A 230,686-nucleotide genomic window follows, 5' to 3' on the forward strand; every position below is an offset into this window, starting at 1 on the left:
CAGTTGGATTATAATTTTCTTGTTTTATAATAATTAATCGTCAAATCGATGAACTTGCTATAGCTTTGCATTCCGTCTTTCTGGTTATTTGTTTTTAAAAAACTATCCCATAGAAAATGAAAGCCTTCGTCTATAAATGTGTCATATTTTTTCCAGAAATCTTGGTCTTCTTGATAGTTTTTTAAAATTCCAGGATTTACTCGTTTCTTTAATACTTCAAAAATTTTCTCATTTTTAAACTTCCAGATTCCGAGACAATAACGTAATGCAAAACTATATCCCGCATATTGATAATATAAATTGTCATTTTTTACAGAAGCCAAAAGACCAATAAAATTGCATTCACTTTCACTTGCAAAACCAATCTGATGTGCCATTTCATGGGCTGTGGTTAGCGGAAAAGTGTACATTGGCAGTAAGTCGTTAATTTGCGCTTCGTTTGTAAATGGATTTAAATAACCGCCAAATCCCATATAGGTTAAAGGAACGCTGAATAATGAGTTTTTTACGCTTAATGTTTCGTATTTGAAATAAGAATGCTCTTTTGCTAAATTATCGTAACCGTTTAAAATCATGTTAAATGATTCTTTCTGTGAATATGGAAAAACAACTTTAGCGCTATCATTTTTTGTGATTTGAAACTGAATTTCATTCGTCTTTGCAATTAATCTTTTAGTAAAAGCCAAAAGATCAGCATCGGTATATTCTCTTTTGATTTCCATTTTCTCAAAAAGAGGTTTTCTGTAATAATTGAAAGCCCAAAGAAGGTGAAAGAAAAAGTAAAAAACAGAAATCTTACCCAGCATTGTTAGAAGGTGATCTTTCCAATCTGTTCTCCATGTTTTTCTGATTTTCCAAAACCAGCTAATTATAGAAATCATCAAAATAGCATAAATTATGTCGCCGACAGAAAACGGAACTTTACCTAAAACCGTTCTAGAAAAATGTGAAATCCTAGCGAATAAATTTTTACTGTAAAAACCTTCAACAAAATCTGGGAAGTATGGAAGGATTTTATAAAAAATGATTTGAACTATTAAAAATAAAGGTAAAAAGTATTTTGATTTCACAAGTTAAATTTTAGATACGTAAATATAAATACAATATCGAATGATTGAAAAAAGTTCGTCATGAATTCTGCGAATTTTCGTTAATTATTGATTTATTCCATTTTAGATCCGTTTTAATTAGTGCTAATTAGTGCAATTCGTGGCAAAAAAAGCAATTAAACTTTGTAACTTTGAAGCTCTTAATTGTTAAACACCAAACAAAATATAATGAGTCAAGAAATAAGAAATCTGGAACCAAAAGCACTTTGGAACAAATTTGCAGATTTAAATGCTGTTCCTCGTCCATCGAAGAAAGAAGAGCGTGTAATTGAGTTTATGAAAAACTTTGGAAACAGCTTAGGTTTAGAAACTTTCGAAGATGAAATCAGAAACGTAATCATCAGAAAACCTGCAACTCCGGGAATGGAAAACCGTAAGGCAATCGTAATGCAAGGACATTTAGATATGGTGCATCAAAAAAATGCCGATACCGTTTTTGATTTTGATACACAAGGAATCGATATGTATGTGGATGGTGACTGGGTTCGCGCACGTGGCACAACGCTTGGAGCTGACAATGGGCTAGGAGTGGCGACTATTATGGCTATTCTTGAAAGCAAAGATATTCCGCATCCTGCAATTGAAGCTTTGTTTACAATTGATGAAGAAACTGGAATGACAGGAGCCTTAAACTTAAAAGGTGGAATTCTTCAAGGTCAAATTTTATTGAATTTAGATACAGAAGAAGATGATGAAATTGATATCGGATGTGCTGGTGGAATTGACGTAACAGCAACAAGAACCTATCACGAAGAAAAAGTTCCAGAAGGTTCTGTTGGGTATACGATTACAGTAAAAGGCCTAAATGGTGGACATTCAGGAATGGATATCAATAAAGGTTTAGGAAATGCAAATAAAATCATGAACCGTTTGTTATTTGATGCATTTGAAAACTTTGGTTTGCAGATTGTTGAAATTAATGGCGGAAGTCTTAGAAATGCAATTCCGAGAGAAAGTGTTGCGAAAGTAATTATTTCTCAAATGTTTGATGAGGCTTATGTTTATGATATGCAGGAAATCATTTCTGATATTAAAGCTGAATATAAAACAACCGAACCAAACTTATCTATTGAAATCGTAAAAGGTGATTTGCCTGAAAAAGTGATGGATTTAGGTGTTCAAGAAGGGATTGTTAGAGCGATTTATGCAGCTCAGAATGGAGTTTATAAAATGAGCGCTGATATGGCCGATTTGGTGGAAACTTCAAACAATATCGCTCGTGTTGTTATTAAAGATGGAGAGATTTTGGTTGGATGTTTAACACGTTCTTCTGTTGAATCTTCAAAATTTGATTTAGCTAATTCACTACGTTCTGCTTTTGAATTGGTTGGATGTGAAGTCGAACTTTCTGGTTCTTATCCAGGATGGACTCCAAATGTAAACTCTGAAATTTTAGAAGTTTTAAAAGAGATTTACGAAAAGCAAAATGGTGAGCAGCCAAAAGTTGTAGCTTGCCACGCAGGTTTAGAATGCGGAATTTTAGGAACAAATTACCCTGATATGGATATGATTTCTTTTGGACCAACAATTCACGGAGCGCACTCTCCAGACGAAAGAGCAAGTATTTCATCTGCACAGAAATATTGGAAATTTGTATTAGAAATTCTTTCTAATATTCCAGTGAAATAAAAAAGGTTTCAGTCGAAGTCTCGGTTTGCAGTTTTTATAAAGCTGCAAACCGAGACCAGGCTAAACTAAAAAGTCGCCATCTATTATAAGCAATTCTACTCCTTTTGTTGTAATAGAACGATGAGAACTCATGTCATCAGAAACGATATAAGTCATTCCTTTTGAAAATTTTATTTTTTCACCATTTCCTAATTCGCTTATAAAAGCTCCTTCCAAGCAATGTACAATGTGTCCTTTTTGACACCAGTGATCTGCATGGTAATTTTTACTGTAAACAACTTTTCGAACACGTAAACCTCCTAATTGTATGGTCTGCCAATAAGCAGTTCCGGTTTCTCCTGTGTGTTCTGTTTTTTCGATTTGACTCCAATCAATCGTCTGAAAGGGTATTGTTGACATTTTTTTTGTGGTTTATGTAGTTAGTAGTTATATTTAAAACAAAAAAAATCCTCAGTTTTAAAAATGAGGATTGATTTTTTATGTTGTGAGTTTAATTTCGTTTCAAAACTTTATATTGTTCATAACAAGCGCTGATTGCATCCATAATCTGAAGGTCATTTGCACTTTGAATGAAAGAATCAGAATAATTGCAACGATGCATAATTTCAGGAATTTCATCCTTGCTGATTCCTAATAACACCGCAACTGTTTCGCGATCGTATTTTGATTCTAAAAGTGTTCGTACAGTATCATCTTTTTTCATTTCCTTCAGCTTCTTGAGTTCTTTACCATTTTTTCCGAAGAAATTATAGAGCATATCGGCAGGGTTAAAAATCGAACCGAGAACTTTACCAAAAGCATTTGGGGCATATTCTCCAGCTTCATAACCTTGTGTAAGGCCTGAAATACTATAGCGATAGTTTTCTTTTGTTGGAATTAATTTAGAGTCAATTTCAAGATATCCTGTTAAAGAAAATGGAGCAATAACAACTTCTTCCAAAGCAATTGCTTTTTCGGTAAGCTGAATTCTAGTTACTTTGTTTTTTATCCAGTCATTTGTAACTCTGATTCTTAGTGATTGAAATCCTAGAATAGAAAAATGAAGTGTATCGTTTACTTGTACGTCAATTTCAAAATATCCTTTTTCGTCAGATTTTGCACCACGCACTTTGTTGGTGTTGATGATATTTACTCCAGCAAGTGGCTGTTTGCTGTCGTCGTTAATAACGTAACCTGAAACTCTTTGTGGAACTGTTGGCTGTGTATCTTGCGTATCTTGTGCAAAACCAATATTAGCGAGAAGTGTAAAAAAGAAAATTGCGAAATATTTCATATCCTGATTTAAAGCTCTAAAAGTAGTAAATAGGGATTAAATATCTCGCAGTCTTGGAATTTAATTATAAGAAAATTAACAAAGACATTGATGAGATTATTAGATATAAGAAAAAATCCCAAATTCCGTATAAAATTGGAATTTGGGATTTTGTATTTTAAGAAATTAGATTATTAATCTCTTCTTGATCTTCTTGGTCTTGAACTATCTCCGAAGTTTTCTGAACGTCTTGGAGCTCTATCTGAACCACCTTCGTTTCTTGGAGCAGAACTTCTAAAACCACCTTCTCTTCTTGAAGATGAGTTTCTGTCACCTCTAAAGCCTCCGTCACGAGATCCGCCTTCGCGTGAACCTCCGTCTCTTGAGCCTCTGTCACTTCTGAATCCGCCTTCACGTCTTGGAGCAAAGTTTCCGTCTCTTCTTCCAGAGTCTCTTCTTCCGCCACGGTTGTTGTGATCACGTCTTCCTCCACCATCATTTTTAGAAATCTCAACATTGATACGACGACCTTCTAATTGAACATTGTTTAAAACGTCCATTACTTTGTCTGTATGCTGAGGATCTGTGTTAAAGAAAGAAAATCCTTCTTTTACATCTACTTTAAAGATATCATCACGACCTAAGTCTAATGTTTCTTTCAAGTAATCTTTTAATGACATCCAGTCGAAGTTGTCTCTAGAACCAATGTTCACAAAATAACGAACTGCTCCATTATTGCTAAATTCTCTTGGTTCAGAATCGCCTCTTTCACGTCTTTCTCCGCCAGAAACAGAAATATCTCTGTTCTTTTTGTAGTATGCGATGAAACGGTTAAATTCTACTGATACCATTTTTTTGATCAATTCTTCTTTAGATAAATCTTCAAGAACATTGTTGATTGCTGGTAAATAGTTGTCAATTTCGTGATCAACCTCAGTATCTTTAATTTTATTAGCTAAGTGTAATAACTGAATTTCGCAGATTTCGATTCCAGATGGAATAGATTTTTCTTCGAATTTTTGTTTGATAATTCTTTCGATAGAAGAAATTTTACGTAACTCACTTTTTGTAACAATTACAATAGAAGTACCTAATTTTCCAGCTCTACCAGTACGACCAGAACGGTGGTTGTATGTTTCGATTTCGTCAGGTAATTGGTAGTTTACAACGTGAGTTACGTTATCAACGTCAATACCACGTGCAGCAACGTCAGTAGCAACAAGCATCTGAATTTGTCTTCCACGGAACGATTTCATTACACCATCACGTTGCGCTTGAGATAAATCTCCGTGTAACGCAGCGGCGCTATATCCATCTTCAATTAACTTCTCGGCAATAGCTTGCGTGTCTCTTTTTGTACGACAGAAAACTACTGAGAAAATGTCTGGATTAGCATCAGCTAAACGTTTTAATGCTTCGTAACGATCACGAGCATTAACTAAATAAAATTCGTGAGAAACTGTAGATGAACCTGAGTTTTTAGCACCAACAGTAATCTCAACTGGTTCGCTCATAAATTGTTTTGCAATTCTAGCAACCTCTTGTGGCATAGTTGCAGAGAACAACCATGTGCTTTTTTCATCTGGAGTATCTGATAAAATAGATACGATATCCTCATAGAATCCCATGTTTAACATTTCGTCAGCCTCATCAAGAACACAGTAATCTATGTTTTTAATGTTAACTAAACCTCTGTTAATCATGTCTTGCATTCTTCCTGGAGTTGCCACAATAATTTGCGCACCTCTCTTTATTTCTCTTGCTTGCTCTGTTATACTAGCTCCTCCGTAAACTGCTACCACATTAATACCTTTTTCGTATTTTGAGTAGTTTTTAAGTTCGTTAGTAATCTGTAAACATAACTCGCGTGTTGGCGATAAAACTAATGCTTGTGTATTTCTGTTGTCGGCATCAATTTTTTGAATTAGCGGAAAACCGAAAGCTGCCGTTTTCCCTGTCCCTGTTTGAGCCAACGCAACCATATCCGTGTCTTTTTCCAATAATAGGGGAATCGCCTTTTCCTGTACCTCTGACGGATTTTCAAATCCTAGATCTAAAATCGCCTTCAGTAACGATTCATTCAATCCTAATTGTTCAAATTTATTCATATGTGTTTTAAAATAGGGTGCAAAATTACTGCTAATTATTCAGATAAACTAATGCAATTTTAAGAATTATGTATTTGTTAAGAATTGATTATCAAAAAGTTACATTTTTGTTGAAATAAATTTTCGTGTTAAATGAAGAAATATGCTAAAAAACACGTCTCAAAATCTAAAATTTAGCTAATAAAATGTTGTATTTTAAACAATTATTTTGTGGTGCTCAGGAAATCAATGAGTTGCTTAACTGCTTTTCCGCGATGGCCTATAGTGTTTTTAGTTTCCAAAGGCAGTTCTGCAAAGGTCTCATTAAAATTTTCAGGTTTAAAAATAGGATCATAACCAAAACCGTTTGTTCCTGTTTTTGTTATTGTAATATCTCCTTTTGCAATTCCAGTAAACAAATATTGTTTTCCGTCAAGGTTTAAAGTGATAACGGTCTTGAACTGGGCGCTGCGGTTTTCTTCATTTTTCAAAGCTTCTAAAAGCTTGTTCATGTTGTCATCTGCATTTTTTTGCTCGCCGGCATATCTCGCAGAATAAACTCCAGGTTCTCCATTTAACGCATTTACTTCTAGGCCTGTATCATCTGCAAAGCAATCGTAACCATATTTCTGGGTTACATAATCTGCTTTTAAAATGGCATTTCCTTCTATGGTATCAGCTGTTTCTGGAATGTCTTCAAAACAATTAATATCTTCTAAACTTAATATTTTAATGCTTTCAGGAAGCATACTTTGAATTTCTGCGATTTTATTTTTGTTATTTGAAGCGAAAACGAGTTTCATAGAATTAAGTGTTTAAATGATTTTCAACACAAATTTAGAATTCTTATATTTGATATGTTAGCTAAAATTCAAATAAATGCAATTATCAGTACTTTATAAAAAAATCCTGCCTTTTGTAAAGCCGTACAGAAAAATGGTAATTGCAACTTTACTGCTCACATTTTTAGGATCATTTGCTGCACAGGTAAATGCTGTAATTTTAAAATATACTGTAGATACCATAAATAATTTAATGGTTGCTCACGAACCTTTATCCAAAGGATTTCATTTACTCGGAATTATTAGCGTCGTCTTGTTAACTAAAGAATTGGTTAATTCTGTGGTTCAATTTGGACAGAAATTCTATGGAGAAAAACTCCGAATTTTTATTACGCGGGATATCTCTCAAACCATTGTAGAAAAAATTCTAAGTTATAGAATGGAGTTTTATACTTCTGATGAAAATGAAAGCGGAAAACTTCAAACCAGAATCGATGCTGGAATTAGCAGTTTAACACGATTGGTTCAAAATTTCTTTATTGATATTTTGCCTTTGTTTGCAAACGCTTTTGTGGCTTTGGTAATTATGTTTTATGCCAATGTTTATGTCGGATTGGTGAGTTTATGTATCATTCCGATTTATTTTTACATCAGTCAATTGCAGGCAACGAGATTGAGCGGATTTAGACGAAGAATGCGTAATTACCGCGAAACTAAAAACAACGGAATTATCAGTTTAATTGAATCGATAACCGTAATAAAATCTTTTGTACGTGAATCAACCGAAGCCGATCGACACGAAAAGATTCAGTTTGAGATGACAGAAAATCAGCTGCAGACAAGAAAGACTAGCTTTATTTTTGAAAGCATTAAAAGTTTTGTAGAGCAGATAGGAGTGGTGATTATCATTATTCTGACAGCTTATTTTGTTTTGAATAATCAAATGACAATTGGTGCGATTATGTTTCATATTATGCTATTTAATAATGTTTCATCGCCAATTAGACAATTGCACCGTATTTATGATGAAGTAAATGACGCTTTGATTTATTCGGAAGGATTCTTTGATATTTTAGAAGCAGAGCATGAAACAGAAACTAGCGGTAATTATATCCCAGAAAAAATTGTTGGATTAATAGAAGTGAAAAATGTAGATTTTGTATATCCAAACGGAACTCAGGCGCTTTATGATATTAATTTCACTGTAAAACCAAATGAAACCACCGCTTTGGTAGGATTAAGCGGAGCTGGAAAAAGTACGATTATTAATTTATTGGATAAATTCTACTTGCCTTCGTCGGGCCAGATATTTTTGGATGGAGTTGATTTAGTGGAATACAATACAGATTTTCTGCGTAAAAATATTGGTTTGGTACTTCAAAAGAATCACATTTTTAAAGGTACAATTTTAGAGAATATTTTATACGGAAAACCTGAAGCTTCAAAAGAAGAAGTTATAGAAGCAGCAAAGCAAGCTTATATTCATGAACAGGTTATTCAATTGCCAAAAAGTTATGATTCTGATGCACATTTACTTTCAGGTGGACAGCAACAGCGTATTGCGATTGCTAGATTGTTTCTAAAAAATCCGCCAATCATTTTTCTTGATGAACCAACGGCAAGTTTGGATGCAATTGCAACAGAGCAGATTAAAAAGTCTTTAGATGCGATCAAAAAAGATCGAACTGTAATTATCATATCGCATAGTATTTCCCAAATTATTGACGCCTCGAATATTATTGTTTTAGAGAAAGGTAGATGTGTCGAAAAAGGAACTCATGATGAATTATATGATAATAAAGGAACATATCATCAAATATTCATGGCAATGGCCAACAGTTTAAATATCGAAAAAATCACGCAGACTTTTGATTGAAACAATTCAGTGTAATTTTCTCAGTCATAAAAACCACAATGATTCCGAAAGTATAAGCCAGAATATCTTCCCAAAGAAATCCCTGTCCTAAAACGTATCTTCCCAAAAGTGTTTTTCTAAGTTCTACAATCCAATCGGCTTGATATAATTGTAGAAATTCAATTCCATAACAAATCAATAGAGAAAGGAATGCAATTAAGAAAGCATTTTTAAATGGAAGAAATATTCGAACTAATATGTAAATCATTACGGCATAAAGAAAATCGCCAATCCATAAAGGAATAAAAGAGATTTTTCTTGAAAGTATTCCAAGGAGAATTATGGTTAGAAAAACTATGAAATAGTTAATTCTGGATTTGTTCAAAATAGAAATTACGGTATTAATTGTACATATTAGGTTGAACAAAAATACAAAACCCAATTCAATTTACTTTATTTCATACATTTATCAGTTAAAACAACTATTTATCAAAATAACCACATGAAGGCAAAATTTTTTACCCTGATTGCAGCTTTGTTTCTTGTAGGAAATCAAAGCTATTCTCAAAAAGACAATTCGTTTAATATTAAAAAGCAATTGGATTATTGTGCAGAGCAAGCTTCAAAAACTTTAAAAGTAATTCCAAACGATGGCACTTCTCCAAGAACAGTTCCGAACGGAAGCAATGAATGGAAATTTGTTGGCTATAAAGATTGGACTAGCGGATTCTGGCCTGGAGAATTGTGGTTTTTGTATGAAGCAACCAAAGATAAAAAATGGGAAAAAGAAGCCGATAAATTCAGTCGTTTTTTAACGCCATTATCTACCAGTAAAGCAGGTGATCACGATTTAGGCTTTCAGATTTTCAATAGTTTTGGAAACGGATATAGATTGACTAAAAATCTGGAATACAAGCAGATTATTTTAAGAACTGCGGATACATTGGCAACGCTATTTAATCCGAAAGTGGGAACAATTCAGTCTTGGCCTCATAATAAAATGGGCGGTCACAATACCATTATTGATAATATGATGAATTTGGAGCTTTTGTTTTGGGCTTCAAAAAATGGTGGAAATAAAAATTTATATGATATCGCTGTAAAACATGCCGAAACTACAATGGCAAATCATTTTAGACCAGATAATACTTCTTATCATGTTATAATTTATGATTACGAAACCGGAAAAAAGATAAAAGGAAGAACTGCTCAAGGATACAGTGACGATAGTATGTGGGCGCGTGGTCAGGCTTGGGCTATCTATGGTTTTACAATGACTTATAGAGAAACAAAAGATGTTAAGTTTTTAGATTTTGCTCATAAATTAGCGCGTGTTTATTTGGATAAATTAACCACAGAAGATTTAATCCCATATTGGGATTTTAATGCGCCAAATATTCCAAATGAACCGAGAGATGCTTCAGCGGCGGCAATCGTTTCTTCTGCATTATTAAAATTAAGTTCGTATACAAAAGACAAGAATTTAAAAGCGGAATATTTAACAAAAGCAAAGAAGATGATTGTTTCGCTTTCAGATAATTATCAAAGTCACGATGTAAATTCAGCATTTTTACTTCATTCAACAGGTCATAAACCTGCAAATAGTGAGATAGATTGTTCTATAAATTACGCAGATTATTACTATCTTGAGGCATTATTAAGACTTCAAAAACTAAAATAAAAGATTATGCTAAAGAAAATAAGCCAAATTGCCTTTGCAGTAATGATCGTATTAATGCTTGCGAGCTGTAAAAACACTAAACAGAAACTTCAAGAGTATGTTGTTACGTACAACAAAAACATTGCTCCAAGTTTTAGAGCCGATAATGTAACGCTTACAACAGCAAGAGGTTATATTAACGACGATAAAATTGAATTGCGATTTGAAACCGATTTAGAACAAAATGAGGCTAATAAATCGGCGTCTGTTATTTCTTTTCCAAAATTGATAAAACTGATGATCGATAAAGACGAGATTCCAAGACAATTAATTGAAGAAGGAGTTCAATTTGATGTTTATTTTCTAGCAGATGATAATACCGTTTTAGACAAAGAAACCTTAACGGGAGAATCGCTTAAAGATTTTTTGAAATAAAAGATTGAGTTTTTGCACAAAACAGAATCATTTTAATTCTTACATATTAAAAGTCTCTTTAAAGTTTATTTAAAGAGACTTTTTTGTATTTAAGGCTGAAATTTAATTATAGAAGAAATGTTTTTATTCTTACAAATGTTTTCTTTTTGCGGACACAACTGGTTTGGATTCAAAGAATTACAGATGTTTTTTTATATGTGCATATTGGTTTTATGTTATAAATTGGTTATGTTTGAGTTAAAAAATAACTATTAAACCAAAAATTTATGAAAAAAATTACCCAAATCGCATTTGTTCTAGCTTTTGCATTATTTTTAGTAAGCTGTAAAAACACCAAGCAGAAAATTCAGGAACATGTAAGTAACTATAACAATTCGTCTTCTATAAAAGGAAGCGGAATTACGAGCACAACGGCAAAAGCTTTTTTAAATGACAATAAAATCGAAATTAGGATCGAAACCAATTTAGAAGAAAATGATGCTAACAAATTAGCCTACAAAGAATCTTTTCCTAGTTTATTGAAAGAAATGATTAAGAGTGATCAAATTTCTCCATCGCTTATCGCTGAAGGAGTGAAGTTTGATGTTTATTTTTTAGCTTATAATAATGCTATTTTAGCTCAAGAATTAGTAGATCAGGAAGAATTAGCAGTTTTAGAAGGAGATGCAAAGGCAGGTAAAGAGACGGCAAAATTATAATCGAAAATAGAGAAAAAAAATCCTCTTCATTTGAAGAGGATTTTTTTATGAGAACTGAGTAACGTTTTTCAAATTATCTGGAAAATAAAGCTCCGATAAGTTAGTAAATTCATCTCCACGCATAAAGATATTGATGTCAACATCTGCAAATGATGTTTTTCCAGCCGCAGCCAAAAGTTCGTTCGCAGCATGAAGCGTATTTTTATGAAAATGGTAAACTCTTTCAGATTTATCGGTAACAACCAAACCTTTCATCAGCATTTTATTCTGAGTTGCAACTCCAGTTGGGCATTCGTTATTATGACAACGTAAAGCCTGAATGCAGCCTAAAGAAAACATAAATCCTCTTGCACTGTTACACATATCTGCGCCCAACGCAATTGCATGTAGAATAGAATAACCTGAAATAATTTTTCCGCTTCCAATAATACGCATTTTATCGCGAATCCCTAAACGCACCAAAGTTTTGTTTACGAAAATCAACGCTGGCTCAAAAGGCATTCCGACACCATCTGCAAATTCAAGTGGAGCAGCTCCAGTTCCTCCTTCGGCGCCGTCAACTGTAATGAAATCTGGGTAAGTATCTTCGTTAATCATTTCTTGGCAGATAGCTTCAAACTCAGCTGTATTTCCAATACATAATTTAAATCCGATTGGTTTTCCATTAGATAAATCACGCAATTGTTTAATAAACTGAATTAATCCGTTGGCATCAGAAAAAGCATGATGCCCAGGAGGAGAAAGAATCATAGTATGTGGTACGACACCTCTAATTTTAGCAATCTGCTCAGTGTTTTTTCTTGCAGGAAGAACTCCGCCATGTCCTGGTTTTGCACCTTGAGAGATTTTAATCTCGATCATCTTTACATTTGGTAGATTGGCTTTTTCTTTGAAGTTTTCAGGGCTGAAATTGCCTTCTGCATCACGACAACCAAAATATCCTGTACCAATCTGCCAAGTAATATCTCCGCCACCTGCAAGATGAAATTCAGTTAATCCACCTTCTCCAGTATTTTGATAGAAATTTCCTTTTTGCGCACCAATATTGATGGCACGAACTGCATGTTCGCTCAATGAACCAAAACTCATTGCCGAAACATTAAATAAAGAAGCAGAGTAAGGCTGTTTGCAATCTTTTCCGCCAACTAATACACGAGGTAATTCTTCGTTTACTTTTGCTGGAAAAATAGAATGTTTTATTCCTTCGTAATTTTCTGTATTTAAGTTTAATTGTGTTCCAAACGGAGTGCTCGAATCAATATTTTTTGCTCTTTGATAGACTAAAGACCGCTGGTTTCTAGAAAAAGGTTTTCCATCTGTAGATCTTTCGATAAAATACTGCTGAATCTCAGGTGCAATCATTTCGAAAAGATATCTAAAATATCCTAAAACGGGAAAGTTCCTTAAAATAGCATGTTTTTCTTGAGATGCGTTGTAAACTCCGACAATTAGCAAAAGCGGAATAATAAATACGAGTAAATAACCTCGTCCTGTGTAGTAATAAATTGCTGCAACAATTAGAAACAATAAGAATCCGTAAATAAAGAATTTTTTTCTCATGTTTTTAAAAAATTAGATAGGTAATAAAATGCGATAATTAGTTGAATCTTAAACGTACATAAACGTGTTTGATTCCTTTTTTGTCTGACTCTCTTTCATCAATTTCCAGAATATCAGTTAATGATTTAAGCATTGGAGTCAGTTTTGAATAACCATAATTTCGAGGGTCAAATTCAGGTTTTTTCTTCACGATCAAATTGCCGACATCTCCTAGAAATGCCCAGCCATCATCATCTTCAATATCTTCAATTGTAGATTCAATAAGTTCAATGGTTTGTTTGTCAATTTTATGAAGTGCTTTTTCAGCAGGTTTTTCAACTGGTTTTTTGGTATCTGCGGCTACAGCTTTTGGTTTTTTCTTTTGAGTTGCGCCATCCAAAACTTCAATATAAATAAATCGGTCGCAGGCAACAATAAAAGAGTTTGGCGTTTTCTTTTCTCCAATTCCAATTACTTTCATGCCCGATTCACGAAGTCTCACAGCAAGTCTTGTAAAATCGCTGTCGCTGGAAACAATGCAAAAGCCATCTAATTTTCCAGAATATAGTAAATCCATTGCATCAATAATTAGAGCAGAATCTGAGGAATTCTTTCCAACCGTGTAACTATATTGTTGAATAGGAGTAATAGCATGTTCCAATAAAACGCCTTTCCAGCCATTTGCATTCGGTTTTGTCCAATCGGCATAAATCCTTTTCGTAGTCGGAGTTCCTAATTTTGCAATTTCTTCCATCATGCCTTTTACATTACTATAAGGCACATTGTCTGCATCAATAAGAACTGCCAGTTTTAAATCTTTTGAATTGCTTAAAGGCATTTGTTAAATATTTAAAATTTAATACTCTCAAAGTTAAAATTAAAATTGGTTTTTATAAGAATTGAAAGATGAATATGTATAATTATTAGTACTAATTAGTTTCATTATAAATAATGTTTGTTCTTTTGAAAAATAATTAAAGATAAATTTGTCTTTTATTTAAAACCTCTCTATCTTTGTCTAGAATTAATTAAGGATGTATGTTTTCAAAAGCGTGTGAATACGGAATAAGAGCTTCAATATTTATTGCAACAAAATCTTCTAAAGGGATTAGGGTTGGGATAAAAGATGTGGCAAAAGAAATTGATTCACCGGAACCATTTACAGCCAAGATTATGCAGATTTTGACTAAAAGCGGTATAATTGATTCGACAAAAGGAGTAGGAGGCGGATTTGAAGTTTCGCCAGAAGCATCAAAGTCTATCAAATTAATTCAAATTGTAGATGCTATTGACGGAAATAAAATATACAGCGGCTGCGGAATCGGATTAAAAGAATGCTCGGAAGAGCACCCTTGCCCAGTTCATCACGAGTTCAAGAAAATAAGAGGACTGTTGCTGGAAATGCTTATCAATACAACTTTAGAACAGCTTGCTTCTGATGTTAAATCAGGAGATTTCTTTCTTAAAGCAACAAATCAGAACAATTAACATTATTAAATATCTTAAAAATGAATACAAAAACCAAAATTTCAGTATTAATCCTAATGGGATTTTTAGCAGTTACTTCTTGTGGTAAAAAAGAAACAGCTCCAGCTGAACCAACAGAAACGACTGAAGCATCAACTGAAGGCGAACAAGCTCCAGTAGCTGCAACGACAGAGGAAAATGTTTTAGTTATTGAAGGAAATGACCAAATGCAGTTTAATACAAATGAGTTGAAAGCCGTTGCAGGGAAACCAATCAAATTGACTTTGAAACATGTTGGTAAAATTCCGAAAGAAGCAATGGGACACAATTTAGTGATTTTACAAGAAGGAACAGACCAAGCTGCTTTTGCTTTAAAAGCGAATGATGCCAAAGCAACTGATTATATTCCAGAATCTGAAAAAGCTTCAATTATTGCACACACTAAATTAATTGGTGGTGGAGAAGAAGATACAATCGAGTTTACCATTGATAAAAAAGGATCATATCCATTTATTTGCTCTTTCCCCGGGCACGTAGCCATGATGAAAGGCGTTTTAATTGTTGAATAAATAATTAAAAGCTCCAAATGCTGTAATTGCTTTGGAGTTTTTTTAAAAACAAATAAAAGATAAAAATGTCTTTTATTTGAAATCCCCCCTCCCTACAAAATGAAAAAAGAAAAAAAATTATGGATAGTATTTGCATTGGTAATGAGTATATCATTTGCAGTACTGGGTTATTATGGTTACGAAATATATCAGGAGGCCCCACCAGTTCCGAAAGAAATTATAACCGATTCTGGAAAAGCTGTTTTTAGCGAAAGTGAAATTAAAGACGGACAAAATATCTGGCAAAGTATAGGTGGCCAGGAAGTGGGATCTATCTGGGGACACGGTGCCTATGTGGCCCCAGATTGGACCGCAGATTGGCTGCATAGAGAAGCTGTTTTTATCTTGGATCTTTATGCTAAGAAAGATTTTAATCAAAAATATGATGAATTGGATGCCGAAAAACAATCGGCTCTTAAGGTTCGTTTGCAAAAAGATTTAAGAACCAATCGATACGATGCTGAGACAGGAGTGCTTACCATTTCTGAAAACCGTTTGGCGGCGATTGAACACTTAAGTGAATATTATAAAGGTCTTTTTACAAATAATCCTCAATTTGATAAGTTGAGAGAAGAATATGCGATTCCGAAGAACTCGATTAAAGATGTGGAGAAAATGCATAAAATGAATGCCTTTTTCTTCTGGGCAACATGGGCAACAGTTACTAATCGTCCTGATGGAAATATTTCGTATACACATAACTGGCCGTCAGATGAATTGGTTGGAAATACTGCCACAACTGAACTTTTAGCTTGGTCTGGAGTAAGTATTATTTTATTGATTTTAAGTGTAGGAATCTTAGTTTTCTATCATGCAAGATCGGGTGAAGAAGAAGAATTTCCGCTTCCAAAAGAAGATCCGTTGATTAAGCAGGGCAAAACAAAATCGATGGGATTGGTAACCAAATATTTCTGGATTGTGAGTCTGTTGATGGTTTTGCAAATGGTTTTCGGAATTATTACAGCGCATTATGGAGTGGAAGGAAATGGTTTATATGGGATTCCGATTGATAAAATCCTCCCTTATGCTGTAACTCGTACATGGCACACTCAATTGGCTATTTTCTGGATTGCAACAGCTTGGCTGGCAACGGGATTATATATTGCTCCGGCTGTTTCTGGCAAAGATCCTAAATTTCAGTGTTTTGGTATTAATTTTCTATTCATCGCTTTATTGATTATTGTTTTAGGTTCAATGGCTGGGCAATGGTTTGGAGTAATGCAGAAATTAAATCTAGTTCAAAATTTCTGGTTTGGACATCAGGGATACGAATATGTTGATTTAGGCCGTTTCTGGCAGATTTTCCTTTTAGTAGGATTGTTTTTATGGTTGGCTTTAATGATTCGTCCGTTACTTCCAGTTTTAAAGAAAAAAACAGAAGAAAAAAATCTGATTATCTTGTTCTTGGTTTCTTGTAGCGCAATTGCAATGTTTTATGGAGCAGGATTAATGTGGGGAAGACAAACCAATCTAGCAATTGCAGAATATTGGAGATGGTGGGTAGTTCACCTTTGGGTTGAAGGATTCTTTGAAGTATTTGCTACAGTTGTAATTGCGTTCTTGTTTGTTCGTTTGGGATTATTAAAAACCAAAACAGCAACCCTAAATGTGCTTTTTGCAACCATTATTTTCATGTCTGGAGGGATTTTAGGAACATTCCACCACTTATATTTCTCAGGAACGCCAACGGCAATTATGGCTTTAGGAGCAACATTTAGCGCTTTAGAAGTGGTTCCGCTTACTTTAATAGGATTTGAAGCGTATCAAAACTATAAAATCTCGAAATCAACAAAATGGATTGCCGATTACAAATGGCCAATTTACTTTATGATTTCTGTAGCATTTTGGAATTTCCTTGGAGCCGGAATCTTCGGATTCATTATTAATCCGCCAATTGCCTTGTATTATGTTCAAGGATTAAATACAACACCTTTACATGGACATACGGCATTGTTCGGAGTGTACGGAATGCTAGGAATTGGTTTGGTATTATTTGTACTGAGAAGTTTATACCGAAATGTAAGCTGGAATACCAAATTGCTTAAAATTACTTTTTGGTCTTTAAATATTGGTTTATTTCTAATGGCAATCTTAAGTCTTCTTCCAATTGGAGTTTGGCAGGCAGTAGAAAGTATTAGTCACGGAATGTGGTATGCTCGTTCATCAGAATTAATGCAGCAGCCAGCAATGATTACTTTAAAATGGCTTCGTGCAATTGGAGATTCAATTTTCGGAATCGGGTTTATCACAATGGCTTGGTTTGTATTTGAATTGACATTAAAAAACAAAAAATAAACACAAAAAATATACACAAAAAATATAAATTGATTATCATGGAAAATTTAAAAAACAAAACAATAGGATCATTTGTAGCTGAAGATTTTAGAACAGCTGCAGTATTCTCTAAATATAGAATTGATTTTTGCTGCAAAGGAAACCGAACAGTTACCGAAGTATGCGAAAAACAAAATATTGATGCAGATGCTTTACTAGAAAATGTATTGCAAGTTGTACAATCAGAAAATAACGGAACGATCGATTTCAACTCATGGCCATTAGATTTATTGGCAGATTATATTGAGAAAACGCATCACCGTTATGTGGAAGAAAAAACGAATGTTTTGCTTCCGTTTTTAGATAAATTATGTAAAGTTCATGGAGCAAATCATCCTGAATTGTTTAAAATAAACGAATTGTTCATTGGCTGTGCAGGAGAATTATCTCAACACATGAAAAAAGAAGAGTTGGTTTTATTTCCATTTGTAAAAAGAATGGTGAAAACGAAAGATACAGATGGGGTTTTACATCAGCCATCTTTTGGAACCGTTGCAAATCCGATTGCGATGATGATGCACGAACATGACAATGAAGGCGAGCGTTTTAGAGAAATCGCTACGTTGACAGATAATTATACTCCGCCAGCAGATGCTTGTACGACTTACAGAGTAACTTTTGCTATGCTGAAAGAGTTTGAGGCAGATTTACACAAGCACATCCATTTGGAAAACAACATCTTATTTCCAAAAGCTGTTATTTTAGAAAAAGACTTTGTTGAAGTAGAATAAAGGTTAATTTTAATAGTGGAAAAGCACCGATAAAATATCTAACATGATAATTATCGGTGTTTTTTATATCAAGAAATGCTATTTTTAGCTGCTGAACTTTACGGTAACATTTGTCATTTCGAGGAACGAGAAATCACACTCGGAAATCGACAAAGATTGAAGAAATACTTTGCAGAATTACTAGTGTGATCCTTCCTTCGTCAGGATGACAAGATTGTGTTGAAAATAAAAAAATCTATGTTTCTATGTGTTTAAAAAATATTTCTAAAATGAATTCTCAAAAAACTTGGATACTGTGCTGTTTCTTTAATTTTCTGATTGCCTGTGTTTTCGGATTATTAATGCGTTTTATGTATCTCTTTCCGTTAGATTTTCTAAACTATAGCTTTCTGCTTCATGCCCATTCGCATGTTGCGATGTTGGGATGGGTTTATTTGATCGTTTATGTTTTGGTCGTTCATTTTTTTATTCCAAAAGAAAAAAGCCAGAAACCAATTTACAACCGTTTATTTTGGCTGACAGAATTTTCAGTAATCGGAATGATGATCGCCTTTCCGATTCAAGGATATGCTTTGTTTTCGATTATTTTCTCAACGATGCATATTTTGTTGAGTTATGTTTTTTGTCGTTTGATTTGGAAAGACTGTTTAAGAGATAAATCTCCTTCGCAAAGACTCTTATTGGCTTCGATTCTATTTATGATTTTATCAACTTTTGGTGTCTGGTGTCTTGGTCCAGCCGTGAGTACGTTAGGAAAACAAAGCGCTTTTTATCAGATTGCGATTCAGTTTTTTCTTCATTTTCAGTTTAATGGTTGGTTTATATTGGCAATTTTGGCTTTGTTTTTAAAACAATTTCAAGGTAAAATTGATGAGGTAAAGTTTAATAAATTTTACTTTTTAATGGTTATTGCTACGCTATTAACAGTTTGTTTTCCTGTGCGTTGGTTCATAGAAAATGATGTTTTGAGTTATATTAACGGTTTAGGAATTTTGCTTCAATTGGGAGCTTTTATTTGTTTCTATAAAATGCTGAAACCTCAAATTACTCATTTCAAAAAAACTTTAGATAAAACAACTAAAATAGTTTACGGTTTGGCTTTGTGTTCTTTATTTTTGAAAGTCGGAATTCAATTGCTTACTATTTTTCCAAACTTAGCTGAAGTTTCGCATCAAATTAGAAATTTTGTTATTGGATTTATTCACTTAACCACTTTGGGAATCATAACAGGATTTTTATTTGGAATTTTACTTCAGAATAAAATGCTTTCTGCCAATTCTTCAATATTGAAAATAGGAATGAAGTGTTTTATTTCAGGATATATTTTGACAGAAGTTTTGTTGTTTCTTCAAGGTTGGTTCTTCTTTTTTGGAAAAGGAAGTATTCCAGGATATTTTCAAAGTATTTTGATTTTTAGTATTCTTTTGGTTTTGGGACTAATTTTAATAATGACATCTCTAAGAAATAAAAAACAAGAGCCGATTTCGCGTTAAACCTGCTCTTGTTTCTTACTAATTAACCTATTTAAAATATTTATATTTTCCTTGCTTCCATATTTATTGCTTCAATTGTTTTATCATTATTTACGCCTAAACCTTCTTGTTGAAAAATCAATTCGCCTTCAGGATTGAAAACGCTAATAATGTTCGAATGTGAGAAATCTATCGGAGAGATTTTTTTATAATTTACCGCTAAAACTGCTGCAAATTCTCGAGTATTTTCTTCTGTTGAACGAAGAAAAATCCAAGGATCTTGATTCATTTTATTTTCAATCGCAAACGATTTTAATCTTTCTGGAGTATCTGTATTTGGATCTATGCTAACCAAAATCAATTTGACGTGTTGTTTTGTATTTTTCTCTAGTTTCGATTCAATATCACGCATATCGGCAACTAATCTAGGACATGCAGCTTTGCAACTTGTGTAAATCATTACCATTACGAGAACATTTCCTCGAAGCGATTTCAATTCAACATCTTTTCCATCTTGCGTTGTCCATTTTGATGGCAGATTATAAATTGATAAATCGCTGATTTCCTTTTTTGTTTCTGCTTTAACTTCTTTTTTATCAGATTCTTTACAGCTGTAGAAAGAGAATAAGAGAACAAAAGCAATTGCTATTTTTTTCATTGTAAAACTAATTTTAAATTAGATTTTTGGTTTTGTGGTGCTGGCACATCTAAAACCAAGATTTCGTGTTGAATATTGCGCTTTCAAGCTTCCTCTGAACGCATAGCGCATAAAAGCGGCATAATCCATTAAATCTGATGCATTTACTGATCCGCTTCCGCAGAAAAGGTTTTTGTCAGTGCTTTTGTCTTTTCTAGATTCTCCTGATAAAAAAATACTATTAAAGTCAGAAGTCCATTCCCAAACTAAACCATGCATGTCGTAAACTCCCCAATAATTTTTGAAAGTTTTTCCAATTTCATTTTCATACGTTCTCGATTTCTCATACCAAGACAAAATATATTCGTTGAATTCTTTTTTGGTTCTGGCATCAATCTTTTTAGTATCTGCCATCGCAACATATTCCCATTCATCCATGGTTGCTAAGCGTTTTCCTTGGCATTCGCAATATTTTTTTGCTGCAAACCAAGAAACACTCGTTACTGGCGATTTAGGTTTAGCATTTCCAAAATTAAAATCAGTTGGCCAATAAGACAAATAGCTTTTATCAGCAAAAATTCCTTTAATCTTTGATTTTTGATAAGAAGGATTTTTTTTGACAAACTCTAAAAACTCACTATTTGTTACGGGATAAATGTCTATATAAAAAGGTTTTACGATAACAGGTTTTTGAGAAGTAGCTCCATAAAGAGGGATATAAGATCCCTCTTTTATGAAAGCCATTCCTTTTTCCTGTGCTTTCATGACACTAAACACAGAGAAAAAGATAGTTAGTATGAAAATGTATTTTTTCATGCTGAGTGTTTGCTGTTTATCTTAACGCTTTTACCATTTCTGGTGTAATTTCGGTTTTGTTGTTACCCCAACTATTATAAATGTAGGTTAATACATTTGCGATTTCATCATCAGATAAATTCTGAGCAGGCATTACGTTGTTGTATTTTTTGCCATTAACAGTAACTTCTCCAGTTAAACCGTGTAGGATTGTTTTAATAGCACGCTTAGAATCGGCATTTAAATAGTCTGATTTTGCTAAAGGAGGGAAAGTACTTGGAATTCCTTGTCCTTCAGATTGATGGCAGGCAAAACAGGTTGTTCCGAAAATTTCTTTACCAATATTAATTTTCTCAGCAACTGTTCGTTTTGGAATTACAGTTTTTACAGCAGATCCGCCTGGCATTTTTTGTATAGTTCCACCTTCAGGCAGGTAAATACCTTCTTGGATTGTTCCAGAATAAATGTTTTTATTTTCTTTTCCTTCCACTTTTAGCATTCCTAGCGCCCCTTTATTAAATGCTCTAAAAATAGAGTGGTCAACCAGAATAAAAGTTCCCGGAGTTTCGACTTTAAAATCTACAATAGCAGCGCCACCAGCGGGAATCAAGGTTGTCTGCACATTTTTGTTAACCGCGCTTCCGCCTTCAACATGTACATTGTCAAATATTTCTCCAATAACATGGAAAGAAGAAACTAAATTTGGTCCACCGTTTCCAACAAACAAACGAACTGTTTCGCCAACTTTTGCTGTTAATTCTCCACCATTTGTCAATGCACCAACTTTTCCGTTAAATACAACATAATCAGGAGTTTCTTTAACCGCTTTATTCATGTCAAAAGGCTGAAGGCCTTTTGCACCATATTCACCTTGAGTGTAAAAATCTCCCTGCATTACGTAGTACTCTTTATCAACAGGAGGAAGTCCGCCTTCTGGTTCAACCAAAATCAATCCATACATACCATTTGCAATGTGCATTCCGACAGGAGCAGTAGCACAGTGATAAACATAAAGTCCAGGATTTATAACTTTAAAACTGAATACTTTTTCGTGTCCCGGAGCTACAAGAGATGAGGTTGCTCCGCCCCCTGGGCCAGTTACGGCATGTAAATCGATATTATGAGGTAATTTGTTATCAGGATGGTTTTTTAAGTGAAATTCTACTTCATCGCCAACACGAGTTCTAATAAAACTTCCAGGTACAGAACCTCCAAACGTCCAATAAGTATATTTTACACCATCAGTCATTGTTCCCTCTTGTTCTTTAATTTCCATGTTTAATTTCAATTTCATGGCCGTTCTGTTTCCAACTGGTTTAGGAACATGAGGAGGAGCTGTGAGTTCAGCTTCCATTTCGCCCTCAGTCATGATGTCTGCATAATCTTTAGCTTCTTTTTTGCAACTGCCTAAGAGCAGCAACATAAATAACGAGCAGATAAGAAAGCTCGTTTTAATCCAGGTTTTGTTAGTTCTTTTCATGATATATTTAGATTTTGTTTTGTGTTAAATTTCAAACAAAAATAAAAGACTTTTTTATCCTTTATTATGATATTAATCATGTTTTTACATAATTACAGAGCTAAGGGCTTTTTTGGGATCAAACAAATATACGTAAAACCTTATTATTTTATGTAAGCATAATATTTTTGAATAAAAATAATTGAGGCTCTTCATTTTAAATTAATAATGATTATTTTTGCTCGCTGATTAAGTAAAAAAAATTACTACATATATTATGGTAAAAGATTTATTCGAAAGAATTCAGGACAATAAAGGACCTTTAGGAAAATGGGCTTCTCAAGCAGAAGGTTATTATGTTTTCCCAAAGTTAGAAGGAGAGTTGGGTCCTAGAATGCAATTTCACGGAAAAAATATTTTAAACTGGAGTTTAAATGATTATTTAGGTTTAGCTAATCATCCAGAAGTTCGTCAAGCAGATACAGATGCGGCAATTCAATTTGGTGCAGCGTATCCTATGGGAGCTCGTATGATGTCTGGACACACGACGTACCATGAACAATTAGAAAATGAATTAGCAGAGTTCGTAATGAAAGAATCTGCTTATTTATTAAATTTTGGTTACCAAGGTATGGTGTCTATTATTGACGCTTTGGTTACTAAAAATGACATTATTGTTTATGATGTAGATTCACATGCTTGTATCATTGATGGTGTTCGTTTACACATGGGTAAACGTTTCACATACAAACACAATGATCTTGAAAGTATGGAAAAAAACCTGCAACGTGCTACTAAAATGGCTGAAGAAACAGGCGGAGGTATTTTATTTATTACTGAAGGTGTTTTCGGAATGCGTGGACAGCAAGGAAAATTAAAAGAAATTGCTGAATTAAAGAAAAAATACAATTTCAGATTATTGGTAGACGATGCTCACGGTTTTGGGACATTAGGTAAAACTGGTGCTGGAGCAGGTGAGGAGCAAGGAGTTCAAGATCAGATTGATGTTTACTTCTCTACTTTTGCAAAATCTATGGCTAATATCGGAGCTTTCGTAGCAGCTGATAAAACAGTTATCGATTATTTGAAATACAATTTACGTTCTCAAATGTTTGCTAAAGCATTGCCAATGATTCAGACAATTGGATCTTTGAAACGTTTAGAGTTATTACGTAAATCTTCTGCGATTAAAGATAAACTTTGGGAAAACGTAAATGCATTGCAAAACGGTCTTAAAGAAAAAGGATTTAATATTGGAGATACAAACACTTGTATTACACCAGTTTACTTAGAAGGAAGTATTCCTGAAGCAATGGTAATGGTAAACGATTTAAGAGAAAACTACGGTATTTTCCTTTCTATCGTTGTGTATCCTGTTATTCCTAAGGGAATTATCTTGTTGAGAATGATTCCTACGGCTTCTCATACAATTGAAGATATCAATGAAACGTTAACTGCTTTTGAAGCAATTCGTGAGAAATTGACTAACGGAACTTATAAGGAAATTGCAGAGCGTACAACTGTTGACGTTTCGTAATTGACTTTAAAATAAAATTCTCTAGTGGGAATTATGTAAAAAAATCCATTCGTTATGCGAATGGATTTTTTTTATTTAGGTTAATTTTATTATCATAATCACAAGATAAAAATATAGAATTATGAAAAAAGTACTTACAATAGCGGTAGTGGCGCTGTCTGTTTTTGTTTCTTGCAAAAAAGAAGCAACAACAACAGAACCAATACAAATTACACCAAGTCCGCCAAAAGAAGCTGAAATTGTAGAACCTGCTGGAGATCAATGCTATGCTTGGAAATTGAACGGAAGTGTTATTGAGATGAGTTTTAATGTTAATTCTCATCAAGAGGTAAACGGAAAACTAAGCTATAATTTGGTTGGAAAAGATAAAAACGAAGGAACCTTAATTGGCAATATGAAAGGGGATACTTTAATTGCTGATTATACTTTTAATTCGGAAGGAGTTTCGTCTGTAAGAGAAGTTGCTTTTCTACAGAAAGATGGAACTTTTATTGAAGGTTATGGGGATGTGGTAACTGCCAATGACAAGGTTTCTTTTAAAGATAAATCAAAACTAAAATTTGATCAAAAAAATACTTTGGTAAAAGTAGATTGCAAAGTAGAGTAATGATGTGTTTTATAAAGTGAAAAATCCATTCGTTTTGGGGACGAATGGATTTTTTTATTGTGATAACTGCACTGAAAATTAAAGATTCTTCAAATAAGTTTTTCTCTGACAGTGAATAATTGGGTCAAAATTTTTCCAAAGTAAATGGATGGCGTTGTTTTCTAATAACTCTGGAGTCCTAATACAAGTCTGAATTCCTTTAGCTGAAAAAGTCTTGTAATATTCATCAAAAATAATTGCTGTAACACCTTTGTTTTGATATTCTGGATGAACTCCGATAAGGTAAAAAACAACATCCTTACTGTGTTTTCTCGCTTTTAATAAATGAAGAAAACCAAAAGGAAATAATTTACCTTTCATTTTCTGCAAAGCTTCAACAAAACTTGGCATTACAATGCTAAAAGCGATTAGATTATCGTCTTTATCCAAAACAAATTTTATGTATTCGGGATTGATAAAACTAATATATTTCTTTTTAAAGTATTCTTTTTGAACATCTGAAATCGCTACAAATGAAGCTAGTTTTTCATACGATTCATTAAATAAGTCAAACATTTTGTCTACATAAGGCATAATGTCTTTTGTTTTGGTAAACGTAAGAGATTTTAGTCCGTAGCGTTTTTTAATTAATTCTTGTGCTTTCTGAAAGAATTCTGGTTTTACATTAGAAAACGGAAATATACTTTCGATATATTGTTTTTCGACTTGAAACCCTAATTGTTCCAAATGTGTCACGTAATACGGGTGATTGTACCATGTAATCATGGTTCCAACTTGATCGTATCCTTCAGTTAAAACTCCAACTTTATCTAAATTCGAAAATCCCATCGGACCTTCAGCATGCTCTAAATTGTGTTTTTTTCCTAATTCGAAAACTTTTTCAAGCAATGCTTTAGTAACTTCAATATCATCAATTACATCAAACCATCCAAAACGTACTTTTCTTTTGTGCTGATTGTTAACTTCAGCCCAATTAATAATAGCTGTGATTCGGCCAACAATTTTGTTGTCTTTATAAGCTAAATAAAAATAAGCTTCGGCATTGTCAAATGCAGGGTTTTTGGTTTTGTCAAAAGATTCCAATTCGTCTGAAATAATGGGTGGCACCCAATACGGATTGTCCTTATATAATGAAAAAGGAAATTTGATGTATTCGGTTAATTCTTTCTTGCTTTTGGCTTCTTTAATTGTAATCATTAGATGGTATTAAGAGTCCTTAAAAAGGATCTAGTTATTTATGTTTTATTCGTATTTTGCTTTACGTTTTCTTTCTTTTTCCTGATAATCTACTTTTTTCTCGTTGTCAGGATTCTTTTTTGCTCTGTCTGCTGCTTTATTTTCAATTTGTTTTTCCTTGTACCATCCGTCATAGCGCCATGATATTCCAACACCGCCATATAAAATAGATGGTGTGTTTTTAAAATTAGTACTTATCGATGCATCAACTTGCATGTTGGAAGAAAGAAGGAAAGCAGCTCCTCCGCGAAGAATTGAATCGCTGTAGAAATCGCTTTTGTATCCTTGATTTTCAACAAAACCAGACCATCTGTCGTTAAAACCGTGCGTCAAAGTTAATACATATCCGTAACTTGGATAGTCAGTTCCGATATAATCTGCAATAATATTAGTTACAAAAACCCAAGATCCTCCTCCTAGAAGGTTTTGTGTAATGATAGATACTTTAGGAGAAATGGCTCCATCTGGAGAAAAATAATACGGATTATCTGCTCCAACAAAATTAGCTCCTGCAAAAACAGAAACAGCTGGAATCAATTCGCGCCATTGAAAATTACGATTGGCTTTATAGCTATAGATGTTTACTTCTCTTTTATAGTTTTTGTATGGATCGTAGATAAGATATTTAGCTCCTAAAACGGTTTGTCTGAAATTATTCTTTTTATAGCTAGTGTAAGGAGTATCAAAGTTCTCTGCCTGATATTGCAAGTCAGCTATAAACTCTAATTGTTCTAGAAAAGCACCAAATCTAATGGTTAAATCTGTGCCAAATCCGCTGGCATCGTAATCTAATAAATCGTGTTTTTCTTTAATGCCATAAACACCAAGTTCGGCTTGAATTACAGATTTTCCGACAGCATAAGCTGACATAGTTTCTCCAGGGCGGTTGGAATTAATAACATCGGTATATTGCGCAAAAAACAGTTGTGGAATAAAAAAAAGTACCGGGGCAAGTAAGTTTTTAATTTGGAACATATAATTTTTTTTGGATTAAAAAATAATAACGCATTTCAAATGTACATATTTTATTATTTATTTAAGATTCATATTTTATTTTTAAGGATTGGATTTATTAATTTTGGAAAAAAATATATAGTTATGCAAGAAGCATCATTTTCAGGTTTGTTTAAAACCATCATGTGGGTTATAGCTTTTTATTACATTTTTAAATTTTTAGCTAGAATCTTTTTGCCAGTATTGGTTAAAAAGGCGGTAGAGAATGCTAGTGAAAATTTTCAAAGACAACAGCAGCAGTATAATCAAGGCAATACATATCAGAATAATCGCAATACAAGTAATAATGATGAAATAATCATCAATACTGCTAATGCTAAAAATCCGCGCGAAACCAAAAAAGTGGGAGAGTATGTCGATTACGAAGAAATAGATTAGATTTGTGTCCTGAAAATTTAGGATTCATTTTAACCCAAACTAGCCAAAATTGAAAATAGTAAATAAGTTCTATCCGCATGCCCTTGTTATCTTGGGCTTTATTTTTGTTTCGTTAATTTATTTTTATCCAGTTCTACAAGGAAAACAAATTTTCCAGTCTGATATTGCTCAATACACCGGAATGGCAAAAGAGCAAAATGACTTTAGAGCTATTGAAAATGCTGAACCTTATTGGACAAATTCTGCTTTTGGAGGAATGCCAACATATCAGCTTGGAGCAAATTATCCGAACGATTTTATTGGTAAAGTAGATGACGTTTTGCGTTTTCTTCCGCGTCCTGCTGATTACTTATTTTTATATTTCCTGGGTTTTTATGGCTTATTATTGGTTTTAAAAACAGATCCTTTGAAAGCCTTTATAGGTTCAATAGCATTTGGTTTTTCAACTTATATGATCATTATTTTAGGCGTTGGACATAATGCAAAAGCACATGCTATTGCTTATATGCCTTTGGTAATAGCCGGTTTTATACTCGTTTTTCAGAAAAAATACATTAAGGGAGGTCTACTCACCATGTTTGCGGTGGCACTAGAAATTAGTGCCAATCACTTCCAGATGACCTATTATTTATTGATTTTCTTATTGATACTTTCAGGTTATTATGCTTTTAATTATATCAAAGAAAAAGATTTTAAAGGACTTTTAATTTCTTGTGGAGTCTTATTAGTTGCGGGAATTTTTGCATTAGGTGCCAACGCTGGTAATTTAATGGCAACAAACGAATATGCTAAATATAGTATCAGAGATAAAAGTGAGCTGACTTTTAATCCGGATGGATCTAAAAATGAAACCACTGCTTCTATGACTACAGATTATATTACAGAATATAGTTATGGTATTGCAGAAAGCTTAAATTTAATTGCTCCTAGAATTTTTGGAGGTTCGAGTCATGAAAATGTAGGCACAGATAGCCGTATGTACGCATTTATGCTTGAGCAGGGGGTTCCTGCTTCTCAAGCTCAAGATTTTGTTTCAGGAATGCCTACTTATTGGGGAGATCAGCCAATTGTTTCGGCGCCAGCTTACATTGGGGCTGTAGTTTTCTTTTTGGCAGTTTTAGCTTTATTTATTGACGAAAGAAAAATTAAATATGTTTTCCTTACCGGAGCGCTTTTCACATTAGTACTTTCTTGGGGTAAAAACTTCTCATTGTTGACAGATTTTTTTATTGAATATGTTCCTCTTTACGATAAATTCAGAGCGGTATCTTCAATTCAGGTTATTTTAGAATTATGTTTCCCAGTTTTAGCTGTTATGGGATTACAATCATTCTTTAAAGCTAAAGGTAAGCCGAAATTACAGCAGAAAGCATTAGTGCAGACAGGAGTTTTTGGTTTGGGAGTTCTTGTTATTTTATTAGTTGCTAAAAGTTTCTTCCATTTTACAGGAATGAACGATAATGCTTATTTGGAGAGCTACGGACCAGGTTTTGTTGATGCTTTAAGAGAAGACAGAATGACTATGTATTATGCAGATTTATTGAGATCTGGGTTTTTAATCGTAATTACTTTTGTTGTATTGTGGATGTTTGTTAAAAACAGATTCTCTCAAACAACAACTTTAATCGTAGTTGGAATCGTAATGATTTTTGATTTGTTCTTTGTGGATAAAAAATATGTTTCTGCTAAAGATTTTGTGAGTCCAGTTCAAATTGCGGCACCTTTCCAAGAAACACAGGCAGATTCTCAGATATTAAAAGATACTTCAGTTTACCGCGTATTTGATCTTCAAGGACAATTACAAGGAAGATCTTCTTATTTCCATAAAACAATTGGAGGTTATAGTGCTGTAAGACCAAGAAGAATGCAACAATTGTATGATTATCAAATTGCTAAAAATAATTTAGAAGTGCTTAATATGCTGAATGTTAAGTATGTAATTCAAGTGGATAAAGACGGAAATCAAATTCCTGCTGTTAATCCAGATGCTAATGGAAATGCTTGGTTTGTGGGTGCAGTAAAACTGGTAAATAAACCAGATGACGTAATGAAAGCGTTGAATACTTTGGATACTAAAAAAGTAGCCGTTTTCAATGTTCACGAACATGAAAGTAAATTCCAAAATGCGAGATTAAAGAAAGCTTTTGATACAACAGGAACTATCAAAGTGGTTACTTACAAGCCAAATTATATTAAATACAAATCAGAAAATAAAGGAGATGGTTTAGCTGTTTTTTCTGAAATGTATTATAAAAATGGTTGGAACGCTTATATTGACGGAAAATTGACAGATCATTTCCCAGTTGATTATGTTTTAAGAGCAATGGAAATTCCTGCCGGAAAACATACTATTGAATTTAAATTTGAGCCTCAGATTATTAAAACAGGGGGTACAATTACTTTAATAAGTTCAATTGGAATGTTGTTGCTTCTAGGTGCAGGGATTTATTTTGAGAATCGAAAAGCTAAAAAGGAATAATTGCGATATAATTAGGCAATTATATATTCGTAATTCGTTTTGTATCTTTGTGTTAGTTAATTTTAAAAATTAAAGTGATGAAGAATGTTGTGTTGAATTTTGGTGATCCGAAAGAATTGGAAGCTAAGAGAATAGCAGAAATTAAGTCACTTTCTTATTTGGAAAGATTGGAGCGATTAATGGCTCTAATAGAAGTTTCTTATACATTAAAAACAGCTAAAATTATTAAAGCTAAAAAGCGATGAATGAGCAAATAGTTGCCATTTGGAATAGTTTTTTTGAAAACAAGGTTAAGTATATAACTATTGGTGGATTTGCTGTTAATATATATGGATACAATAGAAGTACCGGAGATATTGATATTTATTTAGAAGATACAATCGAGAATAGAATTAATTTAAGAAAAGCATTAAAGTCAATAAATTTAGGAGATTTCGAAACTATCGAAACAATGCAGTTTATACCAGGTTGGACTGATTTTACTCTAAGTTATGGTTTAAGACTGGATATAATGACTGCTGTAAAAGGGTTAGAAGATAAATCTTTTTCCTCTTTGTTGGAAGACGCAACAATTGTAATGATTGGTGAAACTCCAGTTTATTTTATCGATTATGAAAGTTTAATTATTGCTAAAAAAGCTTCTAATCGCGCTAAGGATATTCTAGATATTGAAGAATTAGGGAAACTGAATAATGAAAATGACGAAAACGCTTAATTCAATTTTAAGACTGTTTTTAAGAAATTAAATAAGAGCATTGGAACAAAAAAAACTTTTAATAATTACCTATTATTTTCCACCCGCAGGTGGGCCAGGTGTACAGCGCTGGCTAAAATTTGTAAAATACTTGCCAGAATTTGATGTTCAGCCAATAGTTTACGTTCCGGAAAACCCGACTTATCCAATTGTAGATGAAGGTTTGGTAAGCGAAATATCAGATAAAGTTATTGTTTTAAAAAATAAAATTTGGGAGCCTTATCAATTGGCTTCCATTTTTTCGAAGAATAAAACCAAGAAAATCAGTTCTGGAATTTTTCCGCAAAAGAAAAAACAGACTTTTTTAGATAAAATATTTCTTTGGGTTCGAGGAAATCTTTTTATTCCGGATGCCCGCGTATTTTGGGTAAAACCATCTGTTTCTTATTTAGAAAAATACATTCAAGAAAATAATATTGATACGATTGTAACTTCTGGACCGCCCCACAGTTTGCACTTAATTGGTTTAGAATTGCAGCAGAAATTAAAAGTAAAATGGTTTGCCGATTTTCGTGATCCTTGGACAACAATTGGATATCATAAAGCATTGCGTTTATCTTCTTATGCTGAAAAAAAACATAAAAATTTAGAGCATAAAGTGCTTAATTCTGCAGACGAAATTATTGTAACAAGTAAAACTACAAAAACTGAATTTGAGGCTATTACCAATAAGCCAATTACAGTAATTACAAATGGTTACGACGTTGAAACTGTCGAAAAACAGACTTTGGACACTAAATTTACTTTAGCTCATATCGGTTCTTTTTTGTCTGATAGAAACCCACCATTTTTATGGGAAGTTTTAGTAGAATTACTTAAAGAAGTTCCAGAATTTAAGACTCATTTAGAAATAAAACTAATTGGAGCAGTAAGTCAGGAAGTTTTAGATGCTATTCAAGAACATCAATTAAATGATTATTTGAATTTAGTCGGTTACGTTTCGCACAAAGAAGCGGTGGCACACCAAAGAAAATCTCAGGTTTTGCTTTTAATAGAAATTAATTCTGAAGATACTAAAAGCATTATTCCAGGAAAATTGTTCGAATATATGGTTTCAAACCGTCCGATAATTGCTATTGGGCCTCAAGGTTCTGACTTTGCCGATATCGTTACACAGACGAATACTGGAGTATTTTTTGATTATTCTGAAAAAGCGAAGTTAAAAAGTGTAATTTTGGACTTTTTTAATCAGTTTTTGGAAGGGAAATTGCAATCGCATGGGATTGGTTTACAGCAATATTCACGAAAAAATCTAACCAAGCAATTAGCACAGCTGATTAAAGGATAATCATTAAAATAAATACAATCTAAACTCAAGAAATGGGTATTGTCTTAAATCAGTCTTTTAAAAACACTATAATTACATACATTGGTTTTGGTATCGGAGCCATTAATACATTATATCTTTATCCCGTTTTTCTTGGGGCAACTTATTACGCATTAACGAATTACATTACTTCTGCAGCAAACGTAATTATGCCTTTGTTTGCTATCGGAATGCAAAATACGCTTGTAAAATTTTATTCTCAATATAAAACAGAAGAAGAAAGAGAGCAGTTTTTGTCTTTTACAGCACTGTTTCCGATTTTAATGTGTATTCCGTTAGGACTTATCGGAATCTTCTTTTACGACGATATAACCGATTTTGTTTCTAAAGAAAACCCAGTTGTTCGAGAGTTTATGCTTCTTATTCCGTTTATCGGAATCTGTATGGCTTATTTTGAGATTTTTTATGCTTGGGCGCGAGTGCATATGCATTCCGTTTTCGGGAACTTTATTAAAGAAGTTGGCTTAAGATTACTTTCAACTTTTGCTTTAATCGGATTGTATTTCAATTGGATCAGCTTAGTTCAGTTTGTTTATGTTACTGCTGGTATTTATTTCCTAGCTTTTATCATAACAATGTTTTACGCATTCTATATCAAAAAGCCGAATTTTCAGATTACAATACCAGAAAATGTAAAAAGTGTAATGGAGTATACTTTTTATATTATCTTATCAGGAAGCGTTGCCAATTTGCTTTTAGATGGAGATAAGCTGATTTTGAATCAGTACATGAAAATTGAAAATATTGCATATTATTCTGTTGCCACATATATTGCTTTAGTAATTTCTGTACCGAGTCGTGCCATGCATCAGATCGTGTACCCAATTACAGCTAAATTAATGCATGACAACAAGCATGATGAATTAAATCAGCTTTACAAAAAGACTTCGATCAATCTTCAAATTGTGGGAGGTTTCGTGATGCTATGCATTTTTGTAAATATTGATCAATTGTATGAATTGGTTCCTAAAGAATACAGTGGCGGGATACCAGTTGTTTTCATGATTGGACTTTCGAAGTACTTCGATTTGATTTTAGGAAACAACAACGCTATTATTTTCAACACAAAATACTACCGAATGGTATTGTATTTAGGGTTAATGCTGGTTGTTTTAACAGTAATTTTAAACATTATTTTTATTCCAATTTTAGGAATTTTTGGTTCTGCATTTGCAACTCTTCTTTCAATTACTTTATACAGTTTGGCAAAATTACTTTTTGTGGTTAAGAAGCTTGATTTGTATCCTTTTACCAAACAGACGATTCATTCAATGGTTCTAACATTTGCATTGTTTTTATTGTTTTATTTCTGGGAATTTCCATTTTTTCAATTAATCAGTATTGCTCTTAAATCAATATTAGTAACTATTTTATATCTGTATTTAAATTATAAATTCAAGATATCTCCAGATATTAATAATGTTATAGATTCTATTTTTAAGAAGATTGGAATCAAAATCTAATTGTGAGTTGTAGGAAAATTTTAAATAATTTAAAATTGTAACTTTTTTGTCTTTATATTTGTTAGGAAGGATAACTAATTTATTTCTAGTTAAATATGAAAATAAAAGTACTTAGGTTATTAGCTTTCTTTTTTGTCTTTTTGTCTTTTTCAGTAATAGCTCAGAAAAATAATCTGAAAGCCTCTGAAAAAGATTCTGTAATAGTAAAACTAAAAGGGTATCCTGTAACTCCTTTTAAAGACACGCTTTTTTTTGTTTACCATAATGTGGGTTCTTTTTCTGCAAAAGAAAGAGCAGAATACATTACCAATAAAATTAAGAGACTGTATAATGAATCTTTTTTTGAAAAAGATTCCATTAAAATTATTCCTTCAGATACTTCTATGGATATTGTTTACCAAAACGACTTGGTGGTAATGTCTGTTTTTGATTCCGATGCAAAAGCTGAAAATAGTACAGTCAGTGCTATTGCTAATCGTAATTTATCTAAAATTAAAAGCGCGATAGTTTATCAGAATGAAAATTATTCGCAATTGCCAAAACGAATAGGCTATACGGCGTTATTGGTTCTAATAATCGGTTTGGTTTTATTTTTGACGGCTAAAATTTTTAATTTCATAAAAAACTATGTTGTAAAAAACAGAGCAAAGTATTTTAAAGGAGTGCATTATAATTCCATCAAAATATTGTCTCCAGAGAAACAGCTGATTTTATTGCTTCGAGTTTTCGGCGTTATTAAAATAATCACGCTTATTTTAATCGTTTATCTTTCGCTTCCTGTTTTATTCAGTATTTTTCCAGCAACGAAAGACTACACTACAACATTGCTCAGATGGATTTTAACGCCTGCAAAATCTGCTTTTATGGGATTTGTTGATTTTCTTCCGAGCTTGTTTACTATAATAGTAATCATCATTATTTTTAAATATTCGCTCAAAATAATTAAGTTTTTCTTTTACGAAATAAAATCAGAAAATATTAAAATTAACGGTTTTTATAGCGATTGGGCATTGCCAACATTCAATGTAATTCGCCTTTTGATGTACGCCTTCATGCTAGTGATTATTTTTCCGTATTTGCCAGGTTCAGATTCTCCAATCTTCAAAGGAGTTTCGGTATTTGTTGGGGTTTTGTTTTCACTCGGTTCTTCTAATGCGATTGCTAATATGGTGGCAGGATTGGTTATTACATATATGCGTCCGTTTAAGATTGGTGATTATATAAAAATTGGAGACGTGAGTGGGGAAGTAATTGAAAAAACCGCTTTGGTAACCCGAATCAGGACACCGAAATTTGAAGATATTACAATTCCAAATGCAACCGTTTTGTCGAGTACTTCTACAAATTATTCGGCAAACACAAATCAGTCTACCAACGGATTACTAATTCATACCACAGTAACAATCGGATATGATGTGCCTTGGAAAGATATTTATGCCGCTCTGATTGATGCTGCTTTAAAGACAGAAATGACAGAAAAAGAGCCTAAACCGTTTGTGCTTCAAACCAGTTTGGACGATTTTTATGTTTCATATCAAATAAATGTTTATACAAAAGAACCGACTAAACAGCCTCGGATTTATTCTTCGCTTCATCAGAATATTCAGGACTCTTTTAATGCTGCTGGTATTGAGATCATGTCGCCACATTACGGCGCTTTGCGTGATGGAAACACCACAACGATTCCGCCTAATTATTTAAAAGAAGATTATGAATCTCCTGTTTTTAATATTAAAAACAAAGGTTAAATTATTGATAACGAGTGATTAAATTTAAAACTTTAACACTTGGATACTTTGTAATTAATTGAATAAAAATTAACTTTATCATGAATGTTTAGCAGTACTTTGCTCAAAACGTAGTTTTTTTCTAATAAAATGATTAAAGATAAAATGTTTTTTATTTTTTAGAATTAAATATTTTAGCAAGAGATTACGAATAAAAGTGTAACCAGAATTAATTGTAGATTAGTAATTATGAAGTACAATCATCTCAGCCATGAACAAAGCATGCAAGTATTTTCTAATATGATATCAAACAAAGTTCATAACGGATTTACTTTAGAAGAAAGGAATGATGAGCTTCTTTTTGCAGTCTTATCTAAAGGCGGAAAAGTGGTGAATCACAGTTTAAATTTTTTGATTTTTTGTTTAACTCTAGGTTTGTGGTCATTTGCATGGCTTTATCTTACTTTTGAGGCTTCAAAACAGAAAAAGATTTTAGTAGCTATTGACGAAGATGGTCTTCCCTTTGAGGAAAGATGTTTAGTAGCTTAAGAACGGTAAAAAAGAGAAATAAAATATAAAGCCATAAATACAAATTAATCAATTGTATTTATGGCTTTGTTATTTGAAAACGGATAAATGCTACAATTTATCTTTTAAGTAAACTCCCGTTACAGATTCTTTTACTTTAACAATATCTTCTGGAGTTCCAGATGCCAGTAAGTGACCTCCATTTTCTCCACCTTCAGGCCCTAAATCAAGAATCCAGTCAGCACATTTTATTAAATCCAGATTATGTTCGATTACAATTATCGAATGTCCTTTTTCTATTAAAGCATCAAACGAAGCCAAAAGCTTTTTAATATCATGAAAATGCAGACCCGTTGTAGGTTCGTCAAAAACAAATAAAGCTTTATCTTTTGTAGCACCTTTTACCAGAAAAGAAGCCAATTTAATACGTTGTGCTTCTCCACCAGAAAGAGTAGAAGAAGATTGTCCCAATTGAACATATCCTAAACCAACATCTTGCAAAGGCTGTAATTTTTGAGTGATTTTAGACTGCTTGTTTTTCTCAAAAAAAGCAATCGCATCATCAATTGTCATTGTAAGAATGTCGTTGATGTTTTGATTGTCAAAAGTAACTTCTAGAATTTCTTTTTTGAATCTTTTTCCTCCACAGGTTTCACAAGGAAGAGAAACATCTGCCATGAAAACCATTTCGACATTTATAGAGCCTTCTCCTTTACAAGTTTCACAACGTCCTCCATCGACATTAAAAGAGAAATGTTTGGCCTGATAACCTCTTATTTTTGATAATTTTTCTTTGGCGTATAAATCACGAATATCATCATATGCTTTAATATACGTTACCGGATTTGATCGAGAACTTCTTCCAATCGGATTCTGGTCCACGTATTCAATATGCTTAATCTGGGAAAATGATCCTGAAATCTCAGAAAATTGTCCTGCTTTTTCAGCAGCACTTTCTAGTTTTTTCTGAACGGCAGGAAACAAAATTTTCTTGATCAATGTACTTTTTCCACTTCCAGAAACGCCTGTAACAACAGTTAGAACATCTAAAGGAAAAGTAACATCAATATTTTTTAAGTTGTTTTCTCGTGCGCCGATGATATCAATATGATTTTTGTATTTTCTCCTTTTTTTCGGAACAGAAATTTCTAAATCACCATTTAAATATTTTGCAGTCAAAGAATCTGACTTTAAAATTTCATCATAAGTTCCCTGAGCAACTAGTTTTCCTCCAAAAGTACCAGCTTCTGGACCAATATCAATAATCATATCGGCAGCTTTCATGATATCTTCATCATGTTCAACCACAATTACAGTGTTGCCAAGATCACGAAGAGAAAGCAATACTTTGATCAATCTTTCAGAATCTTTAGGATGCAGACCAATACTTGGTTCATCAAGAATATACATCGATCCAACCAAGCTGCTTCCAAGAGAAGTCGCTAGATTAATTCGCTGAGATTCTCCTCCAGAAAGAGTAGCAGAATTTCTATTTAAAGTAAGATAGTCCAATCCAACTTCTGTTAGAAAAGATAAGCGATTATTGATTTCTACCATCAAACGTTTAGCAATTTGCTGCTCGTATTGATTTAATTCGATGTTTTTGAAGAATGTAACTAAATGTTTTATTGGTAAATCGACCAAGTCAGAAACTGTTTTTCCGTTGATTTTTACATAAGAGGCTTCTTCACGTAAACGTTTACCTTTACACGCATGACATTTCGTTTTACCACGGTAACGAGATAGCATTACACGGTTTTGAATCTTATAATTTTTTTCTTCTAGTTCTCTGAAAAAATCATTCAGCCCTTGGAAATACTGATTTCCTGTCCAAATTAAATCTTTTTGTTCTTCAGTTAGTTGAAAATAAGGTTTATGAATTGGGAAATCAAATTTATAAGCATGTTTTACCAATTCATCTTTATACCAACTCATGCTTTCGCCGCGCCACGGATAAATGGCACTTTCGTAAATTGATAATGAAGTGTTTGGCACAACCAGATCGGCATCAATTCCAATTATATTTCCGTAACCTTCACAAACAGGACAAGCTCCGTACGGATTGTTGAAACTGAATAAATGAACATTTGGCTCTAGAAAAGTCATTCCATCAAGCTCAAAATTATTTGAATAAGAAAATCTCTTTTCAGCGTTTAATTCTTGCAGATAACAAATTCCTTTTCCCTCAAAAAAAGCAGTTTGCACAGCATCGGCCAAACGATTGTAAAATTCTTCTTCCTCTTTTACAACAATACGATCAATAATCAAAAGAATATCTTTATTATCAAATTGGTGCAAATCTGAAGCTGAAAATTCATCTAAACGAACCATTTCATTGTCAACCAAAATACGAGCAAAACCTTGCTGTAAAAGTACTTTAAGTTTATCTTCAAGCTGTCTCCCTTCTTCTAGGTGAATAGGAGCAAGCAGAAGCCATCTGCTGTCTAGAGGAAGACTCTTAACATCAGAAATAACATCTGTTACGGTGTTTTTTTTAACTTCCTGTCCAGAAATAGGAGAGTAAGTGCGGCCAATTCTAGCAAACAAAAGTTTAATGTAATCGTATATTTCTGTAGAAGTTCCAACAGTCGAACGGGCATTAGTTGTATTTACTTTTTGTTCAATAGCAATTGCAGGAGCAATACCTTTAATGTATTCTACTTTAGGTTTATCTAAACGACCTAAAAACTGACGAGCATAAGAAGATAAACTTTCTACGTAACGTCTTTGTCCTTCGGCATATAAAGTATCAAAAGCTAAACTCGATTTTCCAGATCCTGAAAGACCTGTAATAACAACCAGTTTATTTCTCGGAATAACAACATCTACATTTTTTAAATTATGTACCTGCGCTCCTTTAATTATAATATTTGATTTTGGATCTATTTTAGAAAGGTCAATTTGCATAAAAAAGTCAATTTTTACAAAAGTAATCAATTTTGAATTGGATTTAGTTAAGGATTTAGTTCCAAATCTTAACTATTTTATCATAATTCGAATGACTTGTTTCGGCTAAAAAAAATCTATTTTTAGAATGTGAAAACATGCAGTTTGAAGTCTTTTTTAGAAAAATATCGATGAATTGTCGTTTTATTTCAAGAAAAATTGTAATTTAAATTTAGATTTCATGCAATAAATATATTTTATCTTGTTAATTGTAAGGTAATTACGTTTGTTTTTTAACACTTTTTGAGAGCTTTTGTTTTACGGATTTTTAGCTCTTTTTGCGTAAATTTTATGTTTATTGTACATTAATAAAAGTTTTACTAATAATAATTAATGATTTTATTTGCTTTTTAAAATTAAAATTTGTTAAATTTGGTCACAATATTAACATAACTTAAAAAAAGACACGCCTATATAAAAAAACTACTTTTTAGAAAATACTCCAAATTTTAAAATAAAACTAAAAAAAGTAGTTATTATGGCTGATCTGCATACTCCAGACGCTCTATTAGTAAAAAATTATGTTGACGGTAGCGAAGCTGCGCTGGCAACATTAATTAAAAGGCACGAGTCTAAGATATATGGATTTATATATTCTAAGATTGCTGATAGAGATATTTCAAATGATATTTTTCAAGACACATTTATTAAAGTAATTAAAACTTTAAAAAGCAATTCGTACAACGAAGAAGGTAAATTTCTGCCTTGGGTTATGCGTATTTCTCACAACTTAATTGTTGATCATTTTCGTAAAACCAAAAAAATGCCAATGTACAGAGAGACAGAAGAGTTTTCAATCTTCTCTATTATGTCTGACGATGCGTTGACAATTGAGGGCAAAATGATTGTGGATCAGGTCGAACTAGATTTAAAAAAGTTAATTGAAGAGCTACCTGATGATCAAAAAGAAGTATTGGTAATGCGTATGTATCAAGATATGAGTTTCAAAGAAATCTCTGAGGTTACGGGCGTTAGCATCAATACAGCGCTCGGAAGAATGCGTTATGCATTAATGAATTTGAGAAAAATTATAGATAAACATCAAATTATTTTAACTAACTAATACTATTTTGATAATAAACCCGTTATATTAGTATAAAACATTCTGATAGTATGGGGAAAATTTACTCAAAAAAAGCATTAGCTTCTAAAAATCTTAAACCTAAAAAAGAAGTCGTTTCTTTTTTATTGAATTATTCTAAAGCCTTGACAGTAGTGAAGGTTGACGATAAAAATTTTGAGATTATAGCTAACTAAACAGCCCACTGCTCCTGTCGGATGTTTAATAAAATAAACCAAATGGTCGTTTTGGTTTAAGAGTTCACTGTTTGTATATTTTATATGCAAGTAGTGAGCTTTTTTTTATTTATATTTTTTAATGAAAAAAATATAAGGTTTTTACATCATTTTTTTGTCTGTTTTGTTAAAATTTAATATTTTGATGAAAATTTATGTGTTTGTTTAGTTTTTAATTCTATTTTAGTTAAAAAACTAATTTTTTATTCGGTAAAAATGCTTTTATGGAGTGTTATTCGTATTGAAAAAATAGGTTCTTTTTTATGGATTGAAAAATAATCAACTAATAATTAAATAATTAACCCAAAAACAGATTGTTTATGAAGAAAAACTACCCTGCTTTATTTTGTTAAGTTTGATGCCCATTTGATTTTTGAGAGACTTTTGAACCAGCAAATGTTACTCATGAAATGGTAATAAAAGATATTTTTTTTGAACCAATTAATTATCTTTTTTACCATACCTCAAACAAACTAAGAAAATCATTTAATCACCAAAACTTAACCGTAAAATGAAAGATAATATTAAAGTGTTGTCATGCTTGCTATTGATGAGTATTGGCGCATTTGCTCAAAAAGACAAAATTAAAGAAGCGCAGTCTTTATTTGATAAAGGAAACAGTCAAGATGCTTTGGCAATTTTAACTAAAACAGAATATCTTATTCTTAATGCATCTGATGAAGACAAATCTGATTACTATTTCTTAAAAGGTAATGTCTTAAAAGATTTGGCTGTAAAAAACATAGATGCTGCCAATAATTTTACCTTGGCATCGCAATCGTATCAAGATGTGTTTTTATATGAGAACGAGTCAGGAAAATTTAAATGGACTGTTAAAGCAAATATGGCTTTAAAAGATATGAAAGCCAGTCTTGTAAATGGTGCAATGATAGATTTTAAAGCTGGAAATTATAAAGAAAGTGCCGAAAAAAGTTATAAGGTGTATTTGTTCGACAAGAAAGATACTCTAAACTTATTTAACGCGGCTTCTTCGTCTATAAATGCAAAAGATTACAATGCTGCCGTGACTTATTACGAACTCCTAAAAAAGATTAATTATTCTGGAAAAGGTGTTTTATACTACGCTACAAATAAGAAAACCAAAGAAGAAGATGTTTTTATTTCGCCAAAAGCTAGAGAATCTGCTATACAACAAGGTTTTTACGAAAAACCAAGAACAGAATCTTTGCCTTCTAAAAAAATAGAAGTAAACAATAACTTGGCTTATGCATATCTTGAAAAAAAGGATTATCCGAAAGCAGAATCTATATATAATTATGTTTTAGAATTGGATCCAAATTATATTGATGCTTATATTAATTTAGCTTACCTAAAATTGCAAATTAAAAAAGATTTAGCGGATGAAATATCTTCATTAGGAACAACTCCGGCAGAGATGCAAAAGTATGATAAGCTTAATGCTAGAAAAGATGATATTACAAGAAGCGCAATTCCGTACTTGAAGAAAGTGCTTGCTATTGAGCCAAAAAATCAAGATGCAACCAAAACATTATTAGGTGTTTATAGATCACTTGATATGAATGCAGAATATAATGCTTTAAAAGCTGGAATGTAGTTTCTGTTAAAAGGGACAAAGTTGCAAAGTAACAAAGGTGCAGAGATTTTTATCTTTGCACCTTATTTTTTTGATGCTGTTTTTTCCAATTCTTCAACTAGAGATTTCTTTCCAACAGTTTTTGTGATAATATCTTTTTCTAAATTCCATCCTCGTGCAGGAGAATATTCTCGGCCGTACCAAATAATCTGCAAATGCAAGTCATTCCATAATTCTCTTGGAAATAATCTTTTAGCATCTTTCTCAGTCTGTGCGACATTTTTTCCGTTAGATAAATTCCATCTGTACATTAATCGGTGAATGTGTGTGTCTACAGGAAAAGCTGGAACGCCAAAAGCTTGTGACATTACTACACTTGCTGTTTTATGTCCAACCGCTGGTAAAGCTTCAAGTGCTTCAAAACTTTGCGGAACCTCGCCATTATGCTTTTCAATCAAAATTTCAGACAAACCATGAATTCCTTTTGATTTCATCGGAGATAAACCACATGGACGAATAATTTCCTTAATTTCTTCGATTGACATTTTAACCATGTCGTACGGATTATCTGCCTTTGCGAACAAAAGAGGCGTAATCTGATTCACTCGAACATCAGTGCATTGAGCAGATAGCAAAACTGCAATCAAAAGCGTGTAAGGATCTTTATGGTCAAGCGGAACAGGTATAGTAGGGTAGAGTTCTTTTAAGGTGTCGATAACAAATTGTACGCGAGCTTCTTTATTCATTTCCGTGTTTTTAATACTGTAAAAATAGTATAATTTTAATGATGTGCCTAATCCAGATTTTCGTTTCAACTCCTCATTATGCTAGTAACATTTTTAAGTATTTAAAAGAGCTTCCGTTGGTCGCTTTTTAAATACAAAAAATGTAAACTATCATAATTCCGGGGTTTCCACTGCAATCTGGGGCATAAAAAAGTTGTGAATTATAAGTTATGAGTTAAGAGTTGTGAGTTAAAAGTTATCTTTGTGAATAATCTAAAATCAGCAATCCAGAATCTAAAATCTAAAATAAAAAGATATGACAACATTAAAAGCAGGAGATAAAGCGCCAAATTTTTCAGGAACAGATCAAGACGGAAAAACACATAAGCTAGCGGATTACGCAGGAAAGAAACTGGTTGTTTTCTTTTATCCAAAGGCAAGCACCCCAGGATGCACAGCCGAAGCTTGCGACTTAAGAGATAATTTTCACCGTTTTCAGGCTAATAATTACGAACTTCTTGGTGTAAGTGCTGACAGTGCTAAAGCGCAAGTGAAATTCAAAGAAAAATACGAATTGCCTTTCCCGTTAATTGCTGATGAAGACAAATCGGTTATTAATGCTTTTGGAGTTTGGGGACCAAAGAAATTTATGGGAAGAGAGTATGACGGAATTCACAGAACTACTTTTGTAATTAATGAAAAAGGAATTATCGAAGAAGTAATCGAAAAAGTAAAAACAAAAGAACATGCTTCTCAGATTTTGAAATAGAGATTTTTTGTTTCAAGTTTCAAGTTTCAAGTTGCCTGTTGGGACTTGTATTTTAACCGCAAAGCGCGCAAAGTTTTTTCGCAAAGTTCACAAAGGTTTACAGTTTGAATTAAAGTTTTTTTAAGTTCTCAAAGCTTAGAAGTATCGATTATACTACTTTGAGGACTTAAAAAACTTTTACAAAGCCTTATATAATTTCTTCGGGAGCTTTTCGAAAAAACTTTGCGAACTTTGCGTTAAAAAAAAATACCCGTTCCAATAGTAACTTGAAACTTGAAACCTGAAACAAAAAAAAGTCCCTTAATTGGGACTTTTTTATTACGTATTTTGTTCTAATTCTTTCTGCGGATGATATCCAAAAAGATGATGCTCTTTAATGATTTCTGGAATTCCAGGAGGAAGCATTGGTTCCCAACCTGTTTTGCCTTGATTGATCATTTTTAGAATTTCTCTAGAGAAAACATCTAGGATATTTGGATCATAATCTTCAATATCAACAACTTTTCCGTTAAATTTAAAGAATTTGTACAGTTCTTTCATTCGAGGGTGAACTTTCAAGTTGTTTGAATTCATTAATGAACCATCTTCATCTAACATCGGATACAAGAATACTTTCATATCACGATAGAATAGTTTTCCGAAAGCTTCTAGAATTCCACCACTTAAATGACGGTAGTATTTCTCATCAAAAATATCAACAAGGTTATTTACACCCATTGCCAATCCCATACGAGCTTTGGTGTAATTTGCAAAGTATTCTACAACTTTATAATATTCTTGGAAATTAGAAATCATAACTGTTTGGCCTAGAGAACAAAGTAATTCTGCTCTATCCATAAAGTCACGCTCGTCAATTTCTCCATCTGAACGTAAATTCGAAAGTGTAATTTCAAAAACTACAAGAGTATTGTTTTTTTCAACCTTATTTTCCTTAAGAAACATTTCTAATGATTTCTCATACATGTCCATATTTACCTTTGTAACGGGACGGAAACTTCCTCTTAAAGCTAAAAGGTTCTTTTTGTATAAAATAGCGGCTGGTAGAATGTTTTTTCCTTCAGGGTTAAACATTACGGCATCTGTCATTCCGTTTTTAACCAATTGCAAACTCATCAAACGATTGTCTACATCAGCAAAACGGGGTCCAGAAAAGTTAATAGTATCGATCTCTAGCTGATCTTTGTCTAAGTGATCGTATAAGTAACGAAGTAATCGTTTTGGATCGTTGTATTTGTAAAAAGCACCGTAAATTAAGTTAACTCCTAAAATTCCAAGTGTTTCTTGTTGTAATCTAGCGTCAGTTTCTTTAAAACGAATATGTAGGATAATTTCGTTATAAGCTTCGTCTGGTTCAATTTGATATCTAATTCCAACCCAGCCGTGACCTTTAAATTGTTTGGCAAAATCTATTGTGGCAACCGTGTTGGCGTAACTGAAGAAAAGTTTTGTAGGATGTTTTTCACGGCTTAATCGCTCTTCAATGATTTGCCCTTCGTGAGTAAGCATTTTTTTTAATCGCTCTTCAGTAACATATCTTCCGTCACTTTCCGTTCCATAAATGGCATCACTAAAATCTTTATCATAGGCAGACATCGCTTTTGCAATAGTTCCTGATGAACCTCCGGATCTGAAAAAATGTCTAACTGTCTCTTGTCCAGCGCCAATCTCAGCAAAAGTTCCGTAAATATTTTCGTTTAAATTAATGCGTAACGCTTTGTCTTTTATAGAAGGAATCTGTTCGATGACCTTGTCACCTTTGAGTTTTATTTCTGTACCCATTTTGTTTTAAATAGATTTGTTACAAAGTTAGTAAATTAGGAGTCTAATGAAAGAGAAATAATCCTATTTTTGTAAAAAAATTAAGTTCAATTGAAGGTTTATTTTTTAGGTACAGGCACTTCTCAAGGCATTCCAATTATCGGAATCGATCATCCAGTTTGTAAAAGCACTGATGCTAAGGATAAAAGGCTTCGTGTATCCATTTGGATAACATGGAACGAGCATTCTTATGTTATTGATTGTGGTCCCGATTTCAGGCAGCAAATGCTTTCATGCGGATGTCGAAAGCTCGATGCAATTCTCTTTACTCATGAACATGCAGATCATACTGCTGGATTAGATGATATTCGCCCTTTTAATTTTAGACAGGGAGAAATTCCAATTTATGGACATAAACGCGTTTTAGATAATCTGAGACGTCGTTTTGACTATGTTTTTGAAACAGTAAATAAATATCCTGGAGCTCCAAGCGTAAAAACAATCGAGGTGCATAATAATGCGCCTTTTGCTGTTGGAGATAAAATGGCAATTCCGATAAATGCTATGCATGGCGATTTACAAGTTTTTGGGTACAGAATAGAAGATTTTGCCTATTTGACAGACGTTAAAACTATTGAACAGGCAGAAGTTGAAAAACTGAAAGGAATAAAAGTTCTGGTTGTAAATGCTTTGCGAGTTGAACCTCACGATACTCATTTTAATCTTCAAGAGGCACTTGATTTTATTGATCTAGTTAAACCTGAAAGAGCTTATTTAACGCATATAAGTCATGTTTTAGGCTTTCATGAAGAAGTACAGAAACAACTACCTGAAAATGTTTTTCTGGCTTACGACAATTTAGAAATTACAATTTAATTATACCACACACAATGAAAAAATCCTTAATGCTTTATCTTTTTATTCTTGCCATTTTAATGAATGTGTTTACTTATGCATTTTACAGTGGAGAAGTAAAATTTGGACAAGAGCGATATGATAAAACAACTAAGAAACTAAGAGATAGCATTAGTCTTATGAAAAATAAACTGGCAGAAGCTGATTATTTTTCTTTAGAGCATAACGAAAATGCACAAAATTACTTTGATAACAGTGCTTCTGGCGGAAAAGTGATTCTATACGAAAAATTGATTCCAGTTGTGACTGAAAAGTTATTAGACTTCAATTCAAATCCAAAAGGGAACCCGTATACAGGGCAAGATCAAATTGGTCCAAACAAATTTATCATCAATAAAGTAAAAATTTTAAACCATCGTTGGATTATTGCAGATTACAGTAATGGTGAATTATGGGGAGAAGTCTTGTTAAAATACTTTGTTGATAACGATGATAATATTACCTTTGAAGTAAATCAAACTTGGTTATATCAAAAATAGGATTTTTTAATCCTATTTTTTTTGACCTTTAATAAACTAGGATTATGAAAAAGATGTTTTTGTTTTTGATTATTGCAAGTGCAATTTCTTGTGGTAAAAAAGTTTCTCAGGAAAATGTAAGTACAGCTCCAAAAGATCAGCCAAAAGAGGCTGTAGTTGGAGCAGATTCAGATTCTCATGGCTGTAAAGCTTCTGCAGGCTATACTTGGTCTGTACTTAAAAATGAGTGCATCAGAGTTTTTGAAAACAGCACAAGATTAAATCATGCTGAAGATGGAAAAACGTATTCGACAGTTTCCTACGTGATTTTTGACGGAAATAAAGCAGAGCTTTTTTTAGATACTCAAAAAGAATCCATTATTCTGGAAAGAAAATCTGAAGGTGATTCTTGGGTTAATGGCGATTGGCAGTTAATTCCTTGGAAAGGTTATGTTTTGAAAAAAGCAGGGAAGATTCTTTATACAGGAGAGTAAATTTAAATTCCAATTTTTTGAAATTCCAAATTTCAAAGCTGGAATATGAAAAATTTTGTCAAAGTTTCAAACTTTGACAAAGTTTTTTTTGCTATTCAAAACTGAAAACTGCGACTGAATACTAAATAATCTCTTTGATAAATTCAGAATTTATGACCTGAGCAAATTCTTCATTTAAACTTGCTAAAGCTGTCTGATGTATTAATTCGGCAGAGAATTCTTCTCCGTTTAAACCTTTTTTATTGAAAGTCGCTGTTGCGTCAGAAACCAGATAAACGTTGTAACCAAAATTTCCTGCCATTCTTGTTGTGGTAGAAACACAGTGGTCTGTAGTTAAACCAACAATTACCAGATTAGTGATTTTAGCATTATCAAGAAGCTCTTTTAAATTGGTTCCAATAAAAGCGCTATTGACATTCTTTTTAATGACGGTTTCACCTTCAAGAGGTTTTACCACATCTTGAAAATCATTTCCCGGATTTGTCTCATTTAAAATTGAATTTGGATTTGAAGAACAATGCTGTACATGAAAAATAGGCAATTTTTTGTTTCTCCAAATTTCCAGTAGTTCACCAGCCTTTTCTTCTGCCGTAACATTATTGCGGTCTCCGCCCCAATATATAACATTGTGAAAACCTTTCTGAATATCAATTAAAATTAATGCGGGATTGTTAAGTTTTGTATTCATTTTAATTAAGATTTTAAAAATGATTTAGTTATTTTGTCTAGTAAGCTATCTCTTTCTGAGACTATTCCTAAGTATTTATGATAACTCAAGCCAGAGGTTTCCGCATTTGCATTTTCATTTGCCATTTCAACATATTTTTTGGCAATCTCCACTTTAGAATTATAGAAGTTTATTATTGCAAGTAAAGAGAACGCAATATATTTTTCATTAGGAAATAACAATCCTGAAATTTTATTTTCCAGCATTTCTTCAGCTATTGGGTATAAATCTTTGAATTGATTTTTAACTACAATTTCAGCATAATCTAAATACGATTGAGTAATTACATTTGGATATGTTTTTTCAAAATCAACAGCGTTTTTAAAATTTTCAAGTGCTTTCTCGATATTGTTTTCAAGTCGAAAAATATTTCCAAAAGTATGGTAAACGGAACCTTTGTTGAAGTTGTCGTCTGGATATTCATTTAGAAGTTTGCTTAATAATTCTTTCGCAACTTGTAAAAGCTTGGACTTTTTAGTGTCAACTAATTCTATTGCTTGAATTTTAAGATATTGAGCTCTTCCATCTTTTCTGGCGCGATAAAGTTTCGCAAAGAATTCTTCTTCCTGTTTTCGACCAAGATTTTCTTCGATACCAATCTGTTGCCATAAAATAAATTATTTAGTAAAAAACGGTGACCTTAAACTACGACTCAATCCTAATTGATTAACCAATTCTTAAAATCAAAGAAATTCTGAGGAGCAACTCCATGCCCAACGGGATATTCTTTATAAGTAAGCGGAATATTTAGTTTTTCTAAAGCAGCAGGTGTTTTTCTTGCCCATTCAATTGGGATAACTTGATCAACAGTTCCGTGTGAAGCGAAAAATTTAAGGTTTTTGAAATCATTATTTTCAAAACCTTCTTTAATGATTTCCTCATTAAAGTAACCGCTCATAGCCACAACTCGCTGAATTTTTTCAGGATAAGAAAGTGCTGTCGCATAACTTAGAATTGAACCTTGGCTAAATCCGATTAGAGTAACATCATTAGAGTCAATTGGATAGTTTGCCACTAATTCATCTATAAATGTAGCAATTAAATCTCTTGAAGTTTTCGCTTGTTCATTATCTGAAAACTTATTTTGATCTGCATCAAAATTGATTGCGTACCACGCATAAGCACCATATTGTAAATCGTAAGGCGCTCTTGCAGAAATAATGTAATAATTATCTGGAAGTTCAGAAGCAAAAGAAAATAAATCGGCTTCGTTGCTGCCGTATCCGTGTAATAAAAGCAATAACGGATTTTTGTCTAATACTACTTTTGGTTCTCTTATTTTATATTCTAAAGATAGATTCATTTTTTTAGTGTTCAGGTTTTAGTGTTCAACTTGAGCTTTGTCAAAGTTTTGAGATTTCTCGTTTTGGAATTTGGATTTTAAAACTTGGAATTTTAAAAATTAGCCAATTTTTTTAAACCATTTTTGAAATAAATTTCCAACTAAAGGAATCGGTCTCATTTGCCCTTGAATAGCATTAAAAATACCAAAAGTCCATAGAATTGAAATACAGATCCACATTGGGAAAGTAATGAAGAAACTATCAAAATTACTGATGATTGCCCCTAAAGAAATAAAGGTTAAAGACAATCCTAAAGATTGACGGATATGAAAAGAAGCAAAACTGTTTTTATTTTCAGAATTCATGCTCATAGCAATCAAAACACCAATGATTAGAATGTAACTGGTAATGGCAATTGGCTTTCCTTCTTCGACTGAATTATTCATTTTATTATTTTGTAACTAATTGATTTTGATTTAAAATTCCGTAAACAGAACCCCTAAGTTCAGTTCCTAAAAAAGCAGAATTTTTAGATTTTGAAAGAATGTTTTCTTTTGTAAAAGTTGATTTTCCTTCTGTTGTAAACAAAGTTAGGTTTGCTTTTGCTCCTTCTTCAATAACATTGTTTTCTAAACCAAAAACATTTCTTGCAGCAGTTAATTTTGCAACAATTGTTTCTACTGGTAAAACTGTTAATAAAGCTCCAAAAGCACTTTCTAATCCGATAGTTCCGTTTTTAGCTGTATCAAATTCCATTTTTTTGAATTCAATATCAATTGGGTTGTGGTCTGAAGTAATCATATCGATTGTGCCGTCAGCAATTCCGTTTAGTAAAGCTTGTCTGTCTACTTCAGTTCTTAGTGGAGGCGTTACTTTAAAACGAGTATCAAATCCGTCCAGTTTTTCATCTGTTAAAACCAAATGATGAACCGAAGCACTTGCAGTAACATTTAAGCCTTTAGCTTTAGCTTCTCTAATCAATTCAACTGATTTTGCAGTAGAAATGGTTGGAATATGAAGTTTTCCGCCAGTATATTCCAATAAAAATAAGTTTCTCGAGATTTGAAGTTCTTCCGCCAAATTCGGAATTCCTTTTAGTCCTAATCTTGTAGAAACAATTCCTTCATTTGCAACACCATTTCCTTTAATGTTTGGATCTTGTGAGTATGCAATTACCAATCCGTCAAAATCCTGTACGTATTGTAAAGCGATTTTCAGAATATTAGCGTTGTCAATGCTTTTGTTATAATCTCCAAAAGCTATTGCTCCAGAATTTTTCATATCAAAAAGCTCCGCCATATCTTTTCCTTCGCTGGCTTTTGTTAAAGCGCCTATCGGGAAAATTTCTGTAGCAGAACCATTTGCTTTGCTTTTTACAAAATTTACCTGAGATTGATTATCAATAATTGGTAATGAATTTGGCTGTAATGCAATTGCTGTAAATCCGCTTTTTGCTGCTACATTCAATCCGTTTGCGATAGTTTCTCTGTCTTCGTAACCTGGCTCGCCTAGCGAGACACTACTGTCAAACCAGCCCTGAGAAACATGAAGATTATCAAATCGCACTACTTCTGCATTATCGTTTGGAAGAGAAACTCCTATTTTTTCTATTAAACCATCTGCAATTAAAAGATCAACGGTCTGATTGTGAAACGGACTTTTTGAGTCGATAATTTTGGCGCTTTTGATGATTAGTTTCATATGTAGATATTTTTTTGTCGTAAAATGATTTTTGTAAAAAGTAAGACGTTTTAGAAAACGAGAAACCTATTTTACAAATTTTATAATTGCCATTTCTAATGCTAAAAATAACAGTGCAAAGATAACAAACCATTTCCAAATTTGGCTGTCAGTTCGCTCAGTTTGTAGCGTATTAAAAATAGTCGAAATCGTATCGGCAGTTTTGAAATCAGAAACCACATTTGTGTTTACTTGACTTAAATCACTTTCGGTTCTTTTGTAATTAAAACTGATGTTTTCTACCCATTCCTTTTTGTCAAAAACGCTATAGTTTCCAGCAGTTTCTGGAAAATCATTAAAAGTTAACTTGACTTTATTATTCAAAATCTGCTGAACTGGTATAAACGAATCTTCTGTTCCTTTTACTTCTAAAATAGCATCTTTAGTTAAAAGAACATCAACAAAATAAGGCTGATTATTTCCTATTGTCAAAGCATTTACGCCAGTTTTCTGGTTGTTTTGAGCTATTTTATAAAACAGAGGAACAATTAAAGGGGACTGCTGAAAATTAGAATTTGTGCTATTAATAGGCGCTGTAAAAACCGTTATTCCAGAAACCTGATTTTGAACAGCAGTTACAAAAGCGGTTTGGTCCTCAAACGAAAGAACAGCTGGATACGAACTCGAAACGGTAAACGAACTGTTTACTTTCGGATATTGAAAATTGGTTATTTTGTTTTCGAAAACGCCCGAAAATAAAGGATGATCGAAATTAATTTTAGTGATTAATTTACTGTTGGTTTCTAAATTTCCGAACTGAATTTTTCCAAAATTACCCAATAAAGCATTTAAACTCGAAAGAGAAGTTTTTTCGGATGGAATTACAACCAAATTTCCTCCTTTAGAAACAAAAGCTTTCAAAGTCGTTTGCAGTGCCTGTGGAATGTCAATTAATTCGTTTAAAATAATAGTATTCTGTTTTTCTAAACTATTATAATCTAGAGAACTGATTGGATAATTGTTATAATTGAATTCTGCTGAAGTATAAATTCTCGATAAGAAATTGCTTTTTTCAGGTTCACCAATGCTGATAACGTTTGTTTTTTTGTTTTTAGAAATACTGAAAAACAATTTATTATCGTAAGTCAATCCATTGTCTTCAATTGTTACATATCCGTGAAAAGCTTCTTTGGGAATGGTAAAATTGATTTTCTTTTTCTTGGTGTCAAAATTGACAATAGTTTTGGCGATCAGTTTATTTTGATTGTAAAGCGCTGTTGAAACTGGTTTAAAATCTTCGCCATAGGCTGATAAATTTATGCCGATTTCGTAAAAGTTTTCTAAAGTCTGATTGATATAAACGCTATCAATAGAAACATTATTTTTTTGCTCCGCTTCTGGAACAATAAAGTATGGTTTTTCTTCAAAATCTAAACTTTTAATAGCTGCTTCTTTCAAGCCAACAGCATCAGTGATAATGACAATATCTTTTTTATGTGCTGATTTATGAGCTTTTATTTTAGCCGTAATTGCTGAAAGATCAAAAGGAGATGCGCTGTATTTTAAGTTTTGCAAAGAACTTCTAGAAGATTTTATATCAGTATTCCAGAAATTTTCGGTGTTGGTTAAAAGGGAAAATTGAGTGTTTTCGGGCGTGTTTTCAAGCAATTCTTGAACGGCTCTTTTTAACAATTCTCCTTTTTTACCTTTTGCCTGCATGCTAAAAGAATTGTCTAATACAATATACATCTCGTTTGAAGCGTTCTTGCTGTCGGCAGCTTCAAAAAAAGGCTGTGCAAAAGCAATAATGGCGCAGATAAGCAATAACAAACGGGTTGCTAACAAAAGACGTTTTTTGATTTTAGAACTCTTACGAGTCTGAATAGCAAGTTCTTTTAAGAATCGAACATTGGTGAAATAAGAAGTTTTAAATCGTCTTAATTGAAATAAATGAACCAAAATTGGAACGATCAATAAAAACAGAAAGTATAGAATTTCGGGATGTTTAAAGTGCATTCTGGCTTCGATTTACTTCACTACGTTTTGTTTTTCGCGAAGATGCTGGTCAAAAATACAAATTAAAATTATTAAACCATATAAGTAGGAGAATTATGAATTGTTAATTGTCAATTATAAATTGAAAATGTTTGGAGTGGCAAGAAAAATATCAAAAAATGTAACTTTTGTAATTTCTTTGTAACTTAGAAGCTCCTTCAAACAGATATTATTACTTATTTTAGCTAATTCTAAAAATAAAATAAACTATGAAAAAAATATATCTAGTATTATTTTCAGCTTTATCATTAACCACGATTAAAGCTCAAAATAAATTCAACTTACTAGTTGGAACTTACACCAATACTTGCCAAAGCAACGGAATCTACGTGTATGAATTTGATGCTTCGACAGGCGATTATAAATTGAAGAGTTCTTCAGAGAATGTTGTTAGTCCGAGTTATTTGTCGGTTTCTGCAGATAATAAATTTATTTATGCTGTAAACGAAAACGGGACACAAAGTACAGTAAGTTCTTTTTCATATGATTCGCAAACAGGCAAAATAAATCTTTTAAATAAAAATGATGCTTTAGGAGCAGATCCGTGCCATTTGATAAATGATGATAAACATGTAATTGCCGCTAATTATTCTGGAGGAAGCATTGCTGTTTTTAAGAAAAATCCAGACGGAAGCATTACAGAAGTGCAACAGTTAATTCAGCACGAAGGAAAAGGGTCAAATGCAGCGCGTCAGGAAAAAGCACATGTGCACATGGTTGTTTTTTCTCCAGATAAAAAGTTTGTACTTTCGAACGATTTAGGTTTAGATAAGGTGTTTATTTATAAATACAATCCAGCTGCTAAGAATGAAATTTTAACTCTAAAAGGAAGTGTTGATGTAAAACCAGGAAGTGGACCAAGACATTTAACTTTCAGTAAAGACGGGAAATTTGTGTATTTAGTTCAGGAATTGGATGGAACTTTAACAACATTAAGCTGGGATAAAACAGGAAATTTAAAAGTAGTTGCTGAGACAAGCATTCTTCCAAAAGATTTTAAAGGAGGAACAGGAGCGGCGGCAATTAAACTTTCGCCTGACGGAAACTTTTTATATGTTACTGATCGTGTAGATGCTAATGCAATTTCTGTATATAAAATCTCTAAAACAGGAAGTCTGGAATTGGTAGAACAGCAAAGTACTTTAGGGAAAGGTCCTCGCGATTTTGCAATTGATCCAACAGGAAATTACCTTTTAGTAGGTCATCAATATACTAATGATATAGTTATTTTTAAAAGAGATATCGCAACAGGAAAGATTGTAGATACTGGAAGAAGAATACAATTGTGTTCGCCAGTAGGACTGTTGTTTACGAAAATATAGAAAAGTTGCTAAGGTTCTGAGATGCTAAGCTTCTAAGATTAAAAAAGGGTAAAGATTTATTTAAATCTTTACCCTTTTATATTTTATAGAAAAAAACTCAGAACCTTAACAACTTAGTAGCTTAGCATCTAAAAAAACTTATTTTTTCTTCTTCTTCTCGTTTCTTGTCTTCAACATATTTCTGTTAACAGAACCATGTGTTTTCTTTTTGGTTTTTGAAGGCCCTCCAAGATTGACTTTTTGGTTCTTTTTAGATTTTTCGTGAAAAGCGCCATCACCTTCCAGTTTTGGTTTTTTCATTAAAAACTTCCTTGGCAATCTATCTTTTTCGGCTTCAATAAGTTTTTCTGAAACTTCAACTTCTTCAGGGAAGTCGGCTATATCAAGCTCTTGATCCATTAAAAGTTCAGTTGCAATTTTGAATTCTTCTTCTCTTGGAGTAACAAAACTGATTGCAGTTCCCGTTGCGTCTGCACGTCCTGTACGACCAATTCTGTGCATATACAATTCTGGCTCTTCTGGAAGTTCAAAGTTAATTACGTGTGTAATATTAGAAATATCCAAACCTCTTGCCATAACGTCGGTTGTAATTAAACCGCGAAGATTTCCTTCCTGAAATTCAGCCATTGTACTCAAACGGTAATTTTGAGATTTGTTGGAGTGAATAACGCCAAATTGTCCATCAAAAAGCTCATCGATACGATTGAAAAGCATATCTGAAATCTTTTTGTTGTTTACGAAAACTAGAATGCGACTCATGCTTTCGTCAGTTTCTAGTAAGTGTTTTAAAAGATTTACTTTTGTATTGAAATTCGGAACATTATAAGTAATCTGGGTAATTTTTTCAAGAGGAGTTCCTGATGGCGCTAATGTCACTTCTTCAGGAAAATCAAAATAATCATTTAAAAGATCATCAACTTCGTCTGTCATCGTTGCCGAGAACAAAATGTTCTGACGTTTGGTTTTCATCATTGCAAAAAGCGAAGTCAGCTGTGGTCTGAAACCTAAATTCAGCATTTCGTCAAACTCGTCAATAACCAGTTTTTGTGTTTCGTCAAAGCGAACTACGGCATCAAGAGCCAAATCCATTGTACGTCCAGGCGTTCCAACTAAAATGTCAACGCCTTCATAAACGGCTTTTTTCTGTGTATTGATGTTTACACCACCATAAATTCCTAAAGTTTTAACCGACATGTATGTAGTCAGTTTTTCTACTTCTTCAACCACCTGAACGACTAATTCGCGTGTTGGAACTAGAATTACGATTTTTGGCGTGTTAGTATGCGTAAATTTATAAAGCTTTAAAAGAGGCAGTAAATAAGCAAATGTTTTACCGGTTCCGGTTTGTGCAATTCCCATCATATCACGTCCAGACATGATTACAGAAAAAGATTTTTCTTGAATAGGAGTAGGCGTAACAAATCCTAATTCGTCAACAGCTTTTTGTAATGATTTTGGAAGATTAAATTTTTCGAAAGTGCTCATTTGCTTTAAATTTTGTGCAAATGTACGTTAAAATGATGGTTAGAGCACAAGATTTTTCGAATCTTCTAAGATTTTGGTTGGTTAATTGTTTGATTTCTAGTTTTTAAAATGTTTTTATTCTTGTTTAAAAGTATCTACTGTGTTAAAATGATCTGGAGATTTTTTTAATATTTTTGAAAAAATAAGAAAAAGAAAGATAATAGATTAAACAAGATGGCAACATATTCGCAAACCAATATTAAATGTAATGATGTTCAAACTGTAGCAAGAGAACTAAAGAAATATATGCGAATTGGCAGAGAAAAATGGTTTGATAATAGAAAACCATGGTTTTATGTGCCACACGATGAAAATTCTTTTGATGGTGATAATCTAACAATAGTAGTTTCAAAAATTGATAGTGAGGATTGGGTTGAAGTTGAGTTTGATTTTCAGGTTGGGGTGTACTTTTTTGATGAAATTTTGAAATTAATTTCAAAAAATCTGAATACTGAGATTTTGCTCGCCTACTATCAGACTACTAGCGGTCAAGGTCGGTTAGCAAAATTTAAAAATGGGAAATTGGAATTGTCTTATTATGAAAAGTATCGTTATGAAGTTATTATTGAAAACAATGTGAGAACAACAAAATCCAACTATGTGGCAGATAATTTTGGGGCTTCTGGTTCAGATATCGAATTGCTTAAAAACACAAAATTGGATGATGAATCTCTAATAATTGATTACGATTTAATAAATGAATTTTATAAAGCAGAGGGCTTGAAAGTAGATTCAGGGAAAAATATATTTTCTAATTGGGATTACTTGCATTTAGAGCAATTAAAAAAATAATTGCCAGTTTAACAATTTAGAAACCTTCAAAAACCCCTAATCCAAACAAAGCAAAATCATATTTTACAGGATCTTTTGCATCCATTTCTCTTAATTTGGTGTCTAATTCTAATAAAGCTTTTGCATCATTTTGCTTTCGCGAAAGAATGCCGAGTTTGCGGGCAACATTTCCAGAATGAACATCTAACGGACAAGATAAAACGGAAGGTGAAATGCTTTTCCAGATTCCTAAATCGACACCTTTTGCATCTTGGCGCACCATCCAACGAAGGTACATATTGATTCTCTTCGCTGCTGAATTGTTTAACGGATCTGAAATGTGTTTCTGAGTTCGAGCTAAATGATCTGTTTCGAAGAATATCTTTTTGAATTCGCTGATGCTTTTTTGCAAACTGTCTTTTTCTTGATTTTTAGCAAAAACAGATTCTAGTCCGTTGTAGTTTTGGTAGATATGTTTTAGACCCTTTATAAAACCTGCAAAATCATTTCCGTTGAAAGTTCTGTGAACAAAAGTTTCAAGTCTTGCCAAATCTTCATCAGAATGTGACATGATGAAATCGTAAGGTGTATTGCCCATTAATTCCATCATTTTATGAGAATTCTTAATGATCATTTTACGGTTTCCCCAAGCAATAGAAGCGCTCAGAAAACCTGCAATTTCGACATCTTCTTTTTGAGTAAAAAGATGCGGAATCTGTACAGGATCACTTTCTATGAAATCCTGATTGTTATATTGAATGACTTTTTCGTCTAGAAATTCTTTGAGTTCTTTTTGGTTCATGTTGAAATGAAATCTTCTAATGTATTCGAGTGCCCTAGCCCTGATGGGAGCGGCATCCTTTTTCTGGCTTCTTTAGCCAGGAAAAGATATAGCGGACAGCAGGAGTTAGCTCCTGATTATTTTAATTGCTAATCTGTCCATCAACCATAACTAATTTTCTGTCAGCCATGTTTGCCAATTCTTCGTTGTGAGTTACAATGACAAAAGTTTGCCCGAATTCGTCTCGAAGCTGAAAAAATAATTGATGCAGATTTTCGGCAGAATGTGTGTCTAGATTTCCTGAAGGCTCATCGGCAAAAATAACATCAGGTTTATTGATTAAAGCTCTTGCAACAGCCACACGCTGCTGTTCTCCACCCGAAAGTTCGCTCGGTTTATGATTAATTCTATGTGAAAGTCCAAGATAAGAAAGGAGTTTTTTTGCTTCTTCTTCGGTTTCGGCTGTTTTTTTGCCTGCAATGTGAGCCGGAATACAAACGTTTTCTAAAGCTGTAAACTCAGGCAAAAGCTGATGAAATTGAAAAATGAATCCGAGATTTAAGTTTCTAAAGTCGGATAAAACTTTGTCTTGTCTGCTTTTCTTTTTGAAGTAGCGATTATAATAAAACAATAATAGTAAAGTCGGTGCGAGGATTAATGCCCAAGTACCGTAGCCGAAAATATCATTTTCTATTTTACTTCTAAAAAACAATAAAAACACAGCCAATAAAACGAAATAAAGTGCTCCTAACCAAGTAATGATTTTAAACGCTTTTTCTTGATTAGAGCTTTCGTTTTTGATGTTTTGAAGCTCTAAAACGTTTTTGCCATTAATAGTCAGAGATGAATCTGGATTATGGTCTGGTTTGTCTAAAGTTCCTAAAATCTGCAATAATGTCGTTTTGCCAGCGCCCGAAGCACCAACAATAGAAACAATTTCACCTTTTTTAATATGTAGATCGACTCCTTTTAGAACTTCAAGTTTGTCGTAGAATTTATGTATGTTTTTTGCGTGTATCATGTACTGAAACTGTTTTTACAAAGAAACAAAGATTATCATTATAATCAAATTCCAATATTTTTAAATTCTAAATCCCAAATCCCAAATTCCAAAAAAAGTGAAGCGATTTTTGAAAATCTAAAATCGGTACGTAAATTGATATGGGAATGTTGGAAATTAAATTTAATAAATAAGTAAGACTACTTTAGGGAATTATTTTTAATTTCGATTAACTTAAAAGTGAATGTGTTATGCAAGATTTAGAAGTTGCAGAAGATAATAGAATGTCAAAATTAATCATCGGATTAGTTTTGGATGGAATTGGTATGATTTCTTTCTCGATTCCGTTTCTGGGTGAGTTCTCAGATGTGGTCTGGGCGCCTATTGCGGCAATAATTATGGCGAGAATGTATAAAGGAAGAGTAGGGAAGGTTGCTGGGGTTTTGACTTTTTTGGAAGAGATACTGCCTTTTACAGATGTGATTCCGTCTTTTACCCTGACTTGGATTTATACTTATTTTTTTGAAAAGAAATAGAAAAGACGGCTCAAAGCCGTCTTTTTTTATGTTGCTATTGCACAATTATTTTCTTCACATATTGTGTTTTCTTTGTCTGCGGATTTATAACTTTAATTAAGAAAACTCCTTTTGAGTGTAATTGAATATTTTCTTGTGTGTTTCCTCTAATTTTTTGCTTTAACAGTTCTTTTCCAAAAATATCATAGATTTTTAAATCTGAAACTTCTGTTTCTTCGCTTTCAATTAATACTGAGAAAGCTCCTTTGCTTGGAATTGGCCAAACGTTAAAAGCATTATTTTTATTTTCTTTATTAATATCATCTGTTCCTAAAGTCAAGCTTTGCCCACTTATAATGTTTACTTTTCTTTTCATAGTTCCTCCTTCAGAATCGGTTACAGTAAATTCAAAAGAGCATAATCCGTTAGAAGCAGGAGTAAAGGCAACAACATCAGTATTTAGAGTTGCGTTTCCGTTTATTACATTTGAAATTGAATAAGAGACTCCATTTGTAAAACCTCTAGATAATTTTTGAATATTGATGTCTATTTTGTTTCCGTTTGGAGATTCGTAATGAGGCAAAGACATCCATTGTAGATATTTATCTAAATTAGTGTAGCCATCTAAATCTGGATCGGCATTGGCATCTGAGAAATCTCCAATTGCAGAGTTTACATTTGTTCCAATGATGTTTTCCCACCAATTTGGCAGTCCGTCCTGATCTGTGTCCCAATTTGAATCTCTAACTTCTGTTGGATAACTTTCAAAACCTCCCACATCAGCTTCGTTGTCAGGGAATCCAGGTTTTCCTGTCACGCTTCCAACAGCAGAATATGTTCCGTTTAAAGTTTCTGAAATGATTCGCTGGTCATGATCGTCAAATTCAGGTTGCGTACATCCAACATCAGAAAGGACGATTTTATAAGCATTTTTTGCAGATTGGGTAGTTACATAAGAGGGAAAAAATGGTGTACTTACAAAGTTGTCATAAGGAACCGTGTTCCCAGAAGCTTTTCTGCCTACCGTCTGATTATTTTCATCGAAATAGCCGGGCATTACATTTCCGTTAAAATAGCATCGCTGCATTCCTGTTCCAACGCCTTCATTTTGCTGGTTAAAAGCAACAAATATTTTTGATCCTGCACCTGGCTTATAATAGTTATTGACGAAATTTACTTCTTTTGTTCCTCCGTCGGTTGTTCTTCCTCCCCAGTTATAAACAACGTTATTGGTAATGTCCATTCGGCCTGTATAAGCGCCACTTCCGTCCAATCCACCACCTAGACTCCAATTACGGCCATAACAGTGTGCTAATAAATTATGGTGAAAGCTTCCAATATCACCGCCAATTGTAGCAGCATAACCGTGTTCTGTTCCTACTGGATAATTTTGGTGGTTCGCGGCATTTAGAGCTTCAGAAATAAGTGTTCTCTGAAGGGTTATATTTTTTCCAGATCTCGAACTGAAAGATTCGTCAATCGTCCAGCTGATAGAACAATGGTCAATAATACTGTTGTCAGAGCCTGTTAATCCCATTCCGTCATAAGTAGGTCCTGCGCCAACTCTAACTCTTAGATTTTGTACAATTGCATCATTTCCAGTTACGCCAAAAGGAGCAGAACGAATACAAATTCCTTTTCCAGGCGCTGTTTGTCCAGCAACGGTTACATAAGGCTGGTTTAAAACGAGACGAGATTGTAATTGAATAACTCCTGAAGTATTAAAAACAATTGTTCTTGGACCAATATCGTTTGTAACGGCTTCGCGGAAACTTCCCGGACCACTGTCATTAAGATTAGTTACAGCGACTATTTTTCCTCCGCGTCCTCCACGCGCAAAGCGGCCATATCCTTCGGCATCAGGAAAAGCAAGCTGTGCGGGACGAAAACGCCAAACATTTCCTTTTTCAACTCCGTTTGCTAAAACTTCGTCAATACGCCAGTAATATGTTGCGCCTGAATATAATCCATTTACTTGATAAGAATTGCTGGCTAAAGCTTGGTTTCCTTTAAATTCTGGAGAAGATGTTGTGGCGTTGTCAACAGTTGTCTGGTCTGTTCCAAAATAAATATTATGAGAAACAGCATTTGCAGCAGCTGTCCATTGCAGTAATTTTCCGCTAGAGGTTAATTCGACATGTTCGTCATTTTGTTTTGGATTTGGATTTGTAGCTTGATAAAAAATATTAGGCGTATTTAATTCAAAACCATTAAAAATGAAGTTTTTGATATTTTCTGTTCCAGAAGTTTCTGCTGACATTAAAATCACAACATCAGTTCCTGCTGTAGCTTGAAATTTTAAATAAGCAGATTTTGCATCTGCAGTTTTGGTTGCTCGCACTGATGGAATCAAATTATCTACTACTAGATTTCCGTCAACAGAAATGTCAATTGGGCTAAAGGTATTGGTTGTTGGACTGTCTACATTATTAAAAAAGGCTAACACTGTATGTTCGCCTGTTGCTAAACCGCTTATTCTAAGTTCGATTTGTGCGCCAAGATTTGCAGTTGCGCCTTTTACAGTAAGTCCGTCAGATACCAATCGAGCATAATAAGGAGCCTGAATTCCTGCTTTGTACCAGTTGGTTCCTAAGTTGTCTCCATTGTTTCCAACGCGAGTAATAGTAAAGGTAACTCCATTTTCAGTATAAGTGCTGGTGTTGCCAGAAGCGATTACCCAAGTGGTATAATCGGGGTCGTTTACTTCGGCTTTAGGTCTTCCTGATTGATCAAAATCAATTTTTACAATCGGATTTTGGGCAAAAATCTTGTTTAACGGCGTAATGAGGCAGATTGCTGCCACTACTACGGAGAGTTTTAAGTAATTTTTCAGCATGTCAAATTGTGGTTTGGTTAGTAAGTAATAATTTTATCGAACAAATTAAACGACTGATTATCAGTTGTGAGTAATTAATTTCGACTATTGTAAAGTTTGTTATTACTTAAAATAAAACTATCCTGCACAATGCTGTTCTGCTTGGTGTATTATCTTTAAATGGAATTAAAGCAATAGTATTTTCTTTTTTATGCTAATTTTTTAAATACGTTATATCTGATAAATGCAGGGATTGATCAATATGAAGGTTATAAATGATAATTGATTGAATAAATCGAAAAGAAACTTAAAAATATGAATAAAGGATAATCTTGACCAGAACGGTTTTTGAAATTTAAAAGAAATGGAGAGGGAAGTTATTCTTTAAATAAAAAACCCAGTCCCATGTTTTTTAGCATTTTCTTTTCGAAGTTCCAAAAGAATTTAAATTGCCCAAAAATAGTTCCGATAGCTACTAATAAAACTTGATAAATTGGGAAGATAATGATAAGGCGAATAAGTGTAAACCAACCTCCGAAATCTTCTTTAGTGATGCCTAGCCAAACGCAGAAAGGTTTAGACAGCCACGCAGATGCCGATCCTGTGATGGCAAAAACGATAAATATAATTACGGCTTGTAAATTTGAGGTAATTCCCCAGCGTTTTTTTAATCTGTTCATTGCTATTTGTAATGATTACAAATATAGTATATTATCTTAAAGGAACGTTACCCCAAAGCTTTTGTTTGTAAGTATTTTGGAAATAAATCATGTAATTGTAAATTAGGTAATTTACTTCATAGCCGTAATGAATGTCAGGTCGGTAGTCAATAGACATTTCGTATAGATTTGGGTTGTAACGCTGTGGTTGTGAAAAACGATTATTCCATTCTGTTACATACAGGTAGTTTTTGTTTTCAAGATATTGCAATGAATAATAGTTTCTCGGATAAGCACGGGAAGCAAGCCAAGTCGAGAATCCATTGTCAATAATAATAACTTCATATTCTAATGAATCGTTTGCAATTCTAACAGTATCACTTATTTTTTTATTTGATGCAGATGCAGTATCAGTGCTCGCAATATTCTGGGAAGTTGTAGAACATGCAACAATTATAAGTAAAACAATTAATATGGAAATGCATTTTTTCATAGCATAAAATTACGATATTTTTTCTAGGTTCAGAGAAGTAAAGGTTCAAAGTAACAAAGGTTTAACTTCTTGCTAATAAAAATAAAAAAGGATTACAATTTTGTAATCCTTTTTTATTAAAAGTCTTTAATACTTTGAACTTATGTAGCTTTATACCTTAAGAGCTACTTGCTTCCAAACAGTTTTCCGATAAATCCAGCGATTCCTCCTTTGCTTTTTGTAACTACTAATACATCTGCAACGTCAACTTTTCCATCATTGTTTTGGTCAAGTCCGAATTGCATTCCGTATTTAGAAATCGTATCCATTATTCCAGAAGCTTGTCCACTGTTTCCTGAAATAGAATTGATGATATCTGAAATTTGAAAACTGCTATCGTTCGGATCTTTTGCTTTATTGACTAAAGAGCCTAAAATCTGCGGAATCAAGTTGGAAGCAACTCCATTTGAATCTGAACTGCTTAAACCAAATTTTTCTCCAAGACTTCCGCTTAATTGCTGTTGAATTTGTTGAACAACTGGATTTGAACTGTCTACTGGAGAATTTCCATTAAATAATCCGGCAATTTGATCTGTGTTTCCTTCAGAAACAATCTTTTTTAATCCTTCAAAAATAGAATTGCTCGTCTCGCTTATTACTGCTTCATTATGTTCATTTGGGACAGCGTTATTGTTTACAACAGCATCACCTCCGTATTGCTGTACTAATTGGGTTAATTGTTCAAACATGATATTTAAGGTTTAAAATTACACGCCAAAATTAATAAAAAAAGAAAGTTATTTACTACAAATTTACTGATAAATCCATTTAAAGGTACTTTATTTTTTAATTACTTGGTTGGGCAAATTCAAGAAATTCGCTAAAAGCTTATTTATATTGACTTAAATTAGAACCATTGTTAAAATTTAGTATTTTGTATCTTTTGCTTTGCACCAGGTTGTAACATCTTTAGGATTAAATCCAGGACAACTATTAATGTTCTTTTTAGAAAAAAATAGCACATCATTATCAAATGTACTCAGGTTGTAGTAATAGTTGCTGTAATCTTCTCCATATCTCCACACATCGCTTGAGCCTTCATTGCCAGTAGTTTCATTAAAAGTAAAAATGGAAGATTGCTTAGGTATAAAATATTCTTTTTCAATAATAAGTGAAAATATATTGCCAAAGATAGAAGTGCAGAACAAGGCAATTGCAATTACCATTAGAATCAGTCTGATGATCCACTTACGTTTAGAGCCTTTTTTATGTGTATTCATAGTTATACTTTAAATGTTCGCGAAAGTATAAAAAAGAAAGGGATTTACTACAGGTAAGTAGTAAATCCCTTTAGTCGAATTTAATCTATTTTACTAGCTCAACAAAGTAATAATTTGTGATGCTAATTCAGTACCAATTCTATCTTGTGCTTCTCCAGTAGCAGCTCCGATGTGAGGAGTCAAAGAGATTTTAGAGTGCATTAAGATTGCCATTTCTGGTTTTGGTTCGCTTTCAAAAACGTCTAAACCAGCAAAAGCAACTTTTCCTGAGTCTAAAGCTTTTACTAAAGCTACTTCATCAATTACACCGCCACGAGCACAGTTTACAATTCCAACACCGTCTTTCATAATTGCAAGTTCTTTCTCTCCAATGATGTAGCCATCTTGAGCAGGAACGTGTAACGTAATGAAATCTGCTTCTTTAAATAAAGATTCTAAAGATTGAGAAACAATTGTGGTTGTGATTGATTGTCCGTCAAAGAATTCAACTTTTACATCAACTTGAGGAATAAAACTATCAGCAGCGATAACTTTCATTCCAAGACCCAAAGCCATTTTTGCAGTAGCTTGTCCGATACGACCAATACCAACAATACCTAAAGTTTTTCCTCTTAATTCAGTTCCGTTAGCGTAAGCTTTTTTCAAACCATCAAAGTTTGAATCTCCTTCAAGAGGCATATTTCTGTTAGAATCATGTAAAAAACGTACTCCAGAGAATAAGTGTCCGAATACTAATTCTGCAACAGATTCTGAAGACGAAGCAGGAGTATTAATTACATGGATTCCTTTACTTTTTGCATAATCCACATCGATATTATCCATACCAACACCACCACGACCGATGATTTTGATACCAGGACAAGAATCGATAATATCTTTACGAACTTTAGTTGCACTACGAACCAAAATTACGTCAATGTTGTTATCATTTATATAGTTAGCCACTTGTTCTTGAGCTACTTTTGTAGTGATAACTTCAAAACCGCCTTTTTCTAAGGCTAGAATTCCGCTTTTAGAAATTCCATCATTTGCTAATACTTTCATTGCAGGGTTTATTTTTTTATTTGGATAATCGATTAACTGTTTAATCGATAGCCAATCTATTTGATTTTTCTTTTTTGATATTTTACAGCAGGTATTTTTTTGACGATTAAACAGTTAAACAAATTAACGATTAACCGAAAAAAAAGACTAAACTTTGCTTTCCAATGCTTTCATTACGTCAACCAAAACCTGAACGCTTTCAATTGGCATAGCGTTGTAGATAGAAGCTCTGTAACCACCAACAGAACGGTGTCCTGGCAATCCAGAAATGTTTGCAGCCTTCCATAAAGCGTCAAAAGTTTCTGTGTGATCAGGATTTGTTAGTAAGAAAGTTACGTTCATGTTTGAACGATCTTCTACTGCAGCCGCACCTTTAAACAATGGGTTTCTGTCGATTTCAGCGTAAAGTAATTCTGCTTTAGCATTGTTTAATTTTTCAACAGCAGCGATTCCGCCTTTTTCTTTAATCCATTGTAATGTTAAAAGAGAAACATAAACAGCAAATACAGGTGGAGTATTGTACATACTTTCTCCTTTGATGTGTTTAGCATAATCTAGCATACTTGGAATAGTTTTTCCATTTTTGCCTAAGATTTCTTCTTTAACCACTACTAGAGTAGTTCCTGCAGGCCCCATATTTTTTTGAGCTCCGGCATAGATTAAATCAAATTTAGAAAAATCTAATTCACGTGAAAAAATATCAGAACTCATATCGCAAACAACAGGTACGTTTGTTGCTGGGAATTCTTTCATTTGAGTTCCAAAGATGGTATTGTTACTTGTACAGTGGAAATAATCAGCATCAGCTGGAATTTCGTAACCTTTTGGAACATAAGTATAATTGTCTTCTTTTGAAGAAGCTACGACAACAGTCTCACCGAAAAGTTTTGCTTCTTTAATCGCCGCAGTTGCCCACGTCCCAGAATCTAGATAAGCAGCTTTTCCGTTCTCTTTCATTAAGTTATATGGAGCCATTAAGAATGCTGTGCTGGCACCACCTTGTAAAAATAAAGCCTGATAACCTTTTCCTTGAAGTCCTAATAATTCTAAAGCAAGGGAACGAGCTTCCTCCATAACTGCAACGAAATCTTTGCTTCTATGCGAGATTTCAAGGATAGATAACCCTGAATCATTAAAATTTAAAATTGCTTTTGATGCCTTCTCAAAAACTTCCTGAGGTAAAATACTTGGTCCTGCGCTGTAGTTGTGTTTTTTCATGGTTGTTGTTAATAGTCGAAAATTTTAAAGACGCAAATTTCGGCAATAAGAGCCGAAAAAGCGTTAAAATATTCGAAATAATTAAACAATTTATTACTTTGTTGTTAACAAAAACGTTATAGTATCGACATTATCTGCGTAATCCCACAATTGAGGTTTTTGGGTTTCTCCAAATGCAATACTATTTGCTGTTAAATTATCGCTAACGATGCACTGAATTTGATCTGTGTCTTCTAGAAGGCGTTTTTGGAGTTTTTCAATGCTTTCGTAATACTCATAAAAAACACTCGAAATAGGCGATGCGTAACTTGAATCTTCTTTTAAAGTTAAAAATCCGTTATCTAATAATTTGAAATTACTCATTAAAAATACCGCTTTATTATAGTCATAATTATTAGCGTATTTTTCATAATGAATGACATCTTGATATTTGAACATTGCCTGAAAAAAAGCTTCAAAAGAATAGTCTTTCGGAATAAAAAGTTTAGAAACATTTCGGCATCCTAAACCAAAATATCTAAAAATATCTTCCCCAAGAGCTTCTAAATCTTCATTGGTTTCTTTTCCAGTTAAAATCGCTGCCGAATTTCTGTTTTTACGAATAATTGAAGGTTTATCTTTAAAATAATATTCAAAATAACGAGCGGTATTATTGCTTCCGGTAGCAATTACGGCATCAAAGTTTTCAAGTTTTCCTTCTACAAAAGTGATTTTGTCTTTGAAATTTTCATCAACAGCAATTAAATATTTAGCTAAAAATGGCAATAAATGCTGATCGTTTGACGAAGTTTTGATTAAAGCTCTGTTTCCTGTAATTAAAACCGCTAAGAAATCATGAAAACCAACCAGTGGAATGTTTCCAGCTAAAATTAAAGCAACGGTTTTTGGATTTTCATTATTTTCATCAATTTTATAAGCCGAAAGCCATTTGTCAATGTTTTCTTTTGTCAAAGCTTCAGCCCAAGATTGTATAGAGAAATAAACTTGTTCAGGAGTATACCATCCATTATGAGATTGCGATAAATGAATCAGGTTGTTGAAATCATCAAAAAAGATATCATTATATAAAACGTCAGATTTTTGCACAGAAGCGTCTTCAGAAAACTGACTTAAAAATTTTCCTAATTCAACAAAAACACTTTTTTTTGTTTCTAATGTCATAATGTTTGTTTATGAATTGTTTTGATTGTAATTTTGCACAAAAATAAGCATAATTAAGTCGAAAGACAAAAGTCCAAAGTCCAAAGTCGAAAGTTGAAAAGGCTTTTATACTTTATAACTTTAATACTTTCAAACTTTATGACAGATTTTATGACTTTAGACTTTATGACTTTTAAACTTTAAGACTAAAAAGATGGCAATTATTATAACTGACGAATGCATCAATTGTGGGGCTTGCGAACCAGAGTGCCCAAATACAGCAATATATGAAGGAGCAGATGATTGGAGATATAAAGACGGGACAAGTCTTTCTGGAAAAATAGTTTTACCTGACGGAACTGAAGTTGACGCTGACGATGCGCAGACTCCAATTTCTGATGAAATTTATTATATCGTACCTGGAAAATGTACAGAATGTAAAGGTTTCCACGATGAGCCGCAGTGTGCTGCTGTTTGTCCTGTTGACTGTTGTGTACCTGATGACAATCACGTTGAAGACGAAGAAACTTTATTAGAAAGACAAGCTTTCTTACATAACGAGTAAGAATAACTGCTGAATAATATAGAATCCTGAGCTAAAAACTCAGGATTTTTTTTACCCTGATATCAGGTATTTGTAAAAGTTAGTACATTGATAGCGAATGTTTTATTTTTTATGCTGTTGCTTAATTGTTAAAAAAATAATACTTTAGTTGAAAATTTAACAATGCCTATGAAGAAATTGCTACTCTTATTTGTCGTTTTATTGAGCCATATAAGCATTTTTGCGCAAAAGGAGGAATATTCTATTATTGTAAAGGATATAGAGACCTTGGAGCCAATACAAAATGCTACGGTTAAAATAATGAAAACCCAACAGATTTTATTGAGCAATGAAGAAGGAAAAGTTACTTTTATGCTAACTGGGGGATCTAATGTTCAGGTTTCTGAAACTAATTACGAAGATTTGACTGTACGCTGGACTTCTTTAAATGGAGAGCAAAAATTTGTTATTTATTTAAAGAGTAAAAACAATAAATTGGATGAAGTGGTTTTGTCTAAGGAATCTCCAGAAAAAATACTGCAGAAATTGGTTAACAATTCTACAAAGAAAATTAGCATTTCTCATAGACAGAAAGTATATGTGAGAGAGTTTTTCATGCTCGACAATCAATATACGTATTATAATGATGGATTGGTAAATTTTCAATTTGATAAAAATAATAATGCAACCACTTTATTGGTTGAGCAAAATCGTTCCTACGGATTATTAGAAGCAGATGTAAGTGCTGATTTGAAAGGGTATAATTTGAATGATATAATGGAGAATTATTCGAATTTTAAATACTTAGAACCATTATTAGATTCAAAAGCAAAAAAGGAATATGATTTTACAACTAAAGGGCATTCAAAAAACAAAGATTATTATGTAATGTCGGTTGTTCCGCTGGATAAGGCCAAAGAAGCAATTGATAATTTTGAAATTATTTATGATCCTTTGAAGAAGATTATTGTAGAATATTCTATTTCGGTTACGCCTGCAACTCTTGATAAAGTAGAAGAGAAGACAAAAGAAGGTGAAAAAAACATGACAAAATCGTTTGTTAAAGTAAATTACAGATGGGATGGAATCGATTACTACTTATTGAGCTCCAATGAAGAAATAGGTTATAATGTTGTTTTAAAGGATAAAACTAAAAATGTGCAGGTAAGAAACAGTTTTGTCACAACGGGTTTCAATAAACAAAATTTCACTTATAGCGAAAGTGATGTTTTTAAAGAAAAATCACTTTTTAATAAGAAAAACAAAATCCTAACCAATTACTGGGACATTTCAGGATTTACAGCTACCGATGAAGAAAAAGCAATCATCGCCTCTTTAGAGTTTAAATTGTAATTATAAACAGAAATGAAAAATCCTGAACATAATGTTCAGGATTTTTTTGTTTTTATAAAGTTGTCAGGCAAAGACGAAGCCTTTTTTAAAATAATTAAAAATTAAATCCAAGTCTTGCATAATAATAAGCTCCGCTGAATCCCATTTGTACAGCATCCCAATAACCTCCAGCTTCTGTATTTCCTTGTTCGTCTTGTTTAGTTGGATATACATTAAATAAGTTATTGCTTCCTATGGTTAGTTTTAAGCTTTTTGTAAACTGATATCCGAGAGTTAAATCGGTAATCAATCTTGGATTATAAACGTCATCTTCGTCAGCATAATCAACCAAAATCACTTTGCTGAAACGAGTAAAAGCTAAACCAGCATCAAATTTGTTTTTTGCATAAGTCAGGTTTAAACCAAATTTATTATCTGGGGCAGAAGCCAATAGAAATGCTTTTTCTCGTTTTCCAAAGAAAATGGATTCGTCAAGAGTGCCATTTTTAACTTTGTCAATTTTCATATCGTTGATGTTTCCAACTAAAGTTGCACCAAACTGACCGAAATCAAATGTCTTTTTCCAAGAAAAAACCAAATCTAAACCATGTGTGCTTGTGTCAACTCCATTCACAAAAAACTGAGCTTCAGAAACTCCTAGATTTAAAGAACTGGCGTCAAAATATCCTGTCAAAACGATACGGTCTTTTACTTGAATATAATATCCGTCAACAGTAGCAGTAAAATCACCGAAAGATGCAGTAAAACCTAACGAAGCATTTACCGCTTTTTCTTCATTTAATTTCTCAATTCCAAAAGCTCTGGTTACTGGACTGTCATTTGGAGCTAATAATACTTCTGTTGCCCCGCTCGCGTTAAAGTTTGTAAAACGTAAATTATAATAAATTTGAGCTAGAGACGGCGCGCGGAAACCTGTACTTATAGATCCTCTAGCATTGATGTGATCTGTAATTTTAAGTCTTGAAGCTAATTTTCCGTTTAGTGTGCTTCCGAAATCACTATAATTTTCAAAACGTAAAGCTCCGCTTAACATCCAAGCTTCAGTAACGTCTAATTCGGCATCAGTATAAAGAGAGAAGTTGGTTCTGTCTTTATTCACTTCGTTTGCAGGGCTGTATCCTGGGAAACCTTGTGAACCTCCTGGTCTTGGTTCTCCAGTTACAGGATCAATTGGCGCGCTTTGAGTTGTTGGATCTGTAATAGGTTTTCCGTTTGTATCATAAGTTGCATATGAACCTTCTTCGCCAGCAAAGATTTCAAATTGTTCCACTCTAAATTCTGCTCCAAAAGCAATATTTAAACCTTTTAGAACATCTCCGTAGTTTTTAGAAATATCAAAATTTGTAGTGTTTTGAAGTAAACTATGGCCTCCAGCATCAAATTCATGAGGAGATTTTTCTTCTAGTGAAGCATTTATAGTTCCTTTAATATCGTATTGGAATTTGTTTTTACCAAAAGTATTGCTCAAATCAAATTTCCATCCGCCAGAAGATTCGGTTCTAATTCCTGCTGCGATAGAATTATCATTAATTTTAGAAGTAATTCTTGGGGTATATCCACCTGGATAAACAGATTCTACAACTCTTTCACCATCATTTCTGGTAAAAGCATAAGCATCGGTATCTCTGAAATTGCTTCCGCCAAAAGCATAGAATTCGGTTTTTTCTGAAATAGGAATTGCTAAATTGGCGAACAAGTTAACACCTGTCATTTCAGCATCTCCAAAACCTTTTCTAAAGTCGTAAGCAGGTCTTAAGGTTTTGTTTTTGTTTAAAAACTCACCAGTAACATTTACGTAACCACCTTTGCTTCCAATTTTAGTTCCATAGTTGGCAGCAACTCTTACAGAACCTCCGTCGAAATCTTGATCTTTTCCATAAGAGTTTCCGTTTCCATTTTGATCTAGTCTGAAGCCTTTTGTGTTTGGAGTTCCTGGCAAGAAATCGCCTTTTGCATTTGTATTAAAAACTCCATAGGTAACCGAACCTGTTAATTCATCAACGTTGTCATTTGTCACAATATTAATAACTCCGGCAATGGCGTCAGAACCATATTGTGCAGAAGCACCATCGCGTAGAATCTCAATTCTTTTAATAGATGCGGCTGGAATTGCATTTAAATCTGTTCCTGTGTTTCCGCGTCCGCGAGTTCCAAATAAATTGATTAGAGAAGATTGATGCCTTCTTTTTCCGTTAATCAAAACCAAAGTCTGATCTGGTCCCATACCTCTCAAAGAAGCAGGGTCAACGTGGTCGGCACCATCAGATCCCGATTGTTTATTTGCATTAAATGAAGGAGCTACATACTGCAATAACTGATTGATTTCAATTTTTCCACTTTGCGTCGTAACATCTTTTACATTGATTACATCAATAGGAACAGCTGAATTTACAACGGTTCTCTTAGCATTTCTGGAACCAACCACAACAACGTCATTTAAAACTTGGCCATCATTCTCACTTAAAGTAACATTTATTTTATCTCCAGAAGCTGTTTTTTCAACTGTTGTAAATCCTACATAACTGAAAACCAAAGTTGCGCCTTCTTTAACTTTTATTCTAAAGCTTCCCTCAAAATCAGTAGAAACGCCATTAGAGGTTCCTTTTTCGACAATATTAACGCCTGGAAGCGGATTTCCAGATTTGTCTTTTACAAGACCCGAGACTTCTTTTTGAGCAAAAAGAAATGCTGAATTCAGCAGAAATAGTAATAATGCAATCTTTTTCATGGTTTTTGGTTTATTGGTTTGTTTTTTGTTAATCAGTTTTATAAAGTAATGTTTTTTAACAAAAAATTAATAAAATGTTTAAAAATTTCATTGCGTATGTCTAAAATTATATTATTGAACATTTTTACTTCGCGCAAGAGCTATTAAATCTTATATTTGCAAAATTTTAAAGCCAAAAAATATCATTTTGGCAGAAATCAAAAAAACAGGTAAATCATAAGACACTAAAAAACAAAATGTTTAGTGTTTGAGGTCTGAAAGTAGTAGGGCCAAATAAAATAAATAGAAACAAACAGATGAAAGCAGGAATTGTAGGATTACCAAATGTTGGAAAATCAACATTATTTAATTGTTTATCTAATGCAAAAGCGCAGAGTGCCAACTTTCCGTTTTGTACAATCGAACCTAATATTGGTGTAGTAAACGTTCCAGATCCAAGAATCAATAAATTGGAAGAATTAGTTAAACCAGAGCGCGTTCAAATGGCAACTGTAGATATCGTAGATATTGCAGGTTTGGTAAAAGGAGCTAGTAAAGGTGAAGGTCTTGGAAACCAGTTTTTAGGAAACATTAGAGAGTGTAATGCTATCATCCACGTTTTACGTTGTTTTGACAATGATAATATTGTACACGTTGACGGAAACGTTAACCCAATTCGTGATAAAGAAACTATCGATATCGAGTTGCAGTTAAAAGATTTAGAAACAATCGAAAAACGTTTAGAGAAAGTAAAACGTGCTGCAAAAACAGGAAATAAAGAGGCTCAAACAGAAGAAGCTTTATTGAACAGAATTAGAGAAGCTCTTTTGCAGGCAAAATCTGCAAGAACAATCGTTCCTCAAAATAATGACGAAGAAGTTCTTATGGAAAGTTTCCAATTAATAACAGCAAAACCAGTTTTATACGTTTGTAACGTTGACGAAAGTTCTGCAGTAAACGGAAACAAATATGTAGATCAAGTTCGTGAATTAGTAAAAGATGAAGAAGCTGAAGTTATTGTGCTTTCAGTAGGAGCAGAGGCTGATATTACAGAATTAGAAAGCTACGAAGAGCGTCAGGTTTTCCTTGAAGATATGGGATTAGAAGAACCAGGAGCGTCAGTTTTGATTCGTGCAGCTTACAAATTATTAAAACAGCAAACTTATTTTACAGCTGGTGTAAAAGAAGTTCGTGCTTGGACAATCAATATCGGAGCTACAGCGCCACAAGCAGCTGGAGTTATCCACACTGATTTTGAAAAAGGATTTATCCGCGCTGAGGTGATTTCATATGATGATTACGTTCAATACGGTTCTGAAGCAAAAGCAAAAGAAGCTGGAAAATTCAGAGTTGAAGGAAAAGAATATATAGTGAAAGATGGTGATGTAATGCATTTCCGTTTTAACGTTTAGTTTTTTTTTAGAAGAAAGAGTACAGAAGAAAGAATAAAGACTAAAACTGCTGGAGAAATTCAGCAGTTTTTTTATGCTTATAACTTATGGTTTTGCTTGTCAGGCTGAGCGAAGTCGAAGCCCGCGTACAGATTGTCGATTCTCTTTATGGAGCTTCTTGCGTATCCTTCGACTTCGCTCAGGAAGACAAAAAATGAGAAAACAAAAATCCGTTTAAATCTGCGCTTTCGCGAAAGCGAATCTGTAAAATCCGTGTACCATTTTCGATAAGAAAAATTTTTGGCTTAAAAATTGGTTACACAAAAAATAACCAATTACTAATCTAAAATCAACCAATCAAAATGCTAAAAAAATCATTCAAAATTTTGGGCTGGACACTTTTCGGAATTTTTAGTTTTCTTGCTTTATATGTTACAGCTGTTTTAATAATTTCTAAAATTACGATAAATTCAGATGTCGCTCAGGTCGAAGAACAAAATGCAATTTCTATTTATATTCTATCAAATGGAGTTCATACTGATATAGTAGTTCCTGTAAAAAATGAAATTAAAGATTGGCGAAGCGAAATTCAATTTAGCCAGACACAATCAAAAGATTCCTTAATGAATTATATTGCTTTTGGCTGGGGAGATAAAGGCTTTTATTTGGAAACGCCAGAATGGTCAGATTTAAAAGCAAGCACGGCTTTTAAAGCTGCATTCGGAATCAGTTCGTCTGCAGTGCATGCAACATTTTTTAAGCAACTAAGAGAAGGTGATGATTGCAAACGTATTTTGGTGTCGAAAGAAAATTATCAAAATTTAGTCAATTATATTTCCAATAGTTTTAGCGATCCAATTCATCCACAATGGATTGAAGGTCATAGTTACGGAAGAAAAGATGCTTTCTATGAAGCAAAAGGAAGTTACAGTCTTTTTTATACTTGTAATACTTGGGCAAATAACGCTTTAAAAGCAGCCAATCAAAAAGCAAGTTTATGGACGGTTTATGATAAAGGGATTTTTTGCCATTATAAATGATTTTTTGATGTTAAGTCCCTACGGGACAGTTAAAGTGTCGTTTTTTTTTGAGTTACCAATATTAAATCTCTACGAGATTTTTTGTTAAGGATTTAATATTGTTCATTCAAATCATGGATCTTAAAAGTAGTATTCCGTTAGGAATTACAAATCGGTAAATCAAGAATTGAACTTTGAGAAAAATATTCCGTTAGGAATTAAATATTGGTAAAATTATAATGCGTTCCCAGTACAATTATTCCGTCAGGAATTAAAAATCATATATGGAAAAAATATAAAATTCTAACAAAATCCAAGAAGTGACGAATTTTCATTAATGCGTAAATTTGAGTGAATATCAAAAAATCAGCAAATGAAAAATCACAATATCTTTTCAAAAACCTGGTATTTATTAAAAACAACATTTTTAGAATTCAATGATGACAATGCGATAAAGTTAAGCGCAGCGTTATCTTATTATACCATTTTTGCTTTGCCTCCTTTATTGATTATTATAATTACGATTTGCGGCTTCTTTTTTGGGGAAGAGGCAGTCACAGGTCAGTTATATGGTCAGATAAATCGATTGGTTGGAAATAATGCTGCTGTACAGATTCAGGAGGCAATCAAAAATGTTCAATTATCAGACAGTAATGTATTTGTAACCGTATTTGGGGTCGTGATGCTACTGATTGGGGCATCAGGTGTTTTTGCAGAAATTCAGAGTTCGATAAATTATATTTGGGGACTTCGCGCAAAGCCCAATAAAGGTTTGAAAAAGTTTATTCAAAATAGGTTGATGTCTTTTTCTATGATCGTTTCAGTAGGATTTTTAATGCTAGTCAGTTTGATGGTCAATGCTACACTTGATCTTTTAAATGCACGTTTAAAACTTTATTTTCCAGACACAACTGTTTACTTTTTTTATGTGGTTAATTTGGTGATTGTTTTTGCCAGCATTACATTGCTTTTTGCTATTATATTCCGAACTTTACCAGACGGCATTATCAAATGGAAAGATGCTTTTATTGGAGCATCAAGCACTGCAATTTTGTTTATGATAGGTAAATTTGCAATTGGAGTGTACTTAGGAAATTCAACCGTTGCAAGCGTTTATGGTGCAGCTGGTTCTGTAATTATAATTTTGGTTTGGGTATATTATTCGGCTATTATTTTATATTTTGGAGCAGAATTTACTAAAGTTTATGCAAAAGCTTTTGGCGGAAGTATTTCACCAAATGATTATTCTGTAGAAATACAAAAAGAGATTTTTGAGATCGAAAATTAACTATAAACCATATAAGTAATATAAGTTCATTTAATTCACTTTGAGTAAAAAACTTAAATTCTCTTATATTACTTATATGGTTTAAAAAACAAATACCACATATGAAAATAGTAGCCTTTGGAGGAAGTAACAGTACGCAATCAATCAACAAACGTTTAGCGACTTATGCATCTAGTTTGTTTGAAAATGCAGAAGTTGAAGTTTTAGATCTTAATGATTTTGCAATGCCTGTATTTAGTGTTGATCTTGAAAAAGAAGTAGGTCAACATAAAGTAGCACAAGCATTTTTAAACAAACTTAAAGAAGCTGATATTGTAGTGGTTTCAATGGCAGAAAATAACGGAAATTATTCTGTTGCTTTCAAGAATGTTTTCGATTGGAGTTCTAGAATCGAAAAAGATGTTTTTCAGCACAAACCAATGTTATTATTGGCAACTTCTCCAGGTGGTAGAGGAGGCGCATCTGTTTTAGGAATTGCGCAGAATCTTTTCCCACGTTATGGTGCAGAAATTAAAGGAAGTTTTTCATTACCAGCATTTGGCTCGAATTTTGATTTACAAGAAAATAAAATCTCTAATCCTGAATTAGATCAAGAACTGAAAGATATTATTAAATCAAATTTTTAAATGCCACAAAAAAAGATTACCCTTATTTTCCTTTTATTAAATAGTATTTTCATCAATTTTACTTTTGCTCAAAAGATCAGTGAAGTCGATAAAATAGTTGCAAAATACCCAAAAAGCTTTGATAGCACAGAAAAATTAGCCGACAGAATCGAAAAAGACTTTGATTCGGATTATGATCGTGCGCGTGCTATTTATAGCTGGATTGCCTTCAATATAAAATATGATTATAATGCGTATTTGAATCCGCCAAGAGTTCAAGGTTTCAGTTATTCTTCGGAAGCTGAAAAACAACGAAAAATAAAACAACTGAATGATAATCTAATTCAGAAAGCTTTTAAATCTAAAAAAGCAGTTTGTGAAGGTTTTACGGCTCTGTATCAGAATCTGGCTTCGTTAATGGGAATTAAATGCGAAATAATTCGCGGCGATTCTAAAATTTCAGTGCGAGATATCGGTCGAAAAAACACTTCATCTAATCACGCTTGGAATATGGTTTTGATTGATAAAAAATGGCGTCTTTTGGATGTGACATGGGGACAAGGCTACTATGATAGCAGTAAAGGTAGAATGGTAAACGATTTTAATCCTGCTTATTTTGATACAGATCCAGATTATTTCTTTGCCAAGCATTTTCCGGATTCAGGTTCTTATTTAGGAAACAGATTGAGTAAAGAAGATTTCTTGAATGGACCTTTGATTTACAATACTACAATCGAAAAAGATTATAAAATCAAGTCACCAGACTCTGGAATAATTGAAGCGAGAAATGGGGATAAAATTACAGTTGAAATCAAAAACGTATCAAAATCCAATCAGGTTTTTTATTTGAATAAAAGAAATCAGCCTGTTAAAGTTCAAAATCCAAAAGAAAAGCGAGGAGGTTTAGAATTTCAGATTCTAATTGATAGCAACATAGGCGATTACATAACTGTTTTTGTAGATGGAAATAGTGTTGTTTCTTTTAAAATTGTTTGAAAATAATGAGCTAAGAATCCAGTAATTTTCATCTTTTCTGAAATTGCTGTATCTTAGCAATAATGATTCGAATTTGAACACTATGGAAGCCACTTTTCTGAAATCAATCTTAGACAATGATTTCTACAAATTTACAATGCAGCATGCTGTAATTAAACTTTTTCCAAAAGCAAAAGTTCGTTACGGATTTATAAACCGCGGGAAACATATTTTTCCTGAAGGTTTTGCAGATTTACTTCGAAATTCTGTCGATGCAATGGCAGATCTTCGATTGACAAAAGAAGAAAAAAGTTATCTGGCTCATTATTGTCCTTATCTCGATCCTACTTATTTAGATTTTTTGCAAGGATATAGCTTTGATCCGTCTGAAGTTCAGATTAGTCAGGAAGGCTCAGAAATAAAAGTTACTGTTGAAGGTTTTTGGTACAGAACCATTTTGTGGGAAGTGCCGTTAATGGCTTTGATTTCAGAACTTTTTTATAAATCCAATCATTTAATTCGTTTAAACGATGAGGCAGTAAAAAGTCTTACGAAAGAAAAAATAGAGAATTACAATAGACTTGGTGTTTCAATTTTAGAATTTGGAACAAGACGTCGTCACTCTTATGATGTGCAGAGTCTTGTGAATGAGACTTTGCAAACTTATGGAGGACAGAGCTTTATTGGTACAAGTAATGTGCATTTTGCAATGGTCAATAATCGAAGGCCTTTAGGCACACATGCTCACGAATGGTTTATGTTTCATGCGGCGCAATATGGTTTTCAGGTAGCGAATTTTATAAGTCTTGAAAACTGGACAAAAGTTTATGGAGGTGATTTGGGAATTGCTTTAACAGACACCTATACTACAGAAATATTTTTCAATCAGTTTGATAAAAAATATTCCAAACTTTTTGACGGTGTTCGACATGACAGTGGTGATCCTATTGAGTTTGCTCAAAAAGTAATTTCTCATTATAATAAAATGGGAATTGATCCAAAATCAAAAGTCATTGTTTTTTCAGATTCGCTCAATTATGAAAAAGTAAAAAAGATTGCCGATTTCTGTCAGGATAAAATAAAAATGTCGTTTGGGATTGGAACAAATTTTACCAACGACGTAGGACTTCCAGCCATGAATATGGTTATAAAATTAACGGATACAAAACCAGATAATGTACATTGGCAAGGAGTTGTAAAACTTTCTGACGAAAAAAACAAAAATACGGGAACGCCCGAAATGATTGCTTTGGCAAAAGAAGTACTCGGGATCAAATAGTGTTTATTTTGCTGAAAAAGCAGTTTTTTATAATTTTGACGCCCGTTTTATTTTAAAATCAACTTAAATAGATTTTAAACTGTTATTATTCATAACAAAAAAGAAATACGCTTTCATTTTTTGTTAAGAAATGGTACATTAGCAAAAAATCCTAAAATCATATATGCTAGAGCAAAATCAATATACCGAAGATAATATTCGTTCGCTTGATTGGAAAGAACATATCCGTATGCGTCCCGGGATGTATATCGGAAAACTTGGAGACGGATCTGCGCCGGATGATGGTATTTACATTCTTCTAAAAGAGGTTTTAGACAACTGTATCGATGAGTTCGTAATGGGCTCAGGAAAAACTATTGAGGTAAGTATCAAAGAAAAAACAGTTACCGTTCGTGATTACGGACGTGGTATTCCGTTGGGTAAAGTGGTCGATGTAGTTTCGAAGATGAACACGGGAGGAAAGTACGATTCTAAAGCTTTCCAGAAATCAGTTGGTTTAAATGGTGTCGGAACAAAAGCGGTTAATGCGCTTTCTACTTTTTTTCGTGTAGAATCGGTTCGAGATGATAAACAAAAAGGAGCAGAGTTTTCAGCTGGAAATTTAGTTTTAGAAGAAGAAATAATCGATACAACAAAACGTAAAGGGACAAAAGTAACTTTTACGCCAGACGAAACTATTTTCAAAAACTATAAATTCCGTTTAGAATATGTTGTCAAAATGGTTAAAAACTATTGTTACTTAAACAATGGTTTGACGATTATTTTCAATGGAGAAAAATATTATTCAGAAAATGGACTTCGTGATTTATTAGAAGAAACCATCAACGAAGAAGATTTAGAATATCCAATTATTCATTTGAAAGACCACGATATTGAGGTAGCGTTAACGCATAGTAAAACTCAATACAGTGAAGAATATCACTCTTTCGTAAACGGTCAGAATACAACACAAGGAGGAACGCACTTAGCGGCTTACCGTGAAGCAGTTGTAAAAACAATTCGAGAGTTTTACAATAAGAATTTTGAAGCATCAGATGTTCGAAAATCGATTGTAAGTGCAATTAGCATTAAAGTAATGGAACCGGTTTTTGAGTCTCAGACCAAAACCAAATTAGGTTCTACCGATATGGGTTCTGACGATGGAACGCCTGCAGTTTCTGTTCGTACTTTCGTTAATGATTTCATCAAAACGAAACTGGACAATTACCTGCATAAAAACCCGCCGACAGCTGAAGCTTTATTGCGTAAAATTCTTCAGGCAGAACGTGAAAGAAAAGAATTATCAGGAATTAGAAAATTGGCGACAGATCGTGCTAAAAAAGCCAATCTTCACAATAAAAAATTAAGAGATTGTAGAGCGCATCTTCCTGATACCAAAAACCCAAGAAACTTAGAAAGTACGCTTTTTATTACCGAGGGAGATTCGGCTTCAGGATCGATTACAAAGTCGCGTGACGTAAATACGCAAGCCGTTTTCAGTTTACGTGGTAAACCTTTGAATTCATACGGAATGTCTAAAAAGATTGTGTATGAAAACGAAGAATTTAACTTATTGCAGGCAGCATTGGATATTGAAGACGGGCTGGAAAAATTACGGTACAACAACATCGTAATCGCAACCGATGCCGATGTCGACGGAATGCACATTCGTTTGCTTTTAATTACTTTCTTTTTGCAGTTTTTTCCTGAATTAATTAAAGAAGGACATTTGTATATTTTACAAACACCGCTTTTCAGGGTTCGAAACAAAAAAGAGACGATTTATTGTTATTCAGAAGAAGAAAGAAAAGACGCGATTGAGAAACTAAAACCAAAACCAGAAATCACGCGATTCAAAGGTTTGGGAGAGATTTCGCCAGATGAGTTCAAGAACTTTATTGGAGACACGATTCGCCTTGATCCGGTTATGATGGATAAACATACTTCGATTGAGCAGTTGTTATCTTTCTATATGGGTAAAAACACTCCAGATAGACAGGAATTTATTATCAAGAATCTGAAGGTGGAGATTGATGAGCTTGAGGAGGCTTAATAGTTAAATAAAAGTTATAGTGCCAAACGGTCTTCAAAATAAAGTCATTTTTCAGCAAGTTGCCGAGTTATTGCAAAATGCAAGGCAACAGGTTTTGCGTACCGTAAATTCAACCATGACAATTACCTATTTTGAAATAGGGAGAATAATTGTTGAAGAAGAACAAAATGGAAAAGATAGGGCAGAATATGGAAAACAGCTTTTAAAAAGTCTTTCTCAACAGTTGACAAAGGAATTTGGAAAAGGTTTTTCAATTAGAAATTTAGAACAAATAAGGCAGTTTTATTTGATTTTTTCAAAATCCGAGTCACTGTCTCGGATTTTTGAAATTCAAAAAACGCAGTCAGTGACTGCGGAATTCAAATCTCTAAAAGCGCAGTCATTGACTGCGAAATTTGATAGTCAAACATTGGCTTCTTTTTTTAAGTTGACATTTACTCACTATGTTTTTTTAATGCGAATTGAAGATGAAAAAGAAAGGCGCTTTTATAAAATAGAATCTGAAAAGAACAATTGGAGTGTTAGAGAATTAAAACGCCAATATGATTCTGCACTTTATACTAGATTAGCTTTAAGCAGAGATAAAGAAGGAATATTAAAACTCTCAGAAAAAGGACAAATTATTGAAAAGCCAAAAGATATAATTAAAGATCCTTATATACTTGAATTTTTAGGATTACCCGAATTGAATCAATATTCGGAATCGCAATTAGAAGAAGAAATTATTAATAAGCTAGAGCATTTCTTACTAGAGTTAGGTCATGGTTTTACTTTTGTTGGCAGACAACAAAGAATCACTTTTGATGATAAACATTTTAGAATTGATTTAGTTTTTTACAACAGGATATTAAAATCTTTTGTTCTTATTGATTTAAAAATTGGAGAATTAAAGCATCAGGATTTAGGCCAGATGCAAATGTATGTCAACTTTTATGACAGAGAAATGCGCTTGGAAGATGAAAACAAAACGATCGGAATTGTGCTCTGTCAAAATAAAAGTGAAGCTGTAGTTAAATATACATTGCCAGAAAATAATGAACAGATTTTTGCCAGTAAATATAAGACCGTTTTACCAAGCGTTGAAGTTTTAAAACAACTGCTTGAAAATAAATAAAATTATAATTAGATATAATTAAATGAAAGACGAAGAAGACGATAACATAATTCCAAACGGCGACGAGAATAATCAAGATGAAAATCTGGATAACATTCAAGATGGCGATGATGATGTGGTTGATGGTGAAGGGAAACATTTTGAAGGAGCACATTTTTACGAAAATCAGGAAGAAGAAGGAGAAGATGTTATTACGAAGGTAACGGGAATGTATAAAGATTGGTTCTTGGATTACGCTTCGTATGTAATTCTAGAACGTGCAGTTCCTGCTATCGAGGACGGATTCAAACCTGTTCAGCGTCGTATTATGCACTCTTTAAAAGAGCTGGATGATGGTCGTTATAATAAAGTTGCCAATGTTGTTGGTCACACGATGCAGTATCATCCACACGGAGATGCGAGTATTGGTGATGCTATGGTGCAGATTGGTCAAAAAGATTTATTGATTGATTGCCAAGGAAACTGGGGAAATATACTAACTGGCGATGGTGCGGCAGCGCCCCGTTATATTGAGGCACGTTTATCTAAATTTGCTTTGGAGGTTTTGTATTCTCCAAAAATTACCGATTGGGGAGTTTCCTATGATGGTCGTCGTGCAGAACCAAACAATCTTCCAGTAAAATTTCCATTGCTTTTAGCGCAGGGAGCAGAAGGTATTGCAGTTGGACTTTCCACAAAAGTGCTTCCTCATAACTTTAATGAATTAATTGATGCTTCGATTAAAATCTTAAAAGGAAAGCCATTTACGCTTTATCCTGATTTTATGACGCAAGGTATTGCCGACGTTTCGAATTACAATGACGGAATGCGTGGCGGACGTGTACGTGTGCGTGCTAAAATTTCGCAGTTAGACAAAAATACATTGGTGATTACGCAGATTCCGTTTTCGACCAATACCTCGAGTTTAATTGACAGTATTTTGAAAGCCAATGAAAAAGGTAAAATCAAAATCAAGAAAATTGAAGACAATACTGCTGCCGACGTTGAAATTTTAATTCATCTTTTCCCTGGGGTTTCACCAGATAAAACTATCGATGCTTTGTTTGCTTTTACAGCCTGTGAAACATCTGTAGCGCCTTTAGGATGTGTTATTGAAGATAATAAGCCATTATTTATCGGTGTTTCTCAAATGTTGAAAATTTCAACTGAAAGAACGGTTGATTTACTTCGTCAGGAATTAGAAATTCAATTAGAAGAATTAAAAAATAAGTGGCATTTTTCTACTTTGGAAAAAATCTTCATTCGTGAAGAAATGTATATTGACTTCAAATTGTATGGTGATAGAGAATCCCTTTACAAATATTTATATGAACGTTTTGAGCCTTTCAAGAAATCATTCGTTAGAGAAATTAATGACGACGATTTACAAAGACTGACTCAAATCCCGATGATTCGTATCACACGTTTCGACTCTGATAAAGCCGATGATTTAATCGCGAAGTTAGAAGACGAGATGAAAGAGGTCGAATATAATTTAGAGCACCTTACGGATTTTGCCATTGCGTATTTTACCAAATTAAAAGAGAAATACGGAAAAGGACGCGAACGTCAGACAGAACTTCGTGTATTTGATAATGTTGAGGCTACAAAAGTAGTTTTACGTAACACAAAACTATATGTAAACCGCGAAGAAGGTTTCGTAGGAACGAGTTTAAAGAAAGATGAATACGTAGGTGATTGTTCTGATATTGATGATGTTATTGTGTTTTTAAGAGATGGAACATTAATGATTACAAAAGTAGATGCCAAGACTTTCATCGGAAAAGATATTATACACGCTGCCGTTTTTGATAAAAACGATAAACGTACTATTTATAACATGATGTACCGCGATGGTAAATCAGGTCCATCTTATATTAAACGTTTTAATGTTACTGGTGTAACGCGTGATAAAGCTTACGATCTAACGAATGGTACAAACGGTTCTCAGGTGGTTTATTTTTCACACAATCCAAATGGAGAAGCTGAGGTTGTGACTATTTTATTGCGTCAGGTTGGAACGATCAAGAAACTGAAATTTGATATTGACTTTGCTAATTTAGCGATTAAAGGACGTGGTTCTAAAGGAAACTTAGTAACCAAATATCCAATTAAGAAAATCGAATTGAAAGAAAAAGGAATTTCTACTTTACTGCCAAGAAAAGTATGGTTTGATGATACTGTAAAACGCTTAAATGTTGATGCAAGAGGAGAATTGCTAGGTGAATTTAAGCCAACAGACAAAATTTTGATAATTAACCAAACAGGAAAATTGAAAGTTATCATTCCAGAATTATCAACTCATTTTGATGAAGATATGATTGTTCTGGAAAAATGGAAACCTAAAAAACCAATTTCAGCGATTTATTATGATGGAGAAAAAGAGCGTTATTTCTTAAAGCGTTTCTTAGTTGAAAATGAAGGAAAAGAAGAAAGTTTCATTACAGACCATCCAAATTCGCAGTTAGAGATTGTATCTACCGATTATCGCCCTGTAGCACAATTGGTTTTTGCAAAAGTAAAAGGAGTTCAAAAAGATGATCTGCATATAGATGTAGAAGACTTTATAGCCGTAAAAGGTTTTAAAGCTTTAGGAAACCAATTAACTACAGATAAGTTAAGGCAAGTGAATTTATTAGACCCACTTCCTTATGAAGAACCAGTCGAAGAAGTTCCTGAAAAACCTGAAATTCCAGAAGACGATTCTGTAGAGACAGAATTAGACGACGATGGCCAGATTGGCCTAGTTTTAGAATAAAAATAAAAAACGCTAAGATTTATTTCTTAGCGTTTTTTTTATTTGATAGAGTTAAATTTAATTCTCAACTGAAATAGGTTCTGTTATAACCCATTTTACTTCGTTATTTTCAATAATTACCGAAATAGTATCGTTGTCTTTAACTTGTCCAGAAATTATTTTTTTCGCTAAAGGTCTTCTTAAATGCGTTCGAATAATGTTTTTGATAGGTCTTGCACCATATTTGGCATTATAGCCGTTTTCGGCTAGATATAGTTTAGTTTCTAAAGGAATTTCTACTGTGATTTTACTGTTCTTCAATAAATCAATGAATTCCTTTTTAAGGTGGATTTCAAATATTTTTAAGGCATTTTCTTTAGTGATTGGAGCAAAGGGTACAATTTCTGTTAATCGCCCTAAAAATTCAGGTCTGAAATAATTAGCCATGATTTCCATTAACGAACTCGATGCTGGAATTTCACCATTGTTAAATGTATTTACGATATGATCTGCACCAATATTCGAAGTAAAGAGAATTATTGCATTAGAAAAATCTCCTTCTTTCCCTAAACGATCATGCAGTTTTCCTTCGTCCATAATCTGTAGAAATACATCAAAGACTGAAGGATGTGCTTTTTCAATTTCATCAAACAAAACAATAGAATACGGTTTTTGTCTAATCTTGTTTACTAGTAATCCACCTTCTTCGTAACCAACATAGCCTGGAGGCGCACCGTATAACAATGCAGCTGAATGTTCTTCTTTAAATTCAGACATATCAAAACGGATAATTGCGTTTTCATCCTGAAAAAGAAATTCAGCTAATGATTTGGCTAATTCGGTTTTTCCAGTCCCTGTTGGTCCTAGAAAAAAGAATGATGCTATTGGTTGTCCTGCTTTGCTTAAACCCGATCGTGATTCTAAAATAGAGCCAGCAACAGTTTCAATACAATGATCTTGACCAATTACTCTTCGTCCTAAAACTTCCTCAATGCTATTAAGTTTCTGTTTCTCTTCTTCTTTAAGTTTTCCAGCAGGAATGCCTGTTTTTTTAGCAATTATCAAAGACAGATCAAAAGCTTCAATATGAGAGCGTTTGTCAAGCGCTTTTTCTTCAAGTGTATTAATGAGGTTTTCAATATAATTAAGGATCGATTCTGATGATTCAAAATTTCTTTTTTCATTTTGCTCATCAGGATCCATTAAAAATGCTGTTTTGTTCATTAAATCAATCAGGAACCAATTGTATTCTTTTATCAATTGATTTTCAGATAAATTGTCTTTGTTTTCTTTTAGAAGATTTAATCTATTGGCAATAGATTTTTTTTCGTTAAGAAAAGTTTCTCCTGAAGTTTTTAAAACCGACATTGTATGGTCAATCAAATTAATGGCTGACTCAGGAAGGCTTTTTTCCTTTAAATATCTTTTTGATAATCGAATAGATTCTGAAATAGTTTTATCATCTATTTGTATTTTATGATGTTCTTGATAAGTTTTGATAGACTCGCGAATCATTCGAAACAAGGTTTCGTCATCAGCTTCTTCCAGTTTAACGATGTCAAACATTCCCGAAAGGCCTTGCTCTTTTTCGATTCTTTTTGAAAATTCGTCTATTGTTGAGGTGGCAATAATATTCAACCCTTTTGCTAGCTCACCTTTAAGAACATTTGAAACGCCCGAATCTCCTCCGTTTTTATCGAGTAAAATATGAATTTCTTCAATAATTAAAATAGCTTTCGGATATTGTTTAAGCTCCTGAATACAGTTTTTTAAGCGATCTTCTATTTCTCCTTTGTATGAAGCTCCAGCAATAAGTGATGACAGATCAAGTTCAAAAAGTTGCACTTTGTTTAAAACATCTGGAACTTGATTGGCTATTACATCTTGAATAAGCGTATCAATTAAAATTGATTTTCCAATACCGCGATCGCCAATAAGTAGAACATTAGGTTTAGAAAATCGGCAAAGTATTTCTTTTATGGCATTCAATTCGGCTTCACGCCCAATTGCAGATACTCTTTTTTTATTTTTTTCAAGGTTTTTATGAACGCAATATTTACTTAAAAAACCTTTTTTTACTTCTTGTTTTATACCGTTTTCCGTTTGTGGAATAATAATCTGATCTTCTAGCAATTCATTTCTAGATATAGGGTAGGATTTCATTTGATCGAAGTTGAAACCTACGCCAGGAGAACTTAGAGCAATAATAATAGCATAGAGGCTAATTTCATCTTCATTCAAAGCAATTCGTACTGATTCTGCTTCTTTTATAATATCGTCGATCAAATCGCTTGGCTCAGCATCAAGAACATGAGTGGTTTTTGGTTCTTCTTCGATTCGAACTTCTGCCCATTCATCAAGATAGTAAACATCTTTACCCATAGTTTCAAGCCTTTTCAAAAGTGATAAATCTCTGTTTAAAATAGCTTTTAATAAATGGGATGCTGAATAGTATTTATTTGAATTGGTTTTAGCAATTTTTTTAGCAATTTCTAATGCACTTAATAATTCTGCACTGAAAACGTTTTTTTCTTCTTCCATATCAAAAATTAATCTTTAGACCATATCAGGTATTTTTTTACTTTATAGCTGATATTTAATCCTTTAATGCAGTTAGTTTGTTTGTCTTTATTTAAACGTATAGATTCAATCTTTATCTTTTTTCCTTTTACAGAAGCACATAATTGAGAAAAAGTCAATAGATCATTATCATTTTTTACAACAGGAACATCTAAGTCATCGCATAGAAATTCTGCAAAATCATCTTTTGTTTTGCTGCCTTCTGCTACTTTTTTGAATAAAATTTCAAACTGATCCTCAGACATTTTAGGCGCTTTTTTAATTACAGCAGTACTATCTTTTACCGTTTTGGTTTTCGGTGCAACTGGAACATATTGTAACATTTCTTCAAGTGGATCTTTTTTTACAGAACCTCGTGGCAGTGCGAAGGCTTCGGCTTTTTTCTCGAATTCATACGAGCTGACGTCCAGAGGATTAGTCTTTTTGATAACTCTCGGATGCACATAAATAATCTTCTTTGCCACACGACTGAAATCACCGTTTATAACTAAAGTGATTGTTTTTTCGCCTGGAGTAATAAAGCTGTAAACTGGAGCAGAAGAGGTTTCATCTATGCCTTTATTTTCACCAAAAGCCCATTCCCAAGTTCGGGCATCATCTGAGATTGATTTAAAATAAGCTGGCTGTCCAACTGTAATAGTTTTTGGTGCAATAATTTTTGGCGTGCCTATTTTATCGGCAGCAAATTTATCCTTTATAGTGATTTCTTTTGTATGGGTACAATTGCCATTTATTGTCAAAGTTACATAGTATTTTCCCGGATTTTTATAGATGTGAAAAGTATGTTTTCTGACATCTTTTTCTGACCCGTCTCCAAAGTCCCAAATCCATGATTTTGCATTACGAGTTTTGTCATAAAATTCTATCGATTCCTCTGATTGTGAATGATCTGCAAAAATGTAAAACTTGGCATCTTCACAATCGACATGGTTAAAAAATTGGATGATAAATGCAATGATTCCAGCTAATAAGAGAAGTGCAAAAAAAAATACAACTCTAACATCAATATTTTTTTGATTCATTTTGGTATTTTACTATGTAAGATAATTTTAACAAAAATTGGAAGCAAATGTAGTTTTATTTATTTTAAAAAACTTATATTTTATACTATAAATTTTACAAATTTTATTTGTATTCTTACAAAATATTTTGCTAGGTTTGTAACCACCACGTCCAAAAATGTAAATAAATTCATTATAAACGAGTTACGTTCAAAAAGAAGAATTTTCTCAGGTTTGAAAAATAAAAATAAGCTAAAAAGTTTATTTTTTATGTTGCTTAAAATTTATTAATAATCCATTTTGGTTGCGAAATAATGTTTAATTATCTAAAAAAAGAGTACTAAATAATATTTTTTATGAGGCAGTTTGTTATAATGATTCTGATGATGCATTTATTTACAGAATGCCATGCTCAAAAATATATTTCGCAGATTCCCTTCAAATATGATTATTCTTTGGAGCTGTTAAAAAAACAAGCTCAAATGAAAGAAACAGGTCTAAAAAATAAAACCGTCGTCAATGATAATTCAGAGAATTTAAGTGACGAAATGCTTGCTCTAAAAGAAAAATACTCCATTATTCTGGCTGTAATGCCAAATAAAATTACCAACTACAAATTATACTCTTACATAGATCCGTGGCTTAATACGCCATACAAAGAAAAAAGCTTTTCTAAAAAAGGAATTGACTGTTCTTATTTTCTGCAGTCTTTATACAGCGACGTTTACAAGGTTACGCTTCCAAAAGATCCTGCAGGAATGTGGAAGTCTAAATCTATACAAATTTTTACTGGCCGCAGTTTTCTTGCCGAAGGTGATCTGGTTTTCTTTCGATACGATAAAGACCATCCGATATCTGATGTTGGTTTGTACCTGCACAACGATCGAATTTTGGCTTGTACAGACAAAGGTCTTGCAATATATAATTTCAATGATGAATATTTTCAGTTACGATACATAGGTGCAGGACGAATTAATGAGGATGGAAAGAAGAAGTAAAAAAAGTCTTGAAGATCTTGCATTCGAAATTGAGAATATTTCGTATGACATTAGGGCTGAAGTTATTGCTAATGAACTTCTTGAGTCCAAGGCAATTGTGCAGGATGAAATTACGGTTTCTAATCAGGGACAATTTTCGCGTGCGTACAGAAGCGACATTTTGGAGGCAGTAATTCAGGATGATAATTATGACAAACAGGAATATTTAAATATACGATTATCACGTGATAGTATGTATGATGCGCTTCCAGAGGGTTTTGTACATAGTCTTACTGAGAATAATTCTGATAAGTCTGTAAAACAGATGATAAAGGAGCATAAACATCAGAAAAAGCAAGAAGCTGAAGCTCGTGTTTTTTTTACTCCTTTTGAAAATGAAATTTTTCATTATCGTACTAAAGTAGAAAGTGTTGAAAGGAATTTTTTATATAAACTGAACGGAAGTAAACCGTTGGATTTTTTCTATGATTTTTGGGGATTATCACACATTTACCCTGAAATTTTAGTTTCAAAATTTATACAGCTGCTGCCTTATGCGTACAAAATAGTGGGAGACATTGAGCTTGCCTGCCATTGTTTATCAAGCATTATTGAAGAAAAGGTAACCTATACAACAACAAGTTCTAAAGAATATAGCGAAGAAGGAGAGCAGGGGACGTTAGGAGAAAATAGATTAGGAGTCGATTTTATTACTGGAAAAGATTACATGGATTATTCTATGAATGTAAGGATAGAAATTGGCCCTATAACTCATAAACCTTACCAGCAATATCTTAAAAACGGCGATATAAAAATATTTATAGATTGTTTTTGCGAGCATTTTTTTCCAATGGAAGTTGACGTAAAAACAGTGTTATTGATTGATAAAGAAACAGAAGAGTTTAATTTTAGTAAAGAACCTGTGTTAGGGTATACAACACGAATTTAGGAATGGTAAAAAAACATTTATTAGCCCTTATTGATATTAGGCTTATTGTATTTTTAGTAGTAATCATAGCAGTAAGCGCTATACTTACTATGGTATTCAGCGATAAAATAAAAGAATTTGCAACACAATATAAAAGAAAATTTTACATCTATATTTTTTCATTTGTATTGATTTATGCTCTGGTTGGTTTTTTAGGTTACAATAAATTATTTACAGAGCTTTCAGACGAATTTCGATTTTATCAAATTGCGTCACTGCTATTTGGAATCCTTAATGTTTACTTGTATCGATGGTACTTTAACGAGTTTAACCTAAAAGGCGTTGTGGGAATCGAATTATTGTTTTCATTTTTAATAACACTTTATTCAAGCGTATTATTTGTGATTATTTATACCGCCTTAAACGGAATTGCGCTAACATTTTTAATGTGCTCCCATTTTTTGGTATTTATAGTGCCAACAGGCGTTTACGCAGTTTTTAACTATATGATGCAGATTCCTCCTAAAGAATATGTTACATGGAAAATTCCTGAAAGAAAAGATCCTTTTCCTGAGATAGAAAATGTTCAAATGAAAGATTTGTTGTTGATTACATTATTAATCCAGAAAAAAGAAAGTGATACAAAATATACTTCTATAAGATCTAAAGGTCCCGTGAGAATTGATTTTGGAGCGTTGTTCTATCATACCGTTTCAGGATATAATGATCATAATGCTGAAAGTAAAATTGATTTAAAGGAAAATGGAGAAAATTGCAGCTGGGTATTCTTTCTACAGCCAAAATGGTATCAAACAGCCAAATATGTAGATGCAAAATATACTTTGGGTATGAATGGTATTACTGAAAATTCAGTAATTATTTGTAAAAGACAGAAAAAAGAAGAAACCAAAGTAAATAAAAAAGGTAAGGAAAAAGAAGGGTTTATGTATGAGCCTAAGATGGAAAATAAAGAAAAAGAGGTTGAAGTTTAATGTTGATGAGATAATATGTATTACGAAGATAAACCTGAAGGATCCCCATACGACAAGTTTCGTACTTATAAAATTAAGAAAGGAGATACACTCGAGAGTGTGGCTCGTGATCTTGGCTTAGAGGCTGATGAGCTTAGATGGTATCATAATATGTATTGTGAAATTCCTGATTTAATAGAAGCAGATTTCAAAAGCTATTCTCAGTTTTTGATTCTGGCACCAGAAAAATATATTGAAGAAAGAAAAGAAAAAGAGGAGAAGAAAACTCAAAAAGTAAGTTTGGGAAGTAATTATACATTGCCATTTGTTGCAGACAAAATTCATAATGATTATCAGGTTAGTTATACCACTGTTTTTGGAGATGCTGTTGATACAATAGAAATGAAAGCAAGTGTAAAATGGCTTGCTACTGATAGAAATAATTATCATTTGTTTGAAATAAATAAAGGATCTATTTATGTCAATAATAGTATACCAGATACCATTATGGATGAACTGGCCGCTAAAACTGCCGCTGTTTTATATCCCTTAAAAATTGTGGTGAATGAATCTGGAAAGTGGGTTGACATTTACAATTATGACGAAATAGAAAACCGATGGAAGGATACAAAAGAAGAAGTTCTGGATTATTTTGAAGGTGAGGTTGCAGAAAATTATATTGAACATACAGAATATGCTTTAGAAAATTCTGAAGCATTACTTAATTCTCTGGCTTCAGATTATTTTTTAAGGGCTTTTTTTAGTGGTATTTACGTTGGTTATACCTCAAATTATTCTTTTCAAAACGAAGTCTTTTTTCCATTAGAGAAAGATGAAGAATCGAAGTTTGCAGTAGAGCAAAAGATAGATTCTATTTTGGATGAATCAAATTTGGTGAAAGTAGAACAAAAAGGAGATTATATAGATTCTGGAAGTGAAGCCAGTTTTGGATTTGACCCGTGGAAAGGAAAATTCAACGCTTCGTATTTTCTTGATGAACATAGTTATTGTATCGAAAAAATAGATTTAGAATGCAATATTGAGTATGATGAACCAATAAAAGTGATCGTACAGATTGAATCTTTAAAAAAAGAAGAAACTCAAAATTAAAGAGATAAAACAGAGTAGTTAAGCGAATGTAATATTTATAATGGTAAGGCAATGAGTGAGAAACATATAGTAGTTCAGGGAGCTTCACTAAAATGTAAATTTAGCGTAGAACCAAAAAAAGATATATTAAAAGTAAAATCGCAGGATAAGCATTATGCTAATGATAAAGATGCTGAGAAAAAACTCATTGCGACCGACAAAGAAATTGGGCAGACATTAGAGAAAAATACGTTTGGAAAATGCAAAATGCAGCCAAATGGAAGCGGAGATTATCTGCCGTGTCAGGCGACAATAACTAAGTGGAGTGCTTTTTATGAAAAAGTAACTTTAAGTAATCAGGGAAAAATTCTACTTGAAGACAGTAAAGGAACTTGCCCGATTGGAGGACCAGATTGCATAGAAGTAGACAAACACGGACAAAAAGCAGAAGCGAGCAAACAAAACGCTAAAAAAGCGAAGCCGCAGGTAAATAATCAAATAAATCCTTTGGTTAATACCTCAAAATTTCAGGAGAGTTTAGAAGAGAGTGATTCTATTTGTAAATAAAATAAAATAGTATGTCAGATTTTAAAATAATTGGAAATCCGGATCCTGTTGTAGGTAAGGAAGAATTCTACTCAGTAAATGCTTTTTTGCCGAGTATTCTGCCTTTTCAAAATGGAGCTTCTAATAATAGTTTTGAACAGCCTGTAAAATGGGAAATATACATTCTTGAAAACGGAAGATGGCGTAAGACTAAAGAAAATGATAAAACAGGAAAAAGAATCTCTTACACCTTTCTTCAAAAAAGTTTAGAAAGAAAAGGCATCCGTATTCTGGCAAGAAGAGGAGAAGATGTGGCACGCCTTAATATAACTTCACATCCTGCAGAAAAACCAAAAATTGAAAGCATAGAACTGCTTGATAAAAACGGACAAAAACCATCAAAACCGCTTTCTTATGGACAGACTCTAAAAGCAAGGGTTCATTGTCTCCATATGGAAAAACACAAAGTATATGTTACCCTTTGGGAAGATGATGCTGCTGGTGCAGGACACAATAAAGCAAATGAAAAAAATATAATACAAACACTTTCTGGAATTGTAAAGAACGGTAAAGCAGATGTTGACTTTTTACTGAGACCAAGTTTTGCGAAAATTGCAAAACAAAACGGTCCAGAAGAAGGAAAAATTCATGAATACTATGTTACAACAGATTTTAATAAAAATAAAATTGCAAGTAACAATGTGAATGTAAATGATGTTGAAGCTCCTGTAGCGCCTTATAAGGCAAAAGTACCGGTACAACAGCCAGAAACACCTAAACCTAAAGCCTCTGTGCCACAGCCGACACAGCCAAAAACTAAAGCCCCAGCTTCTGGTTCTACTACTGCTCCAAAAGTTAAGGCAACAATTACCAGAGTACATCTTACAGATACTTCAGGACGTGCGATAAGCGGAGTTTTTAAAGATAAAGAAATCAAAGTTTGGATCGATTCTCAAGGTTTGATAGATAAAGAAATACGTCTTAAATTATACGATGAAGACGGGATTTCGGATGATTTATTATTTGATGAAAAATTTACTATTAAATCAAATATATATGCTGTAGTTGTTCCTCTTAATAAAATTCCAAGAAGCAAAGGAGGAAGCTATTGGGGAGAAGGTGCAGAACAAGAAGTGTTTGCATATGTCGAAGTTGTACAAGATGCAAGTATGAATAAACAAAGTGCGGTTGTAGATGTAGATGCTAAAGTTTTTAAACCAGATCCTGTAGAGCATACTAATAAGGCTGCAAAAATTGGAGAAGGCGATAAACAGGAAGCAAAAAACTGTGGTGAAAAATATTGTATTAGCAAAAACTCTCCTGCTAGTGAACTTATAAGAGAAATTAACATTCGATTAGCTGGATTTGGAGGAAATGTTCCTACAGACAAATTTACAGATAGGACAGAAAAAATGATTAAGCAATTTCAGCGTGATTACATGAAAGTTCCTGAAACTGGTAAAGTATGTGGAAGTGTTTTGAAGGCTATTGATGAATTCTCTAATAAATGGGAGGAAAAAATATCTGATTACACTTGTTTATGTAAAAATGTTAGTTCAATTAGAAATAAATGCTCTGGCTTTGGAAAAGGTAGATATAAAGGAGAATATGTGTCCTCTTCTAAGATTGAACGTTATCATAAGTATGAAAGACCAGGGATGCATAGATCGTTATTATGGGGAACTAGTGCATTAAGATTTTATTTGAGCGAACAAAATGTATATAAGTATCTCTGGAAAACTGCTGGCTATAGATGTTGGGAACATAATAATTCTGTTCCAAGAAAAAGCACGAACCATATGGGAAAAGCTGTTGATATTCAATTTAGTAAAAATGGAGAAACGATTGGAGGGAAAGTCACAGCAAATTTGCCTAAACTGAATGAAATTTATAATAAATTTTATGCCAAATATCTAGATGCCAAATATCAATGGGTCAATGGAAAGAATAACTTTTCAATTGAACCAATTGGAATGGGTAAAGACCAAACATATAGTTGGATACATTTGGACGTTAGAGAGTTTGATAATGAATATTTGGATGATAAATATTTTGTTAAAAGTCAAGAAAAAATTTCTAATGGATCTGTTTTTCAATTAGGACTAAAATTAGGCCTTTTAAATACTTGCAATTGTAGCAGCGGGGGTAATAATTCTGATAAAAAATCGAAAGAGGATGGCAAAAAAGGGGAAAGAGTTGATCCTAAAAAGTTAAAAATAACAGCTAAAGGCAAACAATTTATTAAAGATTGGGAAGAATTTAAACCTAATCTGTACAATGATGATTCTAAAGATCATCATTGTACAATTGGTTATGGACATTTAGTCCATTTAGGACCATGTAACGGTTCAGAGCCTCAGGAGTTTAAAAATGGAATTACTGAAAAAAGAGCATTGGAGTTATTCGATCTTAGAATTGTTCAATTTGAAAAAGCTGTACAACGTGATGTAACTGTTCCTTTGTATCAACATGAGTTTGATGCATTAGTAAGTTTCTTATTTAATTGTGGAGAAAACTTTTTTGTAAAGAAGAAAGCACCGAAGCTTCACAAGCATTTATTAAATAAGGAATATGATGAAGCAGCTGAAGAATTTTTAGATGTAACCAGTGGAGGTTTAAAAGGATTGGTAAAAAGGAGAAAAGCTGAAAACAACATATTTTTAAATAATATATACGACTCAAAACACTAAAAAAAAGAATAATGAAAAAAATATTAAGTTTTGCAATTTTGACTTTATTGTTTGTAAACTGTAAAGAAGATTCAAAAATCAATGCCAGTCTAGAAAAAGACTTAAAAGAAGATTCAATACAAAGAGTATCTAAATTAGAACCAAGTTATGATAAAGAATTAAATGATAATAGTTTAGTAGGGAATTATTGGTCATTTTATAAACTTTCTGAAAATTCGATCTCAGGAACATCTAAAATGACGAAAGATGAAATTGTAAATCAATTTAAAAATGTTAAAATAGAAATTGATGAAAAGAAAGTAAAAATCGGAGAATCATGTATTTATGATTATTATAAAAGCAATAAAAGCCTAACAGAATATTATGAAAGCAGTAAAACGGCTAAAATGTATGAGAATATATTTGTAAAAAATAAAATAAAGCTTGGAAATGAAATTACGGTTTATCAATCATTATATCCTGAAAAGGCTTGTGAAATTCCTTGGGACGAATTAATTATTGCCGATAATACAATTATTATAACATTCGATGATTATCTGGTATTTTTTAAAAAGCAAAATGACAATCATCAAAGTGATTGTTATTCAAAGACTAAGATTACAAATTTACCTATAACAAATAAAATTATTAATGGTAATAATGTATGGAATCAATTAGATTGTAATATAGCCAATTTAGATACTAAAGATTATTTAAGATTACCAGACATAAAAGATGTTAAGGTTTTTATTATAGCAAATTTCAATTTTGATGATTTTACCTATACGTTAGTAACAATAAAAAATGATAAAGTTATTACAAAGCAAGATATTGGTTTTGCTAAAGATACGGATGAACCGAATACAATATCTGAACTAACAGAATTTGAAATAAATCGAGATTATGTTTTTGTGTTAAATACTAAATCAAAAAGCGGTGAAGATTTAAAAATTAAAAAGATAGAGCGATTTAAAATAGATGACAATGGCTTAATTGTTTCTGTTAAATAGTTACAATTTGTTTCACATAGCTCCTTGACATATTGAAAAGAAAAGCCCCAGCTAGCAAGAGTTTTGCGCTTTTGTTAGCTGAGGGAATTAAAAATTATAAAATATAATTATGAGAAGTTTAATGATTTCCATTTTAGTTGTTTCTATTGTAAGCTTTAGCTCTTGCAATTCTCAGACAAAAGAGAAAAGAATAGAATCAATGAAGAAAAATGAAGATAAGTTATATGCTGAATATATGCCATTAATGAGAGATTTGCTAAAAAATAATAATTACAAGTTCTTAGAGCATAGTGTATTTAAAAACAAAGTTATTGAATATTTTGGAGTTGATATTGATAATGCAAAATTTAATGATGTTTATTTAGAAAGTGGCCTTGGATACACAGCTTTAAGTAATGAAGGATTTATAGATACTTATCAAGTTGATAGAGGTGTAATTGATGGAGCTGGAGATGCTTTTGCAGATATTTTAAAAGATGGACTGAATAATGATTATAATATTGATTTTATAAACTACAATAAGGTTTTATTTAATGATGATTTATCTGCAATATCAAAAGTAAACGTAGATAAAGATAAAGTTGAAGATATTGTTGTGTATTTAAATTATGAAAAAAATAATCTTTTAAATAATTCATTTGTAAAGAATATAAAGAAGGTTGACAATTATAATGAAAGTTTTAAATGGCATCTTTTATGGTATAATAATAAAACAAAACCAGATGTAATTAGAAAAAAAATATTGCAAGATATAGCTAATAAAAAGCCTGATTTTATTTTTGATTTAGCTTATTTTCTGAATAACAATTCTAATAAAATTAAAGAGAAAACAGATGGTTCATTGATTGATGCTACACTAGCTTTTTTAATAGAAGTTGAATTACAGCATTATGAAGATAAGGATTTGAATGATAATAAAGGTTACAGTTTACTTAATAATTTTTATATTCAAAATCCTAAGATGTTAGACAGATTTAAATCTCAAAAATTTTATGGATATCCATTAATTGACAGTTATACTAAAAAGTACTTATTGATGTCAGAAGAAAATGAGGTTTCTTATGGTAAAGTTATCGATCCTGATGGCTACACTAACGTGAGAAAAGATAAAAATAGTACATCAGCTATAATTGAAAAAATTAAATCAGGGGAAAGAGTTGAAATATTAGATGATTCAGAAAATTGGTGGCTGATAAAAACAAATTCTGGAAGTAAGGGATATGTTTATAAAACCAAAATTAAATCTGAATAATATAAAAAAGCATATATGCTCCTTGACATATTGAAAAGAAAAGCCCCAGCTAGCAAAGGTGATTTACATTTGTTAGCTGAGGGAATTTAAATGTTAAAATAAATAATTTAAATGGAAAATTTAAAAAGAATGTTTTTGGCTTTATTATTAACAATGATATTGAGTTGTGAAAAGAAAAATGATAGAATCGAATTTAAAAAACAAAATATAGTTATTGAAAAAGATGGTTTAACTATAGAATCTATTAAATTTTCTGATTTATTCAATGAAGGCTCAATTATAAAATTTGCTCCTAAAGATCTTGTAGACACAAATGATGCTGAAATATTAGAGTTTAAAAGAAAATTGAGTTTATATGAAAAAGAAAATCCTTTATTAGAAGATTTTGATCCTGAGAATTTAAAAATTTTGATTAATCATGAAACTTTTTCTGAGAGTAATCAATTTATAAATAGTGAATGGCTTGATTATTACATTAAGAAATATCATTTAGAAAATTATCTAAAAGAGATAATGAAAAAAGCCATTGAACAAGAAGATTACCAGGCAGTTAAAGTGTTGTTAAAGAACGGGTATATTGTTTCTTTAAGAGATGTTAATATTGCTAAAGAAACTAAAAAAGAATCAGATGATCTGAAGAAAATTAATTTGAAAAATAATGGACTTTATGAAAATGGAGACCCGACTTTTTACGATAGTGAAGCATCAAAGATTGACGATATTTTGAAATTTCTTGATATAAGATATAATCAAAATAAAATTTATGATAAAGACGGATTTACAAATCTGCGAGAAAATGCAAGTACAAATTCTAAGGTTGTTATAAAAATAAATTCAGGAGAACATATAATTGTATTAGATAATATCGAAAAGGATGTCGAAGAATCTCAAAAAGGATGGTGTTTGGTTGAAAATAAAGACGGACAAAAAGGATATATTCATAAGAGTAGAATAGTATCTAATTAAGATAAGTTCGAAAGTTTGAAATAAAAAAATTAAATATTTTAAGCTCCTTGACATATTGAAAAGAAAAGCCCTAGCTAGCAAAAGTGTTATGCTTTTGTTAGCTGAGGGAATTATAATGTAAACGCCATGAAAAAAATATTAATAATAATATCACTTATTTTAATAAGCTGTAAAGATTCCAAATTAGAAAAGCCAAATGATTCATTAAAAGAGACTTCTACTAAAAATTTAGAAATAACCTGTGGAGACATTGTTTATCAAATTGTTAAATCAAGCAAATTAGATTTAAGAGGACAAAATGATTTTTTAACTAAAATAGATAGAATTGAAGGTGATAATGTAACTATTCAAGTTTACATTGAAAATAATGTATCTGAAGATCCAAAGGTTAAACAAATAGTTGAAAGCACAATCGCTTGGTTAGTATTAAATGTTAATGATCAAAAACTATACAATACAAGTGCAGACCCAGATAATCCAATTGAAGTAGAGTTCGATAAAAATATTTTATCAAAAAATGATATTTTCAGTTTATGTCAAATAGAAAAAAAAGAAGTTAAAAAAAGTCTTTCTAATGACAAGATTCGATATTCTATTTTGCCAATAGAATTTGATGAGTACTATAAAGCATGTGTAAACCCATACGATAGCATTAAATGTGATAATAATTATCCAAAATACTTTTTTAAAGAAGATGATGCAATCGCAAAGGTTTTTAGTAATAATTTTCACCCAAGTGATTATATGTATCTTCCCAAAATTAAAGATTATCAGCCTATGATTTTATGTAACACTGATTCAGATATTGAATCGTATGATTTAGTTATTCTTAGTGATAATAAAGTAATTTCTTCTTTAGAAATTGGATTGATGGATGGTGAATCTCTCACTCAGTTTAATATTTCGAAAGATTACGTAATCAGTCTATATAAAAGAAAAAATACGACTGAAAAGAAGGTTTTTTATAAGTCTTATATTATTGATAATAAAGGGGCTATAGTCGATAAGAAATAATTTGACAATAAAAGATTATTAGAATTTATTAAAAAAGTAATAAGCTCCTTGACATATTGAAAAGAAAAGCCCCAGCTAGCAAAAGTTGTAGACTTTTGTTAGCTGAGGGAATTTAAACTGAGATAAAATTGAAATGATATATGAATAAGAAAGAAAAATTGAAATTGAAAATGTTCGGTAATTTATTAATTGGTCTTTTACCACTTCTATTACTGTTTTCATTTAAGAATTTTTCACCTGAAGGTGAAGATCCTTTGAAATTAAAGAGTGCATATTTAAATAAGGACGAAAAAAAATTCATTCAAAACTTTCCAAAAACATTTACAGATTTTAAATCAGTTTTTGGATGGAATGACAAAACAGATAAACCAAATATTCTATATAGTGAAGCGTATGACTTTATAAATTATTTCTTTAAACTATCATCAACAAGTGAAGATTGTAAAGAGATAATATTAAAAATTGCGACACAAGCTAAATGGGAAGCAGATGGAGTCAATTATTTTCATATAAACTTAGTGACTTTAGTTGAGAATGATAAAGAATTTAATAAAAAGCTACAAAGATTAAACAATACAGATATAAATACTTTTTGGCATTTTTATTTTGACATTGAAAATTTAGTTTATTCATCAAAACTGTATAATATCCTTGATTATCAAATGAGAGAAAAAGCAATGTCTGTATATAATACATTAAAAAAAGAGAGAATAAATAAAAATTACAGAAATATAAAAACATACCAAATATTTGATAAAGATGGTTATTGTAATTTAAGAAAGTCTAAAAGTGTTAAATCTGATATAATAGAAAAATTAGAAAATAATGCCACTATAGATGTATTGGATAATAGAGATGACTGGTGGTTTGTTCAAACAAAAAATGGATTAGTAGGTTTTGTACATAAAAGCAGAATTAATATAAAATAATTGACATGAGAAGAATGACTTTTTTTAATTTGACAGTCATCCTTTTATTTATATCATCATGTAGTAAAAAGGAAAAAATAGATATTCAAGAATTAAAAACGAATGTAACCATAGCGAGAAAATCTGATAATCAAATAGAAAAGGAAAATGTTTTGAAGGATTATACAAAACTTTTTAAATTAAAAAACTGCAAAGTAAAGAATGAAAAAGATTGTGATCTAAATATGGACGGTAAAATGGATAAAATTATAATTTTTGAGCCTTCTGAAATAGCTAATAATAAACTAACAAAAGAATCGTCTGTTTGTGTGTTTATCAAAAAAGAAAAAGGTTATGATATTTATGAAAATAAAAATATTATTTACACTTCTTTTTTTAACTCAATGGCAGAAGGTCTTCAAAATTTAGTAGTTAAAGACAATTATTTCACATTTGAAGAAAATAATCAAGCAGGAGAAGTTAGAGGTAATGACTACATAACATTTAAGTATGACTTAAAATCCAATGAAATTGTATTGCACAAATACAGTGTTGAATTAATTAGTGTTGATGGTGAAAATGATAAAACTTTCACATATGGTAAAGAAGTATTTGGAAAGATATTTTTTAATGATTTTGATATTGATAAAATAAAAGAAAAAATCAACAATTAAAAGACTAAATATCTTGAGCTTGAATGTTGAATACTAAAAATAAAATAATTTAAAAGTAAGCTCCTTGACATATTGAAAAGAAAAGCCCCAGCTAGCAGGAGTTTTATGCTTTTGTTAGCTGAGAAATAATAAAATAGAATAATATGAGAAAAATAGTTTTTGGTCTGTTACTGTTAAGTGTATTGTTTTCTTGCAAATCTCAGGATAGTAAAGAAGATTTTAAAGGAAAATGGATTGAGGTACAAAAAAGAGATAATGAATTTTTGATTATTGATTGTGGATATAAAGGTGAAGATATAAAAATTATTAATGATTCAATTTTTGAAAATGGTATAATGGAAAGTACTAAAGCAAAGATTGATCATATAAAAGAAGATGAAACAGGAATATCATTGTTTATAGATAAAACGGAAAAATCATATTATAAATTTTTACTTGTAGATAAAGAAAAAGGTCTTGCCAAATTGGAAATTAAAAATAATGATTTACCAATTGTTGTTAAATATTTTGTGAATGAGGTTAGTACTGATAAAATAAAAAAAATAAAAGGTACAAAAGCAGATTGTGTCACTAATGACGATGTAGGTGATTCTGTTGATGATTCTTTTACTTTAAATGATGGGAATGTTCTTTTAGTTGAGGATGATAATTGTATATCATTATTAGACAAAAAAGAAAATTTAATCTTTGAAAGGTGTTTTGATAATTGTAATGTAAAAATTCTCCATATAAAAACCACAGGTTTGCCATTAACTATTATAAGTGGACATAATTCAATTGACATAGAGTTTCATAAAAAAGGAGAAGATTGGGTTTCTAACTCAGTTACATATTTTAAAAGTTTGCCAACTGGAGAAGAAAAAAGCACTAAACAAATTGAAGTATCTCTTAAAGAATTCAATTTTGATAGCGTTATTGAACAGTTTGGAGATAATGATATAAATAACTTTTAATTAAGATGTGTAACGGCTTTCTACTTTTTAGAACTAAAATATAAATCCAAGAGAAAAACTGAAAATCAGGCTCAGTGTGCATAATTGTGTCTATTTAACCCGTAAAATCTTGTTATAATAAGAATAACAACGCTAATAATCAAAATCTAACCCAACAAAAGAGAAACGAAACATTCTCTTTTCAAAATAAAAACTATAGAATTATGATAGAAAAATTAAGTCATTTTCCCGTAAACTGGATTGACGGGATGAAGATAAATAAGAGTCATTTTTTATCTATTCAGGACAATGTTTCTGAGTTGGTAAACGATGCAATAGGTATTCATACCACACCTATAAGTTATGGTCTGCTGGATTCTGGAAACCAAAACAAAGAGGCTACAAAAATTACTTTAGGAATCGATAATCACAAACTGCTTCGCGTTCGTGTAGAAGAATGCCACGCCATAACCCCAAACGGATCCAGAATTGAAATCAGTAAAAGCAATACAGATACATTAGACCTTCAGATTCCGTATCCAGAAGATACTTACGAAATAAAAGACGGCGAACAATTGGTTTTATTGGCTTGTATTTCGGTTAATTCTAAAAAGAGAATCCCTTTTGGCGAACCAGATCCAGATGAGGTACCGCCAAGATATCCGTACACGCAGCCAGAATACAAACTGCATTTAATTAAAGCCGAAGAATTCCGCTCAGGAATTGGATACGGTGGTTTCTATCTCGCAATTGGTAAAATCTTAATTGGAGATACTACAGTTTTAGACGAAGACTATATTCCGTCTTCTGTAACAGTATCCTGTCATCCAAAACTGGTTGATATGCAAGCGCAGATTGCCCGTTCGTTTGGTCAGATTGAGATTTACTCGGTTCAGATTTCTCAAAAAATTAATAGAGGACAACAAACAGGACTTTTGCCGCAAACGGTAATGCAATTGGCTGACAATACAGGATATTATTTAGGCAGCTGTTTAACGCAGTTTCGTTGGTTTTCATTGCACCAGCATCCAGCTTCAATGTTAAGTACAGTGGTAGCGTTTGCCAGAGTGATGAAGAATTTTATCGATTCAAAATCAGGAGCAGGAAAAGAAGAGCTGTTAAACTATTTTGCCGAATGGTGTGATATCTCGCAAGGAGATTTCGAAATATTGTTTACTACGCTTATAAATGCTGGTTACGATCATGTGCATATCGACAAAACAGCTTCACTGGCTATAAATGCTTTAAGCAGAATAGAGAAGTTATTCGAAACATTAAGCAAACTGGATTACATCGGTAAGAAGAAAGAAAACATCGAATTGTTTGTTGCCGAAACAGAGAAAAAAGATATTGTTCACAACCCAAAACGTCACGGTTTCTTTATAAAAGACTAAAAAATAAAATAGTAATATAATTATGGAAGTATTAAATAAACAAGAACGCCAAAAAGCATTTATTGCTTTTTTAATTGCCTTTGTCCTGACTTTTGCAGTTATGCTGATTGCAGTTTCGTTCAACTTTTACATGCCCGTAGCAGAAAACAAAATGCTGAAAGCAGAAAATGAAATGATGAAAAGAGAATATGATTATCAGACTAATTTTTCGGTTAAAATTGACAGTATCAGAATGACAATCGATTCAATCAATTCGCCAAAAGTAGATAACGATTTTCAGCAGCGTTTGGCAAATGTTATGATTGCTAATATTTATCAAAAAGTTCCCAAAGACACTACTGAAAACAAAAAATTATATAACAATGTTATTCTGGCCTATAAGAATATCATTGATTACAAAAAACAAATTAGAAGCCTTACGCACAATTCGCACCTAATAGACAGTTTGAATCAGTCGGCTAAAACGTACAAAGAAGAATTAGAAAAAGTAAGTAGAGACTTAGATGTATGCCGTCAAGTTTACCAAAATCAATAACTAGAAATTTAGAATAAAGAAATTAATAAACTAATCATTTAAAAATTTGAAATTATGTTGTCAAACTATGGAATTGGAGGTAATGAAGTAAAAATTGATGCAGATGAAGCGATCACTGCAATCCCTCAGAACAGAACACTTGTTGCTCAAAAATTAACAGTAGATGCTCCAGTGAAACCAGAATTGGTAGAAGGAATAACAAGCATCGAAAAAGCATTCGAACACTTTAAACCAGAAGTAAAAGTAAATTTTGAAACTGCTGATGGCGCTACTAAAGTTGAGCCTTTAAACTTTAAAAACTTAGGTGATTTTGGTATAAAAGGAATCACAACACAAAGTAGCTTTTTATCTGATCTTGAAACAGAAAAAGATCAATATCAAAAAATTATCCGCCAGTTAAAATCAAATAAGATTTTAAAAGCGGCTTTAGAAGACGGAGAAGCAAAACAAGCTTTGCTAGAAAGCCTTGGAGCATTGATCAATGAGTTAAAAGAGAACAAATAAGAAATTAAAAAGTATAGATATGTCAACTAAAGAAGCATATAAAGGAGATCTGGATACAGCGGTATTAGAACCTAAAGCAGTTAAAGGAATTTCAATTGAAAAAAATGTTGAAAAACTGGCTAAATATGGCGGTTTTGATTTGTTGGAAATGGCAATTGAAGGAGTTCAAAACCTTAATCCAGATAGAAAAGCAAGAAGAAAAATCTTTTTAGGAGAAGTAAACAAAGCAAAAGAAAGAGAAACGCTTTTAAAGACTTTAGAACTTTGGTCTTCAGTTTTAAGCAACAATGAAGCTTTGACTGATATGGTGGCGCAAAGTGAAGACAAATGCAAAGAATCTGAAGCTTTATTGCAAAAGAACCTTGCAAAAGCTGTTGAAGATACAAGAGAAATTGAAGCTGCTTACAGAACTTTAGCTTTATTCTTTAAAAACACAGAATCGGATAAAGTAAAAAATGTTACGATTGTAAACGCAGAATTAGATCAGTTAAAAGATCTTGACAATACTCGTTTTATTGATGCGATTCATGCAGAATTAGTTGATAATTACGATCGTTTAGACCTTAAAAACAACTACGGTATTTTGGTAATTCCAGGGTATTTAGGATCAAATAAAGTGATTGAAAAATGGGCAAAAATTGCACATGAAAACAAAGTAATGCTAGTTACAGATTTCGAACACCTTGATGAACCGGATGATGTAATGGAAATGTTCGACGCTGCTTCTTTAACAGGAGGAGATGTATATCGTTCTAACGTAATCATGACTTGCAACTGGCTTGTTGGACGTGGCAGATTTGATCAAATTGGAGAAAACGAAGATTTACACGTTGCACCTTCGGCTGCATTAGCAGGAAAAATATACAAAACATTAATGTCTCAGGTTACTGCTGGTAAGAAATTCGGAGGTATTAATGAAGTTGACGGAGTGAAATTTGATCTTAAGAAAAGCGAAATTGCTAATCTTGAAAACTTAGGATTGGTTCCGATGGTAAATGAATACGGAAAAGTAATGGCTTTCTCTGCTAAAACATTATTCAGCGGAGATAACTTAGGATTACAAACGTATTCTGTAGTTCGTGTTTTTGATTATGTGACAAAAGTGTTAATGGATTTCCTTAACCGTCGTGCTTTCGAAAACTTTACTGCTAAAACACGTAAAGAAATTATGAATCAGATCGTTGCTTTCCTTGACGGAATCACTGGTCCAGATAAATTAATAGAGAATTTTGAAATCCGCAGATTTGAACAAGATCCAATTCAAAAGGACAGAATCTATATGGATATCCATATGAAACCGTATTTCCCTGCTAAAAACTTCCTTATTAAAATGGATGGTCACAAAGGTGATGACGGAACAGAATGGGATACAGATTACGAACAAAAATAATTGTACAGTAAATAAAAAAAGGAAGCACATAAAATTGTGCTTCCTTTTTCAACAAAACATTGATCTTTTGAATGATCAAACCAAATAATTCAAATTCATGAACGTACTTAAAATTTTACTTTTAGTCGGTTTGTTTTCACTATCAAATTCGATTAAAGCACAAAAAGTAAATCAGATTGATACTTTAAGCTGTCCTATTACGCAAAATGATTTATTGCTTTCAGGAAAGTTATTTGCAAGTGCGACACCAATTTTACTTCGTGTATACAACGAAGATTACGAATATGCTGTTTTTCAGTTAGGTAAAAGAAAAAGGAGCATCTACTTATATTTTAAAATTTTTACAGATAATGTTTGTGTAAAAAAAGAACAGCCTCTTGAATTATATTTCAAAAACGGAGATCGCTATTTATTAAAAAATAGTTTTCAGGTTAATTGCGATGGTACTGCGGCTCTAGAGCTTAGAAGAAAAGATATTAAAAAGTTAATGTCTAACTCCATAAACACTATAAAGTTTTTTACGCTCAAAAAAGACTATGAATTTAGCCCTACAGAAGTTGACAATCAAAATATAAGGTTTTATCTGCACTGTCTAAAACTCTACAAAGTGAGAAAGAAAAAATAAAATTTAATCGAGTTAATTTTTGACAGTACTATAATCTATAAAAAATAAGATATGCCATTTCCAGAATTGAACCTTTCATTAGGACTTACAGATAACGACGGTTCTGTTTTTTATGCAGGAAGCGGAGAAGGGAAAGTAATTGTAAAAACAGACTCTGCTTTAAAAAAGCATAGCATCAATATAACAATTTCAGAACAGGAGGTTGGATCGGTTTATTTGAATACGCATTTAGAAGGTATCGAAATTCCAGCTGAAATTGAAGTTCCGGTTTATCAAATGATAGTTTCAGATGATAAAACAAACGAGAAAGAAGTATATAAAGTTACCCGTGATACTTTTTTCTACAAGCAACAGACAAAGAAAAAAGGATTGTGGAGTTTTCTGGGTTTAAAATTCTTAGCTCCAAATAACTTTCTTTTTGAAAATATTCCTTTCGAACCTTTAAAAGAAGAAATGGAAATGTATGATATTTCAAGATACAGACAGTTAAATGAAGATAAACTTACCTATACTTTTCAAAAAGGAGAACAAAATATTCAGCTTTTTGCAGGTGATATTAATACACTAAAAGTGGAGAAAGGAATAAGCTATTTTGTAATTGTTGATGAGAAAAAAGGGCAGAGGTTTATTGGAGATATACTGTACAGGGAAAAATTTCTAAAATTGACACCATCAGTTAAACTGCACATCATAAAGCGTAAACAGGTTTCTAAGAAGATGGAGACAGATAAAAAAGGTCGAGCTAATAAGTTGATTTATATTTAAAAAGTAAAATATGAAAGGAGCATTTTACAAACTTCCAATAGATTTTAATAGCGTAATGCAAAAAAAAGAGTTGGAAAAAACCTCTATTGAGCATTCTATTGCGCAACAGATCATTTTACTGGCCACTACGACATTTGGTGAGTGCAAGTTTGATGAAACGTTTGGGTCAAAAATCTGGGAAATCGATTTTGATTTACTGATGAATGAAAATACGCTAAAAGAAATTATTTCAAAGACAATGAAACAGTCTTTGGCTTTTCATGAAAAGAGAATAAAAGTAAAAGAGCTTATCGTTGAATTATCAGAGACAAGATATTTTGTTGATGATGTTAGCAGATCAAAAAAGAAAGTTGATATAATAATAGAAGCCACAATAAAAAGTACAAACCGTGATTTTGACTTTAGAGGATACTTTTTTGTCGGGCCGTTATCTTATAAATAGATTTTTTTAGTAATATTTTTATTTCAATAGCTTTTAAAAAAGAGTTTGTTGTTTTTAAAGGTTTGATTACTTGTCAATTATATATTGTAAATAAAGTTTTATTAAAAAATATATTAATATAAGATTTTATTTATATATTTACAGCATAAATAAATAAATAATTAAAAATTTTTCATTATGTCGTTTTTAACATCATTAACAGTAGCAGGAAAAGATTACAAAGTATTAAACGTTAGTTATGATTTAGCTCAAGAAACAGATGCTTCTGGGCGTCCATCTACAGTAACTCGTGGAGGAAGAATTATGATTGAAGTTGAATCAACTGGAAGTACTGAATTGTTTGAGTGGATGACTAACAATTTCGAAAGAAAAGATGGGTCAGTAAAATTCATCAAACGTGATTCAAACGCTACTTTAAAAGAGCTAAAGTTTACAGAAGCTTACATGGTTAAGTACAAAGAAAACTTTGATCATAACAGTGAAAATCCATTAACTGAAACTTTTATGATTTCTGCTCGCAAAATTTCGATGGGTGGAGGAGAATTTGATAATGCTTGGGTATAATCCTTTGGACTTTATCAATCTTTATTAAGTTATTAAAGGAAGTCTATTAACTTAGACTTCCTTTTTTGTTTTTTACTTCTAAAAAAAACATACAAACGTTGCCTAAATTTTAATCATCAAATAAATCTACAAAATGAGTTTTTTATCTAAATTACATATAGACGGAGAAGAATTTAATGTTCTTGAATTTAATATTGGTTTTAAACAAGAAATTGACACAACAAGTAAGCCTACAGGAAACGCTAAAGGCGGAGTTATAAAAATGATAATTGAAGCAAGTCAGAACAGTCATTTTTTGGCTTGGATGCTAAATGGAGATTTAACCAAAGATGGTAAAATTGTTTTCTATAGAAGAGATGCATTGAGTAAAATGAAAGAACTTAAGTTTACGAAAGCATTTTGTGTTGGTTATAACGAGCAATTTACAAGCACTACCGAAATCCCAATGAGAATTACCATGGAATTAGTGGCAAAAGAATTGACTTTTGGAGATGCTAAATTCTCAAATAATTGGATTGCTTTAGATTAATTGTTTAAAAGCTAATTAAAAACAGGACACATTATTATGGCACATTTTTCGGAACAAGTACATATAACCATAGGTGGTTTTACTCAAAACGTTGTTTATTATGATCTAAAGCTATCTCAAAAAATGGCCGACCATCATCATTTTTCTTTCATTTGGCAATATACAGGCAAAGCAGTAATTAATCCTGCAGACCAAGCTAAAGCACTGAGAACCTATCTAGGAGATGAGGTAATTTTTACTTTTAAAAGTCTTACAGGAATTAGACTAATGAGCAAAGGTATAATTACAGAACTTTCTTCTATTGATGTTGATGGAAGCCCAGCAGGATTGCATGTTTCAGGCGTAAGTCACAGTATTGTTATTGATGACATGAAAAAAGCAAGAACATTTAAAGACCGCAGTATGGATGATATCGTACTGAGTATTTTTGCTGAAGGACCAGGAGAATTTTATCAAAGAGAGTCTATTAAATCAACCTATCTTAAGGAATTCAATAATCTTTTGCAGTATAACGAAACAAGCTTTGAGTTCTTAAAAAGAATAGCGACACGTTATGGACAATGGTTTTATTTTGATGGAATGCGTATGCAGTTTGGGCAGACAAAAAATAGCCAGACCAAATTGATTAATGGTGCTTCATTGCATAGTTTTAAGATACAGGCCAATATGAGCTCGCATAAAATTTCGCTGAATGGTTACGATTATAAAAACGTATCGACTTTTCGTGAAGCTGCGACTAAAACTTCATCTGGCAGTAAAGACAGTTTTGCTGCTATTGTAGGGTATAATCAAGGAACTGTAGCAAATTCTGATTTGAACAATGGCTCTTATACTGCGAATGCAACAAATAAAGACGAACTTGATGAAATGGTAAAACTGCAAACTGCAGGCAGTGATGCCAATAGTGTATATTATAGCGGTATTTCTTATTTTCCAATTGGTTTAGGACAGGTTTTTACAATTCAAAATCAAACGGTACAGCACGAATTAATAGCTATTGAAGTGGTACATCATTCTCAAGTACATGGAAATTATTCTTGTGAATTTAAAGCAATTCCTGCAGATGTATCTGCACCGCATTACACCGATGTATTTGTTTACGGTAAAGCCGAAACGCAGCCAGCACACGTAAAAGAAAATAATGACCCAGAAGGGTTAGGACGTGTAAGAGTTGAATTTTACGGTGCAAGCGGTACGGCAGTGACAGATTGGATAAGAATGGTACAGCCTTATTCTGGTTCAGGAAAAGGATTTTATTTTGTGCCAGAAATTGGAGAAGAGGTTTTAATTGGTTTTGAAGGTAACAATGTGCAGAATCCATATGTGATTGGAGCCCAATATAACGGACAAGATTCAAGCGGTTATGCTGATGCACAGAATAACATAAAAGCGATTCATACTAGAAGCGGACATGTAATAAAATTTACAGAAGACGAAAGCATCATAATTGCTGATAAAAATGGTAACGAAATAGTAATTGATACTGTTGCAGGAGATATTAATATTACTGCCAACAACACGATTAATTTTAATGCGAAAGATATTAATCTAAATGCTTCTCAGAATATTACTGCCAATGCAGGAATGAATATTACAGAAAGTGCTGGAGTAGATATTTTTCAAAGTGCAGGTGCTTTGATTTCTCAAAATGCGGGTGCTGATTACACTCTATCTGCGGCAAATATTTTTGAAGAGGCTAAAGGTGAAAAAAAATCAAAAGCTAAAGATTTGATGGAAATTGGGAGTTCTAAAAGTTCTACTACCGAAAAAGAAACAAAATTCAATACCAAATCACAAATGAAAAGTAATTCAGGGGATAAATCTAACTTTTATTAAACTATGGCTGGAGGAACTATTACTCGTGTGGCGTCTGGAGGTTTTACTTCTCATAGTGAAACTTATTTAGAGAACTTTAATGAAATAACACATTCTGCGGGAACGAAAGTAGTTTACAATGCTGAGGAACAGCATTATGTAGGGAATTGGGAAGAAATACCAGCTGGGACGCATTTTATAAAAGGCTGGTGGACTGATGACAAAGATAAGCCGATAAAAAAAGCTTATATTGGTGATACAATAAGATTCCATTTAGAAACAAAAGATATAAAGGACGGTGAAGAAGTTAATTTTACTGTCTATGATTGGGATGGAATGTTAAATCTTGATGATAAACTTAATTTAATTATAAAAGGTACTTCAAATCCATATAATAAAATAACAATAAAAGGCAACAAAGGAATAATTGAATGGACAACAGGGAGTGGAACACAAAAATTAATTGATGAAGAGGGAGATGCAGAAGTAGAATTGTATGTAAGTTGTTCTTATAAAGGAGAAGTTATTGAGTTGCCATATAATATGGACGATTATTTAATTATTTTTGAGAAAGAAGTTTTAATAACCGTTATCATTGAATTACCACACTCGTATTATACAATTTTTAATGACCCGGTGAGTGCATTAGGTATGGCAGGACATTCTGCCATGGCTATTGGAGAGAGATACTTTGATTATGGACCAAATAATACCCCTGGAACATATTCAGAAAATGAATATGATGTTGATTTTAATAATGATGGAGATAAAAATGACAATGTATTTTTAGACCGCCCTAGTTATAAAAATTCTCCAGGACAACCTTGGTGGGGTACTCATATTGCAAATAGAAAAAAAATAAAACCGGAACAAGTCACTTTAGATATGGCTCTTAAGCATATTCAGTTATCGTGGAAAGATGTTCAAGATGTTAATGGAAATATAATACATTATGGTACTTATATTTATGGGGAAGTTCATAAAATAGAATTTTATGTAAAAGAACATGAAGCAAATAAAATGTTAAAATGGTGGGAGGAGAGATATAAACACCTTAAAATTTATAGTGCATATCCTTGGAGAGGTGAACAGTGTACAACGACGGTTAAAACAGCTATTCAGGAAGCCTTTCCGTTTAATATAATTAGAGGAAATAATATACCAGATACTACACAAAAACCCTCAGGATTGCTAGAAGATTTACGAGCTTTTACTAGTACTTCCAAAGAGCATTTAGGACAATTGGCGAAAGTTTCAGTAATAAAAAAAGAAGCGACAGATTTTAAAGGATAGATATGAAAAAAATAATAATTCTAATGGGAATATTTTCACTTTTTGGGTGTAATAATAAAAAGTATTATCCTAATGATTCAAATTTTAAAGATATTGAAACAAATTTTTCAATAAAAGTTGATATGGCCAATAAGCTTTATGACGAAAATTTTGAAAAATTAATGAAATTAAAAATTAATGAAGATTTTTTTAAGCATTATAATAAAGTAATCTATATTCAAGGAAAATCATATTATATTGGCTATGCCACTATTTTAGATAAAAGAGGGGTTGAAAATCCTCACTTAGCATATTTAGCAAAGATCGATTCTGAAACAGGAAGAATTGATGTTGTAAAAAACTAAGCATCGTCATAATATGAGCATCTCGCTCGTGATATTTGTTAAGAATAACTTAATTGAACTGACGAGCTAGACGCTCGCACCAGCGGGGGATAAATATGCTCATTTATTGGATACTAAATACAAGCTTACAGCAGAGGAAATAAAAAGATGGAATGATTGGAAACATATAGAATCGAATATGGAAAAGGTTGATGGAGCAATTTTTGATCCACATGGGGCAAGACATAATGTTAAAGCCGCACCATCACCAAAAGGTGTACCTCCTGAAATGCAAACTTTTAAGCCAATGTAAACATGAAAAAAGCAATTGTTTTAGTTATTATTATCATTTTGGGGTACTTTTTGCTAAACGAGTACTATCTTAAAAATATGCCATGCAGAACAGAGAGTGGCACCTATGAAATTTGGGGAAATACACCTGTTCAAATAAATGATAAAATTAATAATGCAGAATGTGAGTGTATCAGCGAAACATTGATAAAGGAAAAATCACCACATGTATTAAATGATAATCAAATAGAAATAATAAAAAAAGAACTTCCTAAATGGGCTGTTAAAAATGTAAAAGATTTTACTGAAAAAGAGAGAGTGAATCTATCAGATCAGTTTGAAAAGCTTACCAATAAAGAGTTTCTAGAAAAACTAGAGTATGAATATACCTTCGTAGATTCTAGTTATCTGACTTGTTTTGTGCCTGTCTATACCTTTACATTTGAATCAACTAAAGCTTATATACCAAACTATCAATGTGTGTATGAGAATTACAAAAAAGCTAAAAAGAATAACAATTCACTCAAAATAAAAATACCAGATTATCCAATTATAGAATCTAAATCTTGGGCAGCAAATCTTGGAGATAAGGCCATCTAATTATTGATCGAGAACATGAAGAAAATAATTATAATCTCCATTAGTGTATTAATTCTAATATATGCTGTTGTAGTAACTATAAAAAAAGTCAATTGGAATTTGAATCATTCTGTTGGTGAAAAAATCGATAGTCTAAATGGTGTAAATGTATATTATAATGGAGGTGTAGGTAATTCGACAGGTAGAAATCTGACTGATGATGGTTACAATTTGGGAATGAAATACCAATGCGTGGAGTTTATTAAAAGATATTATTATCAATATTTAAAACACAAAATGCCTGATTCTTATGGAAATGCTTTAGATTTTTATGATAAAACGGTTGGAGATGGAAAAATGAATGAAAAAAGAAACTTAATTCAGTTTTCAAATCCAAGTAAAGAAAAACCAAAAGAAAATGACATTATAATTTATAATAAATCACTGCTTAATCCTTATGGTCATGTTGCAATTATTTCTAAGGTTGAAGAAAATTTTATCGAAATAATTCAGCAAAATCCAGGGCCATTTTCGAGTTCAAGGGAGAATATAAAACTTCAGAAATTTAATGGACAATGGTTCTTAGAAAATGATCGGATTCTGGGGAGATTGGCAAAGAAAAATTTATAAAGAGAATTGTTTTTTAAAATAGATTAAGCTTTTTATTAATATATCATTTAGTTTAAAAAGGTTCTTAGCAATACTATAATAAATAATGAGACAAGACAGAATAAAAGACAGAGTGCTAAAAAGAGCAGCTAGGTCATGGGGCTTTTCAGATGTTGAGATGGAAACATCTTTTGATCCTGTAGTATCAATGATGCTTAATGCATTGTCTTACGAATTAGAAAAAGTAGCTCATGAGCTTGAAGACTCAAAAACTCGTGTAGTTGAAAGGGTTCTAGAAATTATGTTTCCAGAAGTTACTACAGGAGTAAAACCTGCAAGAGCAATTTTGCATGCTTTGCCAATAGAGAATAATATGAAAGTTTCATTGCAGAATCAGATGTCGGCAAATCGAAGAATTCATAATATTTACAATCCTTTAGCGCCAATTACTAAAGAGATTGCGCTATCGCCGACATTAGAAGTAAAGCTGTCGTCTGCAGAGGTAAAGTATGTGGCATATGAGCGTAATTTGTTCGAGATTTCGAATCTTTTTTACAAAGATGGCATACGAGATTATAAGAATTCACTACCTTCTGGTGTTGTGTTCTTAGGGATTGAATTGACAAATTCGAAAGTTGAAGAAATCGAAGATTTAATGTTATATATTGACATTAAAAATATACATCAGAAAGAAATGTTTCATTACTATTTAAAACAGATGAAATGCTTTCAGGATGATGTGCAAATTGCTGTAGAAGAAGGTTACAATGTTCCTGTAAACAATATTGATATAGAGAATATTATCAATCGTAATTACACGCATTTGAGTGAAATTATGCAGGAAGTAAATGAGTTTTATTTTGATAATTTTTATACCCTGAAAGGATCATTAAAGTATAAACCTCTTAATGAATACGGTTCAGAATATAAGTGCTTTGAAGCTATAACAGAAAGAAATGATAATCCGATTATTTGGGTAAAAATGATTTTTCCAGAATCGTTAATTCCACAAATAGTAGACAATGTTTCTTTTACGGCAAACTGCTTTCCTGTAATAAATAAAAAGAAGCATATTATCAATAAAACGCTAGGTAATTTCTTGTCTTATATTGCATTAGAAACAGACAATAATTTTTATCTAGATGTTGATACCGTTATTGATGGATTCAATAATCATTATGAAATAAAAGAATTTAAAGATGGCGTACTTGAAGAAGGAAATGCAGTATTAAGAACAGGCGGAGTTTCTAGATTCGATTCTAGAAGTGCATCAGAATTACTTCAAAATGTATTAGACTTGTTAAAGGATGAAAGTTCCTCTTTTGCAGGTTTAGGTAAAGACTTTATGAACAGTTCTTTGGTTGAAATAAATCAGCTTTTAGCTTCTGTAGAGCAACAGGCAAGAGAAAGCAGTTTTTCTAAAAATAATGACCCTTACTTAATGATTAAGCCAAAGATTGATGAATCTATAGGAAAGTCATTTGGAATACATTATTGGTCTACTTGTGCAGAAGAAGGGAATGACATCAAAGCAGGGACTGTTTTAGAATCGAAAGATGATTTGCTGTTTGTAAGTAAAGAAGCAGTTTTGGTTACCAATACTGTTGGCGGAATGAATAAGCAGAATAATAAAGATCGTATTTTGGCTTATAGAAATGCTTTACTTACTCGTGGAAGAATCGTAACATTTGCAGATATAAAAGCATTTGGGTTTAATCATTTTAAAAGCTGTTTAACAGATATTAGAATAGAAAAAGGAACGCGAAAAGAAATTTCTGTAAAAGCAGGTTTTAGTAGAACAGTAGATATTTATCTAAAAATAAATGCAACAGAGAGAAATTATCTATCGTCTACAGAATGGGATTATTTATGTGAAAGTTTTATAAAGAACTTAAAAAATAGGTCATCAAACGTATTTCCTTATCGACTTTTCATAGAAGAATAAAAAAATGAAAAAACGCCGAAAAAATTACTTTTCGGCGTTTTTGTTTAATAGAGATTTATTTTGGTTTTACTGGTATTTTTTATCTGTAAGCGTTTTCATAAAAGCAACAAGAGCCTTTTCTTCTTTTACAGTCAAATTCAGTTTGTCAAAAGGAAGCGTTTGGTTTTCTACTTCATAACCTAAACCAATTCCGCCTCCTTTATTGTAAAAAGAAACCACTTCTTCGAGCGTTTTAAAAACTCCGTTGTGCATGTATGGAGCGGTAACTGCTGCATTTCTTACTGAAGGCGTTTTAAAAGCACCGACTAACTGTGACATTTGATTGTATATATAACGGCCTTTATCTGGACTCAAAGATTTTCCTGAAGGCTCATTTGGAGTTCCAATAACTTCATGTTCCGTTTTGGAATAACTTGGCGGAACTGTTCCATTAAATAAAGGTGTAAAATGGCAAGTAGCACATTTTGCTTTTCCCATAAATAAGTTCATTCCTTCGATTTCCTCATTGTTTAGAGCATTTTTGTTTCCTCTCATGTATTCATCAAATCTGGAATCAAAAGAGTTTAAAGAACGTACATAACTCGCAATAGCATTTTGAATCTGCCAAACTTCAGGTTTTGAAGTTTTTGGATAAGCTTTTTTGAATAGCTTTACATATTCTTTATCCAGCTGAATTTTAGCATGAATATTTTCCATCGAGCCATGCATTTCGTCTTTATTCTGAATAACATCTACACTTTGTTTTTCCAAATCCAACTGACGCATATCCCAAAATTGAGCATTTTGCAATGATGCATAGGTTAGAGTGGGAGTATTTCTTGGTAAATTCATTCCCGTTAATGAAACATTAGTTTTTAATCCGTCTGTAAAAGCTTTTTCAGGATTATGGCAAGTTGCACAGCTTCTGTCATTATTTTTAGAAAGACTTGTGTCATAAAACAATTTTTCGCCTAAAACCGCTTTTTCTTTAGTAAAATTATATTCTTTAGAAAGCACGAAAGCATTTACATCAAAGGCGTCTTTATCAAATAAAGTTTCAATTGTTGGTTTTAGCGGACTGCTTTTCTTTACATTTTTAATGTTTTCTTCTTTCTGAAAAGTCTTCAGTTTTTTCGAAATCGGATTTAAATATTCAGATATAAAAGTAGCACGATTGAAATCATTGAAATTATTATTTTCAGAGCAGTATTTTTGTGCGTTTTTGGTTAATTCTCTTAATTCAGATACCGATTTATTATCAGCATTAATCTTTTCAAGCGTTTCTGGAATCGAAATTAAACTCTGGCCAGCTTCTGGAATTGAAGACTGCAAAATCGGACTGTCGAAACCTGTTATTCCCAAAGCAATAACTCTAAAAACATTCTGCTGTATAGCATCCAAAACGTAATCATCACTGATGGTAATAACTTCAAAAGTGCTTTTAAGCTGTTTAATATTCGATTGAAAAATATTCAATTCTCTCGTTAAATCTTCTTTGCTTTCAAGATTGTATTCAGGATAGATCATTTCTTCCATAACCTGAAAACCGTGAGGTTCAAAAGATCGGTTTTCTTCCAATTCCATTTCGTCAAGAGCAGGACCATTCATAAATCTGGCGGTTTCCGGAATAAAATATTCAACTGCCCATTCGACTTTTTTGTATGCTAGACGAGACTTTTTAAATTGTTCTACAATTTCTTTTGGTGAAGAATTGTTGGTTACAAGTTTTTGAAATTGTGTAATTTCATTACTAAGTTTATTTGAATCGACAAGTAATTCTTGTTTAACTGTTGGTTTTGATGCTTCGCTTTCTTTGCATGAAAAGAAAAAAGAAAACAGTAGGAATAGAAAAGTAAGATATTTTAATTTCATAGTGGAGTTGTAATAGAAACAACCCTTATCGAAAAATAAGGGTTGTCAATAGATTTTGGTAGAATTATTAGCGTTGTACGTTTCTAATAATTACAGTTTGTCCTCCCTCTTTGTTAGTTTGAGTTCCTGAACCATCAGCATTTTTGAATGCATCACTTTGCCAAGTATGTGGGTGAACATTTACTGTGAAAGTATCTGGAACACCAATGATATCTGAAATGTCTTGCATAGCACCAAATTCCCAGCTTCCAAATCTCATTTCGCCAGTTTGGTTATAAAGTGTGTTCCAAGCTGTATCTGTTCTTTTGTGGTTCATGTTTAACCACGGTTTATTTTGTTTTGTAGCAATATTGTATTGCCAGATGTATGAATCGTGTTTTGCATCTGCATAATAACTATCACCATCTTCTTGAATGTAAACGTAATTTTCTGTTACACATAAGTTATCAGGATTGATGATTCCGGTTCCAGGAGTACTGTCGCCTTCAACAGCCAATTCTAAAGTTCCTTTTAATGGATTTGTTGCATCTAATTTTACTTTGTAAACTCTTCCCCACATTGTATATCCGTCAACAGGAGCATTATTTGTTGCCTGACCAGTTGCAGTAAAATAGATTTCTCTATTGTTGCTTGCACTTCCTTTTCTGTAATCTACGTCTTCAACTCTTGAGAAACGAATTGCTTTTAAATCATTAACTGTTGTATTGATTACAGCACCAGTTAAGTTTTTTGCATTCGGAATTTCAACAAATTCAACTGGGTATGAATTGTTTAACTTGATAGTCGTTTCAACCTGATTTCCATCAGTTCTTTTTAAAGCGTATAATTTTCCGTTAGATAAATCACCAACTGTACTTACATACATAATCAGCTGACCAGCACTCACGTGAGAGGTTGCATACGATTGATCTTCACCAATTAAAATAACTGTTTTTCCAGGATAAGCCTCTTTTGGAAGCGGAACAGCATTTTCCATACTTGCTTTTCCTAAAGCAGGCAATACTCTGTCAGTTCTAGCTTTATCAGTAGATAATCCAAGCGGGTTAATTCCGTGAACCATACTTTCCTGACCGCTTTCACCAGCAGTTAAAAAGATTGGTCCGAACCCATGGATTTCTGGAGTTGCCAAAGTAGCAGAACATAAACGAGTAAGACCTCCAACGCCATCAACAATATAATCTCCTTTTACAGGTTTGAAAGTTTTATCTAAATATACTCTTGATACAGATTGAATAATTTCGTGGTTAGTAATCATAATGTATCCATCACCATTTGGATCTTTCATTAATCCAGCTCCGTCTGGCTGTGCTCCATAAACAAAAGAAGGTGAATTTGGAAGAACATCTGCACTAGTAATTAAAGTACTGATTTTTAAGTTTTCAAAACCTGTTTGTGCATAAACAAAAGGAGGTACTTTTGAATGTGAAGTAAAATCGATACTTGCGTTTACATCGTTTTTCGAATCTTTGTCATCATTTTGACAGCTTATTGCAGAAAGACCTGCAAGTCCAAGCAAGGTAATTGATTTTAAAAAGTTAGCTTTCATAAGTGTTTTTTATTTTTTTTGATTAAGGCAAAGCTATCTCTCTTAAACAAAGTACACGTTATGTTAATTTTTTCTTAATGCTAATAAATGTAAGTCTTGTATTATGAAAAGGTAAATTGAAAGTTTCGAATGTAAATTTAAGACTCCTAAAAAAAACTTAAAATTATTTGAATAGCTGATTTAAATTAGTTGCTTTCTTCTCTTTCAGTTTTTTAACAATCTTGAGAAAAGCAATCGCAGTTATGTATGCGTCTCCCAAAGCAGTGTGACGGTCTTTTTTTGAAATATCAAATTTATCAGCCAAATCATCTAAGGTGTAATGATCTTTCCTTTCAAATAAATGCGACTGAATTAAAGTCTTTTTATATAAATAAGCGGTATCTAAAGTTTTGTTACTTAAATGCGGAAGTCCGTTTCGCTCTAAAGCTCTATTAATCATCGTAACATCAAAAATCGTGTGATGCGCAATGATTATAGAATCTCCCAGAAAATCCAAAAACTGCTGTAAAGCCTCTAATTCTGTAGGACGTTTAACAAGCAGATCTTTTAAAATGCCATGAATCTGAGCTGTAGATTTATCATAATGATCTTGTTCCAGATAAACTTCAAAACTTTCCTGAACATTAATAATTCCGTTTTGAAGAACCAAGGCACCGATGCACAAAATGCGATCGTTATCATAATCAAATCCTGTCGTTTCCGTATCTAAAACTACAAAACGAGTTCCTTCAATGGTGATATTTTCATCGAATAGATTGTTTTCTTCTTTCTTCCAAAAATTGAATAAACTCATTATTACACCAGATTTGAGATATTAAAACGCACCGAAATAAGTTCCTGAAGTTCTTTTATGGTTTTAAAAGTACGTTTCAGCTTAATTTTTTCCATTTTTGTTAAAGATTCCAATTCGATAAACTGACCAGAATCATGATGCAGCAATCCTTGTTTGGTTCTAAATTTCAGTAAAGCCTTAAACGAATAAGAACACGATAAATACAATTCTCTGTTATTAGGTTCCAATTCCGCCAATTTCTCAAAACGTTCCGCCGTATTGCTGATTCCTTTTACCGAATGCGATAAAATTAAAACACGCGCGGCATCTGTCAATGGCATTAATGCTCTTCGTTTAATATCGAAATTGTCTTTGTTTGCGCCGTCTTGCTCAACCAGAAATTGTCTAAAGAAACCAGTAGGGGAAGGGCTTTGCAAAGCGCCGCTTACCAAATGCATATAAAAAATTGGATTAGCTTTTATGGTTTCAAAAATATAATCTGATAATTGATCTACAGTTTCGGCGTCTCCGTAAGTTTTGCTGTAATCGAAGAAAATAAACGAAAGTAAAACTTCATTTTTCCCAGGATTTGTAATCCAATGATGTACCTGAGTTTTCCATTCATCCAAACTCATGCACCATTTCGGACTTGAAGCCATCATGTCGGCAGGGCAATAATCGTAACCAATTTCAAAAAGGCCTTTATTTACAAGACTAGCAAATTTGTGAAAATACACTCTAGTTTCATCTCTAAAAACCTCATTTACGTTTTCATAAACAATCGCATTGTCCTGATCGGTATGTAGCATTTGTTCGCCACGTCCTTGACTTCCAAGCGCTAGCCAAGCAAATTTTACAGGTGGCGGACTACTCATTTTTTCCAAACAAATTTCGATAACACGAGTTGTGCAGGCTTCATTCAATTCAGTAATGATTTTGGTAATCAAAGTCATCGGAATATTTTGATCCAAATAACCTTGAAGCAATTGCATAATTCGGTTACGAATTGGTTTTATTTCCTTGATTTTTTTAGTACGTTTTAACGCTTTTATCAAAACCGCTGGATTATTACCAAGCGCCACCATTACGTCATGTTTCGATAAAATTCCAACCGCTTTTGTATTTACAGTCCCGTCTTTCGTTAAACATAAATGGCTGATATTACTTTTCATCATGGCCATTTGCGCCTCGGTAACCGTCATTTTTTTTGGATACGTAATAACAGGTTTTGTCATTATCGTTTCGGCAGTTGTGGTTATCGGAAAATCGCCTGTAACTATTTTGTTTCGAAGATCTTTATCGGTCAAAATTCCAATCGGAAGCATTTCATCAACAATCAATATCGCTCCAACTTTTTTCTTATTCATGATCTTTGCCACTTCCTTAACCGTTGTTGACGGGCTGCAGGTAACTATTTTTTTTGAGTATTTGATTGGCGCTAAATCAAATGAATGATTGCTGGAATGCAGATTTTCATTTAATTGATCATCACCATATAATTTGTCTTTATGAATATCTGAGTAAGGATTTCGAGTATTCGAAGCATAACTCTCAATCAGGAAATTACCAACATTTCTATTTTCTAGCGCATAAGGTTTAAAAACGGCAATCGGAATAGCGTAAAGAATACTTTCTTCGTGCGCTACAGCTTCCATAATGTAATTTTCCTGTGCCAAAAGAGGACGAAGTCCAAAAATATCGCCTTCATCACACATGTCTAAAACAGTATTTTTAGTGCTTTTTTTCAAGGCAACAGCACCTTTGTGAACCACATAAAAGGAATCATGTGTTTTATCGTTTTCAGCGAAAATTACCGAATCTTTTTCTTTATAAATAATAGAAATCTGTTCAGATAGTTTTTCTAAATCTCTCTGATGCAAAAAATTAAACGGCGGATATCCTTTTAGAAAGTCAGCTACTCTTTGCGAAATGGTATTTTTCATTTGGTTAGATTAAAGTCCTAATGTACTATTTAAAATAGAAATGTAAAAGAAACACGTTATAATAATTTGCCACAAAGGCACAAAGTCGCAAAGAGATAAGTTCTTGGCGTCTTTGTGCCTTTGTGGCAAAAAAAAGCTTGATTATTTAATCAACTTTGTAAACCGTTCCTCTTTGTTTCTCCTCAGAACCAACTAAACCAAATTCAAAAGTGTAAGAATCTTTAGAAGTCGTTAAAATCTTCATGCTGATTGCTTTTTCTTCAGCCATATTTTTTGGATGTTTTTTCTGCAGCACATATTCGCAATCACTTACCCAACGTATGGTTGCCGTATCTGTTTTGCCTTCAAAAGTTTCGATTTCAATATCGTCTTTGCGTTCAAAATAAGTTGTTTTTTTCTCACCGTTGACTTCTGTTTCAAATTTGAATTTCCCAGTTTTGAAATCTTTGCAATTGTGTTCAGTATTATAACAAGACACTAAAGCCAATATTGGAAATAAGAATACTATTTTTTTCATTTTAATTAAGTTGTTTTTTAGGAGCTGATTCCTGCTGTCCGCTATATCTTTTGTGGCGAACCCCGCCACAAAAGGATGCCGCTTCCATCAGGGCTAGGGCATTAGGATTACAATAAACAGTTGTATTATAATTAGATTTTTTGAATATAAAACTCTTTCAGTTTTTTAGATTCTTTGATTTCTTCTCTCATTTCCTCTTTAGACTCACTTTTAATTGCTTTAGGCCAGATATGAAAACCTCCTTTTGTCATCGCTTTGATTTGTTGAAGAACGTTTGGCGAAAATCAGCAAAAAAACTCAAGTCCTCCGGATTATCCCAAAGACCCCAAATGCCGTTTTCGTCTATATCTCCAGCATAATTAATGATATGTGTTGGATAAGTTTTGACCATTTTAAGTTTAAAATCTTCCAAATTATAAGAGCCGTTCCATCGAAATGAGTCTACATCATCAATTCCAGAGCCTGTAATAATTGAATTTGCAAAATTTAATTCAATAGACATTTTATGTTGTGAGGGCGAATTAGAATAGCAATAAAATCCTTCCCATTCTCCGCTTGGTAAAAAGTGATGCGTTTCGTTATCTTTTGATTTCATATTTAGAAAGATAAATTATTTCAATCTCTTTAATTCGTCGTCAGTAAAGTTCTTGATTTCTTTTTCTTTGGCAAACTTTTCGGCATTATAATTTCCCGATTTATTCTTGGGAATTGATAAGCTAGTCCATTCGCTGTTTTTCAACTGTTTAGCATAAAAAACAATTTGCCCAACATGATAAGGATAATGTGCCAATTGACGATTGATGGCCTCAATAACTGTATGCCCTTCATTTCTGATGTAAATGATATCTGAAAGGTGTTCGGGTTTTAAGCTTTCTAAAGCATTTTCTAGACAATCCCAACCTTTGTTCCAAATTTCCAGAACTTCTTCTTTAGATTGTAAATCATTTTCAAATTCGGCGTCACGGTTTCTCCATTCTTTTTCGCCATCAGAAGTTAGAAAATCAGTCCATCGCGAAAGCATATTGCCCGAAATATGTTTTATGATTGTTGCTATACTATTGGTGTCGTCATTAAAAGAAACGAAAAGCTGTGTTGGCTCAAGTTGGTCTATTGCCTTTTCGCCAAGCATTTTATAATATAAAAATTGCTTTTTGACACTTTCTAGATAAGATTCATCAGCTTTCATGATTTGCTATTTTAAGATTAAAGTTCGATTTTGTTTTCCTGAATCAATATTTTCCCCCAGTCATTTAGTTTCCAAAGAATCTCTACTAATTGTTTCCCAGTTTCGGTTAAAGTGTATTCAACTCGCGGAGGAAGTTCGTTAAACGAATGTTTTATCAATATACCATCTTCAACCATTTCATTTAACTGCTGATTTAAAACACGTCGGTCCACTTTTGCAATGCCACGTAAAAATTCGCTAGGTCTTTTTTTGCCATCATTTATCTGCCAGACAATCGGAATTTTCCATTTTCCGCTAATGGAATTTACAGCAATTTCTAGTGGACAAATTTTATTTTCGGCGTTTCGTTCCTTTGTTTGCATAAAATTGACTTTTATATCACTATGGGGTAAAAATGTGCGGTATTGCCAGTGTTATCAGGCTTTCCGATCTTTACAAAAATAATCAAAATTTTAAGCATAATAAAAGATCAATTGTATCAAAGTAAAAACTATGGAAGATATAAAACGTAAAGGAGCTAGATCGGCAAAAGATATTCCTGCATCTGTTTTAGAACAGCTCAATAAAGGAGAAATTGAAACTGCTAATCTGGTAGAATGGCTTGCTGTGAATCAAACGAAGCTTTTAGAGAATCTATTGAAAGAAAGTAACCGAATTCAATATTTGGAACCTATTTTGACAGATATCAGAAATTTGAAAAAACAAACAGTCAACACCATAAATGAAACAATTGGAACAGGAATATTGACAGAATCAATTTTTAATAATGATTCTGATATACTTTCAATAATGGCGAGACACAAATCGGATGTAGTGAGATGTTGGTTTGCTTATACAATTGGAAAAAATCAAGAGCTTAAAATTAAAGCAATTTTAAAGGAAATACAGTTTCTGTCAGCCGACAAGCATTTTGGTGTCAGAGAAATTTCATGGTTAGCAATTCGATCGAATATTATAAACAATTTAGAAGAAAGTCTTGAAATTTTATTGGAATGGACTTTTAGTGAAGATGAGAATATAAGACGTTTTGCGACCGAAGCGACCAGACCAAGAGGAGTTTGGTGCGAGCATATTCAAAAACTAAAACAAGAACCAGAATTGGCTTTAAAAATTCTAAATTCTTTAAAAAGTGATCCTTCAAAATATGTTCAGGACAGTGTTGGAAATTGGCTGAATGATGCCAGTAAAACAAGACCAGATTTTGTAAAAGATTTATGTGAAAAATGGGAGAAACAAAGTCCAACAAAAGAAACGCTTTATATTATTAAAAAAGCGCTCAGAACGATAAAAAAATAATTTATTTATATAATTTTAATATCATATTTATCTAATAATCCAACAATTCCCTCGGTAGAAAACTGCGCTTTTTTCATCGGATTAAATTCAGGATCAATTTTGTAATTGTAAGCCGTTTTAAAGTTAACTCCCGCCAATTGCGTTTCGTTAAAAATAGCGCCGTCAAGATTGCAATTGTCAAAAACAGAACTCGTTAAATTGGTTCCTATAAAAGTCACTTCGCGTACAGATGAATTGATAAATTTGGTTTTAGGCATCTTTTTATTTGAAAAAAGAGCATAATCCAGAACGCAATCTTCAAAATAAACCTGAAATAAAAAATCGTCACATTCATTAAAAGCAATTCCAAGAAGTTTACAGTTTTTGAAAGTGACGTTTTTTAAACTTGTTCCGGCCAAACTTGTCATAGATAAATTGCAGTCAACAAACTCGCAGTCAAGAAAAGTATTAGAATTGAAATTGCTGTTGGAAAAATCACAGTTTTTAAATACACAATCTTCAAACTCGCGATTGTTTATTTTCTTATCGATATAAACAACTTTCTCAAATGTTTTCTGAATGTGAATTAGACTTTCCATGAATATTTTTTTGGTTTTTGTGCATTGTGACGCACTCGAAGTATATAGATGTTCTCTTTTGTTATTTGATAAGAAATAGGATAATCGTAAACAGAATAAACTCTAAAACTACCATCATTGTTGGCTTTTTGTTTGTCAAGTTTATAAATTTCAGGTTGTGTTTTCAGTATTTCGGTACTTTCAAAAATAGTATTAACTACTTTATCAGCAATCGTAAGTGATTTACTTTCAAAGAAAATGTAAAAATGAATGTCTTCTAATTGGCTCAAAGCATTGTTTGTCCAAATTATTTTCTTCCCCATTTTTTTGCAATTTCTTTAGCTTCATCTTCAGTATAAAAATTACCTTTTTTAATATCATTTAAGGCATTTTCAATATCTAAATTATAAGCTGCATCCGAATCAATTGCGGTATTATTTATTGATTGTAAGAGGTGTTTTAATTTTTCTACAAAAGAGGGGTCTTTTACTTTATCAATTTCTTGATGAATCCAGTTTATTTCTGCTTGTATATCCATAACAAAGAATTTTAGTAAAGATACAAATTAGTCATTAAATATACCTTTCATAATGATTTTCAATCCTAAAAAAATCAAGAGCATAGAAGAGAGACAAGCCACAATACCAATTCCTAAAACTAGATAGTGCCAATTGTTGCCTTGATTTTGAAAAGCATTATAAATCAATGTTGGGCCAAGAAACATAAGAGGCAGAGCGCCCGATAAATATTTCACTCCTTTTTTTAGTAATTCTTTGTTTGTTGCCATTTTGTTTTTTGTTTAAAGTTTTCTTTGTTTCAAGTTGCAGTTTGAAACAACATTCACGTTTTACAGAAAACTTTTTACTTATTATAATTATCAACAGCATTTCTTACGCTGCCATATTTTTTCAATAATTCAGAAGCTTCTTCATAAGAAACTGAAATTTCGTCCATAATCATTTTTACACCACGATCAACGAGTTTGACATTGCTTAACTGCATATCGACCATTTTGTTTCCTCTTACTTTTCCAAGTTGAATCATTGCGGCAGTCGAAATCATATTTAAAACCAATTTCTGTGCAGTTCCAGCTTTCATTCTAGAACTTCCTGTAACAAATTCTGGTCCAACCACAACTTCAATTGGAAATTGAGCCGTTAATGCCAGCGGACTCCCTGCATTACAAGTAATACATCCTGTAACGATATTGTTTTTATTACATGATTCTAAACCACTAATTACGTAAGGAGTTGTACCAGAAGCAGCAATTCCAATTACAACATCATTAGAATGGATATTATGATTTTGAAGATCAATCCAAGCATTTGTTGTACTATCTTCGGCGTTTTCTACGGCACGTCTTATGGCTGTATCACCACCGGCAATAATGCCATTTACTAAATCAAACGGAACACCAAAAGTGGGCGGACATTCAGAAGCGTCAACAACACCAAGTCGGCCAGAGGTTCCTGCTCCAATATAGAACAATCTGCCGCCTAACTTTAACTTTGCAACAATTTGCGGAATCAAAGCTTCTATTTGCGGTAAAGCTTTTTCTACTGCATAAGGAACAGTTTTGTCTTCTTGGTTAATATTAGATAACAATTCATGAACAGACATTTTCTCTAAATGTTCATATTTTGATGCTTGTTCAGTAGTTTTCGTAAATGTCATTTTATCGTTATTTAGACTCGTCAAAATTAATATATTTTATATCAATCTTGCAAAGTCTCAGAGATTTAAAATCATTTTTTTTCTTCTATTTTTTCTGCATAAAGACGGTTAAAATGTGACTTTGTTACATAAACTAAAATATTATATTTGTTTAATATAAAAAGATAAATGGATAAATTAGGATTTTTAGATAGCGTTGCCCGTATTGCTGTCTTTGTTTCGTTATTATTGGCACTTTTTTTACTTACTGTAAAGACGGAGAATAAATTGGCAAACCGACTTTTTGCTTGTTTTATTATTTTGTCAGCGATTGATTTTAGCGGATTAATGGATTATTCATTTCCTATAGAATATGTAAATATAGATTTGTTTAGAAGTACGGTGTGTTTGTTAGAAATGCCTTTAATTTATCTCTATGTTTTGGCAGTTTGTTATTCTGATTTTAGATTAAAATGGAGGCATTTAATCTTTACACTTCCATTTATAGTGATGAATTTTGTTTTAATGCCGAGAATTTACTTGAAATCGGGTACTGAAAAGCAGTTTATTTTAGAACATTACAGTACAATGTTTGAAATTTACTTTTTTCAAATTCTAATCGAATTTCAGTATTGGTTTTATATTGTGAGTATATTCTTGATTTTAAGAAAATACAAAAGAATTTATCTCGAAAATTATACCAATCCTAGTACGTCTACCTACAAATGGCTTTTTCAGATGAATTGTGTTTTTGTAGTTATGCATTCTATTACAGCTTCAAAAAATTTATTGCGCTATACCGCTTCCAGAGATATTTTTCTTTGGGGAAATGTTTTGATGATCGTTATGGCTTTAAGCGTAATATGCTGGTTTGTCTTGAAAGCATTAAATCATCCTGAACTTTTTAGAGGAATCAATTCTCGATTAAAATTAACGAAAGAGATTCTTCCGCAAAATGAAAATGAAATAACTGAAAAAATAGAAAATGAAAACGAAGAAATTAAGACCCAGATTTCAACTTTAAAACAATACATGATAGAGAAAGAGCCTTTTCTTGATCCGTCATTAACAATACAAGAATTAAGTAATCAAATTAATATTCCGGTTCGCGATTTATCGATTTTGATTAATCACCAAATGGATCAACATTTTTTTGATTTTGTGAATGAGTATCGCATTCAAAAAGCAATGGAAATTTTAAAAAATCCTTCCAAAAAAGATTTAACTGTTTTAGAAATCTTGTATGAAGTAGGATTTAATTCTAAATCATCATTCAATACTTCTTTCAAAAAATATACAAATTTAACGCCTACGGCTTATCGAAACGCTTCTTAATTAAGGTTTTGTAAAAAGTCGTACTTTTCATCTTATAAAGTCGAACCAATTTTCTGAGAAGAAATTGGTTCGACTTTTTTTGTCGGTCGCATACTCAAAATTTCTAAGGCAACTTTGCTTCAAATTAATCGAACAAGTTAAAATTAGAAACCATGAAAAAATTACATCTCCTTATCTTTTTAGTATTGCCTTTATTTTGTTTGGCACAATCAACATTAAAATTAAAAGGAAAAATTACAAGCGAAACAAAACCTTTAGAATGGGCAGAAATAACAATCTCAAATTTAGAAGGAAAAATTATTGAAGGAACAACTTCAAGTCAAGATGGTTCTTTTGAAGTCAATCTTAAAAATGGTTCTTATAAAATAGCGATAAGTCTTTTGGGTTTTACTGATTATGAAAATAAAATTTCCTTAGAAAAAGATACAGATTTAGGGGTTATGACGCTTAAAGAAAACGAAACAAAATTAGTTGAAGTTGTGATTCAGTCTAAAAAGAAAACCATTGAGCAAAAAACGGATCGTTTGGTCTATAATTTTGAAAATAATGTAACCAATGTTGGAGGAGATGCTTTAAGCGCCATCAATAGCGCACCCGGTGTTGTAGTGCAAAACAATATGATAAATATATTGGGAAAAGGAACTTCGAGAGTTATGATTGATGGAAGAATTATTGAATTAACGGGCGAAGAATTGAATAATTTTTTAAAATCAATTTCTGCAAGCGACATCAAGAATATTGAAATTATCAGTAACCCGCCTGCAAAATATGAAGCTGAAGGAGCTGGTGGATTGATTAATATTATTATGAAAAAAGGGACTCGCGATTCTTGGAAAAATACTATTACAGCTTCTTATGATCAAAACAAGTATGGAATTTTTACTTTGAGAGATAATTTCTTTTATAACAAAAATAAGTTTCGTCTTTCGGCAAGCGTCAACGGAAAAACGGGATATATGAATATAGATGAAATTTCAAAAGTATATTTTGAAGACGGAATTTCAAATATGAGCGCGACGACAAAAATGAAAAATGAAAATCTATCAGGGAAATTAGCTTTAGATTATGATTTTTCAGAAAAAACAACTGCGGGCTTTCAATTTATAAACGACAGAAATAATCCAGATTTTCAATCGGATATTGTGATAGACAGATATGATACTCAGAATCAATTAAAAAATTATACCATCAATAAAAGTTACGCAGACAGAGCATCGGGAAGTTTAACGTATAATGCGCATTTGATAACAAAACTGGATTCGCTGAACCGAAAATTATCTTTTGATGTGGATTACTTTAATTACAATTCAAAATTTGATCGCGAGTTTATCGCAAACGACTATTTAGCAGATGGAACTTTTGTTGATGTAAATCAGTCGGGGCGAAATATCTCAAACCAAGATATTCATAATTGGAGTTTTAAGGCTGATATGGAGCATCCGTTTCAAGCACTGAATTTATCTTATGGCGCGAAAATGAGTTTTACAAACAGTGTAAGTGATTTACTTTATTATAATACGATTTCAGGAACTCCAGAATTAGATCCTTTACAATCAAACCGATTTAATTACACGGAAAATAATCAGGCGTTTTATGTTAACGGAGATAAAAAAATCAATGAAAGATGGAATTTTCAAGTTGGTTTGAGACTAGAAAATACGCAGACAAAAGGTTTTTCTGAAACTTTAAATCAGGAAACGGTTAATAATTATTTGAAATTGTTTCCAACGGTTTTTGCATCTTATAAGAAAAATGACAACAATACTTTTACCTTAAATTATGGAAAAAGAATCAACAGACCACGTTTTGATTTATTGAATCCGTTTCGAATTTATATAAGCAGTAATAGTTATTCAGAAGGGAATCCGTTTTTGCAGCCTTCGTTTAGTGACAATTTTGAGTTTGGATATTCTTATAAAGAGATTTTGAGAACTACTGTTTTTGTCAATGCAATCACAAACGGTTATGGCGTTTTGTTTACCTCAAATCCAGAAACAAATACACAAATTGTAACAAGAGATAATTATTTTAAAAGTTTGAGTTATGGAGTTGGAGAAACATATTCGGCAACTTTTGCAGATTGGTGGACAAGCGAAAATTCTTTGTATTTTTTAGGTTCAAAAACAGAATTTATAAAAGATATCAATGCAACTCCGTCAAATAGTTTAGAAATAGATTTTTCTACAAATAATACTTTTGTTTTAGGGAAAAATTCTAAACTTCAAATCGATTTTAGCTATACGCCACCTTATGAAAGAGGTTTATACAAAATAGGGTATACGTCAAGTTTTGATATTGGTTTTAAACAAGACTTGCTTAATAAAACGATGCAAATCGCATTTTTGGCAAATGATATTTTTAATACTTCTTACTTAAAAGATTTTACTTCGGTTGTAAATGGTGTGAAACAAGTTTACGATCAAAACAATAGTAATCGATTTGTTCGTTTGTCTGTGATTTACAATTTTGGAAATAATAAAATCAATGTAAAAGAACGTGCTTTTGGAAATCAGGACGAGAAAAAGAGAGCTAACTAAATTAGATAATTAGAAAATGTGCGAATTAGAAAATTATCATCTAATTGGCACATTTTCTAATTGACACATTATAAAAAGAATGCCAATAAAATTCCGAGAACGATCATCGAAACTTTAGCAACGTTGAATTTGTGTCCTTCGCTGCTTTCAAAAATGATTGTTGATGAGATATGGAATAAAATTCCAATTACGATTGCCGTTATTTCTGTATAATAGTCATTTAAAAAAGATAAATATTCTGAAGCTATTGTTCCTAAAGGGGTCATAATTGCGAAGACAAGCATAAAGGCAAAAATGGCTTTTTTGTCTAGATCGGCATTGATGAAAAACGTAGTTAGAATAATTGCAATTGGCAAATGATGAATAGCAATTCCGACTGCTAAACCGTGATGATGGCTTACAGGAAAGCCTTCTAAAAAGGCATGAATACATAAACTGATAAACAAAAGCCACGGAATTTGAGACATTTTTGCATGTCCGTGTACGTGTCCGTGTTCGGCACCTTTTGAGAAAAATTCGAGAATGATCTGGAATAAAATTCCGACCATAATGAAGATTCCGATATTGTGGTTATGCGATTCGTAAACATCGGGCAGCAGATGCATTACAGTTAAAGACAATAAAAAAGAACCGCTGAATGCAAGCAGCAGTTTTAAATTGGTTTTGTTTTCGGGTTTTATAAACAAAGCCGCGCTATATCCTAAAAGTACAGAAAATAAAGGTAATAAATAGTTCATTTATATTTGTTTAACCGTTGATTCGTTTAATCGTTTTATTGTTTTTTGCTCCCGATTAAACGGTTAAACAATTAAACGATTAACCAATTTATTTAAAAATCATGATTAATCTTTCGCTTTCGGTTTTATGGAATTTTTTAAGCTTATAGTCTCCAAAAATATCCAGAAGGAAAATTCCAGCTTCGTCCATTAAATCCTGAAAGTCTTTCAAAGTTAGTGCTTTTACTTTTTCTGTAAAATGATATTTTCTGCCTTGGTCTTCAAAATCAATTTCTTTGAAAATATGTCCGTCTTCAACATATCTTTTGATGTGGAAATCTATTTCATCAACCGTTTTTACTTCTTCGGGAACAAGATTTTCGATTACGTTTGCTACGTTCATAAAATCGATAACGGCAAAACCGTATTCAGATAAGCTTTCTTTGATTGCTTTTAAAGTTGTTAGGTTGTCGTCGTCGCTTTCAAAATAGCCAAAACTGGTGAAAAGATTAAAAATAGCATCAAACTTTTCTTCAAAAGGCTCGCGCATATCATGCACTTTAAAATGCAGTGTTTCGTTACTATTTTTGCTGGCTTCGGCAATACTGTTTTCAGACAAATCTGCTCCTAAAACATCATAGCCTAATTGATTTAAATAAATAGAATGACGGCCTTTTCCGCATGCTAAATCCAATACTTTTGCTTTTTCTGGCAAGTTAAGGTAATGCGTTAAATTGTCCATGAAAACCTGAGCCTCACGATAATTACGATCCTTATAAAGAATGTGATAATATGGCGTGTCAAACCAGGAAGAGTACCAGTTTTGATTGTCGTCTTCTTGGTTTTGGATTGGTGCGTTATGTTTTTCAGACATTTATTCTATTTCAATTAATTCAAAAGTCCGGCAAATTTAGTGTATTTTTGCCGAAAAATAACTATTTCGCTTCGATACGTGTTTATACCAGTATAATAAAATGTTATAGCGATTGGCTTTTTTTAATTGAAAAAGAAATGGAAGAAAATTTTAAAATGATTGCCAAATGTTTTTTTGGCTTTGAAGAAATATTAGAAAAAGAATTACGCACACTTGGCGCTCAGGATGTTGAAAAAGGAGTGAGGATGGTAAGCTTTAAAGGAGATAAAGGTTTTATGTATAAAGCCAATTTGTCTTTGCGTACTGCGCTTAAAGTCTTAAAACCAATTTATTCTTTTAGAGCAAATAATGAGCAGGCTTTGTACAAAGGTATTTCTGGGTTAAACTGGTCTAAATATTTAAATGCGAATCAGACTTTTGTAATAGATACAACGGTACATTCTACTTATTTTAATCATTCTGAATTTGTTTCTCAGAAATGTAAAGATGCCATTGTAGATCAGTTTAGAGAAAGAACGGGGCAACGCCCAAGTATTGATAAGCAATATCCAGATTTACGTATTAATATTCATATCGATAGAGATCAGGTTTCTGTAGCTTTAGATACTTCTGGAGCTTCGCTTCATCAGCGTGGATATAGAACGGCTACGAATATTGCTCCTATTAATGAGGTTTTAGCAGCAGGAATTCTATTATTATCGGGATGGGATGGACAAAGTCATTTTCTAGATCCTATGTGTGGTTCTGGAACTTTCTTGGCAGAAGCGGCTATGATTGCTTGTAACATTCCAGCAAATATTAACAGAAGAGAATTTGCTTTTGAAAAATGGAAAGATTGGGATAACGATCTTTTTGATAAGATTGTTGACAGTTTAATGAAAAAAACAAGAGAGTTTCATTACACTATTAAAGGTTTTGATAAAGCGCCAAGTGCGGTAAGCAAAGCGAAAGATAATATTAGAAATGCTAATCTTGAAGATTATGTAACGATTCATGAAGATAACTTTTTTGATACTGAAAAAGAAGTGGAAGGAAAGCTTCATATGGTTTTCAATCCACCTTATGATGAGCGTTTGGATATTCACATGGAAAGATTCTATGCTAGTATTGGAGACACTTTGAAGAAAAATTATCCAGGAACAAACGCTTGGTTTATCACAGCAAACCTTGAGGCTTTAAAATTTGTTGGATTAAAACCTTCAAGAAAAATCAAACTTTTCAACGGAAGCCTTGAAGCACGTTTGGTAAAATATGAAATGTACGAAGGAAGCAAGAGAACGAAATTTCAAGTCTAAGCTTCTAAGTTACTAAGGTTCTGAGATGCTAAGAATTTTAGCTAACTAAAAAAGATTTAATAAAATTTAAAATAATTAAGTTTCTGTTATTTAAGAATCAAAGGAAAACTTAGAATCTTAGCATCTCAGAACCTTAGCAACTCAAAAAAAATGTCAAAACTACAACTACGAGCTTTTTTATACCAACTGGCAGCTTTTGCAGTCTTATTTCTTATATTTAGATATTTGATTGCTGCTTATACAGGATTAACTGGAATTTGGATTCCGATGACGGCATTTGTAATAGGAACTATTATTGGACCTAAATTTCAGGCTGTTAGAACCAAAGATGGAGAAAAGCTTTTTATGAAATGGCTTTTTATAAAAGGAATCAAAGAAATTCAATAATTTAAACTATCTATATGAGGAAAATTGGACTTATTGGTGGAATCAGCTGGGTTTCTACATCAGATTATTATACTTTAATTAATAAAGGGATTAATGAAAAACTTGGCGGACTAAATTTCTCTGAATGTCTAATTTACTCTTTTAATTATGCTGATATTAAAAAGAATAACGATACCAACGATTGGGATTCTACTTTTAATATGCTTTCTAAAGCGGCAGAAGTTTTAAAATCGGGCGGGGCAGAAGCTATTCTTTTATGTGCCAATACGATGCATTTAATTGCAGACAGATTACAGCAGGCTATTGATATTCCTCTTATTCATATTGCAGAAGAAACGGCGGTTGAAATTCAGAAGAAAGAACTAAAAAAGGTTGGTTTGCTTGGAACAAGATTCACAATGGAATTAGATTTTTTCAAAGACAAACTGGCAGAAAAAGGAATTGAAGCTATAATTCCGGCGAGTGAAGAAGTTAAAGATTTTATTCATTACACTATTTTTGAAGAATTAGGAAGAGGAATTGCAACAGAGGAAACGAAAAAACGTTATTTAGAAATTGCAAATGAATTGATAAATAACGGAGCAGAAGGAATCATTTTAGGATGCACCGAAATTCCGTTGGTAATAAAAGAAGGTGACTTAAATGTTCCGATTTTTGACACCACCTTAATACATACGCAAGCAGCAATTAATTTTCAGTTATCATAAAAGGTGCTAAGATTCTGAGACACTAAGGTTCTAGGTTTTAATCTTAACAACAAAAAAAGCGGTAAATTCAAGTTGAATTTACCGCTTTTTTTGCCTTAGTATCTCAGAATCTCATCTTAAAAAGAAACTATTTTTTCTTCTTAGGCTCTTCCTTCTTTGCCGTTTCAGATGCCATTGTTTTTTTCTTGTAAATAGGAATAAAGTAAGAAACAGTGTAATTGAAACCAATTCCAAAACTTCCGTCATAGGTTCTGTTAAAACCTGGAATGTAAAGATTTTCAAAGTTATTTGGTTCTTTGTTAGAAGCCAGAAGCTTAAGCTGAACACCAAAACCAAGAAATAAGTTTTTGAGGACTTGCGCTTTTAATCCTAATGCAACTTCAATCCAAGCAGCTGTAAGACCGCTATATTTTTGATCTGCTGCTATTGGAGGTAATTCTCCCCAATACGGATTCGGATTGTAGATTTTATAGCTATGCAATTCTTGGCTAAAAGAACTAAATCCACCGCGCATTCCTATTGTAATTAGGTTTTCCATATCCAACCAGTTTTGATAAAAATTATAATCAAAACCTGCTTTTATGTACGTTCCATTAGCAGAAGAAGTTAAACGGTCGTCTTCTGTAGTTTTATCTTCGTAGCCTAATTCAGCTGCTAAATAATATTTTTTAGTTAATCGCCAGTCTCCAACAAACTCGACTCCTTTATAATCTTTATCATAAAGTCCACGAGTTAATTTATACAAGTCGACACCAACACGAAGACCGTAGCGATCTGTTTTTACTACGCTATCCTTTGGAGCTTCTTGAATTTCTGGTTTTGCCGTTTTTACAGTTTTTTCTGTTTGAGGCTTTTCCGTCGTTGTTGTATCTTTATTTTTAGAAATTTCAGGCACATCCTGAGCATAACCTAAAAACATTGAAAACAATAATGAAAGACTAGAAATAAACTTTAATGTGTGTCTCATTTTCAGATTCAATGTTAGGGTTTACTAAATCAATTTCGGTCATCCAAAGGGTATCTCCATCTGGATCTGTTTGTACAAATGGGAGAACATTCTTTAGTTGAAAAATGGTTTTAAAACCACAAGCTCTCGAAACATACACGTTTTGTGTTGTATATCTAAATTTAATAACATCAGTATTGATAGATGTGGTATTTAAAGAATTGTTGATAAATTTGAAGGTAGATATAGTGTCATTTACTTTTAAAGGTATTGATACCGTGCTACCACTAGTTACATACCTTAACGAATCGTCCTCTGCAAGACTTTCGTTAAAAACAATTCCCTGTTCCATTCCATCGCCAATAACTTTTAAGTTACTCACATTTCTAGTTTTTGTCGGATTGGAAATATCATAAAATGTAATAACCAATCTAGGTGTAGTTGGTGTATTAGCATCGCAAATATCATCTTTCTCGCAGCTGGATAAGCCAAAGGTAAAGAGCAGTAAAAGAGAGATTAGTTTTTTCATCTATTTTTTATCGAAGTTCTAAAAGTACAACATTTTCAACATGATGCGTCTGCGGAAACATATCTACAGGTCTTACTCGTGTTACTTTGTATTTTTCATCCATTAAAGCCAAATCACGTGCTTGAGTAGCAGAGTTACAACTTACATAAACTACTTTTTTTGGTGCAATTTTTAAGATTTGCTCTACTACATCTTTGTGCATTCCGTCACGAGGCGGATCTGTAATAATAACATCTGGTTTACCATGCTGCGCAATAAAAGCTTCGTTAAAGACTACTTTCATGTCACCAACAAAAAACTCACAATTCGTAATATTATTGCGTTCTGCATTGGCTTTAGCATCAATAATAGCTTCTGGAACACTTTCTACTCCAATTACTTTTTTTGCTTTTTTGGAAACGAATTGGGCAATTGTTCCCGTTCCTGTATATAAATCATAAACAGTCTCATTTCCTGTAAGACCAGCAAAATCTCTTGTTATTTTGTATAATTCGTATGCTTGATCAGAATTAGTTTGGTAGAAAGATTTAGCATTAATGCTGAATTTTAAACCTTCCATTTCTTCCAGAATATAATCTCTTCCTTTGTAAAGAATAACATCTTGATCGTAAATAGTATCGTTTTGTTTTCCGTTTACCACATATTGTAATGAAGTGATTTGTGGAAACTTCTCATATAAATGGTCAAGAATTAATTCTCTGTTTTCTTTATCATCTTCAAAAAACTGAATTAAAACCATAATTTCTCCTGTAGAAACAGTACGAATCATAACTGTTCTCAATAATCCAGAATGCTCTCTCGGATTAAAAAAAGCTAAATTATGTTCGTTTGCAAAAGCTCTGATTTCGTTACGAATGGCATTTGAAGGATCTTCTTGTAAATGACATTTGTTGATGTCAAGAATTTTGTCCCACATTTTAGGAATATGAAATCCTAATGCATTTCTATTTCCTAAATCTTCAGTACTTCCAATTTCTTTCTCTGTAAGCCATCTGCTGTTAGAAAAAGAAAATTCCATTTTATTTCTATAGAAAAATTGTTTCTCAGAACCTAAAATATCTTCAAATTCTGGAAGTTCAATTTTTCCTATTCTTTGTAAGTGATTTTTAACTTCATTTTGTTTAAATGCAAGCTGCTGGCTGTATTTCATATTTTGCCATTTACAACCTCCACATACTCCAAAATGTTCGCAGATTGGCTCTACTCTATATTCAGATAATTCATGAAATTTTACAGCTTTACCTTCGTAATAAGCCTTTCTTTTTTTTAATGTCTGCACGTCTACCACATCTCCAGGTACCACATTCGGAATAAAGATTACTTTTCCGTCAGGTGCTTTGGCTACTGAAACTCCTTTTGCGCCAGCATCAAGAACTTGAATTTGATGAAAGACAATTTTGTCTGTATTTTTTCTTCCCATAGCGCAAAAATAAGCCTTTGAAAACTTTTACAAATTTAATTTTAGAAAAAATTTAGAAATTCTTCAAAATATTAGTTTAATTGAGTATAAAAGTTAATTTTGTTTTTGTAATAAACCCAATAAAATTACGTATTAACCTGCTATTTGTATCTTTTTATGAAGTTGTACCACAAACTCTCACAAATCAGCTTTCTAAAAAAAAGTTATGCTTTCAAATTTTTATTTGTCGCTTTTATCGGTATTCATATTCCCTTAATCGGAATCTTGTTTTTTGTTCTGTTTTTTGAACATAAACTATCATCAACTTCGATTCTTATTTTTTCTTTAGTTATGACATTGTTGGCAACGGCAATAACGCTTTTGGTTTTAAATAAACTAATAAAGCCAATTGCTACTGCCTCAAAAGCATTAGATGACTACCGAGCTTCAAGAAAAATGTCTGATTTGCCAACTGAATATACAGATGAGGCGGGATTGCTTTTATGTAATATTCAGGAATCAATTAATGAAGCAGAAAATTTCATCAATGAGAAACAGGATCTTATTTATATGCTTTCCCACGATTTAAAGAATTTTGCTGGAAATCCGCAAGGTTTGGCTCAATTGATTATAAGTGAAAATCCAACTGAGTCAGTAAAAAATCTAGCAGAACTGATTTGTGAATCGACTAGTCTTCAGTTTAGATATATAGAGAATTTTATCAAGTTGTTAAAAGAACAAGATGAAGTTGCAAAAATAAATCAAGAGGCTAAGATAATTTCATTTCCTAATATTGTTCCTTTTATCAATGAACAGGTAGAACAGCGTTTATTGGATAAAAATATTAAATTGGATTTAGTTTTAGAATGTTCAGAAGCTAAACTGAAAATAGATGAAGGGCTTTTGATTCAGGTTTTGGTGAATCTAATTAGCAACGCGATTAAGTTTTCTTATTTTGAAAGTGAAATAAAAGCAAGAATTTTTTTAGAAAATTCAAAATTGATTGTAACAGTTAGAGATAGAGGAATAGGCTTTGATAAAAAACAGATTGAAGAATTATTTAAAAAATTCACTAAGATGAGCCGACTTGGAACCGCAAGTGAAGGTTCTACGGGTATCGGACTGTATTTGTGCAAAAAGATCATCGAAAGAAATAAAGGAAGATTAACTGCGTCTAGCGAAGGAAAGAATAAAGGCGCTGAGTTTAGAATTGAATTTGATGTTTAAAAACAAAAAAGCTGTTAAGAACCAAATCCATAACAGCTTTTGAAATTTTTAATGCAAAACAAAATCAGAAGATAATTGAGGTTTATTGTCAACGCATTTTACTCCAGTAGGAACCGTTTTTAGTCCACAAATATCTTCTCCTTCATTTTCATGTCCCCATTTTCTGTGGAAATTTTCTTTTACTTTATTATACTGATCAATTTTTGCCTGGAGTGTTAAAAGATCTATTTTTTTAGAATATACAATGTAACCATTTTCAGGACAGCCAGATTTATCCATTTTAATAAAGCCCCATTCGTCTGCATTATTGCAAACTTGGCTATTGGCCTGAGAAAATGTAATTACATCATTATAAGATTCCAGAAGTTTGGCAGAATCTTCTTCTTTCGTAGTTTCATCGTTATCACAAGATCCGACGATCAGGCAAAAGACAAATAATATAAAACTTAGTTTTTTCATGGTTAATGATTTATGATTAGTTTTATTATTAGATGTACTGATAAAGAAAAGGTTGCGTTAAGGTTGTAAGAAATTTTTTCTTTGAATGTTTAAACTTTCAAAATGCTAAAATTTGATATAACAACAGCATTTTGAAAGTTTTTTATGTAGAATTTACCAAAGCTGATGAACAGAAGGTTTAATCAGATCGCTGTAAATTTTATTCATTGCAATAATCTGTTCTAAAGTCAATTTTGGTGTATCATAAACGGATAAATTCGATAAAACGTGTTCTGTTTTTGATGCACCTGGGATAATGCAGCTTACTTCATTAAAGCTCAAAATCCACTGAAGGGCAATGGAAGCTAGATTTTTTGATTCAGGAAATAAAGCTTTCAATTCATCAACGGCTTTTAATCCTAATTCATAATCAATTCCGGAAAAAGTCTCGCCTTTATCAAACGCTTCTCCATTACGATTAAAATTGCGATGATCCTGAGGTTCAAAAGTTGTTTTTGAATCAAATTTGCCTGTTAAAAGTCCGCTTGCTAGAGGAACTCTTGCGATGATCCCAATGTCTTTCTTTTTGGCTTCTGAGAAAAACAATTCAGAAGGACGCTGACGGAACAGATTGAAGATGATTTGAACTGTAGTTACATTTGAATATTCAATTGCTTTTAAAGCTTCTTCAACTTTTTCAACACTTACGCCAAGATTAAGAATCTTTCCTTGTTCTTTTAATCGGTCAAAAAGTTCAAATATTTCTGGACGATAGTACACTTCCGTAGGAGGGCAGTGCAACTGGATCAAATCAAGTGTTTCTAAACCGGTTCTTTTTAAACTGTCTTCAACAAATTTCTGAAGCACTTTTGGAGTATATCCTTCATTAACATGCGGATTTATCTGGCGTCCGCATTTTGTCGCAACAAAAATACGTTCAGAACGAGAGCGAACTACTCGTCCAACTGCAGTTTCGCTTAATCCGTTTTCGTAGACATCGGCAGTATCGATAAAGTTTATGCCATTGTCAATAGCCGTATTCAAAAGTTCATCGGCCATTTTATCATCAAAACCCGATCCCCATTTTCCACCAACTTGCCAAGTTCCAAGTGAAATTTCGGAGATATTAAAGTTTGTTTTTCCTAGTTTTCTGTAGTTCATTTTTTTTAGTTAGAAAGGTTCAGAGGTTCAAAGGGACAAAGTTTTTAGGAAAAGTTTAGAAACTTTGTCCCTTTGAGCCTTTGTCACTTTGTACCTTCTTTAGTCAAATAAATCCGAAGACAAATAACGATCGCCTCTGTCGCAGATAACAGCAACTACAACTCCAGATTCTAATTGTTCGGCTATTTTTAGGGCAACAGCAACAGAACCTCCGCTACTCATTCCTGCAAAAACACCTTCTTCAAGAGCCAATCTTTTGGTCATGGTGCGTGCTTCTTCTTCGCTCACATCGATAACGGTATCAACTTTAGAAGCATCAAATATTTTCGGTAAGTATTCCTGTGGCCATTTACGGATTCCAGGAATCTGAGAACCATCGCTTGGCTGTGCACCAATAATCTGCACATTTGGATTCTTCTCTTTTAAATAAGTTGAAGTCCCGATAATAGTTCCAGTTGTTCCCATTGCTGAAACGAAATGGGTTACTGTTCCGTCAGTATCATTCCAAATTTCTGGTCCAGTTGTTTTGTAGTGCGCTTTCCAGTTGTCATCATTAGCAAACTGATTTAGCATTAAATATCCGCCTTGGGCCACTTTTTTATCGGCATAATCTCTAGAACCAATAATTCCTTCACTAGCAGGCGTAAGAATAACTGTGGCGCCATAGGCACGCATTGTCTGAGTACGTTCTTTAGTTGAATCTTCTGGTAAAACCAATTCGATTTCGATGCCAAATAACTGTGCGATCATTGCTAAAGCAATTCCTGTATTTCCACTTGTTGCCTCAATTAGTTTATCTCCTTTTTTGATGTCGCCTCTTTCCAATGCTGCAGCAATCATGTTGTATGCCGCTCTATCTTTTACGCTTCCTCCAGGATTATTTCCTTCCAGTTTCAGTAAAAGCTTTACATTTTTATTTTTAACTAGATTGACCGTTTCCATTAAAGGAGTATTGCCAATTAGGTTTAATAATTTATGTGAATTCATTTTATTTTTTTTCTTTTATTTTAACTTCAGTAGTAGTGGTGTTTAAAACGATAGAATCTTCTGGGATAGATTTGGTAACCCATGCATTTCCTCCAACAACACTATTTTTTCCAATTACAGTTTCTCCACCTAAAATTGTTGCGTTGGCATAAATACAGACATTTGCTTCTACAGTGGGGTGTCTTTTTGCATTTTTCATTTCTTTGCTTACGCTTAATGCACCAAGCGTAACACCTTGGTAGATTTTTACATGTTTTTTGATAACTGTAGTTTCACCAATTACGATACCTGTGGCATGATCAATAAAAAAAGGTGATGCAATATTGGCTCCAGCATGAATATCTGTACCTGTAATTCTATGGGCATATTCGCTCATTAGTCGAGAAAACAGCAATAAATCGAGATGATATAATTCGTGGCTTAATCTGTAAATAGCAATAGCATAGAATCCTGGATAACCTAGATATACTTCGTCAATGCTGTTTGAAGCCGGATCGTTTTCAAGAATATATTCTGCATCCTGATTTAATTTTTCTAAAACTCCTGGAAGTTTCTCTAAAAAGCGATCCCAAATAGATTCGCACAAATTCTGAGGTTTTTTGCAGGCTAAAACAGCAATTTCTTTAAAACGAAACTCCAATTCGTCAATGCTTTCATCTAATGCTGCATTTGAATCAAACAGAGTGTAAAAAAGCTTTTCTGTGAAGTCTTCTGTTTTGGTTTTAATGCCGTAATTTATGTGTGAGTGGCTTTTTAAAGCTCTTATGTTTTGTATGATGTTTTCTTTTGTCACAATGGTAAAAATGAATGAATAATTTTGGAACGTTAAAAGTAAGGCGTTTTTTGGAAATAAAATCACGATTTAACGAAAGAAATTTTCTTTGTAAAGTGAGATTTGTGATAAAAAGCAAATTGTAAACGGTTCTTTTTTATGCAATTCTTAAGAAGTTAATTGCGTAAATTAGCTTTTAAAATATACTAAAATGAAAAACAGCCAAACATTTAAAAGTGACATTTCTGGAGCTTCTTTCCCTGAAAATGAGAAAATATACGGAAGGGCAATTCACGATCCTATTTTGGGTTTAATTAAAAAAGAATATCCTGATTTTAGTGCAGAAGATTGCATTTCTATAAATGAGTTAAATATTTACCGTCAAAAATACATTTCAAATTATCTTTCTTCAGAAATTGGAGCGCTTTCTGCAATGGAGAAAAATGTTATTTCGTCATTAAAAGAAGATAAATCGATTGTGAGCATTGTTGAAGATGAAGAGGAAATAAGAAGCTTAGGGCAAAAAGTAGCTGATAAAGTAGCCGATTTTGGAGGAAGCTGGACTTTTATTATTTCATTTGTCGTTTTTATTACAGTTTGGATTGGCTCAAATGTTTTTATTTTTTTAAACAAAGGCTTTGATCCCTATCCGTTTATTCTCTTAAATCTAATTTTGTCTTGTGTGGCAGCTTTACAGGCGCCCGTTATTATGATGAGCCAAAACCGTCAAGAAGAAAAAGACCGTAATCGCGCCAAAAAAGATTTTATGATTAATCTGAAGTCAGAATTGGAGATTAGATTAATACATGATAAAATTGATCATTTGATTATGCATCAACAGCAAGAATTAATCGAGATTCAAAAAGTTCAAATCGAAATGATGAACGATATTTTGGATCAGATTAAGAAATAAAGACTGGTTAAATTTTCAATTTTTTAAATTCCAAATTCAAATGTAAATGGCAATGTCAATTTAAAAATCTAAAAATAAAAGTGCTTCAGATAATATCCGCCAAGCATAAAAAATAAATTTATAATGGCCAGTTTCCAAATTAGTTTTTTATAGTTTCTAGATGTATCTAAAAAATGAAAAGCTATAAAAATGAAGAGTAAAAGGCAAGTGTAAATAGCAGGATACATTTTAAATGCAGCTGAAAAATCACCTTGAAAAAGTAAGAATAAAGATCGCTGAAATCCGCATCCTAAGCAGTCATAACCAGAGAAGGTTTTGAATAGGCAAGGAAGCATATATTTCTCTAAAGTCATGGCAGATCTTTTTTGCAATTTTACTAAAAAAATATGACAAACGTTTGAAGTAGTATAGAAGTTGTACTTGAAAGTTTTATACTTTTGAAATCTTAAAATAAAGAAAGGATGAAAACTTTTAAAATTATAATAATGATTCTTGCGATTTCGGTTGCGCTATATGAACAAGTTTCGGAAGAAAAAAACATTTATATCATGATTGCTGCAATCGTGGTTTTTATGTACGGAATGATGCAACTGAGTGCTAAAACACCAAGTAAAAATAACGATAAAGAAGAGTAGGATGCTTACAAAAGGAGATAAGGTTTCTGTACTCGATGAAGCCATAAACGGAACGGTAGTTTCAGTTAAAAATAACGAAGTTTTGATTGAAACAGAGGATGGATTTATGATGACATTTTTAGTCAACGAGTTACTTAAGATTCAAGAAACCAGTAATTTAATGAATTCTATTAAAAGAATTGATTTAGATGAAGTTTCAAAAGAGAAAACAGAGCCAAAACCGCGAAGTTTTGTTAAAGAAAAGAAAGATAAGCGCGATGTTGGCGTTCCAGAATTTGATTTGCACATCGAGAAATTGGTTAAAAATAAACGCGGAATGTCAAACTATGATATTTTGACGCTGCAGACCGAAACGGCAAAAAGGCATATCGAATTTGCGATAAAAAACCGCATTCCGAAAATCGTTTTTATTCATGGTGTTGGTGAAGGAATTTTGAAAGCCGAACTTGATTTTTTACTTGGTCGTTATGACGGAATTGATTTTCAAGATGCCAATTATCAAAAATATGGTCTAGGAGCGACCGAAGTTTATATAAGACAAAACTCTAAATAATTAAGGTTTTTTTTAGTCTAAAAGCTTCAAGTTGAAGCATAAAAAAACGTCTGTTTTTTGATTCGATTTAGTTGTAAAATCATCTCAAAAAACAGACGTTTTTTTTGTAAGAATTAGTTTGGTTGATTTCTTTTTGGAAATCTGTTTTTTTAGTTTGTTCCTGATCTGTTAATTTTTCCAAGAACGAAACTGTTTCCAAGTTTAAAGTTGCTTTTGCCTTTTTCTAAAATTACATTTTTAAGCACGATTGTGTGTTCATAAACTGAGCCTGTTACAGTAGTTGTTACTTCAATAATTCCACTTTCATTTGCTTTACCAAGTTGGCCTGTCCATGTTTCGTCAATTATAGGAGAACTCGGTTGTACCTTAGCACAAACATACAATGGCGTAATCGATCCGGTTTCTGGTTTTGCAGTTCTATAAAAGACTTTGTTTTGTGTAGCTGTTATTAAACTTGTTCGAGGTTGGTTGCTAGGAGTAACTTCATTAACAAACAATGCAGGATCAATATCATCAATTGATAAATAGAATGAATTGTTATAATTATAAACTCTATTAACTTCGTCACACTCATAGGCCGAACCATTTGGATTAGTTTTGAAAGTTAAATCGGCTGGAGTTATGTTAGTATTATATGTTCCAAATATAAACTCCGCTTCCGTTTGGTTTCCTGCTGGTTTGGCAAACGTAATATTTCTAAAAATAATACTATGCTCATAGCCTTTTATTCTTGTACTGCCATTAGTAGCACTTGTGTCTACTAACTGAGTTGTTTTGATTTCGATTAAACCGTCAATTCCAAGCCATTCTTCTGTTACTTTTGGAGTGCTTGGCGGAATTGCACCACAAATATTTGTCGTTGCAACCGTTCCGTCATAAGCTCTATAAACAACTCGATAAGAACCATTCCCTTTTGAATCTATTGGATAAGTGTTTATTCCTTGATCATTAATAATTGCTCCTTCAGGCAACTGAAGCAAAAGTGCTTCCTGAGATTTTAGTTTATAAATTAAAGTATTTGTTGTTGCATCACAAGCTTGCGATTCCTTAACGTCAGCAAAGTCTATTTCATCTACAGTTAAATCTCCATCATCGCATCCGTTCAAAAAAAGAGCAAATAACAGGAGGGCAGCATATTTTTTCATCGTAAAATTTATTTGGGTCAAAAATAGTGAAAAAAATGCCAAATGATATTTAAGATTTGACAATTGATATTTCTTAACTTTGCAGCAATGAAAAAAGTATATCTAGATAATGCCTCAACAACTGCAATGCGTCCTGAAGTAATTCAGGAAATGACAAAAATAATGCTTGAGGATTACGGAAATCCATCGTCTACTCATAGTTTTGGGCGAAATGGTAAAACAATATTAGAACTTTCAAGAAAGAGCATTGCAAAGCACCTAAATTGCACTGCTCAAGAAATAATTTTTACTTCTGGCGGTACTGAAGCCGACAATTGGATTCTGCGTTCTGCCGTTGAAGATTTAAAAGTAGAAAGAATCATTACTTCAAAGATTGAACACCATGCTGTTCTTCATACCGTGTGGGCACTTCAAGAAGAATACAATATTCAGGTTGATTACGTTAATGTAAATCAAGATGGAAGTTTAGATTTAACTCATTTATCAAATTTATTGTCGGATGAGAAAAAGACTTTAGTTAGTCTGATGCATGTAAATAACGAAACGGGAACTATTTTAGATTTAGATCGTGTTGGCTTAATTTGCAAGCAATACAATGCTTTGTTTCATTCTGATACGGTTCAGTCTGTAGGGAAGACAGAAATCGACCTGCAAAAGACTCCTGTTGATTTTATTTTGGCTAGTGCGCATAAATTTCACGGACCAAAAGGTATAGGATTTGCTTTTATTCGAAAAAATTCTGGTTTGCAGCCTTTGCTTTTTGGAGGTGAACAGGAAAAAGGGCTTCGTGCAGGAACCGAAGCTGTTCATCAGATTGCTGGTATGGCAAAAGCTTTGTCTATTTCGTATGAGAAATTAGATGAGGAAAGAGCTTATGTTTTAGGTTTGAAAAATTATCTGATTGAACAATTAGAAATTCATTTTCCAGATTTTAGAATCAATGGAAAGAAAGATGATTTCTATAATATCATCAATATTATTCTTCCATTTTCGTCAGATAAAACATCGATGTTGCTTTTTAGTTTAGATATGAAAGGAATTGCAGTTTCTAGAGGAAGTGCTTGTCAGTCTGGAAGCATAAAACCTTCGCATGTTCTGAATGAAATGCTTTCGGAGACCGATTTAAAATTACCAAATCTCCGAATTTCATTTAGTCACTACAATACCAAAGAAGATATCGATTGGCTTATTGAGAGTCTTAAAACTATCTAAGTTTTTAAGAAACTAATATGCCTTTATTTGCGAATTACTTTTACTTGCGAATCGTTAGTTAATTTAATTATCGTAGAAGATTTTCCGTTTATTTTGTCTTGATTCAATTTCACAACATAATCAACGCCGTTGATAATTTCAGGACTGATGTCTTTGAAGGCAATTGGCGTAGGTTGTCCCGAAATATTGGCAGAAGTTGAAACTAAAGGTTTTTTCATTCTTTCCATCAATTTGTAACAGAAAGGTTCTTTTACCAAGCGAACTCCCAGAGATTTGTCGGTTGCGATAATGTTTGGTGCTACGTTTCTGGCGTCGTCAAGAATTAATGTAGTTGGTTTGTCTGATAAATCCCAAATTTGCCAAGCAACTTCAGGAATATTTTTAAATACATTATAGATCATCTTTTCGCCATTCATTAAAACGATCATGCTTTGTGTTTCTGCGCGCTGTTTTAATTTGTAGATTTTAGCAACAGCATCTGGGTTTGTAGCATCACAGCCAATTCCCCAAACGGTATCTGTCGGATATAAAATTATGCCTCCGTTTTTGATTACTTCGTATGCGTTGATGATTTCCTCGTTCATTTTACAATTATATATACTCAATTAAGATTGCAAAGTTATAAATTTTACTTGTAAAAGCTTTTTAGAGCTTTTAAGATTAAAGGTTTTGTCTTGCCAATTCTATTATATTTTTGAATATGTATTAAATTCTCTGAGGCTAAAATAGGCTGATTATTCTTCTACTCTTAAATATTAAATGTGTTGTTTTTGAAAATTACATTGTCAATCCAGCCTTCTACGGTGTATTTTTTATAAATCGATTCTGGAATTTTTTCATATTCATTTTCGAAAAAAGAAGCAGGTATGACAGGATTATTTTCATCTATTATGAGTATATTGTTTGGATTGTAAAAATCGTAGTTCTTAATATCGTAATTTGTTGTAATAAGCTTTTTTTCGAGTCCTATGCTCTCAAAAATCCTAAAAGTTAAACCAATCTGGCCATCTCTATGGATATCTAATAATACTTTTGAACGGTCTGCGTAGTCATTAACTTCAGATAAAGGCACATGCTTGTTAATATATGTAATGCCATCACTTCCTGTTTTAGGTTCGTTTTTTTTATCATAAACGATAAACTTGAAGTTTATATTTTTAGATTTTAATTCGTTAGCTATTCGAATTAAGGTAGAAAGCCTTTTGTCTATTGTACTAATATTGAAAACTCCATATTCTGCAGTAATTTCTTTATTAGAGATATCTTTTGTATAAATCCAATTAGGAGCAAAACTCATATTAAAGTTTGCGCAATCTTCTTTTTCAAATGAATAAGCTTCGTCAAAACTAGGTATAACTCGTTTGATTTTTGGACAACGATCAATGTTGTCATTAAAAAAACCAATCGATTTTTTGGTGTATTTTTTAAATTTTAAGATACTATCAGAATCAATAAAATCCCCTTTTATGGTTAAAATTACATCCTGAATCTGACTGTTTTTTTCTAATTCTTTTAGTATTTCTTTTCCATGATGTAAGGTTTTTAGATTTTTCTTAAAAAAAGCTTTCAAAATAAAATTATAAACCCTGTGAAAGACAGAAGGATATTTGTACTTATAATCTCTAAAATTAATATGGCGTACATTATGTCCTCGTTTTTCTAGAGCTGACGAAATAGGTTCGTTCATTCCTAAATTATCTAGGGTTATTAGGGTAATATTCATTATTTATTTCTAATGCAATTTATAGGTTTAGTTTATATTATTTGGGGTAAAAGCAGCGATTAGCCTTTCTGTGGCTTTACATTAAAATCTCATTGTAGACTTTTAAGTACTCTGATGCAGCTGTTTTCCAATTAAAACTTGCAGCTCTTTGCTTAAAAAGCAATTCATTTTCCGTTTTATTATTCTCAAAGCTATTCAATCCGTCAAATAATACGGTTTTCATATATTCTGGATCAAAATCTGACCAGTATTTTGCAGCAGTTCCTCCAATTTCTGGCAATGAAGTTTTGTCAGACAAAAAAGTTGGTTTTCCAAAGCTCATTGCTTCAATAGGCGGTAGGCCAAAACCTTCTCTTATTGAAGGGAAAAGAAATGCAGTGCAATTTTTCATGAAAAACTGCTTTCCTTGATCAGTTACTTTTCCGGTTAAAAAAACTTGGTTTGTTAAACCATTATCACTTATTAGCTGTTTTATTTTTTCTCCGTATTTTTTATCATTATTACCCGATATAATTAAATTATAATCTTTAATCAATTTCATCATATTGATAATAGATTCAAAGTTTTTTCTTTCAATAAAATCGCCAATTGTATAAAAGAAAGGTTTATCTGTAGGAACATTTGCTACGTACGAAGATGTTTCTAGAAATTCAGTGATTGGATTTCCGTTATGAATAACATATTCTGGAACGTTTGGAACATCAAAATATTGATGCGTTTGTTTTTTTGCAAATTCTGAAATGTACGTAACAGCAGTTGCTTTATTTAATTTTTCTAAAAAAAGTTTGTTTCTTTTATGATTAATGTCTGAAGATATTTCCTCGGCAAAATTCACATCGTGAATCGTAAGCAAATACTTTGTTTTAGTAAAAGGTTCAACTTTTATGTTTTGATTTACAGAATGCCATAAGTCATATTTTTTACGAATTCTAAAGAATTTCATTCTTGATAAATTACTGTACTTGTTGTAATTAAATTTGTTTCCAAACTCATTTTCAAGAAGTTTTATATCTGTGGCGTTTAATGTTAGTTTTAAGTTTTCAAATTCTAACTCAGATAAACCTTTTATTAATTCGTAATTAAAAGTTCCTAAACCAGTAGCTCTATTATTTATGTTATGAGTCTCTAGAAAAACAGTCTTTTGTTGTGACATCCTTTATTTTTTTTACGAAAATACAATATTAATTTGAAGTGTTAGATTGTATATGTATTTTTGTAGTTAATAAAAATATACTGATGAATTTTAAAGTAAATCCAATTTTCAAGAACAATACAGACTCCATCCTAGACAGTATTAGAGGTTTTAATAATACGGGAATTCTTTTTGGAAATGGTGATCGAAATAGAATAAAATTGTTTGAACTGAACGAAAAGACAATCAACATAAAGTCTTTTAAGATTCCTAATATCGTAAACAAAGTTGCTTACAAATATTTTAGAAAATCGAAAGCCAAACGTTCTTTTGAGTATGCCACTATTTTATTGGAAAAAGGAATTGGTACGCCAGAACCAATAGCTTTTCTTGAAAACTTTAGTTTGATTGGTTTAAAAGACAGTTACTATGTAAGCGAACATTTGGTAACCGAATTAACATATAGAGAACTTGTAGAAATTCCAGACTATCCAAATCATGATGTTATTTTAAGGCAATTTTCTAAATTTTGTTTTGAACTTCATGAAAAAGGAGTGGAGTTTTTAGATCATTCGCCAGGAAATACTTTGATAAAAAAACAAGAAGACAATAAGTATGCTTTCTTTTTGGTAGATTTAAATAGAATGAACTTTCATCAGGATATGAATTTTGAGCAAAGAATGAATAACTTTAGCCGTTTAACGCCAAAGAAAGAAATGGTTGCGGTAATGAGTAATGAATATGCCAAATTTTATAAAGAAAAAAGCGAAGCCGAAATTTTTGAAAAAATGTGGCAAGCAACAGAAAATTTTCAAGAAAGTTTTGCCAAAAAGAAAAGATTGAAAAAGAAACTTAAATTCTGGAAGTCGCAGTCTTAGATCTTATTTTTTTTAGTTCTTGAAAACGAACACTAACGCTAAGGGCGTTTAAATAACAGATAATTAATCCTGATTTTCCGTCCAGTAAACCTAAACGAATGATATATTGATGTAAAAATTGATAGGCTGGACGAATATAGAAATGGAAGAAATTTGGCTTTGTGTTTTTAGCCAATTCTTCTTGAGCTTTTAGTTTTCCGTAAAGAATCATTTTTTGCTTATAATCTTCAAAAGCAGAGTAAGAAAAATGAATAAGTTTGTTTTTTAATTTGTCTATTTCGCCGTTTATGATCAGTTTTTCATGAACAATTTTTTCTTCATTATAAAATGCATTTTCTTTCTTAAATAATCGAATAATTTTATCAGTTTGCCATCCGCTGAATAGCAATCTCTTGTTTTTAAACATAAAGGTTCGATAAATGAAATAAGCAGAAATGGTATTTTTTTGATTGATAGTTAGTTCAATTTCTTTTCTTAATTCGGGAGTTAGCCGCTCGTCTGCATCTATAAAAAGAATCCAAGAGTTTGAAGCTAGACTTATGGCATAATTTCGTTGTGCAGCAAAATTTTGAAAAATATGCTGAACTGTTTTTACATTTTTAAAAGAAGTGGCAATCTCAAAAGTTTTATCAGAGCTAAATGAATCTACAACAATAATCTCATCAGCAAATGAAAGATTTTCCAAAACAGGACGAATGTTTTGTTCTTCATTGTGCGTAATGATTAATGCTGTCAGGAGTTGCTTTTCTGAAAAAATCATTTTGTTAATTAAAGCCGTTTTGTTTTAAAAACAATTTAATTCTGTCTTCAAAAAATTCGGGTAAAAACTTTTGATATAGAGATAAAGCCTCTTTTTTAAGCATTTTCTCCGTTTTATTTTGAAATAGTACTGGACGATAATCTTTTAAATGAACAGAAAGATGTTGAATTCCATCTTCAAAAGTTGCCCAGATTTTCTTTTCAATCCATGGAGAAAAAATAATGAAGGAAGGTTTGTCTAATGCTTTCGCCATATTTATTGCACCGCCATCGTTTCCAATTATGGCATCACATTGATTCACTAAACCTATAAAAGACCTTAGGTCGCCTCCCAATAAATCGAAATAAATCTTGTTTTGCGTAGAAGGTTTGCAAGCATTAAAAACAATTTTTGCATCTTCTGATTGTTTTGGGAAATAGTTAAAAAGAATATTTACGTCTGCATTGTCGGCAATATAATCTACCACTTTAGCCATAAACTCCAAAGGATAGGTTTTAAGCTTTTCACTGCCTAAAAGACTAATCATGATTGTTTTTCTGTCTTTTCGAACCAGATGTTTTTCGAATAATGCAATAGCCTCTTTGTTTTCTTTTTCAGAAACAAATAATTTAGGAATCGGATTTGTCTCGATTTTAAGATCAAGAGGTTCTAATAAAGAAAGTCTTCTTTCTATTGCTAAACCTAAATTGGTTTTAGGAAAAGGTTCAAACGAAACATTATCGGTGTATAAAAATGTTCTTCCTGGCTTTTTGTATGAAATTTTTCTTTTAGCGCCACTTAAAAGAACTAGTATCCAGCTTTCTAGTTTTGAATAAGCATCAATTAGCACATCATAATTTTCTTTTCGAAGCTGTAGTCCTAATTTTAAAAGTTCTTTTTTGCTTTTTCGGTGTTTTTCTTCAAATAAAATGATATTGTCGATGTTTGTATTTCCTTCTAAAACCGGTGTTGTTGAGGCATAAACCAAATAGTCGATCTGTGCATCTGGATATGCAACTCTAAGGTTGTTGCAAATAATGCTGCTGACCAAAACGTCTCCAATCATTTTTTGCTGGATTACAAGTATCTTCATGAAAAATAAAGTTGTATTAAGAGACTGCAAATTGAAGCAAAAAAAATCCAAATTCCAATATAAATAATCAATTGGAATTTGGATTTTACTATTTTCGGCTTCTAAAACTTATACCGCAACATCGTATTCGCGAAGTGCATTGTTTAAAGAAGTTTTTAAATCTGTAGATGGTTTACGAGTTCCAATGATTAACGCACAAGGAACTTGGTATTCTCCAGCAGCAAATTTCTTAGTATAGCTTCCTGGGATAACCACAGAACGAGCAGGTACATAACCTTTCATTTCAACAGGCTCATCACCAGTAACATCGATAATTTTAGTAGATGCTGTCAAACATACGTTAGCTCCTAGAACTGCTTCTTTACCAACGTGAACACCTTCAACAACAATACAACGAGAACCAATAAAAGCACCGTCTTCAATAATTACTGGAGCTGCTTGCAATGGCTCAAGAACACCACCAATACCAACACCACCGCTTAAGTGAACGTTTTTACCAATTTGAGCACAGCTTCCTACAGTTGCCCAAGTATCAACCATTGTTCCTTCGTCTACATAAGCACCAATGTTTACATAACTTGGCATTAAGATTACACCGCTTGAGATGTAAGCACCATAACGAGCAACAGCATTTGGCACCACGCGGATTCCTTTTTCAGCATAATTTCTTTTTAGCAACATTTTATCGTGGTATTCAAAAATACCAGATTCCCATGTTTCCATTTTCTGAATCGGGAAATACATTACAACTGCTTTCTTAACCCATTCGTTTACTTGCCATTTGTCACCAACTGGTTCAGCAACACGTAATTTTCCTGCGTCTACCAATTCGATAACTTCTCTAATGGCATCTGTAGTTGTAGTTTCTTGCAATAAAGCTCTGTTTTCCCAAGCTTGTTCAATTATAGTCTGTAAAGAATTCATACGTTTAATTTTTTGGCAAAGATAAGGTATTTGTAGAAATGCAAAAAAGCAAAACAGCTTGAAAATGTTACATATTTAACTTTTTGTTTCTTATTTGTAAGGTTAACGAAGTGTATATATGTTTTTGATTAACACTAGTACCGCTAGAAGTTTTTTTTATATCAAAATATGACAAAAATCAGGATTTGTACTTTTTCTTCGCTTTAATTTCGCAGTGTTGATCAACATTCCATTCCATAAATAATCATATAAGCAGTAAAATATGAATCAAGAAAATCACCTTCAAAACAGAGTAATTATAGACAAGGAAGTAAGCTGGGATAAAACTCAGGTTATCATGAGTAAAACAAATGCATATGGTATTATTGAATATGCCAACGAAGTATTTGTAGATGTTTGTGGTTACGAAGACTATGAGTTAATGGGACAGCCTCATAATATCATACGTCACCCAGATATGCCAAAAGTAATTTTTAAAGTACTTTGGGAAAATCTTAAAAACGGGAAAAACTTTCACGCTATTGTAAAAAACCTTGCAAAGTCTGGAAGATACTATTGGGTAATTACAGATTTTGAAATTGCCCGCGATGAAAACGACGTTATTGTAAATTATTTCGGAAGAAGACAAGCTGTACCGCAAGAAGTAATTGCATTACATATTGAGCCTTTGTATAAAAAGTTATTGCAGATCGAAGCAGCAAGTGGAGTAGAATTTAGCGAAAAGTACTTGATCGGATTCTTAGAAGAGAAAAAGAGAACTTACGTTGAATATATTAAGGAGCTGATTTACGAACACGAAAAGTCACAATCTAAGTTTGCTAATTATTCTGAAGAAGAGGATGCAGGAGAGGAAGAAGAACACAGAGGTTTTTTCAGCCGTTTGTTCGGAAGATAAATTGAGTTATTTTTTAGGTTTGAATATTTGGATAAAAGTCCGTCTTGAGTTTTCAGGGCGGATTTTTTATTGAAAGCAATCTTGGAAAAAGTTTATTTTGAGTGAAATGGAAAAATACAAAAATATTTTAAACTAAATTTGCTGAAAAATTACAACATGCCAAGAATTCTTTCAATAGATTACGGACAAAAACGTACAGGAATTGCAGTTACAGATGAAATGCAGATTATTGCTTCAGGTTTAACAACGATTCCGACCCATACTTTGGTTGACTTTTTGAAAGATTATTTTGCTAAAGAAAAAGTAGAAGCGGTTTTGATTGGCGAACCCAAACAAATGAACGGTCAGCCATCTGAAAGTGCTTCTGTAATTAATGGCTTTGCAAAACATTTTTCAAACATTTTTCCAGACATGAAAGTGATTCGTGTTGATGAGCGTTTTACTTCAAAAATGGCATTCCAAACAATGATTGACAGTGGTTTAAATAAAAAGCAGCGTCAGAACAAAGGATTAATAGACGAAATTTCTGCCACAATTCTGCTTCAAGATTATCTTTCCGCAAAAAAATAGCGCTCTTCGTCGTATTTTTTATTTATAATTTAATGGTTTTTAGAAAATCCTAACTTTTATCATCTAAAAATTAGTTTTTTTTTGCAATTAAAAAAGTACCTTTGCACTTTAAATAAAAATACTGTTATGCCTGACGAAACCATACGTTCAAATAGTGATGTAGTACTCATTGGCGCTGGAATAATGAGTGCCACTCTTGGAGTAATTTTGAAAGAATTACAACCAGATATAAAAATTGAAATTTACGAAAGATTAGATGTTGCTGCAGCAGAAAGCTCTGATGCTTGGAATAATGCAGGAACTGGACACTCTGCTTTTTGTGAATTAAATTATACTCCAGAAAAGGCAGACGGAAGCATAGATCCTAAAAAAGCAATAAGTATTGCAGAATCATTTGAGATTTCTCGCCAATTTTGGTCTTACTTAGTACAGCAGAATAAAGTGCCGTCTCCGGATAATTTTATTAAAAGCGTGCCTCATATGAGTTTTGTATGGGGAGATAAAAATGTAGATTATTTAAAAAAGAGATTCGAAGCGCTTCATAGCAATCCAATATTTGCCGACATGACTTTTAGCACCGATTTTGAACAGCTTCAAAAATGGATGCCATTGGTAATGGAAGGAAGAAATGCTGACGAAAAATTAGCTGCAACACATATGGAAATTGGTACCGATGTTAACTTTGGTGCTTTAACAAGAAGTATGTTCAATTACTTAGAAAAATTAGACGGCGTTTCTTTGTTCTTTAATCATGAAGTTAAAAAACTAAGACAGCGTGAAGATAAATCTTGGAGAATTAAAATTAAAGATTTGTCAACAGGAAATACTCGTAAAGCGTATACTAAATTTGTATTTATTGGTGCAGGAGGAGGTTCTCTTCCTTTATTGGAAAAAGCAAATGTTCCTGAAGGAAATGGATATGGAGGTTTCCCGGTAAGCGGACAATGGCTGAAATGTACAAATCCAGAAGTAATTGCAAAACACCAAGCAAAAGTTTACGGAAAAGCAAGTGTTGGAGCTCCTCCAATGTCTGTACCTCATATTGATACTCGTGTAATTGATGGTGAAAAAGCACTTCTTTTTGGTCCATTCGCAGGATTTTCAACTCGTTTCCTTAAAAATGGTTCATATTTAGATTTACCTCTATCTATTAAGCGTAATAACTTAATTCCGATGTTGGCTGCTGGGTATCACAATATTCCATTAACGAAATATTTGATAGAGCAAGTGCGTCAGTCTCCAAAAGACAGAATGAAAGCTTTACGTGAATATCTTCCAACAGCACGTTCTAAAGATTGGAAATTGGAAAAAGCAGGTCAGCGTGTTCAGGTAATCAAAAAAGATGAAAAAGAAGGTGGAGTTTTAGAATTTGGTACTGAAGTTATCAATACGCATGACGGAACTTTAGCAGTTTTATTAGGCGCTTCTCCAGGAGCTTCTACAGCTGTAGCAATTATGGTTGATTTGGTAAGCAGATGTTTTACAAATCAAATTAAAACACCAGAATGGCAAGCGAAATTAAAAACAATGATTCCGTCTTACGGACAAACTTTGAATGATAAGCCAGAACTTTTAGAACAGCTTAGAAAACAAACAGCAGAAGTTTTAAAGTTAAATTAAGCTTCTCATATTTCAATAAAAAACAAATCCAGATGAATTAATCTGGATTTGTTGCTTTTAAGTCGGTTGTGTTTTTTAGAATCTTTTCTGCTAGATTGCTCATCCAGATTAATTGCTCAATTACCATTTGTGCTTCCTGCATTTTGGCCTGTCGCGTTTCTTTGTCAAGGTCATCATCTTCTGCCAAACGTGTAAAATGCCTACGTTTTAATTCTTCAAATTGCAAGGTCACATCTTCTTTTTCGAAAAAAGTATCTTTTATTACAACTTCGTTTCTTAAAACAGAAATAGAATGATCCAAATTGGCTAGAATAGTTTTAATAATATAATTGAAAGAATCAGATGCTGAAGTGGTTTGATGCGACTGAATGTAAGTCGACAAGGATGCTAAAGCAGATAATAAAGAGTGATTTAAAACCACTAACTTATTTACCAAAGGCATTGTTTTTTGTTTCGACTTAGGCTCTTGCATCATACGCTGAAAAGAAGTCATTAAATTTCCTATTTCAACAAAGGCATTTTTTCGTGCTAAACGATATGAAGTTGGAACTTCACCTTTTTTATTATAAAAATCGGCTATTTCCTTTAAATAATTTCGATTGGCTCGAATAGTGTTTTCAATATGAATGGGAGTATTGATGAATTCCCAAGCAGGCCATAAAAACTGATTGGCAATAAAAGCTAAAGTTGCTCCCGCAAGTGTATCCAATATTCTGTACTGAATTACTTCATTAATATCTGGAGTTAGAATTCCGTAGATAAAAACGACATACATCGTAACAAATGTTGCACTGATCTTATAATTGATTTGTGTAAATGAAATTCCGAGTAGCATACATACAATAGAGAAAATACTCAACGCAACATGATTTTGGATAACAGATACAATTCCGAAAGCTATAATTCCTCCTAAAATAGTACCGAACATTCTATTGTAAGATCGTTCTTTAGTTAAGCCATAACCAGGACGCATGATTACGACAATGGTCAGTAGAATCCAATACACGTTTTGAAATGGTAAAAGTTGTCCAAGAAAAAAACCGATCAAAATGGTAATAGTTAATCGTATCGAATGTCTGAAAATAGAAGATGAATAACTTAAGTTTTCAATCAAAGTTCGCAACGGATAATATTGTGGCGTAAGGAATTTTTCAAGCTCTTTGTCTTGATCTTTCAGTTTGTAGGATTGCATTGCTAAAGAAAGTGCACGCTGGATCGTTTTGATTTTTCCAACTTGATTTTTGGCGTAATTAAGCATATTGGTTAGCATCAGTACGCCTTCTGCGGCTTCTTCTTTTCCTAATGTTTTTTCGTAATCAAAAATGGCAAATTCTAGCGCGTCCAATTCATTTTTTAAATCATGTTTGTCAACATAAGTACTGATATGATTGACATTTTTTGAAAGTTTTTTAAGAGTTGAAGCTAACTTATAGGCTACATTTTGATAGGTTCTTAAAACATCAGGATGTTTGGCAAATTTCACATGAAGCTTACTGTGGTCGAAAGAAGTGTATAGTGCCAATTCTTGAATTTCAACTAAAGTAATAAAAACCAAAAGCATTTTTCTATTCTGGCTCGTAGTTCCGGATGCATTCTGGTTTCCAATTAGCATTTTTCTTAAATCTTCATGTATAAGATTCAATTCAACTTGTACAGCAAGCTGCTTCTCGATAATAGCTGTTCTGTTAGCTTCGGGACTCCATAAATCACCTCTTAATTTGAGATATTTTGCAGTAAGTTTTATTCCTTCGGCAATTTGTAATTCTACATATTTATATGGTTGTACAAAATGAAAAACAAGTGATACTATTAAATATAGAATTCCTCCAATAAAAATGAAACCCGAATATTCAAAAGCTTCCCAGCCTTCGTGCAAATGTCCGAAGGATAATGAAATGGATAATAAAGCAGAGAAAGAAATCAAAGTAGCTCGCTGTCCATAAACCGAAATCATTGAACATAAAAAAAGCAGAAAACCTAAAAAGATATAAAAAAGTAAAGGAAACGGATAAACGAGATTTACCAAAAGATTAACTCCAGAAACAATAAAAGAAGCTGCAACTAATCCTTTTATTTTATGGCTGAGAGAACTCGGAATATCGCTGGGATAAGTATAAAACGCACCAAGTGCAATTGTAAACCCGATTTCAAAATGACCTAGAAAATTTAAAACTAAAACAGGAACAACAGAAGCAATAGTTACTTTAGAGGCGTTGAGAAAGGAAGTACTGTTAGTAAATTTCGAAATTCTATCAATCATAAAAAGAGGTTTACTAACAAAGGTAAGAATTGTAGGAGTGATTTTGGCATAATTATGGATGAGATTTTTAGCATCAACTAAAAAATGCGAATAATACGGTATAAGAATTATTCATTGACTATTTTTTACTATTTTTGCCAGCTGAAATATCAGAACTTTAATTCTGTTTTTTGCAGCACATTAAAACATAAATAAAAACAAATGATTTTACCAATTGTAGGATACGGTGATCCTGTTTTAAGAAAAGTAGGGCAGGATATTACACCAGAATATCCAAACCTAAAAGAAACGATCGCAAATATGTACGAGACTATGTACAATGCGTATGGAGTTGGACTTGCAGCACCGCAAGTTGGACTGCCAATTCGTTTGTTTGTTATAGACACAACGCCTTTTAGTGATGATGAGGATCTTCCTTCAGAGGAACAAAAAGATTTGAAAGGTTTCAAAAAGACTTTTATCAATGCTAAAATCGTTAAAGAAGAAGGAGAAGAGTGGGGATTTAATGAAGGCTGTTTGAGTATTCCCGATGTGCGTGAAGACGTTTACAGAAAACCAACTGTTACAATCGAATATTGTGAAGAAGATTTTGTAATGAAAACGGAAGTATTTGACGGATTAATAGCAAGAGTTATCCAACACGAATATGACCACATTGAAGGAATTTTGTTTACAGATAAAATTTCTTCTCTTAAAAAGCGTTTGATCCAAAAGAAATTGAAAAACATTACTGAAGGAAAAACTTCTCAGGAATATAGAATGAAATTTTTTGCAGCTAAAAAAGCAAGATAAGTTTTCTAAATACTTAGAAACAAAAAATAAATAAAATTCTTAATACTAATTTTAATAAAAATGAATTTAACGAAAATTTTAGCCATTTCAGGAAAACCAGGTTTATACGAATTAAAAGTACAAACTCGTACAGGTTTTGTGGCGGAATCATTAATTGATGGGAAGAAGATTACTGTAAATCTAAAAAGCAATGTAAGTTTATTGTCTGAAATTTCGATTTATACTTATGAAGGCGAGAAACCGTTAACTGAAGTAATGCAGCAGATTGCCGTTAAAGAAAACAAAGGACAGGCTATTTCTCATAAAGAAGATAATGCTACTTTGTCTGCTTATTTCAAACAAATTCTTCCAGATTATGACGAAGAGAGAGTTTATCCATCAGATATCAAAAAAGTATTAAGCTGGTACAACACGCTTCAAGCAAAAGGTTTAGTTACAGATTTAGCTCCTGCAGCTGAAGAAGCAAAAGAAGAAGCTCCAGTTGCTGAAGAAAAACCAAAAAAAGCTCCAGCAGCTAAAAAAGCAAAAGCTAAAAAAGAAGAATAGTAGTTTTCTTTAAACATATATAATCCTGTTAAGATGTTTTCTTGACAGGATTTTTTAATTTTACAGAATCAAGTTTAAATCAAAAGAAACTTCAAAATGAACAGAGAAAACCAGTTAAAAGCATTTGAGAGATTATTAAATATCATGGATGAACTTCGTGAGCAATGTCCGTGGGATAAAAAGCAGACATTGCAAACGTTGCGACATTTGACAATTGAAGAAACTTATGAGCTTGGCGATGCTATTTTGGATAATGATTTAAATGAAGTTAAAAAAGAATTGGGAGATTTGTTGCTTCATATTGTTTTTTACGCTAAAATAGGCAGTGAAACCAATGATTTTGATATTGCTGATGTTTGTAATGAAATCTGTGAAAAACTCATTCATCGTCATCCACATATTTACGGAGATGTAAAAGTAGAAAATGAAGAGGAAGTAAAGCAAAATTGGGAAAAGCTGAAACTTAAAGAAGGTAAGAAATCTGTTTTAGAAGGTGTTCCAAGAAGTCTTCCTGCAATGGTTAAAGCTAGCCGAATTCAAGATAAAGTAAAAGGCGTGGGTTTTGACTGGGAAGAACCTCATCAGGTTTGGGATAAGGTGCAAGAAGAATTACAAGAATTACAAGATGAAGTAAAATCTAGAAATCAAGACAAAATTGAAGATGAATTCGGAGATGTTTTGTTTTCTATGATTAATTACGCTCGATTTTTGAATGTAAATCCAGAAGATGCTTTAGAAAGAACCAATAAAAAGTTTATAAAACGTTTTCAATACCTAGAAAGTAAAGCAAATGAATTAGGAAAACCATTAATGGACATGACGCTTACAGAGATGGATGTTTTCTGGAACGAGGCGAAAAAACTTTAGTTGTCGGCCAATTTCTTTAAAGCGCGAACATCTTTAAGCATGATTTTTTTTCCAACTAATTCTATTAATTCCAATTTATTAAAATCAGATAATAGACGGATACAACTTTCTGTTGCCGTGCCAATAATACCAGCAAGTTCTTCTCTTGTTAGCTGAACTTTAAGTGTTTTGTCAGCATCTTCACCAAATTCATCATGTAGGTGCAGTAAAGTTTCAGCAAGTCTCTGCTTAACTGTTTTTTGAACTAAAGCAATTTTTTCGTTTTCAGACTCCTTTAAATCTTCGCATACAGATTGCATCATATTTAAAGAAAACTGATTATTGTTATTAAAGAAATTAATGATTTCAGTTTTAGGAATAAAACAAACTTCCATGTCGGCAATCGCTTTTGCAGTCAAATTTGCAGGCTCATTGCTAATCATAGAACGCTGTCCAAGAAGTTCGCCAGATTTTACCAATTTTACAATTTGGTCTTTTCCGTTTGCGCTCAGTTTTGAAAGTTTTCCAACACCGTCTTTTACACAGAAAACCCCATTGGTTACTTCGCCTTCTTCAAAAAGAGCCTCACCTTTTTTAATTTTGTAAGTCGTTTTGCTGCTGGCTAACTTAATAACTTCTTCTTTGTTAAGGGCTTTTAATGAGCTTAACTGGCGTACAATGCATTGATCACATTTGTTCATGACAATATTTGTTTGCTGCAAAAATAAGGATATTTGAGTGTTTTTAACCACCTTTATAAGGTAAATTTATTATAAATTAGGGTTAGCTCTCTTTTGAGCTTTTTATTTTATAAATTTAGAATTCCAATTTCAAAATAATATGACAATTATCATCTTAATAATTGCGCTTTAATTGGAAATTTGTGGCAAATAAAAACAAGTTTATGAGGGAGCAAAGTTGTTTTCATTGTGGTTTAACTATTGAACAAAATGAAGAAATTGATTTTGATGATAAAAAGTTTTGTTGCACTGGCTGTAAAACAGTTTACGAAATTTTCAGCATCAATGACCTGACATCTTATTATGATTTTGAAAAGTCTCCAGGTGCCACTCCTCAAGACATCAAAGGAAAATATGATTTTTTAGAAAATGAAACTATACTTGCAAAAGTTTTAGAGTTTCAAGAAGGAAACACATCGATTGTTTCTTTAAATATTCCACATATCCATTGCAGTTCTTGTATATGGATTTTAGAAAACCTACATCGTCTTCAGCCAGGAATTAGTACTTCTCAAGTTAACTTTCACGAAAAGAAAGCTAGAATTACCTTTAATTCTGATGTGGTTTCTTTAAAAGAAATAGTTTGTCTCCTAAGTTCTATAGGTTATGAACCTTATATTAGTTTAGAAAATTATGGATCCGCAAAAGCAAAAGTCGACAGAAGTTTAACCTATAAATTAGGTGTTGCATTTTTCTGTTTCGGAAATATTATGCTGCTTTCATTTCCAGAATATTTCGAAATGAAAGAATTCTGGCTCGATAGTTATAAGCCATTTTTTAGATTGCTTATTTTTCTTCTAGCATTACCAACTTTTTTTTACTCAGCAAGTGGATATTATGTTTCTGCATATCATAGTATTAGAACAAGAATGCTTAATATTGATATTCCGATTGCTTTAGGAATTATCGTGATGTTTATTCGCAGCACTTATGATATGCTGATGGATCACGGTCCAGGATTTTTTGACAGTTTGGCCAGTTTGATATTTTTTATGCTTCTTGGCAAAATGTTTCAAATTAAAACCTATAGTTTTTTAAGTTTCGAGCGTGATTTTAAATCCTATTTTCCAATTGCCGTTACTAAAATCAATAAAGACGCTTCAGAAGACAACGTGGCGATTTATGATGTTTTAAAAGGCGACAGACTGTTGATTCGAAATCAAGAACTCATTCCTGTTGACGGAATTTTAATTAGCGAAAGCGCGGAAATAGACTATAGTTTTGTTACAGGAGAAGCAGTGCCGATTACTAAAAAGTCTGGAGATAAAGTCTTTGCAGGAGGAAAACAGATTGGTAAAGTGATCGAAATGGAAGTTTTACATTCTGTTTCTCAAAGTTATTTAACCCAATTATGGAGTAACGAAATTTTTCAGAAAAAAGTAGACCAAAAACACAAAACCATAACAGATGCAATCAGTCGATATTTTACCCCCATATTATTGCTCATTGCATTTGCTGGTTTTGGTTATTGGATTTTTATAGATGCCAATACTGCTTTTAATGTTTTTACAGCGGTATTGATCGTAGCTTGCCCATGTGCATTGGCTCTAACTGCTCCTTTTACTTTTGGAAACATATTACGAATTTTAGGTAAAAAGAAATTTTACTTAAAAAATGCTATTGTAATTGAGCAGCTTGCTAAAGTTGATACTATTGTTTTTGATAAAACAGGAACTATTACAACCAACAAGAAGTCGAATATAATATATGAAGGAAATCTTATTTCAGATTCAGATATTGTATTGGTTAAAAATGTATTGCGAGGTTCAAACCATCCATTAAGCCGAATGCTTTATGATTTTCTTCCAGAAGCAAAACGTATTAATATAGAAGAGTTCCAAGAAATTACAGGAAAAGGAATTTTAGCTATTGCTGAAGGAAAAGAAATTAGAGTTGGTTCTGGACAATTTGTAGATGATATAGTTGCGGATGGTTCAGAAATTGAGAAGACAGCATTGCACATCAAGATAGGAGATATCTATTTTGGAAAATTTACGTTTCAAAATCAATATAGAGAGGGTATAGAAAAGCTTTTTGAAAACCTGAGCAAAGATTATCAAATAAAAGTGCTTTCTGGTGACAATGATGGTGAAAGGGCAAATCTAGAAGTTATTCTGCCTAAAGGTACTGAATTGATCTTCAATCAAAAACCGGAGCAAAAGCTTGAATATATCAAGAAACTTCAGGAAAAGGGACAAAATGTAATGATGGTTGGTGACGGACTAAATGACGCTGGTGCATTAGCACAAAGTAACGTAGGGATTTCTATATCAGAAAATGTAAATGTCTTTTCACCCGCATGCGACGCCATTTTGGATGCAACGGAATTTTCACGTCTCCATTACTTTTTGAAGCTTTCCCATAAAGCCATTTTGATCATAAAAATGAGTTTTGGATTGTCATTGCTCTACAACGTTGTCGGACTCGCTTTTGCGGTTACTGGAAATCTACTACCGTTAGTTGCAGCTATCATCATGCCGTTGAGTACGATTACGATTGTAAGTTTTGTGACTTTTATGTCTAACTATTTCAGTAATAGAAATTTAGAATGATTTTAAATTATTAAAGAATATATTTTATTAAATTTAACATATTCTTTTCTCTATGATAATTATCATATTTTATGCGCCCTTAACGAAGTAATTTTGTTAATATAAATCTAAGGTATGAGTGTTATTTATCTTTTAATTTCAGTAAGTATTTTTGTGGCAATCTGTTTCTTTATTGCCTTTATCGCAGCTGTCAAATCTGGACAGTATGATGATGATTATACTCCTTCAGTCAGAATTCTTTTTGATGACGAAACAAAAATTAATTCCCAAAATAATAATTTACCAATCGAAGAAAAACAAGTATAATTATGGAAATGGAACAGTTTTATTACGACAACAAAATTGTAAAAAAATTCATTTATGCCACAATTCTTTTTGGAGTTGTAGGTATGTTAGTGGGACTTACCTTGGCGGTAATGTACCTTTTTCCCAACATTACAGATGGGATTTCGTGGCTGAGTTACGGCCGATTAAGACCCTTACACACTAATGCAGTTATCTTTGCCTTTGTGGGTAATGCCTTTTTTGCCGGTATGTATTACTCGCTGCAAAGATTGCTAAAAGCCAGAATGTTTAGTGATTTTCTTAGTAATCTTCACTTCTGGGGATGGCAGTTGATTATTGTTGCCGCTGCGATTACACTTCCGTTAGGTTATACTTCTTCTAAAGAATATGCAGAGTTAGAGTGGCCAATTGACATTGCTATCGCTTTAATTTGGGTGGTAATGGGTATCAATATGATTGGTACCATGCTTCGCCGTAGAGAGCGTCACTTATATGTAGCAATCTGGTTTTATTTAGCAACATTTGTGACGGTAGCGGTACTTCATATCTTTAACAATATCGAAATTCCAGTTTCAGGTTTAAAAAGTTACTCTGTGTACGCTGGTGTTCAGGATGCGCTTGTACAATGGTGGTATGGGCACAATGCGGTGGCATTCTTCCTTACAACTCCGTTCTTGGGATTAATGTACTATTTTGTTCCAAAAATTGCAAATAGACCTGTTTATTCATATAGATTATCTATTATTCACTTTTGGTCTTTAATCTTTATTTATATCTGGGCTGGACCTCACCACTTATTATATTCTGCATTGCCAAACTGGGCTCAGAATTTAGGAGTTGCATTCTCAGTAATGTTAATCGCTCCATCTTGGGGAGGTATGATTAACGGACTTCTTACATTAAGAGGAGCTTGGGATAAAGTTCGTGAAGAACCGGTTTTAAAATTCTTTGTAGTAGCGATTACAGGTTACGGTATGGCCACTTTTGAAGGTCCAATGCTATCTTTAAAAAATGTAAATGCTATTGCACACTATACGGACTGGATCGTAGCTCACGTACACGTAGGAGCTTTAGCTTGGAATGGTTTCATGTCGTTTGGTATTATTTATTGGTTGATTCCAAGAATGACAAAATCGGAGTTATTCTCTAAGAAATTGGCAAACTTCCATTTTTGGATTGGTACTTTAGGTATTATCGTTTATACAATTCCATTATATGTGGCAGGTTTCCAACAAGCGTCAATGTGGAAACAGTTTAACCCAGACGGTACTTTAACTTATGGGAACTTCCTTGAAACGGTAACAGCTATTATGCCAATGTATTGGATGAGAGCTATCGGAGGTAGTTTGTATCTAATAGGTATGCTTACTTTGGTTTATAATATTATTATGACGGTTAAAGCTGGTAATACAATCGAAGATGAATTGGCTCAGGCTCCAGCATTACAAACAATAAAAAGCGGTAGATTAAGCGGAGAGAAATTCCACTCTTGGTTAGAAAGAAAACCAATTCAGTTAACTATTCTAGCTACAATTGCAATTTTAATTGGAGGTATTATTCAGATTGTGCCAACAATTATGGTAAAATCAAATATTCCAACTATTTCAAGTGTAAAACCATACACACCGTTAGAGCTTGAAGGACGTGACTTATATATTAGAGAAGGTTGCGTTGGATGTCACTCACAATCAGTTCGTCCCTTTAGAAGTGAAGTAGAACGTTATGGAGTACAATCAAAAGCGGGAGAGTTTGTTTACGACCATCCATTCTTATGGGGATCAAAACGTACTGGACCAGATTTATTAAGAGTAGGTGGTAAGTATAATGACAACTGGCATTTTAACCACATGTGGAATCCGCAAAGTACATCTGCAGGATCTATTATGCCAGGTTATAAATGGCTGTTCGATAACAAACCAATGGACATTTCATTGACACAAAAGAAAATGCAGGCAATGATTTCTTTAGGAGTACCATATACTCCAGAAGATGTTGCAAATGCACAGAGAACTTTAAGAGAGCAGGCTGTTAAGATTGAAAAAAGCTTAGAAAGCGATCCTGATTTCGTAAAGAGTTATGAAGACAGCCGTAAAAAAGCTGCTGCAAAAGGCGAGAAATTTATTCCGATGAACGAAAGAGAAATCGTTGCTTTGATCGCTTATATTCAAAGACTTGGTACTGATATTAAAGTAAAAGAAACTAAATAACAGCATTATGTTTGAACAGATAAAACACAATATGGAAACAATATCGGGTATAGAAATTTACCCGATTATTTCCCTCTTAATTTTCTTCTTATTCTTTGTAGGATTAGGCATTTGGGTGTTCTCTTATAGAAAAGAAAAAATTCAAGAAATGAGTAATATACCTTTAGATGAAGGACTTAGTGTAATTACAAAAGATAGATAAAAATGAAAAAGTTTTTCCCAGTATATGTTAGAGTACCGTTGATTTTCTTCATCGTATTTGCTTTGATGGAATATTTTATTGATTCGGGCGATAAGCCAGCTTTTGTAAAATATCCAATGGTATCACTCTTTTTATTTGTCTTTTTGTTTATTCTGATTGCTATCGAGATTACGCTTAGTGCTGTAAATCGAGTGATGTTTCAGTTATTAACACCAGAAGAAAAAGCTCAAAAAGAACTTGAAGAAAGTTTAAGCTTCAAAGAAAGCACTTGGTTTAAAAACCTAATGCATAAATTGACTAAAACAGAGCCAATTGAAAAAGAAGCCGACTTATTGATGGATCATGATTATGATGGAATCAAAGAACTAGATAATAATTTACCGCCATGGTGGGTATATTTATTCTACATCTGTATCATTTTTGGAGTAATTTATGTTGTTCGTTATGATGTTTTAGGTGCTGATGATCAGGAAATGGAATTGAAAAAAGAAATGGCGCAGGCAAAAATTGATGTTGAAGAGTACATGAAAACTGCTCCAGATTTAATGGATGAAAAAACGGTCGTTTTGCTTACTGATGAACCAAGCTTAGCAACAGGAAAAGAAATCTTTACAACCAATTGTGCTGCCTGTCACCGTGCAGATGGAGGAGGTCAAATCGGACCGAACCTTACAGATGATAAATGGATTTTAGGTGGAGGAATTAAAAATCTATTCCACACCATTACAAATGGAGGTAGAGATGGTAAAGGTATGATTGCCTGGAAAGGTACCCTTAAACCAAAAGAAATACAAAAAGTTGCGAGTTATATTCTGTCTTTGCAAGGAAGTAATCCTAAAGATCCTAAAGAAGCAGAAGGGGAAGTTTGGGTAGATGATAGTGCTCCTAAAACCGATGCCGCTGCTGCAACCACAAAAGATACCACAGAAGTTAAAAAATAATTAGAATATCATGTCAAATTTACCAGACGAAGCTTTTAGAGATACCATTGGAACAATAGATGAAGGTGGTAAACGAAAATTTATATTTCCTAAAAAACCGTCTGGTAAATTTTATGATTATAGGAAAATTGTCAGCTATGTTTTGCTGGCAATTTTATTCATAAATCCTTTTATTAAGGTTAATGGGAATCAGTTTATGATGTTCAATATCTTGGAACGTCGTTTTAATATTTTTGGATTCCCTTTCTGGCCACAGGATTTTTATCTCTTCGTAATTTCAATGCTTGTTGGCGTTGTATTTATAATTTTATTTACTGTTGTTTTCGGAAGAATATTTTGCGGCTGGATCTGCCCGCAGACTATTTTCCTCGAAATGGTTTTTCGTCGTATAGAATATTGGATCGATGGAGATCGTGGATCTCAGAGTCGATTAGCGAGACAGGAATGGAATGCTGAAAAAATTAGAAAGAGAGTTCTAAAATGGACGATATTTTTCCTAATCTCTTTCCTTATTGCTAATATTTTTCTTGCGTACTTGGTAGGAAGCGATGCTTTATTCTTAATGATAGAGCAAGGTCCTGTAAAACAAGCAAGCAATTTTATTGCGCTACTTATATTTACGAGTGTTTTCTATTTCGTTTTTGTATGGTTCCGTGAACAGGTTTGTATTATTGCTTGTCCATACGGAAGATTGCAAGGTGTTCTTCTAGACAATAAATCTATAAATGTTGCTTATGATTTTGTGCGTGGAGAAAAAGAAGAAGGACGTGCAAAATTCAAAAAAAATGAAGATAGAGCATTAACTGGAAAAGGAGATTGTATTGATTGTCTTCAATGTGTTCACGTCTGCCCAATGGGAATTGACATTAGAAACGGAACGCAGTTGGAATGTACAAACTGTACAGCTTGTATAGACGAATGTGATCATATTATGGAATCTGTAGGATTGCCAAAAGGTCTTATCCGATATGCTTCTGAAGATGAAATTGCAAAAAAAGAACCTTTCAAGTTTACAGCAAGAATGAAAGGATATACAGCTGTTCTCTTCATTTTATTGAGTATTTTTGTTGGAATGCTATTTTTAAGAACAGATGTTCAGGCTGTTGTTTTACGTTTGCCAGGTCAGTTGTTCCAGCATGATGGTGAAAAAATCAGTAATGTTTACACTTATAAAATTGTAAACAAAACAATGAAAGATTACAACGACATTCATTTCGAATTAATCGATCAAAAAGGAGAAATTAAAAACGTTGGTAAAAGACATTTTAAAGTTGCTAAAGAAGGAATTTCTCAAGGAACATTGTTTATTGAAATAGATGAAGTTTTATTAGAAAGTGATAAAACAAAAGTAAAAATAGGAGTATACAACGGTTCTGAACTTATAGAAACTACAACAACAAATTTCTTAGGGCCACGCAGTTTTAATTAAAACATTTACATCATGAAATTTAATTGGGGAACAGGAATTGTCATTGCATTCGGATTGTTTATGACATTTATTTTATATTTTGTTTTTGAAGTGCAGTCAAATTCTAAATACGATAATGATTTGGTTGTTGAAGAATATTACAAACATGACACGCACTTTCAGGAAGAAATGGCAAGAATTCAGAATGCACACGATTTACAGCATAAGCCATCAATCAAATATACTGGAGAAGGTGTAGCAGTAATTTTTCCTGCAGGATTTGAAAGCGATAAAGTAAAAGGAAATATTCAATTGTACAGACCTTCAAATAAAAAATTTGATTTTAATACTCAAATTGCTTTAACCAATTCTGAAATCATTATTCCACAGAAAAAATTAATAAAAGGACGTTGGGATGTGAATATGGAATGGCAATATGAAGGCAAAAAATATCTCACTAAAGAAGTTATTTACGTAAACTAAAAATCATGTTATTCTCAGCTTTCTTCTTAGGTTTAATCAGCAGTTTGCATTGCGTCGGAATGTGTGGACCAATTGCTATGATGCTTCCTGTAGATAGGCAAAATGAAGCTAAAAGAGTGACGCAGATTATGACGTATCATTTCGGTAGATTATCAGCTTATGCTACTATCGGATTGATTTTTGGTTTGCTTGGAAGAGGTTTTTTCTTAGCAGGACTACAGCAAAAAATGTCAATTATTATTGGTGTCATAATGATTATTGTGGTTTTAATTCCTGAGAAAAAATTTGCACAATACAATTTTTCTAAGCCAGTTTATAAAATCATTTCAAAAATTAAAACTAATCTAGGAAGTCAGTTTAAAAATAAGAGTTACAAATCTCTTTTTACAATTGGTCTTCTAAACGGTTTTTTACCATGCGGAATGGTTTATGTTGCTTTGTTTGGAGCAATTGCAATGCAAAGCGCAAGTCTTGGAGTTCTTTATATGCTTTTGTTTGGAATAGGAACGATACCGTTAATGACAGTTGTGGTTTATGTCAACTCATTATTAAAATTGCCTTTTAGAAACAAAATCCAAAAGGCAATTCCTTATGTTGCGGTTATAATTGGTGTTTTATTTATCCTTCGAGGATTGGGATTAGGAATTCCTTATATTTCTCCTTCAAACATGAGTCTTTTTGTACAGCAGACTCCAAACTGCCATTAAAAAATGTAATTTAAGATTTATTATACAGTCATCGAGAACAGATTTGTTTCCGGTGACTTTCTTTTTAGATGTAAATCAAATGCCATACAAATATTACGTACAAAAGGTCTTCCTTCTTCTGTAATTTTGATTTTATTATTCTCAATAACAATTAAATTATCGTTTTCGATTTCTGTTAAAGCGATTAGAACTTCAGGAAGTTCGATAAAATTTAGAGATTCCGAAGTCCAGGAAGTTTCCAATTCGCAGGTTAAATTCAGAATATGTTTTCTAATAATAAGATCTTCATTATTTAAAATATGACCCTTTACAACAGGAAGTTTATCAGATTCCAAAATCTCATAATATTCTTCTAAGCTTTTGGTATTTTGAGCAAAACTGTACCAGCTGTCACTTATTGAAGAAACGCCTAAACCAATCATAACTTGAGTTTTGGAAGCGCTATAGCCCATAAAATTCCTATGCAGATTTCCGTTGTGAGCCGCTTTGTATAAACTATCATCAGCTAAAGCAAAATGATCCATTCCAATTTCATGATAACCATTTTGAATAAGAAGCTTTTTACCAATTTCATACAATTTTCTCTTTTCGGCGTCTTTTGGCAGGTTCTCATCATTAAAACCACGCTGTCCGTTTCCTTTTATCCAAGGCACATGCGCATAACTATAAAATGCCAATCTATCTGGTTTCAATGAATTCGTTTTTTCTACCGTATCTACTACATCTTCGATAGTTTGAAATGGAAGCCCAAAAATAATATCATGTCCAATTGAAGTATAGCCAATTTCTTTTGCCCAAAAAGTTACTTTGGCAACATTATGAAACGGCTGGATTCTATTAATTGCTTTTTGAACAGTTGCAGAGTAATCTTGTACCCCAAAACTCACTCGGCGAAAGCCTAAATCATATAGTTTTTTAAGCTGTTCGTAAGTTGTATTATTTGGATGTCCTTCAAAACTAAACTCATGATTTTCTGCTTTTACAGCATAATTAAAAATTCCGTTTATAAGGCATTCCAAATTTTCTTTTGAAAAGAATGTAGGAGTTCCTCCACCTAAATGAATTTCTTTAATTACGGGTTTTTCAGGAAGCAAATCACAATACATTTTCCATTCTTTAAGAACTGCCTGAATGTATTTTTCTTCTACTGAATGATTTTTGGTAATACGCTTGTTGCATCCACAGAAAGTGCACATACTTTCGCAAAAAGGAAGATGAATGTATAAACTTATTCCGTTTTTTGAATTGCTTTCAGAGAATGATTGTTTCAAAGTAGTAATCCATTTTTCTGATGTAAAGTCAGCTTCATTCCAATACGGAACAGTCGGATAGCTAGTATATCTAGGACCTGGAACGTTGTACTTTTGAGTCAAAGAAATTTTCATAACGACGGATTTAGTTTACATCAAAATTAAAACTTCAAGCTAAGACATAAAATGACAAATATCATGTAAGAAGCAAAAAAAAGAGGCCTAAAATAGAGCCTCTTTTCTGAATTAAATAACTAACGTGATATAGAATCTTGGATGATTTTAAGCCATTTTTTCGCAAACTGATGATCTTGATAGACGCTAATCTGTTTGATGCGGTCATCGTCAAAATCATAGAATGGAATTATTATTTTTTTACCAGTTTCTTTTTCTTGAAAATCAAAGTCAATTTTAACAATAGCATCAGAACCTGCATCTGTTGTCGGAACTAATTTGCATGAAGCAATTGTGTTTAGATCGACATATATTGACTCTTGCTGATTTGGATTGAAATTCATTAAAATAAACTTGTTATTTTTCTGATCAATTGTCAATGTTTTATTGTTGATTGATTCTGTCAAATCAAAATCTTCTGGATGAGTTGGATTGAATCTTTTTTTAATATTTAAAATTCTCGATTTGCTTGCTGCAGATGAACGTGCAGAAAAATAGATTGGGATAGCAACAATAATTAAAATCACAATACCCATTATTGTGGTAGTAGTTTCCATGATGTTTTTAATGTAATAAATAAATGATATGCAAAACAGTTTTCGGTTTGAAAACAGTTAAGTGTGATGAAGAATAGATCTTCTAATGAAAAATCAAGTATTTATTTACCAGAAAAAATGGAAAGCATAGAGTATGACTAAAACCTTTTTACTTTGAGTATTAAAGAGTTTAGTATATGCTGTAGTGTGTGTAACGGTTTGATGTTGTGGAATAAGCGGTAAAAGGCTGTCAAAACATTTAATTATTCCGGTAGGATTTGTTTTGATATTTGCCGCAAGCTGATAGTTTCCTTGTGGCTGTATAAATGCAGACGAATCAGGAATATCTTTGCAGAAATTGGTATCAGATTTTTCCGTCTCAATTACGTGTACAGAAGATTGGTCTGCCTGATAAGCAAACAACCCTGCAAGTATAAGTGTAATAAGAATAACGGTTTTACGAATCCAATTCATGTCGGCGAATTTAAGTCATAAAACGCAATTAAAGAAATTTTATAGAATTAATTAACACTCAAAAAAAAGTCCTCAGCTTAACTGAGGACTTATGAGGTTATTGTTGCATTTTAAAATAATAATCTGCTGAATGTTTACCGCTTCCATAAAACAGGAAGAATATGCAGACTAATAAAACGACTATAGCTAAAACTAAACTTTCGGAATGCATTCTTCCCATAGAGTTGACAAGAACGGCACCAAATAAAATAGGTAATTGAGCCGCGATTGCCCATCTGGTCAAAAGCCCAAAAATAATCATTATACCACCAATCATGTGGGCAGGAGCAATGTAATGCAGCATAAACATGCCTCCGCCATACTTGTCGATAGGGGAAATCAAATCATGCAGGTATTGAACATTGGTGACGAAAGAGACACCTTTCATAAATAAAAATCCACCCAAAACAATACGTACTAAATCAACTGGTAAATAAGTGTGCGAATTCGCCCATTTATTCAAACTTTTTACATTTTCCATGATGTTGTGTGATTAAAAATTATACACTAAGTTACTAATTTTTAGTGATATGTGTATTTTTAACGAATGAAAAATAGTTTTTTTGCTTTTTATTTAACGTCTTGCTGCCAATTCTTAAATCGCTAGACCTGAATGACTCCCAAATTGAATGGTTTTTGAATAGGAGCGTGATTAGCCGCTTCAATTCCAATAGAAATCCAATTACGAGTTTCTAGTGGATCTATGATGGCATCTGTCCAAAGTCTCGATGCGGCATAATAAGGAGAGGTCTGCTCATCATAACGTGCTTTTATTTTATTGAATAATTCGGTTTCTTTTGCTTCATCGACAGTTTCTCCTTTTGCTTTAAGCGAAGAAGCCTCAATTTGCGCTAATACTTTTGCGGCTTGAGTTCCACCCATTACAGCAAGTTCTGCGCTTGGCCAAGCAAATATTAATCGAGGATCATAAGCTTTTCCACACATAGCATAGTTTCCTGCTCCGTATGAATTTCCGACAATAACTGTAAATTTTGGAACAACTGAATTGCTTACGGCATTTACCATTTTGGCGCCGTCTTTAATAATTCCGCCATGTTCAGATTTTGAACCTACCATGAAACCAGTAACATCTTGTAAAAACACCAATGGAATTTTTTTCTGGTTGCAATTGGCAATAAAACGAGTAGCTTTATCGGCACTGTCAGAATAAATAACACCGCCAAACTGCATTTCTCCTTTTTTGGTTTTGACCACTTTTCTTTGGTTGGCAATAATCCCTACAGCCCAGCCATCAATTCTGGCATAACCTGTAATGAGAGATTGTCCGTAACCTTCTTTGTAAGCTTCAAATTCTGAATTATCAACCAGACGCTTAATGATTTCCATCATATCGTATTGTTCGGTTCTAGCTTTTGGAAGGATTCCGTAAATGTCATTTGGTTCTAATGCCGGTTTTTCCGATTTGATTCGGCTATAGCCTGCTTTATCAAAATCACCAATTTTATCTACAATATTTTTGATTTTATCTAAAGCATCTTTATCGTCTTTGGCTTTATAATCGGTAACGCCTGAAATTTCGCAATGTGTTGTTGCGCCACCTAAAGTTTCATTATCGATTGTTTCTCCAATAGCAGCTTTTACTAAATAACTTCCAGCAAGAAAAATACTTCCAGTTTTGTCAACTATCAGAGCTTCGTCGCTCATAATTGGCAGATAGGCACCTCCAGCAACACAGCTTCCCATAACGGCAGCAATTTGGGTAATTCCCATACTGCTCATTTGAGCATTGTTTCTAAAGATACGCCCGAAATGTTCTTTATCAGGAAAAATTTCATCTTGCATTGGCAGATAAACTCCTGCGCTATCCACAAGATAAATAATTGGAAGTCGGTTTTCCATTGCGATTTCTTGTGCGCGAAGGTTTTTCTTTCCTGTTATCGGAAACCAAGCTCCAGCTTTTACAGTAGCATCATTGGCGACTACAATGCATTGTTTTCCTCTGATGAAGCCAATTTTTACCACAACACCTCCCGAAGGGCATCCGCCGTGTTCTGGATACATTCCTTCACCGGCAAAACCTCCAATTTCAATACTTTTAGAATTTTCATCCAATAAATAGGCAATTCTTTCGCGAGCTGTCATTTTTCCTTCAGCATGCAGTTTTTCGATTCTTTTTTCGCCTCCGCCCAATTTTACTTTTGCGAATTTTTGTTTTAGTTCAGAAAGAAGTAATTTATTGTGATCTTCGTTTTTATTGAAGTTTAAATCCATGGTATAGTATTGATTTGATAAAATAGTGTTGGCTAATTTACAAAATCAATTGAAATAAACGAGTTGCTTTGTGAATTAAGAAATAGTATTAAATAAAAAAACATCCCTTCAATGGATGTTTCTTTATTAAGGTTTTTAATTAAGATTATTTTTTAGGACCACAAACCATTTGTTTAAGCAAAGCCCATTGTTTTAAAGCATCACGAGCTTCAACGGCAGGGTACCCAAGCATTGTTTTTCCTGCAGGAACATCTCCGGTAACGCCAGATCCGGCACCAATTATGGCACCATCTCCAATTGTAGTGTGGTCTTTTATAGAAGCGCTTCCGCCAATAATAACTCCGTTTCCTAAGGTTACAGAACCTGCTAAACCACTGTTTCCAGCCATAATGCAGAACTTGCCTAATTTACTATTATGTCCAATCTGGACTAAATTGTCAATTTTGCATCCGTCGCCAAGAATTGTAGAGCTGAATTTTCCTCGGTCCACACAAGAATTTGCGCCAATTTCAACTCCATTTCCTATGATAACATTTCCAATTTGCGGAATCTTTACCAATCCTTTTTCTGTACAAGGACGAAATCCAAAACCATCTGCACCAATTGTTGCGTTTGGGTGAATAATGCATTCGCTTCCGATATGACAACGTTCACGAATAACAGTTCCAGACCAGATAATCGTGTTTCTTCCGATTGTACATTCGTCTAAAATGGTCACATTAGGATAAACTACGGTATTAGCGCCAATTTCTACTTTTGGGCCAATGTAGCAGCCAGCGCCAATTTTAGCACCTTCACCAATTATAGCGGTTTCGTCTATAGTGGCTGTTTTATGAATGTTGTTATGAAAGATTGGGGCAGGGGGAGCAAAAAGGGCAAGGATTTGTGACATTGCCAAATCGGCATTTTTTACTTTTATAAAAGCGCGGTTCTCTCCAGGCTCTATTGAAATATCTTCGTTTACAACTGCAATGGAAGCATTAGATGTCGACCAGTATTTTTCGTATTTTTTATTTCCGATAAATGAGATTTCCGAAGTCGTTGCTTTTTCTAATTGTTCTGTTGCAGTTACGCTTTGTGAAGTACTGCCGTAAATTACACCATTAATAACTTCGCTAATTTCTTGAATTGAATAGGATCTCATTGACAAATTTTAATCGACTAAAGGGTTATTTTTTGCCAAATAAAATGAATTAGATTTTAATTACCTAATTATTTTTTTACGTTTCTTAATAAATGTTTAAAATAAGATGGTAATTTTTATAAAATTAACATTCAGTGTATTAATTTAATGAGGGTTTTTTAATAAACTGAGTAATATATGCTTGGGTATTTTGTTTAGAATAATTGGAAAGTTAGTATAGAAAATAAATAATTTAATTGTTAGGTTATCGCTTACATTTGTTTTGTTAAATCATTTATAGTGAGGGTTTAATAAAAAAAAGCGATTCGTTTTAATGAACCGCTTTTTGATGTATTATTCTTTGATTTTTGATAAAGAAACTGCGTTAATGCAGTAGCGTAAACCACTTGGAGGTGGACCATCAGGAAAAATGTGTCCTAAATGCGAATCGCAAACATTACAAGTTACTTCAACACGAATCATTCCGTGAGATCTATCAGCGTGATATCCAACCGCATTTTCTTTTACGGGTTGTGTAAAAGAGGGCCATCCTGTTCCAGATTCGAACTTTTCGCTGGCATCAAACAACAAAGTGCCACAGCATTTACATTCGTAAATTCCAGGTTCAAACAAACTGCACATTTCTGAGCTAAAAGATCTTTCAGTTCCCTTTAAACGCGTAACCTGAAATTCTTCTGGAGTTAGAATTTGTTTCCATTCTTCATCCGTTTTCTCCACTCTTTTGTCTGGAGCTGGATTTCCTTTATTTGTAAAATGAATTACATCTGCCCATTTTATCATAACTTTTTTGGTTTTAAAGTTTTAGGTTTCAAGTTCACTGCAAGTGAACACTAAAAAAAACTGAACACTGCCACTGAATACTGACCACTGAATACTACTCCTCTTCCTTCTGTCCCATCATCATCAGATAGGCTTTAAGGAATGGATCGATATTTCCGTTCATTACACCGTCCACATCACTGGTTTCGTAACCTGTACGAACGTCTTTTACTAATTTATAAGGTTGCATAACGTAATTACGAATTTGCGAACCCCATTCGATTTTCATTTTTCCAGCTTCGATATCAGCACGTTGCGCTTGTTGTTTCTTTAATTCGATTTCATACAACTGAGAACGAAGCATTTGCATGGCACGCTGTCTGTTGTCTTGTTGAGATCTCGTTTCAGAACATTGAATCTGAATTCCAGTTGGTTTGTGAACTAACTGAACTTTAGTTTCAACTTTATTTACGTTCTGTCCACCAGCACCACTCGAACGAGAAGTTGTGATTTCGATATCGGCAGGATTAATGTCGATTTCGATACTATCATCAACTAATGGATAAACATAAACCGATACGAAAGAAGTATGACGTTTTGCGTTACTGTCAAAAGGCGAAATACGAACCAAACGGTGAACACCATTTTCTCCTTTTAAATACCCGAAAGAGTAATCTCCTTCGAACTCTAAAGTTACGGTTTTAATTCCGGCAACGTCGCCTTCTTGAAAGTTAAGCTCTTTGATTTTGTAACCATAGCTTTCTCCCCACATCATGTACATACGCATCAGCATTCCTGCCCAATCGCAACTTTCAGTTCCACCAGCTCCTGCAGTAATTTGAACTACCGCACTTAAACTGTCACCTTCATCAGAAAGCATGTTTTTGAATTCGATATTTTCAATATGTGCTTGTGCCGCTTCATATTGTTCATCTAATTCGTCTACAGTAAGTTCTCCTTCTTTGTAAAAATCATAAGCCAGCTGTAATTCTTCTGTAAGTGATACGGCTTTGTCATAATCTTCAATCCATTTTTTCTTATTTCGAAGGTTCTTTACAATGTTCTCTGCCTCTTTTGGATTGTTCCAAAAATCAGGAGCGAAAGTTTTTTCTTCTTCGTTTGCAATCTCGATTAGTTTAGCATCGACGTCAAAGATACCTCCTCAACGCACCAAGGCGCTCCACAATACCTTTTACTTGTTCGGCTGTTGTCATAAATTAATTAATAGGTTTTTATATGTTTTTTAGAATTATTACGTTAATTTGGTCTATAGAAACGAGCGAGTTAAATTTTATTAAACTTGCCAAGAATAACTATTTGTAATACGTAATTTTGCATACAAAAATAAGATATAGTTTTTAGAATATGGAAATAAATTTAATCAGCGATACCATAACAAAGCCTACTTATGAGATGCTTCAGTATATGTTTAACGCTCATGTCGGCGATGATGTATACAAACAGGACCCAACGGTGATTGAATTAGAGAACAGAACAGCAGAGTTTTTTGGTATGGAAGCTGGACTTTTTTTTCCGTCTGGAACTATGGCAAACCAGACTGCAATTAAGTTGCATACGCAGCCTGGAGAACAATTAATTGCAGATAAATATGCTCATGTTTATCATTATGAAGGAGGAGGAGTTTCTTTTAATAGCGGTGTTTCTTGCTGTTTATTGGATGGAAATCGCGGAATGATAACTGCTGCGCAAGTAAAAGCCGCAATAAACGATCCGGAGTTTTATCATAGTCCGTTAACCAGTTTGGTTTGTGTAGAAAATACGACCAATAAAGGTGGTGGAGCTTGTTATGAATTGGAAGATTTAAGAGAGATAAAAAAAGTCTGTGATGCTCATAATTTGAAGTTTCACTTAGATGGAGCTCGAATTTGGAATGCATTAGTGGCTAAAAGACAGAATCCCAGAGAATTTGGGGCAATTTTCGATACTATTTCGGTTTGTTTGTCTAAAGGTTTAGGAGCTCCAATTGGTTCTGTACTGCTTGGAAGTAAAGCTGATATTCACAGAGCGTTGAGAATCAGGAAGATATTGGGTGGAGGAATGCGTCAAGTTGGATATTTGGCAGCTGCAGGATTGTATGCTTTGGCTCATAATATCGAAAGATTGGCAGAAGACCACCGCAGAGCAAAAGAAATTGCAAAAATCTTAAGCACAAAACCTTGGATTTCGGCTATTGAACCTGTGGAAACTAATATTTTAATTTTTTCGCTTGCAGAAGGTTACAGCGATCAATTATTAATTGAAAAATTAAAACAGAAAAATATCCTGATAAGTTCATTAGGACATAATAAACTCCGTATTGTTACTCATTTAGATTATAAAGAAGTAATGCATACTTATGTATTGGAGACACTTTCGAAGTTTTAGTGGAAGGTACAAAGGTTCAGAGGGTCAAAGGATAAAAAAAGAGGATGCAAAACATCCTCTTTTTTTTATGACAAAGAAAGTAAACCTTTGAACCTTTGCCTCTCTGTACCTTTGAATCTTATTTAAACAAATTATCCATTCCAGGAATAGAAGGCATATCCATTCTTGCTACAGCATCTAACTCTCTTTCGTTTACACTTGTTGCTTTTTCTATCGCTTTATTTAAAGTTACAATTAAGTAATCTTCTAGTTGTTCTTTATCTTCTAAAAGAGAATCGTCAATAGAAAGAGATTTTATTTTTCTGCTTGCTGTAATAGTAACTTTTAATAATCCGTCAGCGCTTTGTTCATCAATCAAAACAGTATCTAAACGCTTTTTTGTATCTTCAATTTTTTGCTGGGTTTCTTTAAGTTTACCCATCATTCCCATTAAATCCATTTTTGTTGATTTTTTAAATTATTTCAGACAAAATTAGTATATTGCTGTGTTAATTCAATAGAATATTTTATGAAAAAATTAATTTTGTTCTGTTGTGTTTGTGCTATTTTTGCGTCTTCATATTTAAAAATTAATGCTCAATCAATGCAAAATGATATATCGGCCCCAAAGGCTAAAATAATTTCAAAAACATTAAAAAAACATAAAGAAACTAGGATTGATAACTATTTCTGGCTTAATAACAGAGAAAATCCAGAAGTTATTGATTATCTAAATCGGGAGAATGTTTATTACGAGAGTATGACTTCTCATACGAAACAATTAAAAGATAATCTGTTTGAAGAAATGAAAGGAAGAATTAAAGAAGACGATTCTTCTGTTCCTTATTTCTACAACGGATATTTTTATATAACACGTTTCGAAACAGGTCAAGATTACCCGATTTTCGCTCGAAAAAAAGGAAGTCTTTCTGCAGAAGAAGAAATTCTGTTTAACTGTAACGAAATGGCAAAAGGACATGCTTACTTCAAGTTAGGAGGTTTAAGCATTAGTCCTGATAACAAATTTGCTAGTTTCGGAGTGGATATTGTAGGAAGAAGAATTTACACTATCCAAGTTAAAAACTTAGAAACAGGAGAGGTTTTAGCAGATAAAATAGAAAATGTTACAGGAGCTTCTGTTTGGGCAAATGACAACAGTACTGTTTTTTATGTGAGGCAAGATCAGGTGACCTTAAGAGCCGATAAAGTTTTTAGACATAAATTAAACACTAGTTCAGAAAATGATGTTTTGGTTTATGATGAAGTTGATGATACTTTTAATGTGTCTATCAGTAAAGAAAAATCAAGAAAATACATTGTCATTGGTTCTGGAAGCACTTTGACAACGGAATATAGAATTTTAAATTCGGATAATCCCGATGGTGAATTTGCTGTTTTCCAGCCACGTGTTCGTGGATTAGAATATAGTATTTCTCATTATGAAGATTCATTTTATGTTTTGACTAATAAAGATAAGGCGACCAATTTTAAGTTGATGAAAACGCCTGAAAACAAAACAGGAAAGAAAAACTGGGTAGACCTTATTCCACATAGAGAAGATGTATTATTGGAAGATATTGAGATCTTTAAAAACTATTTAGTTGTAGAAGAACGTTCTAATGGATTGAATCATATTAGAATTATGCCTTGGAACGGAGAACCAGATTATTATCTTCCTTTTGGCAGTGAAACTTACAACGCTTACACGACAACCAACGTTGATTTTGATACTGATATTTTGCGTTACAGCTATCAATCATTAGCGACACCGTCTTCTATAATAGATTTTAACATGAAGACTAAAACCAAAGAAATCTTAAAAGAACAAGAAGTTTTAGGAGGAAAATTTGATAAAAATAATTATATAGAGGAACGAGTTTGGGCAACCGCGAGAGATGGGGTTAAAGTGCCTATTTCTATGGTTTACAGAAAAGGATTAGAGAAAAATAGTAAAAATCCGTTGTTGTTATATGCGTATGGTTCGTACGGAATTACAATGGATACGTATTTTTCTTCAACGAGATTATCGCTCCTAGACCGCGGATTTGTTTATGCTATAGCGCATATTAGAGGAGGTGAGGACTTAGGAAGACAGTGGTATGAGGACGGAAAACTGTTAAAAAAGAAAAATACCTTTACAGATTTCATTGATTGCTCTAAATTTGTAATAGACCAAAAGTACACTTCTCCTGAACATTTGTATGCAGAAGGAGGATCTGCTGGCGGACTTTTAATGGGAGTAATCGTAAATGAAGCTCCTGAATTGTATAATGGCGTTATCGCTCAGGTGCCTTTTGTAGATGTAATTACTACGATGCTAGACGACAGTATTCCGCTTACAACTGGAGAGTATGACGAATGGGGAAACCCGAATAATAAAAAATATTACGATTATATGTTGTCGTATTCACCTTACGATAATGTAAAAGCACAAGAATATCCTAATATGTATGTATCTACAGGATTGCACGATTCGCAGGTACAATACTGGGAGCCAGCTAAATGGGTTGCAAAATTGAGAGATTTAAAAACAAATAATAAACTTTTGTTTTTAGATACCAATATGGATGCAGGTCATGGTGGGGCTTCGGGACGTTTTGAGGCTTTAAAAGACTTAGCAAAGGAATTTAGTTTTTTATTAGATTTAGAAAAAATTAAAAGCTAATTAGAAATTTTTTGTTAAATTTGCAACCTATCAAGGTTAATTTAAAAAGGCCTTTGATTAACTATTTTTTTATGAAAGAAGAAATAACTGCTTATAATAATGTTTTAGAGTTAATAGGAAATACCCCCCTTATTAAGCTAAATAAAATTACCGAAGAGTTAGAAGGAAATTTCTACGCAAAGGTAGAAGCTTTCAACCCAGGTCATTCCTCAAAAGATAGAATAGCATTATATATTATTGAAGAAGCTGAAAGAAAAGGAATTCTATCTCCGGGAGATACCATTATTGAAACAACCTCTGGTAATACAGGATTTAGTTTAGCAATGGTAAGCATTATTAAAGGTTACAATTGTATTTTGGCGGTAAGTTCAAAATCATCTAAGGATAAAATTGACATGTTGAGAAGTTTAGGTGCCAAAGTGTACGTTTGTCCAGCTCACGTTTCTGCAGATGATGAAAGATCTTATTATAATGTAGCAAAACGTTTGCACGAAGAGACAAAAGGTTCAGTTTACATTAATCAATATTTCAATCAATTAAATATTGATGCTCACTACAACACTACAGGTCCAGAGATTTGGGAACAAACAAAAGGACAAATTACGCACTTAATTGCTTGCAGCGGAACAGGAGGAACTATCTCTGGTACTGCAAAATTCTTAAAAGAAAAAAATCCAAATATTAGAATCTTAGGAGTTGATGCTTTTGGATCTGTATTGAAAAAATACCATGAGACGAGAGAATTCGATAGTAAAGAAATTTACCCTTACCGTATAGAAGGTCTAGGTAAAAACTTAATTCCATCGGCTACCGATTTTGATATTATTGATAAATTCATGAAAGTAACCGACGAAGAAAGCGCTCATTCTGCTAGAGAGGTTACTAGAAAAGAAGGTTTATTTGTTGGTTATACTTCTGGAGCAGTAATGCAGGCTATTAAACAATATGCAGAAGAAGGAGAATTTACAAAAGAAAGTAATATTATTGCTATTTTCCCAGATCATGGTTCTCGCTACATGAGTAAAGTATTCAGCGACGACTGGATGAACGAGCAAGGTTTCTTTGACAGTGTTAATGAAGAAGAAGCTCAAAAAATTGAATTCGTAAAGTAATTTTAAGTGCTTTTTTAAAATATAAAAACTCCATTCGGTTTTCGAATGGAGTTTTTTTGTGCTAAAACTTTTCTGCTCTTTCTTATAAAAGTTAAAATTTACTATTTTGTTGAATATACCGTATTTATACGTAGGAAATTATAATTTTATTTGATTTTAGTGTAATGTTTTAAAAGTATTTATGAATTTTTAAAAATGATTTCACCGCCAAAAAACATAAAAAACGTTATTTTAACGAGTTTTTAGGTAATTTATCGGAAATTTTTCTTGTAAAAAGCATAATAGTCTAGTTTTGAGGTGTTAAGATAACGAAAGTTGTTTAATCCCTAAAATCTACTATTATGAAAAAATTACTACTAACAGCGTTGTTTGTAAGTTTTTTGAATGCGAATGCGCAAACACCGATTCAGGAATTTAACTTTAATGGAACTTTAAATAATACTGCAAATACAATTTCATTCATTGGTACTAATAATTTTGTGCCTGATAGAGCAGGAGTTATAAAAGGAGCTCAGCGATTAAATAATAAAGCTTTAGAAGCTGTAATCGATAATCTACCTCAAGGAAAAAGTTCAAGAACAATTAGTATTTGGGTTAAATTCAATGATATTTCAAATGCAAACTATATCTGGGGCTACGGAAATCCTCTCAATGCTCAATATTGCGGTTTATTACAGCAAGGAACAACAACTTCTAACTCCGATTTGAGTTTGGCGGCTTGGGGAGCTTCTAACGATGTTATTGTATCTACACCTTTAGAAAAAAGTGTTTGGTATAATTACACTATAACTTACGAAGGAACTGTTTCTAAAATATATCGAGATGGTAAGTTATTGAAGTATCTGGAAGGTATGGCTAGATCTACTAATGGGAATATTTTTAGATTAGGTGAAATCAATACAATAGTTGGAATAAATGCTGATATAGACGATTTAAAAATCTATAATGTAGCTTTAACACCAGAGCAGGTAAAAGACTTATATGAGAGTGCTAAGGCAACTAATTTATTAGCTGTAGCTACTGTAGAAGCTAAAACTGTAAAAAATGTCGTAAAGGCAAAAACTTCAAACGAAGCAATAATTACTTCTGGAGATGTTAATGGAGCGGCAAAAACGGTAGAAGTTTATTCGCAAGGGCAAAAAATAATGGGAAGCAACGCAACAAATATAAGCGATCTTCCTGAAGGGACTTATTTATTAAAAATTACCAGTACTCCGTCAAAAAAAATTACTTCTAAATAAAGGTTTTTTAGTTTTTAAATGTTAGTTTTTTTATTGCTTATGCAGTTGAGTTTTTGGAATAGTAAGGAAAGCTTTCTGGGTTCAGGAAGCTTTTTTTAATCTAATTTCCATCCAAAAGTAGTCTGGAAAACATAATCATCTTTTGATGCCCCAGGCTTTGGTTTGTTGTCGTAGTTATAGACAAATGACAATTTGATAAAAAAGTCTAATGGCAAATCGTATTTTGTGTCAACTGAAAAATCAGTACGAATCCTTTTGCTTTCTGTTAAACTTGGAAAAAAATTCACTTTAGACTGGATACTAAAATCTCCAATATCATACAAATTTAGGTCGCTGCCTATAAATAATTCCAAACTTTTATTAGCTTCTGTAACTCCTGTAAAACGTTCGTGGTTAAAAGATAATCCAGAAGCAACTCCCCAATATTTTTTATTGCTATGTATTAGATATTTTCCATAACCTGCTTTCGAAACAACACGAAGATCAATGTCTTGCTCTGTGTTTTTTAAAGTTACAATAGATAACGGAACAAAATAATCTCTTGGAAGTAGATGAATATAGCTTAAGTCAGTATCAATTCTACGTATTGGATCGCTATCATCTTGTATGGACTGTATTTGCTTGTAAGTCGCAGTTCCATACCATTTTTTTGCAGTGTAGCCTAAATTTACATTTATTGTCAATTGCTGCAAACTTTGTGCTTTAGTCAATTTGATTCCTGCGTCGAAACTAGCATCAAGTCTATGCCAAAAATTTTCGTCAACAGGTTTAATGCGTACAATATCAGCAAGATCAACAATTCTTTTGGTTTGCGATTCAACATCGGTGATTTCGCATTTAATAGGAGTTTTGTTTTTGTTGATTTTCCCATTTAATAAATCTCCATTTGAAAGATTAATGATATAAATTCGATCAGAGGTGATGCTTTTAACATGTTTCCATTCTAGTTTAAAATCCTCTTTGCTGTAATCGGTTTCTATTTGTAATATGCCTTTGTTCATTGTTTTTATTTCGCCAACAATGATATCATTGTTTTTTAAGACAAGAGTATCAGAAATTTGCGCACTGATTTTTAAGAAAAACAAAAGAAAAAATAGAAATATAGTTTTCTTCATATTTGGGTTTATTTCTTTGATTTACAGCTTGTAATATTAAAGTTAGAAATAAAAATGCAATGTGAGATAGAATTATAAAAAATTAGTGTTTTGAATGTTTTCAATTACTGCTGACAAATTAGATTGAGTTTAAAACAATTTGAAAGAATGGTATTCAAGCTATAAAAGTATTTTTGTGAGAATTGTGTATTTCTATGTAGGAATGGTTTGGATATGCTGAATTTTAATTATAGTTTTAACAGATTTTTTAAAAATAATAAACGAAATTTTAAAATTGTAAATCTTAATCGTTTAAATTTTAAAATCAAATACTATTTGCATTAATCCAAAACTATTCTGATAAAAGCTATAATTATGAAAAAAATATTACTCACTTTAATGTTTGTAAATTTTTTAACTGCTAATGCGCAAAATCCGGTGCAGGAATTTAATTTCAACGGAAATTTAAACAGCGCCGATAACACCATTTCTTTTTTAGGTGCTCCAGTTTTTGTAAACGACAGAATGGGAAGTCCTAAAAGTGCTTTGCGACTTACAAATAAAGCTTATCAGGCAGTAGTAGGAGATCTTCCGCAGGATAATAAGCCAAAAACAATATCGATTTGGATAAAATTTAATGCAGTCAATATTCCGAATTACATTTTAGGATACGGTGCAGCAGTAAATGGACAATATTTCGGATTAGTGCAACAGCCTGTATCTGGAAGCAATTCAGATTTGAGTCTGGTGGGTTGGGGAGATACAAATAATGTAATAGTTTCAGTACCATTACTAAAAGAGGTCTGGTATTTTTATAGTATAACTTATGACGGAAATGTTTCAAAAATTTACCGTAATGGCGAATTGCTAAAATCTGCAGAAGGTATTCAGCGTTCGGCAAAAGGCTATATTTTAAATCTAGGGAAATTAAACACCTCAACGAGTATCAACGCAGATATTGACGATTTAAGATTGTATAGTGTTGCCATGACAGATGAACAAGTTAAAGAAGCATATAATAGTTCTAAACCAAGTGGCGCACCTGTAGCGGAAAGCATGCCTGTTTCAAATTCTACAACATCAAATGCATCTAAAAAGACTGTTGCAACACCTGTAAAACCATCTGCGCCACCAGCTGCAGTGTCTGTTGAAACAAATAAAAGTGGTAAAACTATTGAAGTTTTCTCTCAGGGAAGACAAATAATGGGAACTAACGCTTCTAATATTGGCGATTTGCCAGAAGGAACTTATTTGATTAAGGTCATTAATTCAAATAAAAAATAATTTTGCTTTTCTTTCAAAAAAAGCCCTCCGGATATTGGAAGGCTTGTAAATTATCTCTTTTTCTGCTGACCTGGAGCATACGCTTTCGCACTTTTATCTCCGTTCATTTTTTTAGCTTGTCCTGGTGGTATTTTTTTACCTGATGGAGCAGGAGTGTAAGTATGAGTGTGGGTATGTGTACTGCAGCTGATTACACTTAGTACTAAGAATAAAAGAACTAGTATTACCACAGCAATTCGGGTGATTTTTGATGTTTGCATTTTTAGTTTAAATTTTATTTGAGGTGTTGCAAATATAATCGAAATGTTATCTTTAGAAGTGTTTAATTTTAGTTTAAAATGAATTCAAATAATTATCGGAGTATTTTTTATTTTAGTATTAAAATCTTTAATATTTTAAAATAAGTATGACAATAAAAGAAAAATTTTTAATGATTGGCTTTACAGGTTTTGTCCACTTAGATAAGAAAAATAGAGATGGAAAGGAAAGAATAACTTTTTGTTCTAAATACCGTAACGAATGGATCTTTTTATTATTGATTAATGAAAGAGGTATTTGGGAAATCGAAAAGATAGAGGATAATGATATTATCAGTACTACATTAAACAAACAAAAATCTTCAATTGATACAGAAGATTTGCTCTTGTTTTTTAAAAACTATTATTACGCGAATAATGATTTCTCGAATGATTTGTAAGTAGAATTAATTTTATAAAAAATTATTTTCTATTTGTAAAACTCCATATATATAAAAGCCATAATAACCTCTATTTTCATGAATATCAAAAATTAAAAGATAAGTGTTCTGACAATCTTTAAAATTACAAATTTGATACCTAAATGAAATTGATGTATTGGGATTTTCTAAATATTCTAAGTTAACAATATTGTTTTGGGCTAAATCCTGATTGGTTATCACGCCAGTTTTGATTAATGAACTTAAGAAACTAGAGGTTTTAAAAGAAATAATAGCTTCATGTTTTATTCGTCCGTTTCCGCAGTAGAAATTAAAATGTACTTCAGAATCAGGAGTTTCAATTGGAAGCGATGTTCCACCACCTAATTGTATTTTTTTTATAATTGAAATTTTGGTCATAATTAGCTCAGAGAATTTGGCTTTAAGTTTTCAGCAGTTTAGGAATATAAATATAACCAAGAACTATAAGTATCACAGAAATAAAACTGGCGTAATCTACAAAGCCATAATAATTCCGGACTTGTTCTCCATTTCGTTTTATCATACGGACAGCTTTTGAATCTCCATTATGAAGTTTTCTAAACACAACTTGATCTCCAATTAAAAAACCATATTGATTGGTGTCGCTATTGCCACTATCTTCATATTTTATTCCATCTTTACCTATAATGGAATAAGAATATGTTCTGGCAGAATTAGCACCTCTCTTGTAAGAGCTACTGTCATAAATTTTGCCTTCGCCAAGATTATTTTCGTTTGTATAGATTACATTAATGACAATTCGCTGAAGGAAAATGAGAAAAATTATTAATATAAAACCATGAAAAACAATTTTCTCTTTCATTTTGTGTTGGCCTTGAGAATTTTATAATGCAAACAAATAAAAAAGTCTTCTGAAAACCAAAAGACTTGTATTTTTTTTAGCTAATAACACTAATCACAATAAATAAGATTACAAGTGCTATTACAGCAAATTTCATAAATTTTGATGATTGCATAAATTAAGATTTAAGTTAGTTTATATCTGATATTAGCAAATATAATTTTTTATTTGAATGGATGTAAATCTATCTTAATTTTTTATTTTGTAGTAATAAATTGCTTTATTGCATGTTTAATTAATTATGATGAGAAAACAATATAACCTACGGAAAAGCGAGCAAGGACTAAAAGCCTGGGATGTTCATCGACTAATTGAATTGTCTAAAAAACTAATCGTTAAAAGTGTTTTATTGTGTGATATAAAAGAAGTAAATGAACCTTACTGGTTCGAGCATAATACCAATTTGCCAACTTGTGCTGATGTCCTTAGTCATATGAAACTTGTTCAGGAAGCAGAGTTAACATATCCAATTATTTTATGTGCAGATGGACGCTTAATGGACGGAATGCATAGAATAATTAAAGCTTTGCTCGAAGGGCATGAAGAAATTAAGGCAGTTCAGTTTGAAATAACTCCAGAACCGGATTTTATCAATATTTCTGTTGATGATTTGCCTTATTGAAAAGTGAAACAAAAAAGCCCCAGAAAAATCCAGAGCTTTTGAAATATATTTTATAGAAAGACTATTCTTCTTTCATGGTATGATAAACGTTCATAACGTCATCATCTTCTTCGATTTTCTCGATTAGTTTCTCAACGTCAGCGATTTGAGCTTCAGTCAATTCTTTAGTGATTTGCGGAATACGCTCAAAACCAGAAGAAAGGATTTCAAGACCTCTGTTTTCTAATTCTTTCTGTAAAGCACCAAAGCTTCCAAAAGGAGCATAGATTAAGATTCCGTCTTCGTCTTCAAAAACTTCTTCAGCACCAAAATCAATTAATTCTAATTCTAATTCTTCTGCATCGATACCATCTTTCGCAATTCTGAAGTTGCAAGTGTGGTCAAACATAAACTCAACAGAACCTTGAGTTCCCATTGTTCCGTTGCATTTGTTGAAATAACTACGAATGTTAGCTACAGTTCTATTATTGTTATCAGAAGCAGTTTCAATTAAGATTGCAATTCCGTGAGGAGCATATCCTTCAAACAAAATTTCTTTATAGTTGGCAGTATCTTTATTACTTGCATTTTTAATAGCGCGCTCCACATTGTCTTTAGGCATGTTTGCGGCCTTTGCATTCTGTATAACAGCTCTTAATCTAGAATTGGCATCTGGGTTTGGTCCGCCTTCTTTAACAGCCATTACGATATCTTTACCAATTCTGGTAAATGTTTTGGCCATTGCTGACCAACGTTTCATTTTTCTTCCTTTTCTAAATTCGAACGCTCTTCCCATTTCTAATTTTTAGTTTTGTGATGCAAAAATACGGTTTTCCTAATTTTTACAAAAACAAAATTGTTCTTTTTTGTTTCAAGTTTCAGGTTTCAAGTTACTTGGTTTGTATTGAATTTAACCGCAAAGTGCTCTAAGGTTTACGCAAAGCACACGAAGAAATTTTTAAATTAAGCTATAAAATAAAAAAGTTCGCAAAGCTATATAAATAAAACTTTGCTCCCGATAGCTATCGGGATTGCAGTAATAAAAACTTAGAACCTTAGCACCTCAGTATCCTAGAATCTATAAAAAAAACTATTTAGCCCCTCCGTTAAATTCGTTAATGATATTTACAGCTTCGTTGAGGTACGGATTTGTTTTAAGATTATCCATTTGATATTGGTTAATTGTTTTATCATTTGGGTAAGCGCCTAAAAGAAACTGATTAACACTGGAATTGTACACATCAAGCGGATTATTTTCGTCATTAAAAGTATTGATCTCTGTCCAAAGTGCGTTTAATGTCTTTTTCTGTTTGAAAACCGCATCTAATGTCATCGGAATTTCCGCTTTTGGAGCGTTAACAATTTGATCTATTTTAAGATTTATCTTTTTAATATTATTGAAAAAATAATTGTCTGACAATCTTGCTGAACTATTTTTAGCAATTTTATCTATCAAATTTCGCTTAACATACGTCTTGTATTTTAAAAACGGTTCTATGCTATCATTTTTTATGGCTGTCGGAAAATCACTTTCTCTTTGGTATACATCTTCGTAAAATTCAGGCAATACCACATCTGGTCTTACCCCAATGTATTGATGGCTTTTTCCTGTAATTCGGTAGAATTTATTGATTGTGATTTTTAAGAAATCAGTATTCTTTTCCTCGTCAAGCGGAAGAATAGTCTGCATGGTAGCTTTTCCAAGTGTAGTGCTTCCTAACAAAAGCGCGCGATTGTAATCTTGCATTATAGAAGCAAAAAATTCACTTGCTGAAGCCGTATTGCTGTTGACCAAAACCACAATCGGACCTCGATAAATTACACCTTTAAAAGGATCGTTAATTACAGATTTTTCTTTTTTGCTGTCAATTACAATTGAAAGCGGACCATAATCTACAAACATTCCAGCCAGTTTTATAGCTTCTTCCATAGAACCGCCGCCGTTATCAATTAGGTCAATAACAAGACCTTGTATGCTATCTCTTTGCAGTTTTATAACCTCACGAGCAACGTCGTCGGCGCAGCCTTTTCTACTAGTACCGTCAAGATCTGCATAGAAACTTGGAATTTTTACATATCCAATTTTGCTGTCTTTGCCAATAATGAAACTGAAAACAGAATTTTCTTCATCTTTCATCATTTGTTTTTCAATATAGACATCAAAGCTTTTGCCCGAATTGCGTTTTAAAGTAAGCGTGATATGTTTGTTGCTTTCTGATAAAATCATGGTCGATATAGACTCCAACGAAGCACAAGAAACCTGAAGTGTTTCTTTCTGATTAGAAATCGAAATAATCTGATCGCCTTTTTTTACTTGTCCTGTCTGATACGCTGGTCCGTTTGGATCAACCTCATCAATAATAATTTCATTTTTTTCATTCAAGTTAACCGTCATTCCAAGCGACAAATGTTCTTTTGATAAAGAAGCAACAAAACTAGTTTTGGAATCATCGCTAAAATAAGCCGTATGTGGATCAAAATAGGTACAGAAGAAATTGTATAGCTTCTCTTCTTGTTTGGTGTTTGAGTCTATTAGTGAATTAAAACGGCATATTTCGTTAGTTAGAATTTGATTTTTAGAAGCCTGTTCAATAGACTTAAAATTGGTTTTTAAAGAATCCAGATTCTCACTCTTTTCGGCAATTTCATCTAAGATTTGATAGCGTAGTTTTTTTATCCATACTTTTTCTAAATCCTCTTTCTTCAAATAGAAAGCAAAAGATTTTTTATAAAAGCGGATCGTATCTTTCTTAGTGTAATCAATCGGAATGGTCTGAATTTTTTCTAAAACTTTTTTGGTTCGCAAAAGGCCATTTATGTACTGAGCCTTAATGTCAGTGAGAAAACTACAGTCATTTTTTAGAATCAAATCATCTAATTTATAGCGGTATTTCTGAGCCAATTCATCATATTCGCTCTTAAAAAAGATGTTGCGAGAAGGGTCAAGTTCGTTAATGAGATTGTCAAAAACGAACACAGATAAGCTGTCATCAACTGGTTTGGGTCTCAAATGTTCAGCTTGAATAAGCGCATTTATTTTGTTTAATATTTCACAAGTTTCTGCGCTGTTTTGACCAAAAGATATAGTTGATGTCAGCAAAAAAAGGAGTAGTGAAATCTTTTTCATAAATGGAAATTCATGGTTCATGATTAAAGTTACACTAATTTTTTTACAAATTGTAGTATTTTTTTCAAAATATCGACAACAAAAAGCATTTAATCGTTAAACGAATCTCCATCAAATCAATTAACCTGAATCTGCTTATTTTGCAGCAAAAAAAATGCGTTACAATCGTAACGCATTCTAAATCTATAAAGACAAAAATTATTTCTTGTAAAATGGTAATTTAACCACTTTTGCAGGAACGTCATTTTTTCTGATTCTAATAAAAATATCGCTGTCAACAGCACTGTTTGCAACTGTTACGTATCCTAAACCAATTCCTTTATTCATAGAAGGAGACATTGTTCCAGAAGTTACAATTCCGATTACCGCTCCAGAACCATCAACAATTTCGTAGTCGTGTCTAGGCACAGCACGTTCTTGCATTTCAAAAGCAATTAATTTTCTAGTAACACCAGCTTCTTTTTGCTTTTTAAGTGCTTCAGAATTAGTAAAATCTTTAGTAAATTTTGTAATCCATCCTAAACCAGCTTCAAGCGGAGAAGTTGTATCGTTAATATCATTTCCGTAAAGACAGAATCCCATCTCTAAACGCAAAGTATCACGCGCTGCAAGACCAATTGGTTTAATGCCAAAAGAAGCTCCAGCTTCAAATACTTTGTTCCAGATAGCCTCAGCATCCGCATTTTTGCAATAAATTTCAAATCCGCCAGAACCAGTATAACCTGTAGCAGAAATAATAACATCTTTAAAACCTGCAAAATCTGCCACTTCAAAATGGTAATATGTAATCGCAGACAAATCTACAGAAGTTAACGACTGCATAGCTTCAACAGCTTTTGGCCCTTGAATTGCCAATAAAGAATATTCGTCAGAAAGGTTCTTCATATCAACTCCTAAATCATTATGAGATGAAATCCAGTTCCAGTCTTTTTCAATATTAGAAGCATTTACAACCAGTAAATACTCTTCTTCTTTCATTTTATAAATAATCAAATCATCTACGATTCCTCCTTCATTATTTGGAAGACAAGAATATTGTGCTCTTCCAATTGTCAAAGTAGAAGCATCGTTTGAAGTCACTTTCTGAATCAAGACCAAAGCATTTGGACCCGTCAATAAAAATTCACCCATGTGAGAAACGTCAAAAACGCCCACACCATTACGAACCGTTTCGTGTTCAGCATTAACCCCTTCATAAGTGATAGGCATATTGTAACCAGCAAAAGGAAGCATTTTCGCTCCTAAACCTTCATGTATGTGCGTAAGCGCAGTATTTTTCATTGTGTTGTTTTATAAAATTGTTTTGCAAATCTATTCAAAAAATATCAAATTAAAAGACCTTAAATTATAAATTTCGCAATAATTTGGAGCTATTTCCTGCTATCCGCTATATTCCCGATAAACAAAAACTACGGCTAAAGAGCCTTGTTTTTCTAAATCGGGAGATGCCGCTGCTATCAGGGCTAGGGCTAACAGTTTCAAAAGAAGAATCATGTTTTCAATTTTTTATGTAATTTTATTGTATAAAAGCATTTAGATGAAATCACCGTATTTAATCAATAAAGAAGAATTTCAGAAATTATACAAACCTATAAATCCTCAAACTCATAAAGGAATACAAGGTCATGCGGTGATTATTGGGGGAAGTTACGGCAAGATAGGAGCGGCGGTTTTAGCCTCAAAATCCTGCCTCAAAACAGGCTGCGGACTCGTAACGACTTTTATACCCAAATGCGGTTATCAAATACTTCAAATCTCTATTCCCGAGGTAATGGGCGTAACAGATGAAAATACAAATTTCATTACCAATATTCATCTACCATTAGTTCCGCAAGCAGTTGGAATCGGCCCAGGAATAGGAAAGGAACTTGGAACGCAAAAAGCTTTATTTGAATTTTTAAGAGTCAATAAAGCGCCTTTGGTTCTTGATGCAGATGCTTTAAATATTATCTCAGAAAATTTATCATGGTTAGAATTGGTTCCAGAAGATACCATTCTAACACCTCATCCAAAAGAATTAGAACGTTTGATTGGAAAGTGGAATTCTGAAGCCGAGAAATTCCAAAAAACAGTTGCTTTTTCAGAAAAATACAAAGTCATTGTGGTCATGAAAGGCGCACCAACATACATTATCAACAGAACTTCTGTCTACGAAAACACAAGCGGAAATGCAGCACTTGCAACAGCAGGAAGTGGCGACGTTCTAACTGGAATCCTCACTAGTCTTTTAGCGCAAGGTTATGAACCCAAATACGCTTCCAAAATGGGTGTCTATCTCCACGGTTTAACAGCCGATTTAGCTTTGCCAAAAACAGGTTATGAATCTTTTACGGCTTCTACGATTATTAAGTATTTAGGGAAAGCGTTTCTTGTATTAGGAAATGTGCCAATTTAATAATTAGATAATTTTTTTAACGATTGTCACCCTGAGCGAAGTCGAAGGGGTGCAAGTGGTTCGACAAAGAAATTAACTTTAAGGAATATCTTTGCAGTCCTTCGACTTCGCTCAGGATGACAAAAAATGAGAATAAATCTTTGAGAATAATAACTTTGCGACTCTGCGACTTTACGAGATTAAAAACTTTGTGTCTTTGTGTCTTCGTGGCAAAAACCTTAAGTTTGTAATATGAAAAATTTCGACTTAAGAACAGTAAACGTAATGCGTTATATAACGCCACTGCGCGAAGGTGGTTCTTTACCCGCTTTAGCAGAAGCCGATGACGACTTTAAATACGTATTAAAATTTAGAGGTGCCGGACACGGCGTAAAAGCCTTAATCGCCGAATTAGTTGGCGGACAAATCGCTAAAGCCTTAAAACTGCAATTGCCAGAATTAGTTTTCGCAAACCTAGACGAAGCTTTCGGAAGAACCGAAGCCGACGAAGAAATTCAGGATTTACTGCAGGGAAGTCAAGGCTTAAATCTAGCGCTTCACTTTTTATCTGGAGCCATTACTTTTGATCCTGCTGTAACAACAGTTGATGCTAAATTAGCTTCGCAAATTGTTTGGCTAGACGCTTATATAACCAATGTTGACAGAACTTTCAGAAACACTAATATGTTGATCTGGCATAAAGAATTATGGCTGATTGATCACGGTGCGTGTTTGTACTTTCATCATTCTTGGCATAATTGGGAACAGCATGCTAAAAGTCCGTTTGCATTGATAAAAGATCACGTTTTATTACCGCAAGCTTCAATGTTAAAAGAAGTTGATGCTGAGTTTAAAGCGATTCTAACCCCAGAAATTTTAGAAGAAATTGTTAATACAATTCCGCTAGATTGGCTGCAATGGGAAGATGCAGACGAAACTCCAGAAGGATTGCGAAACGTTTATTTGCAGTTTTTAAAGACAAGATTAGAGAATTCAGAAATATTTGTAAATCAGGCTCAAAATGCAAGATAATAACTTATACGAATATGCTGTGATTCGCGTTGTACCAAAGGTAGAGCGTGAAGAATTCCTGAATATCGGAATCATTTTGTTTTGCAAAAAAGCCAAATTTATAAAGGTTCTTTTTCATTTAAATAAAGAAAAAATACAAGCCCTTTCTAATGATTTCGACATCGAACAATTAGAATGCAATCTGACTTCATTGGTAAAAATTGCCAACGGAACCAAAGATGGCGGACCAATAGCCGAATTTGAGATTCCAGAACGTTTTAGATGGTTAACGGCTATTAGAAGTTCGGCAATACAAACTTCAAGACCTCATCCCGGTTTGACTCCCGATTTGGAGAAAACGGTTCAACGTTTGTTTGAAGAGTTGGTGCTTTAAGGAGAGGTTCAAAGGTGCAGAGGTTCAAAGGAACAAAGGTTTTTTAACCGCAAAGTACGCAAAGAATTACGCTAAGGTTCGCAAAGATTTTACACAAAGTTTTGCGAACTTTTGCGCTTTATTAAAATAAAATTCTTTGCGACCTTTGCGGTTAAATAAAAAACCACGAACTGCATTGAAATGCAATCCGTGGTTCAAAAACTAAAAATAACTTATTTTAAGGGTGATTCTTTTTAGAAAGAACCACAAACATTACCACCCAAAGTAGGTCCTGCGTTAGCAGAAATATCAGCTTTAACAGCCGTTTTAGCCAATTTCACGATAGAATATGGCGGAGTAAAAGCAGTACCGCTTCCAGCTTGAGTTCCTGTTACACTTGTAAATACATTATCTGTAGCCGTAACCGCAGTATAACCTGTCATTAAATCGATTGGATTTTTTACGCCTTCAAATACGTTGCTTTCTACGCGAATGTTTGCTTCAAATCCTGCAGCAATACACTTATTGCTTACGGTGCTGTTAAAGAAACTGTTTACAATATGCACTTGTCCAAAACGAACTCTAGGCATTCTTTCTTTACATCCAGGAGCCCACCAGCATCTTGCAAAAGTGATTCTTAATTTTCCGCGGTCTGCAGTTGCACCGTCGCTTGAACCAATTAAATTTGAATATCTATGATCATCTGATCCTCCAGAACCGCCCGCTTTTGGAGGTTTTAGGTAATGGAATTTAGAGTACGTAACCGAAATGTAATCTGATTTATTTTTGATGTCAAAGTTTCCGTCTACACCATCTCTAAATTCGCAGTGATCCACCCAAACATTTGTACATTCATCCAAAATCGCATTATCCCATCCATCAGTATCATAAGCGCCTGGTCCTTCAAAAATTAGATTTCGGATAATGATGTTTTTACATCTTTTGATGTTGATAATTCCAGAAGCATCTTTGGTCTGGTTTGTCGAAACCAATTTTGCACCACTTGCACCATAAATCGTTTTTCCGGTCTGATCTTGAAATGACAATCTTGTAGTAATCGTGATTGTTCCAGAAACTTTAATCACTTTTACAGCAGTGTTTTCAATTGCTGCTTTTAGTTGAGCGTAGGTTGTAACAGTAGTTTCGGCAGAAGAACCTCCACCTGTTGTGCCTCCGTTTTGAGAAGCCCATCCGGGAACCTCAGCGCAATTTCCGATTTTGCCAGTCGGATTGGTTGCAGATGCATCAATCGTTTCGTTTGTTGGTTGAATACCAGCTTCTGAGTTTGAAGCGATTTCTTCAGAATTACATGCCGTAAATCCGAAAATCAATGCTGCTGCGAACATTGAAAGTGTTGATTTTAAGTTCATAATTAAGTTTGGTTATTTATAAAAGTTTAACAGCGCAAAACTCAATATTATTTGTAGGAAAAAAGTTGAACAAGTTCAAACTTTTGTAAAAAAATCTACGAAATGTGTTTTTTTAACACTTCTAAAATTACAAAAATGCATTTTATGTGTATTTTTACGTAATCGATTACATTAATTTAAGCCCCTAATTAATAATGCGTTGAAAAAACAAATTTATACCTCACAAAAAACCACAAAAACCACAAGATGTATAACCTACTAAGAACAAACATTGAGCGAAAAATTGCGCTCACAGACGAAGAATGGGATATTATTGTCTCTAAAGCAGAACTCGTTAAACTTAAAAAAAATCAATTTCTGCAAATCCAGAATTCAAACAGCTGTTACGAAGGATTTATTTTGAAAGGTTCGTTTAAAACCTACATTGTAAACGAAAACGGAACAGAAACCGTAATCTTCTTTTCATTCGAGAACGAATGGATTTGCGATCTGGAAAGTTTTTACCATCAAAAACCAACCACCTATAACATTAAAGCAATCGAAGACAGCGAAATCGTAGTTATCAGTAAAATGCAAAAAGCGTATTTGTTTGCTGTAATTCCAAAACTCATTAAGTTTCATGTTTTAATGATCGAACGTGCCAATGTTGCCATTCAGCAAAGACTTCTGGATGTGCTGCATAAAACCTCAAAACAGCGTTATCTCGATTTTAAAGAACGTTACCCGCAAAAAGTAAGTTCGATTAACAATAAGAATCTGTCTTCGTATTTGGGCGTTTCGCACGAATTTCTTTCAAAGATTAAGAGAACAGTTTCTTAGTTTTTGAGGTTCAAAGGTGCAGAGAGACAAAGTGACAGAGGTTTACTGTAGATGCGCATTGCTGTGCGTTTAACATTTTATGAAAATCTCGCAAAGTCGCAGAGGCGCAAAGTTTTATTCTCATTTTTTGTCATTTCGAGGAACGAGAAATCACACTAGAAACTCCGCAAAGTATTTCGTCAATCTTTGTCGATATACGCGTGTGATTTCTCGTTCCTCGAAATGACAAACGGTATGGAACTTTATCTAAAACTTTGCGCCTCTGCGACTTTCCGAGATTAAAAAAGATTTAGTAAAAAAAACTTTGCGAATCTTTGCGTAACCCTTTGCGAACTTTGCGGTAAAATTAGAAATCCAATATCCCAAACAGACATTCAGTAGAGAAATGAAGTATAATATTTTCCTTTTTCTCATTTTCAATAACCAATAAATCATTGGTTTCTAAATGATACGGCTTTTCATTAATTGTGATAACTGTTGTATCTAAAGAAAATAAAATGATTACTTGAGCATTACAATTCTGATTGCGATTTGTGAGGCTCAGTTTATGATGGGATATTTTTTCAGAAACCATCCAATTAAAATCAGTGCCTTTTGTATAAGAAGTCACCTCATCATCCGAATTAAATTCCATGATTTCATACTTCTCATATGCCTTTTTTTCGTTGTTTACCTCAACCACTAAGCTGTTATCGAGCATAACCAGATATCGATAATAGCCTTTAAATTTGGTAAACTCTGAGGGTGTTTGTTCTATTGTAGCGCTGCTTATTCTAAATGCAAAATCTCTATCAGCATAAATTGCGGTTTTAGGATAGATCACATATTCATACGTCAATCCGCCACTCCAAATAGAAGCTTTGCTACTTTTTTTAGGTAAAAGATTTATTTTCATTTATTGGATATTTTATTTAGAGAAAACAATTTGTCGTTTGTTTGAAGAAATCGTGTTGTAACTATTTTGAACCATATAAGTTATATAAGATAATGCAAGAGTTTGTCTGAAAAAAGAATCTCACAAAGTAGCAGAGGCGCAAAGTTTTTTAGACAAAGTTTACATACAGTTTGTCATTTCGATCCCGAGGCTTCGGGAGAGAAATCTTCGCGAGAAGCTCTACAAAGATTGGATTCTCGTTGCGGAGTTACTTACGAAGATTTCTCCTTCGTCGAAATGACAATATTGGGTGATAATGCATGAAACAAAAAACTTTGCGACTTTGCTCCCGATAGCTATCGGGATTGCGAGATTAAAAAAACTTAGCGAATCTCTGCGTAATTCTTTGCGAATCTTTGTGATATAACATTACAACACTTTCTCCAAATAGATAAACTCCAACGGAACTGCAGAAACCGTAGTATGAATTTCGCTTTCAGGAAAAGCTTCTCTTTTTCCAGTATCTGCATAACCATGACGTTTGTACCAAGCTACAAGCTCTTCACGAACTGAAATAACCGTCATAATTATACTTGATAATCCGAGAGATTTAGCATGATTTTCGGCTTCAGTTAAAAGCTTTTTCCCGATTCCGCTGTTTTGAAGTTCTGGCGAAACGGTTAGCATCCCTAAATACAATTGATGTCCTTTTTCAACCAATAAAACCGAACCGATAATCTTGTCATTTTCTGTAAATTTCAGAATCGTATTTTTTGGATCAAGAAAAATTTCTGTCATTTCCTGTTCATCTGTTCTTTTTCCTTCTAGTAAATGCGCTTCGGTTGTCCAGCCTTTTTTTGAGGTTTCGCCTCTGTATGCTGAATTTATTAAGGTTGTTAATGATGGAATGTCTTCTAGTAGTGCTTTTGTAATCATATATTGTTGTGAAATGTGAAATGTGAAGTGTAAAATTACATTAGAAAATAGCTTTAGCCTAATGTTTTATGTTTTTTGACTAAATTTGAATTTGTCAATTCGTACAAACTGCGAAAATAGTATCTTACAAAAACAACTTTGTTTTTTACAGGAATTTATTTTTGTTTAAGAATTTTAAATATCTTTGAATTATGAGTACAGCAATAAAACCAAAACATATCGGCAGAAATATAAGCCGTATCAGAGAGCTTAAAGATATGAAACAGGAAGCACTGGCACAGGCTATAGGAACCAACCAACAGACGATTTCAGCTATTGAAAACAGCGAAACGGTTGACGAACAAAAACTAATTGAGATCGCAAAAGCTCTTGATGTTTCTGTAGAAGCAATTAAAAACTTTTCAGAAGAAGCGGTTTTTAATATTATTGGAAATACTTTTCAAGATCAAAGTGCAGTTTACAATTGCAATTGCACTTTCAATCCTTTAGATAAAGTAGTTGAACTTTATGAACGTTTGGTACAAGCTGAAAAAGATAAAGTGGAGTATTTGGAGAAATTATTGAACGGGAAATAAACCTTTTCGAAGATATATTAAATTGAAAAGAGACCTTTGATGAGGTCTCTTTTTTATTTCTTATTCTTATTGCTAGCGCGAGCGTCTCGCTTGTGCCTGTTACAATTGGTTTTTGAATTGTTTTTGACATCTTTACGTTCACGAGCGGGACGCTCGCACAAAAGGGAGGGGATTAAATTAGTATAGTATATATTTATTTTAAAGATATTGTGTTGTCAAATAGTATATTTTCAAGTGAGTCAATTGGATTCCAAATTCCGTTATTGACTTTTTCATAAGTTTTACAGAGTTCTACTATTTTATCTTTCTCACCAAATCGTATTATGGACTTTTGCTTTTCACTTATACTTTCGTAATAATTACCTGTAAAGCCATAAGTAGAAAGGAATAGTCCTTTTTCTCGTTTTTCATTTATGATTACGTGGGTAAATTCTTTAACTGCGCTTTGCCCAACCTTTTGCCCACTCCGCCAATGTTTAATTTCAACAATAAAAGTTTTTTGAATATTGTTAATTGTGCATTCTAAAATAACATCTTTCCCGCCATCTTTACTACTAGGTGTTAAAGTTGTTTTAAAACCAATTCCTTCAAATAGTTCAGAAATTGTTCGCTCTAAATCTCTCCATTCAAGGTCCCTTAAGTATTCAGGATTTTTTGCTACCAATTCAATGAACTTTCTACTCATTTGTTTAACGTAGAAGAAAACTTCATTTTGCTCTATTGGTGATAGTTCGTCAGACAAGTCTTTTGACCATTTTTCTAAGTCTTCAAGGTTGATTATTTCAAGATTTGTCGGGTTGTTAGTTAGAAAATTCCTCAAAGGTAAACTTTGGATATTTGGGTTATTTCTATTTAATAGTAAGAGTAATAATTTATCATAATTTGTTGCTGAGTTTATATTAGTTAGTGTTTTAATACCATTTTTAATGGCATCGTTAATATTGGAATTGCTTTTTAATTCAATTGCAATTTTATATTCAGTCCCATTAATTCTTTTTTGAGCAATGAAGTCTGGATTTTTTTGGTTCGGATAAACATCGCTAAATTGGACGTTAAATCCAATTTTTGACATAAATTCTGTTAAAGTTCTCGAAACTGCTATTTCACTGCTTTGTTGTTCTTTTTTTTGCATAGGTGTCATCTGTAATCTGAATATATATTACATAACATGTTTGAAAATTTAATTTCGTGTGGATTAATGAGATTTTTTTTATTATTTTATTGCTATGCTAGCGCGAGCGTCTCGCTCGTGGACACAAAGAAATTCAAAAATCAATTATAATGAGCACGAGCGAGACGCTTGCGCTATCGGGGATTCAGTTTATACTAGTTTATTCCAACTTGTTTTATGCGGAATGCCTTTTTGATCGCATTGCGGAAATCTTTCTCCTTTTGAAACATACTTTTCTATATAAGGATGCATGTCACAAAAATATCTTCCAGATTCACTGCAAATATCTCCAGTTTCGCAGTTTTCTAATCTTTCGAATGGTTCGCCTTCTTGTTTCATATTGTTGGATTAACGGTTTCTAATAAATGTCACACGACGTTTTGGGACTAAATTAAGCCCATTCTTCGGATTTGCCAAATCATACCAAATACAAGACCATTTTTCCATTAAGCCCAATGCCCAAATCCGTTGTAGTGGCTGTTGTGCGTAGTTATTTTTTTAAAGTTAGAATTTCACCTAGTAGTAAGTATGTGTTGAAAAACAAGCTTTTAGCTTCTGACGAATCTACATCAGAATGAACTCCAACAGATACTCTTTCATATAAATTCGATAAATTTTGCCTTAACTTTTTTCGTCTAGATTCACTTTCACAATTATTATAAATATAAGCATTGATTCTATTTTGAACTTTGTCTTTCTTTAAAGAAAGTTCATTTCCACCAATATTTATTGTCGAATCTGTTGCTGGAAAAATATGGTCTGAAAAAGAATCAATAATTCTTCTACAAGTTGTTAAAGCTTGACTAATTGACTCAGAATTATTTTCTGCGAGACGTGAAATAATCGAAGGTATTTGTTCAATGATATCTCCAAGATTTTCAGCTATGAGTAAATCTATATCCTTTTTGTAATTGTCAAAAATATTCTCAGCTAATGAATCAAATGTGTTTTGATAGTAAACAGTTGTTGCAAAATCGTGAATCAATGAAATCACTCTAGATTTAATTCCTTCAAATTTTGAAATTCTGGTAGTTGCATCATTCATTTGTTTTGTTACTCTATCAATGACAAAAACTGCTCTATCTCCACTTGTATCAGGAATTCTAATTAAAGCAAGTTTTTGCTTTTGAGCTTCACAATTTGATTCTATTTGCGCTAATGGAGACCAATAACCTTCTAGTTTTTCTTTGTCAATCCACCGTCCAGTTCGAGACATATAATTGAGAGAGATGTCTTCTTTTGAATTATAGCCTTGCATTTCAAATCTCAGCCAAGTTCTAATTTTTTCATCGTCTACATAACGAGCTAATCTAGTTGCTTTTAATAGAACAGCTTTGCAATCAAGTCTAGAAAATTCAATGTCGTCAATTATTTCTTTTGCTAAAAAAATAGTATGTTCATTTTTCGATAATTCCATTAGTTTCTGAGGGGGGTATAATTACGCACAACTAGTTTATATGCGAAACAAACTTTCGCATATAAACCTGAATAGAGGTAGATAAGCGAAACTTTATTTCGTTTTCTTACTTTTCAAATATATGTATTTTTTATTGCCAATTTTTACGGATTTCCGTACTTGATGTTTTTATATGTTAATTCAAAATAATTAATGGTAATGCAATAAAAAAGCGAGTATTTTATTACTCGCTTTAATCATCTATGTGTACGTATTTTACCCCAAAAAAATCTTCAACTCCTCATAACTCTTAATCTTCACACTAACTTTCTCCTCATTAATAACACTTTCAATTTGAGCAGGAATAGGTAGCGTAATTCCTAGAGCCGGTTCCACAACATCTAAGAATTTAATAGGATGCGCCGTTTCTAAGAAAATACCAATGGCGTTAGGGTGTTTTTCCAGTTCTTTTTTCAAACCTAAATAACCAACAGCGCCGTGTGGCTCTGCGATATAACCATCCGTGTTATAGATTTTCTTTAGAGCAACTAAAGTTTCTTCATCAGTATAACTATAAGAAGAAAAGTCTTTTTCGAAAGCTTTTAAATCGTTGTTGTACAATTCCTGAATTCTAATAAAGTTGCTTGGGTTTCCAACGTCCATAGCGTTAGAGATTGTTGCTTTAGAAGGTTTTGGGTCGTATTTTCCGTTTTCTAAGAATCTTGGCACCGTGTCGTTTACGTTTGTAGACGCTACAAAATGTTCAATTGGCAAACCTAATTTCTTTGCCATAATTCCGGCGCAGATATTCCCGAAGTTGCCACTTGGGCAAGAGAAAACTAAAGGTTTGTTTTGGCTTTTCAGCGCTTTGTAAGCAAAGAAGAAATAGAACATTTGCGGTAACCAGCGGGCAATATTAATAGAGTTGGCAGAAGTCAGGTTTTTGTGCGCCAAAGTTTCATCTAAAAACGCTTTTTTAACCATATCCTGACAATCGTCAAAAACGCCGTCGACTTCAAGTGCTTTAATGTTTTGACCTAAAGTAGTCAATTGTTTTTCTTGAATATCGCTCACTTTTCCAGACGGATATAAAATCACAACATCAACGCCATCAACGCCAAGAAATCCGCTGGCAACAGCTCCGCCAGTATCTCCGGAAGTCGCTACTAAAACAGTGTTCTTAGCGTCTTTTTTGTCTTTATTAAAATATCCCAAACAACGTGACATAAAACGTGCTCCAACGTCTTTAAAAGCCATGGTTGGGCCGTGAAATAATTCTAACGAATAGATTCCGCCTTCGACTTTCACCACCGGAAAATCAAAAACTAAAGTTTCGGCAATGATTTCTTTTAGTTTGTCTGCAGGTATTTCATCGCCAACGAATTGTTTAATCGCTTCGTAAGCAATTTCTTCATGGCTTAAACTTTCGATTTTATCAAAAAATGAAGGATCAAGCGGTGTGATGCTTTCTGGGAAATATAATCCTTTGTCAGTTGCTAATCCTTGTATAACAGCTTCTTGAAAAGAAACTTTTGGGGCATTATGGTTTAAACTGTAGTATTTCATTGGTTGTTTTTTATTTAACCGCAAAGCACGCAAGGAATTGGTTTCTTTTGAAAACGCAGAGTTCGCAAAGCTTTGTGATTATTTTTCTTTTTGTTATTTTATTTTTTGTCAGGCTGAGCGGAGTCGAAGCCCGCGCAACGTATAGACATAAAGTAAACTCTCAAAGTTTGTCATTTCGACTGAAAGGAGAAATCACACTCGTAACTCCGCATAGAAATTCGCCAATCTTTGTCGACAAACTAGTGTGATTCCTCGTTCCTCGGAATGACAAACTGCATGTCTATACTTTGCGCGGGCTTCGACTTCGCTCAGCCTGACAAACGTTTCGTATAAATCTTAAATACTTAATTCTTCGTACTTAATACTTTTTCTACAAAATTCTTACGCCATCCGGATTAATCTTCGAAACGTGAATTTCATACGGTAAATTCATTTTTTCGTAAACGTCGCTCATGGCTTTTGCGATTTGTTCAGCGGTTTCTTTTCCTCGGCTTAAAGCGAAAATTGATGGGCCAGAACCTGAAATTCCAGAACCTAAAGCACCGTTTTCGTAAGCCGTTTGTTTGATTTGATCAAAACCTGGAATTAATACACTTCTTAGTGGCTCAACAATTTCGTCATGAAGCGAACGACCGATTAATTCGTAATCTTTTGTGTAAAGACCTGCAACTAATCCGCCCACATTTCCCCATTGCATAATGGCGCTTTTTAGGGAAACGTTTTGTTTTAAAACCGAACGAGCGTCAGAAGTTTTCAATTCAATTTGCGGGTGAACCACTGTTGCATATAATTCTTCCGGACTGTCAATTCTAATAATATCAAGCGGCGCATAACTTCTTACCAACGTAAATCCGCCTAAAAGGGCAGGAGCAACGTTATCGGCATGCGCGTTTCCGCTGGCTAATTTCTCGCCCTGCATCGCAAACTGAACTAAATCTTTACGAGAATATGGTCTTCCCAATAATTCATTAATTCCGAAAACAGCTCCAGCAGAACTTGCGGCACTGCTTCCGATTCCGCTTCCGGCTTTGATATGTTTATAAATTTCGATTTCGAATCCAAAATCCAATTCGTCCAAAGTTTCTAACATTGCCAAAGCCGCAACTCCAGAAACGTTTTTCTCGGTTTCCAAAGGCAAATCGGCACCGACAATTTTAGTGATTCGAACTCCTTTTTGATCGACTTTTCGAACAATCATTTCATCGCCCGCATTGTCTAAGCAAAGTCCCAATACGTCAAATCCGCATGAGAGGTTGGCAATTGTAGCGGGACAGAATAATTTTATTTCCATTTTTTTTTGGTTTTTGCCACGAAGGCACAAAGTCACAAAGTTTTATTTTTTTTAGGCTTTGGTTTTTTGCCACGAAGGCGCTAAGACGCAAAGTTTATTTTTATAGTTTCTGAGATACTAAGTTTCTAAGATGCTAAGTATAAAAAAAACTTAGAAACTTAGCGTCTTAGTGCCTTAGCGGCTAAACATTCCCAATTCGGATAACGTCTGCAAAAATTCCTGATGCTGTTACTGCTGCTCCAGCACCAGCACCTTTGATCAATAAAGGCTGATCTACGTAACGATCTGTGTAGAAAAGCACGATATTATCTTTTCCTTCTAAATTGTAGAAAGGATGATCTTTTGGAATGAATTGCAATCCAACGCTTGCTTTTCCGTTTTCGAATTGCGCTACGTATTTCAATCTTGAATCTTTGGCTAAAGCTTCTTTATAAATACCTTCAAAATGAGAAGCGTGTTTGATTAACGATGCAAAGAAATCATCATTGTTTGTTGTTGCTAAACATTCTGCTGGTAAAAACGATTCGTTTGCAATAGCGTCAATATCCATTTCGTAACCACTTTCGCGAATTAAGATTAAGATTTTGCGCGCCACATCGATTCCGCTTAAGTCGATTTTTGGATCTGGTTCTGTGAAACCTTGAACTCCAGCTTCTTTTACTACATCGTGGAAAGAGTTATTTTCGTCAAAATTGTTGAAAATAAAGTTCAAACTTCCAGATAAAACCGCCTGAATTTTATGCACTTTATCGCCAGAAGCAATCAGGTTTTTTACCGTATCGATAATTGGCAATCCTGCACCAACATTCGTTTCAAACAAGAAAGGAGCGTTGTATTGGCGAGATAAGCTTTTTAGTTTTTTATAGTTGTCGTAAGCAGAAGAACAGGCAATTTTGTTGCAAGTTACAACCGCAATACTTTCTTTTAAGAATTTCTCGTAGGCTTCAGAAACTGTTGCGTTTGCAGTGATATCAACAAAAATACTGTTACGTAAATTCAGCTCTTCGGCGCGTTTAATGAATCCTTCGATACTTGCTGGTTCGCCTTCTGCTAAAGCGGCATCCCAATTTTTTAATGAAATTCCGTCTTCGTCAAAAATCATTTTTCTCGAGTTGGATAAAGCAATTACACGAACGTTGATCTTTAAATTATCTTTTAAAAACTTTCTCTGGTTGTGGATCTGCTCGATGAATTTTTCTCCCACATTTCCAACTCCCATTACAAATAGGTTCAGCTGTTTTGTGTTTTCTTCAAAGAAATTCTCGTGTAAAGTATTCAACGCTTTTTTAACATCTCTTTCGTTAATTACAGTCGAAATGTTTCTCTCAGAAGCACCTTGCGCAATGGCACGAATGTTTACGTTGTTTTTTCCTAAAGTGCTGAACATTCTACCGCTCAAGCCTTGGTGGTTTTTCATGTTTTCACCTACCAAAGCAATAATGCAAAGGTCTTTTTCTACATAACAAGGATCGATTTTGTTCTGCGAAATTTCGATTTCAAAAGCTCTGTTAATCGCAATTTCAGCATTATCAGCATCTGAATTTAAAATTCCGATACAAATTGAATGCTCAGAAGAAGCCTGAGTAATAAAAATTACATTGATTTTTTCCTGAGACAAAACTTCAAACAAACGTCTAGACGAACCCGCAACTCCAATCATTCCCGGACCTTCAAGAGTTAAAAGCGAAATATGATCAATATGGCTGATTCCTTTTACAACTGTATCTTTTGATGAAACCTGATTCGAAATCAAAGTTCCCTCAGCTTCTGGCTCAAAAGTATTTTTGATTAAAATTGGAATATTTTTTCTTAAAACGGGCTGAATTGTTGGCGGATACAAAACTTTGGCTCCAAAATGAGACAATTCCATTGCTTCTTGATACGAAATATTCGAAATTGGCTGTGCCTGTTTTACAATTTTTGGGTTTGCAGTAAACATTCCGTTTACGTCAGTCCAGATTTCCAATTGTTCAGCATTGATTGCTCCAGCGATAATAGCGGCAGTATAATCTGAACCTCCACGTCCTAAAGTAGAAGTAATTCCGTCAAGAGTCTGCGCAATAAATCCAGGCATGATATTGATTTTCGCTTCATTCGAACCAAAATATTCCTGAATCAATTTATTTGAAACTTCGAAGTTAACCACTGCTTTTCCGAAGTTATTATCTGTTTTGATTAATTCTCTACTGTCTTTGTAAACCGCATCTTTGCTGATTTGCTCATAGGCTTTAGCAATAATGAATGACGATAGCAATTCTCCAAAACTTAAGATAGTATCGGCAGTTCTTGGAGATAATTCGCCAAGCAAGAAACAGCCGTCTAGTAAAGTTTCTAAATGGTTGATGATTCTTTTTACATGGCTTAACAAACTGCTTTGTTCGCTTACAGGAATCAGTTCTTTTAGCGTGTCAAGGTGTTTTTTCTCGATTTCGGCCACAACTTCTCTAAAGCTTTCGTCGTTTGCTGCCGCTTTTGCCGCCGCCGATTGCAATAGGTCGGTTACTTTGCTTAATGCAGAAACTACAACAACTAATTGATCTTGTTTTGCTTTTTGGTTAACAATTTCGAGAACGAGTTTTATATTTTGAGCATTGGCTACCGAAGTTCCGCCAAATTTTAATACTGTCATTTTAGTGATATTTTTTAATAAGGTGCAAAGATTTTGAGTAACAAAGGTTCAAAGGTTTATTAGCTGTGAACTGAAACTGAAAACTATGACTATTTTTTTGTAAATGTTTTCATCTATCCAATACCTTTCTTCTTTTTAGAAAAAAGTATAGATAACCCGGATTATATGTAAAAATGTATACCCCTAAGGGGTAGTAGTTGTTGTAGTAGAAATAATGGTAGCAGCAATTGCAACTCCTGTTTGAGTTGTAATAATTGTAGATTGATATTTTATGCTGTTACTTTTCATTTTTGATTTTTCAAAAGTACAGCTTTTTATAAGAGTTAAAAACCCCAAAAGCTTTTTTACGAATATTTTAATAATTCAAATCTCTATAAATCAATATTGAGTATTTGTTAAAATTGAATATGCTAAATTGATGTTTTGACATATTTTGAACAGCTATTTTTATAGATTGAACCTCTGCAATGGATTGATGTATAGGTCAAAAACACATGGAAAACTGGTAAAAAAGAGATGTTTTGATTGGAAAAGCTATTTAAAGTATGTTAAGGGCTTTTATCGAAATCTTAATTATTGTGATAAAATGTTGCTTTTTAATATTGATTTGTTGAATTTTGGCGTTTAAAATTTACAATCATCATGAGAGAGATTCATTATATAAGTACGGAAACAATTACCTTAGAAACATTACAAGAAATTTTAAGTCAAAATAAAATACTTGAACTATCTGAGGAAGCAAAAGTAAATGTTCAAAAATGCCGTGATTATCTCGATAAGAAAATGGCATCGCATACTGCACCAATTTATGGTATCAATACAGGTTTCGGATCTTTATATAGTGTAAAAATCTCTAATGAGAATTTATCTAAACTTCAAGAAAATCTTGTAAAATCGCACTCTTGCGGTACTGGTGAAGAAGTTCCTGCAGAAATTGTAAAAATGATGCTGTTGCTTAAAATCCAATCTTTAAGTTACGGACATTCAGGAGTTCAGTTGATCACTTTACAGCGTTTGGTTGATTTTTATAATAATGATATCCTTCCTATTATTTATACGCAAGGTTCGCTGGGAGCTTCTGGGGATCTAGCTCCTTTGGCACATTTATCTTTGCCTTTAATTGGAGAAGGAATTGTATTATTTGAAGGAAAAAAAGTGGCTTCTGCTGAAGTTTTAAAACATTTTAACTGGGAACCTATTGTTTTACAGTCAAAAGAAGGTTTAGCTCTGTTGAACGGAACGCAATTTATGAGTGCTTACGGAGCTCACATTTTAATTAAAGCATATAAATATTCGTATTTAGCAGACTTAATCGGAACCATTTCGCTAGAAGGTTTTGACGGAAGAATCGAGCCATTTAATGAATTGATACATTATATACGTCCGCACAAAGGGCAAATCGTAACTGCGCAAAGAATTACTGAATTCTTAGACGGAAGTGAAATTATCGCTCAAGAAAAGAAACATGTTCAGGATCCGTATTCTTTCCGTTGTATGCCGCAGGTTCACGGAGCTTCAAAAGATGCAATTGATTATGTTAGAAAAGTATTCAAAACTGAAATCAATTCGGTTACTGATAATCCTAATATATTTATAGAAGCCGATCAGATTATTTCTGGCGGAAATTTCCACGGACAGCCTTTAGCTTTAGCTTTAGACTTTATGGCAATTGCATTGGCCGAATTAGGAAGTATTTCAGAAAGAAGAACGTATCAACTGATTTCTGGTTTACGTAATCTTCCAGCATTTTTGGTTGATAATCCAGGATTAAATTCAGGTTTCATGATTCCGCAATATACTGCAGCAAGTATTGCAAGTCAGAACAAACAATTGGCGACTCCAGCGAGTATTGATAGCATTGTTTCGAGCAACGGACAAGAAGATCACGTGAGTATGGGGGCAAACGGCGCTACAAAAGCCTTACGTATTTTAGATAATTTAGAACGTATTCTAGCTATTGAATTATTGAATGCATCACAGGCTATTGCTTACAGAGAGCCTTTAAAATCAAGTGATTTTATCGAAATGTTCTTAAACAGCTACAGAGAAGTTGTGCCTTTGGTAAAAGAAGACAGAATCTTACATAATGACATAGAAAACACGGTGTTATTCCTTGAGAGTTTTCAAATTGAAAACGATTTGTTAACAATGGCTTAACACTGAAACGTGTTATTGAAGGTAATTTTGCGCTATCAAAAATAAAACAATGTCAATAAACAGTATTTTCCAATTTTTAGTGCCGAAAGACAAGAAATTCTTTCCACTTTTTGAAGAGGCTTCTAGCAATTTAATTGAATTAGCTTCTAACTTACACGAAGCTGTAAATTTACCATTAAAAGAAAGAGAAATTCTTTTTCAAAAGATTGACGAATTAGAACAAAAAGGAGAAGACATTACACGTCAGACTAACCTTGAGTTAAGCAGAAACTTTATTACTCCATTTGATAGAGAAGATATTCACACGTTAATTACTTCAATTGACAACGTTGCCGATTACCTTCACGGTGCATCTAGCCGTATGAGATTGTATCAAGTTGATAAGATTACAAAATCTATCAGAAAGATGACAGAAATCAACCTTGAAGCTTGTCAAAACATTGACAGTGCTGTAAAAGAGTTGAGAAACTTACAAAACTTTAAAGTTATTAAAGATGCGTGTGCTAGAATTAACAAACTAGAAAACAAATCTGATAACGTTTATAACAAAGCAGTTTTTGAAATTTTTGAAAACGAAACAGACGCTAAAAATATTATTAAATATAAAGAAGTGTTATCTGTTTTAGAATCAGCAACAGACAAATGTAAGAGTGTTGCGAACATACTAGAATCTATTTCTGTAAAACATTCTTAATTCAATCTTTCAATCTGAAGTTATAATCTTATGACTATACTTATATTAATTATAGTACTTGCCTTAATTTTTGATTACATCAATGGTTTTCATGATGCGGCAAATGCTATAGCGACTGTTGTTGCAACAAAGGTTTTGACACCTTTTCAGGCGGTAGTCTGGGCAGCATTTTTTAACTTTCTGGCGTATTGGGTTTTCGGATTTGGTGTTGCAGATACTGTTGCTAAAACAGCGCACACTATGGAAATTAACCTAGTGGTAATTTTGGCCGGAGTTATTGCTGCAATCTGTTGGAATTTATTGACTTGGTGGTTAGGAATTCCTTCAAGTTCTTCTCATACACTTATTGGAGGTTTTGCAGGGGCAGCTGTGGCACACGCTATTGCTGTACATGGTTTCTCTGGATATGTTGGAGAAGATGGAGCAACTCACTACTGGTATGAAATTGTAAGCTGGTATAAAGCAGGAAAAGACGGAGCAATGCCATCGGGAGTTCTCATTATCATTGCTTTTATTGTTTTAGCGCCATTATTAGGAGCATTGGCTTCTTATTTAATTTCGATTTGGCTTTTAAATGCTTCTCGTAAAACAATTGGGCCAAAAATATTTACTGTAGCTTTAATGCTTGCAACTATTTGGTTTGTTTACGTTCAAATGGTCTCTTATGAAGAAATTGTAGAACACGGAAAACCTCGTTTTGAATCTCATTTTTGGAGTGTAGTATTTGATTCTCATAATATTAAATGGTTCTTAGTTGCTTTCATTATCTTGACAGTAAGCGGATTTTGTTTAATATTCAGTAGTTTAAATCTTCATCAGGCTGATGCTGCTTTAAAGAAAATGCAGTTATTATCTTCTGCGGCATTTAGTTTAGGTCACGGAGGAAACGATTCTCAAAAAGTAATGGGTATTATTGCTGCAGCTGTAGCGGTTTATATCAATACAAATCCAGGAGTTCATATGGATGCTTGGTTAGATGTTGTGCTTCCAAATGATGATGCAGGTATTAAAGGTGTAATGCCAAGTTGGATTCCGTTAGCGTGTTATTCTGCAATTGCAGCTGGAACTTTGAGTGGTGGATGGAAAATTGTGAAAACAATGGGTTCTAAAATTACCAAAGTAAGTTCGTTTGAAGGTGTTGCAGCAGAAACTGCAGGAGCTTTGACACTTTACTTTACAGAACACTTAAAAATTCCAGTAAGTACAACGCATACTATTACAGGTTCGATTATTGGAGTTGGATTGACAAAACGTGTTTCTGCCGTTAGATGGGGAGTTACAGTGAGTTTAATCTGGGCTTGGATCTTAACTATTCCAATTTCGGCTTTATTAGCAGGTTTGGTTTATTTTATTCTAAGCGTCTTTATTTAATAAAATGATTATTGTGAAATGTGAAAAGTAAATCACATTTTGTTAATATAGAAAACCGATTTCAAATCTGAAATCGGTTTTTTTTGTTTTAATTTGTTTTAAAGTGAAAGAATAAAAACTTTTGAAGGTTATAGATAAAACCGATTTTGTTGAGTTTTGTAAATACATTAATATTTAAAATAATGAAGAGAATAGTTGTATTGGTTTTGATGCTGATTGTAAAAACTGGTTTTGCTCAGGCAAATAATAAAACTTTTAAATATGGTTTTGTCGATCAGACAGGAAAAGAAATAGTTCCGTGTAAATATGACGGTATTAGTGCATTTGAAAGTGGTTTTGCAGTCGTACAATTAAAAGGTAAAAGCGGTGTAGTGGATAAAACCGGAAAAGAAGTTATTCGTTGCATTTATGATGAAGTAATCAATAAGCCAAATTGGATAATAGTTAGCAATAAAAATGCTAAAGGGCAGTATTTGGTTAAATCAACCGATGTATTGCTGACTAAAAAATATGACGAAGCTAAAAGCTTGTCTCCAGAAATAACAGCTGTAAAACTGAATAATAAATGGGGTTTTATAGATGTAGTTGGAGAAGAAATAAGTCCGAAATATGACGAAATAATCGACTTTGGAGATCGATTTGCAGTTGTGAAACTAAATGGCAAATTTGGTATTGTGGATCAGATTGGGAAAGAGGTTGTTCCGCCCATTTATGATCATGTTCAGAATTTTAAAGAAGGTTTTGCAACAGTTGAGCTAAATAAAAAATATGGAGTTTTTGATGAAGATGGCAAAATTGTAGTTCCTGTAAAATACGATATGAATTTTTCTTTTGCAGATAATGTTTCTGTTGTAAAGCTGAATGAAAAATATGGCGTATTGGATAATAACGGAAAAGAAATCGTTCCTGTAAATTATGATTTTATGATGCTAAATGATAATTTGTTGCAGGTAAAACTTGCTGATAAATTTGGATTGATTGATAAAACAGGAAAAGAAATTGTTTCTGCAAAATATGAAATAATTGAGTCTTTTAAAGATGGAATTGCTGTTGTAAAATTGGACGGAAAATACGGTTTTGTAGACAAAGAAGGAAAAGAAATCGTGACTCCGAAATACGAAAAAGCAGATGATTTTAAAGATGGTTTGGGAGCGGTTAGGATTGAGGTTGGGAAGTAAATTAAACCTTTTGCAGATTCTTACGATTGTGTTTTCGTTTGTAGTGTGTTTGTTTTAGATGTTTTTTATCTGCTGAGATTATACTTATAGAGCCATCAATTTCAAGCATGGCAAGTTTAATATCTGTGAGATGTTCTAAACCGTGCTCTCGTGCGGCTTCTTTTAGTTCTTCGTGCGAAACATCTAATCGGCTCAAAGCTTTGAAATCTAATATTCCATCATGAATTAATACTTCTGGTTTATCCAATATCAAATCGCCAAGGGTTTTGAACCTTTTTGCCAGTCTTTTGATAGCAAAATTGATTGAAAACAAAACTAAAGCGGCGATTAATCCTCCAATTAAACTTGTATCGGGGCCAACCATTGCATTTTGGACAGAATTGCTGATTAGCAAAATAAGAATAATATCAGCGGTATTTAATTGTGAAAGTTCTTTTTTACCGAATATTCGTAAAGCAATTGTCATGAAGAAATAGACAGCAACACTTCGGATAATAATATCTAAATAGGGGAAAACCATGTTTTTTTATTTTAAAGTTAAATAAAAAAGCTTTGTCAAAGTTCTAAACTTTGACAAAGCTGCTAAATTATTTATGAGAAATTAAGTTTAAATGAACTTAATTAAAGTTTAAAATTCTTTTCAATAGCTCTAATCATTTCGCCAGCTACATCTTTATTAGTTGCGCCTTCAATTCCTTCAAGACCTGGAGAAGAGTTTACTTCTAGCAATAACGGGCCTTTAGAAGAACGAATAATATCAACACCCGCAACTTTTAGATCCATTGCTTTTGCTGCTTTTATAGCTATCTTTTTTTCTTCGGGAGTAATTTTAATAACAGATGCAGTTCCGCCAAGGTGAATGTTTGCTCTAAATTCGCCTGGCATTGCCTCACGTTGGATTGCGGCAACTACTTTTCCGTCAATCACAAAACAGCGAATGTCTTTTCCATTGGCTTCTTTGATGAATTCTTGAACCAAAATGTTGGCATTTAAACTTTTAAAAGCATTGATAACACTTTCTGCTGCTTTTTTGGTTTCGGCCAAAACAACACCTTTTCCTTGTGTTCCTTCCAGTAATTTAACGATTAACGGCGAACCGCCAACCATTTTAATTAAATTGTCTGTATCAAGAGGAGAATTGGCAAATCCTGTAGTTGGAATATCAATTCCGCTATTCAATAATAATTGCAAAGAATATAGTTTATCTCGAGATTGAGTTATGGCTGTAGCCGAATTTAAAACAAAAACCTTCAATGCTTCAAACTGACGCGTTAGTGCACAGCCGTAAAAAGTAATACTCGGACGAATTCTTGGAATAATAGCATCAAATTCGTTAAGGATTTTTCCGCCTCTGTAATGAATTTCAGGTTTTTTGGCGTCCAGCTTCATGTAGCATTCCTTGATATTAAGAAAATGCATTTCATGCCCGCGCATTTCGCCGGCTTCCATGATTCTTTTGTTGCTATATAATTCTGGATTGCTTGCTAAAAGACCAATTCGCAAACCAGTTTTTGCTTTTTCAGAGTTTTGGTATAATTCTTTTAGAGATTCTGCCGTAGGCTGTCCTAAGAGATATTTTTGTTCTGGATCAACCAAAACCCTTCCGCTCATGGCTTCGCGTCCTAAAAGCATTCTAAATCCCATAGAATCGCGATTGGTCAAAGTCATTTCAATTGGCCATTTAGCATCGCCAATTTTTAAGCTGGTTTGGATCACATAACGATGCTCTCTAAATCCGCTCGAACTTTTTACAATTCGCTTGTCGACCAAAGGAGCTTCACAATGAATAATGGTTTTGATATTATTCTGAATCGGATTAATGTCGAATTTAACCCAATTAGCATCATTTTTTATAAAAGGCGCTATATTTAAAGCGTGCATCGCCGAAGTTTTGGCGCCAGAATCTACACGAGCCTTAATTGTCGGGATTCCTAGTTCTGGAAATGCGCACCATTCTTCGCTGCCTAAAATGACTTTGTTTTGAAGCATATTTTGTTTTTTATTATAGAATTTAAATTCAAAAATAGCTATTTGCTTTTATTAAAGATAGTGATTTTTAATAAAAAAAATACCCGTTATGTTATGAAAACGTAACGGGCATATTATGAATGTTATAAATTTTGACTAATTTATTGATTCGTTGGCTCTTCGGCTTTATGAATTTCTACTGATAATTCTTGTGAATCATCTTTTAAGTCCATCATGATTTCATCACCAGAATGTATTTTCGAAGTGATGATTTCTTCGGCTAACAAATCTTCAACATATTTCTGAATTGCTCTTTTCAGCGGTCTAGCTCCAAACTGTTTGTCAAAACCTTTTTCGGCAATAAACGCTTTTGCTTTGTCTGTTAAGCTTAATTTGTAGCCTAACTCTGCAATACGAGAATATAGTTTTTTTAATTCGATTTCGATAATCAAATCAATATCAGCTTTTTCTAATGCATTAAATACAATTACGTCGTCAATTCTGTTTAAGAACTCAGGAGCAAAAGTTTTCTTCAATGCATTTTCGATAATGCTTTTTGAATTTTCATCGGCTTGTGCTGTTCTTGCAGCAGTTCCGAATCCAACACCTTGTCCGAAATCTTTCAACTGACGTGCACCAACGTTAGATGTCATGATGATGATAGTGTTTTTAAAGTCAATTTTACGACCTAAACTATCTGTCAAATACCCGTCATCTAAAACCTGAAGCATCATATTGAATACATCTGGATGCGCTTTTTCGATCTCGTCTAAAAGAACCACACAGTATGGTTTTCTACGAACTTTCTCAGTCAATTGACCGCCTTCTTCGTAACCAACGTATCCTGGAGGCGCTCCTACTAAACGAGAGATCGCAAATTTCTCCATATATTCACTCATGTCAATACGAACTAAAGCATCTTCAGAATCGAATAATTCTTTTGCTAATACTTTAGCCAATTGCGTTTTACCAACCCCAGTCTGACCTAAGAAAATGAATGAACCAATTGGTTTGTTCGGATCTTTAAGTCCAGCTCTGTTACGTTGAATAGAACGAGCGATTTTTAAAACTGCTTCATTTTGACCAATTACTTTATTCTGAATCAATTCAGGCAATTGAGCCAATTTGTTGCTTTCTGTTTGTGCAATTCTATTTACAGGAATTCCAGTCATCATAGAAACAACATCAGCTACATTATCTTCTGTAACTTCAATTCTGTTGTTTTTAGAATCTTCTTCCCATTGTTCTTGTGCTAAAGCAAGATCTTTTTCGATACGTTTTTCATCATCGCGAAGTTTGGCTGCTTCTTCATATTTCTGTTTTTTAACAACCATATTTTTCATTTCGCGAACTTCTTCCAACTGACGTTCCAGATCCAAAATTTGTTTAGGAACATCAATGTTAGTGATGTGCACGCGTGAACCAGCTTCGTCCATTGCATCGATTGCTTTGTCTGGTAAGAAACGCTCAGACATATATCTGTTCGTTAACTTAACGCAGGCTTCAATAGCTTCTGGAGTATAAGTTACATTGTGGTGATCTTCGTATTTGTCTTTTACGTTGTTCAAAATAGCGATTGTTTCTTCAACAGAAGTTGGTTCCACAATTACTTTTTGGAAACGTCTTTCTAATGCGCCATCTTTTTCAATATATTGTCTGTACTCGTCAAGAGTAGTAGCACCAATACATTGAATTTCCCCTCTTGCTAAAGCAGGTTTAAACATGTTTGAAGCATCAAGCGAACCTGTTGCTCCACCAGCTCCTACAATAGTATGGATCTCGTCTATAAAAAGAATAATATCGTCATTTTTCTCAAGCTCGTTCATTACAGCTTTCATTCTTTCTTCAAATTGTCCTCTGTATTTTGTTCCTGCAACTAAACTTGCAAGATCAAGAGTAACAACACGTTTATGGAAAAGAATACGCGATACTTTCTTTTGGATAATACGTAGAGCAAGTCCTTCTGCAATAGCAGATTTACCAACTCCAGGCTCTCCAATAAGAAGCGGATTGTTCTTTTTTCTACGGCTTAAAATTTGCGATACACGCTCAATTTCTTTTTCACGTCCTACAACAGGATCTAATTTTCCCTCTTCTGCCATTTCTGTTAAATCTCTCCCAAAATTATCTAAAACAGGAGTCTTAGATTTTTTGTTTGACTTATTGGCGGGATTATTAAAGCTGCTTTCTTTAAGACTGTCATCTTGTCCTGAATCGTCATTATACGATTCGTTTCTTGGCAAGTTTTCTAAGAATTCTTCTTCGTTTGGAGTCATATTTAAGTACTGTTCTTTAGCTACGTCATAATCTATTTTTAGTTTATTTAGCAGCTTGGTTGTTGGATCGTTTTCGTTTCTCAAGATACATAACAGCAAATGTGCCGTGCTAATCGATGAACTTTGAAATACTTTTGCTTCTAGAAAAGTGGTCTTCAGGGCTCTTTCGGCCTGTCGGGTAAGATGAAGGTTTTTCTTTTCTGCATTTACTTCAACGCTCAGGTTGGCAGGGCTAAGTACTTCTACTTTTCTGCGTAAATGATCTAAATCGACAGCTAGGTTATTAAGTATATGAATAGCTTTTCCGTTACCATCTCTCAAAATACCTAGCATAAGATGTTCTGTACCAATAAAGTCGTGGCCCAAACGAAGAGCCTCTTCCTTACTGTATGTAATTACATCTTTTACTCTTGGTGAAAAATTATCATCCATAATATATAATTGGTATTGTAAATTTAGTGAATTACTGTTTTAAAAACAAAAACCGTACCTTCGAGAACTACTGTCAGCTAATAGACGAAAAAAAAGACAATAAAACAGTTAAAAAACGCTTAATTTATTAACTAAAAGCCAAAATAAAGTTGTTAATAAATCATTTAAATAAGTGTAAGGAAATAGCTGAAAAAATTTTAAAAAAACGTATCTTGGCACGCTTTGAAAACTAATATAATTATTTAATATAACAACTTATGTCTGAAGGAGAAAAGTTAATTCCTATTAACATAGAGGATGAAATGAAGTCAGCTTACATCGATTATTCGATGTCAGTAATTGTATCGAGAGCACTTCCTGATGTTAGAGATGGCTTGAAACCAGTACATCGAAGAGTTCTTTATGGAATGTATGATTTAGGTGTAACATCAAGATCTGCCCACAAAAAGTCTGCGAGAATTGTTGGGGAGGTTCTGGGTAAGTACCACCCGCACGGTGATACCTCTGTTTATGATGCAATGGTACGTATGGCGCAGGAATGGAGTATGCGTTATTTATTAGTTGACGGACAAGGTAATTTTGGTTCTGTCGATGGAGACAGTCCTGCAGCGATGCGTTATACTGAGGCCAGAATGCGTAAAATCTCTGAAGAGATTATGGCCGATATCGAAAAAGAAACAGTTGATTTTCAATTGAACTTTGACGATACAATTTACGAACCTAAAGTAATGCCAACGAGAGTTCCTACTTTATTAGTAAACGGAGCAACAGGTATTGCAGTAGGTATGGCAACTAATATGCCGCCGCACAATTTAACTGAAGTTATCAATGGTACTTTAGCGTATCTTGATAATAACGATATTGAAGTTGATGAGTTAATGACTCATATCAAAGCTCCAGATTTCCCAACGGGAGGTATTATTTACGGATACGAAGGTGTTCGTGAAGCTTTTAAAACAGGTAGAGGGCGTATTGTAATGCGTGCTAAAGTTGGTTTTGAAGAAGTTGACGGAAGAGAATGCATCATCGTTACTGAAATTCCATACCAAGTTAACAAAGCCGAAATGATTAAGCGTACGGCTGATTTGGTTAATGAGAAAAAAATCGAAGGTATTGCCAATATCCGTGACGAGTCGGATAGAAGCGGTATGCGTATCGTGTATATCTTAAAACGTGATGCTACGCCAAACGTAGTTTTAAATACTTTATACAAGTACACTCAATTACAGTCTTCTTTTAGTGTAAACAACATTGCATTAGTAAAAGGGCGTCCTCAGTTGCTGAATCTGAAAGATATGATTCACTACTTTATTGAGCACCGTCACGATGTAGTAGTTAGAAGAACACAATTCGAATTGCGTAAAGCAGAAGAAAGAGCGCATATCTTAGAAGGATTAATCATTGCTTCTGACAATATAGATGAGGTAATTGCGTTAATTAGAGGGTCTAAAAACACAGATGAGGCAAGAGAAAAATTAATCGAAAGATTTAAATTATCAGATATTCAAGCTCGTGCAATTGTTGAGATGCGTTTACGTCAGTTAACAGGTCTGGAGCAAGATAAGTTAAGAGCAGAGTTTGACGAATTAATGAAGTTAATCGAGCATTTAAAAGCTTTATTAGCAGATGTTAATTTAAGAATCGACTTGATTAAAGAAGAACTTACGGAAATCCGTGATAAATACGGAGATGACCGTCGTTCTCAAATCGAGTATTCTGGAGGTGATGTAAGTATTGAAGATTTAATTGCAGACGAAAGTGTGGTTATTACTATTTCGCATGCAGGTTATATTAAACGTACTAACTTATCTGAGTACAAAACTCAAAATAGAGGTGGAGTTGGACAGAAGAGTGCAGGAACAAGAGATCAAGATTTCTTAGAGCATATGTTCGTAGCGACTAACCACCAATATATGATGTTCTTTACTCAAAAAGGAAAATGTTTCTGGATGCGTGTTTATGAAATTCCAGAAGGAAGCAAAACAGCAAAAGGTAGAGCAATTCAGAACTTGGTAAACATTGAAAGCGATGATAAAGTAAAAGCTTTTATTTGTACACAAGACTTAAAAGACAAAGATTATATTAATACACATAATCTTGTAATGGTAACTAAAAAAGGACAGGTGAAGAAAACTTCTTTAGAGAAATATTCTAAACCAAGAGCCAATGGAGTTGCCGCTATTACGATTAAAGAAGGTGATGAGTTAATTGGAGCTCAGTTGACAAACGGAGAGAGCCAAATTATTATGGCGGTTAAATCTGGTAAGTTAGTACGTTTTGAGGAGACGAAAACACGTCCGATGGGAAGAACAGCTTCTGGAGTTCGTGGAATTACTTTAAAAGACGAAACAGACGAGGTAATCGGAATGGTTACAGTGGATAAAAATGATATTACAGAATCGCAGATTTTAGTTGTAACTGAAAATGGATACGGAAAACGTACTAAATTGGTTGACGAAGATGGAGAAGATGTATATAGAATTACAAACCGTGGAGGTAAAGGGGTTAAAACGCTTAACATCACGGAGAAAACTGGTAAGCTAATTTCTATTAACGCTGTTACAGATGCAGACGATTTAATGATTATTAATAAGTCTGGATTGACAATTAGAATGGCAATTGAAGATTTACGTGTTATGGGACGTGCAACTCAAGGTGTTAGATTGATTAACCTGAAAGGAAAAGATTCTATCGCTGCCGTAACAACTGTAATGAAAGATGATGCAGAAGAGGTAGAGTTAGATGAAGATGGAAATGTAATCGCTGCAATTGAGAGAGTTAAGCCAGATATGGAAGTGCTGGAAGATGACGGATCTGCAGAAGACGATGATGACTCTGATGATGAAGAGGCGGAAGATGAAGACGATTCAGAAGCAGAAGACGAAGAGTCTGAAGAATAGTAAAAAAACAAAAAATTAAATACAAATAAATACCATTATGAAAAGTAAATATGTAATACTTGCATCAGCATTACTGATCTCTGTAGCTACGTTTGCTCAAAAAGATCAAATTAAGAATGCTGAAAAAGCATTAAAGGGTGGAGATGCGCAAGGTGCTCTTGCTCAATTAAAAGATGCAGAGAACTTAATTGTAAATGCTAAAGATACTGAGCAAGCACAATATTATTTTGTTCAAGGAAATGCTTTTTTAGAGTTAGCAAATAAAAAAGTTGAGGAAGGTAAAAACTTGTCTTTGGCTGCTAATAGCTATAAAAAACTAATTGAAGTTGAAAATGCTTCAGGAAAACAAAAATATTCAACTCAAGCTGCAACATCAATCACTAATATTAAAGGTTTATTGATTAACTCTGCGATTGCAGATACTCAATCTAACAAACATGTAGATGGTGCTAAAAAATTATACGAAGCGTATGAGTTAGATAAAAAAGATACCATTAACTTGTATTATGCTGCTTCTACAGCTGTAAATTCGCAGGATTTTGATCTTGCTTTGCCAATGTATGAAGAGTTGAAAAAACTAAATTATTCAGGAAAAGGAACAATGTATACAGCTGTAAACAAAGCTTCTGGAAATGATGATAGTTTTGCAAATGCAAAAGAAAGAGATTTAGCTGTTAAATTAGGAACTCACGAAAAACCTAAAACTGAAGCTATTCCTTCTAAAAGAGGTGAAATCTATAAAAATTTAGCATTAATCTTGGTTCAAAAAGGACGTACAGAAGATGCTAAAAAAGCAATCGCTGACGCTAGAAAAGCAAATCCAGATGATACTTCTTTGATTTTAACTGAAGCTAATTTGTATTTGGAGACTAAAGACTTCGATATGTACAAAAAATTAGTTGGTGAGGCTTTAGAAAAAGATCCAAACAATGCTGATTTAGTATTCAATTTAGGAGTAATTAGTGCTGGAGCTAAAAATAATGCTGACGCAGAGAAGTATTATTTAAAAGCAATTGAAATCAATCCTAATTATACAAATGCTTACTTAAACCTTGCTGCTTTAAAATTAGAAGCTGAAAAACCAATCATTGATGAAATGAATAAATTAGGGACTTCTGCTAAAGATATGAAGCGTTATGATGTTTTAAAAGCGCAAAGAGAGGCTGTTTTTAAAGGAGTTATCCCTTATCTTAAAAAAGCTAACGAGTTAGATCCTAAAAACGAGGATGTTTCTAAAACATTATTAGGAGTTTATAGCGCTCTTGAAATGACTGCAGAGGCTAAAGCTTTAAAAGCAAAAATGTAATAATTACCGCTTTTTAAAAATAAAAAAAAACCATTCACCGCGGTGAATGGTTTTTTTATGTCTTTAGCTGATTAATTCAGCAGATAAAGTAATCGTAGTATTTAACAGTTTTGAAATCGGACAGATTTCTTTTGCTTTTGCAGCTGTAGAAGCAAATTCTTCTGCAGAAATTGACGGCACTTTGCCTTTTAAGTCTAAATGAATTAAAGTAATTGATCCATCTTCAAAAGTTACTGTCGCTTCTGTAGTTAAATCATCTGCTGTAAAACCAGCTTCGTTAAGTAAAAAGCTTAATTGCATCGTAAAACAGCCTGAATGCGCTGCAGCAACCAATTCTTCTGGGTTAGTCCCTACACCATCAGCAAATCTTGTTTTAAAAGATAGTTGCGCATTATCTAAAGTTGTGCTTTGAGTACTGATTGTTCCTTTTCCTTCCATACCAGTTCCTTTCCAGTTGGCGTGTGCTTTTCTTGTAAATTTCATATTTGTCTTATTTAAAAAATTAGTATTAAATGCATTCTTTGATTACTAGGTTAATAGCGGTAACTCAAATATAATCAATATTTTGCAGAATAATTTTATGAAATTTAATGAGATTGTTAAGTTTCGGGTTTTAGGTTGGGGTGAGTTTTAACCGCAAAGTGCGCAAGGGTTTACGCAAAGCACGCAAAGTTTTTAAGTTTGTTCGAGGGTTTGTAATCTTTGTCAAAGTTTGAAACTTTGATAAAGTTTTTGCATCATCATAGTAAAACAAAGCTTTATGGACTTTGTGGTTAAAAAAAAGCCACAATGATTGTCATTGCATCTTTTTAAATTATAAAAAAAATAAAATTCCAAATTCCAATTAAGCGGTTGCCAATTGGAATTTGGAATTTAAAAAATTGGAATTTCTACTGTTTACTCTTGTCCTAAGTTTCGAAGTTGCTTCAATTTATCTTTCCATACGTCAAGGCTTTCTTTGTGGATAGCAATGTTTTTACGTACTTCTGTGACTATTGAATTCTCTTTTTTAGCATTTTTTGTATTAGTAAAGAACTGGATGTTATTTTCTAACTGGAAAATTTCATTTTGAACTTCCTCAATTTTACGCATAATAAAGATTTTTTCATTATCTAATTTACGCGTATCATTACTGTCAGTTAGAGAATCAATGCGGTTTGCAAAACGCATCATTTCAGATTCTTTTTTACTTAAACTTAGTTTTTCAAAAAGAGCATCCAATATTTTATTGAATTTTCCTTCGATATGTCTTCTTGAAAAAGGAACTTTTCCAAACCCCTTCCAAGTTTCAATATGTGCTTTTATGGCATCTAAGTCAGTTTTGTGATCTCCAGTTAATTGGAAAGCTCTTAAAGTGTCTAGATATGCTTTTTTATTATCAAAAGCGACTACTTCTTCGCTGTTTTCTTCAGACTTGTGCTCTTTTAATTTGTCAAAATAATGATTGCAGGCATCTTTAAACTCTTTCCAGATTTTGTCTGAATATTTTTTAGGAACATGCCCAATTTGTTTCCATTCTTCCTGGATTTGTTTCATTACAGGAGTTGTAGCTTGGAAATCGGTACTTTCCTGTAATTCTTTTGCTTTTGCAACAAGAGCCAGTTTTTTATTTAAATTATCGTTTTGATCTTTTTTGATGTCTTTATAAAACGAATTTTTGAAAGCGTTGAAATTTCTAACGGCAGTTTTAAATGCAGCCCAAGTTTCTTCATTCACTTCAGAAGGCACTTTTCCAGCCGCAAAAAACTCATTCCTTAAATCTTCTACTTTCTGAATTTGAACAAGCCATTGTGAGTGAGAATTTACTTTTTCGCTTCCAAGGGCTTCAATTTTAGTAATAATCTCTTTTTTAACTTCAAGATTTTTTTGCTCATTAGCTCTTTGGCTTTCAAACAAAAGCTCTCTTTTATCGTGTATTTTCTTAGTTAGTTCGCTGAATTGATTCCAGATAGCATCACGGTGTTCTTTAGAAACAGGTCCGATTTCTTCTTTCCAGATTCGGTGTAAATCTTGTAACTCACGGAAAGATTTGCTTACATCAGCATCGTTTGCCAATTCTTCAACACGAGCTATAATTTTTTGTTTTAATTCTAAGTTGTGTTTAAAATCTAAATCTCTAGCCTCACGATCTAAATGAAGGTAATCGTAGAAGTTTTCTACATGGAAATGGTAGTTATTCCAAACGTGATTGTATTTGTCTTTTGGAATCGCTCCTGCATTTTTCCATCTCTCTCTCAATTCATTAAAATGCTTAAGAGTATCTTTGATGTTTTCCTGAGGATTAATTAATTCCTTTAATTCTTCAACAATAGCCAGACGATTATCTAAATTTGTTTTTAGATTGGTCTGTAAATGTTTAAAATGAGCATTTCTTTTCTCTCTAAAAACATTATAATATTCGTCAAATTTTGATTTTAAAGGCAGATGATATTCAAATTCTTCGCTAGGATCTGGATTAGAAGCTAAAAATTCTTCTTTTTTCTCCTCTATAAGATGATGATATTGTAATAAGAAAGCCTTTTTGATTTCTTCAATATGGTCTTTTACAGACATTACCTTATCTATATTCACCAGTTTTTTAAGTTCGTCAACAAGCGCATCTAGAGAAAACGTGTTATAATCCTGCATAGGAATGTCGTGACGTTCTTTCAAAGTTTCGTCTTCGCTTTCAGCAGCGTTCGAATTGGTAATAACATCTAATGCTTCTTGATGGGCATTTTCTTGTTTTTCTAATTCATTTTCAGTTTCTGCGACCAAATTTTCGGTCAAAGTTTCAGAATCTGATGTCTCAATTGCACCATTTGCTACAGAATCATTTATTTCGATTCCAGATTTTCCGTCTGCTTCATGCAGGTTATCATTCTTTTCTTCTAACATCTTTAAAAATGTATAAGGTTTTTATTTTAAACAATGCGAAAGATAGTAAAGGTGTTTCTAACTACAAAATAAATCGTTTGTTTATACACTAATTTGCGATGAAATTCTTATTGTTTAAGTCAGTTTAGAATAGGATATATTAATTTTTGTTATTTTGATTGATAAGATGGAAATAATTTTTCTTGCATTTTTTTAATGAAAAAGAAATGAATTATAAGCAAGTGAGGCTAAATTGGCGATTTGTTTTAAATCAAAATAAAACTAGCAAACCGACTTCCATACCAAAATTATATGATTTTTCACCACCAAAAGCTACGCTAGGGTGCACATAAAATAAGTTTGTTGGCGTAATTTTTCGCCCAAATTCCATAAAAGCATTATTCTGAAAGCCGTCCAGAACGTAATTATACCTAAAAGCAACATCTGTAGCAATCCAGTTTTTACCGAAAAACCATAATAAATTGTTTTCTAGCAATGTCACGCTTACATCGCTTCGATTACTTGATCCTGCAAAACTCTGGGAATGCTCAACAGTCGCAAGCCATAAAAATTTCTTTTGTTTAAAATATTTTGCAAAGATACCAGCTGGAATTACTACCCATTTCCCTGTACCAAAACTTGGGTCTGCAGCAGAATTTGAAATAACACGAGTCCTAAGACCAATTCCGCTGGTTTTTTTGAAATAAGGGATAAAGCTAAGACCAGCACCTACATCGCCAAGTCCGGTTTGATTGATAGAATTTGAGTTCGTCGAAATTAAAGGCAAATCAAATCTCAGATTCCAAGCTTTGTTGCCTATTGGCTGTAAAACACGCAAGTTTGTAGTGTTGTACGAACCATTCTTAGTGTCTAAGTATTCATTATACAACAGAATAGTCTGGAGAAAGTAATGATACCTAGGTTCGGCAAACGGACTATTGCTTCTGTCGATATCTTCGTCTTGGGCAGCTGCAAGAAATGTAATAAGAAAAAAAATGCTAAAGTAAAGTAAATGTTTTTTCATAACTGTCTGCAAATGAGTAGACTAATTTACGAAATTTACTTTAACATTTTATTTTTTATTTGTTCCAGATTTTCCATGCCTTTTCAGCTTGGAAAATAAGCATATCATGTCCATTTTTAATTACAGCTCCCATTTCTTTTGCTTTTCTCAGGAAAGTAGTTTCTGCTGGATTATAGATTAAATCGTAAGCAATGTGTTTTTCTGTGAAATACTCATATGGTAAATTTGGACAAGCTTCGATATTAGGGCTTGTTCCAACTGGCGTACAATTGATTATAATTTGAAAATTATCAAAAGTAGTTGCGTTGATCAAATCATAGTCAATGATGTTTTCTTTTGCTTCTCTAGAAACAAAAGTGTAGGGAATATCCAATTCGTCCAGAGCAAAAGCGACACCTTTAGAAGCTCCGCCAGTTCCTAGAATAAGAGCTTTTTTATGATGTGGCTCTAATAGTGGTTTTAAAGACTTCTTGAATCCGTAATAATCGGTATTATAACCTTTTAATTTACCGTTTTTGGTAAATTTAATGGTATTAACAGCGCCAATTAGAGTAGCTTTTTTTGATAGTTTATCTAAGAAAGGAATAACTTGTTCTTTGTACGGAATTGTAACATTTAATCCCTTTAAATCAGGATTGTTTTTAATTAGCTCTGTGAAGTAATTAATCTCAGAAATGTCAAAATTCTCATAGCTGTTGCCAGCAAAAACTTCATTATTAAATTTTTCTGTAAAATAACCTTTTGAAAAAGAGTAGCTTATGTTGCGTCCTAATAATCCAAAACGTCTTCTTAATAAAATATCAACCATTCTTATTTACGATGTTTTTCTATATAATTTTTTACTGTTTTTTTTGTCCAAACTACAGGAAACAAATCTTCGATCAAGATATAGTTGTCAAAGTTTAGGCGTAAACCATTGCTTAAGTGAAATTTAGCTTTTGTGTTGTCTTGAATCATAAAATACAATCCAGCCAAACGGTATTCGATTTCATTTTCTTCAGGGAAATATTCTGAAGCCTGTAATAAAGTCTGAATTGCCGTTTCAAATTCTCCTAAAAATTGTAGAATATCAACCCAATATAACCAAGTGTCTAATGCATAATCTCCAAATTCAACCGCTTTTCTGAAACCAAATTCAGCTTCTTCAAAGAAATTCATCTGTTTGTTGATTGTTGCATATCTTTTCCAATACAAACGATTTTGATTGTCGATTGCCAAAGCTTTATTCACAAAAAATAATGCTTTTTGGTAGTTTTTCTGACGAAGATGAAAATCTGTAATCGCAATCCAGCCTTTGTCTAAAAGCGGATCTTCGTGTACAGTTTGGTTATAGTATTGAATTGCTTTTGCTAAATTTCCAAGTTTTTCATAGCATTTTCCAATTCGAAGTAATGCATACGATGTTGCATCATCCAATTCGATGGTTCTATTATAACTTTCAATTGCTTCATTGTATTTTTTTAAACGCTCATAAGCTTTTGCTTTTTCCATAAAAGCGCCTAAAAATTCATCATCAATTAGCGTTGCATAATCAAAAGCACGAATAGCTTCTTCGTATTCTTTTACGCCATAATGTAGACGTCCAAGCTGATGCCAAGCAATTTCGCTGTATGGATTTCTGTTAATATATTCGTTAAGGTATACAATAGCTTCTTGGTTTTGGTCTAGAAACTCAAAACAATACACTACGTTGTAGAGAGCAGATTGATCTTCTAAGTCTTCTTCAAGACATTTGATAAAACTGTCCTTTGCCAGCTCGAGATTATCCATAAAAAGATACTCCATTCCGATCAAATTGTACACATCAGCGTAATCATCAGTGTATTGAAGCGCGATTTTTAACAGTTCAACCGCTTTTTCGTGCTGATCTCTTTTGGAACAGATATTGGCTTTCTGGATGTAGATTTCCTCGTTGTTAGGTTCAATTGCGTATAACTCATTCAAAAGCTTTTCAGCGATCTCGAGTTTGTCATCATAAACTAGCATTTCTACTTGTACTAATTTTAAGCCTGTAGATTTTGGATGCTGGTCTAATGCAAGTTTTAAGGCTTTTTTTGCTAAATTAGCCTTGCCTATGTCTAAATAATGAAGAATGATTTCTTCGAATTCTTCAGAATCAAAAAAGAGCACTTTGTTGGTTTTTAACATCGACTCAAATTTGGATAGGGATAGGTTATAATCTTCTTCTTCGTTGCTTAATTGCATACTTCGTATAATTTGAAATTAGCCTGTTATAAATTTAGGCAACCATATAATTGTTGTAAGGATAAGGAATTAATTGTTTTGAACAATTTAATTAACAATATATGGCGTTTTTTATTCTATTTTGGGAAGAAATCTCCTTTGTTCTTAAGGGATTAGCTTCAATTTTGTCATTTTTTTATTTGTAGCAGAAGATTTTATTGAAAAAGAAATTGAGTGTTATTTCTGTCGTTCTTATTAGAAACAACGCTCAGATAATTTGTTTTTAGTTCTTGTTCTTCTTCATCATTTCGTCCATCACCTCTAAAATAATTGCACAGCCTTCTCTAATTTCGTCTTCAGAAATGGTCAAAGGAGGTGTAATTCGTATAGCGCATCCTTCAAATAAAAGCCAGAATAAAATAAGTCCTCTGTCTTGACAGGTTAAAATGACTTCGTTTGTAATATCTGCTGATTCTGTCATTGCAGCAAGCATTAGTCCTTTTCCTCTAACTTCTGTAATCAAAGGGTGTACCAAAAGCGATCTGAAGAGTTTTTCCTTTTCTAAGGTTTCTGCCATTAAATTTGTTTCAGTTAATTCTTGCAAAGTAGCTAAACAAGCTGACGCAATGACAGGATGGCCTCCAAAAGTTGTAATATGTCCTAGTTTTGGATTTTCTGTTAAAAGATCCATTTTTTCGGCAGAAGCAGTAAAAGCACCAACTGGCATTCCGCCGCCCATTCCTTTGCCCATAACCACAATATCTGGAACAACATCGTAATTTTGGAAACCAAAAAGTTTTCCTGTTCTTCCAAAGCCTGGTTGAATTTCATCAACAATCATTAATGCTCCAACCTCATCACAGCGTTTACGGACTTTTTGAAGGAAATTATCTTCTGGCTGAATAAAACCAGCTCCTCCTTGAATAGTTTCTAAAAGAATTGCTGCTGTTCGCGTAGTTATTTTTTGTAGATCTTCTTCGCTATTAAAAGTAATAAAATCAACATCTGGCAACAAAGGTCTAAAAGCTTGTTTGCGCTCTTCGAATCCCATAACGCTCATAGAGCCCATAGTGTTTCCGTGATAGGCGTTGTGACAAGAAATAAGCTGGCTACGCCCTGTAACTCGTTTTGCTAATTTTAAAGATCCTTCAATCGCTTCTGTACCAGAATTAACCAAATAGGTTTTGTTTAAAGATTCTGGAAGTAAAGAAGCTATCATTTTACAGTATTGAACAGCTGGACTTTGAGAATATTCTCCGTAAACCATTACGTGAGAATATTTATCCAACTGATCTTTTATGGCTTGATTTACCCTAGGATGTTGATGTCCTAAAGTGCAAGCTGAAACTCCCGCAACAAAATCTAAATATTTTTTATCGTTTGTGTCGTATATGTAAGAGCCAATGGCGTGCGAAACTTCCATTCCGAGTGGGTAAGGAGAAGTTTGCGCTTGGTATTTTATAAAATCTGGATTCATTTTCTTTTAAGGTTCAAAGTGGCAAAGGTACTGAGGTTGTAAGGTTTTTAGCTTTACGCTTAAGTTAACTTTGTGTTTTAAACAATCGCAAAGCACTGTAAATTGTGACCGCGATTAAAACTATTTGCTTTTAGCTTTAGGTTCTGTTTTAGCAGGAGGATTTTTCTTGTCATAATTCAAGGTTTCTTTCCTGACTTTCATTGGTACGTTTTTACCTTTTTTTTCCTGTTCTTTTCCTTCTTTAATCAGTTTCTCATTCAGTTCATTATCTTCAGTAGTAAAAATATCGTCTTTTGACTTTATTCTTTCATCTCCTCGCCAATTCATTCCTCGAAGTTTTCTCGCATTTTCTGGAAGCTCATCTTCGGGGTAAATATCTCCATCAACTTTATTGAAGAAAGTAATAGTTTCAATGGCATTGTTTTCCAATATCATATTGATTTTACTGCTGACATTTTTATTGATTCCGATTAGTTCATGCGCGTCATTACGCATATAATAAATTACTTCGGTATTTTTTATGACATCTACATCATGTAGTTTTCCGTCCCGGAATTTTCCAAACAAATTGATTCCCTTGACTTGATTAAAACCAGTTCCGAGGGTATCCTTGGAGAGGACAAAAGTATTATTTAACACTTTTAACGAGTCAATTTTCCTCGTTTTATTGTCGCCAATTAAGTGCATTACGTCGCCTGTAATTTGGTTGTCGCCATTCCAAAGAATCGGGTTTCCTATAAGTTTTGTCAAAGCGCTTTTAGAATCTGAGTGTATAGAATCGCACTTACCGCTCATATCTGTCTTGTAAAAACGGACATTGTTAAAAGCGCGCAGAATTCGTTCGCCTTCTTTACCTGTTACCATTAATTTTTTTCCGTGAATGTAAACCGAGTCATTTTCAACTAAATTGATGGCAACAGCTCTTTTGGTTACAAACATCGAATCCTTTAGTTTGTAAAGCTCTGCGTAATGTCCTTTTACAATTCCTTTGTTAATCGAATCGGTAATTTTTACGTTTCGTGTTGCCGATGCAAATTCAATATTTCGATTATAATACAAACTATCGCCTTCTATAAGTCGGTCATCGTACTTAATGTAGGACCTTCGTAGAAAATGGGCTAAATTTTTCTTTGTATCGTAAAAACCTTTTTCGGTATAAATGTAATTGGCCTTACTTGTAATGGTTGAAGGACCAAGAAGATACGTATGTCCAGAATTACTGTAAT

General features: G+C 33.0%; 216 protein-coding genes and 2 pseudogenes (1 of these 218 only partly in view). 114 read left to right on the forward strand and 104 right to left on the reverse strand.

What is annotated here, in order from left to right:
• Positions 1-8: 8 nt before the first annotated feature.
• Positions 9-1,070: a DUF3810 domain-containing protein gene (locus JI750_RS09395; protein ID WP_202000719.1), complete on the reverse strand. Its 1,062-nt coding sequence runs from the start codon at positions 1,068-1,070 to the stop codon at positions 9-11.
• Between the two features lie 207 nt (positions 1,071-1,277).
• Here JI750_RS09395 and JI750_RS09400 point away from each other — a divergent pair, with 207 nt between their 5' ends.
• Entirely contained in the window at positions 1,278-2,738 is a 1,461-nt protein-coding gene (locus tag JI750_RS09400) for an aminoacyl-histidine dipeptidase (protein ID WP_202000721.1), read from the forward strand.
• A 60-nt stretch (positions 2,739-2,798) separates the two neighbouring features.
• On the opposite strand, the gene JI750_RS09405 is transcribed toward JI750_RS09400, so the two are convergent.
• The 4 genes from JI750_RS09405 to JI750_RS09420 all read right to left on the reverse strand — a co-directional run bounded on the left by JI750_RS09405 (position 2,799) and on the right by JI750_RS09420 (position 6,880).
• Positions 2,799-3,137 (reverse strand): DHCW motif cupin fold protein, encoded by a 339-nt coding sequence (locus JI750_RS09405; protein WP_202000724.1) that lies wholly within the window; start codon positions 3,135-3,137, stop codon positions 2,799-2,801.
• 91 nt (positions 3,138-3,228) lie between these two features.
• Positions 3,229-4,011 carry a carboxypeptidase-like regulatory domain-containing protein gene (locus JI750_RS09410; RefSeq protein WP_202000727.1) on the reverse strand — a complete coding sequence of 261 codons (783 nt, stop codon included), beginning with the start codon at positions 4,009-4,011 and terminating at the stop codon, positions 3,229-3,231.
• 173 nt (positions 4,012-4,184) lie between these two features.
• Positions 4,185-6,098, reverse strand: a complete 1,914-nt coding sequence (locus JI750_RS09415; RefSeq protein WP_202000729.1) for a DEAD/DEAH box helicase — start codon at positions 6,096-6,098, stop codon at positions 4,185-4,187.
• Between the two features lie 203 nt (positions 6,099-6,301).
• Entirely contained in the window at positions 6,302-6,880 is a 579-nt protein-coding gene (locus JI750_RS09420) for a non-canonical purine NTP diphosphatase (RefSeq protein WP_202000732.1), read from the reverse strand.
• 76 nt (positions 6,881-6,956) lie between these two features.
• Between JI750_RS09420 and JI750_RS09425 the strand changes: the two genes are divergently transcribed.
• Positions 6,957-8,735: an ABC transporter ATP-binding protein gene (locus JI750_RS09425; protein ID WP_202000735.1), complete on the forward strand. Its 1,779-nt coding sequence runs from the start codon at positions 6,957-6,959 to the stop codon at positions 8,733-8,735.
• On the opposite strand, the gene JI750_RS09430 is transcribed toward JI750_RS09425, so the two are convergent.
• On the reverse strand, positions 8,716-9,099 hold the full coding sequence (locus JI750_RS09430) for a ribosomal maturation YjgA family protein (RefSeq protein WP_202000739.1): 384 nt from the start codon (positions 9,097-9,099) through the stop codon (positions 8,716-8,718). The two genes, JI750_RS09425 and JI750_RS09430, sit on opposite strands and share 20 nt — an antisense overlap.
• Positions 9,100-9,216: 117 nt before the next feature.
• On the opposite strand from JI750_RS09430, the gene JI750_RS09435 reads away from it, so the two are divergent.
• From JI750_RS09435 to JI750_RS09445, 3 genes are all read left to right on the forward strand, one after another.
• Entirely contained in the window at positions 9,217-10,395 is a 1,179-nt protein-coding gene (locus JI750_RS09435; protein WP_202000742.1) for a glycoside hydrolase family 88 protein, read from the forward strand.
• A 6-nt stretch (positions 10,396-10,401) separates the two neighbouring features.
• Positions 10,402-10,809 carry a hypothetical protein gene (locus tag JI750_RS09440; protein WP_202000746.1) on the forward strand — a complete coding sequence of 136 codons (408 nt, stop codon included), beginning with the start codon at positions 10,402-10,404 and terminating at the stop codon, positions 10,807-10,809.
• Positions 10,810-11,075: 266 nt separating this feature from the next.
• On the forward strand, positions 11,076-11,507 hold the full coding sequence (locus tag JI750_RS09445) for a hypothetical protein (RefSeq protein ID WP_202000749.1): 432 nt from the start codon (positions 11,076-11,078) through the stop codon (positions 11,505-11,507).
• 45 nt (positions 11,508-11,552) lie between these two features.
• On the opposite strand, the gene JI750_RS09450 is transcribed toward JI750_RS09445, so the two are convergent.
• Both JI750_RS09450 and JI750_RS09455 read right to left on the reverse strand, forming a co-directional pair.
• Positions 11,553-13,067 carry an FMN-binding glutamate synthase family protein gene (locus JI750_RS09450; protein WP_202000753.1) on the reverse strand — a complete coding sequence of 505 codons (1,515 nt, stop codon included), beginning with the start codon at positions 13,065-13,067 and terminating at the stop codon, positions 11,553-11,555.
• Between the two features lie 37 nt (positions 13,068-13,104).
• Positions 13,105-13,884, reverse strand: a complete 780-nt coding sequence (locus tag JI750_RS09455; RefSeq protein ID WP_202000755.1) for an NYN domain-containing protein — start codon at positions 13,882-13,884, stop codon at positions 13,105-13,107.
• A gap of 200 nt (positions 13,885-14,084) precedes the next feature.
• Here JI750_RS09455 and JI750_RS09460 point away from each other — a divergent pair, with 200 nt between their 5' ends.
• From JI750_RS09460 to JI750_RS09480, 5 genes are all read left to right on the forward strand, one after another.
• Entirely contained in the window at positions 14,085-14,534 is a 450-nt protein-coding gene (locus JI750_RS09460) for an RrF2 family transcriptional regulator (protein ID WP_202000757.1), read from the forward strand.
• Between the two features lie 20 nt (positions 14,535-14,554).
• The gene (gene azu, locus JI750_RS09465) at positions 14,555-15,082 is read left to right on the forward strand and encodes an azurin (RefSeq protein ID WP_202000759.1); all 528 of its coding nucleotides are present in this window, start codon (positions 14,555-14,557) and stop codon (positions 15,080-15,082) included.
• A gap of 99 nt (positions 15,083-15,181) precedes the next feature.
• Positions 15,182-17,416, forward strand: a complete 2,235-nt coding sequence (locus tag JI750_RS09470) for a nitric-oxide reductase large subunit (RefSeq protein WP_202000760.1) — start codon at positions 15,182-15,184, stop codon at positions 17,414-17,416.
• A 38-nt stretch (positions 17,417-17,454) separates the two neighbouring features.
• Positions 17,455-18,186 (forward strand): iron-sulfur cluster repair di-iron protein, encoded by a 732-nt coding sequence (gene ric / locus JI750_RS09475; protein ID WP_202000762.1) that lies wholly within the window; start codon positions 17,455-17,457, stop codon positions 18,184-18,186.
• Between the two features lie 269 nt (positions 18,187-18,455).
• Positions 18,456-19,679, forward strand: coding sequence for a cbb3-type cytochrome c oxidase subunit I (locus JI750_RS09480; RefSeq protein ID WP_236673007.1), 1,224 nt, complete (start codon positions 18,456-18,458; stop codon positions 19,677-19,679).
• A 40-nt stretch (positions 19,680-19,719) separates the two neighbouring features.
• Here the strand turns inward: JI750_RS09480 and JI750_RS09485 are convergent, their stop codons facing one another.
• Genes JI750_RS09485 through nirK form a run of 3 tightly spaced genes read right to left on the reverse strand, consistent with a single transcriptional unit; the run spans position 19,720 to position 22,513 of the window.
• On the reverse strand, positions 19,720-20,316 hold the full coding sequence (locus tag JI750_RS09485) for an SCO family protein (RefSeq protein WP_202000767.1): 597 nt from the start codon (positions 20,314-20,316) through the stop codon (positions 19,720-19,722).
• Positions 20,317-20,334: 18 nt separating this feature from the next.
• On the reverse strand, positions 20,335-21,111 hold the full coding sequence (locus JI750_RS09490) for a formylglycine-generating enzyme family protein (protein WP_202000769.1): 777 nt from the start codon (positions 21,109-21,111) through the stop codon (positions 20,335-20,337).
• 16 nt (positions 21,112-21,127) lie between these two features.
• The gene (nirK, locus tag JI750_RS09495; RefSeq protein ID WP_439649350.1) at positions 21,128-22,513 is read right to left on the reverse strand and encodes a copper-containing nitrite reductase; all 1,386 of its coding nucleotides are present in this window, start codon (positions 22,511-22,513) and stop codon (positions 21,128-21,130) included.
• Positions 22,514-22,826: 313 nt separating this feature from the next.
• Between nirK and capB the strand changes: the two genes are divergently transcribed.
• Complete coding sequence (gene capB, locus JI750_RS09500; RefSeq protein ID WP_202000773.1) at positions 22,827-24,086, forward strand: cysteate-C-fatty acyltransferase; 1,260 nt, start codon at positions 22,827-22,829, stop codon at positions 24,084-24,086.
• Between the two features lie 121 nt (positions 24,087-24,207).
• Positions 24,208-24,693, forward strand: a complete 486-nt coding sequence (locus tag JI750_RS09505; protein ID WP_202000776.1) for a hypothetical protein — start codon at positions 24,208-24,210, stop codon at positions 24,691-24,693.
• Positions 24,694-24,771: 78 nt separating this feature from the next.
• Here the strand turns inward: JI750_RS09505 and JI750_RS09510 are convergent, their stop codons facing one another.
• Both JI750_RS09510 and JI750_RS09515 read right to left on the reverse strand, forming a co-directional pair.
• Positions 24,772-25,890, reverse strand: a complete 1,119-nt coding sequence (locus JI750_RS09510) for a GTP cyclohydrolase (RefSeq protein WP_202000778.1) — start codon at positions 25,888-25,890, stop codon at positions 24,772-24,774.
• Between the two features lie 45 nt (positions 25,891-25,935).
• Complete coding sequence (locus tag JI750_RS09515) at positions 25,936-26,904, reverse strand: transporter (protein ID WP_202000780.1); 969 nt, start codon at positions 26,902-26,904, stop codon at positions 25,936-25,938.
• A gap of 123 nt (positions 26,905-27,027) precedes the next feature.
• Here JI750_RS09515 and JI750_RS09520 point away from each other — a divergent pair, with 123 nt between their 5' ends.
• The 8 genes from JI750_RS09520 to JI750_RS09555 all read left to right on the forward strand — a co-directional run bounded on the left by JI750_RS09520 (position 27,028) and on the right by JI750_RS09555 (position 35,620).
• On the forward strand, positions 27,028-27,321 hold the full coding sequence (locus JI750_RS09520; protein WP_111366970.1) for a DUF4834 family protein: 294 nt from the start codon (positions 27,028-27,030) through the stop codon (positions 27,319-27,321).
• A gap of 49 nt (positions 27,322-27,370) precedes the next feature.
• Positions 27,371-29,800, forward strand: coding sequence for a YfhO family protein (locus JI750_RS09525; RefSeq protein ID WP_202000783.1), 2,430 nt, complete (start codon positions 27,371-27,373; stop codon positions 29,798-29,800).
• A gap of 77 nt (positions 29,801-29,877) precedes the next feature.
• A complete protein-coding gene (locus JI750_RS09530) occupies positions 29,878-30,045 on the forward strand; it encodes a hypothetical protein (RefSeq protein ID WP_202000786.1) in 168 nt (55 codons plus the stop codon).
• Positions 30,042-30,515 (forward strand): nucleotidyltransferase, encoded by a 474-nt coding sequence (locus tag JI750_RS09535; protein WP_202000789.1) that lies wholly within the window; start codon positions 30,042-30,044, stop codon positions 30,513-30,515. Before JI750_RS09530 ends, JI750_RS09535 begins: the two co-directional genes overlap by 4 nt.
• Positions 30,516-30,555: 40 nt before the next feature.
• Positions 30,556-31,842 carry a glycosyltransferase family 4 protein gene (locus tag JI750_RS09540; RefSeq protein WP_202000792.1) on the forward strand — a complete coding sequence of 429 codons (1,287 nt, stop codon included), beginning with the start codon at positions 30,556-30,558 and terminating at the stop codon, positions 31,840-31,842.
• 32 nt (positions 31,843-31,874) lie between these two features.
• Complete coding sequence (locus JI750_RS09545) at positions 31,875-33,344, forward strand: oligosaccharide flippase family protein (RefSeq protein WP_202000794.1); 1,470 nt, start codon at positions 31,875-31,877, stop codon at positions 33,342-33,344.
• Between the two features lie 95 nt (positions 33,345-33,439).
• Positions 33,440-35,092, forward strand: coding sequence for a mechanosensitive ion channel family protein (locus tag JI750_RS09550; RefSeq protein WP_202000796.1), 1,653 nt, complete (start codon positions 33,440-33,442; stop codon positions 35,090-35,092).
• 228 nt (positions 35,093-35,320) lie between these two features.
• Positions 35,321-35,620, forward strand: a complete 300-nt coding sequence (locus JI750_RS09555; RefSeq protein ID WP_165352478.1) for a DUF8108 domain-containing protein — start codon at positions 35,321-35,323, stop codon at positions 35,618-35,620.
• 90 nt (positions 35,621-35,710) lie between these two features.
• On the opposite strand, the gene uvrA is transcribed toward JI750_RS09555, so the two are convergent.
• On the reverse strand, positions 35,711-38,506 hold the full coding sequence (gene uvrA, locus JI750_RS09560) for an excinuclease ABC subunit UvrA (protein WP_202000798.1): 2,796 nt from the start codon (positions 38,504-38,506) through the stop codon (positions 35,711-35,713).
• 517 nt (positions 38,507-39,023) lie between these two features.
• Here uvrA and JI750_RS09565 point away from each other — a divergent pair.
• The 3 genes from JI750_RS09565 (at position 39,024) to JI750_RS09575 (ending at position 41,417) form a co-directional block, all read left to right on the forward strand.
• A complete protein-coding gene (locus JI750_RS09565) occupies positions 39,024-39,608 on the forward strand; it encodes an RNA polymerase sigma factor (RefSeq protein WP_202000800.1) in 585 nt (194 codons plus the stop codon).
• A 50-nt stretch (positions 39,609-39,658) separates the two neighbouring features.
• On the forward strand, positions 39,659-39,802 hold the full coding sequence (locus tag JI750_RS09570; RefSeq protein WP_202000802.1) for a hypothetical protein: 144 nt from the start codon (positions 39,659-39,661) through the stop codon (positions 39,800-39,802).
• Between the two features lie 550 nt (positions 39,803-40,352).
• A complete protein-coding gene (locus JI750_RS09575) occupies positions 40,353-41,417 on the forward strand; it encodes a tetratricopeptide repeat protein (RefSeq protein WP_202000805.1) in 1,065 nt (354 codons plus the stop codon).
• Between the two features lie 62 nt (positions 41,418-41,479).
• Here the strand turns inward: JI750_RS09575 and JI750_RS09580 are convergent, their stop codons facing one another.
• Positions 41,480-42,142 (reverse strand): endonuclease III domain-containing protein, encoded by a 663-nt coding sequence (locus tag JI750_RS09580; protein WP_202000808.1) that lies wholly within the window; start codon positions 42,140-42,142, stop codon positions 41,480-41,482.
• A 295-nt stretch (positions 42,143-42,437) separates the two neighbouring features.
• Between JI750_RS09580 and bcp the strand changes: the two genes are divergently transcribed.
• Complete coding sequence (gene bcp, locus JI750_RS09585) at positions 42,438-42,890, forward strand: thioredoxin-dependent thiol peroxidase (RefSeq protein ID WP_202000811.1); 453 nt, start codon at positions 42,438-42,440, stop codon at positions 42,888-42,890.
• A 318-nt stretch (positions 42,891-43,208) separates the two neighbouring features.
• Here bcp and JI750_RS09590 read toward each other — a convergent pair whose 3' ends face one another.
• Complete coding sequence (locus tag JI750_RS09590; RefSeq protein WP_202000814.1) at positions 43,209-44,669, reverse strand: TonB-dependent receptor; 1,461 nt, start codon at positions 44,667-44,669, stop codon at positions 43,209-43,211.
• A 90-nt stretch (positions 44,670-44,759) separates the two neighbouring features.
• Between JI750_RS09590 and JI750_RS09595 the strand changes: the two genes are divergently transcribed.
• Genes JI750_RS09595 through JI750_RS09605 form a run of 3 tightly spaced genes read left to right on the forward strand, consistent with a single transcriptional unit; the run spans position 44,760 to position 46,515 of the window.
• Positions 44,760-45,524, forward strand: coding sequence for an MBL fold metallo-hydrolase (locus JI750_RS09595; protein WP_202000817.1), 765 nt, complete (start codon positions 44,760-44,762; stop codon positions 45,522-45,524).
• 14 nt (positions 45,525-45,538) lie between these two features.
• Positions 45,539-46,042, forward strand: a complete 504-nt coding sequence (locus tag JI750_RS09600; RefSeq protein ID WP_111366796.1) for a hypothetical protein — start codon at positions 45,539-45,541, stop codon at positions 46,040-46,042.
• A gap of 44 nt (positions 46,043-46,086) precedes the next feature.
• Positions 46,087-46,515 (forward strand): hypothetical protein, encoded by a 429-nt coding sequence (locus JI750_RS09605; protein WP_236673008.1) that lies wholly within the window; start codon positions 46,087-46,089, stop codon positions 46,513-46,515.
• 121 nt (positions 46,516-46,636) lie between these two features.
• On the opposite strand, the gene JI750_RS09610 is transcribed toward JI750_RS09605, so the two are convergent.
• The 6 genes from JI750_RS09610 to JI750_RS09635 all read right to left on the reverse strand — a co-directional run bounded on the left by JI750_RS09610 (position 46,637) and on the right by JI750_RS09635 (position 52,221).
• Positions 46,637-47,203 carry a cysteine hydrolase family protein gene (locus tag JI750_RS09610; RefSeq protein WP_202000819.1) on the reverse strand — a complete coding sequence of 189 codons (567 nt, stop codon included), beginning with the start codon at positions 47,201-47,203 and terminating at the stop codon, positions 46,637-46,639.
• A gap of 5 nt (positions 47,204-47,208) precedes the next feature.
• Positions 47,209-47,448: a hypothetical protein gene (locus JI750_RS09615; protein ID WP_202000821.1), complete on the reverse strand. Its 240-nt coding sequence runs from the start codon at positions 47,446-47,448 to the stop codon at positions 47,209-47,211.
• 452 nt (positions 47,449-47,900) lie between these two features.
• A complete protein-coding gene (locus JI750_RS09620) occupies positions 47,901-48,545 on the reverse strand; it encodes an alpha/beta hydrolase (protein WP_202000823.1) in 645 nt (214 codons plus the stop codon).
• A gap of 99 nt (positions 48,546-48,644) precedes the next feature.
• Positions 48,645-48,971, reverse strand: coding sequence for a membrane protein (locus JI750_RS09625; RefSeq protein WP_008462543.1), 327 nt, complete (start codon positions 48,969-48,971; stop codon positions 48,645-48,647).
• Positions 48,972-48,975: 4 nt separating this feature from the next.
• Complete coding sequence (locus tag JI750_RS09630) at positions 48,976-50,226, reverse strand: dihydroorotase (RefSeq protein WP_202000825.1); 1,251 nt, start codon at positions 50,224-50,226, stop codon at positions 48,976-48,978.
• A gap of 66 nt (positions 50,227-50,292) precedes the next feature.
• A complete protein-coding gene (locus tag JI750_RS09635; protein ID WP_202000827.1) occupies positions 50,293-52,221 on the reverse strand; it encodes a vWA domain-containing protein in 1,929 nt (642 codons plus the stop codon).
• 248 nt (positions 52,222-52,469) lie between these two features.
• Here JI750_RS09635 and JI750_RS09640 point away from each other — a divergent pair, with 248 nt between their 5' ends.
• Positions 52,470-53,582 (forward strand): lactonase family protein, encoded by a 1,113-nt coding sequence (locus JI750_RS09640; RefSeq protein WP_202000829.1) that lies wholly within the window; start codon positions 52,470-52,472, stop codon positions 53,580-53,582.
• A 138-nt stretch (positions 53,583-53,720) separates the two neighbouring features.
• Here the strand turns inward: JI750_RS09640 and JI750_RS09645 are convergent, their stop codons facing one another.
• Complete coding sequence (locus tag JI750_RS09645; protein WP_202000830.1) at positions 53,721-55,067, reverse strand: DEAD/DEAH box helicase; 1,347 nt, start codon at positions 55,065-55,067, stop codon at positions 53,721-53,723.
• A gap of 213 nt (positions 55,068-55,280) precedes the next feature.
• Here JI750_RS09645 and JI750_RS09650 point away from each other — a divergent pair, with 213 nt between their 5' ends.
• On the forward strand, positions 55,281-55,898 hold the full coding sequence (locus JI750_RS09650) for a hypothetical protein (RefSeq protein WP_202000832.1): 618 nt from the start codon (positions 55,281-55,283) through the stop codon (positions 55,896-55,898).
• A gap of 16 nt (positions 55,899-55,914) precedes the next feature.
• On the opposite strand, the gene JI750_RS09655 is transcribed toward JI750_RS09650, so the two are convergent.
• The 3 genes and pseudogenes from JI750_RS09655 to JI750_RS22150 form a co-directional block, all read right to left on the reverse strand.
• On the reverse strand, positions 55,915-56,679 hold the full coding sequence (locus tag JI750_RS09655) for a TIGR02757 family protein (RefSeq protein ID WP_202000833.1): 765 nt from the start codon (positions 56,677-56,679) through the stop codon (positions 55,915-55,917).
• Positions 56,680-56,800: 121 nt separating this feature from the next.
• Positions 56,801-57,250 (reverse strand): annotated as a pseudogene (locus tag JI750_RS22145) (ABC transporter ATP-binding protein); the annotation flags it as partial.
• A 216-nt stretch (positions 57,251-57,466) separates the two neighbouring features.
• Positions 57,467-57,679: pseudogene (locus JI750_RS22150) on the reverse strand (ATP-binding cassette domain-containing protein); the annotation flags it as partial.
• 230 nt (positions 57,680-57,909) lie between these two features.
• Here JI750_RS22150 and JI750_RS09665 point away from each other — a divergent pair.
• A complete protein-coding gene (locus tag JI750_RS09665; protein ID WP_202000838.1) occupies positions 57,910-58,194 on the forward strand; it encodes a hypothetical protein in 285 nt (94 codons plus the stop codon).
• 34 nt (positions 58,195-58,228) lie between these two features.
• Here JI750_RS09665 and JI750_RS09670 read toward each other — a convergent pair whose 3' ends face one another.
• The 8 genes from JI750_RS09670 to JI750_RS09705 all read right to left on the reverse strand — a co-directional run bounded on the left by JI750_RS09670 (position 58,229) and on the right by JI750_RS09705 (position 66,822).
• Positions 58,229-61,009 (reverse strand): T9SS type A sorting domain-containing protein, encoded by a 2,781-nt coding sequence (locus JI750_RS09670; RefSeq protein ID WP_202000841.1) that lies wholly within the window; start codon positions 61,007-61,009, stop codon positions 58,229-58,231.
• A gap of 356 nt (positions 61,010-61,365) precedes the next feature.
• Positions 61,366-61,668, reverse strand: coding sequence for a DUF6787 family protein (locus JI750_RS09675; protein WP_202000844.1), 303 nt, complete (start codon positions 61,666-61,668; stop codon positions 61,366-61,368).
• Between the two features lie 31 nt (positions 61,669-61,699).
• Positions 61,700-62,140, reverse strand: a complete 441-nt coding sequence (locus tag JI750_RS09680) for a DUF6146 family protein (protein WP_202000847.1) — start codon at positions 62,138-62,140, stop codon at positions 61,700-61,702.
• A 164-nt stretch (positions 62,141-62,304) separates the two neighbouring features.
• A complete protein-coding gene (locus tag JI750_RS09685; protein ID WP_202000849.1) occupies positions 62,305-62,868 on the reverse strand; it encodes a DUF937 domain-containing protein in 564 nt (187 codons plus the stop codon).
• Between the two features lie 177 nt (positions 62,869-63,045).
• Positions 63,046-63,399: a hypothetical protein gene (locus JI750_RS09690; protein ID WP_202000850.1), complete on the reverse strand. Its 354-nt coding sequence runs from the start codon at positions 63,397-63,399 to the stop codon at positions 63,046-63,048.
• 93 nt (positions 63,400-63,492) lie between these two features.
• Positions 63,493-64,443, reverse strand: a complete 951-nt coding sequence (locus JI750_RS09695) for a D-2-hydroxyacid dehydrogenase (RefSeq protein ID WP_202000853.1) — start codon at positions 64,441-64,443, stop codon at positions 63,493-63,495.
• A gap of 147 nt (positions 64,444-64,590) precedes the next feature.
• The gene (serC, locus tag JI750_RS09700) at positions 64,591-65,661 is read right to left on the reverse strand and encodes a 3-phosphoserine/phosphohydroxythreonine transaminase (protein ID WP_111424096.1); all 1,071 of its coding nucleotides are present in this window, start codon (positions 65,659-65,661) and stop codon (positions 64,591-64,593) included.
• Between the two features lie 93 nt (positions 65,662-65,754).
• Complete coding sequence (locus JI750_RS09705; RefSeq protein WP_202000855.1) at positions 65,755-66,822, reverse strand: acyl-CoA reductase; 1,068 nt, start codon at positions 66,820-66,822, stop codon at positions 65,755-65,757.
• 193 nt (positions 66,823-67,015) lie between these two features.
• Here JI750_RS09705 and JI750_RS09710 point away from each other — a divergent pair, with 193 nt between their 5' ends.
• Together JI750_RS09710 and JI750_RS09715 are read left to right on the forward strand one after the other, a co-directional pair.
• Positions 67,016-67,366: a 4Fe-4S dicluster domain-containing protein gene (locus JI750_RS09710; protein WP_111366760.1), complete on the forward strand. Its 351-nt coding sequence runs from the start codon at positions 67,016-67,018 to the stop codon at positions 67,364-67,366.
• A gap of 300 nt (positions 67,367-67,666) precedes the next feature.
• On the forward strand, positions 67,667-68,698 hold the full coding sequence (locus JI750_RS09715; protein ID WP_236673009.1) for a hypothetical protein: 1,032 nt from the start codon (positions 67,667-67,669) through the stop codon (positions 68,696-68,698).
• A gap of 94 nt (positions 68,699-68,792) precedes the next feature.
• Here JI750_RS09715 and JI750_RS09720 read toward each other — a convergent pair whose 3' ends face one another.
• Positions 68,793-71,426 (reverse strand): TonB-dependent receptor, encoded by a 2,634-nt coding sequence (locus JI750_RS09720; RefSeq protein WP_202000858.1) that lies wholly within the window; start codon positions 71,424-71,426, stop codon positions 68,793-68,795.
• Between the two features lie 296 nt (positions 71,427-71,722).
• On the opposite strand from JI750_RS09720, the gene ychF reads away from it, so the two are divergent.
• From ychF to JI750_RS09765, 9 genes are all read left to right on the forward strand, one after another.
• Positions 71,723-72,817 (forward strand): redox-regulated ATPase YchF, encoded by a 1,095-nt coding sequence (gene ychF / locus JI750_RS09725; RefSeq protein WP_111424099.1) that lies wholly within the window; start codon positions 71,723-71,725, stop codon positions 72,815-72,817.
• A 341-nt stretch (positions 72,818-73,158) separates the two neighbouring features.
• Complete coding sequence (locus JI750_RS09730) at positions 73,159-73,836, forward strand: TIGR02117 family protein (protein ID WP_202000860.1); 678 nt, start codon at positions 73,159-73,161, stop codon at positions 73,834-73,836.
• Positions 73,837-74,188: 352 nt separating this feature from the next.
• Positions 74,189-75,103, forward strand: a complete 915-nt coding sequence (locus JI750_RS09735) for a YihY/virulence factor BrkB family protein (protein WP_129748638.1) — start codon at positions 74,189-74,191, stop codon at positions 75,101-75,103.
• A gap of 101 nt (positions 75,104-75,204) precedes the next feature.
• Positions 75,205-75,729, forward strand: coding sequence for an NADPH-dependent FMN reductase (locus JI750_RS09740; protein ID WP_202000862.1), 525 nt, complete (start codon positions 75,205-75,207; stop codon positions 75,727-75,729).
• Complete coding sequence (locus tag JI750_RS09745; RefSeq protein WP_202000865.1) at positions 75,730-76,704, forward strand: transglutaminase domain-containing protein; 975 nt, start codon at positions 75,730-75,732, stop codon at positions 76,702-76,704.
• Between the two features lie 82 nt (positions 76,705-76,786).
• Complete coding sequence (gene pncB, locus JI750_RS09750) at positions 76,787-77,962, forward strand: nicotinate phosphoribosyltransferase (protein WP_202000869.1); 1,176 nt, start codon at positions 76,787-76,789, stop codon at positions 77,960-77,962.
• Between the two features lie 163 nt (positions 77,963-78,125).
• Positions 78,126-79,994, forward strand: coding sequence for a DNA topoisomerase IV subunit B (locus tag JI750_RS09755; RefSeq protein ID WP_202000872.1), 1,869 nt, complete (start codon positions 78,126-78,128; stop codon positions 79,992-79,994).
• A 19-nt stretch (positions 79,995-80,013) separates the two neighbouring features.
• Entirely contained in the window at positions 80,014-81,108 is a 1,095-nt protein-coding gene (locus JI750_RS09760) for a PDDEXK nuclease domain-containing protein (RefSeq protein ID WP_202000875.1), read from the forward strand.
• Positions 81,109-81,130: 22 nt separating this feature from the next.
• A complete protein-coding gene (locus tag JI750_RS09765) occupies positions 81,131-83,845 on the forward strand; it encodes a DNA gyrase/topoisomerase IV subunit A (protein ID WP_202000878.1) in 2,715 nt (904 codons plus the stop codon).
• Positions 83,846-83,902: 57 nt separating this feature from the next.
• On the opposite strand, the gene JI750_RS09770 is transcribed toward JI750_RS09765, so the two are convergent.
• Positions 83,903-86,365 (reverse strand): AAA family ATPase, encoded by a 2,463-nt coding sequence (locus JI750_RS09770; RefSeq protein WP_202000881.1) that lies wholly within the window; start codon positions 86,363-86,365, stop codon positions 83,903-83,905.
• An 8-nt stretch (positions 86,366-86,373) separates the two neighbouring features.
• Positions 86,374-87,426 carry a PKD domain-containing protein gene (locus tag JI750_RS09775; protein WP_202000884.1) on the reverse strand — a complete coding sequence of 351 codons (1,053 nt, stop codon included), beginning with the start codon at positions 87,424-87,426 and terminating at the stop codon, positions 86,374-86,376.
• Between the two features lie 335 nt (positions 87,427-87,761).
• Between JI750_RS09775 and JI750_RS09780 the strand changes: the two genes are divergently transcribed.
• The 29 genes from JI750_RS09780 (at position 87,762) to JI750_RS09920 (ending at position 114,944) form a co-directional block, all read left to right on the forward strand.
• A complete protein-coding gene (locus JI750_RS09780; protein WP_236673010.1) occupies positions 87,762-88,403 on the forward strand; it encodes a C40 family peptidase in 642 nt (213 codons plus the stop codon).
• Positions 88,387-89,331 carry a type VI secretion system baseplate subunit TssG gene (locus JI750_RS09785; protein WP_202000902.1) on the forward strand — a complete coding sequence of 315 codons (945 nt, stop codon included), beginning with the start codon at positions 88,387-88,389 and terminating at the stop codon, positions 89,329-89,331. Before JI750_RS09780 ends, JI750_RS09785 begins: the two co-directional genes overlap by 17 nt.
• 2 nt (positions 89,332-89,333) lie before the next feature.
• The gene (locus JI750_RS09790; RefSeq protein ID WP_202000905.1) at positions 89,334-90,302 is read left to right on the forward strand and encodes a TssN family type VI secretion system protein; all 969 of its coding nucleotides are present in this window, start codon (positions 89,334-89,336) and stop codon (positions 90,300-90,302) included.
• Positions 90,303-90,317: 15 nt separating this feature from the next.
• Complete coding sequence (locus JI750_RS09795) at positions 90,318-91,391, forward strand: LysM peptidoglycan-binding domain-containing protein (protein WP_202000910.1); 1,074 nt, start codon at positions 90,318-90,320, stop codon at positions 91,389-91,391.
• 51 nt (positions 91,392-91,442) lie between these two features.
• Positions 91,443-91,937 carry a DUF4280 domain-containing protein gene (locus JI750_RS09800; protein WP_202000914.1) on the forward strand — a complete coding sequence of 165 codons (495 nt, stop codon included), beginning with the start codon at positions 91,443-91,445 and terminating at the stop codon, positions 91,935-91,937.
• A gap of 11 nt (positions 91,938-91,948) precedes the next feature.
• Positions 91,949-94,606 carry a glycoside hydrolase family protein gene (locus JI750_RS09805; protein ID WP_202000916.1) on the forward strand — a complete coding sequence of 886 codons (2,658 nt, stop codon included), beginning with the start codon at positions 91,949-91,951 and terminating at the stop codon, positions 94,604-94,606.
• An 11-nt stretch (positions 94,607-94,617) separates the two neighbouring features.
• Positions 94,618-95,595 (forward strand): hypothetical protein, encoded by a 978-nt coding sequence (locus tag JI750_RS09810; RefSeq protein ID WP_202000919.1) that lies wholly within the window; start codon positions 94,618-94,620, stop codon positions 95,593-95,595.
• 109 nt (positions 95,596-95,704) lie between these two features.
• Positions 95,705-96,847, forward strand: coding sequence for an SH3 domain-containing protein (locus JI750_RS09815; protein ID WP_202000921.1), 1,143 nt, complete (start codon positions 95,705-95,707; stop codon positions 96,845-96,847).
• Positions 96,848-96,958: 111 nt separating this feature from the next.
• Positions 96,959-97,813, forward strand: a complete 855-nt coding sequence (locus tag JI750_RS09820) for an SH3 domain-containing protein (RefSeq protein ID WP_202000923.1) — start codon at positions 96,959-96,961, stop codon at positions 97,811-97,813.
• A gap of 126 nt (positions 97,814-97,939) precedes the next feature.
• Positions 97,940-98,827 (forward strand): hypothetical protein, encoded by an 888-nt coding sequence (locus tag JI750_RS09825; protein ID WP_202000925.1) that lies wholly within the window; start codon positions 97,940-97,942, stop codon positions 98,825-98,827.
• Between the two features lie 140 nt (positions 98,828-98,967).
• Positions 98,968-99,756, forward strand: a complete 789-nt coding sequence (locus JI750_RS09830; RefSeq protein WP_202000927.1) for an SH3 domain-containing protein — start codon at positions 98,968-98,970, stop codon at positions 99,754-99,756.
• Positions 99,757-99,761: 5 nt separating this feature from the next.
• Positions 99,762-100,409: a hypothetical protein gene (locus tag JI750_RS09835; RefSeq protein ID WP_202000929.1), complete on the forward strand. Its 648-nt coding sequence runs from the start codon at positions 99,762-99,764 to the stop codon at positions 100,407-100,409.
• 143 nt (positions 100,410-100,552) lie between these two features.
• On the forward strand, positions 100,553-101,362 hold the full coding sequence (locus JI750_RS09840) for a hypothetical protein (RefSeq protein WP_202000931.1): 810 nt from the start codon (positions 100,553-100,555) through the stop codon (positions 101,360-101,362).
• 203 nt (positions 101,363-101,565) lie between these two features.
• Positions 101,566-102,735, forward strand: coding sequence for a hypothetical protein (locus tag JI750_RS09845; RefSeq protein WP_160782441.1), 1,170 nt, complete (start codon positions 101,566-101,568; stop codon positions 102,733-102,735).
• Between the two features lie 22 nt (positions 102,736-102,757).
• Positions 102,758-103,270 (forward strand): type VI secretion system TssO, encoded by a 513-nt coding sequence (gene tssO, locus JI750_RS09850; RefSeq protein ID WP_160782442.1) that lies wholly within the window; start codon positions 102,758-102,760, stop codon positions 103,268-103,270.
• A gap of 54 nt (positions 103,271-103,324) precedes the next feature.
• The gene (locus JI750_RS09855) at positions 103,325-103,774 is read left to right on the forward strand and encodes a hypothetical protein (RefSeq protein ID WP_012025252.1); all 450 of its coding nucleotides are present in this window, start codon (positions 103,325-103,327) and stop codon (positions 103,772-103,774) included.
• Positions 103,775-103,793: 19 nt separating this feature from the next.
• A complete protein-coding gene (locus JI750_RS09860; RefSeq protein WP_202000935.1) occupies positions 103,794-105,164 on the forward strand; it encodes a DUF5458 family protein in 1,371 nt (456 codons plus the stop codon).
• A gap of 97 nt (positions 105,165-105,261) precedes the next feature.
• Positions 105,262-105,789, forward strand: a complete 528-nt coding sequence (locus JI750_RS09865; RefSeq protein WP_202000938.1) for a hypothetical protein — start codon at positions 105,262-105,264, stop codon at positions 105,787-105,789.
• Positions 105,790-105,840: 51 nt separating this feature from the next.
• Positions 105,841-106,554, forward strand: coding sequence for a hypothetical protein (locus tag JI750_RS09870; RefSeq protein ID WP_202000939.1), 714 nt, complete (start codon positions 105,841-105,843; stop codon positions 106,552-106,554).
• 10 nt (positions 106,555-106,564) lie between these two features.
• On the forward strand, positions 106,565-106,996 hold the full coding sequence (locus JI750_RS09875) for a GPW/gp25 family protein (RefSeq protein WP_111424126.1): 432 nt from the start codon (positions 106,565-106,567) through the stop codon (positions 106,994-106,996).
• A 177-nt stretch (positions 106,997-107,173) separates the two neighbouring features.
• Positions 107,174-107,560, forward strand: coding sequence for a type VI secretion system tube protein TssD (gene tssD / locus JI750_RS09880; protein ID WP_012025247.1), 387 nt, complete (start codon positions 107,174-107,176; stop codon positions 107,558-107,560).
• 133 nt (positions 107,561-107,693) lie between these two features.
• Positions 107,694-108,089 (forward strand): type VI secretion system tube protein TssD, encoded by a 396-nt coding sequence (tssD, locus tag JI750_RS09885; protein ID WP_160782448.1) that lies wholly within the window; start codon positions 107,694-107,696, stop codon positions 108,087-108,089.
• 36 nt (positions 108,090-108,125) lie between these two features.
• Entirely contained in the window at positions 108,126-109,925 is a 1,800-nt protein-coding gene (locus JI750_RS09890; RefSeq protein WP_202000941.1) for a type VI secretion system Vgr family protein, read from the forward strand.
• Between the two features lie 3 nt (positions 109,926-109,928).
• Positions 109,929-111,197, forward strand: a complete 1,269-nt coding sequence (locus JI750_RS09895; RefSeq protein ID WP_202000943.1) for a hypothetical protein — start codon at positions 109,929-109,931, stop codon at positions 111,195-111,197.
• Positions 111,198-111,199: 2 nt separating this feature from the next.
• The gene (locus tag JI750_RS09900; protein WP_202000945.1) at positions 111,200-111,541 is read left to right on the forward strand and encodes a hypothetical protein; all 342 of its coding nucleotides are present in this window, start codon (positions 111,200-111,202) and stop codon (positions 111,539-111,541) included.
• A 106-nt stretch (positions 111,542-111,647) separates the two neighbouring features.
• Positions 111,648-111,833 carry a hypothetical protein gene (locus JI750_RS09905; RefSeq protein ID WP_202000946.1) on the forward strand — a complete coding sequence of 62 codons (186 nt, stop codon included), beginning with the start codon at positions 111,648-111,650 and terminating at the stop codon, positions 111,831-111,833.
• Between the two features lie 2 nt (positions 111,834-111,835).
• Positions 111,836-112,411 (forward strand): hypothetical protein, encoded by a 576-nt coding sequence (locus JI750_RS09910; RefSeq protein ID WP_202000947.1) that lies wholly within the window; start codon positions 111,836-111,838, stop codon positions 112,409-112,411.
• A 15-nt stretch (positions 112,412-112,426) separates the two neighbouring features.
• Positions 112,427-113,020 (forward strand): CHAP domain-containing protein, encoded by a 594-nt coding sequence (locus tag JI750_RS09915; protein WP_202000948.1) that lies wholly within the window; start codon positions 112,427-112,429, stop codon positions 113,018-113,020.
• A gap of 85 nt (positions 113,021-113,105) precedes the next feature.
• Positions 113,106-114,944, forward strand: a complete 1,839-nt coding sequence (locus JI750_RS09920; RefSeq protein ID WP_202000961.1) for a type VI secretion system baseplate subunit TssF — start codon at positions 113,106-113,108, stop codon at positions 114,942-114,944.
• A gap of 66 nt (positions 114,945-115,010) precedes the next feature.
• On the opposite strand, the gene JI750_RS09925 is transcribed toward JI750_RS09920, so the two are convergent.
• The 8 genes from JI750_RS09925 to JI750_RS09960 all read right to left on the reverse strand — a co-directional run bounded on the left by JI750_RS09925 (position 115,011) and on the right by JI750_RS09960 (position 123,121).
• Positions 115,011-116,795, reverse strand: coding sequence for a cytochrome-c peroxidase (locus JI750_RS09925; RefSeq protein ID WP_202000964.1), 1,785 nt, complete (start codon positions 116,793-116,795; stop codon positions 115,011-115,013).
• Positions 116,796-116,862: 67 nt separating this feature from the next.
• On the reverse strand, positions 116,863-118,341 hold the full coding sequence (locus JI750_RS09930; protein WP_202000966.1) for a PhoX family protein: 1,479 nt from the start codon (positions 118,339-118,341) through the stop codon (positions 116,863-116,865).
• Positions 118,342-118,504: 163 nt separating this feature from the next.
• Positions 118,505-119,134 (reverse strand): 3'-5' exonuclease, encoded by a 630-nt coding sequence (locus tag JI750_RS09935; protein ID WP_202000969.1) that lies wholly within the window; start codon positions 119,132-119,134, stop codon positions 118,505-118,507.
• Between the two features lie 2 nt (positions 119,135-119,136).
• Entirely contained in the window at positions 119,137-121,056 is a 1,920-nt protein-coding gene (locus JI750_RS09940; protein WP_202000981.1) for a DUF294 nucleotidyltransferase-like domain-containing protein, read from the reverse strand.
• A gap of 145 nt (positions 121,057-121,201) precedes the next feature.
• Positions 121,202-121,573, reverse strand: coding sequence for a DNA topoisomerase IV (locus tag JI750_RS09945; protein ID WP_111366732.1), 372 nt, complete (start codon positions 121,571-121,573; stop codon positions 121,202-121,204).
• A gap of 247 nt (positions 121,574-121,820) precedes the next feature.
• Entirely contained in the window at positions 121,821-122,168 is a 348-nt protein-coding gene (locus JI750_RS09950; protein WP_202000984.1) for a hypothetical protein, read from the reverse strand.
• A gap of 15 nt (positions 122,169-122,183) precedes the next feature.
• Positions 122,184-122,759 (reverse strand): DUF1572 family protein, encoded by a 576-nt coding sequence (locus JI750_RS09955; protein WP_202000987.1) that lies wholly within the window; start codon positions 122,757-122,759, stop codon positions 122,184-122,186.
• A 17-nt stretch (positions 122,760-122,776) separates the two neighbouring features.
• On the reverse strand, positions 122,777-123,121 hold the full coding sequence (locus tag JI750_RS09960) for a winged helix-turn-helix transcriptional regulator (protein ID WP_202000988.1): 345 nt from the start codon (positions 123,119-123,121) through the stop codon (positions 122,777-122,779).
• A 130-nt stretch (positions 123,122-123,251) separates the two neighbouring features.
• On the opposite strand from JI750_RS09960, the gene JI750_RS09965 reads away from it, so the two are divergent.
• Positions 123,252-124,055 carry a DNA alkylation repair protein gene (locus tag JI750_RS09965; protein ID WP_202000990.1) on the forward strand — a complete coding sequence of 268 codons (804 nt, stop codon included), beginning with the start codon at positions 123,252-123,254 and terminating at the stop codon, positions 124,053-124,055.
• 5 nt (positions 124,056-124,060) lie between these two features.
• Here the strand turns inward: JI750_RS09965 and JI750_RS09970 are convergent, their stop codons facing one another.
• The 5 genes from JI750_RS09970 to murQ all read right to left on the reverse strand — a co-directional run bounded on the left by JI750_RS09970 (position 124,061) and on the right by murQ (position 126,286).
• The gene (locus JI750_RS09970) at positions 124,061-124,633 is read right to left on the reverse strand and encodes a pentapeptide repeat-containing protein (RefSeq protein WP_111378579.1); all 573 of its coding nucleotides are present in this window, start codon (positions 124,631-124,633) and stop codon (positions 124,061-124,063) included.
• Positions 124,621-124,935: a type II toxin-antitoxin system RelE/ParE family toxin gene (locus tag JI750_RS09975; protein WP_202000992.1), complete on the reverse strand. Its 315-nt coding sequence runs from the start codon at positions 124,933-124,935 to the stop codon at positions 124,621-124,623. Before JI750_RS09975 ends, JI750_RS09970 begins: the two co-directional genes overlap by 13 nt.
• The gene (locus JI750_RS09980) at positions 124,920-125,150 is read right to left on the reverse strand and encodes a hypothetical protein (RefSeq protein WP_202000994.1); all 231 of its coding nucleotides are present in this window, start codon (positions 125,148-125,150) and stop codon (positions 124,920-124,922) included. The genes JI750_RS09975 and JI750_RS09980 overlap by 16 nt, the downstream gene beginning before the upstream one ends.
• 27 nt (positions 125,151-125,177) lie before the next feature.
• On the reverse strand, positions 125,178-125,399 hold the full coding sequence (locus JI750_RS09985; protein ID WP_111378576.1) for a DUF6095 family protein: 222 nt from the start codon (positions 125,397-125,399) through the stop codon (positions 125,178-125,180).
• 74 nt (positions 125,400-125,473) lie between these two features.
• The gene (gene murQ, locus JI750_RS09990) at positions 125,474-126,286 is read right to left on the reverse strand and encodes an N-acetylmuramic acid 6-phosphate etherase (RefSeq protein ID WP_202000996.1); all 813 of its coding nucleotides are present in this window, start codon (positions 126,284-126,286) and stop codon (positions 125,474-125,476) included.
• 168 nt (positions 126,287-126,454) lie between these two features.
• Here murQ and JI750_RS09995 point away from each other — a divergent pair, with 168 nt between their 5' ends.
• Both JI750_RS09995 and JI750_RS10000 read left to right on the forward strand, forming a co-directional pair.
• Positions 126,455-127,600, forward strand: a complete 1,146-nt coding sequence (locus JI750_RS09995) for a helix-turn-helix domain-containing protein (RefSeq protein WP_202000998.1) — start codon at positions 126,455-126,457, stop codon at positions 127,598-127,600.
• A 152-nt stretch (positions 127,601-127,752) separates the two neighbouring features.
• Positions 127,753-130,137, forward strand: coding sequence for a TonB-dependent receptor domain-containing protein (locus JI750_RS10000; protein WP_202000999.1), 2,385 nt, complete (start codon positions 127,753-127,755; stop codon positions 130,135-130,137).
• A gap of 68 nt (positions 130,138-130,205) precedes the next feature.
• Here the strand turns inward: JI750_RS10000 and JI750_RS10005 are convergent, their stop codons facing one another.
• Both JI750_RS10005 and JI750_RS10010 read right to left on the reverse strand, forming a co-directional pair.
• Positions 130,206-130,874 carry a ZIP family metal transporter gene (locus JI750_RS10005; RefSeq protein WP_202001001.1) on the reverse strand — a complete coding sequence of 223 codons (669 nt, stop codon included), beginning with the start codon at positions 130,872-130,874 and terminating at the stop codon, positions 130,206-130,208.
• 88 nt (positions 130,875-130,962) lie between these two features.
• A complete protein-coding gene (locus JI750_RS10010) occupies positions 130,963-131,727 on the reverse strand; it encodes a class I SAM-dependent methyltransferase (RefSeq protein ID WP_202001004.1) in 765 nt (254 codons plus the stop codon).
• Between the two features lie 137 nt (positions 131,728-131,864).
• Here JI750_RS10010 and JI750_RS10015 point away from each other — a divergent pair, with 137 nt between their 5' ends.
• From JI750_RS10015 to JI750_RS10025, 3 genes are all read left to right on the forward strand, one after another.
• A complete protein-coding gene (locus JI750_RS10015) occupies positions 131,865-133,022 on the forward strand; it encodes a THUMP domain-containing class I SAM-dependent RNA methyltransferase (RefSeq protein ID WP_202001007.1) in 1,158 nt (385 codons plus the stop codon).
• A 150-nt stretch (positions 133,023-133,172) separates the two neighbouring features.
• On the forward strand, positions 133,173-133,409 hold the full coding sequence (locus JI750_RS10020; protein ID WP_202001009.1) for a hypothetical protein: 237 nt from the start codon (positions 133,173-133,175) through the stop codon (positions 133,407-133,409).
• 14 nt (positions 133,410-133,423) lie between these two features.
• On the forward strand, positions 133,424-134,116 hold the full coding sequence (locus tag JI750_RS10025) for an aspartate/glutamate racemase family protein (protein WP_202001011.1): 693 nt from the start codon (positions 133,424-133,426) through the stop codon (positions 134,114-134,116).
• 127 nt (positions 134,117-134,243) lie between these two features.
• Here the strand turns inward: JI750_RS10025 and JI750_RS10030 are convergent, their stop codons facing one another.
• The 3 genes from JI750_RS10030 to rlmD are packed head-to-tail and all read right to left on the reverse strand — an operon-like array spanning position 134,244 to position 137,011.
• Entirely contained in the window at positions 134,244-135,083 is an 840-nt protein-coding gene (locus JI750_RS10030) for a DUF6048 family protein (RefSeq protein ID WP_202001013.1), read from the reverse strand.
• On the reverse strand, positions 135,055-135,591 hold the full coding sequence (locus tag JI750_RS10035) for a DUF6452 family protein (RefSeq protein ID WP_202001015.1): 537 nt from the start codon (positions 135,589-135,591) through the stop codon (positions 135,055-135,057). Before JI750_RS10035 ends, JI750_RS10030 begins: the two co-directional genes overlap by 29 nt.
• A 7-nt stretch (positions 135,592-135,598) precedes the next feature.
• Positions 135,599-137,011 carry a 23S rRNA (uracil(1939)-C(5))-methyltransferase RlmD gene (rlmD, locus tag JI750_RS10040; protein ID WP_202001018.1) on the reverse strand — a complete coding sequence of 471 codons (1,413 nt, stop codon included), beginning with the start codon at positions 137,009-137,011 and terminating at the stop codon, positions 135,599-135,601.
• 330 nt (positions 137,012-137,341) lie between these two features.
• Between rlmD and JI750_RS10045 the strand changes: the two genes are divergently transcribed.
• The gene (locus tag JI750_RS10045) at positions 137,342-138,217 is read left to right on the forward strand and encodes a sensor histidine kinase (RefSeq protein ID WP_236673011.1); all 876 of its coding nucleotides are present in this window, start codon (positions 137,342-137,344) and stop codon (positions 138,215-138,217) included.
• Between the two features lie 48 nt (positions 138,218-138,265).
• Here the strand turns inward: JI750_RS10045 and JI750_RS10050 are convergent, their stop codons facing one another.
• From JI750_RS10050 to epsC, 4 genes are all read right to left on the reverse strand, one after another.
• Positions 138,266-138,676, reverse strand: coding sequence for a hypothetical protein (locus tag JI750_RS10050; RefSeq protein WP_202001022.1), 411 nt, complete (start codon positions 138,674-138,676; stop codon positions 138,266-138,268).
• 153 nt (positions 138,677-138,829) lie between these two features.
• Positions 138,830-139,816 carry an aldo/keto reductase gene (locus tag JI750_RS10055; protein ID WP_202001025.1) on the reverse strand — a complete coding sequence of 329 codons (987 nt, stop codon included), beginning with the start codon at positions 139,814-139,816 and terminating at the stop codon, positions 138,830-138,832.
• Positions 139,817-139,915: 99 nt separating this feature from the next.
• Positions 139,916-140,803 (reverse strand): cysteine synthase CysM, encoded by an 888-nt coding sequence (cysM, locus tag JI750_RS10060; protein WP_202001027.1) that lies wholly within the window; start codon positions 140,801-140,803, stop codon positions 139,916-139,918.
• A 1-nt stretch (position 140,804) separates the two neighbouring features.
• The gene (gene epsC, locus JI750_RS10065) at positions 140,805-141,596 is read right to left on the reverse strand and encodes a serine O-acetyltransferase EpsC (protein ID WP_202003101.1); all 792 of its coding nucleotides are present in this window, start codon (positions 141,594-141,596) and stop codon (positions 140,805-140,807) included.
• Between the two features lie 190 nt (positions 141,597-141,786).
• Between epsC and JI750_RS10070 the strand changes: the two genes are divergently transcribed.
• A complete protein-coding gene (locus tag JI750_RS10070; RefSeq protein WP_202001029.1) occupies positions 141,787-142,488 on the forward strand; it encodes a DUF1003 domain-containing protein in 702 nt (233 codons plus the stop codon).
• Between the two features lie 68 nt (positions 142,489-142,556).
• Here JI750_RS10070 and JI750_RS10075 read toward each other — a convergent pair whose 3' ends face one another.
• On the reverse strand, positions 142,557-142,841 hold the full coding sequence (locus tag JI750_RS10075; protein WP_202001032.1) for a DUF2752 domain-containing protein: 285 nt from the start codon (positions 142,839-142,841) through the stop codon (positions 142,557-142,559).
• 108 nt (positions 142,842-142,949) lie between these two features.
• Here JI750_RS10075 and JI750_RS10080 point away from each other — a divergent pair, with 108 nt between their 5' ends.
• Both JI750_RS10080 and JI750_RS10085 read left to right on the forward strand, forming a co-directional pair.
• Positions 142,950-143,123 (forward strand): hypothetical protein, encoded by a 174-nt coding sequence (locus tag JI750_RS10080; protein ID WP_202001035.1) that lies wholly within the window; start codon positions 142,950-142,952, stop codon positions 143,121-143,123.
• A 1-nt stretch (position 143,124) separates the two neighbouring features.
• Positions 143,125-143,676, forward strand: a complete 552-nt coding sequence (locus JI750_RS10085) for a DUF8465 domain-containing protein (protein ID WP_202001038.1) — start codon at positions 143,125-143,127, stop codon at positions 143,674-143,676.
• 149 nt (positions 143,677-143,825) lie between these two features.
• Here JI750_RS10085 and JI750_RS10090 read toward each other — a convergent pair whose 3' ends face one another.
• Positions 143,826-144,821: a hypothetical protein gene (locus JI750_RS10090; protein ID WP_202001040.1), complete on the reverse strand. Its 996-nt coding sequence runs from the start codon at positions 144,819-144,821 to the stop codon at positions 143,826-143,828.
• An 87-nt stretch (positions 144,822-144,908) separates the two neighbouring features.
• Here JI750_RS10090 and JI750_RS10095 point away from each other — a divergent pair, with 87 nt between their 5' ends.
• Entirely contained in the window at positions 144,909-146,033 is a 1,125-nt protein-coding gene (locus tag JI750_RS10095; protein ID WP_202001042.1) for a cysteine desulfurase family protein, read from the forward strand.
• Positions 146,034-146,056: 23 nt separating this feature from the next.
• Here the strand turns inward: JI750_RS10095 and JI750_RS10100 are convergent, their stop codons facing one another.
• The 3 genes from JI750_RS10100 to JI750_RS10110 form a co-directional block, all read right to left on the reverse strand.
• Entirely contained in the window at positions 146,057-146,617 is a 561-nt protein-coding gene (locus JI750_RS10100) for an L-threonylcarbamoyladenylate synthase (protein WP_202001044.1), read from the reverse strand.
• Positions 146,618-146,781: 164 nt separating this feature from the next.
• Positions 146,782-147,756 carry a WaaS/CpsH family glycosyltransferase gene (locus JI750_RS10105; protein WP_202001046.1) on the reverse strand — a complete coding sequence of 325 codons (975 nt, stop codon included), beginning with the start codon at positions 147,754-147,756 and terminating at the stop codon, positions 146,782-146,784.
• 76 nt (positions 147,757-147,832) lie between these two features.
• On the reverse strand, positions 147,833-148,909 hold the full coding sequence (locus tag JI750_RS10110) for a glycosyltransferase family 4 protein (protein WP_202001048.1): 1,077 nt from the start codon (positions 148,907-148,909) through the stop codon (positions 147,833-147,835).
• A gap of 83 nt (positions 148,910-148,992) precedes the next feature.
• Between JI750_RS10110 and JI750_RS10115 the strand changes: the two genes are divergently transcribed.
• A complete protein-coding gene (locus JI750_RS10115; RefSeq protein WP_202001050.1) occupies positions 148,993-149,766 on the forward strand; it encodes a Kdo domain containing protein in 774 nt (257 codons plus the stop codon).
• Here JI750_RS10115 and JI750_RS10120 read toward each other — a convergent pair.
• The 3 genes from JI750_RS10120 to JI750_RS10130 form a co-directional block, all read right to left on the reverse strand.
• Positions 149,741-150,526 (reverse strand): glycosyltransferase family 2 protein, encoded by a 786-nt coding sequence (locus tag JI750_RS10120; RefSeq protein ID WP_202001052.1) that lies wholly within the window; start codon positions 150,524-150,526, stop codon positions 149,741-149,743. The genes JI750_RS10115 and JI750_RS10120 overlap by 26 nt on opposite strands.
• A 4-nt stretch (positions 150,527-150,530) precedes the next feature.
• The gene (locus JI750_RS10125) at positions 150,531-151,598 is read right to left on the reverse strand and encodes a glycosyltransferase family 9 protein (protein ID WP_202001054.1); all 1,068 of its coding nucleotides are present in this window, start codon (positions 151,596-151,598) and stop codon (positions 150,531-150,533) included.
• Between the two features lie 108 nt (positions 151,599-151,706).
• A complete protein-coding gene (locus tag JI750_RS10130) occupies positions 151,707-152,522 on the reverse strand; it encodes a 2,3,4,5-tetrahydropyridine-2,6-dicarboxylate N-succinyltransferase (protein ID WP_008462641.1) in 816 nt (271 codons plus the stop codon).
• A 262-nt stretch (positions 152,523-152,784) separates the two neighbouring features.
• Between JI750_RS10130 and JI750_RS10135 the strand changes: the two genes are divergently transcribed.
• The 3 genes from JI750_RS10135 to JI750_RS10145 all read left to right on the forward strand — a co-directional run bounded on the left by JI750_RS10135 (position 152,785) and on the right by JI750_RS10145 (position 155,607).
• Complete coding sequence (locus JI750_RS10135) at positions 152,785-153,417, forward strand: PAS domain-containing protein (protein ID WP_111366666.1); 633 nt, start codon at positions 152,785-152,787, stop codon at positions 153,415-153,417.
• 156 nt (positions 153,418-153,573) lie between these two features.
• Positions 153,574-153,987, forward strand: coding sequence for a Holliday junction resolvase RuvX (gene ruvX, locus JI750_RS10140; RefSeq protein ID WP_202001057.1), 414 nt, complete (start codon positions 153,574-153,576; stop codon positions 153,985-153,987).
• A 126-nt stretch (positions 153,988-154,113) separates the two neighbouring features.
• The gene (locus JI750_RS10145; RefSeq protein WP_202001060.1) at positions 154,114-155,607 is read left to right on the forward strand and encodes a malate:quinone oxidoreductase; all 1,494 of its coding nucleotides are present in this window, start codon (positions 154,114-154,116) and stop codon (positions 155,605-155,607) included.
• 37 nt (positions 155,608-155,644) lie between these two features.
• Here JI750_RS10145 and JI750_RS10150 read toward each other — a convergent pair whose 3' ends face one another.
• Positions 155,645-157,867 carry an FUSC family protein gene (locus JI750_RS10150; protein ID WP_202001062.1) on the reverse strand — a complete coding sequence of 741 codons (2,223 nt, stop codon included), beginning with the start codon at positions 157,865-157,867 and terminating at the stop codon, positions 155,645-155,647.
• Positions 157,868-158,068: 201 nt separating this feature from the next.
• Here JI750_RS10150 and def point away from each other — a divergent pair, with 201 nt between their 5' ends.
• From def to mazG, 3 genes are all read left to right on the forward strand, one after another.
• Positions 158,069-158,659 (forward strand): peptide deformylase, encoded by a 591-nt coding sequence (gene def / locus JI750_RS10155; protein WP_008462650.1) that lies wholly within the window; start codon positions 158,069-158,071, stop codon positions 158,657-158,659.
• Between the two features lie 60 nt (positions 158,660-158,719).
• Complete coding sequence (locus JI750_RS10160) at positions 158,720-159,205, forward strand: DUF5606 family protein (protein ID WP_202001065.1); 486 nt, start codon at positions 158,720-158,722, stop codon at positions 159,203-159,205.
• A 96-nt stretch (positions 159,206-159,301) separates the two neighbouring features.
• Positions 159,302-160,072 (forward strand): nucleoside triphosphate pyrophosphohydrolase, encoded by a 771-nt coding sequence (gene mazG, locus JI750_RS10165; RefSeq protein ID WP_202001068.1) that lies wholly within the window; start codon positions 159,302-159,304, stop codon positions 160,070-160,072.
• On the opposite strand, the gene JI750_RS10170 is transcribed toward mazG, so the two are convergent.
• Entirely contained in the window at positions 160,069-160,752 is a 684-nt protein-coding gene (locus JI750_RS10170) for a Crp/Fnr family transcriptional regulator (RefSeq protein ID WP_202001070.1), read from the reverse strand. The two genes, mazG and JI750_RS10170, sit on opposite strands and share 4 nt — an antisense overlap.
• A 203-nt stretch (positions 160,753-160,955) precedes the next feature.
• Here JI750_RS10170 and JI750_RS10175 point away from each other — a divergent pair, with 203 nt between their 5' ends.
• The 8 genes from JI750_RS10175 (at position 160,956) to JI750_RS10210 (ending at position 169,576) form a co-directional block, all read left to right on the forward strand.
• On the forward strand, positions 160,956-163,343 hold the full coding sequence (locus JI750_RS10175; protein WP_202001073.1) for a heavy metal translocating P-type ATPase: 2,388 nt from the start codon (positions 160,956-160,958) through the stop codon (positions 163,341-163,343).
• Between the two features lie 114 nt (positions 163,344-163,457).
• Positions 163,458-163,649, forward strand: coding sequence for a cbb3-type cytochrome oxidase assembly protein CcoS (ccoS, locus tag JI750_RS10180; RefSeq protein WP_125719535.1), 192 nt, complete (start codon positions 163,458-163,460; stop codon positions 163,647-163,649).
• A gap of 2 nt (positions 163,650-163,651) precedes the next feature.
• Positions 163,652-165,835, forward strand: a complete 2,184-nt coding sequence (gene ccoN, locus JI750_RS10185) for a cytochrome-c oxidase, cbb3-type subunit I (RefSeq protein ID WP_202001077.1) — start codon at positions 163,652-163,654, stop codon at positions 165,833-165,835.
• 7 nt (positions 165,836-165,842) lie between these two features.
• The gene (locus JI750_RS10190) at positions 165,843-166,037 is read left to right on the forward strand and encodes a cbb3-type cytochrome oxidase subunit 3 (RefSeq protein WP_202001081.1); all 195 of its coding nucleotides are present in this window, start codon (positions 165,843-165,845) and stop codon (positions 166,035-166,037) included.
• Positions 166,038-166,039: 2 nt separating this feature from the next.
• The gene (locus tag JI750_RS10195; protein ID WP_202001084.1) at positions 166,040-166,978 is read left to right on the forward strand and encodes a cbb3-type cytochrome c oxidase N-terminal domain-containing protein; all 939 of its coding nucleotides are present in this window, start codon (positions 166,040-166,042) and stop codon (positions 166,976-166,978) included.
• Positions 166,979-166,988: 10 nt separating this feature from the next.
• Positions 166,989-168,407, forward strand: coding sequence for a cytochrome c oxidase accessory protein CcoG (gene ccoG / locus JI750_RS10200; protein WP_202001086.1), 1,419 nt, complete (start codon positions 166,989-166,991; stop codon positions 168,405-168,407).
• A gap of 12 nt (positions 168,408-168,419) precedes the next feature.
• Positions 168,420-168,869 carry a FixH family protein gene (locus tag JI750_RS10205; protein WP_008462668.1) on the forward strand — a complete coding sequence of 150 codons (450 nt, stop codon included), beginning with the start codon at positions 168,420-168,422 and terminating at the stop codon, positions 168,867-168,869.
• A 5-nt stretch (positions 168,870-168,874) separates the two neighbouring features.
• On the forward strand, positions 168,875-169,576 hold the full coding sequence (locus JI750_RS10210) for a sulfite exporter TauE/SafE family protein (RefSeq protein ID WP_202001089.1): 702 nt from the start codon (positions 168,875-168,877) through the stop codon (positions 169,574-169,576).
• A 20-nt stretch (positions 169,577-169,596) separates the two neighbouring features.
• Here JI750_RS10210 and hemN read toward each other — a convergent pair whose 3' ends face one another.
• The 8 genes from hemN to prfB form a co-directional block, all read right to left on the reverse strand.
• Entirely contained in the window at positions 169,597-170,961 is a 1,365-nt protein-coding gene (gene hemN / locus JI750_RS10215; protein WP_202001092.1) for an oxygen-independent coproporphyrinogen III oxidase, read from the reverse strand.
• A gap of 119 nt (positions 170,962-171,080) precedes the next feature.
• Positions 171,081-171,557 carry a hypothetical protein gene (locus tag JI750_RS10220; protein WP_202001095.1) on the reverse strand — a complete coding sequence of 159 codons (477 nt, stop codon included), beginning with the start codon at positions 171,555-171,557 and terminating at the stop codon, positions 171,081-171,083.
• A gap of 105 nt (positions 171,558-171,662) precedes the next feature.
• Positions 171,663-172,010: a hypothetical protein gene (locus JI750_RS10225; protein ID WP_202001097.1), complete on the reverse strand. Its 348-nt coding sequence runs from the start codon at positions 172,008-172,010 to the stop codon at positions 171,663-171,665.
• 97 nt (positions 172,011-172,107) lie between these two features.
• The gene (locus tag JI750_RS10230) at positions 172,108-172,530 is read right to left on the reverse strand and encodes a DoxX family protein (protein ID WP_202001099.1); all 423 of its coding nucleotides are present in this window, start codon (positions 172,528-172,530) and stop codon (positions 172,108-172,110) included.
• Between the two features lie 122 nt (positions 172,531-172,652).
• On the reverse strand, positions 172,653-174,281 hold the full coding sequence (locus JI750_RS10235; RefSeq protein ID WP_202001101.1) for an acyl-CoA carboxylase subunit beta: 1,629 nt from the start codon (positions 174,279-174,281) through the stop codon (positions 172,653-172,655).
• 145 nt (positions 174,282-174,426) lie between these two features.
• Positions 174,427-175,425: a UDP-3-O-(3-hydroxymyristoyl)glucosamine N-acyltransferase gene (gene lpxD, locus JI750_RS10240; RefSeq protein ID WP_202001103.1), complete on the reverse strand. Its 999-nt coding sequence runs from the start codon at positions 175,423-175,425 to the stop codon at positions 174,427-174,429.
• A 333-nt stretch (positions 175,426-175,758) separates the two neighbouring features.
• On the reverse strand, positions 175,759-176,205 hold the full coding sequence (gene msrB / locus JI750_RS10245; RefSeq protein WP_202001105.1) for a peptide-methionine (R)-S-oxide reductase MsrB: 447 nt from the start codon (positions 176,203-176,205) through the stop codon (positions 175,759-175,761).
• 94 nt (positions 176,206-176,299) lie between these two features.
• Positions 176,300-177,398, reverse strand: a protein-coding gene (prfB, locus tag JI750_RS10250; protein WP_202001107.1) for a peptide chain release factor 2 whose coding sequence is annotated in 2 segments (ribosomal slippage) — positions 176,300-177,334 and positions 177,336-177,398 — 1,098 coding nt in all. Because the reading frame shifts where the segments join, the coding sequence is not laid out codon by codon here.
• A 151-nt stretch (positions 177,399-177,549) separates the two neighbouring features.
• Here prfB and JI750_RS10255 point away from each other — a divergent pair.
• A complete protein-coding gene (locus JI750_RS10255; protein ID WP_202001109.1) occupies positions 177,550-178,569 on the forward strand; it encodes a threonine aldolase family protein in 1,020 nt (339 codons plus the stop codon).
• A 118-nt stretch (positions 178,570-178,687) separates the two neighbouring features.
• Here JI750_RS10255 and JI750_RS10260 read toward each other — a convergent pair whose 3' ends face one another.
• Positions 178,688-179,008, reverse strand: a complete 321-nt coding sequence (locus tag JI750_RS10260; RefSeq protein WP_008462685.1) for a YbaB/EbfC family nucleoid-associated protein — start codon at positions 179,006-179,008, stop codon at positions 178,688-178,690.
• A gap of 69 nt (positions 179,009-179,077) precedes the next feature.
• Here JI750_RS10260 and JI750_RS10265 point away from each other — a divergent pair, with 69 nt between their 5' ends.
• The 3 genes from JI750_RS10265 (at position 179,078) to JI750_RS10275 (ending at position 183,566) form a co-directional block, all read left to right on the forward strand.
• Positions 179,078-181,213, forward strand: a complete 2,136-nt coding sequence (locus JI750_RS10265) for a S9 family peptidase (protein WP_202001111.1) — start codon at positions 179,078-179,080, stop codon at positions 181,211-181,213.
• A 71-nt stretch (positions 181,214-181,284) separates the two neighbouring features.
• Positions 181,285-182,325 (forward strand): cysteate synthase, encoded by a 1,041-nt coding sequence (gene capA, locus JI750_RS10270; protein ID WP_202001114.1) that lies wholly within the window; start codon positions 181,285-181,287, stop codon positions 182,323-182,325.
• Between the two features lie 341 nt (positions 182,326-182,666).
• The gene (locus JI750_RS10275; RefSeq protein ID WP_202001117.1) at positions 182,667-183,566 is read left to right on the forward strand and encodes a LamG-like jellyroll fold domain-containing protein; all 900 of its coding nucleotides are present in this window, start codon (positions 182,667-182,669) and stop codon (positions 183,564-183,566) included.
• Positions 183,567-183,661: 95 nt separating this feature from the next.
• Here JI750_RS10275 and JI750_RS10280 read toward each other — a convergent pair whose 3' ends face one another.
• Positions 183,662-184,681, reverse strand: a complete 1,020-nt coding sequence (locus tag JI750_RS10280) for a DUF481 domain-containing protein (protein ID WP_202001122.1) — start codon at positions 184,679-184,681, stop codon at positions 183,662-183,664.
• A 354-nt stretch (positions 184,682-185,035) separates the two neighbouring features.
• Here JI750_RS10280 and JI750_RS10285 point away from each other — a divergent pair, with 354 nt between their 5' ends.
• Complete coding sequence (locus JI750_RS10285) at positions 185,036-185,944, forward strand: LamG domain-containing protein (RefSeq protein ID WP_236673012.1); 909 nt, start codon at positions 185,036-185,038, stop codon at positions 185,942-185,944.
• A 50-nt stretch (positions 185,945-185,994) separates the two neighbouring features.
• Here the strand turns inward: JI750_RS10285 and JI750_RS10290 are convergent, their stop codons facing one another.
• The gene (locus JI750_RS10290; protein ID WP_202001125.1) at positions 185,995-186,204 is read right to left on the reverse strand and encodes a hypothetical protein; all 210 of its coding nucleotides are present in this window, start codon (positions 186,202-186,204) and stop codon (positions 185,995-185,997) included.
• 146 nt (positions 186,205-186,350) lie between these two features.
• On the opposite strand from JI750_RS10290, the gene JI750_RS10295 reads away from it, so the two are divergent.
• On the forward strand, positions 186,351-186,641 hold the full coding sequence (locus JI750_RS10295) for a hypothetical protein (protein WP_202001128.1): 291 nt from the start codon (positions 186,351-186,353) through the stop codon (positions 186,639-186,641).
• 12 nt (positions 186,642-186,653) lie between these two features.
• Here the strand turns inward: JI750_RS10295 and JI750_RS10300 are convergent, their stop codons facing one another.
• Entirely contained in the window at positions 186,654-187,040 is a 387-nt protein-coding gene (locus JI750_RS10300) for a hypothetical protein (protein WP_202001132.1), read from the reverse strand.
• Between the two features lie 22 nt (positions 187,041-187,062).
• The gene (locus JI750_RS10305) at positions 187,063-187,485 is read right to left on the reverse strand and encodes a hypothetical protein (protein WP_177210129.1); all 423 of its coding nucleotides are present in this window, start codon (positions 187,483-187,485) and stop codon (positions 187,063-187,065) included.
• Between the two features lie 388 nt (positions 187,486-187,873).
• Between JI750_RS10305 and JI750_RS10310 the strand changes: the two genes are divergently transcribed.
• Positions 187,874-188,146 carry a hypothetical protein gene (locus JI750_RS10310; protein ID WP_236673013.1) on the forward strand — a complete coding sequence of 91 codons (273 nt, stop codon included), beginning with the start codon at positions 187,874-187,876 and terminating at the stop codon, positions 188,144-188,146.
• Between the two features lie 61 nt (positions 188,147-188,207).
• Here JI750_RS10310 and JI750_RS10315 read toward each other — a convergent pair whose 3' ends face one another.
• The 3 genes from JI750_RS10315 to gcvT form a co-directional block, all read right to left on the reverse strand.
• The gene (locus JI750_RS10315) at positions 188,208-188,921 is read right to left on the reverse strand and encodes a YebC/PmpR family DNA-binding transcriptional regulator (RefSeq protein ID WP_012024626.1); all 714 of its coding nucleotides are present in this window, start codon (positions 188,919-188,921) and stop codon (positions 188,208-188,210) included.
• Positions 188,922-189,215: 294 nt separating this feature from the next.
• Positions 189,216-191,252 (reverse strand): S41 family peptidase, encoded by a 2,037-nt coding sequence (locus JI750_RS10320; RefSeq protein ID WP_202001144.1) that lies wholly within the window; start codon positions 191,250-191,252, stop codon positions 189,216-189,218.
• Between the two features lie 198 nt (positions 191,253-191,450).
• Positions 191,451-192,533 carry a glycine cleavage system aminomethyltransferase GcvT gene (gcvT, locus tag JI750_RS10325; RefSeq protein WP_202001146.1) on the reverse strand — a complete coding sequence of 361 codons (1,083 nt, stop codon included), beginning with the start codon at positions 192,531-192,533 and terminating at the stop codon, positions 191,451-191,453.
• A gap of 256 nt (positions 192,534-192,789) precedes the next feature.
• Between gcvT and JI750_RS10330 the strand changes: the two genes are divergently transcribed.
• The 3 genes from JI750_RS10330 to JI750_RS10340 all read left to right on the forward strand — a co-directional run bounded on the left by JI750_RS10330 (position 192,790) and on the right by JI750_RS10340 (position 195,031).
• Positions 192,790-193,647, forward strand: a complete 858-nt coding sequence (locus JI750_RS10330) for an NAD(P)H-hydrate dehydratase (protein ID WP_202001149.1) — start codon at positions 192,790-192,792, stop codon at positions 193,645-193,647.
• Between the two features lie 231 nt (positions 193,648-193,878).
• Positions 193,879-194,658, forward strand: a complete 780-nt coding sequence (locus tag JI750_RS10335) for a HipA family kinase (RefSeq protein ID WP_202001152.1) — start codon at positions 193,879-193,881, stop codon at positions 194,656-194,658.
• A complete protein-coding gene (locus JI750_RS10340; RefSeq protein WP_202001155.1) occupies positions 194,648-195,031 on the forward strand; it encodes a DUF3037 domain-containing protein in 384 nt (127 codons plus the stop codon). Before JI750_RS10335 ends, JI750_RS10340 begins: the two co-directional genes overlap by 11 nt.
• A 233-nt stretch (positions 195,032-195,264) precedes the next feature.
• On the opposite strand, the gene JI750_RS10345 is transcribed toward JI750_RS10340, so the two are convergent.
• Positions 195,265-196,380 carry a pectate lyase family protein gene (locus tag JI750_RS10345; protein WP_202001158.1) on the reverse strand — a complete coding sequence of 372 codons (1,116 nt, stop codon included), beginning with the start codon at positions 196,378-196,380 and terminating at the stop codon, positions 195,265-195,267.
• Positions 196,381-196,626: 246 nt separating this feature from the next.
• Here JI750_RS10345 and JI750_RS10350 point away from each other — a divergent pair, with 246 nt between their 5' ends.
• The gene (locus tag JI750_RS10350) at positions 196,627-197,199 is read left to right on the forward strand and encodes a Crp/Fnr family transcriptional regulator (protein ID WP_202001161.1); all 573 of its coding nucleotides are present in this window, start codon (positions 196,627-196,629) and stop codon (positions 197,197-197,199) included.
• Between the two features lie 346 nt (positions 197,200-197,545).
• Here the strand turns inward: JI750_RS10350 and JI750_RS10355 are convergent, their stop codons facing one another.
• Together JI750_RS10355 and JI750_RS10360 are read right to left on the reverse strand one after the other, a co-directional pair.
• The gene (locus JI750_RS10355; RefSeq protein WP_202001164.1) at positions 197,546-198,094 is read right to left on the reverse strand and encodes a HutD family protein; all 549 of its coding nucleotides are present in this window, start codon (positions 198,092-198,094) and stop codon (positions 197,546-197,548) included.
• 408 nt (positions 198,095-198,502) lie between these two features.
• The gene (locus JI750_RS10360) at positions 198,503-199,009 is read right to left on the reverse strand and encodes a GNAT family N-acetyltransferase (RefSeq protein ID WP_202001167.1); all 507 of its coding nucleotides are present in this window, start codon (positions 199,007-199,009) and stop codon (positions 198,503-198,505) included.
• 191 nt (positions 199,010-199,200) lie between these two features.
• Here JI750_RS10360 and JI750_RS10365 point away from each other — a divergent pair, with 191 nt between their 5' ends.
• Entirely contained in the window at positions 199,201-199,584 is a 384-nt protein-coding gene (locus JI750_RS10365; protein ID WP_202001170.1) for a helix-turn-helix domain-containing protein, read from the forward strand.
• A 193-nt stretch (positions 199,585-199,777) separates the two neighbouring features.
• Here JI750_RS10365 and JI750_RS10370 read toward each other — a convergent pair whose 3' ends face one another.
• The 6 genes from JI750_RS10370 to thrA all read right to left on the reverse strand — a co-directional run bounded on the left by JI750_RS10370 (position 199,778) and on the right by thrA (position 207,637).
• Positions 199,778-200,725 (reverse strand): restriction endonuclease, encoded by a 948-nt coding sequence (locus JI750_RS10370; RefSeq protein ID WP_202001173.1) that lies wholly within the window; start codon positions 200,723-200,725, stop codon positions 199,778-199,780.
• Between the two features lie 180 nt (positions 200,726-200,905).
• Positions 200,906-201,094 (reverse strand): hypothetical protein, encoded by a 189-nt coding sequence (locus JI750_RS10375; RefSeq protein ID WP_202001176.1) that lies wholly within the window; start codon positions 201,092-201,094, stop codon positions 200,906-200,908.
• A 151-nt stretch (positions 201,095-201,245) separates the two neighbouring features.
• Entirely contained in the window at positions 201,246-202,172 is a 927-nt protein-coding gene (locus JI750_RS10380) for an AbiTii domain-containing protein (RefSeq protein WP_202001178.1), read from the reverse strand.
• 255 nt (positions 202,173-202,427) lie between these two features.
• On the reverse strand, positions 202,428-203,717 hold the full coding sequence (gene thrC / locus JI750_RS10385) for a threonine synthase (RefSeq protein WP_202001181.1): 1,290 nt from the start codon (positions 203,715-203,717) through the stop codon (positions 202,428-202,430).
• A 370-nt stretch (positions 203,718-204,087) separates the two neighbouring features.
• Positions 204,088-205,008, reverse strand: a complete 921-nt coding sequence (locus JI750_RS10390) for a homoserine kinase (protein WP_177210114.1) — start codon at positions 205,006-205,008, stop codon at positions 204,088-204,090.
• 181 nt (positions 205,009-205,189) lie between these two features.
• The gene (thrA, locus tag JI750_RS10395) at positions 205,190-207,637 is read right to left on the reverse strand and encodes a bifunctional aspartate kinase/homoserine dehydrogenase I (protein ID WP_202001184.1); all 2,448 of its coding nucleotides are present in this window, start codon (positions 207,635-207,637) and stop codon (positions 205,190-205,192) included.
• Positions 207,638-208,279: 642 nt separating this feature from the next.
• Between thrA and hutH the strand changes: the two genes are divergently transcribed.
• The 4 genes from hutH to JI750_RS10415 all read left to right on the forward strand — a co-directional run bounded on the left by hutH (position 208,280) and on the right by JI750_RS10415 (position 213,037).
• On the forward strand, positions 208,280-209,794 hold the full coding sequence (gene hutH, locus JI750_RS10400) for a histidine ammonia-lyase (RefSeq protein WP_202001187.1): 1,515 nt from the start codon (positions 208,280-208,282) through the stop codon (positions 209,792-209,794).
• Positions 209,795-209,843: 49 nt separating this feature from the next.
• Positions 209,844-210,488: a DUF47 domain-containing protein gene (locus tag JI750_RS10405; protein WP_008462731.1), complete on the forward strand. Its 645-nt coding sequence runs from the start codon at positions 209,844-209,846 to the stop codon at positions 210,486-210,488.
• Between the two features lie 30 nt (positions 210,489-210,518).
• Positions 210,519-211,859: an inorganic phosphate transporter gene (locus JI750_RS10410; RefSeq protein ID WP_202001190.1), complete on the forward strand. Its 1,341-nt coding sequence runs from the start codon at positions 210,519-210,521 to the stop codon at positions 211,857-211,859.
• Positions 211,860-212,041: 182 nt separating this feature from the next.
• Entirely contained in the window at positions 212,042-213,037 is a 996-nt protein-coding gene (locus JI750_RS10415; protein WP_202001193.1) for a WG repeat-containing protein, read from the forward strand.
• A 1-nt stretch (position 213,038) separates the two neighbouring features.
• On the opposite strand, the gene JI750_RS10420 is transcribed toward JI750_RS10415, so the two are convergent.
• From JI750_RS10420 to JI750_RS10430, 3 genes are all read right to left on the reverse strand, one after another.
• Complete coding sequence (locus JI750_RS10420) at positions 213,039-213,557, reverse strand: DUF421 domain-containing protein (RefSeq protein ID WP_202001196.1); 519 nt, start codon at positions 213,555-213,557, stop codon at positions 213,039-213,041.
• A 101-nt stretch (positions 213,558-213,658) separates the two neighbouring features.
• Positions 213,659-215,026 (reverse strand): 30S ribosomal protein S6--L-glutamate ligase, encoded by a 1,368-nt coding sequence (rimK, locus tag JI750_RS10425; RefSeq protein ID WP_111378476.1) that lies wholly within the window; start codon positions 215,024-215,026, stop codon positions 213,659-213,661.
• A 140-nt stretch (positions 215,027-215,166) separates the two neighbouring features.
• Positions 215,167-217,713 (reverse strand): ATP-dependent Clp protease ATP-binding subunit, encoded by a 2,547-nt coding sequence (locus JI750_RS10430; protein WP_111378475.1) that lies wholly within the window; start codon positions 217,711-217,713, stop codon positions 215,167-215,169.
• 257 nt (positions 217,714-217,970) lie between these two features.
• Here JI750_RS10430 and gyrA point away from each other — a divergent pair, with 257 nt between their 5' ends.
• Positions 217,971-220,613: a DNA gyrase subunit A gene (gene gyrA, locus JI750_RS10435; RefSeq protein WP_202001199.1), complete on the forward strand. Its 2,643-nt coding sequence runs from the start codon at positions 217,971-217,973 to the stop codon at positions 220,611-220,613.
• Between the two features lie 37 nt (positions 220,614-220,650).
• Positions 220,651-221,919, forward strand: a complete 1,269-nt coding sequence (locus JI750_RS10440; protein WP_202001202.1) for a tetratricopeptide repeat protein — start codon at positions 220,651-220,653, stop codon at positions 221,917-221,919.
• 63 nt (positions 221,920-221,982) lie between these two features.
• Here the strand turns inward: JI750_RS10440 and JI750_RS10445 are convergent, their stop codons facing one another.
• From JI750_RS10445 to JI750_RS10475, 7 genes are all read right to left on the reverse strand, one after another.
• Positions 221,983-222,402 carry an OsmC family protein gene (locus JI750_RS10445; protein ID WP_111283188.1) on the reverse strand — a complete coding sequence of 140 codons (420 nt, stop codon included), beginning with the start codon at positions 222,400-222,402 and terminating at the stop codon, positions 221,983-221,985.
• A 414-nt stretch (positions 222,403-222,816) separates the two neighbouring features.
• Positions 222,817-224,796 carry a DUF349 domain-containing protein gene (locus JI750_RS10450; protein ID WP_202001204.1) on the reverse strand — a complete coding sequence of 660 codons (1,980 nt, stop codon included), beginning with the start codon at positions 224,794-224,796 and terminating at the stop codon, positions 222,817-222,819.
• Between the two features lie 250 nt (positions 224,797-225,046).
• Entirely contained in the window at positions 225,047-225,799 is a 753-nt protein-coding gene (locus JI750_RS10455) for a lipid A phosphoethanolamine transferase (RefSeq protein WP_202001207.1), read from the reverse strand.
• A gap of 55 nt (positions 225,800-225,854) precedes the next feature.
• Entirely contained in the window at positions 225,855-226,607 is a 753-nt protein-coding gene (locus tag JI750_RS10460; protein WP_095930855.1) for a shikimate dehydrogenase family protein, read from the reverse strand.
• A 2-nt stretch (positions 226,608-226,609) separates the two neighbouring features.
• Complete coding sequence (locus JI750_RS10465) at positions 226,610-228,004, reverse strand: tetratricopeptide repeat protein (protein ID WP_202001209.1); 1,395 nt, start codon at positions 228,002-228,004, stop codon at positions 226,610-226,612.
• Between the two features lie 262 nt (positions 228,005-228,266).
• The gene (locus tag JI750_RS10470) at positions 228,267-229,460 is read right to left on the reverse strand and encodes an aspartate aminotransferase family protein (protein WP_202001211.1); all 1,194 of its coding nucleotides are present in this window, start codon (positions 229,458-229,460) and stop codon (positions 228,267-228,269) included.
• Between the two features lie 120 nt (positions 229,461-229,580).
• Positions 229,581-230,686: the 3' portion of an OstA-like protein gene (locus JI750_RS10475; RefSeq protein WP_439649349.1), read on the reverse strand. It continues 574 nt past the right edge of the window; 1,106 of the gene's 1,680 nt are visible here — the last part of the coding sequence; its start codon lies off the right edge, out of view; its stop codon occupies positions 229,581-229,583.

Origin of the sequence: Flavobacterium tagetis, assembly GCF_016735615.1 — a bacterium.
Taxonomy (GTDB): Bacteria; Bacteroidota; Bacteroidia; order Flavobacteriales; family Flavobacteriaceae; genus Flavobacterium; species Flavobacterium tagetis.

Bases quoted from the DNA above. Each gene is read 5' to 3' on its own strand.
- JI750_RS09775 (WP_202000884.1), bottom strand. From the start codon at position 87,426: ATGAATCAAAAAAATATTGATGTTAGAGTTGTATTTTTTTTTGCACTT.
- JI750_RS10350 (WP_202001161.1), top strand. From the start codon at position 196,627: ATGTATAACCTACTAAGAACAAACATTGAGCGAAAAATTGCGCTCACA.
- JI750_RS10025 (WP_202001011.1), top strand. From the start codon at position 133,424: ATGAGGAAAATTGGACTTATTGGTGGAATCAGCTGGGTTTCTACATCA.
- JI750_RS09455 (WP_202000755.1), bottom strand. From the start codon at position 13,884: ATGCCTTTAAGCAATTCAAAAGATTTAAAACTGGCAGTTCTTATTGAT.
- JI750_RS09590 (WP_202000814.1), bottom strand. From the start codon at position 44,669: ATGGGTACAGAAATAAAACTCAAAGGTGACAAGGTCATCGAACAGATT.
- JI750_RS10170 (WP_202001070.1), bottom strand. From the start codon at position 160,752: ATGAACAAATGTGATCAATGCATTGTACGCCAGTTAAGCTCATTAAAA.
- JI750_RS09895 (WP_202000943.1), top strand. From the start codon at position 109,929: ATGGCTGGAGGAACTATTACTCGTGTGGCGTCTGGAGGTTTTACTTCT.
- JI750_RS09720 (WP_202000858.1), bottom strand. From the start codon at position 71,426: ATGAAAAAGATTGCATTATTACTATTTCTGCTGAATTCAGCATTTCTT.
- ruvX (WP_202001057.1), top strand. From the start codon at position 153,574: ATGCCAAGAATTCTTTCAATAGATTACGGACAAAAACGTACAGGAATT.
- JI750_RS10410 (WP_202001190.1), top strand. From the start codon at position 210,519: ATGACTATACTTATATTAATTATAGTACTTGCCTTAATTTTTGATTAC.
- JI750_RS10455 (WP_202001207.1), bottom strand. From the start codon at position 225,799: ATGAAAAAACATTTACTTTACTTTAGCATTTTTTTTCTTATTACATTT.
- JI750_RS09625 (WP_008462543.1), bottom strand. From the start codon at position 48,971: ATGAATAATTCAGTCGAAGAAGGAAAGCCAATTGCCATTACCAGTTAC.
- JI750_RS10030 (WP_202001013.1), bottom strand. From the start codon at position 135,083: ATGAGACACACATTAAAGTTTATTTCTAGTCTTTCATTATTGTTTTCA.
- JI750_RS10380 (WP_202001178.1), bottom strand. From the start codon at position 202,172: ATGGAATTATCGAAAAATGAACATACTATTTTTTTAGCAAAAGAAATA.
- JI750_RS10045 (WP_236673011.1), top strand. From the start codon at position 137,342: ATGACATTGTTGGCAACGGCAATAACGCTTTTGGTTTTAAATAAACTA.
- JI750_RS10315 (WP_012024626.1), bottom strand. From the start codon at position 188,921: ATGGGAAGAGCGTTCGAATTTAGAAAAGGAAGAAAAATGAAACGTTGG.
- JI750_RS09930 (WP_202000966.1), bottom strand. From the start codon at position 118,341: ATGAAAGCTAACTTTTTAAAATCAATTACCTTGCTTGGACTTGCAGGT.
- JI750_RS09805 (WP_202000916.1), top strand. From the start codon at position 91,949: ATGTCAGATTTTAAAATAATTGGAAATCCGGATCCTGTTGTAGGTAAG.
- JI750_RS09610 (WP_202000819.1), bottom strand. From the start codon at position 47,203: ATGAATACAAAACTTAACAATCCCGCATTAATTTTAATTGATATTCAG.
- JI750_RS10135 (WP_111366666.1), top strand. From the start codon at position 152,785: ATGAATCAAGAAAATCACCTTCAAAACAGAGTAATTATAGACAAGGAA.
- JI750_RS09675 (WP_202000844.1), bottom strand. From the start codon at position 61,668: ATGAACAGATTAAAAAAACGCTGGGGAATTACCTCAAATTTACAAGCC.
- JI750_RS10195 (WP_202001084.1), top strand. From the start codon at position 166,040: ATGAAAAAGTTTTTCCCAGTATATGTTAGAGTACCGTTGATTTTCTTC.
- JI750_RS09980 (WP_202000994.1), bottom strand. From the start codon at position 125,150: ATGGATATACAAGCAGAAATAAACTGGATTCATCAAGAAATTGATAAA.
- nirK (WP_439649350.1), bottom strand. From the start codon at position 22,513: ATGTTGCTGCTCTTAGGCAGTTGCAAAAAAGAAGCTAAAGATTATGCA.
- JI750_RS10145 (WP_202001060.1), top strand. From the start codon at position 154,114: ATGCCTGACGAAACCATACGTTCAAATAGTGATGTAGTACTCATTGGC.
- pncB (WP_202000869.1), top strand. From the start codon at position 76,787: ATGGAAGCCACTTTTCTGAAATCAATCTTAGACAATGATTTCTACAAA.
- JI750_RS09830 (WP_202000927.1), top strand. From the start codon at position 98,968: ATGAATAAGAAAGAAAAATTGAAATTGAAAATGTTCGGTAATTTATTA.
- JI750_RS09810 (WP_202000919.1), top strand. From the start codon at position 94,618: ATGAAAAAAATATTAAGTTTTGCAATTTTGACTTTATTGTTTGTAAAC.
- JI750_RS10300 (WP_202001132.1), bottom strand. From the start codon at position 187,040: ATGACCAAAATTTCAATTATAAAAAAAATACAATTAGGTGGTGGAACA.
- JI750_RS09400 (WP_202000721.1), top strand. From the start codon at position 1,278: ATGAGTCAAGAAATAAGAAATCTGGAACCAAAAGCACTTTGGAACAAA.
- JI750_RS10305 (WP_177210129.1), bottom strand. From the start codon at position 187,485: ATGAAAGAGAAAATTGTTTTTCATGGTTTTATATTAATAATTTTTCTC.
- ccoN (WP_202001077.1), top strand. From the start codon at position 163,652: ATGGAAATGGAACAGTTTTATTACGACAACAAAATTGTAAAAAAATTC.
- JI750_RS10295 (WP_202001128.1), top strand. From the start codon at position 186,351: ATGACAATAAAAGAAAAATTTTTAATGATTGGCTTTACAGGTTTTGTC.
- JI750_RS10405 (WP_008462731.1), top strand. From the start codon at position 209,844: ATGTCAATAAACAGTATTTTCCAATTTTTAGTGCCGAAAGACAAGAAA.
- ychF (WP_111424099.1), top strand. From the start codon at position 71,723: ATGAAAGCAGGAATTGTAGGATTACCAAATGTTGGAAAATCAACATTA.
- gyrA (WP_202001199.1), top strand. From the start codon at position 217,971: ATGTCTGAAGGAGAAAAGTTAATTCCTATTAACATAGAGGATGAAATG.
- tssD (WP_160782448.1), top strand. From the start codon at position 107,694: ATGAGTTTTTTATCTAAATTACATATAGACGGAGAAGAATTTAATGTT.
- JI750_RS09770 (WP_202000881.1), bottom strand. From the start codon at position 86,365: ATGGAAGAAGAAAAAAACGTTTTCAGTGCAGAATTATTAAGTGCATTA.
- JI750_RS10110 (WP_202001048.1), bottom strand. From the start codon at position 148,909: ATGTCACAACAAAAGACTGTTTTTCTAGAGACTCATAACATAAATAAT.
- JI750_RS09550 (WP_202000796.1), top strand. From the start codon at position 33,440: ATGAAAATAAAAGTACTTAGGTTATTAGCTTTCTTTTTTGTCTTTTTG.
- JI750_RS09415 (WP_202000729.1), bottom strand. From the start codon at position 6,098: ATGAATAAATTTGAACAATTAGGATTGAATGAATCGTTACTGAAGGCG.
- JI750_RS10020 (WP_202001009.1), top strand. From the start codon at position 133,173: ATGTCAAAACTACAACTACGAGCTTTTTTATACCAACTGGCAGCTTTT.
- JI750_RS09820 (WP_202000923.1), top strand. From the start codon at position 96,959: ATGGAAAATTTAAAAAGAATGTTTTTGGCTTTATTATTAACAATGATA.
- JI750_RS09485 (WP_202000767.1), bottom strand. From the start codon at position 20,316: ATGAAAAAAATAGCAATTGCTTTTGTTCTCTTATTCTCTTTCTACAGC.
- JI750_RS09645 (WP_202000830.1), bottom strand. From the start codon at position 55,067: ATGAGCACTTTCGAAAAATTTAATCTTCCAAAATCATTACAAAAAGCT.
- JI750_RS09865 (WP_202000938.1), top strand. From the start codon at position 105,262: ATGAACGTACTTAAAATTTTACTTTTAGTCGGTTTGTTTTCACTATCA.
- JI750_RS10090 (WP_202001040.1), bottom strand. From the start codon at position 144,821: ATGAAAAAATATGCTGCCCTCCTGTTATTTGCTCTTTTTTTGAACGGA.
- JI750_RS10355 (WP_202001164.1), bottom strand. From the start codon at position 198,094: ATGAAAATAAATCTTTTACCTAAAAAAAGTAGCAAAGCTTCTATTTGG.
- JI750_RS09425 (WP_202000735.1), top strand. From the start codon at position 6,957: ATGCAATTATCAGTACTTTATAAAAAAATCCTGCCTTTTGTAAAGCCG.
- JI750_RS10190 (WP_202001081.1), top strand. From the start codon at position 165,843: ATGTTTGAACAGATAAAACACAATATGGAAACAATATCGGGTATAGAA.
- JI750_RS09950 (WP_202000984.1), bottom strand. From the start codon at position 122,168: ATGAAATCAAAAGATAACGAAACGCATCACTTTTTACCAAGCGGAGAA.
- JI750_RS09910 (WP_202000947.1), top strand. From the start codon at position 111,836: ATGAAAAAAGCAATTGTTTTAGTTATTATTATCATTTTGGGGTACTTT.
- JI750_RS09630 (WP_202000825.1), bottom strand. From the start codon at position 50,226: ATGAAACTAATCATCAAAAGCGCCAAAATTATCGACTCAAAAAGTCCG.
- JI750_RS09575 (WP_202000805.1), top strand. From the start codon at position 40,353: ATGAAAGATAATATTAAAGTGTTGTCATGCTTGCTATTGATGAGTATT.
- JI750_RS09970 (WP_111378579.1), bottom strand. From the start codon at position 124,633: ATGGAAAGTCTAATTCACATTCAGAAAACATTTGAGAAAGTTGTTTAT.
- azu (WP_202000759.1), top strand. From the start codon at position 14,555: ATGAATACAAAAACCAAAATTTCAGTATTAATCCTAATGGGATTTTTA.
- JI750_RS09520 (WP_111366970.1), top strand. From the start codon at position 27,028: ATGCAAGAAGCATCATTTTCAGGTTTGTTTAAAACCATCATGTGGGTT.
- JI750_RS09460 (WP_202000757.1), top strand. From the start codon at position 14,085: ATGTTTTCAAAAGCGTGTGAATACGGAATAAGAGCTTCAATATTTATT.
- ccoG (WP_202001086.1), top strand. From the start codon at position 166,989: ATGTCAAATTTACCAGACGAAGCTTTTAGAGATACCATTGGAACAATA.
- JI750_RS10100 (WP_202001044.1), bottom strand. From the start codon at position 146,617: ATGAACGAGGAAATCATCAACGCATACGAAGTAATCAAAAACGGAGGC.
- JI750_RS09995 (WP_202000998.1), top strand. From the start codon at position 126,455: ATGGATAAATTAGGATTTTTAGATAGCGTTGCCCGTATTGCTGTCTTT.
- msrB (WP_202001105.1), bottom strand. From the start codon at position 176,205: ATGATAAAATGGGCAGATGTAATTCATTTTACAAATAAAGGAAATCCA.
- JI750_RS09790 (WP_202000905.1), top strand. From the start codon at position 89,334: ATGGTAAAAAAACATTTATTAGCCCTTATTGATATTAGGCTTATTGTA.
- JI750_RS10205 (WP_008462668.1), top strand. From the start codon at position 168,420: ATGAAATTTAATTGGGGAACAGGAATTGTCATTGCATTCGGATTGTTT.
- JI750_RS09565 (WP_202000800.1), top strand. From the start codon at position 39,024: ATGGCTGATCTGCATACTCCAGACGCTCTATTAGTAAAAAATTATGTT.
- JI750_RS09615 (WP_202000821.1), bottom strand. From the start codon at position 47,448: ATGCTGGAAAATAAAATTTCAGGATTGTTATTTCCTAATGAAAAATAT.
- JI750_RS09570 (WP_202000802.1), top strand. From the start codon at position 39,659: ATGGGGAAAATTTACTCAAAAAAAGCATTAGCTTCTAAAAATCTTAAA.
- JI750_RS10330 (WP_202001149.1), top strand. From the start codon at position 192,790: ATGAAATCACCGTATTTAATCAATAAAGAAGAATTTCAGAAATTATAC.
- JI750_RS09640 (WP_202000829.1), top strand. From the start codon at position 52,470: ATGAAAAAAATATATCTAGTATTATTTTCAGCTTTATCATTAACCACG.
- tssD (WP_012025247.1), top strand. From the start codon at position 107,174: ATGTCGTTTTTAACATCATTAACAGTAGCAGGAAAAGATTACAAAGTA.
- rlmD (WP_202001018.1), bottom strand. From the start codon at position 137,011: ATGGGAAGAAAAAATACAGACAAAATTGTCTTTCATCAAATTCAAGTT.
- JI750_RS09925 (WP_202000964.1), bottom strand. From the start codon at position 116,795: ATGAAATTAAAATATCTTACTTTTCTATTCCTACTGTTTTCTTTTTTC.
- JI750_RS09530 (WP_202000786.1), top strand. From the start codon at position 29,878: ATGAAGAATGTTGTGTTGAATTTTGGTGATCCGAAAGAATTGGAAGCT.
- JI750_RS10265 (WP_202001111.1), top strand. From the start codon at position 179,078: ATGAAAAAATTAATTTTGTTCTGTTGTGTTTGTGCTATTTTTGCGTCT.
- hemN (WP_202001092.1), bottom strand. From the start codon at position 170,961: ATGAAAATTTCTTTGACTCAAAAGTACAACGTTCCAGGTCCTAGATAT.
- JI750_RS10220 (WP_202001095.1), bottom strand. From the start codon at position 171,557: ATGGAAACTACTACCACAATAATGGGTATTGTGATTTTAATTATTGTT.
- JI750_RS09855 (WP_012025252.1), top strand. From the start codon at position 103,325: ATGTTGTCAAACTATGGAATTGGAGGTAATGAAGTAAAAATTGATGCA.
- JI750_RS09710 (WP_111366760.1), top strand. From the start codon at position 67,016: ATGGCAATTATTATAACTGACGAATGCATCAATTGTGGGGCTTGCGAA.
- JI750_RS10440 (WP_202001202.1), top strand. From the start codon at position 220,651: ATGAAAAGTAAATATGTAATACTTGCATCAGCATTACTGATCTCTGTA.
- JI750_RS09860 (WP_202000935.1), top strand. From the start codon at position 103,794: ATGTCAACTAAAGAAGCATATAAAGGAGATCTGGATACAGCGGTATTA.
- JI750_RS10320 (WP_202001144.1), bottom strand. From the start codon at position 191,252: ATGAAAAAGATTTCACTACTCCTTTTTTTGCTGACATCAACTATATCT.
- JI750_RS10130 (WP_008462641.1), bottom strand. From the start codon at position 152,522: ATGAATTCTTTACAGACTATAATTGAACAAGCTTGGGAAAACAGAGCT.
- JI750_RS10075 (WP_202001032.1), bottom strand. From the start codon at position 142,841: ATGACTTTAGAGAAATATATGCTTCCTTGCCTATTCAAAACCTTCTCT.
- JI750_RS09730 (WP_202000860.1), top strand. From the start codon at position 73,159: ATGCTAAAAAAATCATTCAAAATTTTGGGCTGGACACTTTTCGGAATT.
- JI750_RS09435 (WP_202000742.1), top strand. From the start codon at position 9,217: ATGAAGGCAAAATTTTTTACCCTGATTGCAGCTTTGTTTCTTGTAGGA.
- JI750_RS10160 (WP_202001065.1), top strand. From the start codon at position 158,720: ATGAATTTAACGAAAATTTTAGCCATTTCAGGAAAACCAGGTTTATAC.
- JI750_RS10055 (WP_202001025.1), bottom strand. From the start codon at position 139,816: ATGAACTACAGAAAACTAGGAAAAACAAACTTTAATATCTCCGAAATT.
- JI750_RS10210 (WP_202001089.1), top strand. From the start codon at position 168,875: ATGTTATTCTCAGCTTTCTTCTTAGGTTTAATCAGCAGTTTGCATTGC.
- JI750_RS09835 (WP_202000929.1), top strand. From the start codon at position 99,762: ATGAGAAGAATGACTTTTTTTAATTTGACAGTCATCCTTTTATTTATA.
- JI750_RS10470 (WP_202001211.1), bottom strand. From the start codon at position 229,460: ATGAATCCAGATTTTATAAAATACCAAGCGCAAACTTCTCCTTACCCA.
- JI750_RS10285 (WP_236673012.1), top strand. From the start codon at position 185,036: ATGAAAAAAATATTACTCACTTTAATGTTTGTAAATTTTTTAACTGCT.
- JI750_RS10465 (WP_202001209.1), bottom strand. From the start codon at position 228,004: ATGCAATTAAGCAACGAAGAAGAAGATTATAACCTATCCCTATCCAAA.
- JI750_RS09900 (WP_202000945.1), top strand. From the start codon at position 111,200: ATGAAAAAAATAATAATTCTAATGGGAATATTTTCACTTTTTGGGTGT.
- JI750_RS09800 (WP_202000914.1), top strand. From the start codon at position 91,443: ATGAGTGAGAAACATATAGTAGTTCAGGGAGCTTCACTAAAATGTAAA.
- JI750_RS09505 (WP_202000776.1), top strand. From the start codon at position 24,208: ATGAAAAAAGTACTTACAATAGCGGTAGTGGCGCTGTCTGTTTTTGTT.
- JI750_RS09735 (WP_129748638.1), top strand. From the start codon at position 74,189: ATGAAAAATCACAATATCTTTTCAAAAACCTGGTATTTATTAAAAACA.
- JI750_RS10420 (WP_202001196.1), bottom strand. From the start codon at position 213,557: ATGGTTTTCCCCTATTTAGATATTATTATCCGAAGTGTTGCTGTCTAT.
- JI750_RS09960 (WP_202000988.1), bottom strand. From the start codon at position 123,121: ATGCAAACAAAGGAACGAAACGCCGAAAATAAAATTTGTCCACTAGAA.
- JI750_RS09920 (WP_202000961.1), top strand. From the start codon at position 113,106: ATGAGACAAGACAGAATAAAAGACAGAGTGCTAAAAAGAGCAGCTAGG.
- JI750_RS10175 (WP_202001073.1), top strand. From the start codon at position 160,956: ATGAGGGAGCAAAGTTGTTTTCATTGTGGTTTAACTATTGAACAAAAT.
- JI750_RS09410 (WP_202000727.1), bottom strand. From the start codon at position 4,011: ATGAAATATTTCGCAATTTTCTTTTTTACACTTCTCGCTAATATTGGT.
- JI750_RS09890 (WP_202000941.1), top strand. From the start codon at position 108,126: ATGGCACATTTTTCGGAACAAGTACATATAACCATAGGTGGTTTTACT.
- lpxD (WP_202001103.1), bottom strand. From the start codon at position 175,425: ATGAGATCCTATTCAATTCAAGAAATTAGCGAAGTTATTAATGGTGTA.
- ccoS (WP_125719535.1), top strand. From the start codon at position 163,458: ATGAGTGTTATTTATCTTTTAATTTCAGTAAGTATTTTTGTGGCAATC.
- JI750_RS10105 (WP_202001046.1), bottom strand. From the start codon at position 147,756: ATGAATATTACCCTAATAACCCTAGATAATTTAGGAATGAACGAACCT.
- JI750_RS09635 (WP_202000827.1), bottom strand. From the start codon at position 52,221: ATGCACTTTAAACATCCCGAAATTCTATACTTTCTGTTTTTATTGATC.
- capA (WP_202001114.1), top strand. From the start codon at position 181,285: ATGAAAGAAGAAATAACTGCTTATAATAATGTTTTAGAGTTAATAGGA.
- JI750_RS09600 (WP_111366796.1), top strand. From the start codon at position 45,539: ATGAAAAAATCCTTAATGCTTTATCTTTTTATTCTTGCCATTTTAATG.
- JI750_RS10360 (WP_202001167.1), bottom strand. From the start codon at position 199,009: ATGATTACAAAAGCACTACTAGAAGACATTCCATCATTAACAACCTTA.
- JI750_RS09420 (WP_202000732.1), bottom strand. From the start codon at position 6,880: ATGAAACTCGTTTTCGCTTCAAATAACAAAAATAAAATCGCAGAAATT.
- JI750_RS10225 (WP_202001097.1), bottom strand. From the start codon at position 172,010: ATGAATTGGATTCGTAAAACCGTTATTCTTATTACACTTATACTTGCA.
- JI750_RS09740 (WP_202000862.1), top strand. From the start codon at position 75,205: ATGAAAATAGTAGCCTTTGGAGGAAGTAACAGTACGCAATCAATCAAC.
- JI750_RS10010 (WP_202001004.1), bottom strand. From the start codon at position 131,727: ATGTCTGAAAAACATAACGCACCAATCCAAAACCAAGAAGACGACAAT.
- JI750_RS10445 (WP_111283188.1), bottom strand. From the start codon at position 222,402: ATGAAATTTACAAGAAAAGCACACGCCAACTGGAAAGGAACTGGTATG.
- JI750_RS09915 (WP_202000948.1), top strand. From the start codon at position 112,427: ATGAAGAAAATAATTATAATCTCCATTAGTGTATTAATTCTAATATAT.
- JI750_RS09870 (WP_202000939.1), top strand. From the start codon at position 105,841: ATGCCATTTCCAGAATTGAACCTTTCATTAGGACTTACAGATAACGAC.
- JI750_RS09650 (WP_202000832.1), top strand. From the start codon at position 55,281: ATGGCAACATATTCGCAAACCAATATTAAATGTAATGATGTTCAAACT.
- JI750_RS09935 (WP_202000969.1), bottom strand. From the start codon at position 119,134: ATGAGTTTATTCAATTTTTGGAAGAAAGAAGAAAACAATCTATTCGAT.
- JI750_RS09965 (WP_202000990.1), top strand. From the start codon at position 123,252: ATGGAAGATATAAAACGTAAAGGAGCTAGATCGGCAAAAGATATTCCT.
- JI750_RS09940 (WP_202000981.1), bottom strand. From the start codon at position 121,056: ATGAAAAATACCATTTCGCAAAGAGTAGCTGACTTTCTAAAAGGATAT.
- JI750_RS09845 (WP_160782441.1), top strand. From the start codon at position 101,566: ATGATAGAAAAATTAAGTCATTTTCCCGTAAACTGGATTGACGGGATG.
- JI750_RS09665 (WP_202000838.1), top strand. From the start codon at position 57,910: ATGCAAGATTTAGAAGTTGCAGAAGATAATAGAATGTCAAAATTAATC.
- JI750_RS09545 (WP_202000794.1), top strand. From the start codon at position 31,875: ATGGGTATTGTCTTAAATCAGTCTTTTAAAAACACTATAATTACATAC.
- JI750_RS09875 (WP_111424126.1), top strand. From the start codon at position 106,565: ATGAAAGGAGCATTTTACAAACTTCCAATAGATTTTAATAGCGTAATG.
- JI750_RS10125 (WP_202001054.1), bottom strand. From the start codon at position 151,598: ATGAAGATACTTGTAATCCAGCAAAAAATGATTGGAGACGTTTTGGTC.
- JI750_RS09780 (WP_236673010.1), top strand. From the start codon at position 87,762: ATGAGGCAGTTTGTTATAATGATTCTGATGATGCATTTATTTACAGAA.
- JI750_RS10015 (WP_202001007.1), top strand. From the start codon at position 131,865: ATGGAAGAAAATTTTAAAATGATTGCCAAATGTTTTTTTGGCTTTGAA.
- JI750_RS10450 (WP_202001204.1), bottom strand. From the start codon at position 224,796: ATGTTAGAAGAAAAGAATGATAACCTGCATGAAGCAGACGGAAAATCT.
- JI750_RS09745 (WP_202000865.1), top strand. From the start codon at position 75,730: ATGCCACAAAAAAAGATTACCCTTATTTTCCTTTTATTAAATAGTATT.
- JI750_RS10235 (WP_202001101.1), bottom strand. From the start codon at position 174,281: ATGGATTTAAACTTCAATAAAAACGAAGATCACAATAAATTACTTCTT.
- JI750_RS09670 (WP_202000841.1), bottom strand. From the start codon at position 61,009: ATGCTGAAAAATTACTTAAAACTCTCCGTAGTAGTGGCAGCAATCTGC.
- JI750_RS10035 (WP_202001015.1), bottom strand. From the start codon at position 135,591: ATGAAAAAACTAATCTCTCTTTTACTGCTCTTTACCTTTGGCTTATCC.
- cysM (WP_202001027.1), bottom strand. From the start codon at position 140,803: ATGAATTCACATAAATTATTAAACCTAATTGGCAATACTCCTTTAATG.
- JI750_RS09535 (WP_202000789.1), top strand. From the start codon at position 30,042: ATGAATGAGCAAATAGTTGCCATTTGGAATAGTTTTTTTGAAAACAAG.
- JI750_RS09490 (WP_202000769.1), bottom strand. From the start codon at position 21,111: ATGAAAAAATACATTTTCATACTAACTATCTTTTTCTCTGTGTTTAGT.
- JI750_RS09555 (WP_165352478.1), top strand. From the start codon at position 35,321: ATGAAGTACAATCATCTCAGCCATGAACAAAGCATGCAAGTATTTTCT.
- JI750_RS09765 (WP_202000878.1), top strand. From the start codon at position 81,131: ATGAAAGACGAAGAAGACGATAACATAATTCCAAACGGCGACGAGAAT.
- JI750_RS09825 (WP_202000925.1), top strand. From the start codon at position 97,940: ATGAAAAAAATATTAATAATAATATCACTTATTTTAATAAGCTGTAAA.
- ric (WP_202000762.1), top strand. From the start codon at position 17,455: ATGGAAAATTTAAAAAACAAAACAATAGGATCATTTGTAGCTGAAGAT.
- JI750_RS09605 (WP_236673008.1), top strand. From the start codon at position 46,087: ATGAAAAAGATGTTTTTGTTTTTGATTATTGCAAGTGCAATTTCTTGT.
- JI750_RS10095 (WP_202001042.1), top strand. From the start codon at position 144,909: ATGAAAAAAGTATATCTAGATAATGCCTCAACAACTGCAATGCGTCCT.
- JI750_RS10080 (WP_202001035.1), top strand. From the start codon at position 142,950: ATGAAAACTTTTAAAATTATAATAATGATTCTTGCGATTTCGGTTGCG.
- JI750_RS09955 (WP_202000987.1), bottom strand. From the start codon at position 122,759: ATGAAAGCTGATGAATCTTATCTAGAAAGTGTCAAAAAGCAATTTTTA.
- JI750_RS10260 (WP_008462685.1), bottom strand. From the start codon at position 179,008: ATGGATTTAATGGGAATGATGGGTAAACTTAAAGAAACCCAGCAAAAA.
- thrC (WP_202001181.1), bottom strand. From the start codon at position 203,717: ATGAAATACTACAGTTTAAACCATAATGCCCCAAAAGTTTCTTTTCAA.
- JI750_RS10070 (WP_202001029.1), top strand. From the start codon at position 141,787: ATGAAAAACAGCCAAACATTTAAAAGTGACATTTCTGGAGCTTCTTTC.
- murQ (WP_202000996.1), bottom strand. From the start codon at position 126,286: ATGACATTTACGAAAACTACTGAACAAGCATCAAAATATGAACATTTA.
- JI750_RS10340 (WP_202001155.1), top strand. From the start codon at position 194,648: ATGCAAGATAATAACTTATACGAATATGCTGTGATTCGCGTTGTACCA.
- JI750_RS10415 (WP_202001193.1), top strand. From the start codon at position 212,042: ATGAAGAGAATAGTTGTATTGGTTTTGATGCTGATTGTAAAAACTGGT.
- JI750_RS10365 (WP_202001170.1), top strand. From the start codon at position 199,201: ATGAGTACAGCAATAAAACCAAAACATATCGGCAGAAATATAAGCCGT.
- uvrA (WP_202000798.1), bottom strand. From the start codon at position 38,506: ATGCAAATTGACCTTTCTAAAATAGATCCAAAATCAAATATTATAATT.
- JI750_RS10275 (WP_202001117.1), top strand. From the start codon at position 182,667: ATGAAAAAATTACTACTAACAGCGTTGTTTGTAAGTTTTTTGAATGCG.
- JI750_RS10460 (WP_095930855.1), bottom strand. From the start codon at position 226,607: ATGGTTGATATTTTATTAAGAAGACGTTTTGGATTATTAGGACGCAAC.
- JI750_RS09685 (WP_202000849.1), bottom strand. From the start codon at position 62,868: ATGTTTGAACAATTAACCCAATTAGTACAGCAATACGGAGGTGATGCT.
- JI750_RS09470 (WP_202000760.1), top strand. From the start codon at position 15,182: ATGAAAAAAGAAAAAAAATTATGGATAGTATTTGCATTGGTAATGAGT.
- tssO (WP_160782442.1), top strand. From the start codon at position 102,758: ATGGAAGTATTAAATAAACAAGAACGCCAAAAAGCATTTATTGCTTTT.
- JI750_RS09690 (WP_202000850.1), bottom strand. From the start codon at position 63,399: ATGAATACACATAAAAAAGGCTCTAAACGTAAGTGGATCATCAGACTG.
- JI750_RS10230 (WP_202001099.1), bottom strand. From the start codon at position 172,530: ATGGAAAATGTAAAAAGTTTGAATAAATGGGCGAATTCGCACACTTAT.
- JI750_RS10085 (WP_202001038.1), top strand. From the start codon at position 143,125: ATGCTTACAAAAGGAGATAAGGTTTCTGTACTCGATGAAGCCATAAAC.
- JI750_RS09815 (WP_202000921.1), top strand. From the start codon at position 95,705: ATGAGAAGTTTAATGATTTCCATTTTAGTTGTTTCTATTGTAAGCTTT.
- JI750_RS09580 (WP_202000808.1), bottom strand. From the start codon at position 42,142: ATGAATAAAGAAGCTCGCGTACAATTTGTTATCGACACCTTAAAAGAA.
- JI750_RS09975 (WP_202000992.1), bottom strand. From the start codon at position 124,935: ATGGGGAAGAAAATAATTTGGACAAACAATGCTTTGAGCCAATTAGAA.
- JI750_RS09515 (WP_202000780.1), bottom strand. From the start codon at position 26,904: ATGTTCCAAATTAAAAACTTACTTGCCCCGGTACTTTTTTTTATTCCA.
- JI750_RS09620 (WP_202000823.1), bottom strand. From the start codon at position 48,545: ATGAATCTATCTTTAGAATATAAAATAAGAGAACCAAAAGTAGTATTA.
- JI750_RS10345 (WP_202001158.1), bottom strand. From the start codon at position 196,380: ATGAACTTAAAATCAACACTTTCAATGTTCGCAGCAGCATTGATTTTC.
- thrA (WP_202001184.1), bottom strand. From the start codon at position 207,637: ATGACAGTATTAAAATTTGGCGGAACTTCGGTAGCCAATGCTCAAAAT.
- JI750_RS09945 (WP_111366732.1), bottom strand. From the start codon at position 121,573: ATGAAAAAAATAGTATTCTTATTTCCAATATTGGCTTTAGTGTCTTGT.
- JI750_RS09795 (WP_202000910.1), top strand. From the start codon at position 90,318: ATGTATTACGAAGATAAACCTGAAGGATCCCCATACGACAAGTTTCGT.
- JI750_RS09695 (WP_202000853.1), bottom strand. From the start codon at position 64,443: ATGAAAGTATTAGCAAATGATGGAATTTCTAAAAGCGGAATTCTAGCC.
- hutH (WP_202001187.1), top strand. From the start codon at position 208,280: ATGAGAGAGATTCATTATATAAGTACGGAAACAATTACCTTAGAAACA.
- JI750_RS10050 (WP_202001022.1), bottom strand. From the start codon at position 138,676: ATGAAAAAACTAAGTTTTATATTATTTGTCTTTTGCCTGATCGTCGGA.
- JI750_RS09985 (WP_111378576.1), bottom strand. From the start codon at position 125,399: ATGGCAACAAACAAAGAATTACTAAAAAAAGGAGTGAAATATTTATCG.
- rimK (WP_111378476.1), bottom strand. From the start codon at position 215,026: ATGCTTCAAAACAAAGTCATTTTAGGCAGCGAAGAATGGTGCGCATTT.
- JI750_RS09680 (WP_202000847.1), bottom strand. From the start codon at position 62,140: ATGAAAAAATGCATTTCCATATTAATTGTTTTACTTATAATTGTTGCA.
- bcp (WP_202000811.1), top strand. From the start codon at position 42,438: ATGACAACATTAAAAGCAGGAGATAAAGCGCCAAATTTTTCAGGAACA.
- serC (WP_111424096.1), bottom strand. From the start codon at position 65,661: ATGAAAAAACACAACTACAGCGCAGGACCAAGTATTTTACCTCAGGAA.
- JI750_RS09715 (WP_236673009.1), top strand. From the start codon at position 67,667: ATGAAAACCCAACAGATTTTATTGAGCAATGAAGAAGGAAAAGTTACT.
- JI750_RS09480 (WP_236673007.1), top strand. From the start codon at position 18,456: ATGAATTCTCAAAAAACTTGGATACTGTGCTGTTTCTTTAATTTTCTG.
- JI750_RS10290 (WP_202001125.1), bottom strand. From the start codon at position 186,204: ATGCAAACATCAAAAATCACCCGAATTGCTGTGGTAATACTAGTTCTT.
- def (WP_008462650.1), top strand. From the start codon at position 158,069: ATGATTTTACCAATTGTAGGATACGGTGATCCTGTTTTAAGAAAAGTA.
- JI750_RS10375 (WP_202001176.1), bottom strand. From the start codon at position 201,094: ATGAAACAAGAAGGCGAACCATTCGAAAGATTAGAAAACTGCGAAACT.
- JI750_RS10370 (WP_202001173.1), bottom strand. From the start codon at position 200,725: ATGACACCTATGCAAAAAAAAGAACAACAAAGCAGTGAAATAGCAGTT.
- JI750_RS09840 (WP_202000931.1), top strand. From the start codon at position 100,553: ATGAGAAAAATAGTTTTTGGTCTGTTACTGTTAAGTGTATTGTTTTCT.
- JI750_RS10000 (WP_202000999.1), top strand. From the start codon at position 127,753: ATGAAAAAATTACATCTCCTTATCTTTTTAGTATTGCCTTTATTTTGT.
- JI750_RS09510 (WP_202000778.1), bottom strand. From the start codon at position 25,890: ATGATTACAATTAAAGAAGCCAAAAGCAAGAAAGAATTAACCGAATAC.
- JI750_RS09450 (WP_202000753.1), bottom strand. From the start codon at position 13,067: ATGAGAAAAAAATTCTTTATTTACGGATTCTTATTGTTTCTAATTGTT.
- JI750_RS09755 (WP_202000872.1), top strand. From the start codon at position 78,126: ATGCTAGAGCAAAATCAATATACCGAAGATAATATTCGTTCGCTTGAT.
- JI750_RS10430 (WP_111378475.1), bottom strand. From the start codon at position 217,713: ATGGATGATAATTTTTCACCAAGAGTAAAAGATGTAATTACATACAGT.
- capB (WP_202000773.1), top strand. From the start codon at position 22,827: ATGGTAAAAGATTTATTCGAAAGAATTCAGGACAATAAAGGACCTTTA.
- JI750_RS10005 (WP_202001001.1), bottom strand. From the start codon at position 130,874: ATGAACTATTTATTACCTTTATTTTCTGTACTTTTAGGATATAGCGCG.
- JI750_RS09705 (WP_202000855.1), bottom strand. From the start codon at position 66,822: ATGACATTAGAAACAAAAAAAAGTGTTTTTGTTGAATTAGGAAAATTT.
- JI750_RS10390 (WP_177210114.1), bottom strand. From the start codon at position 205,008: ATGGAAATAAAATTATTCTGTCCCGCTACAATTGCCAACCTCTCATGC.
- JI750_RS09785 (WP_202000902.1), top strand. From the start codon at position 88,387: ATGGAAAGAAGAAGTAAAAAAAGTCTTGAAGATCTTGCATTCGAAATT.
- JI750_RS09445 (WP_202000749.1), top strand. From the start codon at position 11,076: ATGAAAAAAATTACCCAAATCGCATTTGTTCTAGCTTTTGCATTATTT.
- JI750_RS10280 (WP_202001122.1), bottom strand. From the start codon at position 184,681: ATGAAGAAAACTATATTTCTATTTTTTCTTTTGTTTTTCTTAAAAATC.
- JI750_RS10255 (WP_202001109.1), top strand. From the start codon at position 177,550: ATGGAAATAAATTTAATCAGCGATACCATAACAAAGCCTACTTATGAG.
- JI750_RS09440 (WP_202000746.1), top strand. From the start codon at position 10,402: ATGCTAAAGAAAATAAGCCAAATTGCCTTTGCAGTAATGATCGTATTA.
- JI750_RS09655 (WP_202000833.1), bottom strand. From the start codon at position 56,679: ATGAACCAAAAAGAACTCAAAGAATTTCTAGACGAAAAAGTCATTCAA.
- JI750_RS10120 (WP_202001052.1), bottom strand. From the start codon at position 150,526: ATGATTTTTTCAGAAAAGCAACTCCTGACAGCATTAATCATTACGCAC.
- JI750_RS10335 (WP_202001152.1), top strand. From the start codon at position 193,879: ATGAAAAATTTCGACTTAAGAACAGTAAACGTAATGCGTTATATAACG.
- mazG (WP_202001068.1), top strand. From the start codon at position 159,302: ATGAACAGAGAAAACCAGTTAAAAGCATTTGAGAGATTATTAAATATC.
- JI750_RS10115 (WP_202001050.1), top strand. From the start codon at position 148,993: ATGAATTTTAAAGTAAATCCAATTTTCAAGAACAATACAGACTCCATC.
- JI750_RS09405 (WP_202000724.1), bottom strand. From the start codon at position 3,137: ATGTCAACAATACCCTTTCAGACGATTGATTGGAGTCAAATCGAAAAA.
- JI750_RS10150 (WP_202001062.1), bottom strand. From the start codon at position 157,867: ATGATTGATAGAATTTCGAAATTTACTAACAGTACTTCCTTTCTCAAC.
- gcvT (WP_202001146.1), bottom strand. From the start codon at position 192,533: ATGAAAAATACTGCGCTTACGCACATACATGAAGGTTTAGGAGCGAAA.